Source organism: Microbacterium sp. AG790 (assembly GCF_003634765.1).
In the GTDB taxonomy this organism is placed as follows: Bacteria; Actinomycetota; Actinomycetes; order Actinomycetales; family Microbacteriaceae; genus Microbacterium.
The window spans coordinates 343,552-517,955 of sequence record NZ_RBWZ01000007.1 but is presented as its reverse complement, the minus strand read 5'-3'; the positions used below and the strand labels follow the sequence as shown (position 1 = coordinate 517,955).

Here is a 174,404-nt window from a genome sequence, read left to right as displayed (position 1 = left end):
CCTCAGCCCCGTGGAGTTCGAACGACTTCACATCCCCGCCGCAACCGCGGCATGATCAACACAAACAACCCGTCCGGAAAAGCGGGTCAGGCTCCACGCAAGTCGCCCAGCTGATTCTTGTAACAGTGGACTCCTAGCCATGACGAGTCGAGTGGCCACTCGCGTTCGTTCGAGAGCGGTCGGAGACAGCCGCCGGCTCGGCTTCTTCTCAGACGATTACTCGAGGGTCTACGCGCTGATCCTCAAACGGGCAGGTCAGAATCCGGTCATCGATTCGTTCGATGGTTACCCCGCCGCCGAAGGTTCTGGGCAGAGGAGCTTGATCCGCTTCGCCTCAGAGGACGGCCTCAGTTCGGGGGTTTGCGGGCTGGTCTTGCCACCCTTGATCTCGGCCGGCGATGGGTGCGTCGCGCGGCGGGCATTCAGTCGCCACAGGGCTGGGCTGGGCCGCTATATTCTGAGCCAGTGAGTTCGATCCGCCCTAAAGGGGGTACGAAGTGAGACTCGTCTTCAATCGTGTAAGCGGCACCATCCGTGAAGCCGTAACGCTCGAGGACCTTCCTAGGTTTACGGTGATCTCTGGGCCGAATGGATCCGGCAAGTCGAATCTGCTCACCGCAATCTTGGACGGGTCTCTCGCGGTGGATGGACTACCTGTCGTCCACCCTGGGCAGCAGCAACAGGGCGTTCGATTGTTCCGCCTCGCAGAGCTCGTTCCCTTCGCCGATGGCGCGCAGTCACCTGCCGCATACCGTGAGCGTTACGTGCAAGCGTTCCAGCAGTTCGACAACTACCGACTGAATCTTCGGCAGCCCCACAGCGGTGTTCCTGAGTCCGCGTGGGCCGAAACTCTCCAACGCGCGACCACTCAGAACCGATGGGTCTCCGAAGCAGCACTCCAGATCCTCATAGACCGCTCAGGCCACTCCATCTTGGACCTGGAACTTGACGACTTCCGCGAACATCACCCTCTGATCGACGGCGTGCGCGACCCATTCACTATCAGCGCGACCGAGATCTTCCTCTCTTACCACGACCGGTACAACCGGAATCGGTTTGAGCAGTGGCGCGTTGATCAAGGAGACGAGGGCCTTTCGCCGCTGACGCAGGAGCAGTTTGTAGCAAACTATGGGCCGGCCCCGTGGGACCTCCTTGATGAAACCCTTGCCCTCATTGGCCTTGGGTACAAATTCGTACCTCCGCAAGGAATCGAAGACTCTCTCAGCTACGTAGCTCGGCTCAAACATCTCGAAAGCGGCGATCTCGTGCTCACCGATCAGCTCTCGAGTGGCGAGAAGACTCTTCTAACAGTCGCACTCACTCTCTTTACGGGCGAGCGTCTCGATCGATCTATCGAGATGCCAAAAGTGCTGTTGCTCGACGAAGCAGATGCGAGCCTCCACCCGATGATGATCCGAAGCTTGCTCAACGTAATAGTGGAACTATTCTGCGATCGCTACGGAGTAGACGTCATTCTCACCACGCACTCACCCACCACCGTGGCGCTCGCACCTGAGTCTGCTCTTTTCGTCATGAGGCGGGTCAACTCGCCCCGCTTGATCAAGGCGACCCGTGACGAGGCGCTCGCCAGTCTGATCGTCGGTCTCCCGACTCTCAGCGTGAGCATTGACAACCGTCGACAGGTGTTCGTTGAGAGCGAAGACGACGAGAACTGTTATCAGGCGATATATGACCTGCTAAGAAGGGAACTAGCCTCACCCATATCGCTACATTTCATCGCTTCCGGGCGCGGTGGTCAAGGCAATTCAGACGCCGTACTTCGGCTCGTAGCCCAACTCCGCGCGTCAGGCAATGACAGGGTGAGCGGGATCGTAGATCGGGACACCCGAGGCGGAGCACCGGAGGGCGTTTACTACTGTGAGCGCAGGTACGCGATTGAGAACCTAGTTCTCGATCCGCTCGGAGTTGGTGTGCATCTCCTGCGCCGCGGAATACTGAGCGGTCAGGAGGTCGGCGATGACTCGCTTCGCCACTTCCAAGTTGACGGAGGGATCGCACAGAACGTCGTTCACGCGGTGACACAGCGAGTCCTCGGCCCGGGAGGCCCGCATGAGCAGGTCAGTTATGTCGGTGGGTTCAGCTGTCAGGTTCCGACTGAGTGGCTGAATCGCAGAGGCCACGATCTCGAAGCTGCGATCGTCTCCGCGTTCCCAGGTCTCAACCAGGAGGGGCGTGGCCTGAGGCGTCGACTTATCGAATCGGCATACGGAGACGTACCAACATGCATACCGAGCGACGTCGTCGAACTCCTTAATGAGCTCCTTCTTGGCGCGTAACCGGCTCAGACCACCGGCTAGTTTGCTGGACTCTGACGGCACAGCGAGCGACAGCACGGCCTACGCAATCTCCCCCTGCTCACCCACGAAGGGGAAACCGGCCATGTCAGACGCCAGTCCCATGTCGGCGTTGATGGCTTTGGGTTCGCCCGATACCGATCACCCTCCGCGATGTTCTGCTCGAGAGCCTTCGACCGAAGGGAGGACATCGCAACCATCGTTCGAGACCGGTCGACGGCCGGGCCGAGCACGCCAGACTCCCCGGTGGCGGCGGCGCGGATTGGTGTGGGTCTCGACGAACTGTGAAAGTCAATCCTGATCTCGTCCTGCGGTGAGGACTCCCTGGAATGCGCGAGTGTGATTCAGCCATGCAGCCTCCCGCCACCCAGCTCCGTTCAGTGGACGCTCTTGTGCACGGTGGAGGGCGTCGATCCCGCGGTCCTAAGCGGCGAGCTTCAATACTCAGTGGTGGTCGGTCGAGCATCCCCATACGAGGATTGCGCGGTCGCGGGGCGCGCTCGTGCGCTGGGTATGGCTCGGGCCACGGGCCGAGAGTGTGTGGCGAGCAGATCTGTGCTATGCACCAGCTACGGAGTATGACAAGCCGAGTGGTTCCCGCGCGCGTATTGTCTCTAGGAGCCCAATGTGTTCGTCTGTCAGGTAGCGGAAGCTCTGAGGTGCTTCGATCCCTAAATGCAGTCGCAGATCCCGCAGGGGTACCGGGTGCCTCCATCGGCGTACGTCGTTGATGCGCAGGATGGCGGCGGCCTCGAGGTCTGAGAGGTATTCGCCGAGCGCGGTCTTTTCGATATCGATCTGATCCTGGTAAAGAGTCCAGACTCGATCAGCACTTGGACGGTCGATCACGTCGAGCTGTGCTGTGCCGAGGACAGCCCTATCGGGCGTGCTCGAATAGAGATATAGCGTCGTCCCGGGAGGTTGATGCGGAAACCTGCGGCGGACCTCCGCGGTCTTAGTGCCAGCCAAGATCGCGCGGGCGTACCGGGGCCGCAGGGACAGTAGAACGGCAGTCATCGTACTCCAAGCTGCTTTCGACGGAGGATGTTGTCGAAGAATTGCGGCTCGACGCGACGGATCGACATGATGGGGTGCCTCACGCTGTGTTTCCTCATCAACTCCTCGAGCTCGTGCCCACCTACAGGATGCTCCAATATCTCAGTGTCTTCGAACCGTACGACACTGACCATGCCATCGCGGGAAGCCGCGCCCTCGACGTGCCGGAGTGTGAAGACGCCCACATGCGCATTCGCCTGATGAGCCGCTGCGGCGGGCATGCGATCGACGCTGAGTGTCCGCGAGTAGGCCATCACTTTGCGGACAGTTCCGCCGCGGTCGCTAGTGACGTACCACAGGATGCGCGACCCTTGCTCGGGCACAGGTCTGCTGGACCCGCTGTAGTAGACATGCTCTCTCGAGAGACCGAGACCACGTTTCCGGTCACTCCACAATGCACCGCGATCGATGCCGAACAGGAGCTCTGCAAACCCAGGTTGGACAGGAATCACGTATGTGGGAACGTTGAGATCGAGGAGCACCAATGGCCACAGTCGGTGTTCCAGGTCGCGCACAACCCGCAAGTCAGGCTCACCATCAACAATCGGTACGTCGTACTCTGCCGCGGCGGCGCGATCATCGACCACCGTAGCGCGCGGCGGTTCGGTCCCAATATAGCCGTCTTCGGCTAGAGCCGCATCGACAACTGGACCTCGTTGATCATCGGTAACTTCGACCGTGGTCAGCCCGTTCTGTCGGGCAGTCGAACGCAGGTGCCGCGCCAGCTGTAATGCGATCGTCGTGGACAACTCGCCACGCGCCCCCCGAAGGATGGAGACCTCCAGAACATGTCCATTCCTCGCCTCCGCGACCAGCGCGAACAGGCGACCCGATGGATCCGACAGCACTCTCGTTGTCGTCGGGTGCTGCGAGATCGCGGAGCGCATCCGGCGGATGAGCGCTGATGCCCGCTCGTGCCTCTCGTGCGTGACGAATTTGGATGCGAGCTGGTCCATGGGCCAGTCGGATGCAGGGCTCCATTCGAGATCTAGCGACTCGATAAGGCGAGACCGGAACGTCGGAAGATCCAAGCGACCGAGCATTTCGGCCACGATTTCATGCGGCCGGACGACTCGCACGCCGTCGGCGTCCGACAGGACACTCATTGCGGCCCGGATGAAGTTCTCGTCGTTCGTCACGAGGAACGATGCTCCAGCAGTGATCGCGTCTGCGAGGTGACAGAAATCGTTACGCAGTGACTCGTCGTCGCGGAGCGCCGCGTCGCCGATTTTTTCGAGCAGCCGCTTCAGCAAGGTGTCATCGTCAGCGCGAGTCGACCTAAGTCTCGTGAGCTCTTGCGACCGCTCCCGTTGCAGCTCGCGTTCGGCGCGATCCGAGATTGCATTGAGCTCGACGTCGACACGGGGCGACACAACGGGAACGATCGCAGCCTGCAGCCAGCCCGCGAGCAGGCCGAGCGACGACTCTCGATCAGGGCGGATCACACTCGCCGAAGCATAGAGATCCGACACTACGTTTGTGTCATACGAGACAAGCGGGAGCCCGGCACCCATCGCGGCCTCTTCGAGCAGGTCCAGAGCGCCAAGCGGTCTCCACCATGCGCAAAGAATCGATCCTCGTACTGCCCGCCCCGCCTTCTCGCCCCGCGGCGCAAGGCCCGCGGACTCCCAGAAGCGGTCTAGACCCTCGTAGTCCCGCCGGCAATACGCGAGCACTCCAGTAGCGCCCGGGTTACGACCAATGGCTGCGTCAATCAGCGCCTTCCCCGCCCCCAGGCCACGTGCTTCGGCAGCGACGCAAACATGCACAAGCTTGATATGGCCCGCCTTGGGTAGGTCGTAGAGGCAATAGCCGACCACGGAGCCGCCTAATCTAGCCGCTATCAGCGTACGTTTGCGGAGGCGGTCAGCGAACGCGGAATCGGGAAGAAACCCCAACGTTGTGCTGTGAGTCTTCGCCAATCGGAGTATCTGACGCCAGTCTTCTAGGTGCACCACGGCGGGTTCGAGGTGTTCGACCTTGAGGTCAGAGCTGGGCATAGTTCATGCTTAATGGACTCCGCAGAGGCACTGCAGGACCGGCACGCTGATGACGAAGAACGCCCGCGCGAAATCGCCACGTTTCCTCAGACGGGCAATTGCAACTGTGCCGAGGGCGAAGCACCCGTCCCCTACGTGCGGTCGATGCGATCTCGGCGTGGAAGCGATACCTATGCAGGTCTCAATCGCCTAAATGTCCAAATGGCCACAGGGTGGGCATCACCTGCGAAATGGACAACTCCAAGAAAACCCACAACTACCCGAAGTCCCCCGGGGCCATGTCGGTGAAGCGCGAGAAGTGGCCCTGGAAGGCGACGGTGATCGTGTCGGTGGGGCCGTTACGGTGCTTGGCGACGATCAGGTCGGCCTCGCCGGCGCGGGGGCTGTCCTTCTCGTAGGCGGCCTCGCGGTGCAGCAGCACCACCATGTCGGCATCCTGCTCGATCGAGCCCGACTCACGCAGGTCGCTCAGGGCGGGCTTCTTGTCGGCGCGCTGCTCGGGACCACGGTTCAGCTGTGACAGTGCGATCACCGGCACCTGCAGCTCCTTCGCCAGAAGCTTCAGCGCACGCGAGAACTCCGAAACTTCCTGCTGACGGCTCTCGACGCGCTTGCCCGACGTCATGAGCTGCAGGTAGTCGATGATGACCATCTTCAGACCCACGCGCTGCTTGAGCTTGCGGCACTTCGCACGGATCTCGACGAGCGTCATGTTCGGGCTGTCGTCGATGTACAGCGGCGCGTCGTTGATGCGACCGCGGGTCGCGGCGATGGTCGTCCAGTCGCGCGAATCCAGCGTGCCTTTTCGCATGCTCTGCAGCGGAATCGCACCCTCGGCGCTCATCAGACGCATCGCGATCTCGCTGCGACCCATTTCGAGCGAGAACACGATCGTCGGCTGCTGCGCCTTGATCGCCGCCGCGCGAGCGAAGTCGAGCGCGAGCGTCGACTTACCCATGGCCGGACGCGCCGCGATGATGATCATCTGCCCGGGGTGCAGACCGTTGGTCAGCTGGTCGAGCCCGGCGAAGCCGGTGGGGATGCCGGTCATCTGACCGTCCCGGCCGCGCGCAGCCTCGATCTCCTCGACCGCGGCATCCACGGCGATCTGCAGCGGCACGTAGTCTTCGGCCTGCTCCGCACCGGTGACCGAGTAGATCTCCGCCTGCGCGTTGTTGACCAGGTCGAGCGCATCGCCCTGGCCGTTGTAGCCCATCTGCACGATGCGCGTGCCGGCCTCGACCAGCCTGCGCAGCAACGCGCGCTCGCGCACGATCGACGCGTAGTAGGCGGCGTTCGCCGCCGTCGGAACGATCGAGGTGAGCGAGTGCAGGTAGTCGGCACCACCCGAACGCTGCAGGTCACCGGTCTTGATGAGCTCGTCGGTGACGGCGACGACATCGGTGGGCTCGCCGTGCGAGTAGAGCGAGAGGATCGCTTCGAAGATCAACTCGTGCTTGGGCACGTAGAAGTCGGTGCCGCGCAGCGCCTCGATGACGTCGGCGACGGCATCGCTCGACAGCAGCATGCCGCCCAGCGTGCTCTGCTCGGCGAGCATGTCGTGCGGAGGGGTCCTCTCGGGACCGCGCTTCTCGATGGGTCCCCCGAAGCGGTCTTCGGAGATGTCCGCGATCGACATGCAGCTCCTCTTCACACGCTCGATGACCGGCCCCCTCGCGAGGCCACACGCCACGTTAGGGACGGGTTCCGACAGCCGCAAACGTGCCTGTGGATAACTCTGTGGAGTATCTGCGCGAAACGCCGGAGACCCTGTGCACAGTGCCTGTGGAAACAGACCCCCGTTCCTCAAGATTTGCTCTCGGAAAGTACCTCTGATCAGGGCCTGCTTCTTTCACACCCTGTGGATTCACAATGTGGTTGAAGTGCCGCTTGAAGGTTCGGTTCTCGGATGAGGGTTGGGGACAACCATGGGGATGAATGCGATGTTGTCAAGTCGAGATCACGTTCCGGCGCGTCGGATTTCGCGCACATAGGGTCTAGACAGGAACGGCCCCTCGGCGTATGTTCATGGGTCCAGGCACACCATGACGGCTCCGGCCGACATTTCCGACACATCGTCGTGGGAGGTGAACCATGGCAACGATCGCAGTCCCCCCGCTGCGCCGCGGAAGTAGCACACGGCGATGGGCCCTCCTGGGCGCCGCCGGTGCCGGAGCCGCGCTGGCCTGGTTCACCCTCTCGCTCTTCGCCGCACCCTCGGCCCACGCGGCAGACGATGCCGACACCCCCCTCGGATCGGTGGTCGGCGGCATCTCCAGCTCGCTGTCGACCGTGACCGCCCCCGTCCTCGAGCCGGTCGCCGACATCCTCACTCCCGTCGCACACGCGGTCGCGCCCGCGGTAGACGTCGTCGCCCCATCGCTCGGCGACCTGGTCTCGTCGGCGTCGCCCGTCCTCGAGCCTCTGGCCCCCGTCGGCGACGTCGTCGCCCCGGTCGGCGCCGTTCTCGGCGACACCGTCGGCCAGCTCGCCCCTGTGCTCGCGCCGGTCACCGGCGCTCTCCAGCCCGTGGTGGATGCCGCGGCCCCCGTCACCGGCGCCGTGAGCGCCCTCCCGGTGGTCGACCACCTCGTCCCCCCGGTTTCCGGGGTGGTCCCGCCACTCGGCGGTGCGGCATCCGCCCTCGATCCCTCGGCCATCGCGCCTCAGATCCTCGGCGCCGCGGTCGCCGGCGCCTGGGAACAGGTCACGGGCCAGGTCGCGGGAGCCTCCCGCGGCATCTCCGCCGCCTTCGTCTCCGCAACCGCACTCACCGGCGCCGCGACGGGATTCTCGTCGCCCTCCGGCGGCCCGGCCGGTCCTGCCGCGCCGTTCTCCGCTCTCACCCTCGAATCGACGACGTTGATCTCGAGCGGTTCCGGCTTCAGCTTCGGCGCCAGCGCCGTGCTCGCCTTCGCCGTGTTCGCCGCATCCTGTGCCTGGATGCTGCGACGCACGTCGACCGGCGAACACGGGCTCCCCGCGCCGTTCTTCGACACCGACGTCTCTCCCGACTGACGGGGGTTCGGCCGCGCCTTTCTGCGGCACGTTCCCGCGCGCTCTCGCGCGCACAACCCCCCGAATTCTCAGGAGAGATCATCGTGAACACCACCATCAAGCGCGCCCTGTGGGGCACGCTCCTCGCCGGAGGCATCACCCTCCTCGGCGCAACCGTCGCTCAGGCGGCGGAAACCACGGGCGACGACGGTCTGCTGTCGGGCACCCAGGGCCTCATCTCGGTGCAGGCTCCCATCACCGTCGCGGGCACCGGACTGTCGGTGCTCGGCGACGCGACCAGCAGCAACGCGCAGACCGCTCAGCCCTCGATCAGCGTCGGTAACGACGGCGCCGCGACCGACGGCTCCGCCGGCTCCGGTTCGGGTACCCAGGCGCTCGTCGACGTCGTCCTGCCGGTGACGCTCGGCGGAGATGCCGTGTCGGTTCTCGGCGACGCGGAGAGCACGGATGCCGGCACCACCGCCCCGGCGGCGGTCTCTGCCGACGCCGGGGCACCCGCGGATGCCGGCGCGCCGAGCACGGGCGGATCCGACAGCATCCTGGGCGGTACCCAGGGCGTCGTGGATGTCGCCGCCCCCGTGACCGTGAGCGGCAATGCCATCTCGGTGCTCGGCGACGCCGACAGCACGAAGGCGACCACCACGACCGGCACCGGCACCGCGGCGGGCGCCGACGGCTCGACCACCGACGGCGCCGACGGCATCCTCGGCGGCACCCAGGTGCTCGCGCCCGTCGCCGCACCGGTCACCGCCGGCGGCAATGCCATCTCCGTTCTCGGTGACGCCGACAGCAGCAACGCGGCGACCACGAACGCCGCGGGCACCGGCGGCACCGGCGGCTCGACCACCGGCGGCGCCACCACCAGTGGGCTGGGCGGCATCCTCGGCGGCACTCAGCTGGCGGTACCGGTGACCGCACCGATCACGCTCGGCGGCAACGCCATCGCGGTCGTCGGCGACGCCACGACCAGCGAACCCACGACGGGCACCACGCCCACCACCCCGACCACACCCACCACGCCCACGACACCGGTCACGACCGGGGGCGGCGCCACGGGTGGCATCGTCGGCATGGCGGCCGCCGTGGGGCCCGTGAAGACGCTCGCACAGACGGGCGGCGTGCTCAGCGCGCTGCCGCTGCTGGCGGGACTGCTCGCGGTCGCACTGGGGGTGATGCTCACCCTGCGCCGCAACGCCCGCGCAGAGTGACCTCCGACCGGAGGGTCGGCGACCGTGCCTGGCGCCGGCCCCCGCACCGTCAGGGCGTAAACGACGGATGCCGTGACCTCACCTTGGGGGAGGTCACGGCATCCGTGCTGCGTTTCGACGAGGCGCTGCGCGCCTCGCTCAACGACCGGGAAACCCGGCGGGTCTTACTTGGCGGCGACCACCTGGAGGGTGATCACAGCGGTGAGGTCGTCGCGCAGACGCACGGTCGCCTCGTGCTCACCGACGGCCTTGATGGGCGCGGTGATGTGGATCTTGCGCTTGTCGAGGTCACCGAGACCGGCAGCCTTGACGGCGTCGGCCACATCGGCGGTCTTGACCGAACCGAAGAGGCGGCCTTCCTTGCCGGCCTTGACCGACAGCTTGACCTTGTTCGACTCAAGGGTGTCCTTGAGCGCGACGGCCTCTTCGTGGTCGTGGATCGCGCGCGACTCGCGGGCGGCGCGGATCGACGCCACCTGCTTCTCGCCACCGCGGGTCCACGCCACAGCGAAGCCCTGAGGGATGAGGTAGTTACGGGCGTACCCGTTCTTGACCTCGATGACGTCGCCGGCGCTTCCGAGCCCGGCAACCTCGTTCGTGAGAATCAGCTTTGCCATGATGGGTGCTCCTTAGCGGCCAGCGCCGGCGTAAGGCAGGAGCGCCATTTCGCGCGCGTTCTTGATCGCCTTGGCGATCAGACGCTGCTCCTGCACCGAGACACCGGTGATACGACGGGCGCGGATCTTGCCGCGCTCCGAGATGAACTTGCGAAGCGTTGCGACGTCCTTGTAGTCGATGACGCCGACGCGGATCGCCTTCGCGGGAGCGGCGTTCTTCGCGCCCTTCCGCGGCTTACGGCGATCGCCGGTAGCCTTTCCAGCCATTGTTTTCCTTAGGTGTGTGCGGATGCCGAGGCATCCAAGATTTTCTGCGTGAGGGTGTCGACTCGGCCCTGCGGGCCTCGCTCAACCCCCGGCGGCGACGATCAGAACGGAGTGTCGTCGCCGTAGGCGCCGGGTGCGCTCCAGGCGTCGGGGGCAGCAGAGCCGGGAGTGGCCCACGGCTCCTCCTGCTGCACCTGCTGCTGCGGACGCGACTGCTGGCCGCCTCCGAAGTTGCCTCCGCCGGACGCGGCACGCGTGACCTGAGCCGTGGCATACCGCAGCGAGGGGCCGATCTCGTCGACCTCCAGCTCGATCGCGGTCCGGTTGTTGCCCTCGCGGTCCTGGTAGGAACGCTGCTTCAACCGACCGGTCGCGATGACACGGGAACCCTTCGTCAGCGAACCAGCGACGTGCTCGGCGAACTCGCGCCACACCGACGCGCGGAGGAACAGCGCTTCGCCGTCCTTCCACTCGTTGGCCTGACGGTCGAAGTTACGCGGCGTCGACGCGATCGTGAAGTTCGCGACGGGCAGGCCGTTCTGCGTGTAGCGCAGCTCGGGGTCTGCCGTGAGGTTTCCCACGACGGTGATGACGGTCTCGCCGGCCATCGTCCTTACGCCTTCGCTGCCTTGCGGGCGGCCTTGGCCTCGGCGCGCTCCTTCTCGGCGGCGACCTGAGCGATCGCCTCCTCGGCACGCAGGACCTTGGTACGCATGATCTGCTCGTTCAGCTTGAGCTGACGGTCGAGCTCCTGCGTGGCCTCGCTCGTGGCGGTGAAGTTGACGACGGCGTAGATGCCCTCGTTCTTCTTCTGGATCTCGTACGCCAGGCGACGCTTGCCCCAGACGTCGACGTTCTCGATGGAGCCACCGTCTGCGGTGATCACCTTGAGGAACCCGTCGAGCTTGGGGGCGACCTGACGCTCGTCGATCTCGGGGTCGAGGATGACCATGAGCTCGTACTGGTGTGAGTGCGTCACTAACCCACCTCCTTCGGACTAGAACGGATGCCGGGCATTTCCCGGCATCAGGAGGGTTGATGCACGTGCCCGAGCGTTGTTCCGGAACGGAACGCAGACGGGCAACCACAACAGTCTACCCGACGACCGCTACGCTCTTGGACGACGGGGGCGACGGAAGGACGGTGGATGCCGGGCACGCACGTTCCCGCGCGCGCAGGCGTGGTCCTGACCGCGCTGCTGATGGCCGCAGCGGTCTGCAATCTGACCACCGGCGGCGCCAGCGTCGCCCTGCCCGACATCGCCGGCACCTTCGACGCCCCCCAGACGACACTCAACCTCGTTGCGCTCGGCACGGGCCTCGGACTCGCGATGACCGTGCTGTACGCCGGCGCCCTCGGCGACCGCTACGGTCGGGTGCGACTGCTGTGCATCGGGCTGATCGGCCTGCTCATCGCCGGCACCGCGGCAAGCTTCGCCCCGACGATCGAGTTCCTCATGGGCGCGCGCGTGCTCACCGGCATCGCGGCCGGCTGCGCGTTTCCGACGACCCTCGCCCTCATCACCGCCCTCTGGGCCGAGGGGCCGGCGCGCGTCCGCGCGATCGCCCTGTGGACGGCGACCGGCGCCGTGGCCACGGTCGCCGGTTCGGTGATCTCGGGTGCGCTCGTCGTCGCGTTCGGCTGGCGCATCGCCCTGCTGCTGCCCGTGCCGGTCGCCGCCGCCGCCCTCCTCATCGCCGCTCGGGCGATCCCCCGCGGTGTGGAGGAGTCGGTCGAGCCGGTCGATCATCTCGGCGGCATCCTGTCGGTCGCCGCCGTGGCCGCACTGGTGCTCGGACTCGGGGTCGTCTTCGCCCCGGGGGAGACGGGCGCGGGGGCGGGCCTGCTCGTCGCGGCGGCGGTGCTGATCGCCGCTTTCGCGGCACGCCAGCTGCGCGTCGCGGCACCCCTCTACGACCTGTCGATCGCGCGGCGACGCCTGTTCTGGGTGCCGGCCGTCGCGGGAACCCTCGCGTTCGGCGCGCTCGTGGGGGCGATGTTCGTGGGCCAGCAGTACCTGCAGAACATCCTCGGCTACGACGCGCTGCAGGCGGGCATCGCGCTCATCCCTGCCGCGATCGCGCTGCTCGTATGCGCACCGCTGGCAGCGATCCTCGTCGAACGCGGCACGCGGACGGCGATGATCGTCGGCTACATCGTGCTCATCGCCGCCTTCGGCACGATGCTCGCATGGAACGAAACCACGCCGCCGGTCGTCGTCGGCCTCGCGTTCGCGCTGGTCGGCGGGGGAGCCTCGTTCGTGATGACCGCGGCATCCCGCTCCCTGACCAGCAGCACCCCGGTGCGCCGCGCGGGCATGGCCTCGGCGACCAGCGACCTGCAGACCGACCTCGGCGGCGCCGTGATGCAGGCGCTGCTCGGCGCCGTGCTCGCCGGCGGGTTCTCCCACGTGTTCGCCGGCCTCATCGCCGCCTCTCCCGAGGCCGCGTCTGTCTCCGACGACGTCACCCGCGCCCTCCAGGCGTCGTACGCGTCGGCCGCCCACGTGGCCGCCAACAACCCCGCCGCCGCTGCGCAGATCCTCGAGGCGGCACGGTTGAGCTTCGTCGACGGCGCCTGGGCGGCGTACCTCGTCGGGGGCGTCGCCCTCGTGCTGGGACTGATCGTGGTGGCCGTCGGGCTTCCGACCGTCGCCGTCGAGAAAGAGTTGCGAGGCCGTTATCGCGACGAGGACGCTCTGACGGCGCCCTGAAAGCTCGCCCGGGTAGCGTGACGATATGAGCACGCCCGCGGCATCCTCAGCCTTCGACGCGCGCCCGCTCATCGAGCCCGCCGACCCGGCGTCCGTGCGCGCATACGCGCGCGATCTGCGCGCGAGCGGACGGGTACCGGCGTCGAACATCGCCTCGCGCGCCGTCTTCGCCGTGCTCGCCGGGGTGACCGTTCTGTTCCTCTTCGGCTCGACGGTGATCGGCGTCCTGGGCGGCATGATGACGGCATCCGGGGGGTTCTCGCCGTTCATGATCGCGCCGATCCTCGTGGCGGTCGGGGTCGTCGCGGTGCTCGCGACCGCTCTGGTGCGCATGTTCGGCGCCCGCAGGGGCGAGCGGTGGTGGCGCCTCGACCGCTTCGCCCGGGCCAACGCCATGACGTGGTACCCGTCGGTGCCGAACCCGCCACTGCCGGGAATGGTGTTCGGCCTCGGACACGGCCGCGTCGCGAGCGACGTCGTCCGCGGCGAGCGGCCGCGCTTCGTCGAGTTCGGCAACTACGTGTACCGCACGGGGTCGGGCAAGAACGAGTCGACGCATCGGTGGGGCTACGTCGCCGTCAAGCTGTCGACCCCGCTGCCGAACATCGTGCTGGATGCCGTCGGCAACAACAGCCTGTTCGGCTCCAACCTGCCGGCCGCGCTCGAGGGGTCCCAGCGGCTGAGCCTGGAGGGCGACTTCGACCGTTCCTTCACCCTGTACTGCCCGTCCGGCTACGAGGCAGACGCGCTCTACCTCTTCACGCCCGACATCATGGCGCGATTCGTCGACCACGCTGCCGCCCTCGACGTCGAGATCGTCGACGACTGGCTCTTCCTCTACGCCACGCGCGAGGCGTCGACGCTCGACCCCGCCACCTGGGCATGGCTGTTCTCCGTCGTCGCGGCGCTGCTCGACAAGCTGGCGCAGTGGGAGCGCTGGCGCGACGAGCGCCTGGCCCCGTCCGCGCTCGACCCCGCCGCCGTCGTCGGCGACCCGGCGGGCGAGGCCGGGGGCTCGGCGAGTCTGCCGTTCGCGGCACCGACGGCATCCCTCCGCCCGCCGCCCGGCGTCGCACCCGAGGGCCGGCGGCTGCGACGCCGGGTGCCGTGGGCCGCGATCATCGTGATCGGCGCCGCACTGCTGCTGATGCTGTTCGGCCCGCTGGGCGTGTTCGCGTCGATCATCGAGAATCTGTCGAACTGACACCCGCCGTTGCACGTGAAACGGTGTGCGGCGCCGGTGAGGCAACGGCGAGGGCGGCATACGCGGCATCCACCTCTTCCGGGCAGCCCGCAGCGCAGCGCCGCGGGGCCGCAGCGCCGCGGGCGGGCGGGTTGGCTCAGCCGCGTGCGGCGCGCCAGGCCTCGCGGCGTGCGGCCTGCTCCACCGGATCGGGCACCGGCAGTGACGCGATGAGCTTGCGGGTGTAGTCGTCCTGGGGGTCGCCGAGCACGCGCGCGGTCGGTCCGGTCTCGGCGATCGTGCCCTTGTGCAGCACCACGACCCGGTGGGCGAGCATGTCGACCACCGCGAGATCGTGGGTGATGAACAGGGTCGCGAACCCGAACCTCTCCTGCAGCTCGCCGAACAGTTCCAGCACGCGTGCCTGCACCGACACGTCGAGCGCGCTCGTGGGCTCGTCGGCGATGAGCAGCTTCGGGTCGAGGGCGAGGCCGCGGGCGAGCGATGCCCGCTGGCGCTGTCCGCCCGACAGCTCGTGCGGGAAGCGGTCGCCGAACGCCTTCGGCAGCTGCACGGCCTCGAGCAGCTCGTCGACGCGGTCGCGGGCATCCGCGGCATCCCGAGCGCCGCCGTGCACGACCAACGGCTCGGCGACGTTCTGCGCGATCGTCAGCAGCGGGTTGAAGCTCGTCGCCGGATCCTGGAACACGAACCCGAGGTCCTTGCGGTGGGGCCGGAACGTGCGCTCCTTGACCCCGTTCATCTCGACGCCGAGCACCCGCAGCGAGCCGCCGGTCACGGGTGTGAGCCCGGCGATCGCACGGCCGATCGTCGTCTTTCCCGATCCGCTTTCGCCGACCAGGCCCACGACCTCGCCCGGCGCGATCGAGAAGCTCACGCGGTCGACGGCACGGAAGCCGGCACGACGCAGACGCCCGGCGTACTCGATGACGAGATCCTCCGCCACCACGACCGGCGCCGCCTCGGCCACTCCCGCCGGCAGCTGCCGGTCGACGATCTCCAGGCGCGGCACGGCGGCCAGCAGGCGCTTCGTGTAGTCGTTCTGCGGGGCGGCGAACAGCTCCAGGGCGGGCGCCGTTTCGACGACCTCGCCATTCAGCATGACCGCGACGCGGTCGGCGAGGTCGGCCACGACGCCCATGTTGTGCGTGATCAGCACGATCGCGGTGCCGTCTTCGTCGCGCAGGCGCCGCAGCAGATCGAGGATCTCGGCCTGCACCGTGACGTCGAGCGCCGTGGTCGGCTCGTCGGCGATGATCACGGTCGGATCGAGCGCCAGCGCCGTGGCGATGACGATGCGCTGCTTCTGCCCGCCGGAGAACTGGTGCGGGTAGTCGTCGACGCGCCGCTCGGGATCGGGGATGCCGACACGGCCGAGCATCTCGATCGCGCGCTCGCGCGCCTGCTTCTTCGAGTACTTCCCGTGGGCGCGCAGACCCTCGGCCAGCTGCCAGCCCACTGTGAAGACAGGGTTCAGGGCGGTCGAAGGCTCCTGGAAGATCATCGCCGCTTTGGTGCCGCGCACCCGGCGCATCGCCTCGCGGTCGAGGCCGATGACATCGGTGCCGTCGAGCACGACGGCACCCTGCGTCAGCGCCGTCTCGGGGAGCAGGCCCAGGATGCTGCGGGCGGTGACCGTCTTGCCGCTGCCCGACTCGCCGACGATCGCGAGCACCTCGCCGGGGCGCACGTCCAGGCTCACACCGCGCACGGCGTGCACGTCGCCACCGTCGGTCGCGAAGGTGACGTCCAGGTCACGGATGTCGACGGCGCGTGCGTCGGAAGAGGCCGCAGCCATCACTCCACCTCTCCCATCATCTCGCGGGACGCCGGCTGGCTCGCCGCGACGGCATCCGCCGGTGTCGGTGTCTTCTTCGCCGACCCCGCCCGCCGCCGCGCGCGCAGGCGCGGGTCGGCGAGGTCGTTGAGGCTCTCGCCGATCAGCGTGATGCCCAGCACCGTCAGCACGATCGCGAGCCCCGGGGGAACCGCGGTCCACCAGATGCCCGCGGCGACGTCGCTGATCGACTTGTTGAGGTCGTAACCCCACTCGGCGGCCACGGTCGGCTGGATGCCGAAGCCGAGGAAGCCGAGAGCGGCGAGGGTGGCGATGGCCTCCGACGCGTTGAGGGTCACGATCAACGGCAGCGTGCGCGTGGAGTTGCGCAGCACGTGGCGGAACATGATGCGCGGCGTCGAGGCACCGATCACCTTCGCCGATTCGACGAAGGCCTCCGTCTTCACCCGCACCACCTCGGCGCGCACGACCCGGAAGTACTGCGGGATGAACACGACGGTGATGGATGCCGCGGCCGCCATGATCCCGGGCCACAGCCCGGACTGCCCGTTGTTGATCGCGATGGCCACGACGATCGCGAGCAGCAGCGTCGGGAACGCGTAGATCGCGTCGGCGACGACGACCAACGCACGGTCGACCCAGCCGCCGAGGTAGCCGGAGACGAGACCCAGCAGGATGCCGACGAAAACCGACATCGCGATCGCGACGATCACGACCATCAGCGCGGTCTGGGCGCCCCAGATGACGCGCGACAGCACGTCGTAGCCGCCGACCGTCGTGCCGAGCAGGTGCGCCGCGCTCGGCTGCTGCTGCGCGCCGAAGTTGCCGTCGGGTCCGTCGAGCTGGGCGTAGCCGTAGGGGGCGATGAGCGGCGCGAAGATCGCGCAGAACACGAAGATGCCGGTCAGCACGAGGCCGGCGACGAGCATGCCGCGCTGCAGGCCGACGCTCTGGCGCAGCTGGTGGATGACCGGCATCCGGTCGATGAGGCGAGGTTTCGTCATGTCCGCATCCCTCCTCAGTACCGGACCCGCGGGTCGATGAACGCGGCGATGATGTCCACGGCGAAGTTGGTGACCGCGACGATGATGGCGATCATCGCGACGATCCCCTGCACGGCGACGAAGTCGCGCGAGCCGAGGTAGGCGGCCAGCTGGAAGCCGAGCCCCTTCCACTCGAAGGTCGTCTCGGTGAGCACGGCACCGCCGAGCATGAGCGCGATCTGCAGGCCGATGACCGTGATGATCGGGATGAGCGCAGGCTTGTACGCGTGCGTGCGCACCAGGCGTCCCTCTCGCACACCGCGCGAGCGGGCCGCGTCGATGTAGGGCATGTTGAAGGTGCCGATGACGTTCGTGCGCACCAGTCGCAGGAAGATGCCGGCGGTGAGCAGACCCAGCGTGAGGGCGGGGAGCACCGCGTGCAGCAGCACGTCCTGCACGTAGGCGGGGTTGCCGGAGGCGATCGCGTCGATGAGATAGATGCCGGTGCCGCCGTTGCGGCCGATGGCGAGCTCGGTGCGTACGCTCGCGCGTCCGGAGATGGGCAGCCAGCCGAGCCACACGCCGAAGACGAGCTTGGCGACCAGGCCCGCGAAGAAGACGGGCGTCGCGTAGAAGAGGATGGCACTCACGCGCAGCAGCGCGTCGGGCCAGCGGTCGCGCAGCGCCGCCGCGACCATGCCCAGCGGGATGCCGACGATGAACGCGATCACGAGCGAATAGAGCACGAGCTCGAGGGTCGCGGTGCCGTAGGTCGCGATGACCTGCACGACGGGCTGGTTGTCGGTGATGGTCGTGCCGAAGTCGAAGGTGAAGATGCGGCCGAGGTACTCGACGTACTGCACGAGGATCGGTCGGTCATAGCCGGCCTCGTGGATGCGCTCGGCCAGCTGATCGGCCGGCAGGCGTCCGCCGAGGGCGGCCGTGATCGGGTCGCCGGTGAGGCGGATGAGGAAGAAGACCAGCGTCACGAGGATCAGCACGGTCGGGAAGATCAACAGGAACCGGATGAGGATGTACCGGCCCAGGGCTGAGCCGGATCCGGTCTTGCGGACCTCCAGCGCGGGAGGCGGCTCGGCGACGGAGGATGCCGCGGCGGTGCTGGTCATAGATGCCTACTCTACGGATGACGGGCGTTTCGACTCGCTGCGCTCGCTCAACGACCGGGGGGACGTCGGCGTTTCGACTCGCTGCGCTCGCTCAACGACCGGGGGTGTGATCCCCCGGTCGTTGAGTGAGGAGCGCAGCGACGAGTCGAAACGCCCGGAACGCGTTACTTCGTGATCGGTGCGAAACGGAGCTTGAACGACGCGTCGAGCGTGACGCCCTTCACGTCGGCACCGGTCACCGCGACCTGAGCGCCCTGCAGCAGCGGGACGGTCGAGAGGTCCTTGGCCACGAGGTCCTGGATCTTCTCGATGTCGGACGTGCGCGTGGCGGCATCCGTTTCGACGGCCTGCTTGAGGATCAGGTCGTTGACCTCCTGGTTGACGTAGTGGTTGCCCAGGAAGTTCTTCTCCAGGAAGAACGGCGTCAGGTAGTTGTCGGCGTCGGAGTAGTCCGGGAACCAGCCGAGCTGGTAGGCCGGGTAGACGTCGGCGGTGCGGTCCTTGGAGTACTGCACCCACTCGGTCGACTGCAGGTCGACCTTGAAGAGGCCGTCCTTCTCGAGCTGCTGCTTGACCAGCGCGTACTCGTCACCCGACGACGGACCATAGTGGTCGGGGCTGTACTGCAGGTTCAGCGTGACGGGCGTCGTGACACCGGCCGCGGCCAGGGTCGCCTTCGCCTTGTCGGCGCTGGGGCCGCCGTTTCCGTCGCCGTACAGGCCCTTCAGGGCGTCGGTCGCACCGGCGAACCCGGCCGGAACGTAGGAGTACAGCGGGGTGTAGGTGCCCTTGTAGACCTGGTCGGAGATCGTCTTGCGGTCGATCAGGTCGGCCACCGCCTGACGGACGGCGAGCGCCTTGGCCGGGTCGGCCTCCGTGGTCGTCGCACCGTACGGCTGGGTGTTGAAGTTGAAGACGATGTAGCGGATCTCGCCACCGGGACCCTCGACGACCTTGACCTTGTCGTTGCCCGACAGGTCGGCCACGTCGGTGGAGGAGAGGCTGCGGTACGCCACGTCGACGTCGCCCTGCTGGACGGCGAGCTTCAGGTTCGACGACTCGGCGAAGTAGCTGAGCACGGCGCCCGAGTTGCTGGGCGCCGCGAGCAGACCCTTGTAGTTCTTGTTGGGCGTGAACTCGACCGTCTTGTTGAAGTCCCACTTCGTGATCGAGTAGGGGCCGCCGAAGGCGTCGGCCTTCACGATGTCCTGGTCGGGCGTGACGGCATCGGCCGAGAACACCTCTTCGTCGACGATCGCGCCGGGGAAGGACGTGAGGATGAAGGGGAAGACCTGGTCGTTGTCGGTCTTGAGCTTGAAGACGACGGTCGTGGCATCCGGCGTGGAGACGCTGTCAAGGTTGTAGAGCAGGCTCGACGCGCCGTTGGGGTCGGCGATCTTCAGGTTGCGGTCGAACGAGAACTTCACGTCCGACGAGGTCAGGTCGTGGCCGTTGGCCCACTTCAGACCCGCGGGCAGCTTCACCGTGTACTCGTTGGGCGAGGTGAACTCGGCCGACTCGGCGAGGTCGGGAACGACCTTGTTGGAGTTGTAGTCGGTGTTCACCAGGTAGGGGAAGACCTGGGTCTGAACGGCGAGCGAGCCGTTGTCGTACGAGCCGGCCGGGTCGAGCGTGGTGACCTTGTCGGTCGTGCCGATGATGATGGGCCCGGATGCCGCGCCATCGGTCGACCCGCCCGTGGACCCTCCGCCGGCGCAGCCGGCCAGGAGCAGCGCGGAGACGGCGAGCGCGCCCGCTGCCAGAGCGGTGCGGGCGCGGGCGGAGCCCGGCGAACTGAAGTGCAGTGCCATATGTGAGTACCTCTGCTGTATGTCGGTCGGCCCCGCCGGACAGGCGAAGCTCAGGTCGCTATCCTGTCGTGCACATCGCCGGCCTGCCTCGTGATCGCGCTTTTTGTAACAGGAATGAAACCCGGGACCACCCCGCGTGACGCGGGGTTTCGCTGATCGGAACCGATCTCGACGTGTCAGTGATCGTGCGCGGCCGACGCGCCGGGCGGGAGCAGACCGTCCTCGCGCGCGGCCTGAGCCAGCTCGGCTTTGGTGTGCACGGGACGGCCGACGGCGGCGTACTTGGCCTTCACCCGGTTGAGGTACTTGCGGGCGGTGTCGCCCCGCACACCGAGGCGATCGGCGACCTCGCTGATCGTGTACCCGGCGGCGTAGAGGGCCACCAGACGCGTCTCCTGCGCGCTCAGAGCGGGGCGCACGGCGAGCGCGTCGAGCTTCGCGCGTGTGTGGGGCGACCAGGCGCGCGCACCCCGGCGGACCGCATCGACGACCGCCAGCACGACACCCTCCGACTCCCGCGACGACACGATGCCCTCGACCCCGGCATCCATCAGCGCGCGAACGACGTGATCGGAGGCGCCGGCGGTGAGAGCGACCACACGCATCCCGACGCATCGGTAGGCGGCGAGCGCCGACAGCTCGGGCTCGACACCGTCGGTCACGACCAGGAAGAGCAGCTGCGACGCGCTCACCCCCGCCGCCGGCCGCACCACGATCTCGCCGAGCGTGGCGGCTTCGGCGACCACGCGCATGCCCAGCCGGCCCGCCAGCAGCTCGCGCGCGTGGGCCCTGCGGGCACGCGATGGGTCGACGATCGTCAGGCGCCGCAGTGCCGCGCCTCCCGAAGCAGTCATGTCTCCTCCTTGCGCTCCACCGGTAGAGAGTGCGAAACCGGCGATTCGTCACGCGAGTACGCCGACGATTTTTCGGCCGTGACGAATGTCATGCCGCAGCCGTGACGGCCGTGTGCGGCTCGCGACGCGTCACCGCGGCAGAGTCGGAGACATGGATGAGAACCAGGGACTGCTCGCGGTGGATGCCGCGGGCCTGCGCAAGAGCTTCGGCAGCGTTCGAGCGGTGGAGAGTGTCGATCTGCGGGTGCGCCCGGGGGAGATCGTCGCCTTCCTGGGCCCGAACGGCGCGGGCAAGACGACGACCATCGACATGCTGCTGGGGCTCTCCGACCCCGACGGGGGCGCGGTGCGCGTGTTCGGCGAGAGCCCGCGCGCGGCCATCTCGCACGGCCTCGTCTCGGCGGTGTTGCAGACCGGCGGCCTGCTCAAGGACATCACGGTGCGCGAGACGCTCGCCCTCACGGCGAGCCTGTTCGCCGACACGCGTCCGATCGAGGAGGTCATGCAGCGCGCGGGCATCAGTGAGCTGGGGAGCCGACGGGTCGGCCTGTGCTCGGGCGGCCAGCAGCAGCGCCTGCGGTTCGCGATGGCGCTGCTGAGCGACCCCGGACTGCTGATCCTCGACGAGCCCACGACCGGCATGGACGTCGAAGGCCGCCGCGCCTTCTGGAGCGCGATCCGCGCCGATGCCGCCCGCGGGCGCACGGTGCTGTTCGCGACGCACTACCTCGACGAGGCCGACGAGTACGCCGACCGCATCGTGCTGATGAGCCGCGGACGCATCGTCGCCGACGGCTCCACCGCCGAGATCAAGAACCTCGTCTCCGGTCGCATCGTCCGCGCCACCCTGCCCGGCGCCGATCCCGCGCGGCTCGCCGGCCTTCCCGGCGTCGACGACGTCGAGTTCGCCGGCGAGCGCATCAGCATCCACACGAAGGACTCGGATGCCGTCGCCCGCCACCTCCTCACCGAGACGGCGGCCCGCGACATCGAGATCACGTCCCAGAACCTCGAGAGCGTGTTCCTCGCCCTCACCTCCGAAGGAGCCTCCGCATGAGCACCGCACCCTCCGCCACGTCGACGCTGTCGGCCGATCGCGTCACCCTCGACCGGCGGGTGCCGCCGCTCGGCGGCTTCAACCTGACCTATCTGGGCATCGAGCTCAAGCGCCGCCTGCGCAACCGCCGGACGCTCTTCTTCACGATCGCGTTCCCCGTCGTGATGTACGTCATCATCGGCATGCGTCTGCGTGACGAACAGCTGACGGCGACGCCCGTCGCCGACGGCGGTGTCTCCGTCGCGGCCTACATCATGGTGTCGATGGCGATGTACGGCGCCATGATGTCGGCGACGCAGACCGGAGCGGCCGTCGCGCTCGAGCGCACGCAGGGGTGGAGCCGGCAGCTGCGACTGACGCCGCTGAACCCGCTCGTCAACATCATCATCAAGATGATCGCCGGCATGGTGCTGGGCCTTCTCGCCGTGGTCGCGACGTATGCGGCCGGCGCGATCAGCGGCATCCAGCTCAGCGCCGGGCAGTGGATCGGCACGGGCCTGGTGGGCTGGGTGCTCGCGAGCGCCGTGTTCACGACGCTCGGCCTCTTCGTCGGCTACCTCATGCCGAGCGAGAACGCCGCGCAGGTGACGAGCCTGATCGTCGTCTTCCTGTCGTTCCTCGGGGGCCTCTTCTACCCGCTGAGCAGCATGCCCGACTTCATGCAGACCATCGCGAAGTTCACGCCCGTCTACGGCATCGGAGAGCTCGCCCGCTCGCCCCTGACCGGGGAGAGCTTCGACGCGATGTGGCTGATCAACGCCTTGGTCTGGCTGGTCGTGTTCGTCGCGGGGACGACCTGGGCGTTCCGACGCGACACGAAGCGCGTGTGAGAGGCGCGCCCTACAGTGAAGTCCGTGAGCGCGACGCGAGACGACCTCGACGGGACCGGGTGGGACATTCCCTGCGTCCCCGCCTCGTCGGCGACACAGACGCCCCGTGAGATCCTGACCGCCCGCACCGCGCGCGGCTGGTACGTCGGGGCATTCATCTCGCTCATCTGGCTGTTGATCGTGGCCACCGAGGCCGTCGCCGCGGCGGACACCGCAGTCTCCAACGCCGTCGTGATCGCCCTGCTGGTGCTCTTCGCGGCATCCTTCCTCATCGCCGTCCCCGTCTCTCGCCTTCTGCCCCTGCGCCTGCGGCTGCTTCCGGCGGCCTGGCTGTTCGTGCTCTCGTTCAGCCTGTTCCCCTGGATCGGGTGGGATGTCCGCGGCGTCTGGAGCTACGTGGGCGTCGCGATCGGCATGGCCGTGGTCCGGCTGCGCACGACCTGGCTGCTGCTGATCGCCCTGGGAGCGGCCGCCCTCGTCGCGGGGGTGCTCTCGGACGGGTGGACCGAGAGCGTGCTGTTCCTTCCCGCGATCATCATCTCGATCTCCGCGATGATGGCGGCGTTCGGACGCAACATCGCGGCCATGAACGCCCTGCGCGCCACGCGGGATCAGATGGCGCAGATGGCCGTCGAACGCGAGCGCAGTCGGGTCGCCCGTGACCTGCACGACATCCTCGGCCATTCGCTGACGGTCATCACCGTGAAGTCGGAGCTGGCCGGACGGGTGATCGACGTCGATCCGGCGCGGGCACGGACAGAGATCGGCGAAGTGGAGGCCCTGGCGCGCGGTGCTCTCGCCGATGTGCGCACCACCGTCGCCGGCTATCGCGGCGTCACGGTCGCCGGCGAGCTCGCCGCGGCACGGGCGGCGCTGGATGCCGCGGGCATCGCGGCCGAGCTGCCCACCGCGACCGAGAACGTTCCCGCCGATCGCCGCGAACTGGCCGGCTGGATCGTGCGGGAGGGAGTCACCAACGTGATCCGCCACGCACAGGCGTCGCGGTGTCGCGTGCGCCTGGGTGCCCGCAGCGTCAGCGTCGAAGACGACGGGGTGGGCCCGGCATCCGGCGCGGGGACGGAGGGCAGCGGATTGATCGGGTTGCGCGAGCGGGTGGAGGCGGCCGGCGGGCGACTGACCCTCGGGCGGAGCGAGCTCGGCGGCTTCCTGTTGAAGGTCGCGTTGTGATCCGGCTGCTCATCGCCGACGACCAGGCGCTCGTGCGCGGCGCGCTCTCGGCGCTGCTCGGCCTCGAACCCGACATCGAGGTCGTCGCCGAGGTCGGTCGCGGCGACGAGGTGGTGGATGCCGCGGTTCGCGCCGCCGCCGACGTGGCGCTGCTCGACATCGAGATGCCGGGGATGGACGGGATCGCGGCGGCATCCGCGCTGCGCAGCGCCCTGCCGACCTGCCGTGTGCTCATCGTGACCACGTTCGGGCGACCCGGGTACCTCACCCGCGCGATGCGGGCGGGAGCGGCCGGCTTCGTCGTGAAGGACACGCCCGCCGCGCAACTCGCCGACGCCGTGCGCCGCGTGGCGCAGGGGCTGCGGGTGGTCGATCCGGCCCTCGCCGCAGACTCGCTCGCCCAGGGCGAGTCGCCGCTGACGGGCCGCGAGACCGACGTGCTCGCCGTCGCACGCACGGGCGGCTCGATCGCCGACATCGCGCAGATGCTGCACCTGAGCGAAGGCACGGTGCGCAACCACCTCTCCAGCGCGATCGGCAAGACCGGCGCCCGCAATCGCGCCGACGCCGTCCGCGTCGCCGACGAGAACGGCTGGCTCTAGCCGCGGCATGCGCGCGGCTAGGTTGCTTGATCTCCATTGCTGTCACTCAACAGCTCGGCAAATCTCGTGACAACGCAGCGATTCCGACGTATCGAATGTGCGGACGCATGCCGCATCTGCAATACGCTCGGCGAGTGGCACGACGAGGCGCTGGATGGGTTTGGCCCACAATCAATGCTGCTTTGCCGATCCTCGGGAGTTTCGGCGCAGCCCAGCTGCTGTCATGGGGGCTTCGCGACACGACCGGCAACAGCGGATGGCTCTATACGGCCGCGGGCACCAGCCTGGCAATGGCAGTGAGCATCACTATCGCCGGCAAAATTGTCGAGCATCGCCGAGGTGTCACCGCAGATGGGGCGAAGCGGGGACTCCTGCTGAAGCTCCGAGATGAGTACATGAAGTGGGCCTCGACAACGGCGGACATGGCACGTCAGCCCCACGAACAACGTCACGCATATCTGTCACAAGTCGCCGATAGCGCCGCCACTGCTCTGCGATCGGTTGTTTCTGATCACGTGAACCGACCGAGAGCCGTCGTCTATATGTTGAACACCGACGAGGATCCATTCCGGATGCAACCCGTGGGGAGAAGTGGCAGAGGGGAGAAGCCCAATCCGTTCGTCGCGGGCACTCCGCGCGGCGACGCGGCACTCGCTTTCATTGAGAAGCGCGCCACCTCGCACTACCCCGACCTTGAGAACCCTAAGAAGCCGAAGCCAGACGGGTATGTCGGCACCATGTCGGGGTACAAGACGTTCATCGCCGCTCCGATTTGGACGGATACTGGCGTCTACGGCATGGTGACGCTGGATGCCCCGCGCGCTAACTCCTTCGACGACGGTGACGTAGCGCTCGTTGAACTGACCGCAGAAATGATGGCTATCGCGTTCGAGATCGGTCAAGACGACAACGCCCCGGATCCAAGACAAATAGGCGGGTGAATGTCCCACGGAAGATCTACACTGAGCCCATGGCGAAGAACAAGTGGAACATCGTCAAGACATCAGGCGGCTACGGAGTGCTGAAAAGTGGCGCCGGAGCCAAGACCACGAAGTCGACCGTTGTACGACCGAGCGTGGCGGAGGGCCAACGTTCAGGTACCTACAGCGCAAAGAAAGCTCACTAAGACCCGTCACGCGCGTCACCTCGACTAGGGAACCGTCCGTACCCACCTCTTCGGCGCGCCCGGCAAGACCGGCGCGCGCAACCGCGCGGACGCCGTGCGCGTGGCCTACGAGAACGGGTGGCTGTAGCCCCCGGGCTGGAGCGGGTTAAGCGCGCGCGTCAGTTGCGTGTCCCGGGCGAAGCCGGCGTTGCGGTCGGGCGCAGCGACGCGATCATCGCGCCGAGCAGCCGTAGCGCTTCGGCGCGATCGGCATCATCGAGACCGGAGAGCATGCGCTCCTCGACCGCGCGCACCGCAGCACTGGCCTCGGCGAGCGCGGCCCGGCCGCGGTCGGTGATCGTCGCGGGAAGGACCTTGCCTGCAGGAGGCCGGCCCGGACGCTCCACGGCTCCGTCGCGTTCGAGCGCCTGCAGGAGCACGTTCATCGTCTGGCGGGTGACGAAGGTGCCGCGGGCCAGATCAGAGTTCGACAGGCCGGGACGCTGGGCGAGCAACTCGAGACACGCGTAGTGCGTGACGTTCATGCCGAGCGGCCGCAGCACCTCCTCCATCGCGGCGCGCAGTGCGCTGGAGGCTTCCTTCAGCCGATACCCGACCGAGACCGGCAGATCCACACCCTCGCCCGGTTGACTCATGTCAGTATTCTGACATACAGTTGCATGTCAGATAACTGACACACGAGAGGACGATCCCATGCCCGTCACCGGCCCCGACTTCATTTCCCTGCAGGTTCGCGACCTCGCCGCATCCCAGGCGTTCTACGAGAGCTTCCTCGGCCTCGTGCGGTCACCGGCAGGACCGCCCCACGCCGTCGTGTTCACGACGACGCCGATCGCGTTCGCCGTGCGGGACATCGTCGATGACGCCGTCCGGGATGCCGCCACCCCGCCGGGGGCGGGCATCGCCCTCTGGCTGCACGCGACCGACGTGCAGCAGATCCACGACGCCCTGGTCGCCGCCGGCCACGAGATCGTCGCGGCGCCGATCGACGGCCCGTTCGGCCGCACCTTCACGTTCGTCGACCCGGACGGTTACCGCATCACGCTGCACGACCGCGCCTGACCGGCGAGGCCGCGGGGATGCCGCCGTCAGCGCAGGCCGAAGTGGTCGAGCTCGGCGTCGTCCAGCATCCGCGAGCGGATGAGGAAGCGCATGCCGGTCGGACCCTCGACGCTGAAGCCGGCCCCGCGGCCCGGGACGACGTCGATCGTGAGGTGCGTGTACTTCCAGTACGCGAACTGCGCCTCGGAGATGAACACCTCGATCGGATCGTCCAGGCCCACGTCGAGGTCGCCGAGTTTCACATCCGACGGCCCCGTCAGGAACATGCCGACGGGGTAGCACATCGGTGCGCTGCCGTCGCAGCATCCGCCGGACTGGTGGAACATGAGCTTCCCGTGCTGCGCCGTGAGTTGGCGCAGCAGGGATGCCGCGGCATCCGTGACCGCGACCCTGCTGAGTGTGGCCGTCATGACCGACCCCTTTCTCTGCCGAGACACGACCTGCCGTCCGAAACGCACGGGCGTCCGGGGCGGCAGGTCGTGTCTCGCCGTAGCGTGTCGGCTCAGAAGAAGCCCATCGCGCCTTCGGCGTAGGACACCAGCAGGTTCTTCGTCTGCTGGTAGTGATCGAGCATCTTGAGGTGGTTCTCGCGGCCGATGCCCGACTGCTTGTATCCGCCGAACGCGGCGTGCGCCGGGTACTGGTGGTAGGTGTTCGTCCACACGCGACCGGCCTCGATGCTGCGCCCGGCGCGGTACATCGTGTCGGCCGAGCGGCTCCACACGCCCGCGCCCAGACCGTAGAGCGTGTCGTTCGCGGTGTGGATCGCGTCGTCGAACCCGTCGAAGCTCGTCACCGAGACGACGGGGCCGAAGATCTCCTCCTGGAAGATGCGCATCGAGTTCTGGCCCTCGAACACCGTCGGTGCCACGTAGTAGCCCCCGCTGAGCTCGCCGCCGAGGTCGACCCGCTCGCCGCCGGCGAGCAGCTTCGCACCCTCCGCCTTGCCGATCTCGATGTAGCTGAGGATCTTCTCGAGCTGGTCGTTGGAGGCCTGCGCGCCGATCATGGTGGCGGGGTCCAGCGGGTTTCCCTGGATGATCTTGCCGACCCGCTCGAGGCCGTCGCCGAGGAACTGGTCGTAGATCGAGCGCTGGATCAGTGCCCGCGACGGGCAGGTGCAGACCTCGCCCTGGTTGAGCGCGAAGAACGTGAAGCCCTCCAGCGCCTTGTCGTAGTAGGCATCCCGCTGCCGCGCGACGTCCTCGAAGAAGATGTTCGCGCTCTTGCCGCCGAGCTCCAGCGTGACCGGGATGAGGTTCTGCGACGCGTACTGCATGATCAGCCGGCCCGTCGTGGTCTCTCCCGTGAAGGCGACCTTGCGGATGCGCTTGTGCTGCGCGAGCGGTGCGCCCGCCTCGATACCGAACCCGTTGACGATGTTCACGACGCCCGCCGGCAGCAGGTCGCCGATGATGTCGAAGAGGAACAGGATGGATGCCGGGGTCTGCTCGGCCGGCTTCAGCACGACGCAGTTGCCGGCGGCGAGCGCCGGGGCGAGCTTCCACGTGGCCATGAGGATCGGGAAGTTCCACGGGATGATCTGGCCCACCACACCCAGCGGCTCGTGGAAGTGATACGCGACGGTGTCTTCGTCGATCTGGCTGAGCGTGCCCTCCTGAGCGCGCAGCACGCCGGCGAAGTAGCGGAAGTGGTCGACCGCGAGCGGGATGTCGGCGGCCAGCGTCTCGCGGACGGGCTTGCCGTTCTCCCACGTCTCGGCGACGGCGATCTTCTCGAGGTTCGCCTCCATGCGGTCGGCGATCTTGTTGAGGATGTTGGCGCGGTCGGCCGGCGTCGTCCGCTTCCACGATTCGAACGCCTTCCAGGCGACGTCGACGGCGCGGTCGATGTCCTCCGCGGTGCCGCGGCCCACCTCGGTGAACGGCTTGCCGGTGACGGGCGTGATGTTCTCGAAGTACTGGCCCTTGATCGGCTCGACGAACTCGCCGCCGATGTAGTGCCCGTACCGCGGACGGTATTCGGCGACGGCGCCGCGCTGGCCCGGGGCGGCGTAGACGCTCGAGACGCCCTCTTCGACGATGGTCATGATGTCTCCTTCGACAGTGCATGGTCCGCGGCATCCCTCGCCGCGTTCGGATGCGCTGACGCTACGCACCGCAACGTTGCATCGCGTTGCGTGGGCGGCGGGCGCCCCGGCATCCGCCGCGAGAAACACGTTGCGTGCCGAGAAACCCCTGCGTGGGGTGTTTCTCGGCGCGCGAGTGGTTTCTCGCGGCGGGGGTGGCGGCGAGGGCGGGGGCGGGGCGGGATGCCGGGGGTCAGTCGTGGCCGAGGGCGGTGAGCCAGCGGCGCGAGGCGTCGCGCAGGGCGGCGGCGTCTCCCGCGGGCAGGAGCGCGAGAAGGCGGTGCTCGTTGGCGAGGTGCGCCGTGAACGCACGGTCGATGAGATCGACGCCCTCGGGGGTGAGGCGCACGAGGCGCCGGCGGCGATCGTCGTCGGCATCCGTGCGGACGACGAGGCCGCGGTCGATCAGGCGGTCGACGCGCTTGGTGAGCCCGCCGGTGGTGACCATCGTGTGGTCGGCCAGTTCGCCCGCCGGCAGCTCGTACGGCGTACCGGCGCGGCGAAGGGATGCCAGGAGGTCGAACTCCGCCTCGCTGAGCCCGAACTGTGCGTAGACGGCGGTCAGCTCCGCCGTCAGCGCCGCGGCCAGACGATGGAGGCGGCCGATGACGCCCTGCGGCGACGGATCGAGATCGGGGCGCTCGCGGCGCCACTGCTCCTGGACGAGGTCGACATGATCCTGCACGCCGTCGACTTTACCTTCCGCGGAAGCTATATTCTCTTCCGTGGAAGATAAAAGGCTGCGATGGGTTCTCGTGACGGCGATCGCCCCCATCGCCTGGGGGAGCACCTACTTCGTGACGCGTCATGTGCTGCCGCCCGACGCGGCGCTGTGGGGCGCGGTCATCCGGTGCCTGCCGGCGGGACTTCTCGTGCTGCTCGTCACCCGGCGACTGCCGCGCGGCGCGTGGTGGTGGCGCTCGGTCGTGCTCGGCGGTCTCACCGTCGGGGGCCTCAACGTGCTCGTCTACGTCGCCGCACAGCGCCTCGCGACGAGTCTGGCCGCGACGATCATGTCCACCTCGGCGGCGGCGCTGCTGCTGCTCAGCTGGATGTTGCTGCGGCAGCGGCCGGCGCTCCGGGCGGCGCTCGGCGCGGCGCTCGGCATCGTCGGCGTGATCATCATGCTGCAGCCCGGCGGAGGGGATGCCGACGGGTGGGGCATCGCGGCATCCGTCGTGGCGATGCTGTCGTCATCGCTCGGCTTCGTGCTGACGAAGCGGTGGGGAGCGGACATCCCGCCGCTGACGATGACGGCGTGGCAGCTCATCGCCGGCTCCCTCGTCGTGGCGCCGGTCGCGATCATCGTGGAGGGTGCGCCGCCGGCCCTCGATGGACCGGCGCTGCTCGGGTTCGCGTACATCATCCTCGTGGCGACGGCGGTCGCGTACGCGGCGTGGTTCACCGGGCTGTCGCGACTGCCCGGCGCGGTCGTCGGCGTGATCGGCCTGCTCAACCCCGTGACCGGCGTGCTCCTGGGCGTCGTCGTCGCGCACGAGCCGTTCGGGCCGGCACAGATCGTCGGCCTCGCACTCGTCGTGGTCGGCGTGCTCATCGGAACCCTCGCGCCCACCGCTCCGGGGCCTCGGCCGGCGCCCCAGCCGCTCGTCAGAGGTGGGCGTCGACGGCGCGCGTGAGCGCGTCGAACCGGGGGTTGTCCGCGAGTTCGTCCAGCAGCACCGCACGACCGTCCGGTCCCGCGAGCGGGATCTGCCAGTTGGGGTACTCGCGGTCTGTTCCGGGCTGATTCTGCGCCCGGCGCTCCCCGACGGCATCCACGAGCGCCACCCCGAGCAGCTGCGAGGGGGATGCCGTGATCAGCACGTTCAGCGCCTCGATCACCTCCGCCTCGCCGGGCTCGTCGCCGATCAGTCCGCGTTCGCGCAACAGTGCCAGCATGCTCGCGCGCTCGGCATCCGCGTCGGCCAGCTCCTCCTCGACCGGACGCGTCAGCAGACCGAGCCGTGCGCGGAGGGCGACGTGCTCGTCGGCCAGGTACCCCGCGGTCGGCGGCAAGTCGTGCGTGTTGACGGTGGCCAGCAGCGATCGGCGGTACTGCTCCGGCGGACGGAAGCCGTCGCCCTCGCGCTCGAACCACAGCACCGAGGTGCCCAGCACGCCGCGCGCCGACAGGTACTCGCGCACCCACGGCTCGACGTTGCCGAGGTCCTCGCCGATGAGCACCGCTCCGGCGCGGTGGGCCTCGAGCAGCAGCACGCCGATCATCGCCTCGTGGTCGTAGCGGATGTACGTGCCCGCGGCGGGACTCAGCCCCTCGGGGATCCACCACAGGCGGAACAGCCCGATCACGTGGTCGATGCGCAGCGCGCCGGCGTGGCGCAGCAGCGTGCGGATCATGTCGCGCAGCGGGGCGTACCCGGCCACGGCGAGCGCGCGCGGCAGCCACGGCGGCTGATTCCAGGTCTGGCCCTGCTGGTTGTACATGTCGGGCGGCGCGCCGACCGCCATGCCGGTCGCGTACATCTCCCGCAGCGACCACGCGTCCGACCCCTGCGGGTGCACCCCGACGGCCAGGTCGTGCATGACACCGATCGCCATGCCCGCCGCCTTGGCTGCGGCCTGCGCGTCGGCGACCTGCTGGTCGGCGATCCACTGCAGCCACACGTGGAACGCGACGCGGTCGGCCAGACGCGTGCGCAGCTCGGCGACCAGCGGGGAGCGGATGTCGTCGACCTCGGCGGGCCTCTCGCGACCGAGGTAGTGCTCCTCGAGCGCGCACCACAGGGCGAAGTCCTGCAGCGGCTGCCCCTCGCGCGCGGCGAAGGCATCGAGCTCGGCGCGGCGCGACGGCGTCAGCGGCACCGCGAAGATCGCGTCGAGGCCGAGTCGTTTCGCGGCCCAGACCGCGTCGCGATCGATGCGGTCCGCGTCGTCGTCCATCGCCGCGACGGGTCCGCGGGCGGCCTCGACGACGGCGCGCTCGGTGGGCGTCAGGTAGGCGACCTCGCGGATGTCTTCGGGACGCACGTACAGCGGGGCCACGAAGCGGCGGGTCGCGGGGCGGTACGGCGACGGCTCGATCGGACTGGTCACCTCGGCCGCGTGCACGGGGTTGATCAGCAGGAAGTCGGCGCCGCGCTCGCCCGCGATCGCCGCGAGATCGGCGAGATCGGCGAAGTCGCCGAGGCCCCATGAGGCCCGTGAGCGCACGGAGTACAGCTGCGCCATGAGGCCCCAGCCGCGCGTGCGCCCGCCACGGGCGGGCGGGTCGCCGAGGCGATCGGGCGTGATCACGAAGGGAGCGGATGCCGTGCGGTCGGCCTCGGCGCCGCCGAACGGGCGCTGCTCCGCGCGCACGGTGTGCCACCCCAGCGGCAGGTCGTCGGGCACCGGAATCTCGACCCGCCACCGCAGGATGCCGTCCACCAGCCGTGCGGCCGGGCGCTGCTCGGGGATCGTGAGCGCGCGCTCCGCGCCGTCCTCGAGAGCCACCGTCACGGTCACGTCGTGCCCGTCGAAGACGTGCACCCACAGCACGCCGACGCCGGCGCGCGTCACGAACGAGGCGGGGAGCAGTTCGCGCCACACCCGCTCCTCCTCGGCGATGAGGGATGCCGTGACCGCGGCATCCGACGAGGCGTCGACGCGCATGGCCGCGAGCACCGCGCGGAGGGTGGATGCCGGGACCTGCACCCGGTCGCCGAAGAACGACCAGTACTCCGTCGCGATGCCGTGCACGGCGGCGAGCCGCACGAGGTCGGGGGTGGGCGCGTCGTCGGTCATGTCGATCCTCCCTCGGCGCCGGTGACGGCGTCTGCGCCCATCCTGGCATTCTCGCCCGACCCTGTCGCGCCGGGGTCGGGTCGGACGCCGCCGCGCGCGCAACTCCGCCTCAACCAACCGCTCCGCGCCCCCAGCCCACCACCACTCGCGCTCAGGCGGAGTTACGAGCGCCGCCACCGAGCGCCGCCACCGAGCGCCGGCGGCGCTCAGGCCTCGAGCTTCTCGATCCGCGCGACGAGACCGGCGCGGCGGGGAGAGCGGGCCGGCAGCATCTCGAGGGCCAGACGCAGGACCTCGGCGTCGTCGGCTCCGTCATCGGTGTCGGCGTAGGCGAGCAGCACGTCGACCGATGCCTCCGTGAGCAGTGCGTCGCGCAGGGCGAGCCGCACCGAGTCACGGAACTCCTCCACTCCCGGCGCGACCGAGTCGGGAAGCACCCGTCCGCGGTAGGCGGCGAGCGCCACCCGGTGGGCGCCGCGTCCGAGCAACGCGACCACCTGGTGGGCGTCGGTGTGCAGCTGTGCGGTGAGGCGGTAGGGCCGGGATGCCGGGACCAGCTGCGGCGCGACCCGCTCCAGCACTTTGCGGAGGCGGACGAGTTCCGGCCTCAGCGTTCCCTCCGCGTCATCCTCGCCGTAGACGAGCTGCCCGAGCCGCTCGGCCGACAGTCCCTCGCGATGCACGGCGAGCATGAGGAGGATCTCGGCGTGCCGGGCCGACAGTTCGGTCACCGTGGCACTGTCGGGTCCGGCGATGTCCAGGAGCGCGCGGTCGCGGCCGAGCACGCGCAGCATCGTCGTCGCGGTCGCCGCTGCCACCGCGGGCCGCCGCGTCCGCCGCGGCGCGGGAGGCTCGGCGCGGGCACGGAGCCTGCCGACGAGCAGCTCGGATTCGACGGCGCGCGCCGTCGCGTCGACGAGCAGCTGCGCCTGCGGGGTGGCGGCATCGCTGTCGCCCGTGACATCGATGACGCCGAGCACGCGGCGGGTCTCCGGGTCGTGGACCGGCGCCGCCGTGCACGACCAGGGCTGCACGAGCCGGTTGTAGTGCTCGGCCCCGTGGATCTGCACCGAGCGTCCGAGGGCCAGCGCGGTGCCGGGCGCCGAGGTGCCCACCGCCTCCTCCGACCAGTTCGCGCCCGCGACGAAGCCCATGTCTCCCGTGAGGCTGCGCACCCGGCGGTCGCCCTCCACCCACAACAGACGGCCGACGGCATCCCCCACGGCGACCACGACTCCCGAGTCGCTCTCCCCACCCGGCAGCAGCAGGGCGCGGATCATGTCCATCGCCGCCGAGAGAGGATGCGCCCGCCGATACGCCTCGAGTTCGTCGTCACCCAGGTCGAGCGGCGGCAGCCCCTCGGCGCCGACGAGGTGCGCGAGCGAGCGTCGCCAGGAGTCCTGCACGAGCGGGCGGATCTGACCGAGCCGCGGATCGCCGACGTTGCCCCCGACCAGCTCTTCGTGCGCGCGCTCGATCAGCAGACGCGACGTCTCTGGCGAGACCTCGCGGCGCGATGACCACGGCGAGGGCACGACGACTCCGTTCGACGGTGAGGAGGTGCCGTCAGTCTAGATCGCGAGCCGCCAAGATTGCCCCGAGCCGCCAAGATTCAACGCGCCGGAGCATGGCGGCTCGGCACGAACGTGGCGGCTCGCGGAGGGGAAGAGGGGTCAGCGGGCGTCCCACCAGGCGCGCAGGCGCTGCTCGGCGGCATCCGCGCCGATCGGGCCCTCGTCCAGGCGCACCTCCAGCAGGAAGCGGTAGGCCTCGCCGACCTCGCGGCCGGGCGGGATGCCGAGGATCTCCTGGATCCGGTTGCCGTCGAGCTCGGGGCGGATGGCGGCGAGCTCCTCCTGCGAGGCGAGCTCGTCGATGCGCCACTCGATGTCGTCGTACGCCCGTCGCAGCCGCGTGGCCTTCTTCGCGTTGCGGGTGGTCACGTCGGCGCGGGTGAGGATGTGGAGCCGCTCGAGCTGATCCCCGGCATCCCGCACGTAGCGCCGCACCGCCGAGTCGGTCCAGGCGCCCTCGGCGTACCCGAAGAAGCGCAGGTGCTGCTCGATGAGCTGCGTGACCGCGGCGATCGTGTCACCGTCGAAGCGCAGCGCCTGCAGGCGCTTGCGCGCCAGGCGCGCACCCTTGACGTCGTGGTGGTGGAAGCTCACGCCGCCGCCCGGTTCGAGCTTGCGCGTCGCGGGCTTGCCGATGTCGTGCAGCAGCGCGGCCAGGCGCAGCGTCGTATCGGGCGCCGCCCCCGGATGCCGGGCGTGCTCCAGCTCGATGGCCTGGCGCAGCACCGTGAGCGAGTGCTCGTAGACGTCCTTGTGGTGATGGTGCTCGTCGACTTCGAGGCGCAGCGCGGGCACCTCGGGGAGGATCTCGCCCATCAGCCCCGTCTCGACGAGGATGCGGATGCCGCGCACCGGATCGTCGGTGGCGAGGAGCTTCACGAGCTCTGCCTGCACACGCTCGGGGCTGACGATCGCGATCGTCGCGCGCAGGCGCTCCATGGCCTCGAGGGTCGCCGGCGCGACCTCGAACTCGAGCTGACTGGCGAACCGGGCGGCGCGCAGCATGCGGAGGGGATCGTCGCCGAAGCTGACGTCGGGGTCGCCCGGGGTGCGCAGGACGCCCGCGATGAGATCCTCGACGCCGCCGGTCGGGTCGACCAGGGCGGGCACGGGCAGACGCAGCGCCATGGCGCCGACGGTGAAGTCGCGACGGGCGAGGTCGTCGTCGAGGCTGTCACCGAACGCGACGGTGGGCTTGCGTGTGAGCCCGTCGTAGCTGTCGGCGCGGTAGGTGGTGATCTCGACCTGCTCGGAGGTGCCGGAGGGGCCCGGCATCTTCGCGCCGATCGTGCCGAACGCCCGACCGATGTCCCACGTCGCGGTCGCGAGGGGCTTGACGATCCGCAGGATGTCGTCGGGGCGGGCGTTGGTGGTGAGGTCGAGGTCGTGGGTCGGGCGGCCCAGCAGCGCGTCGCGCACCGGACCGCCGACGATCGCCAGTTCGAACCCGGCCCGGGCGAACGCGGCGCCGAGGGTCGCCATGATCGGCGAGGTCGCGAGCGACCCGAGCCGGTCGAGGCCTTCGGCCATGTTGAGCATGGTTTCCAGCCTACCGGCGCACCCTCGCCGCCCCCGGGGTCACGCCAGCCGCAGCATCCCGATGAAGACGAGCTCGCGCACCCGCGGCAGCAGATCGGCACGCAGGGCCGCGGCATCCACTTCGAGCAGCTCCGCGATCGCATCGGAGAGCTGGCCCACGGTGAGCTCACCGTCGGAGGCCCCGACGAGAGCGGCGAGGGCGGGGTCGACCTCGAGGGTGCGCCCGAGACCGCCGCCCTGGCGCAGTTCGATGACGCTCGGGGCTTCGGCGCCGGGCAGATGATGACGCGCCTCGGTGACGTCGTCGGCGACGATGGTGCGGGCGGCGGCGAGGGCCGCGTCGTCGAACTGCTCGAGGGCGTCGAAGGCGGCGAGCGCGGCGCCCAGGTGCGCACCGAGCGCGCCGCCCTCGGGCAACGGGTGCGTGATGCGCTCGTAGCGGGCCAGCGCGGGAATCGCGGATGCCGGGCGCCGCAGCAGCAGGTAGCCGAACCCGACCGCGTCGACCTCGCGGGCGGCGAAGTCGGCGAGCCACGCGTCGACGAGCGCGCCGTAGCCCGCCGTCCCCGGCGCGGTGCCGCCGTCGCGTACCCAGAGTTCGGCGTAGGCGAGGGGGTCGAGGCGCTCCCGCTCGATCACCCAGGCTTCCAGCGGCACCGGTGAGGCGGCGACCCACTCGCGCACGCGCTGCAGACCGTCCTGGCCCGCGCGGTACTCCCAGTTGCCCAGCAGCTGCGCGGTGCCGCCGGGTGCGAGCACCGCACCGACCCCCGACACGAACGCCGCGACGAGGTCGTCGCCTGCGTATCCGGCGTCGCGGTACTCGTATTCCGGCACGCCCGCGACGCGCGGCGTGATGACGAACGGCGGGTTCGACACGACACGGTCGAACTGCTCACCCGCGACGGGTTCGAAGAGACTGCCGAGGCGCGTCTCGATCCCCTCCGCGTCGTTGAGGAGCGCGTTGATGCGGGTGAACAGGAGCGCACGGCCGGAGACGTCCGTGGCAACGATCGGCGCCTCGGCATCCGTCGGGGCCCTTGTGTGCGGGGCGGACGGGTCCGACAGGGCGAGGTGGGCGCGCAGGGCCTGGATGCCGCAGCCCGTGCCGACGTCGAGCACCCGGCGGGCCGGCGTCGTCAGCTGCAGACCGGCAAGGGTGAGGGAGGCGCCCCCCACACCCAGGACGTGGCCCGTGGGCAGCGCTCCGCCCAGTGCGGCCTCGTCGAGGTCGCTCGCGATCCACCAGCGGACCGTGTCGTCAGACGCACCCGCCGCGTCCTGAGGACGCACGAGCACCGACGGCACGACGGCATCCCCGTCGATGCGCGCGAAGCCGAGGTCGACCAGCCCGTGCGCCCCGAGCGTCGGCAGCGCGCGTGCGACGGCGTCACGGTCGGTCCTCACCCCGAGGAACAGCAGGCGCGCGAGAGTGGCGAGCGCGTCGGTGCGCGGGGCCAGGGCCGCCAGGGCGGGTCCGTGCAGGCCGTGGCCGACGGCGGTGTCGGCGACCGGGCCCCAGACCGAGCGCACGGCGTCGGCGCGGTAGCCGGCAGCGCTCAGGTCGCTGCGCAGCGCGGCGATGAGGGCGGGGTCGGGGTTCAGGGTGGGCTCCACAGCAACCCATCCTCACGCACGCCGGCACGGTTCGCGGCAATCGGCGACGGGACGGATCGCGGCGATCGCGGCCGGTCACGGGATGCCCACAGCGCGGGGACCCTAGAATCACAGCTGATCGTGCGGTCAGGCATCGCACAGGAGCCGATTCCCGCCATGACTGTGTCTTTCCCCGCCGCCGCCCGCCGATCTCCCGACGGCGTGCGCGACCGCCGCCGCGCGCTCTCCGGTACGGCGCTGCGAAGCCTGCGGGCCGCCGCCGCGATCGCGGCCTCGGTCGGGATCGCGCTCGCGATCGTCGCCGCACCGGCTCCGGCCCCCGCGGATGCCGCGACCGGCGCCCCGGATGCCGGGAGCCTCTCGGTCGCGGTGGCTCCGGCCGGCAACGGCGTGGTCACCACGACGGTCGTCTCCGTCGCGGTCGCCGTCTCCAACACCGGCGACGCCGCCGCGGCGAGCGGAACGGTGAGCATCGCGCTGAGCCGGTCGCCGCTGACCACGAGCGCTGAGCTGACGGCCTGGCTCGACGCGCGGACTCCGGCCGACACCGCCGTGGCCTCGGTGCCGGTGACCGCGGTCGCCGCGCGCGGGACGGCGACGGCGACGGCGGCGGTCGACCTCGGGGCCCTGGGCGCGCTCGCACCCGGGGTGTACCCGCTGAGCGCGGCGTACTCCTCCTCGTCGACCGGTGCGCAGCCGCTCGTCGCGCACAGCGTGCTGACGGTGCCGGATGCCGCGTCGGCCGGAAGCGGTGTGGGGGTCGTCGTGCCGATCACCGCTCCGCCGACCACCACCGGCCTGCTCACCGCGGACGATCTGAAGGCCCTCACCGCCGACGACGGGGCCCTGCGCACCCAACTGAACGCCGTCACCGGAACGCCGGCCATCCTCGCCGTCGACCCTGCGATCCCCGCGGCCATCCGCGTCCTCGGGTCAGCCGCGCCGGCCTCGGCGCGGCAATGGCTCGCCGATCTGCTGGCTCTGCCCAACTCACGCTTCGCTCTGCAGTTCGGTGACGCCGATCTGGCCACGCAGGTCGCTGCAGGCCTCCCGTCCCCCCTGAGCGTCTCCAGCCTCGACCCCTTCATGTCGGCGCGGAACTTCACGTCCACCGCGGCGGCCGCCGGCGCGGGCGCGAGCCCCACCGCCACCCCCGCACCCGACGGGCGCACGCTGCCCACCCTCGCCCAGCTGCTCGACATCGGCGCGGCGCGCGCCGACGTCTTCTGGCCTGCGACGGGATCCGCCACGGCGGCTGTCGTCTCGGCGCTGAAGAGCGCAGCCCCATCCACCGATGCCGCCGACCCCGCTCCGATCACGCTCGTGGGAACGGATGCTCTCACCGGAGCCGTCGGTGCGCGGGCGGATGCCGCAGGCGCCGGCATCCTCGCCTACGACGACGGCGCCTCGAGTGCCCTGCGTACCGCCTCGCTCGCCTCCGACCCCGTGCACCAGGGGGCGGGTCTCGCGGCGGCCTCGGCCTACGCGAGTCTCGCCACGCGCGGTGCCGCCGCCTCCGCGCCGCTGCTCGTCGTCGTCGACCGTGCGACCGGACGGTCCGCGACGGGCCTGCGGGCGGCGATCACGGCGGCATCCTCACTGGCCGGGCGCACGCCGTGGGATCTGGATGCACTGCTGGCGGCCCCGGCGGCGTCCGTCTCCGTCACCGGCGGCACGGCGGATGATCCGACACGTGTCGACGCGCTCCGCGATCTGCTCGACCAGGAGACCCGCGTCGCCGCGTTCGCCACCGTGCTCGCCGATCCGACGCTTCTCACCGCACCCGATCGGGCGGAGATCCTCCAGTTGATGGGGAACGTGTGGCGGGCGGCTCCCGACCAGTTCGCCACCGCACTGTCCGAACACCGCGATGCCACGACCACGACGCTGGGCTCCGTGGCGATCGTGCCCCCGAGTGACATCACGCTGCTGGCCTCCTCGGCTCCGCTCACCTTCTCGGTGCGCAACGATCTGCCGTGGCCCGTCACCTTGACCCTCTCCGCCACCCCCAACGACCCGCGCCTCATCGTGCAGAAGTCGGCGGATGTGTCGGCCGGCGCGGCCCAGAGCACCCGCGTGCAGGTTCCGGTGCAGGCGCGGGTGGGCAGCGGCGAGTCGACGCTCGACCTGCAGCTGCGCAGTTCGGCCGGCGTAGAGATCGGCCCCCGGGTACGCGTCGCCATCTCGGTGCGCGCCGAGTGGGAGTCGGTCGGCATCGTCGTCATGTCGGTGCTCATCGGCGTGATGCTCGTGCTCGGCATCGTCCGCACGGCGCGCAAGATGCGCCGCCGCCGCATCACCGCCGCCACCGCGGCGCACAACCCCCAGACAGAGGACGTCGATGGCTAATCTCGGTCGCGCGAGCGCCATCATCGGAGCGGGAACGCTGTTCTCGCGCGCCACCGGGCTGGTGCGCTCTCTCGTGCTCGTCGCCGTGATCGGCTCCTACGGCAGCAAGGCCGCCGACGCCTTCAGCATCGCGGCGCAGCTTCCGACGAACGTGTACGAGCTGCTCGCCGCCGGTGTGATCACCGGCATCCTCGTCCCACAGATCGTGAAGGCCGCCGCGCACAGCGACGGCGGCTCGCGATACGTGTCGAAGCTGCTGACCCTCGGCAGTGTCGTTCTCGTCGCCGCGACAGCCCTCATGATGGCGCTGGCCCCCGCGCTGATCTGGCTCTACACGGACGGATGGAACGGCACGCAGAAGGGCCTTGCCACCGCCTTCGCCTACTGGTTGCTTCCGCAGCTGCTGTTCTACGGGCTGTTCGCGCTGCTCGGCGAAGTTCTCAACGCGCGCAAGGTCTTCGGCCCCTACAGCTGGGCTCCCACCGTGAACAACCTGGTGTCGATCGCCGGGTTCGGGGTGTTCCTCCTGGTCTACGGGGGGCCGTTCACCACCGTCACCGACTGGGATGCCGGGATGATCGCGCTCCTCGGCGGCACCGCCACCCTGGGCATCGCGTTGCAGACGTTCGTGCTCCTGCTGTTCTGGAAGCGCACGCGACTGCACATCCGACCCGACTTCGGCTGGCGCGGCATCGGTCTCCGACACGTCGGCACGCTCGCATGGTGGACGTTTCTCGCCGTGGTCGTCGGCCAGCTCGCGGGCATCGTGCAGTCGCGCGTCGTCACGCAGGCCTCCGGCGAGGCGAGCGTCACCGTCATGGTCTACGCGTGGCTGATCTTCATGCTCCCGCACTCGATCGTGGCGATGTCGATCTCGACCACGTACTTCACACGGCTCGCCGAGGAGGTCGCCGCAGGGCGGCTCGATCGCGTCGCTCCCAACCTCGACGAGTCCATCCGCGCGATCGCGCTGTTCGGGTTCGGGTTCACGGCCGCGATCGGCGCGGCATCCGTCCCGCTGTCCCGGGTGTTCACGACCGATTCCGACGGTGCTGTGCCGATGGCGTGGGTGCTCTGCGGCTACCTCATCGCGCTCGTGCCGTTCGGCGTGCTGCTGATCATCCGGCGAGCGTTCTTCGCCTTTCAAGACACCCGCACGCCGTTCGTGTTCTCCTTCGTCCAGGCCGCCCTCGCCGCCCTCGGCGCCGTAGTGGCGGCGGCAGCGGTCGCGTGGGGTCTGCTGCCCCTGGCCTTCCTCGCAGCCGCCGTCGCCTTCTCACAGTCGCTGTCGACGTACGTGCAGCTCCCGGTTGCGCTGCGTCTGCTGCGGCGGCACACGGACACGACCGCACTGCGCACGACCTGGAGGGCACTCGGCCGCTTCGCCATCGCCGCCGTCCCCGCGTTCGCCGCCGGCTGGGCCGTGTTCCTGCTGGTCGGAGGACCGACGGGGTGGACCGTGTCCGACCGCCTGCTCGGTGCGATCGGGGGCGGCCTCGTCGGAGCGGCGTCACTCGTCGTCTATGTCGCCACGCTGGCGCTGCTGCGCACCCCGGAGCTCGCGATCGCCGGCCGTCTCCTGCGGCGCATCACCGGGCGTTGACCGCCGGCGCGGAATGCCGCGCGGTTAGCATGGGTTGCACGCACTGGAGCCCGACAGGGGCTCGTGCGGAAAGGGAAGAGCACGTGCGACAGGTCATCATCATCGGTTCCGGCCCGGCCGGATTCACCGCCGCCATCTACGCGGCGCGGGCGAACCTCTCCCCCCTGCTCGTCGCGAGTTCGGTCGAGGCCGGTGGCGAGCTCATGAACACCACCGAGGTGGAGAACTTCCCCGGGTTCCCCGAGGGCATCATGGGTCCCGACCTCATGGCGAAGATGCAGGAGCAGGCGGAGAAGTTCGGCACCGAGGTCGTCTACGACGATGTCGTGAAGCTCGAGCTCACCGGCGACGTCAAGAAGATCGTGCTCGGCAGCGGCGCCGAGCACGAGGCCGAGAGCGTGATCTTCGCGACCGGGTCCGCCCCCCGCAAGATCGGCATCGAGGGCGAAACGCGCCTGTCCGGTCACGGCGTGTCGTACTGCGCGACGTGCGACGGCTTCTTCTTCCGCGAGCAGGCCATCGCGGTCGTCGGCGGCGGCGACTCGGCCATGGAGGAGGCGACCTTCCTCACCAAGTTCGCGTCGAAGGTGTACGTCATCCACCGCCGCGCCGAGCTGCGCGCCTCCAAGATCATGCAGGAGCGGGCGTTCGCGAACGAGAAGATCGAGTTCGTGTGGAACAGCGAAGTCGTCGACGTTCTCGGTGGCGACGCGGTTTCGGGACTGCTGCTGCGCGACACGGTCGACGGCACGGAACGGGAACTGGCTGTGACCGGGGTTTTCGTCGCGATCGGCAACGACCCGCGTACGCATCTCGTCCACGATTCGCTGCAGCTGACCGAGCACGGCACCATCTGGGTGGACGGCCGCTCCTCGCGCACCTCGGTGCCCGGGGTCTTCGCCGCCGGTGATGTGGTCGACCCGATCTATCGCCAGGCGGTCACGGCTGCCGGCAGTGGTACCGCCGCGGCCCTCGACGTCGAGCACTACCTCGCCGCCCGCGGCGATGCCGGAGCTCCCGAGAAGGATGCCGCCGAGATCGACGGCCTCGAAGACGCCGCCTGACCGACGCCGCACGTGCGAGGTCGGGAACATCCCGGCATCCCCCCGCGTTTCACACACCGGAGCCGAAAGAACCGCGGCTCACAACGAAGGAGACAGACATGACCGCCAAGGCCACGAGCGAGAGCACCTGGCAGCAGGACGTCATCGACGCTGAGGGACCCGTCCTGGTCGACTTCTGGGCCGCCTGGTGCGGTCCGTGTCGCATGGTCGGACCCATCCTCGACGAGATCCAGTCGGAGAACGGCGAGAAGATCACGGTCCTCAAGCTCAACGTCGACGAGAACCCCAACCTCGCCATGGAGTACCAGATCACCTCCATCCCGGCGATGAAGGTGTTCAACAAGGGCCAGGTCGAGAAGACGATCATCGGCGCCAAGCCGAAGTTCGCCCTCGAGCAGGACCTCGCCGCCTACCTCGGCTGAGCACTCCTCAGCCCGCGGCCGCCCCGCGCGGCACGCAAGCCCTGACCCGCACCGGCGTTCAGGATGCTTCGGCTCGCACCGACGCGTCCCAACGCCGGTGCGGTTCGCTTCCCAGCAGGCGCCACACCGCCCGCGTCAGTGGCGGATACTGCAGCGCGATCTGTCGCAGCACGCGGTAGTTGCGCGACGCGGTGGGCTTGTTGCCACCGTCGGAGGCGATGTTCTCCGCTCGCAGCGTGAGCACGACCAGCTCGTCGACCGACGGCAGATCTTCCATGAAGTCCCACGGGTCCTCGCCGTCGCGGATGCGCTCCTCGACGAGCACCGACAGCTCGTCCGCCGCTTCGGCGCGCAACAGCTCCAGGCTGGCGCGACGCGGGAGCGAGGGGTCGTCTTTCACCCCTCCAGCCTACGCGCCGCTTGCGGCGCCGTACCCGTCCTCGCCGAGTTCACCGAGGATGCGGTTGAGATCCTGCACGGTGGCGAAATCAATTTTGATCTGGCCTTTTCTTGCCGTCAACGTGATCTTCACCTTCGTGTTGAGACGGTCACCGAGGCGCTCGGCGACGTCGTCGAGGTGCGCACGTCGCGCCCCCGCCTTGGGCGCGATCCGACGTGAGCCCGCGTCCGCGATGCCCTTCGCGACGGCTTCCGCGGCACGCACGGAGAGATCCTCGTTGATGATCTTGTCGGACAGTCGCTGCATCGCGTCGGCGTCATCCAGCGAGAGGATCGCGCGTGCGTGACCTGCGCTGATGACGCCCGCCGCGACGCGCTGCTGCACCGGCATGGGCAACTTCAAGAGTCGGATCGTGTTGCTGATCTGCGGCCGCGACCGACCGATGCGCGTCGCCAGCTGCTCCTGCGTGATGCCGAAGTCCTCGAGCAGCTGGAGGTACGCGGACGCTTCTTCGAGTGGATTCAGCTGCGAGCGATGCAGGTTCTCCAGCAGCGCGTCGCGCAGCAGGTCCTCGTCGGCGGTCTCGCGCACGATCGCAGGGATCGACGTCAACCCGGCTTCACGAGAGGCACGCGTGCGACGCTCCCCCATGATGAGCTCGTATTTTCCCTCGTCGTTGAGACGGACGACGACCGGCTGCAGCACTCCGAACTCGCGGACGCTGTGCACCAGCTCCGCAAGATCGTCGGGATCGAAGTTCGTGCGCGGCTGGCGGGGGTTGGGAACGATCTCGTTCGGGTCGATCGTGATCAGTCGGGCCCCCGGCACCGCCACGAGTTCGGCTTCGTCACCCACGGCGGATGCCGCGGCATCCGAGTCTGCGACACCGGAGACCTGTGCATCGCGCGACTCGACCGTTGCGGCCGCAGCCGCGGCAGACGACGCACCGGGGAAGAAGACGTCGACGGGACGCGCCTCTGCACTGTCACCGGTGGGGATGAGTGCGCCGATTCCGCGGCCGAGACCGGTACGTTTCGCCATCAGGAGTTCTCCTCGTTCGCGGGGGCGCGCTGAGCGCGTTGGACCAGTTCTACCGCCGCTTCGCGATACGACACGGCACCGGCCGACTGGCCGTCGTACGCGATGACAGTCTGTCCGAAGCTCGGCGCCTCCGAGACGCGCACCGAGCGGGGAATGACCGTCCGCAGCACCTCCTGCGGAAAGTGCTGGCGCACCTCATCGGCGACCTGCTGAGCAAGGCGCGTGCGGCCGTCGTACATCGTCAGAAGGATCGTCGACAGGTGCAGGCGGGGGTTCAGGTGCTTCTGGATCATGCGGACACTCCCCAGAAGCTGGCTCAGACCCTCGAGCGCGTAGTACTCGCACTGAATGGGGATCAGCAGCTCGCTCGCGGCGGTGAAGGCATTGATGGTGAGCAGTCCCAGCGAGGGAGGGCAGTCGATGAGGACGATGTCGATGCGTTCCGACGTGGTGGCGAGGAAATCGTCGAGCGCCGTGCGCAGGCGGTGCTCGCGCGCCACCTGCGACACGAGTTCGATCTCTGCTCCGGCGAGGTGGATCGTGCTGGGAGCGCACAGCAGATTCGGTGACTCCGGGCTGACCTGGATGATGTCAGCGAGGGGGAACTCGTCGATGAGCACGTCGTAGACGCTGGGGATGTCGGCGGAGTGCGGCACACCCAGCGCCGTGGACGCGTTTCCCTGCGGGTCGAGATCAATCACCAGAACACGCGCTCCGAGCGATGCCAGCGCGGCCGCGAGGTTCACGGTGGTCGTCGTCTTTCCGACGCCGCCCTTCTGATTCGATACCGTGAAGACGCGCGTGGCGCCCGTGAACTCGACGTCGACGGCATCCAATGCCTTCCGGCGCGACGTGAGGTCGGCGAGTTCGCGAGCGATCGGGCTGTCGTCGATGGAGAAGGGTGCGGGTGCGGTCGCGTTCTCCGATTCCGGCACCATCAACTCCTGTCTTTTCGGGACTCCTCTACTGTAGTCGAGGCGTCCGACGCGGCGGTCCCCGGGGGTCTCATCCGAGCATGTTTCACGTGAAACGAAGGGCTGCCCGTGACGTGGGTGCTGTTCGACGCACAGCGGGCGCTCAACTGACACCACGCCGTCTCATTGTGTTTCACGTGAAACGGTGGCGTCTACTCACGGCCCACCGGAACTCGGGCATGCGCGCGTTTCGGTGAACGCGCGCCCGCGGCTTCTCAGACGAGACGCGAGCGCGACCCGTTCGACGCGGACAGTCTGCACGTCCACGTGCGCGGCGATCATCACGCGACCACACTGATGTTTCACGTGAAACCGACGCGCCCGACCTGCTCGCACTCCGCAACGTCGACGTCCATCGAGATGCCGAGCTCAGTGACCCGCAGGGGGATGCCGCGCAGGGAGATGCCGCGCTCCGTACCCCTGGGGCCGGCGTCGGGCCTTGGCGCCGGGGCAGGAATCTCTGGCCGCAGCTCTCACCCGGTGAGCGCGTCATGAGCCGTGGGACGCAAGAGTTCGTCGAACCCGAGCAGGCCCCCGACGAAGCCGCCCGGGTATCGCCCACATGATGACGCCGACGGTGACCATCGCCACCACCCAACGGTGATCGGCATGGCGATCACCGTCCCGATTGCGCCTCACCCGGGGATCCCTCACGTACACCCCGGCGTGGGAGCCTCATCGTGCGCGCGAACCCGTGTGCACGCGAAACCGGCGTGTGCAGGATGTATCGCATCGGCGACGCGAGCACCCGTCGTCGTTCAGGCGACGCCGTCCGAAGAAGACCAGCTCAGTGCGTCGATGTTTCACGTGAAACGATCACCACGCCGTCACGGGCAGATCCCGCGCGGGCGTTTCACGTGAAACATCAGCGGCGAACAGTGCGCGATGCTCACGCAGCCCGTGTCGCGCGAAGGACGCGGGTGGGCTCAGCGATGATCCCCTCACCGACCGTCTCAACGCGCACATCGGTTAGCTTGTAGCGACGAATCACCTTCTCCGCGGCCGCGATCTCATTCTCCGCATTGGCGCCCTTGAGCAGTACGAGTTCGCCCCCCGAGCGCAACAGGGGAACGGTCAGCGGGATCAGTGTGCGCAGCGCGCTCACCGCACGCGCCGTCACGGCGTCGAGAACGGGGCCACCGCTCCACTCCTCGCCACGCGCGCGCACCACCTCGACATTGTCCAGACGGAGCTGCGCGGTCTGTTCCTCGAGCCACGCCACCCGTCGCTCCATAGGCTCAACGAGCACCCACTGCACATCCGGGCGCGCAATAGCGAGCACCAGACCCGGAAGGCCGGCCCCCGACCCCACATCCGCCACGCGTCCACCGGTCGGGAAGAGCGGCGCTGCAATCGCGGAATTGAGGATGTGGCGGTTCCACAGCCGAGGAGGTTCGAGCGGACCGATCAGCCCGCGCTCTTCGCCGTGTGCCGCAAGGGCGGCCGCGAACTGACGGGCGAGGGGGAGTCGGTCGCCGAACACGACGAGAGCAGACGCTGGTTCGGTCTCGACCCCGGTTGTTTCACGTGAAACGTCGTCCATGGGTGTCAGGCGCGACGGATCACGGTATGACGGTCAGCCCCGTCGCCGTACGACTCGGACACCAAGCCCCGGTCAGCGACGATGTCATGCACGAGCTTTCGTTCGTAGCTCGTCATCGCCGGAAGCGATGCCTGGGACGCACCCTCGTCCAGTCGCGCGATGGCACGATCGACGAGCTTTTCCAGTTGCCGCTGGCGTGCGTCACGAGAACCACCGACGTCGAGAATCAGCCGCGAGAAGCGACCGGTCTTCGTCTGCACAGCAATGCGCACGAGCTCCTGCAGCGCCTGCACCGTGTCAGGCTCGGAGAGCAACCGAAGTGCGTCGGCATCATCGTTCTCCACCGACACATACGCACGGCCGGCACGCACATCGAGCGCCAGGTCACCATCGATGTCAGCGATGTCGAGAAGTGCCTCCAGGTAGTCGGCCGCGATGTCGCCTTCCTGCTCGAGTTGCTCGGTGGTCGCGACGGGACGCTCGGCGGCGTCACTCTCGGAAGTAGTGCTCATCAGGGTCCTCGGAGGATTGACGATTCGATCAAGAATCGGTGGTGGGCTTGTTCTTCGGCTGCTGCGACTGCTTCTTCGCTCGCTGCTTGCTCACCGGCTGCTGCCGCTTGGGAGCTTCAGCCTTCGCCTTCTGCGCCTCTTCGTAGAGGCGCTGCTGTTCGGCCTGGTACTTCTCCAGCGGCACGATCTTTCCCTGTGCGTCGATGGCCTTGCCCTTGCGCGCAAGGCGCTCTTCGCGAGCCTTGGCCGCCTCGGAGCCGGGCGTCGGGAGGTTTCGAATCACGAGGAACTGCTGCACCATGGTCCAGATGTTCGAGGTGAACCAGTACAGCACCACGCCCAGGGGGAAGAAGATACCCGAGAAGATGAAGGCGAGCGGCAGGATGTAGAGCATGATGCGCTGCATCTGGTAGGCCTGGCCGGTCTTGGCCTCGGGGGAGAGGTTCTTCGAGATGATCTGCAGCTGGGTGATGAACTGCGACGCGATCATCAGCACCACGAGGACGATCAGGATCGCGACCGTTGCTTCCCAGCCGGAAGGCTTCTGATTGATGGCCTCGACCAGGCTGGTGTGCAGCGGCGCGACACCGAAGAGCTTCGCCTCGTAGAACTGCCACGTGAGGTCCTTGCTCAGAAGCCCCACGCCTCCCACGCCCCATTCGGCGTGCTTCTTCACATCGCTGAGCGTGTAGAACATGCCGAGCAGAATGGGCATCTGCACCAGCAACGGCAGACAGCTCGACACGGGCGTCGTGCCGTGCTTCTTGTACAACGCCATCGTCTCGCGACTCATCGCCTCACGGGAGAGCTGATCCTTCTTGCCGCGGTACTTCTCCTGAACTTTTCGCAGTTCAGGAGCGATTTCCATCATCTTGCGCTGACTCTTGATCTGACGCACGAAGAGAGGAATGAGGGCGCTGCGAACAACGATCACGAGCCCCATGATCGACAGCACCCAGGTGAGTCCCGCGTCGGCCTCGAGACCGATGGACGTGAAGATCCAGTGCCAGAACACCAGGATCGCTTCGACGATCCACTTGAACGGCCACATGATGGTGCTGAAGAAGTCGAGGCTCGACGACGGCGCGGGTGTGGTCGGCGTCGGCACGACGGGGGTCGGCGTCGCCGCAGCGGCGGCGTAGAGAAGATCCAGCACGGATCAGTCCTTTCTCGGCGACGCGTCGGATGACGCCTCGCCTGTGGGTGGCACGACGAAGCCGAAGCGGGTCAGCTCGTGTCGGAAGTTCGCGTGCAGGGGCACATCATCGATTCCACCATGAGCCCACGGGTGACAGCGTGCGAGGCGGGCGGCCGTGAGGGCCGAGCCCTTGACGAGACCATGCTGCTGCACCGCTCCGACCGCATAGGCAGAGCAGGAAGGGTAGTACTTGCAGACGTCGCCGTACAGGTGGGAGATCGTCGCGCGATAGCCGTGCAGAAGAACGAGGCCTGCATTGCGCGGCAACAGGGGGACGGACGCCAGTACACCAGATGCCGTGAGGTGTCCGGTGCCGAGGGAGTACGAGGGCAGGGTCGTCGTACTCACGCGGCGGCCCGTCGTGCCAGGCATCGGGTGACCTCGTCGCGCAGCTGCGCGAAATCGGCGGTCGCGGAACTCGGAAGCGCGCGGATGACGACGTCCGCACCGGGGCGGACATCGTCCATCGCCTGTGCACACACGGCCTTCAGGCGTCGACGAACGGTGTTGCGGACGACAGCGCCGCCCACCTGCTTGCTCACGATGAAGCCGAAGCGCGGCGGGCGGTCCTCCGTCGACGTCGTCACATACGTCACGGTGTGCGGCGCGGCACAGCGGACACCCCTGCGGACGACGGTCTTGTACTCCGCCCCGCGGGTGATGCGGTTCCCGCGCGCCAGCACTTTTGTCGGATCAGGCGGACAGCTCGGTGCGACCCTTGGCGCGGCGCGCCGACAGGATCGAACGACCGGCACGCGTGCGCATGCGGGCGCGGAAGCCGTGCTTCTTGGCGCGGCGGCGGTTGTTGGGCTGGAACGTGCGCTTGCTCATGAGGATCACTCCGGATCGGCGGTCACCCGAACGCTCTAGACCGGGGACACGGGGTACAGGGACTGTCCAAGAGCGTCCGAGGGCGCCCCAGGGCATAAGTCAACCGACTAAGGCTACGTCGAGAACCACAAGAACTCAAACCGAGCGACCCGGACGGATCATTATCCACCGACTGTGGATAGCGTGTGGTGAAGACACGCGGGCCGGATCTACAGTGGATTTTGCTCTTCGCGGGGTCGCTGACTACCGTGACTGCGATAGTTATCCACAGGTTCGATCATCGTCGATGTCGCCCTGTCCCGCACCGATCGCACCCCCGGAGGGGACATGTCACAGCACGAGATTCCAGATGTCCCTGTCTGGGCCGCCGTGCTGGAAGAGCTCTCCGGAGACGAGCGCGTCACTCCACAGCTGCAGGGGTTCATCAATCTCGCCGTCGCCCAGGGCGTCATGAGCGGCACCCTCTATCTGGACGTTCCCAACGACCTCACCGCGGCTCAGCTCAACAAGCGTCTGCGGGCTCCCATCATGGAGGCTCTGGCTCGCGTGGACGCGGAGCCGGCGGCATCCTCGTTCCGCGTGGTGGTCAACCCCGAGCTCGCCGATGCGCACCTCACGGTGCCGGTGCCTGTTCAATCCGCCTCCGCGCCGGTGCCCATCGCCCGACCCGCTGCCGAAGACTACGCCGAGACGGCGGCCTCGCCCTCGCGCAATGACACGCGCCTGAATCCGAAGTACAGCTTCGACAACTTCGTCATCGGTCAGTCCAACCGCTTCGCGCACGCGGCGGCCGTCGCCGTCGCGGAGGCGCCGGCGAAGGCGTACAACCCGCTCTTCATCTACGGCGACTCCGGGCTGGGAAAGACCCACCTTCTGCACGCGATCGGCGACTACGCCCTCAGCCTCTACACCGGCATCCGTGTGCGATACGTCTCCAGCGAAGAGTTCACCAACGACTTCATCAACTCGATCGCCAACAACCGCGGCTCCGCTTTCCAGGCGCGCTACCGCGATGTCGACATCCTCCTGATCGACGACATCCAGTTCCTCCAGGGAAAGGCCGAGACGCAGGAGGCCTTCTTCCACACCTTCAACACGCTCCACGACCACGACAAGCAGGTCGTCATCACGAGCGATGTGCCGCCGCGCCACCTCACCGGCTTCGAAGACCGCATGCGCAGCCGCTTCGAGTGGGGCCTCATCACCGATGTGCAGGCGCCCGACCTCGAAACCCGCATCGCCATCCTGCGCAAGAAGGCCCAGTCCGAACGCCTTCTGGTGCCCGACGAGGTCCTCGAATACATCGCCACGAAGGTCTCGAGCAACATCCGTGAGCTGGAAGGCGCGCTGATCCGGGTGTCTGCGTTCGCGAGCCTGAACCGCTCGACGCTCGACATCTCGCTCGCCCAGACCGTCTTGCGCGACATCGTCGACACCGACGACGCCAACGTCATCTCGCCGACCGACATCATCACGGCGACAGCGCAGTACTTCCGGCTGTCGGTGGACGATCTCTACGGTTCCAGTCGATCGCAGTCGATCGCGACGGCTCGGCAGATCGCCATGTATCTGTGCCGCGAACGCACGAGCCTCTCCCTCCCCAAGATCGGCCAGCTCTTCGGCAATCGCGATCACACCACCGTGATGTACGCGTACAAGAAGATCAGCGAGTTGATGAAGGAGCGACGCTCCATCTACAACCAGGTGTCAGAGATCACGACGCAGCTCGGCCGCGTCGGCCGCTGAGCGCTCGCTGCGCTGTCCTCCGAGAAGACCCCCGGTGTCGTTACCGGGGGTCTTCTCGCGCAGATCGTCCTTGACAGGCTCACACAGGCGGCGCCAATATATGCGTTCTGCACAATGTGGACAGGCTGTGGATAACTCGGCATCCCGGTGGACTCTTGTGAGTCGATGACGCTGTGCTGTGGATGACGTGAGGGCGACAACGGCGACGGAGCTCATGTCGCTCACCGACTCTCCGCAGGGCGCCCACAAGTTACACGCGTGTGGTTTCCCTGTCGCGACTGGGATCGGTCGAGTTATCCACAGTTTCCACAGCCGTTAACACCATGACAAAGAACTTCATCTAGGAATCCGATTCGATCACCTCGTCGGTGCCGACCGTGCGGACTCGGCACGAGGATGCCGGGTCAATCCGGTCGGATCGTGGCACTAGCATGGGAGAGCCCTACTCGACGTCAAGGGAGCGCCAGTGAAGTTCCACGTGAATCGCGATGTGTTCAGCGAGGCCGTGTCGTTCGTTGTCAAGCTCCTGCCGCAGCGCAACCCGCAGCCGATCCTGGCCGGTGTGCTGATCGAAGCCTCCGAAGATGGCCTGTCGCTCGCGGCTTTCGACTACGAAGCGTCGGCGCGTACGACCATCGAGGCGACGGTCGATGAGCCCGGCACGATCCTCGTGCATGGCCGACTGCTGTCGGAGATCGCCAGCCGTCTGCCCAACGCGCCGATCCAGATCGAGGTCGGCGAGGACGACGGCATCGTGCTCACGTGCGGATCCGCACGATTCACGCTCGCGTCGATGCCCGTGCAGGAATACCCGGCGATTCCCGAGGTCTCCGGTGAGTCGGGACTCGTCCCCGCGGAGGACTTCGCCACCGCGATCGCCCAGGTGGCCTTCGCCGCGTCCCGTGACGACGTCACCCCGGTTCTCACCGGTGTCCAGCTCGAGGTGGCCGGCAACGAGCTCAGCCTCGTCGCGACCGACCGCTATCGCGTCGCACTGCGCGACGTGAAGTTCGACGGCGGCGGTGTCGCGAGCGAGGAGTCGACGACAGCACTGGTTCCCGCGCGCACTCTCACCGAAGTCGGAAAGACCTTCGCGCACTCCGGCGACATTCAGATCGCCTTCTCGGGATCCGGAGATCGCGAGATCATCGCTTTCACCGCGGGCAACAAGACCGTGACCTCGCTGCTGATCAAGGGCAACTTCCCGCCGGTGCGCCGCCTGTTCCCCGAGCAGACCGACCACTACGCGGTCGTCAACACCGCTGAGCTGGCCGAAGCCGTGCGTCGCGTCGCCCTCGTCCTGGATCGTTCGGCCCCGCTGCGTTTCACGTTCACCGAGGACGGCGTCTCGATGGACGCGTCGGGCACCGAGCAGGCGCGCGCGACCGAGTCGGTCGATGCGACCCTCACCGGTGAGGACGTGACGCTGGGACTGAACCCGCAGTACCTCCTGGAAGCCCTCGGCGCGGTCAAGAGCGAGTTCGCGCGCATCACCTTCACCTCCAGCGACAACGCCAACAAGCTCAGCCCGGTGCTGATCACCCCGCAGACGTCGGGCACGCCGGAGAGCTTCAAGTACCTGCTGCAGCCGAACCTGCTGCTGCGCTGATCGGCTTCCGCCGGCTCGAGCGCGGCCCCGAAGCGTCGGCACCGCCGAATAGGCTGGGTCGGTGATCGTGGAGCAGCTCAGCCTCGTCGACTTCCGCAACTATGCGGCCGCCGACGTCTCGCTGGATGCCGGCGCCAATGTCTTCGTCGGTCGCAACGGTCAGGGCAAGACGAACCTCGCCGAAGCGATCGGGTTCTTCGCCACACTGGGATCGCATCGGGTGTCGCAGGATGCTCCCATGGTGCGCGACGGAGCGGACGCGGCGATCGTGCGCATGCGGCTCGCGTATGGCGAGCGGCGGGTGATGCTCGAGGCGCAGGTGAACAGAACGGGCAGCAACAAGGCGCGCGTCAACGGCTCGCCGGTGAAGACGTCGGAGCTTCCGCGATACGCCCAGGTCGTGCTGTTCGCGCCCGAGGATCTTCAGATCGTCCGATCTGACCCGTCTGCGCGGCGTCGTTTCGCCGATCAGCTGCTCATCCAGCGCGCACCGCGCATGGCGGGAGTGCTGTCGGACTACGATCGGGTGCTCAAGCAGCGGACGGCGCTGCTGAAGTCCGCGCGTGCGCGCGGCATCCGCGGGGAGGGCCTGTCCACCCTGGAGGTCTGGGACGACAAGCTCGTCCAGCTCGGCACCGACGTGATCCGCGCGCGACTCGCCCTCATCGACGACCTGGCCGGCCCCGTCTCGCGGGCGTACACGGCGATCGCCGGCGCCGACCATCGCCCGGAGATGGAATGGATGCTCTCGATCGGCGGAACAGACCCCGACGACGACGGTGTGGAGGCGGTCGACGGTGCGCCATCGTCCCTTCGCGGACTCGGCGCGGAGGACATCCAGCGCATCTTCCGCGAGCAGCTCGTCGTGATGCGGGCATCCGAGCTGGAACGAGGGCTGACGCTGGTGGGCCCGCATCGCGATGACCTGCTGCTGCGCGTGCGCGGCCTGCCCGTCAAGGGCTACGCGTCGCACGGCGAATCGTGGTCGGTCGCGCTCGCACTGCGACTCGCCTCGGCCGAACTGCTCCGCGCGCAGTCCCAGCTGGGCGATCCGGTGCTGATCCTCGACGACGTTTTCGCCGAACTCGACGCCGACCGCCGTTCGCGCTTGGCAGGCCTCGTCGAAGGCTACGAGCAGGTGGTCGTCACGGCCGCCGTCGAGGAGGATGTGCCCGCCGCGCTGCGCGCGCGGACGGTGCGCGTCGTCGCCGGCACGATCGTGGCCGCCGACGCCGACGGCGACGATGATGCGGAGGTCGACGATGAGTGACGACGTTCCGGAGACGATCGGCACCTACCTGCGCTTGCGTGGCCTGGAGCCGTCCCCCCGTACCGCGCGCCGCCGCAAGAAGCGCGCGCTCGGTGACGACGACAAGCAACCCTTCGCTCCCGGCCGCGATCCCAAGGGCGTCGCGGACGTGCTGTCCGATCTCACCCGTCAGTCCGGATGGGACGCGCAGCTGGCGCGGGAGGATCTCGTCCTCCAGTGGACGGATGTCGCCGGCGAGGAGACCGCCCGCCACGCGCATCCGGTCGCCCTCGCCGATGGGCTTCTGACCGTGCAGTGCGACTCGACGGCCTGGGCGAAGAACCTCCAGTTGATGCGCGCGGAGATCGTGACGCAGCTGATGAGGCGGTTCCCGGATGCCGGGGTGCAGAATGTCCGATTCGTGGGGCCGGACGTCCCCTCATGGAAATGGGGCCCCAGAGCCGTTCCAGGGCGGGGTCCTCGCGATACCTACGGTTGAAGAGGGTCCGAGGGCATCCGGAACGATTTCAGGGCGCCACAGGGGCCTTCTCCGGACTTTCGGCGGCCGTGTGGGGGTAGAATGAGACGTCTCTGATCGACCATCCAGGAGCGCTCGAAACCTATGACGTCCGATACCCCCGACAGCGTTCCTCAGGAACTTCCTCCGAAGCAGTCACAGAAGGTCGAGAACGAGTACGGGGCCGACGCCATCCAGGTGCTCGAAGGCCTCGAGGCGGTGCGCAAGCGCCCCGGCATGTACATCGGTTCCACCGGTGAGCGCGGCCTCCACCACCTCGTCTACGAGATCGTCGACAACTCCGTCGATGAGGCCCTCGCCGGCTATTGCGACACCATCACGGTCACGATCCTCGAAGACGGCGCGATCCGCGTGGTCGACAACGGCCGCGGCATCCCCGTCGACATCCACAAGGCCGAGGGCAAGTCGACCGTCGAGGTCGTGCTGACGGTGCTGCACGCCGGCGGCAAGTTCGGCGGCGGCGGCTACGCGGTCTCGGGCGGTCTGCACGGCGTGGGCTCCTCCGTCGTCAACGCGCTGTCGACGCGGCTGGATGTCGAGGTGCGCCGGCAGGGACACGTGTGGCGTCAGTCGTTCCGCGACGGCGGTGTGCCGCAGGCGCCGCTGAGCCAGGACGAAGCCACGGAGGAGACCGGCACGACCATCACGTTCTGGCCGGACGACGGGATCTTCGAGACGATCGACTTCGATTACGACACCCTGCGCACGCGCTTTCAGCAGACCGCGTTCCTGAACAAGGGGCTGCGCATCACGCTGAGCGATCTGCGACCCTCCTCGGCGTACGTCGTCGACGGCGAAGACGGGCAGGCCGTCGAGAAGCAGCCGTTCGACGACTTCCACTACGAGCGCGGCCTCGTCGACTACGTCGAGTACCTCAACAAGATTCGCAAGGCCGAGGTCGTCAACGACGAGATCATCGAGGTCGAATCCGAAGACACCGAACGGCACATCTCGCTCGAGCTCGCGATGCAGTGGACGACGAGCTACACGGAGAACGTCTTCACCTTCGCGAACACGATCAACACCCATGAGGGCGGTACCCACGAAGAGGGTTTCCGCGCCGCGATGACGACGTACATCAACAAGTACGCGCGGGAGAAGGGCCTGCTCAAGGAGAAGGACGACAACCTCACGGGCGAGGACATCCGTGAAGGGCTCACCGCGGTCATCTCCGTGAAGCTGTCCGAGCCGCAGTTCGAGGGGCAGACCAAGACGAAGCTCGGCAACACCGAGGCGAAGGCGTTCGTGCAGAAGGTCGTCGGCGATCAGCTCACCGACTGGCTCGACCGCAACCCCGCCCAGGCCAAGCGCGTCATCATGAAGGCGATCGATGCCGCGACCGCGCGACTGGCCGCCCGCAAGGCGCGCGAGACCGCGCGACGCAAGAGCGTGTTCGAGTCGGCATCCATGCCCGACAAGCTCAAGGACTGCACGAGCAAGGACCCGTCGATCAGCGAGATCTTCCTCGTCGAGGGCGACTCGGCCGGCGGTTCGGCCGTCCGCGGGCGCGACCCCGAGACGCAGGCGATCCTGTCGCTGCGCGGCAAGGTGCTCAACGTCGAGAAGGCGCGGCTGGACCGCGCGCTCGGCAACAACGAGATCCAGGCGATCATCTCCGCGTTCGGCTGCGGGATCGGCGAGGACTTCGACGTCGCGAAGGCCCGCTATCACAAGATCGTGCTGATGGCCGATGCCGACGTCGACGGGCAGCACATCACGACGCTGCTGCTGACGCTGCTGTTCCGCTACATGCGCGGACTCATCGAGGCCGGCTTCGTCTACCTCGCCATGCCGCCGCTGTACCGCCTGAAGTGGACGAACGCCGAGCACGAGTACGTGTTCAGCGACCGCGAGCGCGACGCCCTCCTGGCCGACGGCTTGGCGAGCGGCAAGCGGATTCCGAAGGAGTCGGGCATCCAGCGCTACAAGGGTCTCGGCGAGATGAACCCGAAGGAGCTGTGGGAGACGACCATGGATCACAGCACCCGCACCCTCCGGCAGGTGACGATCGACGACGCGGCCGCCGCGGACGAGATCTTCTCGGTGCTCATGGGCGAGGACGTCGAGTCGCGGCGCAGCTTCATCCAGCGCAACGCCAAGGACGTCCGCTTCCTCGACATCTGATGCGTTTCGACTCGTCGAGCGAGGAGCGCAGCGACGAGTCGAAACGCGACACACGCACCCCGGCCCACGTGAGAACGAGAAGACATGACTGACGAAGAACGCCCCGACCCGAAAGCCGGCCACAACCACGGCAACATCGACCAGGTCGACCTCCAGGTCGAGATGCAGCGCAGCTATCTCGACTACGCGATGAGCGTCATCGTGGGCCGCGCCCTGCCCGATGTCCGTGACGGTCTCAAGCCCGTGCACCGCCGTGTGATCTACGGCATGTACGACGGCGGGTACCGTCCCGACAAGAGCTTCAACAAGTGCGCCCGCGTCGTCGGCGAGGTGATGGGTCAGTACCACCCGCACGGTGACAGCGCGATCTACGACGCGCTCGTGCGCCTCGTGCAGCCGTGGTCGCTGCGCTACCCGCTCGCCGACGGACAGGGCAACTTCGGTTCTCCCGGCAACCAGGGCGCCGCAGCGCCCCGGTACACCGAGACGAAGATGGCCGCGCTCGCGATGGAGATGGTGCGCGACATCGACGAGGACACCGTCGACTTCGAGCCGAACTACGACGGCAAGACGCAGGAGCCGACGGTGCTGCCGTCGCGCTTCCCGAACCTGCTGGTCAACGGCTCGGTCGGCATCGCGGTCGGTATGGCCACCAACATCCCGCCGCACAACCTGCGCGAGGTGGCCGAGGGCGCGCTGTGGGCGCTGGAGAACCCGGACGCGCCGCGCGAGGAGCTGCTCGAAGCGCTCATGGGGCGCATCCACGGGCCGGACTTCCCGACGGGTGCGCAGATCCTCGGGACCAAGGGCATCCGCGAGGCGCAGCGCACGGGCCGCGGCTCGATCACGATGCGTGCCGTCGTGAACGTCGAGGAGATCCAGGGCCGCACGTGCCTCGTGATCACTGAGCTCCCCTACCAGGTGAACCCCGACAACGTCGCGCTGAAGATCCGCGACCTCGCCCGCGACGGTCGCATCACCGGCATCGCCGACATCCGCGACGAGACGAGCGACCGCACGGGTCAGCGCCTCGTCATCGTCCTGAAGCGGGATGCCGTCGCCAAGGTCGTCCTGAACAACCTGTACAAGCACACGCAGCTGCAGGAGAACTTCGGCGCCAACATGCTGGCGATCGTCGACGGTGTGCCGCGCACGCTCGCCCTCGACGGGTTCATCACGTACTGGATCGAGCACCAGGTCGAGGTGATCGTCCGGCGCACGGCCTTCCGGCTCCGCAAGGCCGAGGAGCGCATGCACATCCTGCGTGCGTACCTCAAGGCGCTCGACGCGCTCGACGAGGTCATCGCACTGATCCGCCGCTCGCCGACGGTGGAGGAGGCGCGCGAGGGCCTCAAGGCGCTGCTGGAGATCGACGACATCCAGGCCGACGCGATCTTGGCCATGCAGCTGCGTCGTCTTGCGGCGCTGGAGCGGCAGAAGATCATCGACGAGGCCACGGAGCTCGAGGCGCAGATCGCCGACCTCAACGACATCCTCGTCTCGCCGGCCCGACAGCGCACGATCATCGCGGCCGAGCTCACCGGCATCGTCGACAAGTTCGGCGACGAGCGGCGCACGACGATCCTGCACGGCTTCGACGGCGACATGTCGATGGAAGACCTCATCCCCGAAGAGGAGATGGTCATCACCGTCACCCGCGACGGGTACATCAAGCGCACGCGCAGTGACAACTACCGCTCGCAGCACCGCGGTGGCAAGGGCGTCAAGGGCGCCCAGCTGCGGGCGGACGATGTGGTCGAGCACTTCTTCGTGACGACGACGCACCACTGGCTGCTCTTCTTCACCACGAAGGGTCGCGTCTACCGGTCGAAGGCGTACGAGGTTCCGGAGGCGGGCCGCGACGCGAAGGGCCAGCACGTCGCGAACCTGCTCGCGCTGCAGCCGGGTGAGGAGATCGCGCAGATCCTCGACATCCGCGACTACAAGGTCGCGCAGTACCTGGTGCTGGCCACCCGCGACGGCAAGATCAAGAAGACCTTCCTCAGCGAGTACGACACCAACCGTCAGGGCGGGATCATCGCGATCCGCCTGCGCGGGCAGGACGAGGAGGACGGCGACGAGGTCGTCAGCGCGCTGCTCGTGGACGACACCGACGACATCCTGCTCATCTCACGCCAGGGCATGTCGCTGCGGTTCACCGCGACCGACGAGTCGCTGCGCCCCATGGGACGCTCGACCGAGGGTGTGAAGGGGATGTCGTTCCGTGAGCGGGACACGCTCCTGTCGGCATCCGTCGCGAAGGACGATGCGTACGTCTTCGTCGTGACCGAGGGTGGCTACGCCAAGCGCACGGCCGTCGACCAGTACCGCCTCCAGGGGCGCGGCGGATTGGGCATCAAGGTTGCCAAGTTGAACGAGGATCGCGGCGATCTGGCGGGCGGTCTGATCGTCGGTGAGGACGACGAGGTCTTGGTGGTTCTTGCCAGCGGCAAGGTGGTACGCTCTGCCGTGGCCGAGGTGCCTGCGAAGGGTCGCGACACCATGGGAGTGGTCTTCGCCCGTCCCGACGACGACGATCGCATCCTCGCGATTGCACGGAACTCGGAGCGAGCGCTCCGAGCGGAGCAGGACCCGGCCGAGACCACCGAAGCCGAAGACTCCCCCGCTTCGCGCCCCGAAGGAAGTGACACCGACGCATGAGCACGGTAGCCGACAAGCTCGCCAAGAAGTCATCCAGTAAGACCAGCGCCAAGCAGGTGCGTCTGCGCCTCGTCTACGTGGACTTCTGGTCTGCGGTGAAGCTGTCCTTCCTCGCCGCGGTCGCCATCGCGATCGTCACCGTGGTGGCCAGCTTCCTGATCTACACGGTGCTCAGCACGACGGGACTGATCGGCAAGCTCGACGACCTGTTCAAGGCGTTCGACGACAACTTCAAGTTGAGCGATGTGATCAACCTGGCGCAGGTCATGGCGTTCTCCTCGGTGGTCGCGATCTTGAACCTGATCGTGATCACGGTGCTGGGTGCCGTCGTCGCCGGGATCTACAACCTGATGGTCAAGGTTACCGGCGGACTGCTCGTCGGCTTCACATCCAACTGACCGATTTTTTGTTTGCCCGCTCGTCGGGTAAAGTCTTGGAGGTTGACGGCGGCAACGCCGCCTCCGGACGGGGCTATAGCTCAGGCGGTTAGAGCGCTTCACTGATAATGAAGAGGTCCCAGGTTCAAGTCCTGGTAGCCCCACCAAACACCCGTCCGGGGCCTTAGCTCAGTTGGTAGAGCGCCTGCTTTGCAAGCAGGATGTCAGGAGTTCGAATCTCCTAGGCTCCACAGGACAGAACCCCCAGATCAGCGAGATTCTCTCGGAAGACCTGGGGGTTCTTTCGTTCTCGCACCAGGGGCTCGCGTGCCATCCACGTGCCACTACGCGCCGGAGACCGCCTGGCGGGGATCCTGGTCCGCACGCGCCCTGGCGGTGGCGGAGGTCGTCTTCACAGTCACAGACGGCCCTCGGTGCTCGCGACCGACGCCTCGGTCCGGAGCGTCAGCGCCATGGTGGCGAAGCCGATCGCGGCAACGATAGCCGGGAGGTACGTCAGGTATCCCGCGCCGAAGTCCGAGCCCCCCCAGCACACTGCGACAGAGATGCCCCCGATGAGGAACGCCAGGGTGTCGAGGCCGAGTCGTGGTTTCGACGTGGCGACGACGAAGCAGAGGGGGACGATTGCGATGATCGTGGCCGCGGCGCTCACCAACGCCGGCGCTTCGAGTCCTCCGGTCAAGGCGAGCGCCGCGTACACGACGAGGGCCGGGATCAGGAGTGCGGCGACGATGCGGCGAGTTCGTGCGTAGAAGGTCTGCATGGGATTCTCCTTTGAGTCAGAGCACAAGCGAGATCGCGGCGGCAACCGTCAGGCCCCGTGATTCCATGCGGAAGCGAGCCTCTCGACTCGTGGTCGCCTGTTCCCGCAACGCTCCATTGTTTCCACAGTCTCCCTCATCGCCGCGCATGTTACCGAGGTCTCGTCCGCGAGGATTCAGGATGCCGCGCCGAAGCGGTGCCGCGTCTCGGCATCCGCGACGTAGACGACGAGCTGCAGATCGAGGTGGTCGGAAGGCCGCAGCTGATGGTGTTCGAACACGAGCCGGCCGAGCTCGGGATGACGGAACACGCGCTCGCGTGAGACGAAACCGCCGACGCCGTGCTCGTTCCAGCGGGTGTCGAAGTCGACGCTCGCCGTGCGGAGCCGAGAGATGAGATCGCGGTAGCGGGGATCACTCAGGCGCGGTCCGGCCTCCGCCCGAAACTCGGCGAGGAAGCGCCGGCTCGTGTCGTCCCAATCGTCCAGCAGCGAGCGCACGGACGGGTCGGTGAAGACGAGCCACAGCAGGTTGCGGTTCTCCCCCGCGGTGGTCGCGACCCCGGGGTACAGCCGCTCGTACGCGTTGTTCCATCCGGCGATCCCCCAATCCGGGGCGAGCGCGTAGGCGGGATGCTCGTCGAGCGCATCGAGGAAGCGCTGTACCTGAGCGGGGGCGATGTCCACGGCATCCGCGCGGGTCGTCGGGCGGGGGGCGAGACCGACGAGACTCAGCACATAGTCGTGCTCCGCGTCGGTCAGCCGCAGCGTCGTCGCGACGGCATCCAAGACCTGCCGCGAGGGGTTGATGTCGCGTCCCTGCTCGAGCCAGGTGTACCAGGTGACGCTCACACCCGACAGGTACGAGACTTCCTCGCGCCGCAGGCCCACGGCACGACCGCGGCCGGCCGGCGGCAATCCGTAGGCGGTGCGGTCGAGGCGCTCGCGCTGTCTACGCAGAAACGAACCGAGTTCCTGCCGCTGCTGACGGCCGTCGTCGCGCGCACCATCCTCACTCACCCCATAAACCTAGTACTGCCACTACTAGGAGCAACGCAGACTTCCAGAGGTGCGCCACGGCATCCAGAGTGGAATCATGCCCACCCCTCTGCGCTCCCGCACCGTCACGCACGGCCGCAACGCCGCCGGTGCCCGTGCCCTGTTCCGCGCCGCCGGCGTCAATGCGGCCGACTTCGGCAAGCCGATGATCGCCGTCGCCAACAGCTTCACCGAGTTCGTGCCCGGCCACACGCACCTGCAGCCGGTGGGTCGCATCGTCTCCGACGCCATCACCGCGGCCGGCGGCATCCCGCGCGAGTTCAACACGATCGCCGTCGACGACGGCATCGCCATGGGCCACGGCGGCATGCTGTACTCGCTGCCCTCGCGTGATCTGATCGCCGACTCCGTCGAGTACATGGTCAACGCGCACCAGGCCGACGCACTCGTGTGCATCTCCAACTGCGACAAGATCACCCCCGGCATGCTGATGGCGGCGCTGCGCCTGAACATCCCCACCGTCTTCGTCTCGGGCGGCCCGATGGAGTCCGGACGGGCGACCCTCGTCGACGGCACCGTGCGCACCCTCGATCTCGTCGACGCGATCTCCGAGGCCGCGAACGACACGGTCTCGGATGCCGACATCCAGCGCATCGAGGAGAACGCCTGCCCCACCTGCGGGTCATGCTCGGGCATGTTCACGGCCAACTCGATGAACTGCCTGGTCGAGGCCCTCGGCCTGGCCCTCCCCGGCAACGGCTCGGTGCTCGCGACCCACACCGCGCGCCGGGCCCTCTACGAGAAGGCCGGCGAGGTCGCGGTGCAGATCACGCGCGCGTTCTATGACGAGGACGACGCCTCGGTACTCCCGCGTGCGGTCGCGAGCCCTGCCGCCTTCGCCAACGCGATGGCGCTCGACATCGCCATGGGCGGATCGACCAACACGATCCTGCATCTGCTCGCCGCGGCGCACGAGGCCGGCATCGACTTCGGGCTCGATGAGATCGACGCCATCTCGCGTCGCGTGCCGTGCCTCGCCAAGATCGCGCCCAACCCGGCCTACGGCCGCATGTACTACATGGAGGACGTCCACCGCGCCGGCGGCATCCCCACGATCCTCGGCGAGCTGCACCGTGCGGGGCTGCTCAACTCCGACGTGTCGTCGATCCACTCGCCCTCGCTCGAGGCGTGGCTGGCCGAGTGGGACGTGCGCGGCGGTACGGCGTCTGAGACCGCTCACGACCTGTGGCATGCGGCGCCCGGCGGCGTGCGCTCTTCGAGTGCGTTCTCACAGTCCGAGCGCTGGGCGAGCCTGGACGAGGATGCCGAGAACGGCTGCATCCGTTCCGCCGCACACGCCTATTCCGCCGACGGCGGTCTCGCGGTGCTGCGGGGCAACCTCGCCGTCGACGGCGCCGTCGTCAAGACCGCCGGCGTCGACCCGTCGATCCTCGTCTTCTCGGGCCCCGCCGTCGTGTGCGAGTCGCAGGAGGAGGCGGTGGCGAAGATCCTCGGCAAGAAGGTGCAACCCGGCGATGTCGTCGTCATCCGCTACGAGGGTCCCAAGGGCGGACCCGGCATGCAGGAGATGCTGCGCCCCACCTCATTCCTCAAGGGCCGCGGCCTGGGCAAGGTGTGCGCGCTGGTCACCGATGGCCGCTTCTCGGGCGGCACGTCGGGCCTGTCGATCGGTCACGTCTCGCCGGAGGCGGCGAGCGGCGGCATCATCGCCCTCGTCGAGGACGGCGACATCGTCGACATCGACATCCCCTCACGCTCGATGAGCCTGCGGGTCGACGATGACGAGTTGGAGCGCCGCCGCGCCCGGCTGCTCGACGCGGGCGGCTACGCACCGAAGGATCGGCAGCGTCCCGTGTCGCTGGCGCTGCGGGCCTACGCGGCGATGGCGACCTCGGCCGATCGTGGAGCGGTCCGCGATGTCGAATCCGTCGAGCGTGCGCTGCGCGAGCGCGAGCTGCGCACCGCCGCCGTCTGAGCCTCGGACGCGACGTTCCGTATTCAGTCTCCGCCATCCAGCCGCCGCAGAGCTCGCCCGTCATTCCGGTATGCCCGGCCGGTGCTCATCGCACCGGGACTGAGTACGGAACCGAGGGAAGAGGACTCCCGTGCGACGCAGCCGCGACCGCTAGGCTCACGGAATGGACTTGCGGGTCGCCGCCTACGCCGTCGTCGTCGACGAGTCCGACCGCGTGCTGCTCGCTCACTGGCACCAGGGGCGCCGCGGAGCCTGGACGATGCCCGGAGGCGGCTTGGAAGACGGCGAGGATCCGGTGGATGCCGCGCGCCGCGAGGTCTGGGAGGAGACGGGGTTCCGCGTGCGTATCGGGGAGCTGCTCGGCATCCACTCTCGCGTGATCCCCGCGAACCGCCGCGTCTTCGCGGACGACCCCGAACCGCTGCACACGCTGCGCATCGTGTACCGGGCGGAGGTGACCGGCGGGCAGCTGCGTTACGAGCGCAACGGATCGACCGATCGTGCGGAGTGGTTCGCCCTCACCGCGCTCCCACCGCAACGGGTGAAGCTCGTCGACATCGCACTCGGGATGGCCGGCCTGCCCGTCGCCCGGGCGAGCTGACCCGGCTGAGCGCCGCGCTCAGGAGGCCGATGCCGCCGGCTGGGAGATGTCGGCGACCGTCGCGTCGTACGCACGGATGAGGTCGTCGGCGTCGACGAACAGGCTGTATCCGTGTGCCCCGGCACCCATCGCGATACGCCGCCCCACGATCGACGCGTCCGCGTACACCGGCCAGTCGTTGGTGCTGCCGATCGGCACGATCGTCCCGCGCTCGTAGCCGGTCGCGGCCAGAGCGAGATCCGGCTCGGGGAGCCTCAGCTTGTTCACCCCGACGAGGGCCCGCAACTTCGGCCAGGAGATTGCGAGATCGCCGGGGATCAGGGCGAACAGGTACGTGTCGTCCGACTTCTTGACCACGAGGGTCTTGACGATGTCGGCAGGCTGCAGGCCGAGCAGGCTCGCCGCCTCCGCGAGGCTGGATGCCGCGGGGCGCTCACGCAGCTCGATGTCGAGACCGCGCGCCGCGGCGGCGGTGCGCACGCGTTCGAGCGGATCGGTCATGGCGTTTCGACTCGCTGCGCTCGCTCAACGACCGGGGACTGCGCTCGCTCGACGACCGAGGGCTGATCAGGCATCCGGTGCGCGCAGCGGGTCGTCCGCCACCCACAGCTCGTCGTCGGCACGCAGCGTCTGCCAGGCGGCGTAAACCACTCCGGCCGCTGCGGCGACGCCGAGGAGGATCGCGATGACGCCGCCGGCGCCCAGGCTCTTCTTCGGAGTGGAGACGCTCAGCTGCTTCGTCGCCTTCTTGCCGTACTTGTCGGCCTTCTTCTGGATGGCGGCGAGGTCGATCGAGCCGAAGCCACGACCGGCGGCCACACTGTGACGCTTCTCGTTCGCGGCATCCCACACCGACAACGCCGAACCGATCAGCGCACCCGCCGTCGGGACGACCTTGTCGTTGTAGACCTTCTTGGAGGTCGCGACGCCCTGCTCGACATACGGGGCCGCGTACTTCTCGTACGTGTGCTGCACGGTCGGCACGACCTGCTCGCGGTTGTAGTTGCCGAGCTGGCGACCGGCCTCGCGGGCGACCTCGCCCGCCTGTCCGATCAGGACCTGCTGCGACTCCCACAGCGTGTTCGCCTGGTGCTGGAGCTTGCGGAGTTCCTTCTTGCGCTTGCGGCTGAGGCTCACGGTGCCCTCCCTGGGTTCCGGCTGGGTTTCATCCCATCTTGCCAGACCTGCCGGGCCTCGCGAGGGGTTGACAGGTGAGAGAATGCTAGGCATGCCGATCCACACCGCCGTCGCGACCATCCACACCAACCACGGCGACATCGTCGTCAACCTCTTCGGAGACCACGCACCGCGCACGGTGCAGAACTTCACCGGTCTCGCCGACGGCTCGCAGGCCTGGACGCACCCGGCGACCGGCAAGCCGGGCGAAGGACCGCTCTACAAGGACGTCATCTTCCACCGCATCATCCCGAACTTCATGATCCAGGGCGGCGACCCGCTCGGTCAGGGTGTCGGGGGCCCGGGTTACAACTTCAACGACGAGATCCACCCCGAGCTCACCTTCGGTGCCCCCTACCTGGTGGCGATGGCCAACGCGGGCCTGCGCCGCAACGCCATCACGGGCAAGGCCGAGGGCACCAACGGCTCGCAGTTCTTCATCACGACCGATCCGACGCCGTGGCTCAACGGCAAGCACACGATCTTCGGCGAGGTCGCCGACGATGCTTCGCGTGCCGTCGTCGACGCGATCTCGGCCGTTCCGACCGCCGCGGGCGACCGCCCGATCGAGCCCGTGGTGATCAGCTCGATCGACGTCGTCCCCGCCTGAGCAGAGCGGAACCGGCCCGCGTGACCGACTCCGACATCCGCACCAATCCGGAGAACTTCTGCTACCGGCATCCGGATCGGCAGAGCTTCGTGCTCTGTCAGCGGTGTCTGCGCACGATCTGCGGAGAGTGTCAGACGCCGCTTCCGGTGGGAGTCATCTGCCCGGAGTGCCTCGCCGAACAGCGCAAGGCGGCATCGGCGAACGTCACGCGGATGCCGCGGCGCCGCGTGGCCGGACTCGACGGAAAGCCCGTCGTCACCTACACGCTGGTCATCGTCACCAGCGTGTTTTACCTGATCGGACTGATCCCCGGCATCGGTCTCTATGTGCAGAACCTGCTCGCCTTCCAGGCGCAGCTGGCGTACGTGCAGCCGTGGCGACTGCTGACGGTGACACTCGTTCACGCGAGCATCTTCCACATCGCCTTCAACATGCTCGCGTTGTGGGCGCTCGGACGCAGTCTCGAGCCGCTGCTCGGAAGGTGGCGCTTCCTCGCGCTCTACCTGCTGAGCGCTCTCGGGGGCTCGGTCCTGACGGCGCTGCTCGCCCCGAACACGTGGGTCGTCGGCGCTTCCGGTGCGGTCTGGGGATTGCTCGGCGCGATGTTCGTCATCGGCCGTCACCTCGGCGCCAACGTCACGGCGATCGCCGTGCTGCTCGGGATCAACCTGGTGATCACGTTCCTGCCGGGATCGAACATCGCCTGGCAGGCGCACATCGGCGGCGGTCTGGTCGGCGCCTTGATCGGCGTCATCTTCGCGCGCACGCGGAAGATCCGCCAGCGCGCGCTGCAGATCTGGCTGCTGGTCGCCGTGGGCGTCGGCCTGCTGGGTGCGCTGGCCGTTCCGCTGTACCTGTACGCCTAGACCGTCAGCCGAGAGTTATCCACAGGTTCATCCACAGATGGGGATGAATCACACCCGTGTAATTCACAGGCCATGACACCTGTGGAAAGAGAGCGGATGCCGGCGATCAGCGCCAGCGCGTGGTCATCAGGAATCCGATGAAGGCGATTCCGAAGCCGATCACGAGGTTCCACCCGGCGATACCGGGGATCGGCAGCGCCTGGTTGCTCAGGTAGAACACGATCACCCACAGCAGACCCAGGATCATGAGCCCGAGCATGATGGGCTTGAACCACACCGGGTTGGGTGCGGACTCGCCTTCGCCGTACTCCGCGACCTGCTCGTCGTGCTTTCCTGAACGCGCCATGGCCACGATTCTACCTGGCAGGTCTCCCTCAGCCACGCTGTGCGACAATCACAGCGTGAAGGACGGCATCGACGACAACGCAGCTGAGGGCATCGGCTCGCTCGAGCACACGTCTCGGCGCGCCCGCCGTCTTGCCGCGCAGTCGGAGGAGTCGGGGCCGACCACTCCGGCGGAGCCGATCACCCAGGAGCCGGAGGGTGCGTCTGCGCCGTTGCGCGCGGCGAAGCCGCGACGGCGGGCCTCGTTCCTCGGCGTCCTCGGCGAGCTGCTCATCACGGCGGGCGTCATCGCACTGCTCTACGTCGCGTGGCAGATGTGGATCGGTGACTGGATCATCGGCTCGCAGAAGCACACGGAGGCCAGTGCCCTCTCGCAGAGCTGGCTGCAGCAGGTACCGCAGAGCCCGACGGCATCCGACACGCCCACGCCGTCTCCGAGTGCGAGTTCATCGCCCGAGGCCGCCGCACCGGTTCCGGTGATGGCGCAGAAGGACTACGGTCAGCAGTTCGGGGTGATGTTCGTGCCCCGCTTCGGACCGAACTGGCAGTTCACCGTGGCTGCGGGAACGGGCCGCCACGACATCCTCGACGCGGGTGAGATCGGTCACTACACCGATACCGCCATGCCCGGAGAGGTCGGCAACACCGTGTACGCCGCCCACCGATGGACCTCCGGCGCACCGTTCGACCCGATCGACAAGCTCGTGATCGGCGACGCCATCGTCATCCAGACGCCGGACGGCTGGTACACCTACCGCTTCCGCACTCTCGAGTACGTGCAGGCGACGCAGGTCGAGGTCTTGCTGCCCGTTCCGCAGCAGGTCGGCATGGCAGCAAACGGCCGCTATCTCACACTGACCAGCTGCGCCCCGAAGCTCAACATGCTCGAGCGCATCATCGCGTACGCCGTGTTCGAGAGCTTCACTCCGACCTCGGCGGGACCGCCCGCCTCGCTCACCCAGGGAGTGTCCGCCTGATGTATGCCGCCCTGTGGCGTGTTCTTCCCGGCCCTGCCTGGGTGCGCATCCTCATTCTGCTGGTTCTGCTGGCCGCCGTGCTCTACGGGCTGTTCTGGTACGTGTTCCCGTGGGTCGCTCAGTTCGTCAATCCGCAGGATGCCACGGTCGGCGGCTGAGGGGCGACGAGTTCTCGTCGTCGACAACCACGACAGCTTCGTCCACACGCTCGTCGGCTATCTGCACGAGCTGGGGGCGACGACCGACATGGTCGAAGCGGATGCCGTCGATGACCCCGTGGCCGTGATCGCCCCGTCTGCGGGAGTGCTGATCTCACCCGGACCCGGCTCGCCGGAGGATGCCGGGGCCTCGATCGAGATCGTGCGGGCGGCGGCTTCCGCGCGCATCCCCCTGCTGGGGGTGTGCCTGGGCCACCAGGTGCTCGGGGCGGCGTTCGGTGCGACGGTGGCCGAGGCTTCGCAGCTGCGCCACGGCACGACATCGCGGGTCTGGCATGACGGCGCGTTCCCCTTCGCCGGACTGCCGTCGCCCTTCTCGGCGACGCGCTACCACTCTCTCGCGGTCGTTCCGGACTCGCTGCCCGCCGAGCTCGAGGTGACCGCGCGCACGTCGTCCGGAGTCATCATGGGACTCGCCCACCGCGAGCTGCCGCTCTGGGGCGTGCAGTTCCATCCCGAATCGGTGCTCACCGAGGGCGGGCACTTGCTGCTGGGCTCATGGCTGGAGCGCGTCGGGGTCGCCGGGGCTGCAGCACGCGGCCGCGAGCTGCAGCCGCTGCGGGGATCACTTACCGGTGCAGACGCGGAGCTCGACCGTGGAGTGGATCGGCACATCGCCCGGGGGCAGTGACTGTCCGGCGACGATCGGCGTCGAGCCCACGGCGGGACACGACGGGTCCTCGACGACGCTCGCGGTGAGTTTGAGGTCGGCGGAGGTGAGGTCCCTGGTCGCCGCATCGACGGTGTAGCCGACGAGGTTCACCAGAGCGACCTTGCCGCTGGCGACCGTGAGGTTCACGCGCGTTCCGACCGGGATCTGCGTGCCCGCCGTCTGGTCGGCCGAGATGACGATGCCCTGGGCGAGGTCGGGATCGCTGCGCGTCGTCACGGCCCCCAGCTGCAATCCGACGGCCTTCAGAGCCGCTTCTGCGTCTGTCGACGACTTGCCGGTGATGTCGGGCATGGCGCTGGTCTGCTGCCCCGTCGAGACGTAGACCGTGATCGTCTGGCCGGGGGCCACGATGGTGCCCGCGGCGGGGTCGGTGCGGATGACGTTGCCGGAGACGATCGTATTGTCGCTCTGGTCGACGCGCTTCGCCTGAAGATCCTGACCCACCAGCTTCTCGCTCGCGCGGTCCCACGACATGTCGACGACGTCCTCGACGACGCGCGAATTCTGCGGTACCGCGGCGCCGGGCCTAATCGTGATGACCCAGATCAGCACCGAGATCAGGACGACGGCGAGCAGTGCCACCCCGGCCCAGATCCACGCGGCCGGGGGTCCTGCCTGCGTCCGCCGCATGGTCGTGTCGGCGGTCAGCTGGCGCAGCGACCGGGCCGTCTCTGCGGCCTGCCGCGGGTTCGCACCGTAGAGCTCGCTGGCCAGCGCGCCGACCTGCTTCTTCGTCGGGGTGTGACCGTCGACCGTGGCGTCGAGTGCCTGGCGGAACGACGCCGCGTCCTGGTAGCGCTGGAACGGATCCTTGGCGAGAGCGCGCAGCGCGACCGCGTCGATCGAGCGGGGGATCGCGTCGACCAGTTCGGAGGGGGGCAGAGGTGTTTCGCTGACGTGCTGATAGGCGACCGCGACCGGAGACTCGCCGCGGAAGGGCTGGCGACCGGTGAGCAGCTCGTACAGCACGATGCCGGCCGAGTAGAGGTCGGCGCGCGCATCGACCGGCTCACCCTTGGCCTGCTCCGGCGACAGGTAGGCCGCGGTGCCGATGATGGCGGTGGTCTCGGCGACGGTCGAGGAGGAGTCGGACACGGCGCGGGCGATGCCGAAGTCCATCACCTTCACCTGGCCGCCGGGGGTGATCATGACGTTGCCGGGCTTGATGTCGCGATGGACGACGCCGGCGCGATGCGAGTACTCGAGCGCTTCGAGGATGCCGTCGACGTAGCGGATGGCCTCACCGACCGGCACGCCGCCGTCGCTGACGACATCCTTCAGGAGGGTGCCTTCGACGAGCTCCATCACGATGTACGGAACGGGGTGCGTCGAGCCGTCGGGGTCGGTCTCGGCATCCTCACCGGCGTCGTAGACGCGGACGATCGCGGGGTGCGACATTCGTGAGGCCGACTGCGCCTCGAGCCGGAATCGGGTGCGGAACGCGCTGTCTTCGGCGAGCTCCCGCTTGAGGATCTTGATGGCCACCTGACGCCCGAGGGTCAGGTCCTGCCCGCGGTACACGGTGGCCATGCCTCCGCGGCCGATGAGTTCATCGACGCGGTACCGCTCGGACAGCACACGCGGATCTGCAGACACTTCTCTCCCCTGGGCTGACTCATAGCCAGCCTAATAGAACCCTCCTGTGCGACCCCTGGACCCTTACGCCCGCGACCCCCACCCCGGGGACGCGGGCCACGCTCAGGGGGCGGCCGGCGTGCCCGTGGGCGTGCTCGTCGTCGGGATCGGCGCCTGACCCTCCTGGGAATCCGGGCTCGTGCGGTCGCCGCACTGCGCGCTGTACTTCACGAGGATCAACGATCCCGGCTGCACGTTCTTGTCGGCCGTCACCTGAAGGCTCCGCGGCGCGGTGGGCGACTGATACGTCGTGCTGTTGTTCGCGTTGAAGGTGCCGTTGATGACGGTGAAGTTGTACGCGGTCACCGACGATCCGGCCGGGCATCCACTGAACGCATCCCAGGTCACGGTGAAGGTCTGCGACCCCTTCGGGTCGTTCGTCACCGTCGGCGCGTTCGGCGTGCCGATCGGGCTCATCTCGTCATAGAAGGTGAGCGTCACCGGGGCGCTGAGCTTCACGTTGCCCGTGGTCGGGTTGGTCTGGTAGACCTTGCCGACCTCGTCCTGCGTCGTTGCCGCGGACCCACGCTCGCAGGAGACGTTGGCGAAACCAGCCTTCTCGGCGATGCCCTTCGCGGCGTCGCACGTCTGGCCGATCAGTCCGAGGCTGTCGATGGCCACCGTCGTGGGGCTCGCCGAGGGTGACGGGGGCGTCGCCGAGCGGCTGGGCGTCGAGGATGTCGAGGAACTCGTCGTCGGCGCGGGCTGCGCGCCCTGGTTCGCGAAGAGGGCGAACAGGGTGCCGCCGAGCACGATGAGCAGCAGCGCGATGAGCGCGACCAGCGGCCACGTCCACGGGCTGCGCTTCTTCTTCTGCGGCTCGTCTGCGGCATCGACGGCCGCGACGGCGCCGGCCGCTCCCGCGGTCGGCAGCAGGCGCGTGGCCTCCTGGGTCGCGAGTCCCGGGGTCAGCAGCTTCGTCGCCTCGTCCATGGCCAGGCCACCGGCGATGGCGGGGACGATGGCCGCCGCTCCGGCGACATCACCGCGACGAAGCGCGGTCGCCGCGCGGGCGACGGCGGATGCGGTCGCGGGCCGGTCCTCCGGCTTCTTCGCGATCATGCTCATCACGAAGTTGCGCACCGGCTCGGCGATGGTGGCCGCCAGCGGCGGCGGGGTGTCGTTGATCTGCGCCATCGCGATCGCCACCTGCGACTCCCCGGTGAAGGGGCGCTTGCCGGCGAGGCACTCGTAGGCGACGATGCCCAGCGAGTAGATGTCGGTCGCGGGGGATGCCGCGTGCCCCGACGCCTGCTCGGGCGAGAGGTACTGCACGGTGCCCATCACCTGACCGGTGGCGGTCAGCGGCACCTGGTCGGCGATGCGGGCGATGCCGAAGTCGGTGATCTTCACCCGTCCGTCGGGGGTGATGAGCAGGTTTCCCGGCTTGATGTCGCGGTGCACGAGACCGGCGGCGTGCGCGGCCTGCAGGGCGGCGGCCGTCTGCGCGACGATGTCGAGGGTCTTGTCGGTGGACAGTGATCCCTCGCGCTCGAGGATGGTCGACAGTGCTTCCCCGGGGACGAGCTCCATCACGAGGAAGGCGGAGCCGTTCTCCTCGCCGTAGTCGAAGACGCTCGCGATGCCCTCGTGGTTGACGAGCGCCGCGTGGCGGGCCTCGGCGCGGAAGCGCTCCAGGAAGCCCGGGTCCCCCATGTACTCGTCTTTGAGGATCTTGATCGCGACGGTGCGTCCGATCACATGGTCGGTGGCCTCCCAGACCTCGCCCATGCCGCCGATCGCGATCCGCGAATCCAGCTCGTAGCGTCCACCGAAGCTCACACCCTGTGTCGGTCTCATCTGCTCAGCACCGCCTCCATGACTTTCTTCGCGATTGGAGCCGCGATCCCGTTGCTCGTGCCGGACTGCCCGAGACCTCCGCCGTTTTCCACCATCACGGCGACGACCACTTTCGGGTCGTTGGCCGGGGCGAAGCCCGTGAACCAGAGAGTGTACGGATCCGAAGGTCCGTGCTCGGCGGTACCGGTCTTTCCGGCCACGTCGACCCCGTCTATTGTTGCACCGCTGGCCGCGCCGTCACGGACATTGGAGATCATCAGCGAGGTCATCGTCGCGGCATCCGTCGTGCTCAGCGCGCGACCCAGCTCGGTGTCGGCGAACGTCTCCTGCACGGTCAGATCGGGCGCCACGACGCGGTCGACCATGCGCGGCTTCATGACCATGCCGCCGTTGGCGATGCCGGCGGAGACCATCGCCATCTGCAGCGGCGTGGCGGTGACGCTGCCCTGACCGAAGCCCGTGAGGGCGACCTTGTCGGCCGAGAGGGCGCCGGTCGGATACGAGGAGGTGACGACGCCGAGCGGGATGTCGATGCTCGCGTTGTTGAAGCCGTACTTCTCGGCCTCGGCGCGCAGCGCATCCTGGCCGAGCGCGACGGCGAGCTGTGCCATCGGGATGTTGCAGCTCAGGCGCAGGGCGGTGGCGATGGTGACCTGATCGCCGGGGCCGCACGTGTTGCCGTCGAAGTTGCGGATCGAGGTCGACGTTCCCGGCAACGTGTAGGTCGCGGGGTTGGGGAAGGTCGAGTCCGGCGTGAACTTGCCCGACGCCAGCGCCGCGGAGACGACGACGAGCTTGAAGGTCGATCCAGGCGGGTTCAGGGTGCCGATCGCGCGATTGTCGAGCGGATTGACGGCGGCGTTCATCAGCTGGTTGTAGGTCTCGTTGACCTGCTGCGCGTTGTGCACGGCCATCGCGTTGGTGTCGTAGCTCGGGCTCGTCACCATCGCCAGCACTCGGCCGGTCTTGGGCTCGAGGGCGACGACCGCGCCCTGATAGGTGCCGAGCGCGTCGAAGGCAGCTTTCTGGATCGCCGGGTCGAGGGTCAGCAGAACGTTGGAGCCGCGAGCGGGCTGACCCGTGATGATCTGATCGACGCGCGAGAGGAACTGCGAGTTGGCGGTGCCCGACAGCTCCTTGTTCATCGACTGTTCGAGGCCGGTGAGCGAGTTGAGCAACGGGTTCATGTACCCCGTGACCGGCGCCCACATCTGCGGGTCGGCGTACTGCCGCTGCCAGGCGTACACGTCGTCGCTCGGCACGGAGTCGGCGATGACGGTGTCACCGGCGATGATCGAGCCGCGCTGCACCTCGAACGAGTCGTAGAGAGCGCGCTTGTTGAGCGGGTTCTCGCTGAGATCGCCGGCCTGGACGACCTGGATCCAGCTGGTCGCGCCGAACAGGGCCACGAACATGGCGAGCATGATCAGCGACAGCCGTCGCAGTTCGCGGGTCATCCGATCACCACCCGGGGGCGCGAACGCACGGCATCCGAGATGCGCAGCAGCAACGCGACGACGATCCAGTTGGCCACCAGAGACGATCCGCCCGCCGCGAGGAACGGGGTCGTGAGCCCGGTGAGCGGGATGAGACGGGTGACGCCGCCGACCATGATGAACACCTGCAGCGCGATGGTGAACGACAGGCCCGTGGCCAGCAGCTTGCCGAAGTCGTCCTGGCCGGCGATGCCGATGCGGACGCCGCGACTGGTGAACACCATGTAGAGGCAGAGGATCGCGAAGACGCCGATCAGTCCCAGCTCTTCGCCGATGCTGGGGAAGATGTAGTCGCTCTGCGACAGGGGCGTCAGCCCCGGGCGGCCCCGGCCGAGGCCCGTGCCGAGCAGGCCGCCCTCGGACAGACCGAAGATGCCGCTCACGAGCTGGTAGCTGCCGCCCGCGCTGTCGATGACGGCGGGGTTGAAGGCGTCGAGCCAGTTCTGGAAGCGCCCGCCCACGTAGCTCAGCACCTGCGAGGCGATCAGGGCACCGCCGACGGCCAGCAGCAGACCGAGCACCGCCCAGCTCGTCTTGCCCGTGGCGACGTAGATCATCGCGATGAACATGCCGAACATGAGCAGACCGGTGCCGAGGTCGCGCTGGAAGACGATGATCGCCATCGAGGCGAGCCAGATGAGCAGGAGCGGTCCGAGCTCGCGGGCACGGGGCCACGTCATGCCGAGGAAGCGCGTACCGACCGAGGTGAGCGCTTCGCGCGTGCGCACGAGGTAGCCGGCGAAGAAGATGGCCAACGCGATCTTCGCCAGCTCGCCGGGCTGGAAGGAGAAGAGGCCGCCGATGGAGATCCACACATCGGCGTTGGCGTCGGTGCCCAGCCCCGGCACGAAGGGGAGCACGAGCAGCAGGATGCCGACGAACCCGAAGACGTACGTGTAGCGGAAGAGCACGCGGTAGTTCTTCAGGAAGATCACGATCGCGACCGCAGCGGCGCTCGCGATGGCCAGCCACACGAGCTGGCGGATCGAGAGGGCGTCCCACCCGGTGCTCTGGTCCTCGATGTCGATGCGGTAGATCATCGCCAGGCCGAGACCCGACAGCACGGTCGCGATGGGGACGACGAACGGGTCGGCTTGCGACGCTTTGAAGCGCAGCACGATGTGCAGCCCGAGCACCAGCACGGTCAGTGCGCCGCAGTAGTAGAGGAACGTCCAGTCGATGTGGCCGAGCGCGCCCAGCTGCACGAGGGCGACCGCGGCACCGTTGATCGCGAAGGCGAACAGCAGCAGACCGAGTTCGCGGTTGCGCTGCGTCTGCGGCATCCGGAGTTTGCGCAGCGCTTTCACGACCGTGGTGTCGGCCTGGACGGTGTCTGTCGCCGAGCTCATCGTTCACCCTCCAGAGTGGTGCGCAGGGTGTCGACGATCTGCTCGGCGTCCGAGAGCGAGCGCGCCGAGATCGTCGAGGTCACCGCGAGACGCTGGTAGAAGGGCAGGTCGTTCAGCACGATGCCCGTGTCCTCGTAGACGGACGACAGCGAGATCGGGCCGATGTCCTGCTGGATGCCGCGGTAGATGACGACGGTGTCGGCGTCGGCGCCGACGAAGTAGCGGGTCTGCGTCCAGCTGTAGGCGCCGAGCGCGGCCGCGGCCAGGGCCGCGAGGATGACGACGAAGCCGACCACCCACCAGACGCGGCGGCGGCGGGCACGGCGGCGGTCCTCCTCGATGAGCTCCTCGAGGAACTCGGCGGCGGGCTCGAAGTGCGTCGGCTCGTTGGCCGCCTGGCGGGCGGGGTGCAGCCAGCTGGTGCGCCCGGGGCGGGCGGCCGGCACGTCGACGCCCTGCGGGTTGGATGCCGAGCCGACGATCGTCGCGGTGCCGCTGAACATCGGGTGGCTGCCGCCGACGTCCACGATGACGACGGTGACGTTGTCGGGGGCTCCGCCGTCGAGCGCCTGCTTGAGCAGGAGGTCCGCGGTGCGGCCCGGCGGATAGTGGTGGCCGAGCACCTTGCTGGTGTGCGCGTCGTCGACGACGCCGGAGAGGCCGTCGGAGCAGAGCAGCCAGCGGTCGCCGGGCTGGGTCGGCATGATGAACGTGTCGACGTCGGGGTCGGGGTCCATGTCGCCGAGCACGCGCATGAGCACGGATCGACGCGGGTGGTAGCGCGCCTCTTCGGGAGTGATGCGACCGGAGTCGACGAGCCGCTGCACGAAGGTGTGGTCGGTGGTGATCTGGGTGAGCGCATCGTCGCGGTAGAGATAGATGCGCGAGTCGCCGATGTGGGCGATCACGGCGTAGTCGTCCACCATGATGAGGCCGCTGACGGTGGTGCCCATGCCGGCGAGTTCGGGTCGGCGCGCGACGGTGTCGATCAGCACCCCCGCGGTCGAGGAGATGGCTTCCTGCAGCGCCTGCTCGGCCTCCGCGGTCGAGGCGTAGGGGTGATCGAGGTTCTTCAGGCGGTGGACGGCGATGCTCGAGGCGACATCACCCCCGGCATGACCTCCCATGCCGTCGGCGACGACGAAGAGGTTCGAGCCGGCGTAGCCCGAATCCTGGTTGTTGGAGCGCACCTTCCCCGTATGGGAGATGGCGACGCTCGATCCCTCGAAGACCATGAGAGGCGGGCTACTTCCTCAGCTCGAACGTCGTCGCGCCGACCTTGATCGGTGCTCCCACGCGAACGGGAACCGGCGTGCTCACGCGGGCACCGTCGTGCCAGGTGCCGTTGGTGGAGTCGAGGTCCTGGATCATCCACTGGTCGCCCCACAGCAGCAGGCGCGCGTGGTGGCTGGAGGTGTAGTCGTCGCGGATCACGAGACCCGACTCGCTCGAGCGGCCGATCGTGAGCGCCTCCGAGCCGAGCGGAAGCTCGAGGCCGGCTTTCGGGCCGCTCGTGATCACGATGCGTGACACGGCATCGCGAGTCGCCTTCTGCGGGCCGGTCGGACTCGGAGCCGCGGCAGGAGTGGCGGGGGCGATGGGTGCCGTCGCCGCCTGAGCGGCGGCCGGTGCGGATGCCGCGGGTGCGACGCCCACGCCGGCGGCCGCGGGTTCGGGGAGCTTTCGCACCTTCACCCCGAAGAGGTCTGCGCGCAGGGAGTAGACGACGGCGAAGACGAAGAACCACAGCAGGATCAGGAATCCGATCTGCAGCAGCAGGAGAGTCAACTCGCTCACGCGGGTCCTCCGATTCCAAAGGCGCGGGTCGCGTCGGCGGCAGAGGTCGTGGGGCGAGGGGGCGCGGCCTGTGCGATGACGCGGAAGACGATGTCGGTGCGGCCGATCGTGACCACCGAGTCGGGGGGCAGCGGCGCTTCGGCGATCTTCGTGCCGTTCAGCTGCGTGCCGTTGGTCGAGCCCATGTCGCGCACCATGGCGCGCTCGCCGTCCCAGAGGATCTCGACGTGACGACGGCTGGTCCCGGCATCCGGGATCGTGATGTCGGCGTCGCTGCCGCGCCCGATGACGGTGCGCCCCTTCGCGAGGGTGTGCGAGGCTCCGGCGATCTCGACGACGCCGCGCCAGGCGACCTGGCCGGCCGCGGTCTGCGAGGCTACGCGCAGCGTGCCCGTCGAGAGGGTGGGGTCACCGGCCAAAGCGATGGTGACGGGGCCGGCGAAGCTGAACCCCTGCGCCTTCGCGTGGGCGTCGACGAGGGTGTGCAGTTCGGAGTCGAGCGCGCTGCCCAGACCCAGCATGCGCTCGGCATCGGCCGGCGACATGCGCACCTCGAAGGTGTTCGGGGCGAGAATGCGGTCGCGGCTGACGACAGCAGCCTTCGCGTCGAGTTCGCTGCGCAGGGCGGCCGCGATCTCGACGGGCTGAATGCCGCTACGGAAGGACTTCGCGAACGCGCTGTTGACTGCGCGCTCGAGTCCCTTCTCGAAGCTGTCCAGTAGTCCCACAGGGCTCCTCAGGATCGCCGACCGGTGCGTACATGCTAGTTGCACAGGCTGAGCAGACGCGGAACGTGCGGGGCGGGCGCTGCGTTTCGACTCGCTGCGCGCGCTCAACGACCGGGAGGCGGCCGGCCCGTGCGTGGAGCGAGGCAGGCACCGCCGAGTCGAAACGGGTCTCGGGGCGTGATATCCTCGGGAAGTTGAGTCCGTGAGATCTTCGGATGTCGCGGCTCGCGCGAGTGGCGGAATAGGCAGACGCGCTGGCTTCAGGTGCCAGTGCCCGAAAGGGCGTGGGGGTTCAACTCCCCCCTCGCGCACAGGACGTGCGAACGAAGAGGCCGGGCCGGAGATCAGATCCGGGCCCGGCCTCTTCGTCGATGTACCACCGGACGAACGGACCTCACGGGTGCGCGGGCTGTGCGGCGCCGGGCGTGACGCCGTAGAGCCGCCGGATGGTCTCTTCGGCGCCGGCCGCGTCGCGCGCCGCGATCCGGTCACGCAGCAGCTGCCAGTTCTCGCGGCGCGGCGCGGCCTCGGCCCGGACCCCCGACCATCCGCGCAGATTGCGTTCGACGACGATCGAGGTCTCATGGATGATCGTGTCGAACACGCTGTTGCCGGTCGCCCGCGCAGCGACGATGCCCAGGCGGGATGCCGCGGAGAACACCGCGGCCGCGTTGCCGGAGTCGATGCCCGCCAGCGCCGCATCCACCGTGGCGACCAGGTCGGCCAGGTCGTCGTCCGAGCACCGTGACAGCGAAAGGCTGAGCGCATTGCCCAGGAAGTAGGCGGCGAACTCGCCGGTGTCGCGGCGCAATGCGTCGCTGGGCGCGGTGACACGGGTGTAGCGGCCGACCGCGATCTCGACGAGCCCGAAGCGCTCCAGTCGTTGCAGTGCTTCTCGGACGGGTGTTCGCGACACGCCCAGCTGCTGGGCGAGCTCGACATCGCGGAGGCGATGTCCGGGAGGGAAAGTGCCGTCGGCGATCGCCGCGCCGATGCGCGCGTAGATCTCGTCACTCAGGATCATCCCGCTGACGAGCTCGATCGGGGCGAGGGTGGCACTCATTTGGAACGAATGGTACGTCGCCGCACCCGGCTGCGACAGGGGACGTCGCTGCGGGCCGACGCTCAGACGCGCGGCGTGGCCAACGGCGCACCCGCAGCGAACGCGCGCTCCCCGAAGCGGATGCCCATCCGCTCGTAGGCGGCGGCGTTCGGGTGCAGGCCATCGTTGAGGTCTGACACCTCGGCATCCGGGAGCAGATGCCGGCCGTCGAGGAAGAAGAGGCGCGGATCATCCGCACGCGCGGCGAGCACCCTCGAGACGGCGTTGCGCACGACACGGAGATTCATCGCGCGACGACGATCTGGGAGCGCTGGGATTCCCTCCTCCCCGACGGCAGCGTGAACCCCGGAGAGATGACGGGCTTCAACCACTACGCCCTCGGGGCGGTCGCCGACTGGATACATCGTGTCGACGGCGTCGAGGTGGACATCGCGCCGACACTGAGCGGGCGGGTGGAGCGCGTCGGCGTCGTCGGAACCATGCCACCGCCCACCGTCGGAGGGTGACGCGGCGCGACCTCAGCCCGCCGCTGCCGACTCCACGATCGACAGACCTCGCCCGCGCAGCCGCAGGCGCTCCTCCGACAGCGATGCGAGCAGGCGGTCGCGCGTGCCGCGGCCGTGTGCGACGACGAGCTCACGCGCGCGCTCGGCATCCCGGGCAGCGACCGCGGCCACGATCTCCCGGTGCTCGGCGGCGGCGTGGGCGCGGGAGGCGGCGCTGCGCACCTCGAGCCAGCGGGTGCGGCTGAGGCGCACGAGCGTGCCGGCGATCGCGTCGACGAGGAACGCATTGCGCGACAGTCGTGCCAGGGCGACGTGGAAGTCGCTGCCGTCGCGCAGCACGGCGTCGGCGTCGTCGTGCTCGCCGCCGGCACGGGCGATCGCGCCGAGGCTTTCCAGTTCGGCATCGTCGGCGCGGTCCACCGCGAGTGCGACGACGGCGGTCTCGAGCGCCTCGCGGTACTCCATGAGCGCACGGATCTCGCTGAGGTCGATCGGCGTCACGCGCCAGGTGCGGTCGTCGCGCCGTGTCAGTCCCTCGTTCTCGAGGCGCATGAGGGCGGCGCGGATGGGGGTGCGCGACGCACCGAGCATCGACTCGAGTCCGCGTTCGCTCAGCCGCTCACCCGGCAACAGGTCGAGGGACAGGATCGCGGCGCGCAGGCGCTCGTACGGACCGCCGGTCTCGGGGGAAGTGGTCACGTCGCTCCTATGGTGTACCAGGGTGGTATACCAGAGTGTACCCGACGGAGGATCAGACGATGCCGAGCACGAACACGACGACAGCGACGCCCACGCGAGCGTGGCTGATGCTGGCGCTGGGGGTGTTGGCGCAGGCCGCCGGAACCCTCCTCGTCTCGGCGCCGGCCTACCTGATCCCGCTCCTGCACACTCATCGCGCCATGCCCCTCGCTCAGGCGGGTCTGCTCGCATCGGCGCCCACTCTCGGCATGGTGTGCACGCTCGTCGTGTGGGGCGTGCTCACCGACAGGTACGGCGAACGGCAGATCATCGCCGGCGGGCTCGTCCTCACCGCCGTGTTCTCGCTCGCGGCCGCTGCGGCGAGCAGTGACGGCTACGTCGCCTTCGGTGTGCTCCTCGCGTGCGGGGGCGCCGCGTCGGCCAGCACGAACGCCGCGAGCGGTCGCGTCGTGATCGGCTGGTTCCCGGTGCAGCGCCGGGGACTCGCGATGGGCATCCGACAGATGTCACAGCCGCTCGGCGTCGCGACCGCAGCACTGACGGTTCCACCGCTGGCCGAGGGCGGGCTCGCCGCGCCCTTCGTCGTCGCCGCGGGGGTGACCGGCGCGCTCGCCGTGCTCTGCGCTTGGGGCATCCGCAATCCTCCGCGCCCCGCGCGCCGCATCGGCCCGGCGGATGCCGCGACCAACCCCTATCGCGGCAGCGCGTTCCTGGTGCGCATCCACCTCGCCTCGGCTCTTCTCGTCGTCCCGCAGTTCGTGCTGTCGATCTTCGGCCTGGTGTGGTTGGTGACGGCGATGGGATGGAGTGCGGCGGCGGCCGGCGCGCTCGTGGCGGCATCGCAGTTCGTGGGCGCGGTGGGCAGGATCGTCGTCGGTCACCTCAGCGATCGCGTCGGCACCCGCGTCGGCGTGCTGCGCTGGGTCGCCGGTGCCGGCGTGGTGGCGATGGCGGCGCTCGCGGCGGCCGGTGCCGTGCACGCGGACGCGCTCGTCGGCGTGCTGTACCTCGTCGCGTCCACGATCGCCGTCGCCGACAACGGCCTCGCCTACACCTCGGTCGCGGAGGCGGCCGGACCCTTCTGGTCGGGGCGAGCCCTCGGCATCCAGAACACCGGGCAGTTCGTCGCGGCGTCGGCGGTCGGCCCGCTGGTCGGGGCCCTCATCACCCTGGTGGGCTACCCCCTCGCGTTCGCGCTGGTCGGCTCGACGCCGCTCGCCGCACTCGCGATCACTCCGCGCCGAGACCGCGGCATGCACCGTTAGCGTGGTGTCATGAACGACCCGCATCGCTCCACCGTCGTCGTCTCCGGTGCCGGCACCGGCATCGGCCGTGCCGCGGCCCTCCGGCTCGCCGCCTCGGGCCGCCACGTCACCCTCGTCGGCCGCCGCCTCGGTCCGCTCCAGGAGGTCGCCGCCCACGACCCGGCGTCGTTCCTCGTCGTGGATGCCGATGTCAGCACCCCCGACGGCGCGCGCCGGGTGGCCGGTGCCGTGCGAGAGGCGGGACTCGGCTGCGCGGGCGTCGTCGCCTCCGCCGGGGGGAACGCCCCCGCGGCATCCGACGACAGCCTCGAAGCCATCCGCGATCACTGGCATGCGGGATTCGACCTCAACGTGATGACCGCGGTTCTGCTGGTCGAAGCACTGCGACCCGCGCTGGAAGCCGACGGGGGACGCGTCGTGCTGCTGTCGTCGGTGGCGGCTCTGCGCGGCTCGCGCACCGGTTCGTACGGTGCGTCCAAAGCGGCCCTGCACGCGTGGATGTTCGATCTCGCCGCACAGCTGGGTCGTTTCGGTGGCACCGCCAACGTCGTCGCGCCGGGATTCGTGCCCGGCACCGAGTTCTGGGCGGGGGTCTCGGACGAGGTCGTCCAGAACCGCATCGCGCAGACCCTCGTCGGCCGCGTGGGCGATGCCGACGAGATCGGCGGGATCATCGCCTGGCTGCTCGGCCCGGATGCCGGATGGGTGACGGCCCAGATCATCTCTGCCAACGGGGGGATGGTGCTCGGACGCTGAGCGGCGCCGGGCACCCGGCATCCGCCGATCCGCGTCGTCGGGAGCCTCAGTGCAGATCGTGCAGGCGCCTCAGCGTCTCCTCGGCGCCGCGACCGTCGCGCGCTTCGAGCTGGCGTCGCAGCGCGTGGAAGAGATCGACGCGGCTCCCGGCTGCGGTGACGAACGGGTCCCATCCGCGCAGATTGCGTTCGAAGGTCAGCGCCACTTCGCGAACGACACCGATGAAGACCGTGTTGTGGGTGGCGCGGATCATGAGCGCGAACATCTGCGTGCAGCGGGCGAACAGTCCCGCGATGTCGTGGAGTGCTGCGCTGTCGACCACGGCGTCGGCCGCCGCGAGGATGCCGTCGAGTTCCTCGTCGGTGGCATTGGCCAGGGCGAGACGGATCGCGTTGCCCATGAGGTAGGCGGCGAACACGCCCGTCTCGCGGCGCGCGCGCTCGTCGGGCACGGATACGCGGGTGTAGCGGCCGACGGCGATCTCGACGAGGCCGAACCGTTCGAGGCGCTGCAGCGCTTCCCGCACGGGAGTGCGCGAAATGCCCAGCTGTGTCGCGATGTCGACATCGCGCAGCCGTTCTCCGGGCGCGAGGGAGCCATCGACGATGGCCGCGCCGATGCGCGCGTAGACCTCATCGCTCAGGCTCACGCCAGTGGTCAGATCGTTGTGATCGATCGGGTGTAGATAAGCAGACATCTTGGTGAGACGGTTCGGGTCATCTCAGAGACGAGTGTACGGCCGCCGCCGCCCGCCGCGGGAGCGTGTCGGGCTTGCCACCTTTGGCGGTGTTCTTGCAACGTTTGTGTCACCTTGTCACATCTGATAGTGCGCGCGGGGATGCCGACCGTTAGCGTGGACCCCGTCGGCGCACTCGCGTCGGCATCGCACGTCAGTAAGGCAGTTCATGAGCACCAGCGGTACCGTCAAGTGGTTCAACTCGGAGAAGGGGTTCGGGTTCATCGCTCCCGATGAAGGCGGCGCAGACGTCTTCGCCCACTACTCCGCCATCGAATCGAGCGGCTACCGCTCGCTCGAGGAGAACCAGCGCGTTGAGTTCGAGATCGCCCAGGGCCCCAAGGGCCTGCAGGCGGAGAACATCCGACCCCTGTGATTTCGGCGGCCCGCTTCACGCGGGCCGTTTTCACGTCGGAGCGAGCCGCCGTCCACACCTTGTGCGACGGCGGCTCGTTCGTCGTGAGCGAGGATCACTCCGGATCGAGTCGCACGATCTTCTCGGCGCTCACGGCTGCATCGGCGATCGCCGCGCAGCGCCCCTCTTTCTCGGACGAGCTCAGTCGGCGTGAGACGCGGACTCTTCGTCGATGAGCAGCAGTGCCCGCAGCTGCGCCGCATCTTCCACGGCGGCGGACGCGCCATCGGCCTCGTGTGGCCAGCTGAAACCCCAGCGTACGAAGATCACCGGCACCCCCTGCGCGGCGCCGCCCTCGACGTCGTGGTGACGGTCGCCGACGAGCACCGGACGGCTCGTGTCGACTCCGGCCGCGTGTAGGCGGCGGAGGGCTTCGGCGACGATGTCGGACTTCGACGCGAGCGTCTTCTCATCGGGGGTGGAGCCCACCATCGCCGTCATGTGCGGCGCCAGGTCGAAGTGCTCCATGAGTGCGACGACCTGCACCTCCGGCTTCGAACTCGCGGTCGCCTGAGCGATGCGTGCGGTGTCGAGGTCGGCGATGATCTCGGCCACTCCCGGGTAGAGCCGCGCTCCCGTGGTGTACCCGTCGGCCTTGCCGAGGGTGCGGTAGTACGCGACGGCCTCGGTGGCCTGTTCCGGCGTCATGCCGACGTTGTCCTGGAACGAGTTGAACATCGGCGGACCGATCCAATGCACGAGCTCGTCACGCGTCGGGGCGGGCTTGCCGAAGTGCTCGAGGGCGGTCGTGAGACGGCGGAGAATGCCGTCGGAAGCATCGACGAGGGTCCCGTCGACGTCCCAGAGCACGCACGTGAAAGGGGATCGCATCGTCATGGGTCCAGCCTAGGGTGCTGTCAGAACAGTCGCGGCGCGCCCGATTCGACGCCCTTCATACCCTCGTAGTCGAGTGTCACGCAGCGGATGCCGCGGTCGCCGGCGAGCGTCTTGGCTTGCGGTTTGATCTCCTGGGCGGCGAACACTCCCGCCACCGGCGCGAGGTGGGGGTCGCGGTTGAGCAGCTCGAGGTACCGGGTGAGCTGCTCGACACCGTCGATGTCACCGCGGCGTTTGACCTCGACCGCGATCGTGCCGCCGTTCGGATTGCGCAGCAGCAGATCGACGGGGCCGATCGCCGTCGGGAACTCCCGGCGCACGAGAGTGAGACCCTCCCCGATCACGTCGACCTGCTCGGCGAGCAGCCGCTGCAGATCGGCCTCGACACCGTCCTTCTGCAGGCCGGGATCGACGCCGAGCTCGTGCGACGAGTCGTGCAGCACCTCGTAGATCCGCACGAGCAGGGCATCGCCGGTCTTCGCGTGGGTCACGCGCCAGTGTTCGATCACGCCGGCCGACGCCGACTCGGCATCCGGCGCCTCGACGCTGAGGGTGCACGGGGGGCTCATCCAGTTGAGCGGGGCGTGCTGGATGTCTCGATGGAACGCGACGGTCCCGTCGGCCTTGATCATGATCAGACGGGTCGCGAGGGGAAGGTGGGTGTTCAGCCGTCCGGAGTAGTCGACGGAGCAGCGGGCGATGATGAGACGCACCCGTCCAGTCTCGCAGTCTCCGGGGTCGGATCATCGCCGGGCGTCGATGCTCAGAAAGGCGGCGCGGATTCGGGTGGTGGAGGTGACGGCCGGTCGATGATGAAGGCGACCGGCGGGACGGGGGCGTCTTCTCGGTAGATCCGGCCCGTGGGCGAGGTCCATTCGAGCATTCCCCGAGCGTGCTGGCGCACCGTCCAGGCGGTGAACTGCTTCATCGAGTGGTGTCGCTGGCACAGGTGGGCGAGGTTCCCCAGGGCGGTGGGTCCGCCCTGGGCGTGGTCGATGGTGTGGTCGATCTCGCAGCGGATCGCGGCGCGGCGGCATCCGGGGAACCGGCAGTGCTGGTCGCGGGCTCGGAGGAACCGGCGTTGCGGTCCGGCGGTGCGGTAGCGGTCGACCGAGATCACCGTGCCGTCGATCGGGTCGGTGAGCACACGGGTGAGGGTCGGCGCGTTCGCGGCAAGACACTGAGCCGTATCGGCATCCACCGGCGTGCGCCCGACGAGATCGCAGGGCCCGTCGTCGGTGCCGAGGAGCGTGAGGACGGGCACGATCACCTGCACCTGTGCGCGGATCGCACCGAGGGCTCCCGGTCCGTCACCGGTGGCGGTGGGATCCACCGTGGGCGCACCGCTCAGCAGCAGGTCGCTGAGCACGTCCGCACGCACCTGATCGGTCGTTCGCGCATCATCGTCTTTCGGGTCTCCCGCATCGATGATGACCGCCGCTTGCTGCGTGAGACGATCCATGACCCCTTCGGCGATGACCGTCGGCAGCGTCGCCACCAGATCGGACATGCCTTCCGCCCCGGGAACGACGCGCACCCGGCGGCACGCGGCCGCCTCACGGTGGCGCTCGGTGAACGAGCGCTCCGCCGTGCGTTCCGCGAGGATCTCCACCGCCGCCCGCACCCTGTTCGGGGTGTCGCTCCCGCATAGCCGCACGGCTTCGGCCTCGAACTCGGCCCGGCGCCGCACCGGCACGACTCTGCCGGCATCCATGACGATCCGAACGTGCCCACGGGTGATCCGGCCCGACTCCCACGCGTCGAGCGTCATCGGGAACCCCTCGACCAGCTCGCGGGCCTCGCCGATGCGCTGCTGCACCGTCCGATCCGTGGCCCGCAACACGCCACCGAGTTCCGCCGCGATCGACCGCAGCACCATGTCATGCTGACGCACCGAGAGACGTTGCCCGGCGCCCTCACGGTCGGCGAGCTGCCCGGCGCGGGCCAGCACCCGCACCTCTGCGACCTGGGCCGCCGTCACGGCACGGGCGACGGCGGCGGTCTCGTCGACGAGGCCCGCCAGCGCAGCCATGAACCGGCTACCGCTCTCGGTGTCGATGACGCCCCCCGGCGCGAACTCCGTCATGGCTCCATTGTCGCGCATGCCTCGGACATTTGTTCTAATGTCCGAGCGCGAAAGCGCGGTATCCCGTCGCGGCGCACCGCTCAGTGGTGGCCTGCGCCCACCTTCGAGCCCGCGATCGGCTTGGCGGCTCCCGATGCCAGGCCGCTCATCGCGATGAGACCGACGATGATCCAGAGGGTGTTGAGGATGCCGATCTGGTGGCTGACCCAGCCGAGGACGGGCGGACCGCACAGGAACGCAACGTACCCGATCGTCGCCGCAGCAGAGACGGATGCCGCCGCCTTGCGGGGATCGTCGGCCGCCGCCGACATGCCCAGGGGGAAGCCCAGCGACGCACCGGCTCCCCACAGGGCCACGCCGATGAAGGCGACCGGAAGGTTCGGCGCGAGGATGAAGACGACCAGGCCCAGCCCGGCAGCCACCGACAGAGCGCGGAGGGTCCACACGCGGCCGATCCGGTCGACGAGCGGGCCGCCCACAGCGCGGAGCACCGTCATCGCGACGGAGAAGACGGTGAGGAAGACCGCTCCCGTGGCCTCGGACTCGTTGTGGCCGTCGACGACCGCGATCGTCAGCCAGTCGTTCGCGCTGCCCTCGGCGAAGGCCATGCCGAGGATGATCGCACCGATCGCATAGGTGCGGGGGTCGCGCCAGACCTCGAGCGCAGCATGCAGGCGCTCCCGGCGCCCCGGAGACGCGGCGTCGGGATCGATGGCGATCTGCTCCTGCAGGGGGATGGACCGCAGCGCGTTGGCCGTGATCGCGAGCCAGACGACGGCCACGGTGCCGAGGTGCCACGATGCGCCGACCCCCCATGCCGTCATCGCGACGCCGATACCGGCTCCTGCGACGGTGCCGAGGCTGAAGAACGCGTGGAACAGCGGCATGAGCGTTCGCTCGAACGCCTGCTCGACCTCGGCGGCCTCGACGTTCATCATCACGTCGGTGGCGCCGAAGCACAGGCCGAGCATCGCGAGTCCGACCACCGTCAGAGGATACGACGACAGCGCGTCCACCCCGAGAGCCGCGAGGAAGAGGCCAATCGCGATGCCCACGATCGTCACGGACAGTCCGCGCTTGGCGCCCCAGCGCACGACGACGACATTGGCCGACATCACACCGATGAGCGAGCCGGCGCCCATGGCGAACAGGAGGATGCCGACCTCGAAGTCGTCGATTCCGAGGTTCTGCTTGACGGCCGGCAGCCGCGACGCCCACGACGCGAAGGTCACGCCGCACAGGAGGAACAGCGTGAAGATCGAGGTGCGCCAACGGACGAGCTGGCGGCGGTCGAGGCGGGGGCGGGTGATCACCACCTCACTGTATCCACATTTTCTCGAATCGATTCGATCCCTTGAGGTTGAGCGCGCCACGAGGCCGATCACCGGCCCGAAACGATTCGACGCGGGTTAGCATCGGGGGGTGACGAACCGCCGGGCCACCATCGCCGACGTCGCCCGCGTCGCGGGCGTCTCGCCCTCGACGGCATCCGTCGTCTTCAGCGGCAAGACCCCGGTCTCCGACACCACCCGACTGCGGGTCATCGAGGCCGCCGACTCCCTGGGCTACACCGGGCCGGACCCCCGCGCCGCCTCGCTGCGTCTGGGCCGCAGCGGCATCGTCGCCGTCGTCGTCGGTTCATCATTGAACTTCATGTTCGTCGACCCCGTCCAGCGTCTCCTGATGGACGGGCTCGCCGAAGCCGTCGCCCCCCTCGGTGCGGGCCTCCTCCTCCTTCGCCGCGACGCCGAACTCGACATCGAGAACGCCCCGACCCTGACGACGGCGTCCATCGACGCCGCGGTGCTCATCGGCTGCGATGGGTCGCTGCGCCAGTCCCTGCCGATCGTGCAGGCCCGCGGCATCCCCGTCGTGGTCGTCGAAGGAGATGCCGGCGAGGGCATTCCGCGCATCGCTTTGGACAACCGCGACGCGCAGCGGCGAGCGGCGCAGCACATCCAAGACCTCGGTCACACCCGCGTCGCGATCGTCACCCTGTGGCCGGACGCGGCCGGGTCGGTCGGCTGGCTCGCATCGGATGCCGAGATCACCGTGGACGTGACGCGGGATCGTCTTCAGGGTGCTCGCGACGTCTTCCCCGACGCACCGGCCTTCGCCTGCGCGGGCAGCTCCATCGACGACGGATTCGCCGCGGGCCGTGTGCTGTTCGCCGACCCGCGCACGCGGCCCACAGCCGTCATCGCGCAGAGCGATCTGCTGGCCGCGGGCGTCATCCGTGCCGCCGAGGACGCCGGCCTGCGGGTTCCTCAGGACGTCAGCGTCACCGGGTTCGACGGCGTTCCCGTCGACGGGCTCGCCCCCTACGAGCTGACCACGCTCGTGCAGCCCGCGACGGCGAAAGGCCGCGCGGCGGGCGCCGCGATCGCCGCGATGCTGGACGGGCGCGAACCGGAGTCGGTCGACCTCACCTCCACATTCCGCATCGGTAATACGACCTCGCGCACCGGGTGACATCGGTCGCCCGGTAGACTGGACATCCGACCCCCGCGACCCGTCAGGAGGCCAGATTGCTCGTGCTCCTGGCTGCGTTCGCGGTGATTCCGCTGGCGTTGCCGTGGCTGGTCGGGCGTATCGGCCCGCGGGCATTCTTCGTCGCGGCGCTGCTGCCGGTCGTGGCGTTCGTGCACGCGGCCCTGGCCACGCCCGATGTCATCGCCGGACGGGTGCCGACCGAGTCCCTGCCCTGGATCCCTCAACTCGGCGTCGACCTCTCGATGCGCATGGACACCCTCGGCTGGGTCCTGACGCTCATCGTGACGGGGGTGGGAGCGCTCGTGCTGCTCTACTGCCGCTGGTACTTCGACGGAAAGACGCAGGGCGTCGGACTCTTCGCCGCCGTGCTCCTCGGGTTCGCCGGAGCGATGTACGGACTCGTCCTGACGGACGACATCATCGTGCTCGTGATGTTCTGGGAGATCACCAGCATCCTGTCGTACCTGCTCATCGGCTTCTATCACGCGCGTGGTGCGAGCCGGCGAGCCGCCCTGCAGGCCCTGCTCGTCACGACGCTGGGCGGCCTGGTGATGTTCGTCGGGGCGGTCATGCTGTCGGTGATCTACGGCACGAACAGCATCACCGCGATCGTGAGCGGCACGGCCGCGCTGAGACCGGACAGCGAGGGGCTGCTCTCCACCGCGATCGTCCTGCTGCTGCTCGGCGCGCTCAGCAAGTCCGCGATCTTCCCCTTCCACTTCTGGCTTCCCGGCGCGATGGCCGCGCCCACCCCGGTCAGCGCATACCTGCACGCGGCGGCGATGGTCAAAGCCGGCATCTACCTGATCGCCCGGTTCGCGCCCGCGTTCGCCGAGAACGAGCTCTGGCGGCCGATCGTCATCGGGCTGGGCATCTTCACCATGCTCCTGGGCGGCTTCCAGGCGCTGCGCGAATCCGATCTCAAGCGCATCCTCGCCTTCGGCACGGTGAGCCAGCTCGGCATGCTGACCGTCGTGCTGGGCTACGGAGAGCGCAACTCCGCGCTTGCGGGTCTCGCGCTGCTGATCGGCCACGCGCTCTTCAAGTCGGCGCTCTTCCTCATCGTCGGCATCATCGACCGCCAGCTGTCCACACGCGACATCGGCGAACTCTCCGGCGTCGGACGCCAGGCGCCCACGCTCGCCGTGGTGTCGATCATCGCCATCGCGTCGATGGTCGGATTCGCCCCCACGGTCGGCTTCGTCGCGAAAGAGGCGGTGCTCACCTCGCTGCTCGAGGGCGGCACCCGCCCCGACGCGCTCATCCCGCTGCTCGGCATCCTTCTCGGCTCGATCCTCACCACCGCGTACGGCCTGCGTTTCGTGTGGGGCGCGTTCTGGACGAAGAAGGATGCCGCGGGGACGGCCCGACCCGTCACACCGTGGCCCGACCCTCCCCTGGGCTTCCTTGCGGCGCCGATCCTGCTGGCGGCGTTGACCCTCGCCGCGGGCTTCGCGGCCCCGCTGCTGGACACGGCGTTCTCGGGCTACGCCGACACACTCCCCGCCGCCGGCGGATATCCGTACCATCTCGCGCTCTGGCACGGGTGGGAGCCGGCGCTGTTCCTCTCGCTGGGCAGCATCGCACTGGGCGCGGTGGTGTTCACCGTCGCGCAGCGCACGGGACGGATGCCGCGTCGCGTGCTGCCCTTCACCGCCGCCGACGTCTACAACCTCGTGCTCCGCCTGATCGCGCGCATCGCGGTGTGGACCACGACCTTCACCCAGCGCGGGTCGCTGCCGGTCTACGTCGGCACGATCTTCGTCGTGTTCGTGGCGGCCGAGGGCACGGCGCTGTTCGCCAGCAGCGACTGGCAGATCTCGCTCGACGCCTGGCAGACGCCCATGCAGCTGGTGGTCGCTCCGATAATGATCATCGCGGGAATCTTCGCGGTGCGGGCCCGAAAGCGCTACACCGGTGTCGTGCTGGTCTCGGCGACCGGGCTCGGCATGATCGCCCTGTTCGCAACCAGCGGGGCGCCCGACCTCGCCCTGACGCAGATCCTCGTCGAGACCGTCACCCTCGTGGCGTTCGCTCTGGTGCTGCGTCGCATCCCCGCGCGCCTGGGGGAGCACAACGCCTCCGTCAAGCCGATCCTCCGGGCGATCCTCGCCATCGCGGTCGGCGCGACGATGGCGATGGTCGCGATGGTCGCGACCGGAGCGCGCGTGGCGACGCCGATCTCCGAGCGCTTCCCCGACCTCGCCCACGAACTCGGGCACGGCAAGAACGTCGTGAACGTCGCTCTCGTCGACCTGCGCGGCTGGGACACGATGGGAGAGCTGTCGGTCCTGATCCTCGCCGCCACCGGTGTGGCCTCGCTGGTGTTCGTCACGCACCGCTCCGATCTCATCTCACGGTCGATCTCGGCGCTGCCGACGGGTGTCACCCGCACGCGGCGGCCCCTCATCGAAACGGCGGAGGGACCGCGGCCCCGCGGAAGCGATCCCGACAGCACGCGTCAGACATGGCTCGTGGGTGGACAGAAGGTGCGCCCGGAGAACCGGTCGATCCTGCTCGAGGTCATCGTGCGGATCCTCTTCCACACGATCATCGTCGTGTCGATCTACCTGCTCTTCGCCGGTCACAACCTCCCCGGCGGCGGCTTCGCGGGAGGGCTCGTCGCCGGCATGGCGCTCGTCATGCGCTACGTGGCGGGCGGACGATACGAGCTCGGTGCGGCGGCCCCCACGGATGCCGGGCGTCTGCTCGGCGCCGGGATGGCGCTCGCCGTCGCCACGGCGGTGGTGCCGCTGCTGTTCGGCCTGCCGCCGCTGAAGAGCGTGTTCTGGGAGGCGGAGATCCCGATCATCGGTCACATCGAGTTCGTGACGTCGACCCTGTTCGACATCGGCGTCTACCTCGTCGTGGTCGGCCTCGTGCTCGACGTGCTGCGTTCGCTCGGTGGCGAGGTCGACCGGCAGACGCAGGAACTTCGCGAGCGGGGGGTGATGGTCTCGTGACCGTCTCGGCCGTTCTCATCGTCATCATGGCCGCCCTCTTCGCGTGCGGCGCCTACGCGATGCTCGAGCGCAGCCTCACCCGCGTGCTGATCGGCTTCCTGCTGCTGGGCAACGCGACCAACCTGTTCCTGCTCGTCGTCATGGGCCGCCCCGGCATCGCCCCCTTCTTCGGCGCGGGTGGCGTCGATGAGATGAGCGACCCACTTCCGCAGGCGCTGACGCTCACGGCGATCGTCATCACCTTCGCCGTCTCGGCCTTCCTGCTCGCGCTCATCTACCGCTCCTGGCAGTTGGGTCAGGCCGACACGGTGGTCGACGACGAGGAGGACATCGCCCTTCGTGATCGCGGTGCCGTCGAAGAGGACGAGATGGACGACGAGACGTCCATCGAAGACGACGACGAGGATGCGACGACCGACTTCATCGGCACCGAGACGGCCCCGATCACGGTGCTGCACCATCGCGACCTCGACGGCATCCGCGACGACGCGCCCGTCGACCGCCCGGGCCGAGACGGCGGTGATGCGCGGTGAGCGCTCTGGTTCCCCTTCTCGTCGCCCTGCCGCTGCTCGGCGCGGGCATCGCGCTCGTCTTCGGTCGCCAGCGCCGCGTCCAGGTCGGTGTCTCGGTCGTCACGCTCACGCTCGTGCTGGCGATCGCCGCCGTGCTTCTTTACACCGTCGACTCGTCGGGGCAGGCGATCGCTGTGTCGGTGGGCGGCTGGCCCATCCCGTTCGGGATCGTGCTGTACGTCGACCGTCTCGCGGCGCTGCTCGTCGTGATCTCGAGCATCGTGCTGCTCGCCGTCCTGCTCTTCTCCGTCGGGCAGGGTGCGGCCGACGGCGACGACGACACCCCCGTGACGATCTTCCACCCCTCGTACCTCATCCTGTCGGCGGGTATCTTCAACGCGTTCATCGCGGGCGACCTCTTCAACCTGTACGTCGGCTTCGAGATCCTGCTGGTCGCCTCGTACGTGCTCATCACCCTCGGCTCCACGGAGTCGCGCATCCGCGCCGGGGTCGTCTACATCGTCGTCTCGCTCGTCTCCTCCATCCTCTTCCTCGCCGCCATCGCCGCCATCTACGGGGCGCTGGGCACCGTGAACATCGCGCAGCTGGCCGAGCGGATGACCGAACTTCCGGATTCGACGCAGCTCGTCCTGCACCTCATGCTGCTGCTCGCGTTCAGCATCAAGGCGGCCGTGTTCCCCCTGTCGTTCTGGCTGCCCGACTCGTACCCGACCGCGCCGGCCCCCGTCACCGCGGTCTTCGCGGGCCTGCTGACGAAGGTCGGCGTCTACGCGATGATCCGCACCGAGACGCAGATCTTCCGCGACAACGACGTCAACACGCTGCTGCTGATCGTCGCGCTGGCGACGATGATCGTCGGCGTCCTGGGTGCGCTGGCTCAGGCCGAGCTCAAGCGCATCCTGTCGTTCACGCTCGTCAGCCACGTCGGCTACCTCGTGTTCGGGCTCGCGATCGCGACACCCCTCGCCCTCGGCGCGACCATCTACTACATGGTCCACCACATCATCGTGCAGACCACGCTCTTCCTCGCGGTCGGGCTCGTCGAGCGTCGTGCCGGCTCGACGTCGATCCTCAAGGTGAAGGGTCTGATGCGTGCCGCACCCCTGCTGGCGGTGCTGTTCTTCATCCCGGCGATCAACCTCGGCGGCCTGCCGCCGTTCTCGGGCTTCATCGGAAAGCTCGCGCTGTTCGATGCCGCCGCTGAGGTCGGCACGCCGCTCATGTACATCCTGATCATCGGCGGCATCGTCACCTCGTTGTTGACCCTCTACACCCTCATGCGCGCGTGGAACCTCGCCTTCTGGCGCGAGGACGACGACCACACCGAGGAGACCGGCGTCGTCGACCGCATCTCGTACCTCGGCGACGCCCCGGCGGCCGACGACGAAGGCGCGCGCCGCGTCATCCCTCGCATCATGACCGCCACGACGGCGGGAATGGTCGCGGTCACCATCGCCCTCACGGTCTTCGCCGGTCCCCTCTACGCGCTGTGCGCGAGCATCGGCGACGCGCTGCTCACGCCCGTGACGCTCGTGCAGCTCGACGACGGGGGCGGATCGTGAGCCCGACATCATCGGTGGCCGCCGCCGTCTGGCGCCAGCTTCCCTTCTTCGTGTGGCTGGTCGCCCTGTGGATGCTGCTGTGGGGTCAGTTCACGGTGCTCGCCGCCGTGACAGGCGTCATCGTGGCGATCGTGGTGACGCGGGTGTTCCGACTGCCGGCGGTCGAGCTGTCGGGACGGGTGAACCTCTGGTACGGCCTCGTCTTCGTGGTGATGTTCTTCCTCGCTCTCATCCGCGGCTCGCTGCTCGTCGCCTGGCAGACCCTCCATCCGCGGCGCTACCCGGGGACAGCCGTGATCGCGGTGCCGCTGCGTACCGACGACGACCTGATCATGGCGCACGTCGGCGTCACCGCGTCGCTCATCCCGGGCTCGCTGATCGTCGACGTCGACCGTGACCGACGCATCCTGTTCCTGCACGTCATCGGCGTCTCGTCCGACGACGACGTGGACAGACAGCGCCGCGCCGTGCAGGGGTGGGAGGCGCGTATCGTGCGCGCCGTGGGATCGCGCGCGCAGCTGCGGGCCCTCCAGCAGAGCGGTGCGCGCTCGCCGCAGGAAGGGGGCGCACCCCGATGACCGTGCTCATCGTCGCCATCTACGTCGTCTTCGCCGCGGCGGGCCTTCTCACGCTGTGGCGCATCATCGTGGGACCGTCGATCCTCGACCGCGCGGTGGCGTCGGACGTGCTGCTGACGCTCGTCATGTGCGCCCTGGGCGCGGACATGGTGATCAACCATCACACCCGGTCGCTTCCGGCGCTGCTGATCATCGCCGCCGTCGGCGTCTTCGGCTCCATCGCCGTGGCGCGCTTCGTTGCACGAAGGGACAACACCGACCGATGAACGACATCCTCGACATCGCGGCCCTGGTCCTCGTGCTCATCGGCGGCCTGCTGTGCATCACGGCCGCGATCGGGCTGCTGCGCTTTCGCGATGTGCCGACGCGTCTGCACGCAGCGACGAAGCCGCAGGTGCTCGGGCTCATCCTCATCTGCCTGGCGATCGCGCTCTCGCTGCGTAGCTGGCCGGTCGTCGCGTTCCTCGTCCCCGTGGTGATGATGCAACTGGCCACGGCGCCGCTGTCAGCGCACATGGTCGGGCGCCAGGCCTATCGCAACGGCACGATCGACGAGCGCTCGCTGTACGTCGACGAGCTCGACGAAGCCCGTCGGACGCCCCCCGCCGCGGGCGGCTGAGCGCGAGAACTCCTCCCCATGGGCGGATGTGCCGGGGATGCCGATGCCTCCTGTGGACAACGGTGCGCGCGCCCGGCATCCCCGGCACACTGGACGAGTCGGGGGCCGGACCGTCAACTGGGGGGTCACGGGTCCGGCCCCGACACTCTTCGCCGGGTGCGGCCGAGTGCGGCCGGGTGCGGGTCGGGGTGAGGATTCCCCCCGACCGGGGTGCAGGACCGGTCGGTCGGGCGATGTGCTCGGCGGGTGCGGAATGTGTACTGGACGCATCGCTCCAGAGAGGCACCGCACTGTGACGACCACGACCCCACCACCCCTGACGCTCGAGCCCGCGCTACGCGACGACCTCACCGACTTCAGCACGCGCCTCCAGGCGTCGTTCGCCCCGGCGGTGGAGAGGGAGACGGGACACCCCAGCCCCGAGCCCATCCCCAGCGACCAGGAGCTGGCAGCGGCGTTCGATGCGCCCGGCGCAGAGGTCCTCCATGTCATCGAGGCAGGCGAGCGCGTGGGGGGTGCGGTCGTGGTGCCTGGGCGCGAAGCGGGCCACCGGGCCCTGGAGCTGTTCTTCATCGATGTCGGTCGAGAAGGTCACGGACTCGGGCGTCTGGCGTGGCGGGCGATCGAGGAGCGCTATCCCGACACGAGGGTCTGGGAGACCTTCACCCCGCACTTCGAAGTGCGCAACATCCACTTCTACATCAACGTCTGCGGCTTTCACGCGGTGGAGTTCTTCCACGAGGGACATCCTCACCCGGAGCCGCCCGGGGGTCCGGCCCATCCGGAGGGTCCCGCGGAGAGCTTCGACGGTGAGGACCGGGGCTTCCGTTTCGAGAAGGTGATGCCGACGCGCTGACGCGGCCGGAGCAGGGATCTCAGGGCGCGAGCGAGGGCGTGTGCGGCATCCCGAACTCGTGCCGCAAGACGCTGCGTGCCGCGAACCATCCCGACTGCCCATGGACCCCCGGACCGGGACTCGTCGCGGCCCCGCAGAGGTAGACGCCCGGCAGCGGCGTGCGCCACGGCTCGGTGCTGAGGACGGGGCGCGCGAGCAGCTGACGCAGGGTCGCGGCGCCGGCCGCGATGTCGCCGCCGATGTAGTTCGGGTTGTCGGCTTCGAGCTGGGCGGCGGTCGTACTGTGCGACGCGATGATCACATCGCGAAACCCGGGAGCGACGTTCTCGATCGCCCCGATCACGGCCTCGGTCTGGTCCACCGTCGAACCGGCCGGCACGTGTGTGTACGCCCAGAGGGCGTGATGGCCTTCCGGTGCGCGGGTGGAGTCGAAGACCGACGGCTGCGAGACGAGCACATAGGGGGATGCCGCGTGTCGCCCGGCGAGCACGTCGCGCTCGGCCGCGGCGATCCGGGCACGCGTGCCGCCGATGTGCACGGTGCCGGCTCCGGCGATCCGTTCGTCGGCCCAGGGGACCGGCCCCGACAGGGCGAACTGCACTTTCGCGGAGCCGCTGCCGTAGCGGAACCGCTCCAGGCGTTGCCGATAGGACCCCGGCATCCGCTCGCCGGCGAGCCGCACGAGCGCTCGCGGTGTGACGTCGAGCACCACCGCGCGGGCGTGCAGCTCGTCGAGCGAGGTGATCTCATGATCGAGCACGATCTCGCCGCCGTGTGCGCGAAAGTCGTCGGCCAGAGCGTCCGAGATCGCCTGGGACCCGCCGATCGGGATCGGCCAACCGCCCGCGTGCGCGTGCGTCTGCAGGGCGAGTCCGGCGGCCGCGGCGACCAGGCTCGGCTGCGGCGCGATCGCATGGGCGGCGACACCGGTGATCATGGCCGGTGCGACGGCGCCGGTGAAGGGCGCATCCCACGCGGCGCTGCCCTGGACGAGCGCGCGCACACCGAAGCGGGCGGTGACGAGCGGATGCGGCGGCACGCGCAGCAGCGGGGACCCCGTGAACCGGGCGACCTCCCGCGCGCGGCTGGCGAGAGGGGCGATCAACCGTCGGTAGGCGGCACCGTCGCGGCCGAGGCCGTCGACGGTGCGCTCCAGGTCGCGGTACGCGATGCCGGAGCCGCCGTCGATGGGGCTCAAGGGATGCGCGAACGAGATCTCCGGGGTGACGAACTCCACGCGCCGCGCGAGCCCGAACGCGCGGAAGAAGGGAGAGGCGAGCGCGAGCGGATGCACGGCTGAGCAGGTGTCGTGGCGGAACCCGGGGGCGACAGTCTCGGCGGTGCGGGCTCCGCCGCCGAGCTGTGCCATCCGTTCGAAGACGCGCACCGACAGGCCCGCCCGCGCGAGCGTGACCGCGGCGGCCAGGGCGTTGGGGCCCGATCCCACCACCTCGACGTCGGTCATGCCCGCCCCGCCCCGGCCTCAGTGGCATCCGTCGCCTCTGCGGCGTCCGCGACCGCGTCGGCATCCACCGCGCCGGCCTCCGGCGTGGGAACGCTCGGGCGTGCCGTCGGTTGCGCGGCATCCCGCTCTCTGCGGCGTCCCTCAGCGAGGAAGCGCAGACGCTGGATGGTCTCCTCGTTGCGCAGGTGCAGCAGGGGCGCCCACAGAAAGCGTGGGATGCGGGCGGCCCCGCCGACGGGCTCCTCGGCGAGCCGGACGATGCAGCCGTCGCCGCGCGGCTTGACCTCGATGACGATGATCACGCGCCCGAACGGTCCGGCCTTTCCGCGCAGTCGGATCCGCCGGGGCGGCGACCACTCCACGACCTGCGTGTCGTCGTCGATGAGCACCGGCCAAGCGCCGAGCGAATGGTGGATGTGGGAGCCTTCGGCCGGCCACTCCGGGTCGACCGCGCGCATGCGCGAGGCGCCCACCACCCACGACGGATAGACCCAGCCGTCGCCGAGGACGGCGAAGACGTCGTCGGGCGTGCAGTCGAACAGTCGGACGCTGGCGGTCGCCATGGGGTCTCCTCCGTGTCCCTCCCGATCGTAGGCGACGGCGAACGGGGCGCGAAGGGGGTGACAGGGCGCCGGGGCCCTCACAGGCCAGGCCGTCCCTGCTGGCCGGAGCTTCCCGACCGAGGCGGTTCCGGACGCGGCGGAGGGCGGGAGCCCACGACCATGCTCCTGCCCTCCCTTCTTCATCGCCCGGGCCGTGCTGCGCTGCAGCGCGCCGAGCGTCGGTGACGGGTGCGAGGAGCGACGCCGGCGCTGCCGCGTGTCACCTCCGATGCACGCGGCTCGCGAGTGTGAATGTTCCGATGCCGAGCAGGACCATGAGGGCGCCCAGAACGCCCCATCCCCACGGCTGCTCCCCGCCGGTATGCGCCAGTGTCGCTGTCGCCTCCGCTGTCAAGGGGGGAGCGGCCGCGGTCGTGGAGGCTGCTTCCGTGGGCGACGAGCCGGGTGCCGTGACCGCCAGAGCGGTGGAGGTTGCTGCAGCATCCATCGTGCACTGTGCGCGAGCGCTCGCGCGGACGGATATGGTGTGGCCGGTGTCGGCATCCTGGACGACGTACCGGTCGCCGGCGGATCCCGCGATCGGGTTTCCATCGCGCAGCCATTGATAGTCGACGATCTCGGGAGTCGGCGTCCAGCTACCGGCGTGGGCGGTCAGGGTCTCGCCTGTGCGCGGCGTTCCGCTGATCGTGACCTCACCCGGGGTGAAGGCGGCCGGGATGACGGAGAGCGTGATGGATGCGGTGTCGGTCGTCACCCCTGTGGCGGGGGTGACGCCGTTGCTGGCGCGCAGGGTGAGGACCGTGTCGCCGACGGTCGTCGTCGTTCCGGAGATGACTCCGGTTGTCTGGTCCAGCGTAAGCCCCACGGGCAGCTCGCCGCCGATGATCGTGAACCATGATGGCGTCGGAGTTCCGGTCGCGGTCGGCGCATCGGAGGCGAACTCCCGGCATGCGGCGACCGTGTACGCATCGTTGCTCCGAAGCACGGGTGCGTGAACCTGGCGGAGAGCGATGACACCCATGCCGTCGACGGAATCGGCGCTGCGCGCGGAGAAGTAGCCGAGGACGTAGACGGTGCCGTCGGGTGCGGCGGTGACTCCGAAGCTGGACCTCGGCATCACCGGCGCGAAAGCGGGCGACTCGCGAAACGCGATCTTCCTGCCGGGTGCTGCCGGATCGGCCAGGTCTCGCATGAAGACGTCAGAGGATGAGTCGATCGTGTAGAGCTTGCCGTCCGCACCGATCGTGGCCTGTACGACGTCGGACGCGGACGCGGCTGTCAGATCGGACCCGTCGAGGTTGACCGTGTACAGGGTTTGATTGCCCACCCACAGCAGCTTTCCCTCTGGGGTGACGTTCAGTTGACTCGTCGCATAGGACATGGACGTGCCGGCGGGGAGGGCTGCGGCGGTTACTGCGCCGCTCGAAGCGTCGATGGCGGCCACGGCGGTCGTCGCGCCGGACAGAATCGTCGCGAAGCGTCCGTCCGTGAGTCGCGCCAGTCCCAGCGGCCAGCCGGAGCTCGAGATCGTGACCTGTGACAGCGTCGCTCCGTCGGCCGAGAAGTGAGTGAGCACATTCGTCGAGCCGCTTCCGAGTGCCCAGATCGAACCATCAGGGTCAGCCCACAACCCGGTTGGATACGTGTCGTAGTGCTCGGCGCCGGGGTCGCCGGTGACGACGCCGAACCTCGCGAGCAGCTCTCCCGTCCTGGGGTCGAAGCGCTGGATCAATGGGCTACTGCCGGACGAGACATTCGCGATCACAGAGAGCGAGCCGTCGGCACCGAAGACGCCGTTTGTCGGTGCAGCGAAGTGTCCGCCGTGCGGCACGGTGCCAGCGGGCGCCGTGTACCCGGTGTCCCAGTGCGTCGCGTAGCTGTACTCGCCGTCGGCGCCGATCGTCTCGGGCTCCGCCGCCCCAGCCGGAGAAGCCGCCGAGGCGAACAGGGAGGCCGCGAGGAAGGTGAAGGCGGCCGTCCTTCCGCGTCGCGAACGTGGCCTGACTGTTCTCGCGCGCGACGATGGGTGCTTACTCGTGTTCATGTGGATCTCTTCCTCCGGCTTTCGAAACGAACATGCATGAGCGTGACGGTGAATCTGACGCGGCCCTGGCGTCCGCTGACCCGGAAGCCGGTCGACGCGTCGTCGCCCGCATTCTCCGGGTGCTGCGGCCGCCTTCTCCCTCGCTGAGGGCGGACTCGTCGAAGCTGAATCGCCGACGTCCCGACCGGCGATCTCCCCCGCCGGGCGGCCGCGTCGGCGGGTATGGCCGTGTCGGCGGGTAGGTTCGCGCGTGCCAACGGGAGAGGATCACGAGGACCGCCCCCGAGAGGCCGAGCGCGGCGGCTGTAGGAACCAGCCATGAGAGGGAGGTGCCACCGGTCTCGGCCAGGTTCCACGGCGCGGCCGGGGTGAGCCCGCCCGACATCTCTGTTCCGGGAGAACCCGTGGATGAATCCGTGCTCACGTATCTCGTCACGAATGCCAGGTTCATCCTCTGCTGTGTGCCGCCGCGATCGCGATCTATCCGACCGTCGATATCGACGGACTCGCCGGGGGCGATGGAGCCGAGGTGGGTCGGATGACCGTCGAGGCCGACCATCGACGCGTGGTCGAGTACGACGACGTCGTTCACTCGAGCCGTGACGCCGAGTTCGCCCGCCACCCCGTCCATCTCCCCGCTGTGACGGATGAAGAGGTAGAGGTGCGCTGGTTGATCGGACGTGTTCGTCACGCGCGACGTCCACGACGACGCGTGGCCCGGAGCGGGCATGACGAGCTCCACCGTGGCGGGGGTGGCGACGATCCGCCGAGCCGAGGGTGGGGCGGACGCGTCCTGAACCGTGCTCGGGGGTACCTCGCCTGCGCTGATGAAGGGCGTCACGCTCGCCGCCGCCAGGGCGACTGCGGCGACGAGTGCCCCGGTGGCCGTCGCCAGGAGGCGGTTCCTGCCCGAAGAGGATGCCGAGGCGGGCTGCGCGTCGCTCGTCGCCGTGATGAGCGCGAGCGACACCCCGCCAATGAGGACGAGGCCGAGCATCGACCCGCTTTCGAGTTCCGATCTCGAGTACTGGATCAGGGCTTTGCAGTGCGGGCATGACTGCGCATGGGTTCGGAACCTCTTCTGATCTCGCCGACCCATCGTCTCGCCGACGTGTTGCGCGATGAGGGTGACGGGGGTGCCGCACGCGGGAGGCGTCGTCTCGAGGAAGCCGCTGAGGTAACCCTCCCGGAGGCGGGCGCGGGCTCTCTGCGCGCGCGTGCTCACGTTGGTCGCGGTGAGTCCGACGACGGCCCCGACCTCTGCCACCGACCGGTGCTCGACCATGGTGAGCCAGAGGATGCGGCGCTCCAGCTCGGGCAGCTTCCGGAAGGCGCGTCGAGCGAGTGCAGCGTTCTCCCGCGCGGACGCCTCATCCGGGACCGTGATCGCCTGATCCAGGTCCTCGTTCGGCGCGACGTACTCGACGGAGCGCGAGCGCAGCAGTCGCATGCCCAGGTTGTGCGCAATCCTGAACATGTAGGGGCGTAGCTCCTTGACGCGCTCCGCACCCTCGGCATCCAGCGAGAGGACGATGCTGACGACGTCCGAGACGAGATCGTCCGTGTCCGCGGTGGCCACTCCCAGGCGGCGGAGGTAGCGGCCGAGTTCGGGTGCCAACGTCGGGTAGAGCGTCGCAACTCTCTCGGCCATCACAGACCGCGAATCCATAGGCATGCGGCCCCCATCCGCGCTCAACCGTTCCCCACGCCTCGTCGCGGCGGGCTGTCCCCCGACGGCTCATCAGGCGCCTACCGCGGGCCATGTCGCCCACGAGTAGACCTAGTGACGACTAGGTTACTATAACCTCGCAGCCACTAGGTTTTGTGGCGGCGGTGAGGGACGCGGAAGTTTTTTGCCGAATCGTGTGACGGGCGGACTCGTCGCGGCACTCACCTCATGACGACGTTCCACTTCTTTGCGGAGGCGAGCGGGGTCAGGCGCCACAGTCACGGGGGACGTCTCCGTGCGCCACTTCATCGAAAGGCATACTCATGAGCACAAAGACCGGTGTCTCCGGGCGGAAGCGTGTCATCGTCGCAGGCGGTGCGCTTCTCGCTGCTGCTGGCCTGGTGACAGCCGCAGCGTTCACCGACTTCGCGAACCTCAATCTCGGAAACGGGACCGACGACAGCGGTGTTGGCGGCAACAACCGTTTCAACATCCAGGTCGTCGACACCGATGCGAGCGGGAACCCGATCCCCGGCCAATGGCAGGAAGCGAACACCGCAGCGGGCGTCAACATCAACGTTCCCGGTTCGGATCTGATCACTCCCGGAGACACGGTCTCCGTGGATATCCCGTTCCGCAACGAGAGCCCGGCCCTCAACGCGAAGATCTCGTTCTCGCTGCAGGACCGGCCCGGCAAGACCTCCGACCCGGCGATCGCGGCCGCGCTGCGCTACACCGTCAAACTCGGTAGCAACCCCGCCCTCGTGACCAACGCGACGCAGGCGGCGGTGAACGCGCTCGATCTGGGTCTGTACACGCCCGGCGAAGAGCAGACGCTGACCATCTCGATCAGCCTGCCCGACCAGGGGTCGGCCGACGCCAACAACGCACTGCAGGGCCAGGTCTCCTACGTGCAGGCCCACTTCGGCGCGGTCTCGGTCCAGCCGTAGTACGACTCCCGTGGGGTGAGCAGAAACAGCTCCCACGACGCGCGAACCCCAAGTCGCGCGCTCAGGGCAGGCTCTGTCCCCAGCAGCGCCCATGCACGGACTCCCCACGTTCCGTCGCGCTCTGCCACCCCACGGGTCCCCTATCCGTCACGCCAAGGAGCCGATCATGTCCACTGCCCGACTGGGCACCCGCCGGCTGGTGCTCGCATCCGGAGCGCTGATCGCCGCCAGTGCGCTCGCGACAGCAGCCGCGTTCGTCGACTACGCGGACGTGAACGTGTCTCTCGACGGCACGCGCAACACCTTCGACATCCGCACCGCGGGCAGCGACAGCCCCACGTGGGAACCCACGGCCGCCGACTGGGAGCAAGGCAACCCGACCGCCTACGAGGTGTCCCTGCGCAGCGGCGCAACACTCGCCCCCGGGGGATCGCTCGCCGTTCGAATCGGCGCGCAGAACTCGAGCCCGAGCCTGGCGGGCCTCCTCTCCTTGACCATCACCGACCCGCAGCCGCGCGGCAACGCGACGGACCCGCGAACGGGCGCCTACCTCGAGCTCTTCGACCAGCTCGTGTTCACGGTTCGACAGGGATCCACTGTCCTGTTCGACCACGTCCCGGCCACCGCTCTCCAGACATACCGATGGGCTGAGCCCCTCCCCGCGGGCGACGACGTCGTTCTGGACGTGCTCATCGAGCTCCCCTCGGCCGTGGACAACCGTTGGCAGGGAGCGAGCACCGCCGTGCTGTTCCACTTCGAAGCGGAGAACTCATGACAAGGACAAGTCGCCCCACCGGAGCGCGTCGTCTCATCCTCTCCGCCGGCGTCGTCGCCGTGATCGCCGCCGGCGCGACGGCGGCCGCGTACACCGACTACGCGAACGTCAGCCTCGGCACCGGGACTCCAGGATCCGGAATCGGGAACCCGAACAAGTTCGACATCGCCGTTCGTGACGCCGGCGGAACGCTCCAGGATGCCGCCACTCGCGCAGCCGCGGTCGTCCTCCCGCTCACCTCGGGGACAACCTTCAAGGAAGGCGTTCCGGTGCGGTTCGATGTGACCGTCGCGAACCGTGCCCCGGGTGTCGCGGGCGACCTGAAACTCTCGCTCTACGACCCGGACCCGCAGGCAGCAGACCTGTTCGGCTCGCTTCGTTTCACGATCTACCTCGACGGTTCGGCGACAGCGGCGATCGCGAATGCGACCGCTGACGCCGTCAACACCGCCGGACTCGAATTCGCCAACGTCGGTCCGGGCGTAGAACACCAGGTCCGCGTGGACGCCGTCATCGTCCAGGGGGCCGGCATCGCCGTCGCTGGAAAGTCCACCGCGATCGGCCTTCAAACGAACGGAGAGAGCCGATGAGCCAGCGTAGTTGGGCACGGAGAGGGATGCTTGTCGCTCTCGGCATCGCCGTTGCCGTCATCGCTTCCTCGACCCCGGCGCACGCCCAGGACGACCTCATCGACGCCACACCGGTGTCGGTCACCCTCGACACTCCGGGACCCGGACACACCACGACCTGGAGCATGTCCGTCACCAATGTCTCCACGGTTTCCGTGCCGTTGAGTCTTCGCATCACCGGCGACGCCGTTCCGCTGTTCAGTGGAGACACACCCCTGCAGATCACCGTTCGAGATGCTGCCGGGAATCTGGTGATCCCCGCGACCTCCGCGTTCAGCCTGCTGGACGCGCTCCTGCGGCTGCCCGCCTTGCCCGCGGGATCGACCTATGAACTCGAGGGTGCGGCAACGCTTCCCCCCTCCGCGGACAACTCCTACCAGGGTCTCGGCGGCGAACTGCTCTTCCGATTCGTCGCCACCGATCCGCGCACCCCCTTGGCGCAGACGGGCGGCGAGTTGACGACGCTTCTGGTCCCCGTCGCGGCCATCGCCGCGGCGGCGGGAATCTCACTTGTCATTCTTCGACGAAAGGCCCGCGCAGATGCGTAAGACGACGCGCACGGTGGTCGCCACCATCGCGACCGCTCTTTCGATCGGCGTCGTCGCCGGTCTGGCGGGAACCTCCGCCGCCTATCAAGACGTCACGCATGCGCGGACGGCAGCGATCGCCGCAGACGTCTCCGCCCCGTTCCAGCCCGGGCTCGCGAAGAACTCGCGAATGGTCGACACCGGCCTCGGGCTCTCCAACGACGGAAAGGTGTACGTCTGGGGATACATGGGTAGCGGGGCAATCGGCGGACCCTCCTCGCCCCTCCTCGGGGGCGTGCCCCCGCGCGCGGTTCTCGATCTCCCGGCGGGCATCAAGCAGGTCTCGGGAATGCAGTACGACGTCAACGCTCTCGCGCCGGACGGCACGGTGTACGGCTGGGGCGAGTTCAATACGCGCAACGGCACGGACGCGTTCCGTGCCTGGAACACCCCGCGACAGATCCGGATCGGAACCGCATGGAACGGAACCGGTCCGCTCCTCACGGGCGCCACCGCCATCTCCTCCACCGAGACCGCCGGCGCCGCCATCCTCGACAGTGGACGCATCTACAGCTGGGGCGCCCTGTCGTACGGTGGATCGTCGACCGACGGCGCGCAGCCGGTCGCAGGACTGCCGGATCCGACGGTGGCGGGCAACAGGCCGGTGTACATCAAGGGCGCCTACCGGAACTTCTTCGTCATCCTCGAGAACGGAGACGTCTACGCGTGGGGCGGTGACTCGAGCACGCCCTCCGGCTATACCTCCAGCGCAACCGCCAAGAAGGTCACAGCGTTGTCGTCCTGGTTCAAGTCGGCTGTCGCACCCGGTCAGCCATACATCGTCGCCGTCGACGGCGGCATCAACATGGGTGGCGCCGTGCTGTCGGACGGCACCTTCCTCAGCTGGGGCAGTGTCGCGAGCCGGGTCGGCGCGCGATCCGGCGTTCCGATGACTCCCGCGCTCGTCCCGCAGCTCACCGGGATCGTGTCGATGCAGTTCGGCTTCACCGGCGTGATCATGGCGAAGAGCGACGGCTCCTTGTGGGGCTACGGCGCAAGCGACGACTACGGCCAGCTCGCACAGACGCCGGCGAAGGTCGACGACAACGTCCGTCAGTTCGCCTCCGGGCAGGGCTACTACATCTGGCAACGCGCAGACGGCAGCTTCCGGGGTCGTGGATACAACCCCCAGGGAGCGATCGGCACGCCCATCGGCACCATCACGACGAACCGCCCGGTCTCCTGGGACCTCTCGGCGCTCGTGCAGTAAGGAAGTGCGACATGCATAACAGCAGATCATCCGTTGCCGCCCACCGCGGCGCGCGTCGCCGGCGGCCTCTGATCGCGGTGAGCGTCGCGCTCGCCATCGTCGGAGGCGTTGCGGCCGTCGCCGGCGGGGTGACCTCCGCCGCCTACACAGACCAAGCCAACCTCAACCTCGCCGGCGACGCCGGGGTCGGCTACGCCGGACGCTTCGACATCGGAGTGGTGCTGCCCAACGGAACCGTGGAACAGGCCGACAGCCCCGACGGATACGCGTGGGCCGTGCCGGGCGCCGCCACCCTCGTTCCCGGCCACGAGCTCGTGACGCAGATTCCCGTGTTCAACAACACCGCAGACCTCCTCGCGCGCACCACCATGACCGTCATCGCGCGCAACGGCGACGGTGCAGTCTCGGCCACCGTTCCGAACATCACCCCGTTCCTCCGCTTCACCGCCGTCACCGGTAGCGGCACCGTCCTGTTCTCCGACGCGACACTCGCCGATGCTCACGCCTCACTCGGCGACCTTGCAGCGCGCGCCCAGACACCGCTCGCGCAAGGCGATGCCTACGCGACCGGCGCAAGTGGCAGTTCCGCCACCATCACCCTCACCATCCGCTACCTCGACGCTTCCGGCGTCGAAGCACTCAACGGAGGCCAGTCAGCGGTGGCAGTCCGATTCGACGCTGTCTCGGCCAAGCCGTGACCACCACCGAGACGCAGACACGTCGCGTCCGCCGACGTTCGCACGTCAACACAGGTGCATCGATCACACCCGCCGACTGGGGGTGGCGCGTGTGGTCGTGGTCGCGGTCAGTGATCCTGACCGCGGCCGCGGCGGTGGGCATCGTGTGCATTCTCGTCTTCGGTGTCTCACTGCTCTTCGGCGTCAGACCGCTCGTGGTGCTCTCCGGGAGCATGGAGCCCACCATCCCCGTCGGATCCGTCGTCTTCTCCCAGACGGTCCCGGCGGCCCAGCTCAAGCCCGGCGACATCGCGACCGTGGAGCGACCGGGTGGGCTCGGGTTGATCACACACCGCGTCACGAGTGTCACCCCTGCGGATGGCGGCAACTCCGCCGTGACGATGCGCGGTGACGCGAACGAGATCGAGGACCCGTCGCCCTACATCGTCACTGCCGCGGGAAGATACGTCCTGCACGTGCCGTTCATCGGGAACATCGCGATGATGCTGCGTACGCCATACGGCATCGGATTCGCCGTCGCGCTCCTTCTCGCGCTCGTGGTCGTCTTCTTGCTCGACCCTGCACGACTGAGATCTCATGAACCTGCGCACCCGGGGGGGTTGCGCGGAGCCGGCGGGGGCCGGCTGGGCCGTCGAGGCCCGAACCGAGGAGGCGCGGGAAGCTGATGTTCCCCTCCTCGGACCCCCTTTCCACGTCCAACGCACGAAACCCACGAGAGACCGGAGAGCGAACGATGCGATCCCTGTTCCCCCGGCGCGCCGCTCTCGCAGCGGTGGCCGCTGTCGTCGCTGCACCGATCCTGGCCGCTGCTCCCGCGACCGCGACGAGCATCCCGGACGCGGGTTTCGTCTACGACTCCGACACGACGTGCGGGGTCGGCGACTCGGTCCGCATCGTCGGTTATCGCGGCGAGGTCCCGAAGCACCTCGATGTGCCCGCCGCGATCGATGGGCGCAAGGTCACATCGATGTCGTCGCAGCCGTCGGATGATGTTGTCGGTTTCGCGGGCGCCGGCATCCAGACGCTGACGCTCCCCGCGACGCTCGTCTGCATCGAAGCCCAGGCTTTCGAGAACAACGACATCGCGACACTGCAGCTTCCCGACTCCGTGAGGGTGGTGGCGACCGGCGCCTTCGCCCGCAACCGGATCAGCACGCTATCTGTGGCAGAGGCCGGTGACGGCGTCGGCGCACCCTTCCTCGTTCAGAGCCCGTCCCTCACGGTGACGCGCGATGCCTTCGGGGACTGGCTTCCCCTGTCTGAGCTTCTGGAGTGGGACATCGACGGCAAATCGACGGAGTGGACCGTAGCCGACACGCCGGCATTGCCCGATGGGGTCGGCTACGACGCGGATCGACGGGCCTTCCGCATCGACGACAGCATCACATCGTTCACGTTCGCAGCGACGATGACCGACGGCCATTCGATCGGCAGCGCACTGATCCAGTACACAGTGACAATCGCCGCCGCCGCACCTACGAGCGGCGGCGCGCCCTCATCTCCGACCGGCGTACCTGCTCCGCTGCCGCTCGATGCGGACGTGCCTGCGACGGGCGAAAGCGGATCATGAGGAAGGTTCTCGGCGGGAACGCGCTCGTTCGTAGAGCGAGTTGATGGCCTGCGTTGCGACATGAACGTAGTCGATACGGTCGGGCAGAGCCGCCCAGTGGTTCCGGATCCCCTCCGTCAGCGCAAGCAACTCCAAGATGAGCTGTTCGGGGTCAACGGACTCGTCGATCTCGCCATCATCGATACTCTCTCTGACGACCGGAGTCAGCCACTCCAGCGCCGCCGAGAGCGTGGTCCCGTCGCGACCGGCGACCGGATTCCCCTCGGCTCTGTAGGCGCCGACGAGCATCGCCCTAAAGGCCAGAAGATCGGGGTCGTCGGCGGAGCGGCGAACAATCTCGATCGCACCGTCGAACAGAGCCCGTACCGACACGGGCCTGCTCGCGAGCACGCTCCAGACGACCTCCTCACGATAGGTCGTCGCCGCCAAGAACAGATCACGCTTCGACCCGAAATGGTGAAGGACACCGGCGTCTGTCACGCCCGCTTCTCGCGCGATGTCCGCGACCCGCGCGCAGTCGTATCCTTTCCTGCCGAACTGTCGAATGGCAGCGCGAAGGATCCTTTCCTTGCGGGCGTCTCCTCGAGCGAATCGACCGTCACGTTCGTGAGCGGGCGGCATCTCGCTCATCGTTCAGCCCTACGCACGCCGGAAGACGGCATCGCATGCTCCCGGGCGGCCCCAGCAAACGTCCATTTTCGCCATGACACGATGATCCTCGTTATTTTCCATTTGAGTGAATAGAAATGTGTTCTCAACGCCTCTCTGATGCGACCGTTGTCCCTGGTCGCTCTTCTCGACGCGAACTCCCCACCTCGCGCATATATATCATGGCCGCGATCGAACTCGCGGTTCTGGGCGCACTGACGACCCCACTCGCCGTGACCTTGTCCCTGAAGGTGATGGCTGTCGTCCCAGAGGATCAGAAGGTGGCTTCTCTGGCTTTGGTGACGGGCGTGGGGGCTCTCGCCGCGATGATCTCGAACGTCATAGCCGGATATCTGTCCGACCGGACGACGAGCCGCTGGGGCAGGCGCAGGCCGTGGATCGTCGGAGGCGTGTTCGGCGGGCTCACCGCAGGTGTCGGACTGGCGGCGGCATCAAGCGTAGCCGGAGTCGCACTGGCGTGGGTGGGCTCACAAGCGGCGTACGGCGCGACGCTCGCGGCTTTGTCCGCCATGCTCGCCGATCAGGTTCCGGAGGCGCAACGTTCCCGCGCATCGGGGATCTTCGGGGCTCTGGGTTTCGTCGGCATCGTTCCCGCCCTCACGCTCGCCGCGCTGTTCCCCGCCGATCTCATCGTGCTCGCTGTCGCGATGCCGCTTGTCGCTGCCGTCATCGTGCCCATCCTGTGTGCGCTGCTCCCGGACCCTCCCGTCGGTCCCGCCCCCTCGCCGCGCTCAGATCCGGGTGTTCCATCACGGGCGGGGGCTGGCCCCCAGCCCACGAGGCGCTACTTCGTCTTCACCTGGATACAGCGCGCGGTCATGCAGTTGGGCTATCTCCTCACCTGGACGTTCGGACTCTACTTCCTGATCTCCAGATTCGGACTGACGGCCGTCGGCGCGAGCAGAACGTCCGCGGTTGCGACACTGGCGGCAGCGGCGATGAACGCCGTGACGGCGCTCACGATCGGATATCTCGTTTCGAAGCGCGGTCGATATGGCGGGGTGATAGCGCTATCTGCCATAGGGATCGCAATCGGTTTCATCATCCGCGCGTTCGCCGCAGACCTTCTCGGGTTCTGGATCGCCGTCGTCGTGGCTTCAGCCGCTATCGGCGCCTACTACTCGGTCGACCTCGCTCTGGCGATGAGAACACTGCCGAGAGGTCGCGAGGGCAGATACCTCGGGATTTTCAACATCGCGAAGACCGCGCCGCAGGTGATCGGACCCGCCATCGCACCCCTGATCCTCGCCGCCGGCGGGCCGGATCCCATCAATGGCGCCCCCGACAACTACTTCCTCCTCCAGCTCGTCGCCGCGGGAATCGTCCTGCTCTCTCTTCTCACGCTGCCCTTTCTCCGCCCGGTTCTTCGGCGCCCCGAGGACCAGTAGACGTGCCGTCGAACCGTCTCTCGAACCGTCTCTCGAGCCGTGACACGACAAGCGGAGGGGTGGCTTGCCCCTCGCCCTCCCTATCCGACCAACCCACTCAGAACAAAGAGAGAGAACGAGGAGACACCTCCATGAAGATCCCCGACGCGGTCATTCCCCTGCTGCTTCGCCTCACGCGGGCGAACACGACTTTCCTCACGGCTCAGGGCGCACGCGATGCGGTGCAGGAGGAAGCGCTCCGCCCCGAACCGTACAACCCGCCCGCGAAGATCCGCCCGGACGTGAACGTCACCGTCGAACGAGACGGGGCAATCCCGGTCTACACGATCGCGCCCGCGGCGGGCGCGCCGACCTCGCGGCTGATCTACACGCACGGAGGCGGATGGGTGCACGAGATCAGCCCGTACCACTGGAAGCTTCTGTTCCAGCTCGCGGCGGAGGCGCGTGTCACTGTGACCGCGCCCATCTGGACCAAGCTGCCCTTCGGGGACGCGCGGCAGGCCAACGACATGGTTCTGCGACTGTATGACGAGGTGAACGACGCTGGCGAGGAAGTTCTTCTCTGCGGCGACTCCGCCGGCGGTCAGATCGCTCTCTCTGCGGCGCTCGCCCTGCGCGATCGTGGGGTCGAGAACCTGCGCACGGTGCTCATCTCGCCTGCGCTCGACCTGAGCATGTCCAATCCGCTCAGCATCTCGGTGCTCCCGAAGGATCCGTGGCTGGGGATCGACGGCATCCGATACCTCGGGGAGAAGTGGCGCGGAGATCTCCCGCTCACCGACCCGGTCGTGAGTCCTCTCCACGGAGACATGCACGGTCTCGGTCAGATGATGCTGTTCTCCGGCACCCACGACGTCCTCAACCCCGATGCCCACCTTCTCGTAGACAAAGCCCGCTCGGCGGGCGTGGAGGTCGACTTCCACGAGCGCCGAGGCGCCGTGCATGTCTTCCCTCTCCTGCCCACGCCGGGTGGTGCGGCAGCCCGAGAGCGAATCGTGCGCATGCTGCGGGGATGACTCCGGCGCTGCACGCGCAGACCGCTTCGCGAAGGATGCGGTCTGCGCGTGCGAGCAGGTGGTGGCGGAGTCCGCGCCGCGCACTACCCGATGAGGCTCGGCTGCAGGTCGCGGAGCGTGCGGCGGTGGGTCATCCGCGTCACGCCGACGGCCGCCAGGGCCAGCGCTCCGCCGAGCCACAGCAGCAGCACGCCGATGTCCGTGCCGACGCGGGCGAGGTCGCCCCCGTACATCAGCTGGCGCATCGCGTCGACGACGTAGCCCATCGGCAGCACGTGGTGCAGCGCCGCCAGCGGCGCCGGCAGCGTCTGCCAGGGGAAGGTCCCTCCCGCTGTCACCAGCTGCAGCACCATCAGCACGAGACCGACGAACTGCCCGACCGAGCCGAGCCAGACGTTCAGCGCGAGGATGATCGCCGCGTAGGTGAAAGAGGCGAGCATCAGGATGCCGAGAGTGCCGAGCGGGTTCGCGAACCGGAAGCCGAGGGCGAAGGAGAGCACTCCGAACAGTGCGACCATGCCGACGCTGCCCAGGAAAGCGGGGGTCAGCCAGCCGGCGATGGTCACCCGGACGGGCGAGCGCAATGCCGTGACGGCTCGGCGCGAGATCGGCTTGACGATGAGGAAGAGCGCGTAGATGCCGATCCAGCCGGCGAGAGCCGCGAAGAACGGCGCGAGCCCGGCGCCGTAGTCGCCCGCGGAGGTCTGCGCGCTCGAGCTCACCGCGACCGGATCGGAGATGGTCTTGGCCTGGGCGTCGCGGGTCGCCGCATCCGTATCGGGGATCGCCTTCACCCCCGAAGCCAGCCCGTCACGCAGCTGCGTCGCGCCGCCGGCGACCTGGCCCGCCCCGGACGCGAGGGTCGCCGCCCCGGCTGCGGCCTGGTCGGCGCCGCCCCGGAGCGAGCCGGCGCCGCCGGCGACCTGCGCCGCGCCGGCGGACACCTGAGCGGCGCCGGAGGCGACCTGCGCCGCGCCCGAGGCCAGCTCGTCGACCTGCGCCGCCGCCGCCTGAAGACGGCTGTTGTCGGTCACGGCGGCATCGCCGATCGGATCGAGCGCGGCGAGCACCCGGTCGATCGTGGGCTGGTCGACTCCGCGGTCGGCGAGCAGCGTCGCGATGTCGGTGCGGGCCTGAGGGATCGCGGCGACCACCTGCTGCCCTGCGGATGCCGCGCGGTCGGCGTAGCCGTCGAGCGTCGCCGTGCCTGCCGAGACGCGGCTCGCCCCGTCGGCGACCTGCGCGGCGCCCGAGGCGACCTGGCTCGCTCCCTCGCTGAGCGTGCCCGCGCCCTGAGCGAGCGCCGCGGTGCCCTGTGCCAGTGTCGTGCTGCCGGCGGCGACCTGGGAGGCGCCGTCGGTGAGGGTGGTAGCGCCGTCGGCCGCCTGCACGAGTTGGGCGCGGATGTCGGCGAGGCCTCCGAGCAGGCGCGCGGCCGCCTCCTGACCGACGAGCTCGGCGACCGAGCGACGGATCTTCTCCACGGCCTGAGTGCCGATGGTCGATGCCAGGTAGTTGTTGGCGTCGTTGGTCTGCAGGCCGATGGTCGCCTGGCGCGGTGCGGAGCCGCCGGAGGAGACGAGGGCCGCGGAGAAATCGGAGGGGATCGTCACGATGAAGTCGATCGTGCCGTCGTGGAGAGCGGTCGCGGCATCCGCCTCGCTCATCGCGCGCCAGTCGAAGGCGTGACCGTCGATGAGCTGCTGCGAGACCTGGCTGCCGTACTGCGCCGCATCGCTGCCGGTCCCCGACCCCTCATCGAGGTCGACCAGCGCGACGGGAACCTCCGAGAAGTGCCCATACGGGTCCTGGTTGGCCCACAGGTAGAGCCCGCCGTAGAGGACGGGCACCAGCATGAGGGCGACGAGGGCGATGACCGACATCCGCGTCGCCGTCAGGCGCCGCAGCTCGGCAGCGATCATGGCGGGGATCTTCATCGGTGGCCTCCGGCGAGGGGAGCGGTGGTGCGCAGGCGCACGCGACTGGGCTTGAGGACGCGGGCGCTGGAGGGATGTGGCGCCAGGGATGCCGAGGTGTCGGCCAGTGCAGAAGCGGCCGCTTCCCCGGCGATGACGAGCACGGCGAACCCGCGTTCGCCGAACTCCTCGGCGAGCTCCCACCACTGGACGGGGTCGCCCCCGTGGCGGTCGGGGGAGACGAGGACGAGGCCGTCGACCCCGGGACGCGCGGCCGCGAGCTCGAGAAGGATGCGCAGGCGGTGCGACGGTGCGAGGTCGGCGATCGGCAGTCGCGCCGACGATCGGAGGTCGTGCTCGTCGAGCCATCGCCGTGCCGAGAGGGGGTCGGAGGCGAGGCCCGCGAACATGAGCTCTTCGGCGACGACACCGGCCACCGCGATGTTCGGCGCGGGCTCGCTGACATCGGGGGCATCGACGAGGGCGACACGACGGCGCAGCGCGTTGTGGGCTCGGCGGTCGGTGGCCTCGTCGAGTGCGACGGTGCCGGCATCCGGGCGCATCCGCCCCGACGCGATGAGGCCCAGCACCGTGGGGCGCTGCTCGGTCTCGGCCACCGCGAGGGTGGCGCGGCCGCTGCGATAGGTGAGACTCGTCGTGCCCAAGGCCTCGCCGCGGCGCCCCTTCTGCACCTCATCCAGACGCACGCGCATCAGTTCGCCTCCAGCACATCGGGGTGGGCGTTCAGCAGTGCCTCGGACTCGCGCCACGAGAGCCCGGCGATGCTCAGGACGGCGCGGACGGCGATCGAGGTCGCGATCGGCGACGAGGCGTCGATGCGGCTGACCGCGGCGCGCGCCGTCTCTTCGATGAGACGGGCGAGAGTGGGGGCGGCCATGTCGACGCGGAGGGTTCCGTCGTCCTGACCGGCGCGGACGACACCGACGAGCGCGCGTCGCAGGGGGGCGAGCGCGGTGGCGGTCTGCTCGAGGTGCGCCTCATCGAGCGCGAGCGCCGCGGCGACCTGCGCATGGGCGGCCTCGGTCCACAGTGCCGCGGTCAACCGGGCCAGGGCGAGCGGGGGGTGCGGTTCGTCGAGCGAGGAGGCGATCGCGTTGAAGCGCTGGGCACCCGCGGCGATGAGCTCCGTGAGCAGCGCCTGGCGGTCGTCGAAGTGTCCGTACAGTGCGCGCCGTGATAATCCGGCGGCGCGGGCGATCTGGTCGATCGAGGCGGACGGGTCGAGCGCCAGGGTGGTCGCAGCCGCCTGCAGGATGCCGGCACGGTTGGCGGCGGCATCCTTTCTCGGGCGGCGAAGGGGTGCGGTGGTGGTCACCCGGCCAGTGTATTAACTTGCACATCGGTGTGCAAGTTTCGCGAGATGTCAGTCGAAACGCAGGCTCAGTCGGCGCCGAAGTCGAACGACGCCGACTCGGATGCCTCGTCGACCGCCTCCGCGAGCTGTTCGCGCGCTTCGTCGAACGGAGCCACGTGGCCGGTGATCCCCGCCGATTCGCCCGACGCGAGCTCGCCGACCAGTTCGGCGGTCGCGCCGCCGATCAGTCCCAGACCCGCGTACTGCTCGAGACGCGCGCGCGAGTCGGCGATGTCGAGGTTGCGCATCGTGAGCTGGCCGATGCGGTCGGTGGGGCCGAAGGCGGCGTCGCCGACGCGCTCCATCGACAGCTTCTCCGGCGCATACGAGAGGTTCTTCGACACGGTGTCGAGGATCGTGTAGTCCTCGCCGCGGCGAAGACGCAGGGTGACGGTGCCGCTGATGGCAGAGCCCACCCACCGCTGGATCGACTCGCGCAGCATGAACGACTGCGGCTCCAGCCAGCGCCCCTCGTACATGAGGCGTCCGAGACGCCGGCCCTGCTCGTGGTAGGTCGCCAGGGTGTCTTCGTTCAGGATGCCGTTGACCAGGCGCTCGTAGGCGATGAACAGCAGCGCCATGCCCGGCGCCTCGTAGATGCCGCGGGACTTCGCCTCGATGATGCGGTTCTCGATCTGGTCGCTCATGCCCAGGCCGTGACGGCCGCCGATGGTGTTCGCCTCACGCACGAGCGCCACAGCATCGGTGAACTCGACGCCGTTGATCGCGACCGGTCGTCCGGCCTCGAACGTGATCGAGACGTCCTCCGTCGCGATCTCCACGGACGGGTCCCAGAAGCGCACGCCCATGATCGGGTCGACGATCTCGAGCGAGACGTCGAGGTGCTCGAGGGTCTTCGCCTCGTGGGTCGCACCCCAGATGTTGGCATCGGTGGAGTACGCCTTCTCGACCGAGTCGCGGTACGGGAACTCGTGGGCGACGAGCCACTCGCTCATCTCTTTTCGACCACCCAGCTCGGTGACGAAATCGGCATCCAGCCAGGGCTTGTAGATGCGCAGCGCCGGATTGGCGAGCAGGCCGTAGCGGTAGAAGCGCTCGATGTCGTTGCCCTTGTACGTCGAGCCGTCGCCCCAGATGTCGACGCCATCTTCCTTCATCGCGCGCACCAGCAGGGTGCCGGTGACGGCGCGGCCGATCGGCGTGGTGTTGAAGTAGGTACGGCCGCCGGAGCGGATGTGGAACGCGCCGCACGAAAGGGCGACGAGCCCCTCTTCGACCATCAGCGGCTTGCAGTCGATGAGGCGCGACTTCTCGGCGCCGTACTGCAGCGCGCGACCGGGGATCGATGCGATGTCGTCTTCGTCGTACTGCCCCAGATCGCCGGTGTACGTGTACGGAACGGCGCCCTTGTCGCGCATCCACGCGACCGCAACCGACGTATCGAGCCCCCCGGAGAAGGCGATGCCGACGCGCTCGCCGACGGGCAGGGACTGAAGGACCTTCGACATGGAACCTCAGTCTACTGAGCGGCGGCGGTGCAACCTGCGGAGGCGGCCCCCGCACTCGCGGGGGTCACCGGATTCGCATAGCTGTGCATGTATGCCCTATGGTCTGACCCACGTGCGCCCTCCGATGTGGGATCGGGGCTGCCGACGTGGGGTCGGTGGCAGGGGCGCTCTACCTTGGGGGTAGTTGGCATGCGCGCTGCGCGCTCTTCTGTCGTGTCCGCGAAGCGTCCGTTCGTCGCGGGGCTTCTCGTCGTTCTTCTGGCGCTGGGCGGTGTCGTCGGCGGCATCGCGCCGGCAGCGACCGCCGCGGGCGGTCCCGGCGACTATCTGCAGATCGACAAGAGCGTGGACAAGCCGACGCCGCTTCCGGGTGACACGTTCACCTACACGGTCAAGGTCACGTGTTCGGAGCAGGACTGCCTGGGCGCTCAGCTCACCGATGCCTTCCCCGCCGCGCTCGTGGGCTTCGACATCGAGGCGGTGCGTTTCACCCCCGACACCACTCCGTACGCCGTGACCTGGACCGGGGGCGCGAGCACGCCGCCGGCGAAGGTCGCGGCCGGCACCGCCGTCACGGTCTACATCGAGGAGACGACCGACACGCCCGCGGGTGTCGGCATGTCGGCGGGCACCACCTTCTCGATGCTCGTCAGCCTCCGCGTGCCCGACAACTACCCGCCCGGCAAGAGCGGCGACATCGTCAACACCGCGAAGGTCACGGCGACCAACGCGAACCCCGTCGACAGCTCGGCCACGATCAACATCAACGTTCCCGAGAACATCGCGGTCGGCGTCACGAAGACGTGGTCGCCGAGCCGTCTGTCGTACGCGCCCGGAGCCGCGTCCGCCATCGCCCTCGGCGTCTCCAACGCCTCGAACGTCAACGTCGACAAGCTCGTCATCCAGGAGCCCAAGACGGCCGCCGACGCCGCGTCGACGCTCGACGCGAGCAACCCCTTCACGATCACCGATTTCACGGGGTTCCAGAACGTCTCCCTCCCCGCGTCGTGCACGTCCGTGCAGGTTGACGCCTACGTGTTCCAGGGCGGTTCGTGGGCCTGGAAGACCGGTCCGCCGGCCGCCACCGCGACGCTGCCGAGCGGCGTCACGAACGCGCAGGTCGGCGGCATCCGCCTCACCTGCGTCGGTGTGATCGCACCCGGCGACACCGTCAGCCTGGGTCTCGGCCTCGCTCAGCGCTCCACGCAGCGCGATACGGGCGCCGATCTGTCCACCGCGCAGCACCGTGTCGACAACGTGGCGAACGGCATCGCGGCCGTGGACTCGCGCACGGCCACGAAGGATGCTGCGGCCAGCTACACGGTCGCACCCTCCATGCCGACCGTGCAGACCTCGAAGAGCATCACGCCCGACCGACGTACCGCCGGACAGACCGCCGACACGACGCTCTCCGCCACCAACGGTGCGGTTGCCGTCAGCGAGCTGCGTCTGGCTGACCTCGACTTCTTCTCGACCGACGTCGCGTTCGGCGGGTTCACTGCTGCGCCTGTGTGGCCCTCCGGCGCCAGCGCGGCGAAGGTCGTCTACCACCTCGCCGCCGGCGGGACGCAAGAGGTGTCCTTCGCGGACGGCGCCGTGCCGGCCGCCCCCGGCGGACCGGCGACCGGCTTTGAACTCGTCTTCACGGGCTCCCTCATCCAGGCCAACGCGACCGCCAACGCCGCGTTCGCGATCGTCACGACCGAGAACGCCACCGGCGGAAAGCCGAGCGTCACCCTCACCAACACCGTCGCCTCGACGGTCACCGCCCCCAACGGCCTCACTGCGACGGCGACCGACGACGCCACGCTGACGATCATCGACCCGTCGGTCTCCGTCACGATCGACAAGACCGTGCGCCCGGGTGCGCCCGTCGCCCCCGGCGACAGCGTGATCGCGTCGCTGCGCACCGTGGCCTCGGCCTCGGGTGACGGCGCCCGCATCAACGACATCGTCGTCGAGGACGCCTGGAACGGCGCGCAGGACGCGTTCTGGAACGCCTTCAGCTTCACCGCCGTCGCGCCGACCCAGGTGCCGGCGAACACGACGCTGACGGTGCAGGTGCGTCGTCACGACGGAACCTGGGTGACGCTGGCCACCGCGCCGGCACAGGCGCAGGCATTCGTCTTCCAGATGGATGCCGCGGCGACCGCGGCAGCACTGTCACCGCTCTCGCCCGCCGACCTGGAGGGCATCCGGTTCTCCTTCCACAGCGACACGGGGTTCGCCGACACCACCAACGTCACCCCGAACCTCGTCTTCGACGCCCGAGCCGACCGGCGCACGGGCGGTGCGACCACCCCCGGCCCGGATCGCCCGACGACGTACACGAACACCGCGGCGTCGACCGTCACCGGCAGGAGCGACGGGGGCAGGACCCTCACCGACGACGCCACCGACACGGCACCCGCAACGATCCAGTCCGAGCAGAACCCGCCCGGACCCGGACCCGACATCCAGAAGCGGTGGACGCGCGATTTCCTCGACGCGCAGTCGGGCCAACGTGCCGACACCACGCTGCGCTGGAACGTGTCGTCGGGCTTCGCGCCGGTGACCATCACCGATCCGGCGACGAGCGCCGCCACCCCGGCGGCGACGGCCTACGACGCGTTCGACCTCGTCTCGGTGGCGGCGATCGCGCCGAGCTCCGACCCGTACAGCAACGGCTGGTACCTCCGGTACGACACCGTCACTGCTGTCGAGCTGTTCTTCGACAACGCCTGGCACGCGGTCGCCGCGCCCGGCGGAAGCTGGATGACCGCGAATCGCGGCTTCGTCGGCTACACGCTCACCGCCGATGAATCGGCGAAGACCACCGGCGTCCGTCTCGTGCTCGACGAGACGGCGGCCGACACCGCCGCCCGTCAGGCCGCGCGGCAGACCGGTCCCGCCTTCGACCCGTTCGCTCCCGCACCGGGATCGGGAGTGGGCTCGGGCAGCGTCCAGCGAGAGTTCGACCTGACCTGGCAGCTGCGCGACATCACGCGCTCCTCGGGAACGCCGATCACGGCGGACTCGCTGCTGAACACCTCCACCAAGGGCATCGTCGACAACGCCGTCCAGATCAGCTCGCGTCCCCTCGCGGGCGGTGCCGATGTCACGGACGGTGATCACGACACCATCCAGATCCTCAATCAGCCGCCGGGGGTGAAGGGCACCAAGTCGGCCACCCCGACGAATCAGATCTTCACGCCCGTCGCCGGCACGCCCGCGCAGAACTATCCGACGGCGCAGTGGACGATGACCGCGCACAACGACGCCACCGCCAAGGCCAGCGCGCTGCGGATGACCGATCCGGCCACCTGCAGCCAGACGGCGCTCGCGGGGTGTCAGTCCGACGTCTCCGCGGCCTTCGCCGACCCGTTCGACACCTCGAAGAACTACCTGACGGATGCCGGCACGCCGACGCCCTTCGACCGGTTCTCGGCCACCAAGATCACGATCGCCTCCAGCATCCCTGCCCAGATCGACCCCTCGGGCTCGACGGTGTGGCTTCTGCACTACGCGGGCGGAACGTACACGACGAGCCCGCACACCATCGCCCAGGTGAACGCGTTCACCGCCGACCAGCTCGCCGACGTCGTGGGCGTGAGCGTCACCTTCCGCGGCGTGAGCGCGGCGAACACGGGCACGATCGACCAGAGCAACGTCTTCACGGTCACGATCGACAGCCGACTGCGGCCCACACTGCGATCCAGCGGCGAGGCGCAGGTGCTGCCGGCGGGCAAGACGGTCGACGTGTGGAATCGCGTCTTCGCACAGTCGTACGACCCGGTGCTGGCGCCGACCACCAAGACCGGTGACGTCGCCGACGCGAAGGTCGTCCTCACCGGCGGTGTCGTCAACATCACTCCGACGAAGTCGGTGAGTGTGTCCTCGATCGCTGAGCCGGCCAAGAGCACCCCCGTCACAGTCACTCTGGGTGCCAACCAGGGCTCGAACCCGCGGAGCACGCTCTCGCCGAACGTCGTCGTCGTGGAGGACTTCACCGACGCGACCGCCTTCTGGAACACCTTCGACCTCGTCGGCCTCGGCGCCGTCACGCGGCCGAGCGGCGCCGACCGCGTGCGGGTGGACGTGCACACCGGCGGCGCGAGCGGGAGCTGGACGCTCGGCACGGCCGCAGCGACGGCCGCCCTGCCGACGGGAACCGACGTCGGCGCCGTCGACGGCATCCGGTTCACCTTCACGCGCGCCGACGGCGGCTTCTTCTCGAGCTCGCTTCCCGCGGCCAACTGGTCGGCCTCGGCCGCGTTCACTGTGAAGGTGCGCGACACCTACCGTGACGCGAGCGGTCCCGTGACCTTCGACCACGCGGTGACCAACACCCAGTCCTCGCAGTCGGCGCGCGTCGACGGCAACGACTCCGCCCTGAAGCAGGCGTCAGCGCGGATCACCCTCACGCAGGGCACGCACCAGATCGCGGTGAACAAGCTGAGCAACAACGGCGATCGTCTCGTCTCGGTGGGATCTCCCGTGCCGTTCGACCTGACGTTCCAGAACACCGGCACCGGCTTCCTCACCGTCTCGGAACTCACCGACACGCTTCCGGCGCAGCTGAACTACCTGGCGACGCCGGCGCCCGTGTTCACGAAGCAGGCCGACGGTCTTCTCTCCGACAAGGTCACGGTGGGTCTCAGCCCCGACGGGCGCACGGTCACGTTCACGTGGCCGTCGGACGGCAACCGCATGAAGCCCGGCGAGGTGTTCAAGGTCCGCCTCTTCCTCGAGCTGCAGCCCGGGCTGTCGCAAGGTGATCGTGCCACCAACACGATGACGGTCAAAACGGAGCAGCAGCTCACTGCGTGTCGCAACACCGTCACCGGAGGCTCGACGACCAGCGCGTTCGCGAACGATCCCACGACCTGCGGCACCACCGACTACGTCGGCGTCGTGGCGGGGTCGAACCTGTACACGGTGAAGGGCGTCGCGGGCTCGTTGCCCGGCGCGTACCAGCCGGGTGCGTCCGACGCGATCTGCCAGCAGAACCTCGTCGTCGGTGGCAAGGGCTACTTCCGGGCGCCGTGCGTCGCGAACTCCGAGGTCGACGGCACCGATGACTGGGTGCTGCACAACGTCAACGCGGGAACCGTGCCGATCGCCGAGATGACGGTGTTCGACCAGCTGCCCACGCCGGGCGACACGCTGCTCATCTCGGGCGCGGCTCGTGGCTCGACCCTGCGCCCCGAGCTCGTGGCCGACTCGCTGAAGGTGGCCGCACCGGCCGGAACGACGCAGACCGTCGAGGTCAGCACCAGCACGGGAGTGTGCGTCAACACCTGGTCGACGCTGACGACCGCACCGGTCTGCGAGCAGAACGGTGAGAAGTGGACCGCCATGTCCGCCAGCACCGACTGGTCGAAGGTCACCGGCATCCGCGTGCACCTGGACTTCCGCACGACCCCGGAGAAGGCGCTCACGCCGGGTCAGGCGGCCGACGTGACGTTCTCCGCCGTGAACCGGCTGGCGGGAGCCGACCGCCCTGATGGCGCGTCGGCCACCGTTCCGGCCGCCGACCAGTTCGCCTGGAACCAGTACGGCGTCAAGTACGAGCTCACCACCGAGAACACCTTCCGCAAGATCGCACCGGCCGCGGTCGGCAGCCACCTGCGGTTCGGCTCGATCGCGGTGACCAAGAAGATCACCGGTCCGGCGGCGACGTACGCGCCGGCGAGCTTCCTCGCCGACGTGGTCTGCACCGTCGGCGGGTCCGCGCTCGATCTCGGAGCGGCCTCGACCGTCACCCTCAGTGCGGCGAACGACTACACGGCGCGTATCGACGGCATCCCGCTGAGCGCCGAGGGCACGACGTGCACCGTGACCGAACAGGGCGCGGTCGGCACGTTCGGCGAGACCTCCCGCAGCGGATCGCCGACGACGATCGCCGTCACCGAGGCGGCGCCGCAGGACGGTGCCGCGGGCGACGTGCCGGCGCTGCAGGTCGCGACGCTGACGAACGACTACCAGTACACCGCTCTGTCGGTCACGAAGCAGGTGCAGACCGAGGCGACGGCCGGCGCGTTCGGTCCCTTCACCTTCTCTCTCGTGTGCACGACGGCGACGGGCGTCCCCGTGGTTCTCGGCGCGCCCGACCTGACCACGCTGAGCTTCACTCTCGCGGCCGGCGAGACCTGGAACGCTCCGGCCGACCGCATCCCGGCGCGCGCGAAGTGCACGGTCACCGAGACGGACGCGTTCTTCGCGAACCACATCGTGTTCACCGGCACGAACGTCGTCGACGCCGGAGACGGCTCGGCCACCGTCACGCCCGGGGTGGATGCCGCTGCGGTCACCGTGACCAACGGATACGACACGGGCCGGCTCACGGTCGGCAAGGTCGTGACCGGTGCGGGCGCCGACCTGTACGGCACCGGCTCGTTCGACTTCTCCGCGGTCTGCACCTACCAGGGCCAGAGCCTGCTCGACCGGCGGTTCTCGCTGCGCCACGGCGACACCGAGACGTTCGGCGTGTATCCCACCGGCACCCTGTGCGACGTGAAGGAGCTGACGACCGGCGGTGCGACCGAAGCCGCGCTCGACCCCGCCGACGGCCAGGTCACGATCGTGGCGGCGACCGATCCGGCCGGCATCGGCGACGTGAAGGTCACGGCCACCAACCGCTTCGACCTCGCGTCGTTCGACGTCGTCAAGGAGCGCCAGGGCAACATGCTGAACCCGGGTGCGGCGGGACCGTTCACCGTCAGCGCGGTCTGCACCTTCGTCGTGGACGGCACCGTGACCGACATCGCCGTGCCCGGTGGCGCGGAGCGTCAGCTGACCGCCGCGAACGACTACCGGGCCGCGTACACCGACCTCCCGGTCGGTGCGACATGCGAGGTCACCGAGACGGTGACCGCTCACGCAGCCTCCACGACCATCACGGTGGACGACGCCGATCCCGTGACCGGGACGACCGCGACGATCGATCTGACCGGCGGCGACCAGCCGCAGCTCATGACGATCGCCAATACCTTCACCGCCGGGAAGATCTCGGTGACGAAGACGGTCAGCGGCACCGCGGCATCCGCGCACACCGGCGACACCTTCGGAGTGACGCTCGTGTGCACCTGGTACGGCGAGGACCTGCCGATCCCGGGTGGTGCGGTGCGCGATCTCACGGTGGGAACGCCGGTCGTCTACACGGATCTGCCGACCGATGCCGCGTGCGTGCTCACCGAGTCGCGCACCGGCGACGCGAAGCAGGTCACCATGACGGTCGACGGCGGCCACTCCGCCAACCCGGCCAGCGTGGTCATCGCCGCCGACACGACGATCGCGATCGGCGTCGACAACCGCTTCGACAAGCCGTTGCCCGCGACCGGTGGCAGCTCCGCGCTCGTGCTCGGGGTGTCCGGCTTCGGCATCGCGGGTGTGATCGTCGGCATCGTGCTGCTGACGCGCCGCCGCCGCCGCGAGATCTGACGGATGCGCGGGGCGGGCGGGCGTGATGATCGCCCGCCCGCCCCGCCCGCTCAGCGTCGGAGCGCAGCACGGGCTGCTCGATAGGATGGGGTGTACCGGCATTCCCGGTGCAACCGTCCGATATGCGCCAGAAGGCCGAAAACGGGGGAGCAGTCCATGCCAGGCATCGTGATCGTCGGCGTCCAGTGGGGAGACGAGGGCAAGGGCAAGGCCACCGATCTTCTCGGTGAGCGCACCGACTGGGTCGTCAAGTTCAACGGCGGCAACAACGCCGGTCACACCGTCGTCATCGGCGATGAGAAGTACGCGCTGCACCTGCTGCCCTCCGGCATTCTGTCACCCGGCGTGAACGCCGTCATCGGCAACGGCGTCGTCGTTGACCTCGAGGTGCTGTTCGCCGAGCTGGAGGCGCTCAACGCCCGGGGCCTGGACACCTCGCGGCTGAAGATCAGTGCCAACGCGCACGTGATCACGCAGTATCACCGCACCCTCGACAAGGTCACGGAGCGCTTCCTCGGCAAGCGCATGATCGGCACCACCGGGCGCGGCATCGGTCCGACCTACGCCGACAAGATCAATCGCGTCGGCATCCGCATTCAGGACCTCTTCGACGAGAACATCCTGCGCCAGAAGGTCGAGGGCGCGCTCGATCAGAAGAACCACCTGCTGGTCAAGGTCTTCAACCGCCGTGCCATCACCGTCGACGAGGTCGTCGACGATCTGCTCTCTTACGTCGAGCGCCTGCGCCCCATGGTCTGCGACACCGGGCTGCTGCTCAGTCGGGCATTGGATGCCGGTGACGTCGTCGTCTTCGAGGGCGGCCAGGCCACCATGCTCGACGTGGACCACGGCACGTATCCGTTCGTGACCTCCTCCTCCGCCACCGCGGGCGGCGCCTCGACCGGTTCGGGCGTCGGCCCCAACCGCCTCGACCGCATCGTCGGAATCGTCAAGGCCTACACGACACGCGTGGGCTCCGGCCCCTTCCCGACGGAGCTGTTCGACGACAAGGGCGAGTGGCTGCGCAAGCGCGGCTTCGAGTTCGGCACGACGACGGGTCGGCCCCGCCGGGTGGGCTGGTACGACGCGCCGATCACGCGCTACGCGACCCGCATCAACGGCATCACCGACCTCGTCCTCACCAAGCTCGACATCCTCACCGGACTCGAGCAGATCCCCGTGTGCGTCGCATACGACGTGGACGGCGAGCGGTTCGATGAGGTCCCGGTCAATCAGAGCGACTTCCACCACGCGACCCCGATCTTCGAGTACTTCCCGGGCTGGCAGGACGACATCTCCGGCGCACGGAGCTTCGAGGACCTGCCCGTCCCGGCGCAGGAGTACGTGCTGGCTCTCGAGGCGATGAGCGGCACGCGCATCTCGGTGATCGGCGTGGGACCCGCCCGCGACGCGGTCATCGTGCGTCACGATCTCGTCGACTGAGGTGCGCTTCTTCCTCGGCGGATACTCCGCCGATATGGGCGGCCGCGCGGAGGGCGTCGGAACGCTCCTGGCCGGCAACGTCGGTGACGTGTCGGCCGGCGGAGAGCTCGCCCGGCGCGCGGAGGTCTCGGTCCGCGCCGACTCGCCGTCGTGGCTCGCGTGGCATCCGACCCTTCCCGTCGTCTACGCGGCACTCGAGGGACGCGGCTCGCTGCAGGCATATCGCCGCATCGGCGAGGAGAGCTTCGTCCGGCTCGGTGCTGCCGTGGAGGCCGGCGAGGCCGTCTGCCACCTCGCTGTCTCCCCTGCCGGCGACGCACTGATCGCGGCCTGCTGGGGCGACGGGCGCCTCGTGCGCATATCGCTGGATGCCGAGGGTCGCCCGTCGAAGCCGACGGTGCTGGCCGCTGCGTCCGATCCGTATGCTCTCGCCGGCATGTCGCACCAGACGCGACCGTCGCGCGCGCACCACGTGCGATTCCTCCCACGCGACACGATCGCGACGACCGATCTCGGGCTCGATCTGGTGCGATTCTGGCGGGGTGACCCGGCGCGGGGCTCGCACGACGTCGCGCTTCCGCGGGAGACCGGGCCGCGCCACAGTCGATGGCATCCGTCCGAGCATCTGTTCGTGGTGACCGAGCTGTCGAACGAGCTCTACGCACTGGCCCCCGATGCGAGCGGGCAGTGGCGCGTCGTCGCCGGGGTCGCGCTGTCACCGGGCGCTCTCGCCGGAGATGCCGCCGCAGAGCTCGCCTTCTCGCGCGACGGTCGCTTCGTCTACGCGGGGCTGCGCGGTTCGAACACGATCGCCGTCGTGGAGGTGCGCGGTGACGGGGCCCAGCTGCGTCCGATCGCGCTCGTCGACTCGGGCGTGGACTGGCCGCGGCATCACGTCGTCGTGCGCGACACCCTCCTCGTGGCGGGTCAGCGCTCCGACGAGATCGCCGCGCTCGCGCTGGATGAGCGCACCGGGGTGCCGGGGCGCGCCCGACGCCGCGTGGACGCCCCCTCGCCCACCTGCCTGCTCGCGGCATCCTGACCCACCTGCCGCCGTCGCGGCCCGCCCGCCGCGCCGCGGCATCCTGCCCAGCGCAGGCGATCTGCCCAGAACAGGCGAACTGCGCGCGAATCGGCCTGCCCTCGGCAGATTGCCTGCGCCCGGCACGCACGTCGGCTGCCGAGAGAGGATGCCGAGGCTCCAGCGCTTACCCCTGGGTCAGGTCGCGGCATCCTGCTTGGGGATGAAGACCTTCTTGATGATGAGCAGGATCGATGCCGTCACGGGAATCGCGACGAGGGCGCCGAGCAGACCCATGAGCGTGCCGCCCACGAGGGCGCCGATCACCACGAGCGCGCCGGGCACGGCGATGGCCTTGTTCATCACCTTCGGGGTGAGCACGTATGCCTCGAGCTGCATGTAGACCAGATATGCGACGGCGAAGATCAGCGCCGACAGGGGGCTGGCGAAGAGGGCGACCACCGAGGCGATGCCCCAGAACAGCACCGTACCGACGAGCGGGATGATCGTGAGGCAGAAGGCGACCACGGCCATCAGGGCGGGGAACGGCAGACCCAGCACCGTGTAGAGGATGAAGCTCACCACGGCGTTGAAGAAGGCGAGCACCACCATGCCGCCCAGGTAGCCACCGACGGACTCGGTGATCTGCTCGGTCAGGTCGGCGGTCAGTGAGCGACTGCGCGCGGGCATCAGGCGGTAGAACGCCTGCTTGATCTCGGGCAGCGAGGCGAGGAAGTACAGGCTCAGCACGATGATGATGATCATCCCGGAGATCGTGGTGCCGATGGAGATGCCGATCTGCAGCACGCCTCCGCCGATCGCCGCGAGATGGCCCGGGTCGGTGAGGAACTTCTGCACCTCGGCGACGATCGCGGGCACCTGGTCGCCGAACTGATCGCGGGCCCAGTGGTAGAGGTCGGTCTGCTGGAAGGACGTCACGAGGGTGGGAACGTCCGTGATGAACTGGGCGATCTGGCGCACCACCGTCGGCACGATGAGCCACAGAACCGCGACCAGCAGCAGCGCGAGGGCGAAATAGACGATCACGATCGCCCACGCGCGACCGACGCCGTGCCGCTGCAGTCGCTGCACGACGGGGTTGAGCCCGAGGGCGACGAACAGGGCGAAGGCGACGTAGATCCACACCGTGACCAGGCTCGTGACGGCCATGCCCAGAAGGATCGCCACCAGCCCGCCGAGCGTCAGGAAGAAGCCCACGGCGAAGGGGCGGTTCAGGGTCGTCCACACCGCTCGCCCCGTGTGTGAGCGGTGCGCAGGGGCATCGGATGACGCCGTACTGTCGGCCGGGTTCGCGCGGTCGGAACCCGCCGCGATCTTCGTGCCGCGCCGGAGCGAACGCGAGCGGGGCTCGTTCGATGCTGCTGCCATGGTCACACTCTAGGGCTGTCAGCGGATGCCGTCCGGAGAGGCGGTAATGTCGGCGAGGACGAGAGGAAGCCCATGACCGACGCCGCCGTTCACCTGCAGCGCCTGCGTGCCAGCATCGACAACATCGACGCGGCGCTGATCTTCATGCTCGCCGAACGCTTCCGCTGCACCCAGCAGGTCGGGGTGCTCAAAGCGGAGCATCGGATGCCGGCATCCGACCCCGCTCGTGAAGAGCAGCAGATCGCACGTCTGCGTCGGCTCGCGCTGGAGGCCGACCTCGATCCCGAGTTCGCCGAGAAGTGGTTCAACTTCGTCGTCGCCGAAGTGATCCGCCACCACGCCGCCGCCGCGGCCGCTGACTGATTCCTGCGGCCGGGCGACGGCGCCGCCGGGTCAGGGGGTGGCGCGCCGCAGCGTGAGGAACGATGCGGCGCCGAGGACGACCGTGAGCGCAGCCAGCACCGCCGTCAGCCCCATCGGTCCCAGGCCGGCGAGCCACGTCCATACCGACGCCCAGGCATCCATCCGCCCGACGAGCCACAGCGCGGCGACCAGCACGATTCCGAGACCCGACAGCGTCAGCGTGAGGCCGAGAGCCCCGAAGCGGCGGTAGAGAGTCGCTCCCCAGAAGCCGGCCACGAACAGCACCATCCCCACTACGGCGAAGAAGACTCCCGCCCCGACGGGGCCGGCGGTCCACACCCAGTCCAGCGAGAAGAAGTAGCCGTTGACGCCCCAGCCTCCGGTGGCGCGCTCGATCGCGCCGCCGACGGCGAAGACCGCGCCCAGGAGGACGGCTGTCACCAGGGCCGCGAGCATCGTGCCGAAGAAGAACTCCCGACGGGTGATGCTGAGCGCCTGAGAGAACGGGAACGTGTAGCTCAGCGACATGATGCCGAGGCCGAAGAAGTACCAGATCGGGGCCTGACTTCCGCCGCCGTACTTCGCCCCGCCGTAGGGGATGAGCGCGAAGATCGCGATCGAGAGCACAAGGCTGACGACGAGGATGATCAGCGGCAGCCACACGAACGTGTACTTGTTGACGAACTGCATGCGGGTGACGGTGAGAACCCGGTTCATCGGCGTGCTCCTTCGGCGGGGGTGGCCGCGGCGGCGCTCGCCGCGACCGAGGATTCGGCGTCGTGCTGGGTGAGGCGGACGATCAGCTGCTGCAGAGAGACCGCACCCACCTCGAGCCCGGATGCCGCCAGCTGTGCCCTGTCCTGCGTGTCGAGTTCGCCGAGCAGGGTCGCGCTGGCCACGCGGCCGAGGCTCTCGCGGTGCAGCACCTCGCGCCCCGCGGTGAAGGCGTCGACGGCGACGGCGTCGCCGATGATCGTCGAGGCTCGACCACGCAGGGCATCGGTCTCCTCGTCGAGGATGATGCGTCCGCGGTCGATCACGATCACCCGTTCGATGAGGTCGGCGACTTCGTCGATGAGATGGCTGGACAGCACGATCGTGCGGGGGTGTTCGGCGTAGTCGGCGAGGAGACGGTCGTAGAAGATCTGGCGCGCGACGGCATCCAGGCCGAGGTAGGGCTCATCGAAGAACGTGAGCTCGGCACGCGAGGCGAGTCCGATGATCACGCCGACCGCCGACAGCTGCCCCCGCGAGAGCTTCTTGATCCGCGTCTTCATGGGCAGCTGGAACGCGTCGATGAGCTCGTCGGCGAGCTCCTGGTTCCAGTTCGGGAAGAACATCGCCGCCATCCGGAAAGCGTGGACGGGCCGGGCATCGTCGGGGTAGCGCTGGCTCTCGCGCACGAAGCAGATGCGCCCCAGCACGCGGCTGTTCTCGTACGGATTCTCACCGAAGACGTTGACCTCGCCGCTCGTCGCGAAGTTCTGTGCGGTCATGATCGACATCAGGGTCGTCTTGCCGGCGCCGTTGCGGCCCAGCAGGCCGTAGATGACGTTCTCTTGGAGGGTGAGGGACACCCCGTCCAGAGCAGCGGCGTTCTTGTAGCGCTTGACGAGGTCGGTCACCTGGACGACGGTCATCGGGCGCCTCCTTCCGGGGTCGATGTGGGGTGGGCCGCCTGGTCGCGGACCATGGCAGCGAGTTCGTCGGCGCTGAGGCCGAGCGTGTGCGCCTCCGCGAGCAGGGGCTGGATGAATCGGGCGGCGAAGGCGGCGCGGCGCTCGGCGCGCAGGTTCTCGCGGGCGCCGACCGCCACGAACATGCCGATTCCGCGGCGCTTGACGAGCACGCCCTTTTCCACGAGCATGTTCACTCCCTTCGCGGCCGTGGCCGGGTTGATGCGGTAGAAAGCCGCCAGTTCGTTCGTCGACGGCGCGCGGGTGTCTTCGGGAAGGCTCCCGTCCACGATGGAGTCCTCGACGCTCTCGGCGATCTGCACGAAGAGCGCGCGTCCCTCATCGATCACGTGGCCTCCCGGCATCCGGTGGGTTGGTTAGTTACTTGACTAAGTAACCAAATAACGCTGGCGACGTCAAGCGCTGCCGGAGCGCCTCCGCCTTCGCGTGCGCGCGATAGCGAGAAGTCGGCGTCGCGTCCAATTTGCGTGCGCATTCACCCGGATGAAACGGTGGTGGCGGCCCCCACGCGGGGTCGACCCCAGACCAGTCCGCGACCGCTGTCGTGCCCGTTGGCACCGGCGGACGTAAGGTCGGCGGCCTGTGCCCGGATCCGATGTCCGGTGCCGAGCGCTCTGCCCGAGCGCGAGTGGCCGTCACCCGGGCGTGACCGATGCAGCCTGTGCACCGGGCTGCCGAGGTGTTCTGTGACCGACGCTGTTTCTGCTGCGCCCCTGTTGGAGGCGCGGCATCTGTTCAAAGTCTTCGGGCGTGATCCGAAGGATGCCGTGGCGCGCCTGCGCGCGGGTCACTCCCGCGCCGACGTGGCCGATGCCGGCACCGCGGCCGTGGTGGACGCGAGCTTCACGGTGAACCGTGGCGAGATCTTCGTCATCATGGGGTTGTCCGGGTCGGGCAAGTCCACGATCATCCGCATGCTCAACGGCCTGCTGGCCCCCACCGCCGGCGAGGTGACCATCGCCGGCCGCAACGTCACCACGGCCTCGCCGGCACAGCTGCGCACCATCCGCCGCGAGTCGGTGTCGATGGTCTTCCAGCACTTCGCCCTGCTGCCGCACCTGAGCGTGCTCGACAACGCGGCGTACGCGCTGGAGATCCAGGGCGTCGGCAAGACCGAGCGCCGCGAACGTGCGCGTGACATCCTCGAGCGCGTGGGCCTCGGCGATCGCGCCGATGCGCTTCCCGACCAGCTCTCCGGCGGCATGCGTCAGCGGGTCGGCATCGCGCGCGCCCTGACGGCCGGCACCGACATCCTGCTGATGGACGAGGCCTTCTCGGCGCTCGACCCGCTCATCCGCCGCGAGATGCAGGAGCAGCTGGTGGAGCTGCAGCGCGAGCTCGGCCGCACGATCGTGTTCATCACGCACGACCTCAACGAGGCGATGTTCCTCGGCGACCGCATCGCCGTGATGCGTGACGGTCGCATCGTGCAGAACGGCACACCGGAAGAGATCCTGACCGACCCCGCCAACGACTACGTGGCGCAGTTCGTTCAGGACGTCGACCGGGCGCGCGTGCTCACGGCATCCGCCGTCATGGAGCCGCCGTCGCTGTCGACGCCGATCACGGCGGGCGTGCGCGGGGCACTGCGCACGATGCGTGAGAACCAGGCCGGTGCCGTGTTCGCGACCGAGAACCGTCGCCTCGTGGGCGTGGTCACCGACCGGGCGGTGATCCGAGCGGTGAAGTCGGGCGAGAGCGACCTGCGGCGCATCGTCGACACCCACGTGCCGACGGTCGGTCCCGACGACCTGCTCACCGACATCGTCGAGACCGCCGTGGAGGCGTCCGTTCCCCTGGCCGTCGTCGACGATCAGGGACGTCTGCGTGGAGTGATCCCGCGCATCACACTGCTCGCCGCTCTCGGCAACGTTCCGGCGACGACGCGCGAGATGGCGGTCGTGCAGACCCCGCTGGAGATGGTGGCCGAGTTCACGCCGCTGGTGGATGCCGCGACGGAGGGAGAGCGCTGATGGACGGGTTCCGCATTCCGGTGGGCCAGTGGGCCGAGACGGTCGTCGATGTCGTCGGCGACGCGCTGCGCGGACTGTTCGACGCGGTGGTGCTCGTTCTGGGCGCCGTCTACGACGCGGTGGACGCCGTGCTCATGGCGCCGCCGTTCTGGCTGCTGATCGTCGTGCTCGCCGCGGCGGCGTTCGCCGTGAGCGGCTGGCGCCTGGCGCTGGGCACCGCCCTCGGCCTGCTCGTGATCGTGGGCGTCGATCAGTGGGACAACGCGATGGACACCCTCGCCCTGGTCATCGTCGCGGCGCTCGTCGCGATCGTGATCGCGATCCCCGTCGGCATCTGGGCCGCCCGCAGCGACGCCGTCTCGCGCATCGTGCGCCCCGTGCTCGACTTCCTGCAGACGATGCCCGCCTTCGTCTACCTCATCCCCGCGATCATCTTCTTCGGCGTCGGGGCGGTGCCGGGCATGATCGCGACGATCCTCTTCGCGATCGCCCCCGGCGTGCGGCTGACCGAACTCGGCATCCGGGGCGTCGACAGCGAGGTCGTGGAGGCGGGGTACGCGTTCGGGGCTTCGCCGGCGCGTGTGCTGCGGCAGATTCAGATCCCGCTGGCGCTGCCGTCGATCATGGCCGGCGTCAACCAGGTGATCATGCTGAGTCTCTCGATGGTCGTCATCGCGGGCATGGTCGGCGCCGGCGGACTCGGCGGCGAGATCGTTCGCGCCATCGGGCGCATCAACGTGGGCCTGGGCTTCGAAGCCGGCCTGTCGGTCGTCATGACCGCGATGATCCTCGACCGTCTGACTTCGGCGCTGGGCCGGCCTCGTGCCCCGCGCCGGGCGGGTGCGGCGCGCCGCACCCGCAACGGCGGGTCGACGGCCCGCCCCAGCCGCGGAGAGTCCGCGGCTGACACCGACCGATCCGCGGACAGCACGCGGATGGAGAGGACGTCAGCATGAACAAGACCAAGAGCATCCTGGGCGGTATCGCCCTGAGCGCCGCCGCAGCGCTCACCCTGAGCGGCTGCGCCGGCGGCACGGGAGGCGCGGGCGGCGCGGGCGGTTCCGATGCGAAGTCGATCGAGATCGCCGTGTTCAACGGGTGGGACGAGGGCATTGCCGCGTCGTACCTGTGGCAGTCGATCCTCGAGGAGAAGGGCTATGACGTGAAGCTCACGTTCGCCGACGTCGCGCCCGTCTACCAGGGCCTCGCTCGCGGCGACTTCGACCTCGTGCTGGACACCTGGCTGCCCACCACGCACGCCGACTACATGGAGCGCTACGGCGACAAGGTCGACGACCTCGGGGCCTGGAACGACGACGCGCGACTCACCGTCGCCGTCAACGCCGACGCGCCGATCGACTCGCTCGATCAGCTGGCCGCGGCATCCGACCAGTTCGGCGGTCGCATCGTCGGCATCGAACCGGGCTCGGGGCTCATGCGCATCACCGGCGACGATGTCGTTCCCGGCTACGGGCTCGAGGGGATGGAACTCGTGGAGTCGTCCACGCCGGCCATGCTCGCCGAGCTCAAGAAGGCGACGGATGCCCGGCAGAACATCGCGGTGACGCTGTGGCGGCCGCACTGGGCGTACAACGCGTTCCCGGTGAAGGACCTCGCCGACCCGAAGGGCCTGCTGGGGGATGCCGAGAGCATCCACTCGGTGGCGGCGAGCTCGTTCGCGAAGGATCATCCCGAGGTGCACGGCTGGATCTCGAACTTCACGATGCCCACCGACACGCTCGCCTCGCTCGAGAACGCGATGTTCAACGAGTACAGCGGTGACGACTACGCGCCGGTGATCAAGAAGTGGATCGCCGAGAACCAGGAGTGGGTCGACAGCCTCACGTCCTGACGATCGCGGTCAGGAACGGGGTCCGGCGTCTGCCGGGCCCCGTTCGTCGTCGGGCGTCGGCTGCGGACGCTCGAGCTGCAGGGCGACCTTGGTCTCGAGACGCTCGACGGCCTCGTCGGAGAGCGCCAGCAGGCCGTCGACCTCCTCCCGCACCCGGCGATAGGCGACCTGACGCTCCGCCGGGGTCGCGGACTGGTCGAGCGCGACGGCCAGCAGCTGTTGCGCCGTGGCCAGACGCTTGCGCTCGGCATCGCTGAACTGGGAGTCACGCACGCGCCGGGCGTCACGCTCGGCGAGATCGAACGCGACCTCGTAATCGGTGACGGCGCCGCGGTACTCGGCGACCTGTTCCGCGCTGACCCGCGCATCCGCCGACGCCGGGCGCAGCCGGTCGGCGATCTTCTTGGCGCGCAGGAACGCGGCGGTCAGGGGCTGCCGCCCGTCGCTCATGGTGGGAAAGGCGATCATGCGAGCGACGTCGAGCTCGTACTCCAGCCAGCGCGCCGTCACGTCGTCGTGCACCGCGAAGAGCTTCTCGAGCTGGTCGGGAAGGGGCGAAGGCTTGGTGATCGGCTGCGGGTCGTCGGGACGGGTGACCCGGGTGGACGCGGTGACGGTCTTCAGCTCGGCCTTCGCACGCATCACCTCGAGCCGGCGCGCGTGGCGGCGCTGCGCGAGCACGTCCCAGCGGCGTACGAACCCGCTCGCGATGCCGAGAACGGGGAACACCAGCCACCAATAGTGCTGGGCGAAGATCCAGAACTGGTCCACGGCCTCAACCCTATGCGCGCGGGCGTCGGGGAACGGGCCAGATCGGGCGTGCGCCGCGCTCCGTCGTGTCCGCCCCGCCCGGCGCGGCGACGTCTGGACCTTCCGCGGGCGGAGGGGATGGATGCCGGGGCGCACCCGAGCGCGGCGCGGCGGCGTCATTCGGCGCGGTGCGCGGGGGGTTCGACATCGCGCGGCCGACGGCCTCGGCGCCCTTCGCGAGCACCGTCTGCGCGAAGGTCTGGGTGAGGTTCTGCGCGATCACGGTCCACTGCCCGACGGTGTCCGTGCCCGCGCGCGAGGCATCCGGATCGCCGGGCGCGGGTCTCGCGGGCGCGTCGCCCGCCGCGCGCGCCTGACGCCACGCCTCCGCTTCGGCCGCGTCGAACGCGCGGGTGACGGCGGCGACGGCATCCCGATACGCCGTGAACTGCGGCGGTGTGATGCGCGCCCGAGCCGACGCCGGACGGTGCTCCCGCGCCGCCTTGTCGGCGGCCAGAAACGCGGCGGTCAGCGGCTGGCGCGCATCGGTCATCGCGGGGAAGGCGATGAGCCGCGCCGGATCGGTCTCATAGGTCATCCACCGGGCGATGATCTCGTCGTGTGCCCGCATCGTGCGCGCGACCGGCAGGTGGGCGTCGTCGCCGGCCGTCGGCAGCGCCGCACGCGCGGCCGTCACGTGCGCGCGCCGCGACCGGGCCGTCGCCGTCGCGACGCGGACCTCGTCGACGGCGCGGTCGAGCTCCCGCCGCGCCGCGGCGACATCTGCCGCGCTCGCACGACCGGTCGCGCGCTCGGCGTGCAGTCGATCGAGCTCCGTGCGTGCCACCCGCACCGCGGCGCGCGCTGTCGCCGCGTCGCGCTTCGCCGAGCGCAGCTCCAGTCGGGCCGCGTCCAGCTCGATGCGACGGCGGCGCTCGCGGCGTTCGCGGCGCAGCCCGAGCCAGCCGAGGGTGCCGGTACCGATCGTCGCCGGCCCGATCCACCAGAACTCGGCGATCGTCGCCCAGAGCGGATCCACGCCCTCAGCCTAGCGAGACCGGCTGGGAGCGCTCGCAGAGAGGGATGCCGCGGCATCCGCCCCTCGCCTCCGCTCGTCCCGCCCCTCGCCCGCCCGCGTGAACGTCGACGAACTCCGCAGATTGTGACGAACTCCGCACGCATCCGGGCACGCGTGTGCGGAGTACGTGCCTGTGTGCGGAGTTCGTGGGGCGGCTCAGCCGAAGAGCAGCGCGAGCACCGTGGCGCCGCCGCCGACGAGGATCAGGGCGACGATCGTGACCCAGGCGATGATGCGGGTGCGGCGCGTGCGCGCCTCGTTCATGCCCTCGTACTCGTCCTGCTCGCTCATGCGCCTCAGCCTACGGGCTCGACGACCGTCGGTCCGAAGGCGGCCGGCAGTGTCGCCTGCGAGCGCGCCCGCAGCTCCGAGACCGCAACCGTGAACACGTCCTGCACCTCGAGGGCGTTCTCTGCGGTGTCGGCGGTCGCGTCGGTGACGCCGATGCGCAGTACCGGATAGCCCCGGCCCTCGCACAGTCCGCGGAACTTCACGTCCTCCTCGCGCGGCACCGAGACGATGACGCGGCCGGTGGACTCGCTGAACAGGGCGGTCGCGGCATCCACACCGTCGCGCTCCATGATCTCGCGCAGCCAGACGCGGGCGCCGACGCCGAAGCGCGTCACCGCCTCGGCCAGGGCCTGGGCGAGTCCGCCCGACGAGAGGTCGTGGGCGCTGGAGACGAGCTCCTGCTGGGATGCCGCGTGGATGAGCTCCGCGAGACGCTTCTCCTGGCCGAGGTCGACCGCCGGCGGACGTCCGCCGAGGTGGCCGTGCACGGTCTCTGCCCACGCCGAACCGCTCAGCTCGGTGGCGGTGACGCCCAGCAGGTAGATGTTCTCGCCGGCATCCTGCCAGCCGCTCGGAATGCGACGGGCGACGTCGTCGATGATGCCCAGAACGCCGACGACGGGTGTCGGGAAGATCGGGGTGTCGCCGGTCTGGTTGTAGAAGCTGACGTTGCCGCCGGTGACCGGCACGCCGAGCTCGAGGCACGCGTCGGCGAGACCGTCGACCGCCTGACCGAACTGCCACATCACCTCGGGGTTCTCCGGGCTGCCGAAGTTGAGGCAGTCGGTGACGGCGGCGGGCACCGCACCGGTGACGGCGACGTTGCGGTACGCCTCGGCGAGGGCCAGCTGCGCGCCCGCGTACGGGTCGAGCTGGCAGAAGCGCCCGTTGCAGTCGGTGGCGATGGCGAAGCCCAGGCCGCTCTCCTCGTCGACGCGGATCATGCCGGCGTCGTCGGGGAAGCTGAGGGCCGTGTTGCCCATGACGTAGTAGTCGTACTGGTTGGTCACCCAGCTCGTGTCGGCGAGGTTCGGGCTGCCGAGGAGGTCGAGGAACTGCGTCTTCAGGGTGGCCGCGTCGTCGGTGCGCGGCAGGGCGGATGCCGAGTCGTCGCGGAGGGCATCGATCCAGGTCGGGTAGGCGACCGGGCGCTCGTAGACGGGGCCGTCGACGGCCACGGTCGAGGGGTCGACGTCGACGATCTGCTCGCCGTGCCAGAAGATCTGCAGGCGGCCGTCGCCGGTGACCTCGCCGAGCACGCTGGTCTCGACATCCCACTTGCCCGTGACGGCGAGGAAGGCGTCGAGCTTCTCGGGCGCGACGATCGCCATCATGCGCTCCTGGCTCTCGCTCATGAGGATCTCCTCCGGCGTGAGCGTGGGGTCGCGCAGCAGCACGTTCTCGAGGTCGACCCGCATGCCCGAACCGCCGTTGGCCGCCAGCTCGCTCGTGGCGCAGGAGATACCCGCGGCGCCGAGGTCCTGGATCGCCTCGACGAGCTCGTCGCGGTACAGCTCGAGGCAGCACTCGATGAGCACCTTCTCGGCGAACGGGTCGCCGACCTGTACGGCGGGACGCTTGGTGGGGCCGCCGTCGGCGAAGGTGTCGGACGCGAGGATCGATGCGCCGCCGATGCCGTCGCCGCCCGTGCGGGCGCCGAAGAGCACGACCTTGTTGCCCGCGCCGGTGGCGTTGGCGAGCTTGATGTCCTCGTGGCGCATGACGCCGACCGCGAGGGCGTTGACCAGCGGGTTGCCCTGGTAGACGGAGTCGAAGACGGTCTCGCCGCCGATGTTCGGAAGACCCAGGCAGTTCGCGTAGAAGCTGATGCCGCTGACCACGCCGTGCACGACCCGGGCCGTGTCGGGGTTGTCGATCGCGCCGAAGCGGAGCTGGTCCATGACGGCCACCGGACGGGCGCCCATCGAGATGATGTCGCGGACGATGCCGCCCACACCGGTTGCGGCGCCCTGGAACGGCTCGATGTAGCTCGGGTGGTTGTGGCTCTCGACCTTGAAGGTGACCGCCCAGCCCTCGCCGACGTCGACGACACCCGCGTTCTGGCCCATGCCGACCATGAGCCGCTTCTTCATCTCCTCGGAGACCTTCTGGCCGAAGCGGCGCAGGTAGATCTTCGACGACTTGTAGGAGCAGTGCTCGCTCCACATCACGGAGTACATCGCCAGCTCGCCGCTGGTGGGGCGCCGGCCGAGGATCTCCTTGATCTGGTCGTACTCGTCGCTCTTGAGGCCGAGCGCCGCGTAGGGCTGCTCCTTCTCCGGCGTCTGGACGGCGTTCTCGACAGTGTCTGCGACCTTGCTGTCGGATGCGGGGGTGCTCACGCGGCGGGACTCCAAGACTCGGGTGCCGGGGACGGCCTCAGTCTAGCCGGGCGGCCGTCCCCGGGCGGCGCGGGTCGGGCCGTGCCGTTCAGGCCTCGTCGTCGATCACGCCGATGCCCACGGCGTGATGGCTGGGCTCGGCGGCCTGCGGCAGCGTGGGCTCGGTGGGGTTCGGCGCGAGCGGCTCGTCCGGATGCGGCGCGAGCGGTTCGTCGGGATGCGGCGCCAAGGGCTCCTCGCCCGGGTCCTTCTCCGTGCTCGGCTCGACCAGCTCCTCGGTGTCGGGCTCGGTCGTCGCGGATGCGTCTTCGGTTCCCACGCCGGGCGTGCTGTCGGGGGATGTCTGCGGGTCGGTCATCTCGTCCTCGTTCGTCATGACCTCCACTGTTCGCCGTCACCGGTCGCGACGCACGGGGGTTGACAGGAGGAGTCGTGGATGAGGCCGCTTCGACGTATCGTCGCCCCCATGACCGGACTCACCCCGTATCTCTCCTTCGACGGCACGGCTCGCGCGGCGCTCGAGTTCTACCGAGGGGTGTTCGGCGGCGAGCTCGTCCTCGCGACGTTCGGCGATTTCGGGCGCGACGACGGGCCCGCGGATCACATCGCGCACGGGATGCTGCAGGGTCCCGTCGAGCTGTTCGCTTCGGATGCCGGGAGCGGCGAGCCGACTCTGCAGCTCCGCGGCATCCTGTTCTCCCTCTTGGGCACCGCCGAGCCGGCGACGCTCGAGGAGTGGTTCGCGGCGCTCGCCGGCGGCGGCGACGTGCTCGACCCGCTCGCGCTGCGACCGTGGGGTGACCATGACGGTCAGGTGCGCGACCGGTTCGGAGTGACCTGGCTCATCGGCTACCGGGGATGACCGACCCGCTCGCCCGGCTTCGCGCGCGAGCGGCGGAGCTCGATGCCCTGCTGGGGCGGCTCGACACCGATGACGCGGCGGTGCGCGCCGACCGGTCGGCTGCGACCGCCGATGACGAGCACGACCCCGAGGGCTCGACGCTCTCCGGCGAGTGGCAGCGCATCGATGCGCTTCGTCGCTCGGTGCTCGATGAGCGGGCCGAGGTCGACGCCGCGCTCGCTCGCATGGATGCCGGGACGTACGGCATCTGCGTCGTCTGCGGGAACGTGATCGCGCCCGGCCGGTTGGAAGCCCGGCCGATGGCCACGACCTGCATCGACTGCGCCGCCTGACCCGTAGCGCCCGCGAGGTGGACGACTCGGCGGTCTCACGCACCAGGCGGAAGAGGACGGCTGCGTCAAGGGTGTGCAATCCGGCGAACCCGCCCTGACCGCTTCGTTCGGTCGGGCCCGCTCTGGATCTTCGGAGCGCTCCCTGCCCGGTCACGGCGTTCACAACTCCGGAACGGTGGCCAGCAGACCCCGCGACGCGCCGAGGTCGCGCCGTGATGGCCACGAATCTCCGGAGTTGTGAACGGCAGGGCGGCCGGCGCTCGCCCGACAGGTGTCGGGAACGTCGGCGAGGGTATTGACTCGCGGCATCCACTGCCCTAACGTGCAACCAAATGGTTGCACAAACTGAGTTGAGCGACGATGAGACCGACCGCCTGTTCCACGCCCTGGCGGCGGCGACGCGGCGCGACATCCTGCGGCGCACGATCGTCGACGAGCAGTCGGTCTCGACGCTCGCCGCGGACTACGACATGTCGTTCGCCGCGGTGCAGAAGCACGTGGCGGTGCTCGAAGCCGCCGGCCTCGTCATCAAGCGCGCCGAGGGACGCGAGCGCCTCGTGCGCGCCGACCCGCGCATGATCTCCCGCGCCCGGGCGCTGCTCGCCCGTTACGAAGACCTGTGGCGCTCGCGCATCGACCGCCTCGACGCCCTGCTGGCTGAACCGCACGATCACTGTCCGACGCAAGGAGACTGACATGCCCGTCACCGACATCACGACCGACCCCGAGAACCTCACGATGACCCTCGTCGCGGATGCCGCGGCTCCCGTCTCCCGGCTCTGGGAGGCCTTCACCGACCCGCGGCAGCTCGAGCGGTTCTGGGGTCCTCCCGGCTGGCCGGCGACCTTTACCGCGTTCGACCTCCGCCCCGGCGGTCGCGTGGACTACCGCATGACGAGTCCGCGGGGGGAGCGCTCCGCCGGATCGTGGGAGGTGCTGAACGTCGAGCCCGGACGCAGCTTCGAGGTGCTCGACTCGTTCATCGGCGACGACGGTGAGAAGCTCGACGGCTTCCCGTCGATGCGGATGCTCTTCTCGTTCGAGGCGACTGCCGAGGGCTCTCGCCTCATCAACACCACCTTCTTCACATCGCTCGAAGCGCTCGAGCAGGTCGTCGCGATGGGCGCGATCGAGGGTTCGCGTCTGGCGATGAGCCAGCTCGACGCGGTGCTGCAGGACCTCCGTGCCTACGCGCAGGGCAAGGGCACCCGCACCGAGTTGCTGACCGATCAACACGTGCGCATCACCCGACTCATCGAGGGCTCGCGCGAGCTGGTGTGGCGCGCCCACCATGAGCCCGAGCTGCTGCGGCAGTGGCTGCTGGGACCCGACGGCTGGCAGATGATCGAGTGCGAGGTCGGCGAGACCACCCGCTTCGTCTGGCAGCAGGGCGACGACGAGTCGACCCGGTTCGGGTTCGAGAGCGAGACGGTGCTCAGTGAGCCGATCTGGCGCGAGGTCTCCACCGAGCGGATGATCGGGATGCCGGGACCGGCGACGGTCAATGACCTGCAGCTCTACGAGGAGGACGGCGCGACCCTGCTGACGTTGCTGATCGAGTATCCCGACAAGGAGACGCGCGACATGGTCCTCGCCACCGGCATGACCGACGGCATGGAGACCTCGTACGCACGCCTGGAGGCGGTCGTCGCCGCCTGAGGGCGCGGGGCGAGTCGACTCGCCCGTCCTCGAGCGATCCGCGACGCAACTGCAAGGGATACTGCCCGACACGCCGCGGCATCCCTTGTCCCTGCCCGCGTGTCGCGGCTACGGCCTTGCAGTTCGGCTGGGGGCGGGGTCGGGGCGACTCGACCGCGGTCAGTCCCCGAGCACGAGGCGGTAGCCCATGCCCTGCTCGGTGAGCAGGTGCTGCGGGTGGGCGGGGTCGCGCTCCAGCTTCTTGCGCAGCTGCGACATGTACAGGCGCAGGTATCCCGAGTCGGCTACCTGGTCGGTGCCCCAGATGTCCTTCAACAGGTTCTGCCGGGTCACGAGCGTGCCGGGGTTGCGGGCCAGGAACTCGAGCATCCGCCACTCCGTCGGCGTCAGGTGCACGACCTCGCCGCCGCGGACGACGCGGGTCGCGGCCAGGTCGACCTCGACATCGCCGAAGCGCACGAGTGGGGTGTCCGCGGATGCCGTGGATGCCACGCCCCGCCGGCGCGCGAGGGCCCGCAGCCGCGCGAGCAGCTCATCGATCTGGAACGGCTTCGTGACGTAGTCGTCGGCCCCGGCATCCAGAGCCTCGACCTTGTCGGCCGAGCCCGTGCGTCCGGAGACGACGAGGATCGGCACGTCGGTCCACCCGCGGAGCGCGTGGATCACCTCGATGCCGTCGAGACGCGGCATTCCGAGATCCAGCATGACGACGTCGGGGCGCGCCTGTGCCGCGGCGGCGATCGCGGCGGCACCGTCGGGCGCGGCGACGACGTCGTAGCCGTGCGCGGCGAGCGTGATGCGCAGCGCCCGCACGAGCTGCGGGTCGTCGTCGGCGACCAGGATCTTCACGCTCTCATCTTCCCGCCTCGGCCACCGGCGGGGCGGCGAGGTCGGATTCCGCGGCATCCACCGGCAGCGAGACCACCATCGTCAGCCCCCCGCCGGGCGTGGTCTCGGGTGTCAGGGTGCCGCCCATGCCCTCCGTGAAACCCTTCGACAGGGCGAGCCCGAGCCCGAGCCCGGTGGTGTTGTCGGTGTCACCGAGCCGCTGGAAGGGCGTGAAGATGTCGTCCTGACGGTCGGCGCTGACGCCGGGACCGTGGTCGACGATGCGCAGCTCGGCGGTCGGCCCGAGCCGGCTCGACGCGATGCGCACGCGCGTGCCGGGCGGGGCGTAGCGGCGCGCGTTGGCGAGCACGTTGACGATGACCCGCTGCAGCAGCACGGGGTCGGCGCGCACCGCAGGGACGGTCTGATCGAGCGCGAGTTCGACGACGTCGGGTCCGATGCCCAGCTCATCGAGGGCCTCGAGCACTGCTCCCGCAAGATCGACCGGGGACAGCGAGACGGCGAGCACGCCCGCCTGCACACGGCTGACGTCGAGCAGATCGGTGACCAGCGCCGCGAGCGCGGCGAGCGACTCGTCCGCGGTCGCGACGAGCTCGTCGTGATCGGCGGCGCTCAGCGACGGCCCCGCCGCACGCAGGCCGCCGACGGCCGCGATGGCGGCAGCGAGCGGGCGGCGCAGATCGTGGCTGACCGCCGACAGCAGCGCCGTGCGCACCTGGTCGGTCGCGGCCAGGGCGTCGGCGGTGCGGGCCGTCTGCGTGAGCTCGCTGTGTTCCAGAGCCGCGGCGAGCTGGGCGGTGATGACATCGAGCAGGCGCCGCTCCGGGGCCCCGACATCGCCGCCGTGCAGCTCGAGCGTGGCGCGAGGGCCGCCCGCGGCATCCGTGCCCACGGGCACCACGACCGCCCGGCCGTCGCGCACAGGTTCGCCGTCGGTCGCCAGTACCTGCTGGGTGGATCCGTCTCCGGCGAGCAGGCGCGCCCCGCTCACGCCGAACGCCTCGCGGGTTCGGCTGACCAGAGCCGGGACGGCGCTCTCGCCGCGCAGGACGCTGCCCGACACCGTCGCCAGCAGCTCCGACTCGGCGGCCGCGCGCCGAGCCCGGCGCGTGCGACGTGCGGCTTGATCGACGATCCAGCTCACCAGGATCGCGATGACGACGTACAGCACGAGCGCCAGCGCATGCAGCGGGTTGTCGATCGTCACCGTGAAACGCGGATGGATGAAGAGGAAATCGAGCGTCAACCCCGACAACACCGCCGCGAACAGCGCCGGCCAGATGCCGCCGATCAACGCCACGACGACCACGAGCAGCTGGTACGAGAGCACGTCGGAGGTGATCGTCTCCTCGTTGGAGGTCGCGAACAGCAGCCACGACAGCAGCGGCCCGCCGGTGAGCGCGACGACCAGCCCCAGGATGCGCCGGCGCCAGCCGAGCGCCCCGCCCGTCACGCGCGGCAGATGCAGGGTTCCGCCCGCGGCGGCGTGGGTGACGATGTGCACGTCGATGTCGCCCGACTCGCGGATGACCGTGGCCCCGATGCCCGGGCCCGTGAACGCCGCGCCGAGGCGGCTACGGCGGCTCGCGCCCAGCACGAGCTGCGTCGCGTTGACCGACCGCGCGAACTCGACGAGGGTCCGCGGCACGTCCTCGCCGATCACCTGGTGGTAGCTGCCGCCGAGGGATTCCACGAGCGCGCGCTGGGCCGCGAGGGCGCCGGGAGCGGCGGCGCGCAGCCCCTCCTGCGTCGTCACGTGCACGGCGAGCAGCTCGCCGCCGGCGGCGCGCGCGGCGATACGCGCCCCGCGCTGCAGCAGCGTGTCGCCCTCCGGGCCGCCGGTGAGGGCGACGACGACGCGCTCGCGCGCCTGCCACGCCCCGCGGATGCCGTGCTCCTCGCGGTAACTCTGCAGTGCGCTGTCGACCTCGTCGGCGAGCCACAGCAGCGCGAGTTCGCGCAGGGCCGTGAGGTTTCCGAGGCGGAAGTAGTTCGACAGGGCGGCATCGATCCGCTCCGCGGGGTACACCGCGCCGGCGGCGAGGCGATCGCGCAGCGACTGGGGTGCGAGGTCGACGACCTCGATCTGGTCGGCGGCGCGCACCACGGCATCCGGTACCGTCTCGCGCTGCGTGACTCCGGTGATCTGCGCGACCACTCCGCCGAGCGAGGCGATGTGCTGGACGTTGACGGTCGTGATGACGTCGATACCGGCGGCCAGCAGCTCTTCGACGTCCTGCCACCGCTTCTCGTTGCGGGAGCCGGGTGCGTTGGTGTGGGCGAGCTCGTCGACGAGCGCGATCTCCGGATGCCGATCGAGCAGGCCGTCGAGGTCGAGTTCGTCGAGCTCGACCTCGCGGTGGCGCAGACGCCGGCGTCCGAGCGTGGGCAGGCCTTCCGCGCGCGCCGAGGTCGCCGCACGGCCGTGGGTCTCGACGATGCCCACGACGACGTCACGACCGTCGGCGAGCAGGCGATGGCCCTCGGACAGCATCTCGTACGTCTTGCCGACGCCGGGCGCGGCTCCGAGCAGCACCCGCAGACTGCCGCGCTTCATGCGTTCACCCTAGTTCTCCCGTCGGTTCCCGGGCCGCCCGCCCCGGATCGGGCGGCCCCACCTGCCCGACCTGACCCAACCGCAACGGGCCCGAACTGCAAGGGATGCCGGGGGACACGCCGTGGCATCCGTCGCTCCGGCGGCGTGTCGGCGCGTCGACCTTGCAGTTCGGTTGCCCCGGGCGTTCCGACTCGGCTCCGGTCGTCGAGCGAGCGCAGCGCGTCGAAACGCCGCGCGCCACAGGCCGCCGCGTCACCGGCTCGCGGCATCCAGCGCGATGTTCAGCTCGAGCACGTTCACGCGGGGCTCGCCCAGGAAGCCGAGGTCCCGCGCCGTGGTGTGCTGATCGACGAGCGCCGTCACCACGGCCGGGTCGAGGCCGCGCGCCGCCGCCACACGCGCCACCTGCAGCTTCGCGTACGCCGGCGAGATGTGCGGGTCGAGTCCCGATCCGGATGCCGTGACGGCGTCGGCGGGGATGTCGCCCACCGGCACGCCGTCCGCCGAGGCGATCGCGGCCTGGCGCTCGCCGATCGCGGTCACGAGGTCGCTGTTCTCGGGCCCGAGGTTCGAACCGCTCGAGGCCGTGCCGTCATAGCCGCTGCCCGCGGCCGATGGCCGCGACTGGAAGTACTGCGGGAGGGCTACGCCGTCGGCATCCGTGAAGGATTGGCCGATCAGCGCACTGCCGACGATCTGACCGCCGGCGTTGCGCACGAGCGAGCCGTTCGCCTGCGCGGGAAGGGCCAGCTGGCCGATGCCCGTGATCACGGCCGTGTACGCGATGCCGAGCACGGCCGTGGCGACGAGCATCGCACGGGCGGCGACGCCGAGGTGGCGAAGAGAGGTACGGGTGGACATGACGATGCCTTTCGAGAACCCGGCTCAGAAGCCCGGGAGAAGGCTCACGACGAGGTCGATGAGCTTGATGCCGACGAAGGGGGCGATGACGCCGCCCAGGCCGTAGATGAGGAGGTTGCGCCCGAGGATCTGCGAGGCGCTCGCCGGCCGGTACGCGACGCCCTTCAGCGCCAGCGGGATCAGGACGACGATGATGATCGCGTTGAAGATGATGGCGCTGGTGACCGCCGACGCGGGCGAGTGCAGCTGCATGAGGTTCAGCGCCGCGAGTCCGGGGAAGACGCCCATGAACATCGCCGGGATGATCGCGAAGTACTTCGCGATGTCGTTGGCGAGAGAGAACGTCGTCAGCGCTCCACGGGTGATGAGCAGCTGCTTGCCGATCCGGACGATGTCGATGAGCTTCGTCGGGTCGCTGTCGAGGTCGACCATGTTGCCGGCCTCCTTCGCGGCGGAGGTGCCCGTGTTCATCGCGACGCCGACGTCGGCCTGCGCGAGCGCGGGGGCGTCGTTGGTGCCGTCACCGGTCATCGCGACGAGCGCACCGCCGGCCTGCTCGCGCTGGATGAGCGCCAGCTTGTCTTCCGGGGTCGCCTCGGCGAGGAAGTCGTCGACGCCCGCCTCCGCGGCGATCGCCCGCGCCGTGAGCGGATTGTCTCCCGTGATCATCACGGTGCGGATGCCCATCGCGCGCAACTGCGTGAACCGCTCGGCGAGGCCCTCCTTGACGACGTCCTTCAGGTGCACGACTCCCAGCACGCGAGCGCCCGCCGCATCCTGAACGGCCACCACCAGCGGTGTGCCGCCGGACTGCGACACCGACTCGATGTCCGATGTCAGCTGCGCGCGCACGGATGCCGCGACCGGACCGGCCTGCTCCATCCACGCGAGCACGGCGCTGCCGGCGCCCTTTCGGATGACGGTGCCGTCGGCCAGATCCAGACCGCTCATGCGGGTCTGGGCGGTGAAGGGGACCGCGACGGCGTCGTCCGGGGCGACCGCCTCGACGCCGCGCGCGGCGGCGAGCTCGACGATCGAGACACCCTCGGGTGTCGGGTCGGACAGCGACGACAGGGCGGCGGTGCGTGCGAGCTCGCTCTCGTCCACGCCCGTCAGCGGCAGGAAGGCGCTCGCGCGGCGGTTGCCGTAGGTGATCGTGCCGGTCTTGTCGAGCAGCAGCGTGGTCACGTCGCCGGCCGCTTCCACGGCGCGGCCCGACATGGCCAGCACGTTGTGCTGCACGAGGCGGTCCATGCCGGCGATGCCGATCGCCGACAGCAGCGCGCCGATCGTCGTCGGGATCAGGCACACCAGCAGCGCCACGAGCACGGGGATGCTGACGGGGCTCGCCGCGTACGAGGCGATCGGGTTGAGCGTCAGCACGACGATCACGAACACGATCGACAGGCTCGCCAGGAGGATGCCGAGGGCGATCTCGTTGGGGGTGCGCTGACGGTTCGCGCCTTCGACGAGCGCGATCATGCGGTCGACGAAGGTCTGGCCCGGCTGGGAGGTGATGCGCACGACGATGCGGTCGCTGAGCACGCGGGTGCCGCCGGTGACGGCGCTGCGGTCGCCACCCGATTCGCGCACGACCGGGGCCGATTCGCCCGTGATCGCGGACTCGTCGACCGTGGCGATGCCCCAGATGACGTCGCCGTCGCCGGGGATCAGCTCTCCGGCCGACACGACCACGACGTCGTCGAGGGCGAGCTCCGAGGAGGGCATGTCGTCGGTCGCGGTGGTGGTGGCCGCGGCATCCGCGGCGCCGTCGTAGGCGCGCACCCGGTGGGCGATCGTGGTCGTGCGGGTCGTGCGCAGCGCTTGCGCCTGCGCCTTGCCGCGGCCCTCGGCGACCGATTCGGCGAGGTTCGCGAACAGCACGGTCAGCCAGAGCCACACGGCGATGCCCCACGTGAAACCGCCCGGAACCGGGGTGCCGCCGGAGCTCTGCGCGCCGCCGAGGAAGGGCTCGGCGATCGCGATCGCGGTGGTGAGGGCCGCGCCCACCCACACGAGGAACATGACGGGGCTCCGCCAGAGCTCAGCGGGGTTGAGTTTGCGCAGGGCTCCGGGGAGGGCTGCGACCAGCTGGCTCCAACCGAAGGCGCGGCGGGCGGGGGCGGGCGACGACGCGGCGTCGTCACCGGTGGGTTGCGGGCGGTCGAGGACCGGAGCGGACGTGTTCATTTCAGGAGAGACCTTCTGCCAGGGGACCCAGCGCGAGAACGGGGAAGTACGTCAGTGCGGTGATGACGACGGTCACGACCGCGAGGAGCCCGACGAACTGCGGGCGGTGCGTCGGGAGTGTGCCGGCGGTGGCGGGCACGCGCTCCTGCGCGGCGAGCGAGCCGGCGAGGGCGAGCACGAGCACGATCGGAACGAACCGGCCGAGCAGCATCACGACGCCGAGCGCCGTGTTGAACCACGGGGTGTTGGCGGTGAGTCCGGCGAACGCCGAACCGTTGTTGTTCGCCGCCGAGGTGAACGCGTACAGCACCTCCGTCATCCCGTGGATGCCGGGATTGAGGATCGAGGTCGCCTCGACGTCGGCCCGCACGGCGGGGATGCCGAAGCTCAACGCCGTTCCCGCCAGCACCAGGGTCGGAGTCACCAGGATGTAGAGGCTCGCGAGCTTGATCTGGGTGGGGCCGATCTTCTTGCCGAGGTACTCGGGGGTGCGACCGACGAGCAGTCCGCCGACGAACACGGCGATGATCGCGAGCACGAGCATGCCGTACAGGCCCGACCCGACGCCGCCGGGGGCGACCTCGCCGAGCATCATGTTCAGGAGCGGAATCATGCCGCCCGTCGCGGTGTACGAGTCGTGCATCGAGTTCACGGCGCCGGTCGAGGTGAGGGTCGTCACGGCCGCGTACAGGGCCGAGCCGACGATGCCGAAGCGCTGCTCCTTGCCCTCCATCGCGCCGCCCGCGAGCTGCGGGGCGGTGCCGTGGCCGGCGACCTCGAGCGCGCTCACCGCGGCGATCGACGCGATCGCCAGCGTCGACATGACCGCGAGGATCGCGTAGCCCTGGCGGTTGTCGCCGACCATGCGACCGAACGTGCGGGGCAGCGAGATCGGGATGACGAGGATCAGAAGCAGCTGCACCAGGTTCGTCCAGGGCGTGGGGTTCTCGAACGGGTGGGCGGAGTTGGCGTTGAAGAACCCGCCGCCGTTGGTGCCGAGCATCTTGATCGCCTCCTGCGAGGCGACCGGTCCGCCCGGGATCGACTGCGTCGCTCCGGTGAGCGTGTGCGCGTCGACGAAACCGTTCAGGTTCTGGATCACGCCGCCGGCCAGCAGCACGACGGCGGCGATCACCGCCATCGGCAGCAGGAGCCGACCGAGGCCGCGCGTGAGGTCGACCCAGAAGTTGCCGATCGTGCTCTGGCCGCGCCGTGCGAAGCCGCGTACGAGCGCGATGGCGACCGCGATGCCGACGGCGGCGGAGACGAAGTTCTGCACCGTGAGGCCGGCGAGCTGCACGAGGTAGCCCATCGTCGCCTCGGGAGAGTACGACTGCCAGTTCGTGTTCGTGACGAAGGATGCCGCGGTGTTGAACGCCAGGCCCTCCGGCACGGCCGGCAGCCCCAGCGAGGCCGGAAGGAACGCCTGCAGGCGCTGCAGGGCGTAGACGAAGAGCACGCCCATGAGTGAGAAGGCGAGCACGCCCCGCGTGTAGGCCTGCCAGGTCTGTTCGCTGCGCGCGTCGACGCCGATGAGACGGTAGACGACCCGCTCTGCGGCGGCATCCTTCTCACCCGTGAAGATGCGGAACATGAGGTCGCCGACCGGGCGGTACAGCAGCGCGAGCAGCAGGACGAGGGTGGCGATCTGGAGCACGCCGAACCAGATGTCGGCGGAATCGACGCCCATCAGAAGCGCTCCGGCTTCACGAGGGCGACGACCAGGTAGACGACGCCGGCGACACCGAGGACGGCGCCGATGATCGAGAAGACGTCCATCAGAGCCGCTCCGCCCCCTTCGCGACGAGGGCGACGATCGCGAACACCGCGACCGTCACGACGACGTAGATCACATCGAGCACAGGAACTCCCGGACACTGACCGCGCTCGCTGGTGCCGCGCGGGCGCCCACCATGGGCACGGGATCCGATACAACTCCGGCGTCGCGGCGGGCTGCGCCGTCCTTACGGTTTCCCTACGGGTGGGCGGACGGTCCTCACGGCTCGCTCACGTTCGGGGAGGGCGGGTGGGGGCGTTTCGACTCGCTGCGCTCGCTCGACGGCCGGGGGCTGCGCTCGCTCAACGAGCGGTGGCCTCCCCCCCCCGCTGTGGTGCGAGCGAATGTGACGGTCGTGTAAAGCTTCGCCGAATATCTGAAAAAAAACTTCATAACGTGGTTCACTGGGCGCGTCACCTTCCGCACCGTCTCGTGAGGACACCATGAAGCGAAATCTTGCGATCGTCGGCGCCGCTGTGGTCGCCCTCGTCGTCATCGGCGGCGGCGTCTCCGCCGCCGCGCAGGCGCCCGGCGCATCGGCGCCCACCGCCGCCACCGCCGTCGCCACGTCCGACACCGCTGCCGCCGAGGCCGACGGCTGGACTGTCGCGTCCAGCGAGGGGAGCGCGGTGCCGCAGGGCGGTCGCGTCGTGGCCGCCGCGCCGCACGACGTTGCGCCGATCCAGGTTTCGCTCGATCAGCCTTCCATCGAGCAGTACGGGATGTGGGCGTGGGGTGTCGAGGTGACGGCGCACGCAATGATGCCCGGCGCGACGGCGACGATCTCCATCACCTTCGCCTCGGGTCTGCAGAAGCACTGGGCGCCCGTCACGGTCGATGCCGACGGCTCCATCGTCACCAGGGTGCGCACGCTCGACATCGATCCCGAGAACACGCAGCCGGAGCCCGGCGTCGCCCGCATCACCGTCGAAACCTCGACCGGAGAAGCGGGCTCGGCCCTCCTGGACATCACCGTTCCGGAAGGTCAGCGTCTGAACGTCTGGAGCAGCCCGGCATCCATCAGCCAGGACGAGTTCCTCGACAAGACCGTCGTCGTGCACGCGAGCGGCTTCGCGCCGATGACCCACGTCTTCTTCAACCTCGGCATGCCCGACACCACGATGGTGGCGATGGGCGAGAACGAGGGGCTGCATTCGGATGAGAACGGCGATTTCTCCTACGAGATGCAGATGATCTCCGTCAACGCGCTGGTGGGCGAGTGGACCCTCAGCTTCCAGTCGGCCGACGGCACCCGGCAGGGCGTCGGCACCTTCATGGTCACACCGGGCGCCCCGCGCACGCAGAACAAGACGCTCACGCCGGCGGCGGGAGAGATCTCCGCTGACGCGTTCGCGACCGCGCCCGGAATGGTCTTCGACGTGGCCGGTTTCATCCCGTTCGACACGTACGAGCTCACCCTGGTGACCTCACGCGGCATCCGGCTCCCGTTGGGTATCTCGCGCACGAATGGCGAGGGCCGTCACCACAACAGCATCAAGGCTCCGGACGGTGTCGCCGAGGGGCTGTACACGTTGGAGGCACGATCCACGATCACCGGTGACTACGCCATCGGCACGTTCTCGGTGACCGAAAACCCGGGCAGTCCCGCCTCCTCGTTCGCGCTGAGCCCGTCGACGGTTGCAGCGACCGTGCTCAGCGATCCCGCCGGCGGTGTCGTTCTGACCGGTGCGGGGATCCCGTCGGGGACGTCACTGCGCGTGTCCCTCCGGGACGCGCAGTGGAAGCGGATGCCGTTGACCGCCGGCGCGGACGCCTACGTCGATGCCGGCGAGGACGGCACCATCCGGTTGCCGCTGGTGACCCTCGACCCGATCGCCGCGGGTTCCTACACGGTGTGGATCGCGGCCGGCGCGGCGCCGTTCGGTTACAGCGTCCAGCTGCCGCTGATGGTCACCGGTGACAGCTCTGTCGTGCCCCCGTCGGCCAGCTCGCCCGGCTCGGGTACCTCCAGCAGCGCTGTCGCGCCCGCGCCGACCTCGCCGCTGGCTGCCATCACCCCGTCCACGACGACGCCGCGCGTCGACCGGCCCGCGCCGACGGCGCCGGCTGCCGTGCCGAGTCCGTCGCCGTCGCCGGACGCCGATCCGCTCGAGGGTGACATCGCACCCCCGGTGCTCCCCGTTCCCACCTCGCCCTCTCGTTGAATCCAGGAAGCCACACGATGCCCCGAAACGCTCTGCGCGTCCGGGCGGCCGCTCCCGCCGCCGCCCTCATCGCCGCCTGTCTCGTGACAGCCGGCGCCCTCCCCGCCGCGGCGGACAGCGGCTCGCTCGACGAGATCGCTGTCGCCCCGGCCTCTTCGGCCACGGGCGGGGCGGTGCTGCCCGACACCATCGCCGCCGCCGACGGCCCCGTCGATGTCTTCATCCAGACGGACGGCGAAGGTGCGCTCGCGGCGAGCACCGACCAGCGTCGGCAGGGGGCGTCCTCCGCCGAGGCCTCCTCTGTCGCCGAGAACGTCGCGGCGAAGAACGAGGAGACGACGAAGGACGTCGCGGCCGACGTGACTGCCGTTGATAGCGACGCGCGCATCCTCTACACCTCGACGTACTCCGTTCCCGGTGTCGCCGTGACCGCCGACGCCGCGACGCTGGCTCAGATCGCCGAGCGCCCCGACGTGGTGAAGATCTCGCGTATCGTGCCGCAGTCCATCGAGGTCCCCGCTGTCGACGGCGCCACGCCCAACAACGGCGCCTCGGATGCGCTGACGCGAGCCGTCGACACGTGGCAGCAGACCGGGCACACCGGCAAGGGCGTGACCGTGGCTGTCATCGACACCGGTGTGGACTACACGCATGCCGACTTCGGAGGACCGGGCACCTCTTCCGCGTACGCTGCGGCGCTGGCGTCGACCGACGCCCCGCAGTCCGGCTCGTACGACCCGACTGTCTACCTCGGCGGCTGGGACTTCGCCGGCGCGACCTACAACGGCGCCACCGGTCAGCCCGGCTACGACCCGATCCCTGCGCCCGACGCGAACCCCATCGACGGCCCCGGCGGGAATCACGGCACGCACGTGGCGGGCACCATCCTGGGTCGGGGTGTCGGGACGGATCTCACCACGTTCCGCGGCGACTACCGCAGTCTGTCGTCGGAGAGCGTGCAGAAGGACTTCTCGATCAGTCCGGGGGCTGCCCCGGAAGCCGGTCTCATCGCGCTGAAGGTCTTCGGCGACGGCGGTGGCAGCACGTCGCTGACGGGTGCGGCGCTGGAGTGGATCGCGCAGAAGGTCGCGTCCGGAACCGAGATCGACGTGGTCAACCTCTCGCTCGGCACGAACTACGGCGCCATCGACGACCCCGACAATGCAAAGCTGGAGCAGATCGTCAAAGCAGGGGTGCTCCCCGTCGTCGCGGCGGGCAACTCCGGCGACGTGACGGACGTGGCCGGCAGCCCAGGCACCACCGCGAGCGCACTGACCGTCGCGGCATCCGCGAGCGGCCATGGCCTCGCCGACGCGGCGCGGGCGACGATCGGCGACCCGGCTCAGAACGCGGCCGAGCAGATCCGGGTGCAGTACAGCCAGTCCTACGTGTGGGACTTCGACGTCACCGCCTCGGTCATCGGGCTCACCGACACGAGCAACCTGGACGGATGCCGGCCGTTCAGCGCGGCGGACGCGCAACGGGCGAGCGGCAAGATCGTGTGGTTGGAGTGGGACGACAGCAACGTGGCGTGCGGTTCGGCGACGCGTTTCGACAACGCCCGCGACGCGGGGGCCGTCGGCGTTGTCCTCACCAGCCAGTCCGACAGCTTCGAGAACGGCATCGCCGGCAACGCGGACATTCCCGGTGCGCAGCTCACCGGCGGAGAGTCGCAGAGTCTGCGCTCCGCGATGACGTCCGGCACACTCGTGATCGAACTGCGCAGCGACCTGCGGCACGTCATCGATCACACGGACCCGTCGCGCATCGATACGATCGCCTCCTTCACCTCCCGTGGAACGCACGGCTCGATCGACAACGTGCTCAAGCCCGATGTGGCCGCCCCCGGCGTGACGATCACGTCGGCCGGGAACGGCAGCGGCACAGGGCGCGAGGTCATGAGCGGTACCTCGATGGCCACCCCGCATGTCGCGGGCATCGCCGCGCTCGTGAAAGAAGCGCATCCGGATTGGGCGCCCGAGCGGGTGAAGCAGCAGATCATGAACACCGCGGCTCACGACGTGCTCACCGTCGGCAGCAGCCCGATGGCGTATGGGCCCGCCCGCGTCGGCACGGGACGCATCGACGCGCTTGCGGCCGTCGGGGGGACGATCACCCTGCTGTCCGAGGAGAACGGCGATCTGCTGAGTGCGTCCTTCGGCGTGGTCAACGTCGGTACCCAGCCGGTCGTCCAGACCCGGACCATTCGGGTCGGCAACGACGGGTCGGCCGCCCAGACCGTCGCTTTGCGCTACGCGCCGCGCACGGAGACACCGGGCGTCAGCTACGACGTCTCGCCGGCCTCCGTCACGGTTCCGGCCGGCGGGTCCGTGGCCGTGACCCTGACGTTGCGTATCGACGACCCGACTGCTCTTCGCCACACGATCGATCCGACCATGTCGAAGATCGTCGACACGGCGCCGCGGCAGTTCGTGACCGACGCTTCCGGTGTTCTCGAAGCGATCGGACCGGTCGGCACCTTCCCGGTGCGCCTGGCGGTGTACGCCGCACCGCGTCCGTACTCCGAGACGCATGTCGACGGTGTCGCATTCCAGGGCGCCACCGGCTCGCTCGCCATGTCGGGTCGCGGGCTCGACCAGGGCGACGGCAGCGAGCGCTACCGATCGATGATGGTTCCGCTCATCCTCGGCGCGACCTCTCCCGCACTGTCGTTCCCGGCCGGATCGGCGCAGCACACGCTGAAGAGCGCCGACATCCTCGCCGTCGGAGCGTCGTCGACGGCGCCGCTGCTGAGCGACCCCACGCAGGGCGTGCTGACCTTCGGCGTGCAGATGGCCGGCGAATGGGCGCGGATGTCGCCGCTGACGTGGCCGATGGTGCAGTTGGACGTCAACGGCGACAGCCGCCCCGACTTCATCGTGCAGCTGCAGCCCGGGCAGGACGCCGACGGGGACATCCCGGTCGCGATGACGATCGACGCGGTGACCGGAGACGTCATCGAACAGCGTCCCGTGAATGGCCTCTTCGGCGACCAGGGCACCAACGTCTTCGACAACACGGTGGCGACGCTGTCGACCTCCCTGTCGGCGCTGGGCTACACCGCGAAGACCACCGCGACGACGGTGCGCTACGTCGTGCAGACCCGTTCGTTCTACAACCCGGCCTTCGACGGCGGCATCCGCAGTGCGCTCGTCGATCAGACGGCGCCGGCGACCATCGACGCCTACCGGCCCGCACTGCAGTTCGGCACGACCGGAACGCCGATCTTCGCCGACCAGCCCGGTTCGCTGACGGTGACCCGTCGCGGCGATGCCCTGCCGCAGATGCTCGTGCTGCATCTGCACGGCGACGGTGCGGCGCGCGCGGAGATCGTGACGCCCACCGCGACGGATGCCGGTGGGTCGACCCCGCCCCCCGGAACGCCCGCACCGGGAGGCTCCACCCCGGGTGATCCGACGGGATCGGGCGGCTCGGTGAGCAGCGCCCCGCGGGGTGGGTCGCTGGCCACATCTGGACAGGACGGGACCGGCGTGCTCCTCCTGACGGCGTTCGCCGGCATGCTCGTCGCGGGTGGCTCGGTGCTCGTGTGGCGTCGTCGCCGCCGGTCCTGACCGCCGTCCTCGCAGACGCCCCGCACCCTTCGGGATGCGGGGCGTCTGCGGGCGCGGCAGACTGGGCAGGGATGTCCTCGCATACCCTCCTGATCTCCGACCCCCGCGCGGTCCGAGCCATGGCGAACCCCTTGCGCCAGGTGGCTGTCGACGAGCTGTATCGCCGCCAGGGGCCGGCCACGGCCACCGAGCTGGCGGAGCTGGTCGGGTTGTCGCCGAGTGCGATGAGCTACCACCTGCGCGCGGTCGAGGTGACGGGGCTCATCCGCCGCGGAGAGTCCACCGACGGCCGGGAACGGCCGTGGCTTCCCGCCGCCCCGGACTACTCGCTCGTCGCGAGCGCCGACGCGGACGCCGTGCACCGCACCATCCTGATCGACTCCCGACTGACCCCGATGCGTCAGCGCATGGAAGAGGTCCTGGCTGCGCGGTCGGTGCGAGCTCCGGATGCCGATATCGCCTACATGGTGCTGGCCACGGGCCAGATGCTCCTCGCTCCCGATGAGGTGGCGCGCCTGCAGGAGCGCGTGCAGGAGATCTTCGACGAGTACGAGGCATTGAGCGCCGACCGTCGTGAAACCGGGGATCTGCGCCGCTCGCGCTACATGTGGTCGGTACTTCCGGAACGCGTCCAACCGGAAGACTAGACCGTTCCTGCTTCCGAGACGCCCCTGCGGAAGTGGGCGATCTTGTCGTCCATGACCGCGATCGCGCGGGAGAGCACGCGACGGCGCTCCTCGAGGGCCGCGCGGCGTTCCTCGAGGAAGGCCACCGGGTCGATGGAGGCGTGGGGGCCGTGGAGCAGATCGGCGAACGTGCGCAGATCGTCGATGCCGAGTCCGGCATCCTTCATGCACGTCACGACGCCGATCCAGGCGAGATCGTTGTCACTGAACACCCGATGATTGCGGTGATCGCGCTCGAGCGGGCCGATGATCCCCTCGTCCTCGTAGTAGCGGAGGGTGTCGGCCGAGAGCCCGCTCGCCGCGACGGCCTCGCCCATCGTGAGCATCGTGGTCATTGCGCATCCCTTCCGTCGAGCACGGCGCGCGCCTCGGCATCCAGCTGCAGCGCGAGCGCGTCCATCGCCTCATCCAACTGTGCGATGCCGGACACGGCGACGATGGGTGTGACGGCCGGCGTGCCGCCGATCAGCCACGCGAGCACCACCTGGTTGCGCGTGGCGTCCAGGCGTCGGGCGACGCGGTCCAGCGCCGCTAGGCGCCGGTCGGTGTCGGGATGCCGGTAGGGGTGCTGCAGTCGGTCGGTGCGCGCGTACGCCCCCGACAGGAGCGTCGTGTACGCCCACATGGCGAGTCCCTCTGAGGCGACGTAGTCCAGCGTCTCGGCGGTGGCGACGACGTGTCCGGTGTCGGGAAGCGGCACGAAGGGGATCGGCTGGAGGTAGCTGTGCCGCAGTTGGAGGGCATCGTAGGGGGCCAGTCCACGCGTGCGGGCGAGGGAGCGGGCGCGTTCGACGCGCCAGGTCGCGTGGTTCGACGCGCCGAGTCGGCGCACCCGGCCGTCGGCGACGAGCGACCCGAGCGCCTCGACCTGCTCCTCGAGGGGAACCGCGCGGTCTTCGATGTGCGCCCACAGCAGGTCGATGACGTCCACGCCGAGACGGGCCATCGACGGCGCGACCGCCTCCTCGACGGCGCGCGAGCTGAGCCCCTCCATCGGGGCCGCCCACGTGCCGGGTACCGTCGGGTTCGCACCGATCTTGGTCGAGATCGCCACCTCGTCGCGTATGCCCGGATGCCGGCGGAACCAGTCGCCGATGACGGTCTCGCTCGCGCCGCCGTGCCCCGTGGGCGACTCCCAGAAGGCGTAGTTGTCGGAGGTGTCGAGCCAGCGGCCGCTCCGCGCCACGTAGTGGTCGAGCAGCGCGAACGCGGTGTTCTCATCCTGTCGCGTTCCGAACCACATCGTGCCCAGAGCCAGGTCCTTGCGGTGAGTGGTGTCCATGGCTCCACAGCACACCACCTGGAGCGCGCTCCATGTCAAACGCAGAACGGGCGCCCAGCAATGCGACCCGACCGTGTACCTTAGGTAAGGCAACCCTTATTAAAGACCGGCCCTGGTCATCGTCTCACAGGAGCTCCCGTGCGCCCTGCCCCGTCTGCGCGTTCAATCGCGATCGCCCTGCTCGCGCTCGTCGCGGCGGTCGTTCCCGCCGCCGCGACGCTCTTCGTCCGTCGGCGTCGCAACCGCGCCGGCGCGGAAGGGGAGGGCTCGTGATCCTCCGCCGCGTCGCGGCGACGGCGCTGAGTCTCGTCGTCGTGCTCCTGGTCGGCTGCTCCGCCGCGGCGGCGCCCGCCGAGCCCACGGCATCCGCTCCACGTGTCGCGTTGTCGGATGTCCGCCCGCTCGCCGACCCCAAGGCGTATGTCGGCCCCTCGACCGCGACGCTCGACGACGCCGCGATCGAGCCCGTCCTCGCCTCGCCGTCGTCGCAGTTGCCGGTGACGGTGACCTCCCACGACCTGTCGGGCGATGTGGAGGTCACCGTCACCGACGCCTCCCGGGTCATCGCCATGGACCTCTCCGGTTCCCTCGCGGCGACCGTCGCGGGGCTCGGCTTCGCGGACCGACTGGTCGGCCGCGACATCTCGACCACCTTCGCGGGCGTGAGCGACCTGCCCGTGATCACCTCCGGCGGCCACTCCGTCAACGCCGAGGCGATCATCGGGCTTGCGCCGACCCTCGTCATCACGGACGGGAGCATCGGTCCGGCCGACGTCGTCCAGCAGCTGCGCGATGTCGGCATCACGGTGGTGTTCGTCGAGCGCTCGTCCTCGTTCGCGGGCGCCGCCGCGCAGGCGCGCGCCGTCGCCGCGATCTTCGGTGCCGCCGAAGCCGGAGACCTGCTGGCAGGCCGCATCGAGGGCGAACTGCAGACCGTCACCGCGCAGATCTCCCGGATCGCGCCCGCCGCCGAGTCCGAGCGGCTGCGCATGGTCTTCCTGTATCTGCGCGGGACATCGGGCATCTACTACCTGTTCGGTAGCGAGTCCGGCGCCGACGACCTCATCGGCGCCCTCGGTGGCATCGACGTCGCCGGTCAGCTGGGCTGGCGCGGCATGCAGCCGATGACCGACGAGGTGATGGTCGCCGCCGACCCCGACCTGATCCTCGTCATGACCGCCGGCATCGCGTCGGTCGGCGGCATCGACGGGCTGCTCGCCGAGAAGCCCGCGATCGCGCTCACCTCCGCGGGTCAGCACCGACGCTTCGTCGACATGGCGGACGGGCAGATCCTCTCGTTCGGCCCGCGGTCGGCGCAGGTGCTGGATGCGCTCGCGCGGGCGGTCTATGCGCCCGACGGCGCGTCGGATGCCGCGTCGCCGGCCGTGCCGGCGGAGCGGGGCCCGTGACCTCCGTCGTCTCGACCCGTCCTTCGCGCGGCGCGGCGACGCGGGTGCCGTCGCGCCCGCGCCGTCGGGGCCGCGCGGGCGCCGTCTTCGCGGTGACGGCCGCCCTGCTCCTGGTCGGGGTCATCCTCTCTGCGGGCATCGGTCAGCTGCCGATCGGCCCGGCCGAGGTCGTCGGTTCCCTGCTGCGCCCCCTCGGCATCCCGAACGCCTGGGCGCCGTCGTCGCCGTTGATCGAGCAGACGCTGTGGCAGATCCGATTCCCGCGCGTGGTGATGTCGGTTCTGGTGGGAGCGTTGCTGGCGCTTGCCGGCGCCGTCATGCAGGCCATCTTCGCCAACCCCCTGGCTGAGCCCGGCGTCGTCGGGGTGTCGTCGGGCGCCGCCGTCGGGGCCGCGGCCGCGATCACCCTCGGCCTCACCTCCCTCGGCGGCTGGATGACCGCCGGGTTCGCCTTCGTCGGAGGGCTGGCGGCGACCCTCGTCGTGTACGCGACGGCCCGGTCGCAGGGTCGCACCGAATCGGTCACGCTGATCCTCACCGGCATCGCGGTCAACGCCTTCACGGGGGCCGCGCTCGCCGTGCTGATGTTCGCGGGCGACACGGCGTCTCGTGAGCAGATCGTGTTCTGGCAGCTGGGCTCGATGAACGGCTCCCGGTGGGCCGAGGTGGGGCTTGTGGCCCTGGTCGGGCTGGCCGCGGCATCCGCCACGGTCGGTCTCGCCCGCCGGCTCGACCTGCTGGCTCTCGGCGACCGCACGGCGGCCCACCTGGGGGTGCGGGTCGAACGGCTGCGCGTGATCGCGATCGTGCTGGTCGCCCTGCTCACGGGCGTCGCCGTGGCCTTCGTGGGCATCATCGCGTTCGTGGGGTTGGTGGTGCCGCACGTGATGCGGATGCTGCTGGGCCCCTCGAACCGCACCCTGCTTCCCGCCTCGTTGCTCGGCGGGGCGGTCGTGCTCGTCTACGCCGACCTCCTCGCCCGGACGGTGATCCCGTCGGCGGACCTTCCCATCGGCGTGCTGACCTCGCTGGTCGGTGGACCGTTCTTCTACGTGCTCATCCGCCGCACCCGTCGCCGCGCCGGAGGCTGGGCGTGAGCGGGCTCGCCTATGCGCTCCGCGAGGTGTCGCACCGCGTCGGGGCGCCGGGGGGAGGCACCGAGATCCTCGCGGGCATCACCCTCGACATCGCCTACGGGCGAGTTCTGGCCCTCGTCGGTCCCAACGGTGCGGGGAAGTCGACTCTCCTGAGCGTGCTGACCGGGGATGCCGCGCCCTCCGCCGGCACGGTGGAGCTCGACGGGCGTCCGCTCGCCCAGTGGCGCGCGCGGGAGCTCGCACGCGCCCGGTCGGTCCTCCTGCAGTCGCATCAGGTCGCGTTCTCGTTCACGGCGGCCGACGTCGTGGAGATGGGTCGAGCGCCCTGGATCAACACGGCGCGGGCCGACGACGATGATCGCCTCATCGCCGAGGCGCTGAGGCGGACGGACGTGTCCCACCTGCGCGAGCGGGAGTTCCCGTCGTTGTCGGGCGGCGAGAAGGCTCGCGTGTCGCTCGCCCGCGTGCTGGCGCAGGACACGCCCATCGTGCTGCTCGACGAGCCCACGGCCGCGCTCGACCTCCGCCACCAGGAGGACGTGCTGCGGATCGCCCGGGAGCTGGCGGCGGAGGGGCGCGCGGTGGTCGTGGTGCTCCACGACCTGTCGCTCGCCGGCGCCTACGCGGACGAGATCGCGGTCATCGATCGCGGCCGACTCGTCGCGCATGGCGAGCCCGCGGAGGTCTTGATGGAGGAGCGGATCGCCGAGGTCTACGGCATCCCCGTCCGTGTGCTGGCCGACCCCGACACGGGCCGACCGATCATCCTTCCCCGGCGCGGTTCATACCGGTGAATGGATCCCGGCCGGCACCCTCGAGCCGGGCGCGAGCTACCAGGTCGCGACGTGCGCGGCGCACGGACTGTCGTTGACGGACCGCAGTCTCGACACCTTCACGGCGGTCACGGTGGCGACGCCGACCACCACGACGCCCACGGTGTTCCTCAGCGCTCCCAGCATCGTCCAGGGCGGCTCGCTCACGGTGCGCGGCAGCGGCTTCCCCGCCGGGGTCGCCGTCACCGTCGACGTGCACTCCGACGTGGTCACCCTCGGCACCACGACCGTCGGCGCCGGCGGCCTCTTCTCGGTCACCGGACTCATCCCGGCCACCCTGCCCGCGGGCGCGCACACGGTCGCCGTCCGTGCGGGCGACATCGCCGTGGAGCAGCCAATCGCGGTCGAGACCGCATCGGCATCCCCCGCACCCGAGGCGGTTGCCGCACCCGTCGCGGTCTGCACGGCGCGTGCGGTCGACGGGGCCGCCCTCACGCGGGGTGTGAAGCAGAGCTTCGTGTCTTACGTGAACGGCCCGATCGCGAAGGCCTCCGCGTCGATCGCGTGGCGCAGCGGGTCGGGGCCTTCAACACCGAGGAGGGGATCGGCCGGATGTCCTTCGGCGGAGCGGCGAGCTTCACCGGACACGGAGGACTGCTCGACCTGACGATCTCCAACCCGGTGATCCAGGTCACCGGCGCGCGCACTGCGACCCTCAGCGCCTACGTGCAGTCGCAGGCATACGGCGGCAGCCCGTCGGTCGACGGCCGCGTCGTGCTCGCGAACCTGACGCTCCCGGCGGCGACGACCCGCGGCGGCGCGATCGTGTGGACGGATGCCGCCGCCACCCTGACGGCGGCCGGTGCGGAGGCCTTCGGCGGCTTCTACTCTGCGGGTGAGAGCCTCGACCCGGTGTCGTTCACCTTCCCGCTGGGCGCGGAGGTGCCGTGCGACACGGCGACGTCGGGAGCACTCGCGGCCACGGGCGGATCGATGCCGGACGGAACCGTCGCACGAGGCACAAGCATGCGGCACCCCGGTCGTTGAGCGAGGCGCGCAGCGTCGAGTCGAAACGCCCGCACCTGTGTGCCCGAACTGCAAGGCGCGGTGTCCGACACGCCGTCTCTGCAGGGGGATGCGGCGGCGTTTCGCGTGGCGTCCCTTGCACTTCGGCACGCCACGCCCGGAGGCGGGCGTCCGCCCCCGGCACCCGGGCACGCCGGGCCGGGGGCGGCGTGATCAGCCCGCGTCGGTCGCGATGCCCGCGTCGGCGTCCGACCCGGCGCCCGGCGTGCTCAGGCCTCGGGCGTGCGCCGCCGGCGCTGCGCCTTCGACGGGCGGATCGCGGGCACGTCGCCGACGATCGGCACCGGCGTGCGGTAGAGGTGCACGCCGTACCGCGCCACCAGACCGATGAGAACCATCAGCTTGTTGCGGGGGCCGAGCAGGCTCGTGATGTGGACGAAGAGCCACGTCAGCCACCCGAACGAGCCCGTGAGGGTGACCGTCTTTCGCAGCAGCGGAATCTTCGAGAGGAAGCGCAGAGCGTGCAGCCCGGGAAGGTTGGCGATGCCGGGCAGCTCTCCGATGGCGGCGCGACGGCCGATGATCGCCAGCTGTCCCTTGTCGTAGTACGAGAACGGCTGCGTCGGCTGTCCCGCGATCAGACGGACGATCTGGCGGGCGACGTGCTCGCCGCCCTGGATCGCCGGCTGCGCCAGCTGGGGCAGGTCCTGCGGCGCGATCGCGACGTCGCCGGCCGCGAAGACCCCGGGCAGCCCCACGACCTGCAGATCCTCGCCGACGCGAATGCGGTCGCCCTTGTCGAGCGGCAGGCTCCAGTCGCGCACCTCCTCGTGGGGTGCGACGCCCGTCGCCCAGACGGTGAGATCGGACGGCAGCACGGTGCCGTCCGAGAGCACGACGGCATCCGGTCGCACCTCGTCGACGCCGGCGCCCAGGCGCAGCTCGACGTCGCGGCGCCGCAGCTGCGCCGCCGCGTAGTCACGCAGCTTCGGCAGGAAGGGCTTCAGGATCTCGCTGCGCTGCACGAGCGTGATGCGGAACGCGTCGCCGTCGAGCTCGGGGTAGGCCGGCTCCAAGCCCTGGTCGCGCAGCTCGGCGAGGGCGCCGGCCATCTCGATGCCGGTGGGTCCTCCGCCGATCACCACGACCGACAGGCCCTTGGTGCGCCCGTGGAGCACGGCTGCGCGCTCGAGTCGGGTGAACAGGGTGTCGCGGATGGCGATCGCCTGCGAGCGGGAGTACACCGCGAACGAGTTCTCCTTCGCCCCGGGCGTGCCGTGGTACGCGGTCGTGACGCCGTTGGCCACGAGCAGGTAGTCGTACGACACCTCCTGACCATCGAGCAGGCGCACCGTGCGGGCCTCGGGATCGATCTCCATGAGGTGCTCGTGCACGACGTCGAGGTTGGGCTGGCGTACCCGCAGACTGCGGAGGAAGTGGGTGACGTCGCCCGGGTTCAGACCGCCCGTGGCGACCTGGTACAGCAGCGGCTGGAAGGTGTTGTAGACGCGGCGATCGATGAGCGTCACCCGCACGTCGGTGTGACGCAGGGCCCGCGCCGCGCTGATGCCCGCGAAGCCGCCGCCGATGATGACCACGTGCGGCCTCGCGTCGCGCGTCGGGTTCGTCGAGTCGTCGGGAGCCTGCGATGCGGATGCCGTCATAGCCGCAGATTACCGCGACCACGTGACAGACCCCTGTCGCCCGTGGCCGATGCGGGGGTGGGACAATGAGGGGATGAGCCCCTCCGCCGACCACCGCATCGAGACCGCGCAGGTGCGCCGCAGCCCGCGGTACACGGTTTTCCTGCTGGCGGGCGCGTTTGTCGGCATCCTGGCCGCTCTCGTGCTCACGTTCGCCTTCGGCGGTGACAACGAGAGTGCGAGCACGGGGGTCTCGTACTCGACGACACAGGTCTTCGGGTTCATCTGCCTGTTCGCGATCCCGATCGGCGTCGCCGTCGGCGGTGTGGTCGCGCTCGTTCTCGACCGCTCGCTGGCCCGTCGTGCCCACGAGGTGCGCGTCGAGCGCGAGGTCATCACGATCGACGACGCGGAGTAACCGCCCGCCGCGCGCCCCGGAGTCGTCGGCGACAGGCAATCTGCCCAGAACAGGCCGATCAGCCGCGCAATGGCCTGCGCCCGGCAGATTGCCTCTGCTCGGAGGGGTCACGGATGCCGCGACCGCCGGATGCCGCCGCGCCCGGATGCCGCCGCTAGGCGATGTCGGCGATGATCGGCGCGACCGCGGCGTCGAAGGCGGCGATGTCGCCGCGCAGGCCGTCGGTCACCGCGATCGTGAGCGCCCCGATCCACCAGACGCCGCGCTGCGTGAACGGCAGCACCTGGACGTTGAGCTCGAACGAGTGCGCCCGCCGCCCCACGACGCGCTCGTGCTCGGCGATCGCACTGGCGTAGGCGCGGTACGACGCTCCCGTTCCCAGACGCGACCGGTAGTGCTGATGTTCCGCCCGGGCGTACGCCACGGCATCCGGCCCGTGGGGCATGATCGCGTCGGCGAGTTCCTCGAAGCCCTCGACGGGAAGTGCGACCACGGTCTCGAAGCCGTCGATGAGTTCGAGCGGGACGGGGGAGGGGTTGGCCTGCGGTTCGACCGTCAGATCCCAATACGCGCGCCACTGCCGCTCGATCGCGGAGCGGTCGTCGTACTCGCTGATCGGTGCGCTGCGCGGAGGAACGCCCCGCAGGTGCGGCAGCTCCTCCGGAAAGCGGATGCCGAGCACCTGGCGCAGATACAGCGCAACGAGGACCGGGAGGGTGGCGTCCTCGCGGACGATCCACTCCGGTGCTTCCGCCGCTGCCATGTCGCCATCCTAGGGACAGCGCTCGGGGCGGCGACAGGGTGCGCTGTGCTGCGCAGCTCCCACGGTCCGCGCGCCCCGCCCCTGCCGGTAGGCTGTTCGCGTGGCAGAAGCCCCACAGAATCCCTATTCCGAAGCCGGCGTCGACACCGCGGCGGGAGATCTCGCCGTCGAACTGATGAAGTCGGCCGTTCGTCGCACCCACGGGCCCGAGGTGCTGGGCGGTGTCGGCGGGTTCGCCGGCCTGTTCGACGCCTCGGCGCTGAAGTCGTACGAGAAGCCGCTGCTGGCCACGTCGACCGACGGCGTCGGCACCAAAGTCGCGATCGCGCAGGCGATCGACAAGCACGACACGATCGGCCAGGACCTGGTCGGCATGGTCGTCGACGACATCGTGGTGGTGGGCGCGAAGCCCCTCTTCATGACCGACTACATCGCGTGCGGCAAGGTCTTCCCCGAACGCATCGCCGACATCGTCCGCGGCATCGCATCCGGCTGCGAGCAGACGGGCACAGCGCTCGTCGGCGGCGAGACCGCGGAGCACCCGGGCCTGCTCGGCATCAACGACTACGACGTCGCGGGAGCGGCGACCGGTGTCGTCGATGCCGGCGACGTGCTCGGTGCCGACCGCGTGCAGCCGGGCGACGTGGTGCTGGCCCTGGCGTCCAGCGGACCCCACTCGAACGGCTACTCGCTCATCCGCCACATCGTCGCGGGCAAGGGCATCAGCTACGGGGCCCCGGCCGCCGACTTCGGCCGCACGTGGGGCGAGGAGCTTCTCGAGCCGACCCGCCTGTACACGCTGCCGCTGCTGAACCTGCTCACCGAGCTGCCCGGTGCCGTGCACTCCCTCAGTCACGTGACCGGCGGCGGCATCGCCGCGAACGTCGCTCGCGTGCTGCCGCCGCAGGCGTGGGTCGAGCTCGACCGGTCGACGTGGTCGCCCAGCCCCGTGTTCCGCGTGCTCGCCGACCTCGGCGGGCTGCGTCTGGAAGACACCGAAGGCACGTGGAACCTCGGCGTCGGGTTCGTCGCCGTCGTCTCGGCCGAGAAGGCGGATGCCGCGGCATCCCTCCTGTCGGCCGCCGGCATCGCGACCTGGCAGGTGGGCGTCGTCCAGGAGGGCGCGCGCCCGGAGGGCCACTTCGAGCAGGGCGCCAAGGGCGTGGACGGCGGCGCCGTGCGTCTCGTCGGCGCGTATTCATCAGCCGTCTAGGTTCATCGGCTGCCGAGGTCATCAGCCACCTCGGCGCAGAAACGGATTGAGCAACACCACATGTGCGGAATCGTCGGCGTTGTCGGACAGGGCCCGGTCAATCAGGACATCTACGACTCGCTGCTGCTGCTGCAGCATCGCGGGCAGGACTCGACGGGTATCGCGACGGCCGAGACCAGCGGCGTCTTCCATCTGTTCAAGGCCAAGGGACAGGTGCGCGAGGCGTTTCGCACCCGCGACATGCGCGCCCTCTTGGGCAACATCGGCCTCGGACACGTGCGCTACGCCACGAAGGGCACCGCGTCGAGCGAGGAAGAGGCCCAGCCCTTCTACGTCAACGCGCCCTACGGCATCGTCCTGGTGCACAACGGCAACCTCACCAACACGCGTGAGCTGACGCAGGAGCTCTTCAGCAAGGACCGCCGTCACCTCAACACGAGCTCCGACACCGAACTGCTCGTCAACGTGCTCGCCAACGAGCTGCAGTCCTCCATCTCCGGTCTCGAGCTCGACCCGGCGCAGGTGTTCCAGGCGGTCACCCGGGTGCACGAGCGCGTCGAAGGCTCGTACGCGACCATCGCCCTGATCGCCGGGTACGGTCTGCTCGCGTTCCGCGATCCCTTCGGCATCCGTCCCCTCATCCTCGGCACGCGTCCCGCGGTGGATGCCGAGGGCGCCCCCACCGGCGGCTACGAGTGGATCGTCGCGTCGGAGTCGCTGGTGCTGGAGAACGGCGGCTTCGAGGTCGTCCGCGACGTCGAGCCCGGCGAGGCCGTCTTCATCGACGTGGAGGGGCGTCTGCACACCCAGCAGTGCGCGACGAACCCGCAGCTGGTCCCGTGCTCGTTCGAGTACGTCTACCTCGCCCGTCCCGACTCGATCATGAACGGCATCTCGGTGTACGAGGCGCGCCTGCGGATGGGAGAGCGCCTGGCCGACACGATCGCCAAGTACACCCCCGCCGGCACGATCGATGTCGTCATGCCCATCCCCGACAGCTCGCGACCGGCGGCCATGCAGGTCGCGCGCAAGCTCGGCATCGAGTACCGCGAGGGCTTCTACAAGAACCGCTACGTCGGTCGCACGTTCATCATGCCCGGCCAGGCGGTGCGCAAGAAGAGCGTGCGTCAGAAGCTCAACGCGATGTCGAGCGAGTTCAAGGGCAAGAACGTGCTGCTCATCGACGACTCGATCGTGCGCGGGACGACGTCCAAGGAGATCATCCAGATGGCCCGGGATGCCGGGGCCAAGACGGTCACGTTCGCCTCGGCCGCCCCGCCGGTGCGCTACCCGCACGTCTACGGCATCAACATGCCCTCGCGTCACGAACTCGTCGCGCACGGCCGCACGATCCCGGAGATCGCCGAAGAGCTCGGTGCCGACTACATGGTCTATCAGGAGATCGACGACCTGAAGGCCGCGATTCTCGAGGGGTCGCCCGACGTCGAAGACCTCGACATGAGCTGCTTCGACGGGCGCTACATCACCGGCACCGTCTCGGAGGAGTACCTCGCCTGGGTCGAAGGCACGCAGGAGAGCTGACCCGGGTCTTTCCCCCGTCCTGCCCCGGCGCCGATACGGTAGTCCAACACCTTCGCCCGTCCGCGACAGCTCGATGAGAGTGAGTGCAGCGATGAACAACCGATCCGGTGAACCCGCGACTCGTGCTCAGAGACTGGCCCGCGGCCTCACGAAGGCGCTCGGTGCCGTGGCGGACGTCGTCGGAAGGCTCGCCCGAGCCCTCTCCGGCCGGTACTGACCGTCGGCCGCGCGCGCGGCGTTTCGACTCGGCGCCGTGCGCCTCGCTCAACGAGCGGTGGTGCTGGCCCCGGTCGTTGAGCGAGCGGTGGTGCTGGCCCCGGTCGTTGAGCGAGCGGAGCGAGTCGAAACGTGCTGCGCCCCGCCTAGGGTGGATCGGGTGACCGACCCCCGCCCCCGCTCCCTCTGGCGCGGACGGCTCCTCGCGCTCGTCGGCGTCGTGCTCGTCGCGTTCTCCCTGCGTTCGGCCGTCGCCGCGCTGTCGCCGATCATCTCGGAGGTGCAGGCCGACTTCGCCGTGCCGACGTGGGTGGTGGGTCTCATCGGCACCGCGCCACCGGTCTGCTTCGCCGTCTTCGGCATCGTGACTCCGATCCTCGAGCGCCGGTTCGGGCTGGAACGGCTGGCGGCGGCATCCATGCTCATCGTCACCGCCGCCCTCATCGCGCGTTCCCTCGCGGGGAATGCGGCCACGCTGCTGCTGGCGACGACGGTTCTGTTCGCCGCCGTGGGCGTGGGCAACGTCGTCCTGCCGCCGTTGATCAAGACCTACTTCCCCGACCGCGTGGGCACGATGACCGCGCTGTACTCCGCTCTTCTCGCGATGGCCGCGTTCGTACCGCCGCTGGTGGCGGTGCCGGTCGCGGATGCTGCGGGCTGGCGGTTCTCGCTGGGCATGTGGGCGATCCTCGCGCTTCTGGCGGTCGTGCCCTGGGTGACGCTGGTGGCGCGCGCGAACGTCGCCCGCGCGCAGGCGCCCGTCGCGGTCGACGCCCCCGCGCCCGGGGTGTTGGGACGTCTGCCCCGGCTGGCGCTCGCGTGGGCGCTGGCCGGGACGTTCGGCATCTCCGCGGCGAGCGTCTACGCCTGCTTCGCGTGGCTGCCGGTCGTCCTCGTCGACATCGCCGGCGTCTCGCACGCCGAGGCCGGCGCGCTGTTGTCACTGTTCGGCGCGATGGGCTTGCCGTGGTCGATCATCGTGCCGATCCTGATCACCCGGTGGCATCGGGTCGGCGTCGTGTACGCCGCCGCCCTGATCGCGGGACTGACGGGCGTCGCCGGAATGCTGATCGCGCCCGCCGCGGCCACGATCCTCTGGGTCGTGCTGCTCGGCACCCCGCAGGCGTTGTTCCCGGCGGTGCTGGTGCTCATCCAGCTGCGCTCGCGCACGCACGAGGGATCCGTCGCGCTCAGCGGCTTCGCACAGAGCGTCGGCTACGGCATCGCCGCGCTGTTCCCGCTCATGTTCGCCGTCGTCCACGAGCTGACCGGACAGTGGCAACCGGTGCTCATCGTCTTCGGCCTGCTGTTTCTCGCGACGATCCCGACCGGCCTGATCGTGACGAGACCGCGCACGATCGAGGACGAGTGGGAACGCCGTCACGGAACGTGGTGAGCGCCTCCCAGCGCGCGAGCGACTCCCGACGCGTCAGGCTGTCTCCAGCTCGTCCTCGTCGTCGGCATACTGATCGGCCCACTTGTCGACGTACGGGTCTTCCTCGTGGTGTCCGAGCTCCTTTTCGAGCGCGGAGTAGTTCACGTTGTAGGTGTCGTACTTCAGCTCGCGAGCGATTTTGGTGTGCTTCGCTTTCTGACGGCCACGCCCCATGCGAGACCCCCTCATTTCTGAGTCACGGACGATGCGGGTTTCCCGCATTTCGCCCGGCGCATTCACGATGCGATTGACGATCCGGCTTCCTGCCGGGAAGAGTAGCATTCAGAATAACACGGTGCCCCCGGCGCCTCGCGGTGCGGGGGAGGACGGGGAGTGTCGCATGGCCGAGACGGACGAGAGCCCGGTTCCTCAGGGAGCGGTGATCGTGGGCGCGATCCCCGATCAACCGACACGCGTCCTGAAGGAAGCCGCCCGCTACGCGAAGCTGTTCTCGGCGCCGCTGATCGTCGCGCACGTCGACGTCACACGCTTCGTCACGTACGAGGATCCCGACGGCTACATGCACACCGCGCCGATCGACATCGACCTCGCCATCGGAGAGGCCCAGCTGAGTGCGGTCACCAGCGCCGCGGCATCCGTCCTCGACGGCTCGGGCGTCGACTGGAGCGTCACCCAGCTCGTCGGCGACCCGGCTCTGGCGATCAAGCACCTCTCCGAGAAGGCTCAGGCGCGCCTGATCGTCGTCGGCACGCGCCGTCGCGGGTTCGGCGAGTCGGTACGCGAGTTCTTCACGGGGTCGGTCGCCGCTCGTCTCGCCCACCGCCAGTCACGCCCGATCCTCGTCGTCCCCCTGGAAGACCCGGTGGGCGACGACGAGGACCTCTGGCCCGCGACCTAGGAGATCAACGGAGGGAACGGGTCAGGGCGGCGAGGGTGTCGTCGAGCGCGCGCGACAGGTCGTCGACGGCGTCGGCCGCGAGCTGTCCGCCGTGCGCCAGATGGGTGCGCAGATCCGCCCGCACGGTGCCGCGGAACTCGGCGAGGATCGCCTCGGCCCGCCTCATCTGCTCGCGCGACGACGCGCGCGCCTCGTCCCACCCCGACGCGGATGCCGAGGCGCGTGCGTCGTCGCGGTCACGCTCGGCGTTGTCGCGCTCGGACTGCGCCGAGGCGGCCAGGTCGGCGCGCAGGCTCTTCATCGCCTCCCGGACGCTGCCGCGAACCTCGTCGGCGATCAGGCGCACGCTGTCGGCGAGTCCGGCCTCGATCCCCTCGAGCTCGTGGGCGCGAGCGGCCACCTCGGCGCGTCCCGCCTCGGTGATCGCGTAGACGGTCTTGCGGCCGTCGACGGTCTTGGTGACCAGGCCCTCCTCCTCGAGCTTCGACAGCCGCGGATAGATGGTGCCGGCGCTCGGCGTGTAGGTGCCGCCGGTGCGATCGGACAGCGCCTGCATCAGGTCGTAGCCGTGACGCGGTGACTCGTCGAGGAGGTTCAGCAGGTAGAGGCGCAGGTCGCCGTGCGAGAAGACGGGAGGCATGCTCAGTTCTCCTCTGCGGTCGCGGATGCCGCGGCATCCGGAGCCGCCGGCGAACGGCGCAGCACCGTGACATCGCCCGACACCGAGTTCGCGCGCACATCGGCGAAACTGCCGCTGAGCTCTCCGACGGAGTCGACGTAGTTCGACGGCCCGGAGCTCGATCGCTTGACGCCGTCGACCATCAGGCGGCCGCTGACGCTGCGCAGCACGAAATTCGCCGGGTGGCCTTCATCGAGGCGGACGGTGGCGTCACCCGACACCGTGTTGAGGCTGACGAGATCGACCCGATCGGTCGAGTCGACGAGCATGCCGCCCGACACCGTGTCGATCGTGGCCTTGCGGATGCTGCCGGTGGCCGCCACATCGCCCGAGACCGAGTTGGCGCTGAGTGCGCCGTCCAGGCCGCGGATCTGTACGTCGCCCGAGACGGCGTTGACCGAGAGATCGCCGGTGAGGCCGTCGACGATGATGTCGCCGGAGACGGTGTTCAGGCGCGCGCCCGAGGCGAGACCCGACACGAGCGCACTCGCGGAGACGACGCCGAGGGTCAGCAGGATGCCGCGGGGGACCGCCACGCTGATCTCCGCCTTGGGACCGCCGGAGCCGAAGTTGCGGAACACCTCGAGGAAGTTGTCCCAGCGCAGTTGCGGGTGATCGATCTCCACCACGTCGCCGGAGGCCTCGATGCGGAGGTCTTTGATGGTGACGGCATGCACTTCGATGCGGACGCCGGGCTCATCGTGCGCGACGACATCGATCTGGCCGCCGACGAGGCCCACCTTCAGCTTGCGGATGTCTTCGAGGTCGATCACCCGGGTCTCGCCCGGCTTGATGAGCCACTTCTCCAGAGTCATGGTGTTCTCCTGACACGAGGCGATTCGAGATATATCGCGTTGATGCGAGAGTAACACGATATATCTCGACTTGCCAGTGCGCTCCTCCGATCGGTTGGTTCGTCCGTCCCTTGTTGACGCTGACGGGCAGCGTCAACAAGGGACGGACGACGGGAGCGATTCGTGGTCCGCAACGCAGACGCGCCGGCCCACCGTGAGGTGAGCCGGCGCGTTGTCCGGTTGAGCGGCGTCGCTACGCGCGACCGCCGCGAACGAGTCGCAGCAGGAACGCGATGATCGCGATCACGGCAACGATCAGGGCGACCCACAGCAGCCAGTTCAGGGCGGCGTTCATGCCGCCGACGATCGCGAGGACGATCGCGACGACGATGATGATGATGAGAGCGAGATTCATGTGATTGCTCCATTCTCGAGGGACTCCATGACCCCCTGAAACTAGCCGTGTTCCGAGGGGCGGGCACCCCCCTTGCCGCGGCGTCCGAAACTGCGATAGGGACGGATGCATGCCCCAGAACGGAACACCTCCTTCGCTGACGGATCCCGAGCTCTCCGAGGAGCTGCGCACGGATGGCCGCACAGCCGTGGGGCGACGGGGCGGTGCGTCCGGCTCGTACGAGGACGGGACGGTCGTCGAGCTGCGGGCCCGTGCGAAGCAGCTCGGCATCCGCGCGTACTCCGGCGGGCGCACGGCGGAGCTCATCGACATGTTCCGAGACTCCTGACATGCCGCGTCTTCGCCGCGTCCGCCCCGGACGCGACCTCGGCTACCGGCGCCTGCGCTCCGGTTCGGGATTCCGATACGTGGATGCCGACGGCGCCGCTCTGCCCGCCGCGGAGCGTGAACGCGTCGTCGCGCTCGTCATCCCGCCCGCGTGGAACGACGTCTGGATCTGCGCCGCCGCGAACGGGCACGTCCAGGCCACCGGCGTCGACGAGGCCGGACGGATGCAGTACCTCTACCACCCGGACTGGTCGACGACCCGCGACAAGGGCAAGTACGCGCGGGCGCTGCAGCTCGCCGAGTGCCTCCCGCGGGCCCGGGGCCGCATCACTGCGTCGCTTCGCCGCGACGACCTCGACCGCGAGCGGGTGTTGGCGACCGCATTCCGGCTGCTCGATCAGGCGGCACCTCGAGTGGGCAGCGAGCGCTACTTCACGGCGCACGGCAGTCGCGGTCTCACCACGCTGCAGCGGCGGGATGCCGCCGTCAGCGGCACGGTCACGAGCCTGTGCTTTCCGGGCAAGAGCGGCAAGCGGCAGAGTCTGGAGGTCGATGACGAGGACCTCGCCGTCGTCGTCGAGCTGCTCGCGGCGGGCCGACCGGCCGCGCCGCTGCTGGCATATGTGCGCGGCCGACGCCGCGTTGCGCTCACCCCGCGGGATGTCAACGTGTACGTCCGCACGATGACCGGCGGCAGTTTCACCGCGAAGGACTTCCGCACGCTCCGCGGCACCATTCTCGCGGCCGACGCCCTGGCGCGCATCGGGACCACCGCGACCAAGACCGATCGCAAGCGCGCCGAAGCGCTGGCCATCAAGGCGGCCGCCGCGGGCCTGGGCAACACGCCGACGGTGGCCAAGGGCTCCTACATCGACCCCCGCGTGTTCGCGCGGTATCGACGCGGCGAGCTGTTGGACACGACCGTTTCGCCGGAATCGGCGATCCGTGCGCTGCTGGCCCCCTGAGGCGACGCTAGTCTGCGGACGTGACTCGTCCTCGCTGGTTCTCGCCGGTCGCCCTCGTGCTGGTGATCCTCGGCGGAATGATCGGTGTCGCGATCCGCGCGGTCGTGGTGGTGCCCCTGGGAGCTGCGAACCCGCATCCGCTCGTCGTGCCGGCCGTCACGCTCGTCATCAACCTCGTGGGTTCGCTGCTGCTCGGCGTCATCGTGGGCTGGCTCGCCGACCGGCATCCACGCGCCCGCCTCTTCCTCGGCACGGGAGTCATGGGCGGCTTCACGACGTACAGCGCCTTCGCCGTGCAGACGCTGTCGACCTCCAGCGCCTCGCCCTATGTCGGCATCATCCTCGTCGTGGTCTCTGTGTTCGGCGGCGTCTTCGCGGCCGTCGTCGGTCTTACCCTCGGACGACGCATCGCCGGTCGGCCGGGCGAGATCGAACAGCCGGAGGATGCCGAGTGAACCTCTTCGAGATGGCAGCGCTCGTCGTCGGCGGCGGTCTCGGCGCCGGTGCGCGTTATGTGATGGATGCCGCGATCATGCGCGGGCGATCCGGAGCGTTTCCGCTCGGCATCCTTCTCGTGAACGTCCTCGGGTCTTTCCTGCTGGGCCTGGTCACCGGTCTCGGACCGAACATCTCGCCGGCGTGGGTGAGCATTCTCGGAGTGGGCGTGCTGGGCGGGTTCACGACGTTCAGCACCGTGTCCACCGAGACGGCTCTGCTGGCCGAGCGCGGTCGCCGGGACTGGGCGTGGGTCAACCTCATCGGCACGCTCGTGCTCGCCCTCATCGCGGCCGCTGCCGGCCTGGTCATCGGCGAGCTCTTCCCGCGCTGAGCGCCCGCTGAGCGGCGGCACCCGTGGTGCCGCCCGTTCGGATTGTCGGGTTATCCCCCGGCTCCTGCCGCCGCCCGCCGCCTGTCGGCGTGCGAGAATGAGGCGGATACACGCGTGTATCGAACGTTTCGTCCGCGCCCGTCCGAGAGCAAGGGTCTTCTGTGTCGCACCTCGCCGTCCTGAGCCTGAAGAACCGGGCGCTCATCGCCCTCATTACGATCGTCGCGGCCATCTTCGGCGGCCTCGCCCTCACGAGCCTCAAGCAGGAGCTCATCCCCTCGGTCGAGTTCCCGCAGCTGTCGATCCTGTCGACGTATCCCGGTGCGTCGCCCGATGTGGTCAACAACGACGTGTCGACGCCCATCGAGACGGCGATCCAGGGCATTCCCGGCCTCGAGTCGACCACGGCGACGAGCACGACGAACGCCTCGATCATCCAGGCGTCCTTCACCTACGGCACCGACCTGGCGACCGCGGAGCAGAAGATCCTGCAGGCGATCAACCGCATCAAGTCGACGCTGCCCACCGGCGTCGAACCCAATGTGGTCTCCTTCTCGATCGACGACCTGCCCGTCATCGCGCTCGCCGTCACCGGCTACAGCGACGAGAAGACGATCCAGGCGCAGCTGCAGGCCACGACGATCCCCGATCTCGAAGACGTCAAGGGCGTCAGCGCTGCCACGATCGTCGGTGGTCAGGGGCAGCGGGTCACGATCACCCCCGACCAGGCGAAGCTCGCCGCGGCCGGCTTCACCCAGGCCGCGCTGACCGATGCGCTCAAGCAGAACGGCGTGCTCTTCCCGGGCGGCACCGTGACGGAGGGCGACCAGACCCTCACGGTGCAAACCGGCAGCAAGCTCACCTCGGTCGATCAGATCTCGGCCCTGCCGCTCGTGCCCACCTCGGCGGCCCAGTTCGAGGGGGCGGCCAAGAACGGTCCGCTGAAGATCGGCGACGTGGCCACCGTGGCGCTCGCGCAGGACCCCGTGACCTCGATCTCGCGCGTGAACGGCGAGCCCGCACTCACCGTCTCCATCACGAAGCTCCCCGCCGCCAACACCGTCGACGTCAGCCGCGCCGTCACCGCCCTCCTGCCGAAGCTGCAGAGCGACATCGGCGGCGATGCCCGCTTCAGTGTCGTCTTCGACCAGGCGCCCTTCATCGAGCAGTCGATCGAGTCGCTGGCGCAGGAGGGGCTGCTGGGCCTCGTCTTCGCCGTGCTCGTGATCCTCCTCTTCCTGCTGTCGGTGCGCTCGACGCTCGTGACCGCGATCTCCATCCCGACGAGCGTCCTCATCACGTTCGTCGGCATCCAGGCTTTCGGCTACTCGCTGAACATCTTGACCCTGGGCGCCCTCACGATCGCGATCGGCCGCGTCGTAGACGACTCCATCGTGGTCATCGAGAACATCAAGCGCCACTACGTCGAAGGCGCCGACAAGCTCTCGTCGATCCTGCTCGCCGTTCGTGAGGTCGCCGCCGCGATCACGGCCTCGACGATCACCACCGTCGCGGTGTTCCTGCCGATCGCGTTCGTGGGCGACGTGACCGGCGAGCTGTTCCGGCCGTTCGCGATGACGGTGACGATCGCGATGGCGGCGTCGCTGTTCGTGGCGCTGACGATCGTTCCCGTGCTCGCGTACTGGTTCCTGCGACCGGGCAAGCCGGTGCGCGACGCCGAGGGCAACCATATCGACCCGGAAGACCCCGCGGCGCCGCCCTCGCGCCTGCAGCGTGCCTACCTGCCGATCCTCGGCTGGACCCTGAAGCACTCGTGGGTGACGCTGCTGGTCGCCATCCTGGTGCTCGGCGGCACGATCGCCGCGGCGCCGTTCATGAAGACGAACTTCCTCGGCGACAGCGGACAGAACACGTTCACCATCACCCAGCAGGTCGGACAGGCCCCCAGCCTCGACGCCGAGGATGCCGCCGCGAAGAAGG

163 protein-coding genes, 3 tRNA genes and 1 pseudogene (1 of these 167 running past the window's edge) are annotated in these 174,404 nt (G+C 69.1%); 86 read left to right on the top strand and 81 right to left on the bottom strand.

The features are described 5' to 3' along the window. Nucleotides 1–497 precede the first annotated feature (497 nt). Nucleotides 498–2,297: an ATP-binding protein gene (locus tag DEU37_RS07875; protein WP_121190007.1), complete on the top strand. Its 1,800-nt coding sequence runs from the start codon at nt 498–500 to the stop codon at nt 2,295–2,297. 576 nt (nt 2,298–2,873) lie between these two features. Here the strand turns inward: DEU37_RS07875 and DEU37_RS15165 are convergent. The 3 genes from DEU37_RS15165 to dnaB all read right to left on the bottom strand — a co-directional run bounded on the left by DEU37_RS15165 (nt 2,874) and on the right by dnaB (nt 7,010). Then, nucleotides 2,874–3,332, bottom strand: coding sequence for an ASCH domain-containing protein (locus tag DEU37_RS15165; RefSeq protein WP_396652195.1), 459 nt, complete (start codon nt 3,330–3,332; stop codon nt 2,874–2,876). Next, a complete protein-coding gene (locus DEU37_RS07870; protein WP_121190006.1) occupies nt 3,329–5,371 on the bottom strand; it encodes a GNAT family N-acetyltransferase in 2,043 nt (680 codons plus the stop codon). The genes DEU37_RS15165 and DEU37_RS07870 overlap by 4 nt, the downstream gene beginning before the upstream one ends. Before the next feature lie 256 nt (nt 5,372–5,627). Then, nucleotides 5,628–7,010, bottom strand: a complete 1,383-nt coding sequence (dnaB, locus tag DEU37_RS07865; protein WP_121190005.1) for a replicative DNA helicase — start codon at nt 7,008–7,010, stop codon at nt 5,628–5,630. Nucleotides 7,011–7,465: 455 nt separating this feature from the next. On the opposite strand from dnaB, the gene DEU37_RS07860 reads away from it, so the two are divergent. Both DEU37_RS07860 and DEU37_RS07855 read left to right on the top strand, forming a co-directional pair. Continuing rightward, nucleotides 7,466–8,389 carry a hypothetical protein gene (locus DEU37_RS07860; RefSeq protein ID WP_121190004.1) on the top strand — a complete coding sequence of 308 codons (924 nt, stop codon included), beginning with the start codon at nt 7,466–7,468 and terminating at the stop codon, nt 8,387–8,389. An 83-nt stretch (nt 8,390–8,472) separates the two neighbouring features. Beyond that, a complete protein-coding gene (locus DEU37_RS07855) occupies nt 8,473–9,597 on the top strand; it encodes a hypothetical protein (protein ID WP_121190003.1) in 1,125 nt (374 codons plus the stop codon). A gap of 164 nt (nt 9,598–9,761) precedes the next feature. Here the strand turns inward: DEU37_RS07855 and rplI are convergent, their stop codons facing one another. From rplI to rpsF, 4 genes are all read right to left on the bottom strand, one after another. Then, nucleotides 9,762–10,214, bottom strand: a complete 453-nt coding sequence (gene rplI, locus DEU37_RS07850; RefSeq protein ID WP_016463860.1) for a 50S ribosomal protein L9 — start codon at nt 10,212–10,214, stop codon at nt 9,762–9,764. A 12-nt stretch (nt 10,215–10,226) separates the two neighbouring features. After that, entirely contained in the window at nt 10,227–10,481 is a 255-nt protein-coding gene (rpsR, locus tag DEU37_RS07845) for a 30S ribosomal protein S18 (RefSeq protein ID WP_005054609.1), read from the bottom strand. 101 nt (nt 10,482–10,582) lie between these two features. After that, nucleotides 10,583–11,089 carry a single-stranded DNA-binding protein gene (locus DEU37_RS07840; protein ID WP_005054611.1) on the bottom strand — a complete coding sequence of 169 codons (507 nt, stop codon included), beginning with the start codon at nt 11,087–11,089 and terminating at the stop codon, nt 10,583–10,585. A gap of 5 nt (nt 11,090–11,094) precedes the next feature. After that, complete coding sequence (rpsF, locus tag DEU37_RS07835) at nt 11,095–11,433, bottom strand: 30S ribosomal protein S6 (protein WP_036282987.1); 339 nt, start codon at nt 11,431–11,433, stop codon at nt 11,095–11,097. A 195-nt stretch (nt 11,434–11,628) separates the two neighbouring features. On the opposite strand from rpsF, the gene DEU37_RS07830 reads away from it, so the two are divergent. Then, nucleotides 11,629–13,194, top strand: coding sequence for an MFS transporter (locus tag DEU37_RS07830; RefSeq protein ID WP_121190002.1), 1,566 nt, complete (start codon nt 11,629–11,631; stop codon nt 13,192–13,194). 25 nt (nt 13,195–13,219) lie between these two features. After that, a complete protein-coding gene (locus DEU37_RS07825) occupies nt 13,220–14,398 on the top strand; it encodes a hypothetical protein (RefSeq protein ID WP_121190001.1) in 1,179 nt (392 codons plus the stop codon). A gap of 136 nt (nt 14,399–14,534) precedes the next feature. Here the strand turns inward: DEU37_RS07825 and DEU37_RS07820 are convergent, their stop codons facing one another. The 5 genes from DEU37_RS07820 to DEU37_RS07800 all read right to left on the bottom strand — a co-directional run bounded on the left by DEU37_RS07820 (nt 14,535) and on the right by DEU37_RS07800 (nt 20,971). Continuing rightward, the gene (locus DEU37_RS07820; RefSeq protein ID WP_121190000.1) at nt 14,535–16,196 is read right to left on the bottom strand and encodes an ABC transporter ATP-binding protein; all 1,662 of its coding nucleotides are present in this window, start codon (nt 16,194–16,196) and stop codon (nt 14,535–14,537) included. Continuing rightward, nucleotides 16,196–17,200 (bottom strand): ABC transporter permease, encoded by a 1,005-nt coding sequence (locus tag DEU37_RS07815; RefSeq protein ID WP_121189999.1) that lies wholly within the window; start codon nt 17,198–17,200, stop codon nt 16,196–16,198. The genes DEU37_RS07820 and DEU37_RS07815 overlap by 1 nt, the downstream gene beginning before the upstream one ends. 14 nt (nt 17,201–17,214) lie before the next feature. Further along, nucleotides 17,215–18,306 carry an ABC transporter permease gene (locus tag DEU37_RS07810; RefSeq protein WP_121189998.1) on the bottom strand — a complete coding sequence of 364 codons (1,092 nt, stop codon included), beginning with the start codon at nt 18,304–18,306 and terminating at the stop codon, nt 17,215–17,217. Between the two features lie 164 nt (nt 18,307–18,470). After that, nucleotides 18,471–20,117 (bottom strand): ABC transporter substrate-binding protein, encoded by a 1,647-nt coding sequence (locus DEU37_RS07805; RefSeq protein WP_005054624.1) that lies wholly within the window; start codon nt 20,115–20,117, stop codon nt 18,471–18,473. A 176-nt stretch (nt 20,118–20,293) separates the two neighbouring features. Next, nucleotides 20,294–20,971: a response regulator transcription factor gene (locus tag DEU37_RS07800; RefSeq protein WP_121189997.1), complete on the bottom strand. Its 678-nt coding sequence runs from the start codon at nt 20,969–20,971 to the stop codon at nt 20,294–20,296. 151 nt (nt 20,972–21,122) lie between these two features. On the opposite strand from DEU37_RS07800, the gene DEU37_RS07795 reads away from it, so the two are divergent. From DEU37_RS07795 to DEU37_RS14850, 6 genes are all read left to right on the top strand, one after another. Beyond that, complete coding sequence (locus DEU37_RS07795; RefSeq protein WP_121189996.1) at nt 21,123–22,028, top strand: ABC transporter ATP-binding protein; 906 nt, start codon at nt 21,123–21,125, stop codon at nt 22,026–22,028. Further along, nucleotides 22,025–22,858 carry an ABC transporter permease gene (locus DEU37_RS07790; RefSeq protein WP_121189995.1) on the top strand — a complete coding sequence of 278 codons (834 nt, stop codon included), beginning with the start codon at nt 22,025–22,027 and terminating at the stop codon, nt 22,856–22,858. The genes DEU37_RS07795 and DEU37_RS07790 overlap by 4 nt, the downstream gene beginning before the upstream one ends. Nucleotides 22,859–22,882: 24 nt before the next feature. After that, nucleotides 22,883–24,046 carry a sensor histidine kinase gene (locus DEU37_RS07785; protein ID WP_259457198.1) on the top strand — a complete coding sequence of 388 codons (1,164 nt, stop codon included), beginning with the start codon at nt 22,883–22,885 and terminating at the stop codon, nt 24,044–24,046. Further along, on the top strand, nt 24,043–24,648 hold the full coding sequence (locus DEU37_RS07780) for a response regulator (RefSeq protein ID WP_005054636.1): 606 nt from the start codon (nt 24,043–24,045) through the stop codon (nt 24,646–24,648). The genes DEU37_RS07785 and DEU37_RS07780 overlap by 4 nt, the downstream gene beginning before the upstream one ends. Before the next feature lie 134 nt (nt 24,649–24,782). Continuing rightward, complete coding sequence (locus DEU37_RS07775; protein ID WP_220699830.1) at nt 24,783–25,589, top strand: GAF domain-containing protein; 807 nt, start codon at nt 24,783–24,785, stop codon at nt 25,587–25,589. 29 nt (nt 25,590–25,618) lie between these two features. Then, nucleotides 25,619–25,774: a hypothetical protein gene (locus DEU37_RS14850; protein WP_183043624.1), complete on the top strand. Its 156-nt coding sequence runs from the start codon at nt 25,619–25,621 to the stop codon at nt 25,772–25,774. Nucleotides 25,775–25,932: 158 nt separating this feature from the next. Here the strand turns inward: DEU37_RS14850 and DEU37_RS07765 are convergent, their stop codons facing one another. After that, nucleotides 25,933–26,409, bottom strand: coding sequence for a MarR family winged helix-turn-helix transcriptional regulator (locus DEU37_RS07765; protein WP_121189992.1), 477 nt, complete (start codon nt 26,407–26,409; stop codon nt 25,933–25,935). 58 nt (nt 26,410–26,467) lie between these two features. Here DEU37_RS07765 and DEU37_RS07760 point away from each other — a divergent pair, with 58 nt between their 5' ends. Beyond that, the gene (locus DEU37_RS07760; RefSeq protein WP_121189991.1) at nt 26,468–26,836 is read left to right on the top strand and encodes a VOC family protein; all 369 of its coding nucleotides are present in this window, start codon (nt 26,468–26,470) and stop codon (nt 26,834–26,836) included. 26 nt (nt 26,837–26,862) lie between these two features. On the opposite strand, the gene DEU37_RS07755 is transcribed toward DEU37_RS07760, so the two are convergent. The 3 genes from DEU37_RS07755 to DEU37_RS07745 form a co-directional block, all read right to left on the bottom strand. Next, nucleotides 26,863–27,246 carry a DUF779 domain-containing protein gene (locus tag DEU37_RS07755; protein WP_121190057.1) on the bottom strand — a complete coding sequence of 128 codons (384 nt, stop codon included), beginning with the start codon at nt 27,244–27,246 and terminating at the stop codon, nt 26,863–26,865. Between the two features lie 92 nt (nt 27,247–27,338). Continuing rightward, nucleotides 27,339–28,886 carry an aldehyde dehydrogenase family protein gene (locus DEU37_RS07750; RefSeq protein ID WP_121189990.1) on the bottom strand — a complete coding sequence of 516 codons (1,548 nt, stop codon included), beginning with the start codon at nt 28,884–28,886 and terminating at the stop codon, nt 27,339–27,341. A gap of 232 nt (nt 28,887–29,118) precedes the next feature. Next, on the bottom strand, nt 29,119–29,610 hold the full coding sequence (locus DEU37_RS07745) for a MarR family winged helix-turn-helix transcriptional regulator (protein WP_121189989.1): 492 nt from the start codon (nt 29,608–29,610) through the stop codon (nt 29,119–29,121). A 40-nt stretch (nt 29,611–29,650) separates the two neighbouring features. On the opposite strand from DEU37_RS07745, the gene DEU37_RS07740 reads away from it, so the two are divergent. Then, entirely contained in the window at nt 29,651–30,562 is a 912-nt protein-coding gene (locus tag DEU37_RS07740; protein ID WP_259457197.1) for a DMT family transporter, read from the top strand. Here DEU37_RS07740 and malQ read toward each other — a convergent pair. The 4 genes from malQ to DEU37_RS07720 form a co-directional block, all read right to left on the bottom strand. Beyond that, the gene (gene malQ / locus DEU37_RS07735; protein ID WP_121189987.1) at nt 30,534–32,669 is read right to left on the bottom strand and encodes a 4-alpha-glucanotransferase; all 2,136 of its coding nucleotides are present in this window, start codon (nt 32,667–32,669) and stop codon (nt 30,534–30,536) included. The two genes, DEU37_RS07740 and malQ, sit on opposite strands and share 29 nt — an antisense overlap. A gap of 206 nt (nt 32,670–32,875) precedes the next feature. Next, the gene (locus tag DEU37_RS07730) at nt 32,876–34,204 is read right to left on the bottom strand and encodes a GAF domain-containing protein (protein WP_121189986.1); all 1,329 of its coding nucleotides are present in this window, start codon (nt 34,202–34,204) and stop codon (nt 32,876–32,878) included. Between the two features lie 138 nt (nt 34,205–34,342). Further along, a complete protein-coding gene (locus DEU37_RS07725) occupies nt 34,343–35,782 on the bottom strand; it encodes a CCA tRNA nucleotidyltransferase (protein WP_121189985.1) in 1,440 nt (479 codons plus the stop codon). A 39-nt stretch (nt 35,783–35,821) separates the two neighbouring features. Next, nucleotides 35,822–37,399 carry a methyltransferase gene (locus tag DEU37_RS07720; RefSeq protein WP_121189984.1) on the bottom strand — a complete coding sequence of 526 codons (1,578 nt, stop codon included), beginning with the start codon at nt 37,397–37,399 and terminating at the stop codon, nt 35,822–35,824. Nucleotides 37,400–37,555: 156 nt separating this feature from the next. On the opposite strand from DEU37_RS07720, the gene DEU37_RS07715 reads away from it, so the two are divergent. From DEU37_RS07715 to trxA, 4 genes are all read left to right on the top strand, one after another. Continuing rightward, nucleotides 37,556–39,748 carry a DUF6049 family protein gene (locus tag DEU37_RS07715; RefSeq protein ID WP_121189983.1) on the top strand — a complete coding sequence of 731 codons (2,193 nt, stop codon included), beginning with the start codon at nt 37,556–37,558 and terminating at the stop codon, nt 39,746–39,748. Continuing rightward, nucleotides 39,741–41,351 (top strand): murein biosynthesis integral membrane protein MurJ, encoded by a 1,611-nt coding sequence (murJ, locus tag DEU37_RS07710; protein ID WP_121189982.1) that lies wholly within the window; start codon nt 39,741–39,743, stop codon nt 41,349–41,351. Before DEU37_RS07715 ends, murJ begins: the two co-directional genes overlap by 8 nt. A gap of 83 nt (nt 41,352–41,434) precedes the next feature. Continuing rightward, nucleotides 41,435–42,415 carry a thioredoxin-disulfide reductase gene (gene trxB, locus DEU37_RS07705; RefSeq protein ID WP_121189981.1) on the top strand — a complete coding sequence of 327 codons (981 nt, stop codon included), beginning with the start codon at nt 41,435–41,437 and terminating at the stop codon, nt 42,413–42,415. A 98-nt stretch (nt 42,416–42,513) separates the two neighbouring features. Next, entirely contained in the window at nt 42,514–42,837 is a 324-nt protein-coding gene (gene trxA, locus DEU37_RS07700) for a thioredoxin (protein WP_005054661.1), read from the top strand. A 58-nt stretch (nt 42,838–42,895) separates the two neighbouring features. Here trxA and DEU37_RS07695 read toward each other — a convergent pair whose 3' ends face one another. The 9 genes from DEU37_RS07695 to rpmH all read right to left on the bottom strand — a co-directional run bounded on the left by DEU37_RS07695 (nt 42,896) and on the right by rpmH (nt 49,336). Then, entirely contained in the window at nt 42,896–43,237 is a 342-nt protein-coding gene (locus tag DEU37_RS07695) for a hypothetical protein (protein WP_005054663.1), read from the bottom strand. Nucleotides 43,238–43,246: 9 nt separating this feature from the next. Next, nucleotides 43,247–44,278, bottom strand: a complete 1,032-nt coding sequence (locus DEU37_RS07690; protein WP_121189980.1) for a ParB/RepB/Spo0J family partition protein — start codon at nt 44,276–44,278, stop codon at nt 43,247–43,249. Continuing rightward, complete coding sequence (locus DEU37_RS07685; protein ID WP_016463839.1) at nt 44,278–45,213, bottom strand: ParA family protein; 936 nt, start codon at nt 45,211–45,213, stop codon at nt 44,278–44,280. Before DEU37_RS07685 ends, DEU37_RS07690 begins: the two co-directional genes overlap by 1 nt. Before the next feature lie 928 nt (nt 45,214–46,141). Further along, a complete protein-coding gene (gene rsmG, locus DEU37_RS07680) occupies nt 46,142–46,795 on the bottom strand; it encodes a 16S rRNA (guanine(527)-N(7))-methyltransferase RsmG (RefSeq protein ID WP_121189979.1) in 654 nt (217 codons plus the stop codon). 5 nt (nt 46,796–46,800) lie between these two features. Next, nucleotides 46,801–47,307, bottom strand: coding sequence for a R3H domain-containing nucleic acid-binding protein (locus DEU37_RS07675; protein ID WP_121189978.1), 507 nt, complete (start codon nt 47,305–47,307; stop codon nt 46,801–46,803). A gap of 28 nt (nt 47,308–47,335) precedes the next feature. Continuing rightward, nucleotides 47,336–48,463, bottom strand: a complete 1,128-nt coding sequence (yidC, locus tag DEU37_RS07670; RefSeq protein ID WP_121189977.1) for a membrane protein insertase YidC — start codon at nt 48,461–48,463, stop codon at nt 47,336–47,338. A 3-nt stretch (nt 48,464–48,466) separates the two neighbouring features. Then, nucleotides 48,467–48,853: a membrane protein insertion efficiency factor YidD gene (gene yidD / locus DEU37_RS07665; RefSeq protein WP_259457194.1), complete on the bottom strand. Its 387-nt coding sequence runs from the start codon at nt 48,851–48,853 to the stop codon at nt 48,467–48,469. After that, on the bottom strand, nt 48,850–49,188 hold the full coding sequence (gene rnpA / locus DEU37_RS07660) for a ribonuclease P protein component (RefSeq protein WP_121189975.1): 339 nt from the start codon (nt 49,186–49,188) through the stop codon (nt 48,850–48,852). The genes yidD and rnpA overlap by 4 nt, the downstream gene beginning before the upstream one ends. A 10-nt stretch (nt 49,189–49,198) precedes the next feature. Beyond that, complete coding sequence (gene rpmH / locus DEU37_RS07655; RefSeq protein ID WP_005054680.1) at nt 49,199–49,336, bottom strand: 50S ribosomal protein L34; 138 nt, start codon at nt 49,334–49,336, stop codon at nt 49,199–49,201. A gap of 327 nt (nt 49,337–49,663) precedes the next feature. On the opposite strand from rpmH, the gene dnaA reads away from it, so the two are divergent. The 9 genes from dnaA (at nt 49,664) to DEU37_RS07610 (ending at nt 59,891) form a co-directional block, all read left to right on the top strand. After that, nucleotides 49,664–51,082, top strand: a complete 1,419-nt coding sequence (dnaA, locus tag DEU37_RS07650; protein WP_036288864.1) for a chromosomal replication initiator protein DnaA — start codon at nt 49,664–49,666, stop codon at nt 51,080–51,082. Between the two features lie 466 nt (nt 51,083–51,548). Continuing rightward, a complete protein-coding gene (gene dnaN / locus DEU37_RS07645) occupies nt 51,549–52,691 on the top strand; it encodes a DNA polymerase III subunit beta (RefSeq protein WP_005054684.1) in 1,143 nt (380 codons plus the stop codon). Nucleotides 52,692–52,752: 61 nt separating this feature from the next. Beyond that, entirely contained in the window at nt 52,753–53,961 is a 1,209-nt protein-coding gene (recF, locus tag DEU37_RS07640) for a DNA replication/repair protein RecF (protein WP_121189974.1), read from the top strand. Then, entirely contained in the window at nt 53,954–54,439 is a 486-nt protein-coding gene (locus DEU37_RS07635; protein WP_121189973.1) for a DUF721 domain-containing protein, read from the top strand. The genes recF and DEU37_RS07635 overlap by 8 nt, the downstream gene beginning before the upstream one ends. Before the next feature lie 123 nt (nt 54,440–54,562). Next, nucleotides 54,563–56,602 carry a DNA topoisomerase (ATP-hydrolyzing) subunit B gene (gene gyrB, locus DEU37_RS07630; RefSeq protein WP_121189972.1) on the top strand — a complete coding sequence of 680 codons (2,040 nt, stop codon included), beginning with the start codon at nt 54,563–54,565 and terminating at the stop codon, nt 56,600–56,602. Between the two features lie 84 nt (nt 56,603–56,686). Beyond that, complete coding sequence (gyrA, locus tag DEU37_RS07625; RefSeq protein WP_121189971.1) at nt 56,687–59,263, top strand: DNA gyrase subunit A; 2,577 nt, start codon at nt 56,687–56,689, stop codon at nt 59,261–59,263. Then, complete coding sequence (locus DEU37_RS07620; RefSeq protein ID WP_036288844.1) at nt 59,260–59,661, top strand: DUF3566 domain-containing protein; 402 nt, start codon at nt 59,260–59,262, stop codon at nt 59,659–59,661. The genes gyrA and DEU37_RS07620 overlap by 4 nt, the downstream gene beginning before the upstream one ends. A 69-nt stretch (nt 59,662–59,730) precedes the next feature. Beyond that, nucleotides 59,731–59,807 (top strand) — tRNA-Ile (locus DEU37_RS07615). 11 nt (nt 59,808–59,818) lie between these two features. Then, nucleotides 59,819–59,891 (top strand) — tRNA-Ala (locus DEU37_RS07610). Between the two features lie 167 nt (nt 59,892–60,058). Here DEU37_RS07610 and DEU37_RS07605 read toward each other — a convergent pair. After that, nucleotides 60,059–60,424, bottom strand: a complete 366-nt coding sequence (locus tag DEU37_RS07605) for a hypothetical protein (RefSeq protein ID WP_259457189.1) — start codon at nt 60,422–60,424, stop codon at nt 60,059–60,061. Between the two features lie 174 nt (nt 60,425–60,598). Beyond that, a complete protein-coding gene (locus DEU37_RS07600; protein ID WP_121189970.1) occupies nt 60,599–61,441 on the bottom strand; it encodes a helix-turn-helix transcriptional regulator in 843 nt (280 codons plus the stop codon). A 76-nt stretch (nt 61,442–61,517) separates the two neighbouring features. Here DEU37_RS07600 and ilvD point away from each other — a divergent pair, with 76 nt between their 5' ends. Next, nucleotides 61,518–63,416, top strand: coding sequence for a dihydroxy-acid dehydratase (gene ilvD, locus DEU37_RS07595; RefSeq protein WP_121189969.1), 1,899 nt, complete (start codon nt 61,518–61,520; stop codon nt 63,414–63,416). A gap of 163 nt (nt 63,417–63,579) precedes the next feature. Continuing rightward, nucleotides 63,580–64,017: an NUDIX hydrolase gene (locus DEU37_RS07590; RefSeq protein WP_121189968.1), complete on the top strand. Its 438-nt coding sequence runs from the start codon at nt 63,580–63,582 to the stop codon at nt 64,015–64,017. An 18-nt stretch (nt 64,018–64,035) separates the two neighbouring features. Here DEU37_RS07590 and DEU37_RS07585 read toward each other — a convergent pair whose 3' ends face one another. Both DEU37_RS07585 and DEU37_RS07580 read right to left on the bottom strand, forming a co-directional pair. After that, nucleotides 64,036–64,518 (bottom strand): aminoacyl-tRNA deacylase, encoded by a 483-nt coding sequence (locus DEU37_RS07585; RefSeq protein ID WP_121189967.1) that lies wholly within the window; start codon nt 64,516–64,518, stop codon nt 64,036–64,038. Nucleotides 64,519–64,584: 66 nt separating this feature from the next. Beyond that, nucleotides 64,585–65,154, bottom strand: coding sequence for a DNA helicase (locus tag DEU37_RS07580; RefSeq protein WP_121189966.1), 570 nt, complete (start codon nt 65,152–65,154; stop codon nt 64,585–64,587). Nucleotides 65,155–65,245: 91 nt separating this feature from the next. Here DEU37_RS07580 and DEU37_RS07575 point away from each other — a divergent pair, with 91 nt between their 5' ends. Beyond that, nucleotides 65,246–65,803, top strand: coding sequence for a peptidylprolyl isomerase (locus tag DEU37_RS07575; RefSeq protein ID WP_121189965.1), 558 nt, complete (start codon nt 65,246–65,248; stop codon nt 65,801–65,803). 20 nt (nt 65,804–65,823) lie between these two features. Next, on the top strand, nt 65,824–66,669 hold the full coding sequence (locus DEU37_RS07570; RefSeq protein WP_121189964.1) for a rhomboid family intramembrane serine protease: 846 nt from the start codon (nt 65,824–65,826) through the stop codon (nt 66,667–66,669). A 106-nt stretch (nt 66,670–66,775) separates the two neighbouring features. On the opposite strand, the gene DEU37_RS07565 is transcribed toward DEU37_RS07570, so the two are convergent. Then, the gene (locus DEU37_RS07565; RefSeq protein WP_005054721.1) at nt 66,776–67,015 is read right to left on the bottom strand and encodes a cell division protein CrgA; all 240 of its coding nucleotides are present in this window, start codon (nt 67,013–67,015) and stop codon (nt 66,776–66,778) included. 55 nt (nt 67,016–67,070) lie between these two features. On the opposite strand from DEU37_RS07565, the gene DEU37_RS07560 reads away from it, so the two are divergent. The 3 genes from DEU37_RS07560 to DEU37_RS07555 are packed head-to-tail and all read left to right on the top strand — an operon-like array spanning nt 67,071 to nt 68,840. Further along, nucleotides 67,071–67,991: a class E sortase gene (locus DEU37_RS07560; protein ID WP_259457188.1), complete on the top strand. Its 921-nt coding sequence runs from the start codon at nt 67,071–67,073 to the stop codon at nt 67,989–67,991. Next, nucleotides 67,991–68,149 carry a hypothetical protein gene (locus DEU37_RS14845; RefSeq protein ID WP_036286756.1) on the top strand — a complete coding sequence of 53 codons (159 nt, stop codon included), beginning with the start codon at nt 67,991–67,993 and terminating at the stop codon, nt 68,147–68,149. The genes DEU37_RS07560 and DEU37_RS14845 overlap by 1 nt, the downstream gene beginning before the upstream one ends. Beyond that, nucleotides 68,130–68,840 carry an aminodeoxychorismate/anthranilate synthase component II gene (locus DEU37_RS07555; RefSeq protein WP_121189963.1) on the top strand — a complete coding sequence of 237 codons (711 nt, stop codon included), beginning with the start codon at nt 68,130–68,132 and terminating at the stop codon, nt 68,838–68,840. The genes DEU37_RS14845 and DEU37_RS07555 overlap by 20 nt, the downstream gene beginning before the upstream one ends. Here the strand turns inward: DEU37_RS07555 and pknB are convergent. The 7 genes from pknB to DEU37_RS07520 form a co-directional block, all read right to left on the bottom strand. Beyond that, a complete protein-coding gene (gene pknB / locus DEU37_RS07550; protein WP_121189962.1) occupies nt 68,775–70,478 on the bottom strand; it encodes a Stk1 family PASTA domain-containing Ser/Thr kinase in 1,704 nt (567 codons plus the stop codon). The genes DEU37_RS07555 and pknB overlap by 66 nt on opposite strands. A 102-nt stretch (nt 70,479–70,580) precedes the next feature. Then, nucleotides 70,581–72,317: a serine/threonine-protein kinase gene (locus DEU37_RS07545; protein ID WP_121189961.1), complete on the bottom strand. Its 1,737-nt coding sequence runs from the start codon at nt 72,315–72,317 to the stop codon at nt 70,581–70,583. Next, complete coding sequence (locus tag DEU37_RS07540) at nt 72,314–73,774, bottom strand: penicillin-binding protein 2 (RefSeq protein ID WP_016463825.1); 1,461 nt, start codon at nt 73,772–73,774, stop codon at nt 72,314–72,316. The genes DEU37_RS07545 and DEU37_RS07540 overlap by 4 nt, the downstream gene beginning before the upstream one ends. Then, nucleotides 73,771–75,162: an FtsW/RodA/SpoVE family cell cycle protein gene (locus DEU37_RS07535; protein WP_121189960.1), complete on the bottom strand. Its 1,392-nt coding sequence runs from the start codon at nt 75,160–75,162 to the stop codon at nt 73,771–73,773. Before DEU37_RS07535 ends, DEU37_RS07540 begins: the two co-directional genes overlap by 4 nt. Beyond that, a complete protein-coding gene (locus tag DEU37_RS07530; protein ID WP_121189959.1) occupies nt 75,159–76,397 on the bottom strand; it encodes a PP2C family serine/threonine-protein phosphatase in 1,239 nt (412 codons plus the stop codon). Before DEU37_RS07530 ends, DEU37_RS07535 begins: the two co-directional genes overlap by 4 nt. A gap of 10 nt (nt 76,398–76,407) precedes the next feature. Next, on the bottom strand, nt 76,408–76,959 hold the full coding sequence (locus DEU37_RS07525) for an FHA domain-containing protein (RefSeq protein WP_121189958.1): 552 nt from the start codon (nt 76,957–76,959) through the stop codon (nt 76,408–76,410). After that, nucleotides 76,956–77,687, bottom strand: a complete 732-nt coding sequence (locus tag DEU37_RS07520) for a DUF3662 and FHA domain-containing protein (protein WP_005054740.1) — start codon at nt 77,685–77,687, stop codon at nt 76,956–76,958. The genes DEU37_RS07525 and DEU37_RS07520 overlap by 4 nt, the downstream gene beginning before the upstream one ends. 227 nt (nt 77,688–77,914) lie before the next feature. Here DEU37_RS07520 and DEU37_RS07515 point away from each other — a divergent pair. Next, nucleotides 77,915–77,998, top strand: a tRNA-Leu gene (locus DEU37_RS07515). Nucleotides 77,999–78,081: 83 nt separating this feature from the next. On the opposite strand, the gene DEU37_RS07510 is transcribed toward DEU37_RS07515, so the two are convergent. Further along, nucleotides 78,082–78,750, bottom strand: coding sequence for a GntR family transcriptional regulator (locus DEU37_RS07510; RefSeq protein WP_121189957.1), 669 nt, complete (start codon nt 78,748–78,750; stop codon nt 78,082–78,084). Between the two features lie 62 nt (nt 78,751–78,812). Beyond that, nucleotides 78,813–79,037 (bottom strand): hypothetical protein, encoded by a 225-nt coding sequence (locus tag DEU37_RS07505; protein WP_121189956.1) that lies wholly within the window; start codon nt 79,035–79,037, stop codon nt 78,813–78,815. A 3-nt stretch (nt 79,038–79,040) separates the two neighbouring features. On the opposite strand from DEU37_RS07505, the pseudogene DEU37_RS14930 reads away from it, so the two are divergent. Then, a pseudogene (locus tag DEU37_RS14930) lies at nt 79,041–79,166 on the top strand (hypothetical protein); the annotation flags it as partial. 102 nt (nt 79,167–79,268) lie between these two features. On the opposite strand, the gene DEU37_RS07495 reads toward DEU37_RS14930, so the two are convergent. After that, nucleotides 79,269–79,955 (bottom strand): GntR family transcriptional regulator, encoded by a 687-nt coding sequence (locus DEU37_RS07495; protein WP_121189955.1) that lies wholly within the window; start codon nt 79,953–79,955, stop codon nt 79,269–79,271. A gap of 59 nt (nt 79,956–80,014) precedes the next feature. Between DEU37_RS07495 and DEU37_RS07490 the strand changes: the two genes are divergently transcribed. Both DEU37_RS07490 and DEU37_RS07485 read left to right on the top strand, forming a co-directional pair. After that, complete coding sequence (locus DEU37_RS07490) at nt 80,015–81,220, top strand: MFS transporter (protein WP_121189954.1); 1,206 nt, start codon at nt 80,015–80,017, stop codon at nt 81,218–81,220. Nucleotides 81,221–81,229: 9 nt separating this feature from the next. After that, nucleotides 81,230–81,976 (top strand): SDR family NAD(P)-dependent oxidoreductase, encoded by a 747-nt coding sequence (locus DEU37_RS07485; RefSeq protein ID WP_005054754.1) that lies wholly within the window; start codon nt 81,230–81,232, stop codon nt 81,974–81,976. Between the two features lie 46 nt (nt 81,977–82,022). On the opposite strand, the gene DEU37_RS07480 is transcribed toward DEU37_RS07485, so the two are convergent. Further along, a complete protein-coding gene (locus tag DEU37_RS07480) occupies nt 82,023–82,673 on the bottom strand; it encodes a GntR family transcriptional regulator (protein WP_121189953.1) in 651 nt (216 codons plus the stop codon). Between the two features lie 208 nt (nt 82,674–82,881). Here DEU37_RS07480 and DEU37_RS07475 point away from each other — a divergent pair, with 208 nt between their 5' ends. Next, nucleotides 82,882–83,088, top strand: coding sequence for a cold-shock protein (locus DEU37_RS07475; RefSeq protein ID WP_005054759.1), 207 nt, complete (start codon nt 82,882–82,884; stop codon nt 83,086–83,088). A 180-nt stretch (nt 83,089–83,268) separates the two neighbouring features. On the opposite strand, the gene DEU37_RS07465 is transcribed toward DEU37_RS07475, so the two are convergent. The 4 genes from DEU37_RS07465 to DEU37_RS07450 form a co-directional block, all read right to left on the bottom strand. Then, entirely contained in the window at nt 83,269–83,964 is a 696-nt protein-coding gene (locus DEU37_RS07465) for an HAD hydrolase-like protein (protein ID WP_121189951.1), read from the bottom strand. 20 nt (nt 83,965–83,984) lie between these two features. Continuing rightward, nucleotides 83,985–84,677, bottom strand: a complete 693-nt coding sequence (nucS, locus tag DEU37_RS07460) for an endonuclease NucS (RefSeq protein ID WP_121189950.1) — start codon at nt 84,675–84,677, stop codon at nt 83,985–83,987. Between the two features lie 50 nt (nt 84,678–84,727). Continuing rightward, nucleotides 84,728–86,050: an HNH endonuclease signature motif containing protein gene (locus DEU37_RS07455; RefSeq protein ID WP_121189949.1), complete on the bottom strand. Its 1,323-nt coding sequence runs from the start codon at nt 86,048–86,050 to the stop codon at nt 84,728–84,730. A gap of 80 nt (nt 86,051–86,130) precedes the next feature. Beyond that, on the bottom strand, nt 86,131–87,366 hold the full coding sequence (locus DEU37_RS07450) for an MFS transporter (RefSeq protein ID WP_121189948.1): 1,236 nt from the start codon (nt 87,364–87,366) through the stop codon (nt 86,131–86,133). Between the two features lie 106 nt (nt 87,367–87,472). Here DEU37_RS07450 and DEU37_RS07445 point away from each other — a divergent pair, with 106 nt between their 5' ends. The 8 genes from DEU37_RS07445 (at nt 87,473) to DEU37_RS07410 (ending at nt 95,654) form a co-directional block, all read left to right on the top strand. Further along, a complete protein-coding gene (locus DEU37_RS07445; RefSeq protein WP_121189947.1) occupies nt 87,473–88,522 on the top strand; it encodes a LacI family DNA-binding transcriptional regulator in 1,050 nt (349 codons plus the stop codon). 56 nt (nt 88,523–88,578) lie between these two features. Further along, nucleotides 88,579–91,506 carry a Na+/H+ antiporter subunit A gene (locus DEU37_RS07440; RefSeq protein ID WP_121189946.1) on the top strand — a complete coding sequence of 976 codons (2,928 nt, stop codon included), beginning with the start codon at nt 88,579–88,581 and terminating at the stop codon, nt 91,504–91,506. After that, nucleotides 91,503–92,039: a Na(+)/H(+) antiporter subunit C gene (locus DEU37_RS07435; protein WP_121189945.1), complete on the top strand. Its 537-nt coding sequence runs from the start codon at nt 91,503–91,505 to the stop codon at nt 92,037–92,039. The genes DEU37_RS07440 and DEU37_RS07435 overlap by 4 nt, the downstream gene beginning before the upstream one ends. After that, nucleotides 92,036–93,601 carry a Na+/H+ antiporter subunit D gene (locus DEU37_RS07430; protein WP_121189944.1) on the top strand — a complete coding sequence of 522 codons (1,566 nt, stop codon included), beginning with the start codon at nt 92,036–92,038 and terminating at the stop codon, nt 93,599–93,601. The genes DEU37_RS07435 and DEU37_RS07430 overlap by 4 nt, the downstream gene beginning before the upstream one ends. Then, nucleotides 93,598–94,179, top strand: coding sequence for a Na+/H+ antiporter subunit E (locus DEU37_RS07425; RefSeq protein ID WP_121189943.1), 582 nt, complete (start codon nt 93,598–93,600; stop codon nt 94,177–94,179). The genes DEU37_RS07430 and DEU37_RS07425 overlap by 4 nt, the downstream gene beginning before the upstream one ends. Further along, nucleotides 94,176–94,445: a monovalent cation/H+ antiporter complex subunit F gene (locus DEU37_RS07420; RefSeq protein ID WP_121189942.1), complete on the top strand. Its 270-nt coding sequence runs from the start codon at nt 94,176–94,178 to the stop codon at nt 94,443–94,445. Before DEU37_RS07425 ends, DEU37_RS07420 begins: the two co-directional genes overlap by 4 nt. Next, nucleotides 94,442–94,798 carry a monovalent cation/H(+) antiporter subunit G gene (gene mnhG, locus DEU37_RS07415; RefSeq protein WP_005054797.1) on the top strand — a complete coding sequence of 119 codons (357 nt, stop codon included), beginning with the start codon at nt 94,442–94,444 and terminating at the stop codon, nt 94,796–94,798. The genes DEU37_RS07420 and mnhG overlap by 4 nt, the downstream gene beginning before the upstream one ends. Nucleotides 94,799–95,090: 292 nt before the next feature. After that, nucleotides 95,091–95,654, top strand: coding sequence for a GNAT family N-acetyltransferase (locus DEU37_RS07410; RefSeq protein ID WP_121189941.1), 564 nt, complete (start codon nt 95,091–95,093; stop codon nt 95,652–95,654). Nucleotides 95,655–95,673: 19 nt separating this feature from the next. On the opposite strand, the gene DEU37_RS07405 is transcribed toward DEU37_RS07410, so the two are convergent. From DEU37_RS07405 to DEU37_RS07390, 4 genes are all read right to left on the bottom strand, one after another. Next, on the bottom strand, nt 95,674–97,119 hold the full coding sequence (locus tag DEU37_RS07405) for an NAD(P)/FAD-dependent oxidoreductase (RefSeq protein WP_121189940.1): 1,446 nt from the start codon (nt 97,117–97,119) through the stop codon (nt 95,674–95,676). Next, nucleotides 97,116–97,682 (bottom strand): SRPBCC family protein, encoded by a 567-nt coding sequence (locus DEU37_RS07400; protein ID WP_121189939.1) that lies wholly within the window; start codon nt 97,680–97,682, stop codon nt 97,116–97,118. Before DEU37_RS07400 ends, DEU37_RS07405 begins: the two co-directional genes overlap by 4 nt. 259 nt (nt 97,683–97,941) lie before the next feature. Next, on the bottom strand, nt 97,942–99,726 hold the full coding sequence (locus DEU37_RS07395) for a hypothetical protein (RefSeq protein ID WP_121189938.1): 1,785 nt from the start codon (nt 99,724–99,726) through the stop codon (nt 97,942–97,944). Continuing rightward, nucleotides 99,713–101,377 (bottom strand): sigma-70 family RNA polymerase sigma factor, encoded by a 1,665-nt coding sequence (locus DEU37_RS07390; protein ID WP_183043623.1) that lies wholly within the window; start codon nt 101,375–101,377, stop codon nt 99,713–99,715. The genes DEU37_RS07395 and DEU37_RS07390 overlap by 14 nt, the downstream gene beginning before the upstream one ends. Nucleotides 101,378–101,718: 341 nt before the next feature. On the opposite strand from DEU37_RS07390, the gene DEU37_RS07385 reads away from it, so the two are divergent. From DEU37_RS07385 to DEU37_RS07350, 8 genes are all read left to right on the top strand, one after another. Continuing rightward, the gene (locus DEU37_RS07385) at nt 101,719–102,345 is read left to right on the top strand and encodes a hypothetical protein (RefSeq protein ID WP_121189936.1); all 627 of its coding nucleotides are present in this window, start codon (nt 101,719–101,721) and stop codon (nt 102,343–102,345) included. Between the two features lie 166 nt (nt 102,346–102,511). Further along, nucleotides 102,512–103,120: a hypothetical protein gene (locus DEU37_RS07380; protein ID WP_121189935.1), complete on the top strand. Its 609-nt coding sequence runs from the start codon at nt 102,512–102,514 to the stop codon at nt 103,118–103,120. Next, nucleotides 103,117–103,710: a hypothetical protein gene (locus DEU37_RS07375; RefSeq protein WP_121189934.1), complete on the top strand. Its 594-nt coding sequence runs from the start codon at nt 103,117–103,119 to the stop codon at nt 103,708–103,710. Before DEU37_RS07380 ends, DEU37_RS07375 begins: the two co-directional genes overlap by 4 nt. A gap of 26 nt (nt 103,711–103,736) precedes the next feature. After that, nucleotides 103,737–104,297 carry a hypothetical protein gene (locus tag DEU37_RS07370; protein ID WP_121189933.1) on the top strand — a complete coding sequence of 187 codons (561 nt, stop codon included), beginning with the start codon at nt 103,737–103,739 and terminating at the stop codon, nt 104,295–104,297. Then, nucleotides 104,290–105,546, top strand: coding sequence for a hypothetical protein (locus DEU37_RS07365; RefSeq protein ID WP_121189932.1), 1,257 nt, complete (start codon nt 104,290–104,292; stop codon nt 105,544–105,546). Before DEU37_RS07370 ends, DEU37_RS07365 begins: the two co-directional genes overlap by 8 nt. 11 nt (nt 105,547–105,557) lie before the next feature. Continuing rightward, nucleotides 105,558–106,244: a hypothetical protein gene (locus tag DEU37_RS07360; RefSeq protein ID WP_147424861.1), complete on the top strand. Its 687-nt coding sequence runs from the start codon at nt 105,558–105,560 to the stop codon at nt 106,242–106,244. Then, complete coding sequence (locus DEU37_RS07355; RefSeq protein WP_183043622.1) at nt 106,241–106,909, top strand: signal peptidase I; 669 nt, start codon at nt 106,241–106,243, stop codon at nt 106,907–106,909. Before DEU37_RS07360 ends, DEU37_RS07355 begins: the two co-directional genes overlap by 4 nt. Nucleotides 106,910–107,175: 266 nt before the next feature. Further along, entirely contained in the window at nt 107,176–107,814 is a 639-nt protein-coding gene (locus DEU37_RS07350; RefSeq protein WP_147424860.1) for a hypothetical protein, read from the top strand. Here DEU37_RS07350 and DEU37_RS07345 read toward each other — a convergent pair. Then, on the bottom strand, nt 107,809–108,444 hold the full coding sequence (locus DEU37_RS07345; RefSeq protein WP_220699829.1) for a TetR/AcrR family transcriptional regulator: 636 nt from the start codon (nt 108,442–108,444) through the stop codon (nt 107,809–107,811). The two genes, DEU37_RS07350 and DEU37_RS07345, sit on opposite strands and share 6 nt — an antisense overlap. Nucleotides 108,445–108,743: 299 nt before the next feature. On the opposite strand from DEU37_RS07345, the gene DEU37_RS07340 reads away from it, so the two are divergent. Both DEU37_RS07340 and DEU37_RS07335 read left to right on the top strand, forming a co-directional pair. Then, nucleotides 108,744–109,871 (top strand): MFS transporter, encoded by a 1,128-nt coding sequence (locus DEU37_RS07340; RefSeq protein WP_183043621.1) that lies wholly within the window; start codon nt 108,744–108,746, stop codon nt 109,869–109,871. A 131-nt stretch (nt 109,872–110,002) separates the two neighbouring features. Continuing rightward, entirely contained in the window at nt 110,003–110,887 is an 885-nt protein-coding gene (locus DEU37_RS07335) for an alpha/beta hydrolase fold domain-containing protein (RefSeq protein ID WP_121189926.1), read from the top strand. 83 nt (nt 110,888–110,970) lie between these two features. Here the strand turns inward: DEU37_RS07335 and DEU37_RS07330 are convergent, their stop codons facing one another. The 4 genes from DEU37_RS07330 to argG all read right to left on the bottom strand — a co-directional run bounded on the left by DEU37_RS07330 (nt 110,971) and on the right by argG (nt 115,647). After that, nucleotides 110,971–112,824 carry a YhgE/Pip family protein gene (locus tag DEU37_RS07330; protein ID WP_121189925.1) on the bottom strand — a complete coding sequence of 618 codons (1,854 nt, stop codon included), beginning with the start codon at nt 112,822–112,824 and terminating at the stop codon, nt 110,971–110,973. Next, complete coding sequence (locus tag DEU37_RS07325; protein ID WP_121189924.1) at nt 112,821–113,516, bottom strand: hypothetical protein; 696 nt, start codon at nt 113,514–113,516, stop codon at nt 112,821–112,823. The genes DEU37_RS07330 and DEU37_RS07325 overlap by 4 nt, the downstream gene beginning before the upstream one ends. Then, a complete protein-coding gene (locus DEU37_RS07320) occupies nt 113,516–114,139 on the bottom strand; it encodes a TetR/AcrR family transcriptional regulator (RefSeq protein WP_121189923.1) in 624 nt (207 codons plus the stop codon). Before DEU37_RS07320 ends, DEU37_RS07325 begins: the two co-directional genes overlap by 1 nt. Before the next feature lie 65 nt (nt 114,140–114,204). Next, a complete protein-coding gene (argG, locus tag DEU37_RS07315) occupies nt 114,205–115,647 on the bottom strand; it encodes an argininosuccinate synthase (RefSeq protein WP_121189922.1) in 1,443 nt (480 codons plus the stop codon). Between the two features lie 213 nt (nt 115,648–115,860). Between argG and DEU37_RS07310 the strand changes: the two genes are divergently transcribed. From DEU37_RS07310 to DEU37_RS07300, 3 genes are all read left to right on the top strand, one after another. Next, nucleotides 115,861–123,069 carry a DUF5979 domain-containing protein gene (locus DEU37_RS07310; RefSeq protein ID WP_220699828.1) on the top strand — a complete coding sequence of 2,403 codons (7,209 nt, stop codon included), beginning with the start codon at nt 115,861–115,863 and terminating at the stop codon, nt 123,067–123,069. A gap of 156 nt (nt 123,070–123,225) precedes the next feature. Beyond that, complete coding sequence (locus tag DEU37_RS07305) at nt 123,226–124,512, top strand: adenylosuccinate synthase (protein ID WP_036282698.1); 1,287 nt, start codon at nt 123,226–123,228, stop codon at nt 124,510–124,512. A gap of 1 nt (nt 124,513) precedes the next feature. Further along, nucleotides 124,514–125,554, top strand: coding sequence for a beta-propeller fold lactonase family protein (locus DEU37_RS07300; RefSeq protein ID WP_121189920.1), 1,041 nt, complete (start codon nt 124,514–124,516; stop codon nt 125,552–125,554). A 177-nt stretch (nt 125,555–125,731) separates the two neighbouring features. Here the strand turns inward: DEU37_RS07300 and DEU37_RS07295 are convergent, their stop codons facing one another. Then, the gene (locus DEU37_RS07295) at nt 125,732–126,922 is read right to left on the bottom strand and encodes an AI-2E family transporter (RefSeq protein WP_121189919.1); all 1,191 of its coding nucleotides are present in this window, start codon (nt 126,920–126,922) and stop codon (nt 125,732–125,734) included. Nucleotides 126,923–126,994: 72 nt separating this feature from the next. Between DEU37_RS07295 and DEU37_RS07290 the strand changes: the two genes are divergently transcribed. Next, nucleotides 126,995–127,285, top strand: a complete 291-nt coding sequence (locus DEU37_RS07290; RefSeq protein ID WP_016463782.1) for a chorismate mutase — start codon at nt 126,995–126,997, stop codon at nt 127,283–127,285. A gap of 30 nt (nt 127,286–127,315) precedes the next feature. Here DEU37_RS07290 and DEU37_RS07285 read toward each other — a convergent pair whose 3' ends face one another. The 3 genes from DEU37_RS07285 to DEU37_RS07275 are packed head-to-tail and all read right to left on the bottom strand — an operon-like array spanning nt 127,316 to nt 129,311. Further along, nucleotides 127,316–128,002 (bottom strand): hypothetical protein, encoded by a 687-nt coding sequence (locus tag DEU37_RS07285; protein ID WP_121189918.1) that lies wholly within the window; start codon nt 128,000–128,002, stop codon nt 127,316–127,318. Then, nucleotides 127,999–128,925 carry an ABC transporter ATP-binding protein gene (locus tag DEU37_RS07280; RefSeq protein ID WP_121189917.1) on the bottom strand — a complete coding sequence of 309 codons (927 nt, stop codon included), beginning with the start codon at nt 128,923–128,925 and terminating at the stop codon, nt 127,999–128,001. Before DEU37_RS07280 ends, DEU37_RS07285 begins: the two co-directional genes overlap by 4 nt. Continuing rightward, complete coding sequence (locus DEU37_RS07275; RefSeq protein WP_121189916.1) at nt 128,922–129,311, bottom strand: GntR family transcriptional regulator; 390 nt, start codon at nt 129,309–129,311, stop codon at nt 128,922–128,924. Before DEU37_RS07275 ends, DEU37_RS07280 begins: the two co-directional genes overlap by 4 nt. Before the next feature lie 357 nt (nt 129,312–129,668). On the opposite strand from DEU37_RS07275, the gene DEU37_RS07270 reads away from it, so the two are divergent. The 3 genes from DEU37_RS07270 to DEU37_RS07260 are packed head-to-tail and all read left to right on the top strand — an operon-like array spanning nt 129,669 to nt 132,807. Further along, the gene (locus DEU37_RS07270; RefSeq protein ID WP_121189915.1) at nt 129,669–130,955 is read left to right on the top strand and encodes a glycine betaine/L-proline ABC transporter ATP-binding protein; all 1,287 of its coding nucleotides are present in this window, start codon (nt 129,669–129,671) and stop codon (nt 130,953–130,955) included. Then, nucleotides 130,955–131,911 carry a proline/glycine betaine ABC transporter permease gene (locus DEU37_RS07265; protein ID WP_121189914.1) on the top strand — a complete coding sequence of 319 codons (957 nt, stop codon included), beginning with the start codon at nt 130,955–130,957 and terminating at the stop codon, nt 131,909–131,911. The genes DEU37_RS07270 and DEU37_RS07265 overlap by 1 nt, the downstream gene beginning before the upstream one ends. Beyond that, nucleotides 131,908–132,807 carry a glycine betaine ABC transporter substrate-binding protein gene (locus tag DEU37_RS07260; protein WP_121189913.1) on the top strand — a complete coding sequence of 300 codons (900 nt, stop codon included), beginning with the start codon at nt 131,908–131,910 and terminating at the stop codon, nt 132,805–132,807. The genes DEU37_RS07265 and DEU37_RS07260 overlap by 4 nt, the downstream gene beginning before the upstream one ends. A gap of 9 nt (nt 132,808–132,816) precedes the next feature. On the opposite strand, the gene DEU37_RS07255 is transcribed toward DEU37_RS07260, so the two are convergent. The 5 genes from DEU37_RS07255 to DEU37_RS07240 form a co-directional block, all read right to left on the bottom strand. Continuing rightward, nucleotides 132,817–133,578, bottom strand: coding sequence for a hypothetical protein (locus tag DEU37_RS07255; RefSeq protein WP_121189912.1), 762 nt, complete (start codon nt 133,576–133,578; stop codon nt 132,817–132,819). Nucleotides 133,579–133,588: 10 nt separating this feature from the next. Then, complete coding sequence (locus tag DEU37_RS07250) at nt 133,589–134,596, bottom strand: hypothetical protein (RefSeq protein ID WP_121189911.1); 1,008 nt, start codon at nt 134,594–134,596, stop codon at nt 133,589–133,591. 195 nt (nt 134,597–134,791) lie between these two features. Continuing rightward, nucleotides 134,792–134,926 (bottom strand): hypothetical protein, encoded by a 135-nt coding sequence (locus DEU37_RS15070; protein WP_259457186.1) that lies wholly within the window; start codon nt 134,924–134,926, stop codon nt 134,792–134,794. A gap of 5 nt (nt 134,927–134,931) precedes the next feature. Continuing rightward, nucleotides 134,932–137,268 (bottom strand): phosphoribosylformylglycinamidine synthase subunit PurL, encoded by a 2,337-nt coding sequence (gene purL, locus DEU37_RS07245; RefSeq protein WP_121189910.1) that lies wholly within the window; start codon nt 137,266–137,268, stop codon nt 134,932–134,934. 88 nt (nt 137,269–137,356) lie between these two features. Beyond that, on the bottom strand, nt 137,357–137,644 hold the full coding sequence (locus DEU37_RS07240; RefSeq protein ID WP_259457185.1) for a hypothetical protein: 288 nt from the start codon (nt 137,642–137,644) through the stop codon (nt 137,357–137,359). A gap of 90 nt (nt 137,645–137,734) precedes the next feature. Here DEU37_RS07240 and DEU37_RS07235 point away from each other — a divergent pair, with 90 nt between their 5' ends. The 4 genes from DEU37_RS07235 to DEU37_RS07220 all read left to right on the top strand — a co-directional run bounded on the left by DEU37_RS07235 (nt 137,735) and on the right by DEU37_RS07220 (nt 140,121). Beyond that, the gene (locus tag DEU37_RS07235; protein ID WP_183043619.1) at nt 137,735–138,130 is read left to right on the top strand and encodes a VOC family protein; all 396 of its coding nucleotides are present in this window, start codon (nt 137,735–137,737) and stop codon (nt 138,128–138,130) included. Beyond that, nucleotides 138,127–138,462, top strand: coding sequence for a TraR/DksA C4-type zinc finger protein (locus tag DEU37_RS07230; protein ID WP_121189908.1), 336 nt, complete (start codon nt 138,127–138,129; stop codon nt 138,460–138,462). Before DEU37_RS07235 ends, DEU37_RS07230 begins: the two co-directional genes overlap by 4 nt. A 332-nt stretch (nt 138,463–138,794) precedes the next feature. Then, nucleotides 138,795–139,157: a helix-turn-helix domain-containing protein gene (locus tag DEU37_RS07225; RefSeq protein ID WP_121189907.1), complete on the top strand. Its 363-nt coding sequence runs from the start codon at nt 138,795–138,797 to the stop codon at nt 139,155–139,157. A gap of 1 nt (nt 139,158) precedes the next feature. Further along, nucleotides 139,159–140,121: an SRPBCC domain-containing protein gene (locus tag DEU37_RS07220; protein ID WP_121189906.1), complete on the top strand. Its 963-nt coding sequence runs from the start codon at nt 139,159–139,161 to the stop codon at nt 140,119–140,121. A 159-nt stretch (nt 140,122–140,280) separates the two neighbouring features. Here the strand turns inward: DEU37_RS07220 and DEU37_RS07215 are convergent, their stop codons facing one another. The 6 genes from DEU37_RS07215 to kdpF form a co-directional block, all read right to left on the bottom strand. Beyond that, nucleotides 140,281–140,970 carry a response regulator gene (locus DEU37_RS07215; protein WP_121189905.1) on the bottom strand — a complete coding sequence of 230 codons (690 nt, stop codon included), beginning with the start codon at nt 140,968–140,970 and terminating at the stop codon, nt 140,281–140,283. A gap of 4 nt (nt 140,971–140,974) precedes the next feature. Further along, nucleotides 140,975–143,527 carry a DUF4118 domain-containing protein gene (locus DEU37_RS07210; RefSeq protein WP_121189904.1) on the bottom strand — a complete coding sequence of 851 codons (2,553 nt, stop codon included), beginning with the start codon at nt 143,525–143,527 and terminating at the stop codon, nt 140,975–140,977. Between the two features lie 252 nt (nt 143,528–143,779). After that, entirely contained in the window at nt 143,780–144,388 is a 609-nt protein-coding gene (kdpC, locus tag DEU37_RS07205) for a potassium-transporting ATPase subunit KdpC (RefSeq protein WP_121189903.1), read from the bottom strand. A gap of 24 nt (nt 144,389–144,412) precedes the next feature. Further along, nucleotides 144,413–146,578 (bottom strand): potassium-transporting ATPase subunit KdpB, encoded by a 2,166-nt coding sequence (gene kdpB, locus DEU37_RS07200; protein WP_121189902.1) that lies wholly within the window; start codon nt 146,576–146,578, stop codon nt 144,413–144,415. A 1-nt stretch (nt 146,579) separates the two neighbouring features. Further along, nucleotides 146,580–148,268, bottom strand: a complete 1,689-nt coding sequence (kdpA, locus tag DEU37_RS07195) for a potassium-transporting ATPase subunit KdpA (RefSeq protein WP_121189901.1) — start codon at nt 148,266–148,268, stop codon at nt 146,580–146,582. Then, nucleotides 148,268–148,357 (bottom strand): K(+)-transporting ATPase subunit F, encoded by a 90-nt coding sequence (kdpF, locus tag DEU37_RS07190; RefSeq protein ID WP_121189900.1) that lies wholly within the window; start codon nt 148,355–148,357, stop codon nt 148,268–148,270. The genes kdpA and kdpF overlap by 1 nt, the downstream gene beginning before the upstream one ends. Before the next feature lie 441 nt (nt 148,358–148,798). Here kdpF and DEU37_RS07185 point away from each other — a divergent pair, with 441 nt between their 5' ends. The 3 genes from DEU37_RS07185 to DEU37_RS07175 all read left to right on the top strand — a co-directional run bounded on the left by DEU37_RS07185 (nt 148,799) and on the right by DEU37_RS07175 (nt 154,739). After that, nucleotides 148,799–150,520, top strand: a complete 1,722-nt coding sequence (locus DEU37_RS07185; RefSeq protein WP_121189899.1) for a hypothetical protein — start codon at nt 148,799–148,801, stop codon at nt 150,518–150,520. A 17-nt stretch (nt 150,521–150,537) separates the two neighbouring features. Continuing rightward, nucleotides 150,538–154,092 carry a S8 family serine peptidase gene (locus DEU37_RS07180; RefSeq protein WP_121189898.1) on the top strand — a complete coding sequence of 1,185 codons (3,555 nt, stop codon included), beginning with the start codon at nt 150,538–150,540 and terminating at the stop codon, nt 154,090–154,092. 71 nt (nt 154,093–154,163) lie between these two features. After that, the gene (locus DEU37_RS07175; protein ID WP_121189897.1) at nt 154,164–154,739 is read left to right on the top strand and encodes a winged helix-turn-helix domain-containing protein; all 576 of its coding nucleotides are present in this window, start codon (nt 154,164–154,166) and stop codon (nt 154,737–154,739) included. Here the strand turns inward: DEU37_RS07175 and DEU37_RS07170 are convergent. Next, nucleotides 154,736–155,113 (bottom strand): MerR family transcriptional regulator, encoded by a 378-nt coding sequence (locus tag DEU37_RS07170; protein ID WP_121189896.1) that lies wholly within the window; start codon nt 155,111–155,113, stop codon nt 154,736–154,738. The two genes, DEU37_RS07175 and DEU37_RS07170, sit on opposite strands and share 4 nt — an antisense overlap. Beyond that, complete coding sequence (locus DEU37_RS07165) at nt 155,110–156,060, bottom strand: aldo/keto reductase (RefSeq protein ID WP_121189895.1); 951 nt, start codon at nt 156,058–156,060, stop codon at nt 155,110–155,112. Before DEU37_RS07165 ends, DEU37_RS07170 begins: the two co-directional genes overlap by 4 nt. Before the next feature lie 138 nt (nt 156,061–156,198). On the opposite strand from DEU37_RS07165, the gene DEU37_RS15065 reads away from it, so the two are divergent. The 6 genes from DEU37_RS15065 to DEU37_RS14835 all read left to right on the top strand — a co-directional run bounded on the left by DEU37_RS15065 (nt 156,199) and on the right by DEU37_RS14835 (nt 160,386). Next, nucleotides 156,199–156,333: a hypothetical protein gene (locus DEU37_RS15065; RefSeq protein ID WP_259457184.1), complete on the top strand. Its 135-nt coding sequence runs from the start codon at nt 156,199–156,201 to the stop codon at nt 156,331–156,333. Further along, a complete protein-coding gene (locus DEU37_RS07160) occupies nt 156,330–157,469 on the top strand; it encodes a hemin ABC transporter substrate-binding protein (protein WP_310790691.1) in 1,140 nt (379 codons plus the stop codon). The genes DEU37_RS15065 and DEU37_RS07160 overlap by 4 nt, the downstream gene beginning before the upstream one ends. 44 nt (nt 157,470–157,513) lie before the next feature. Beyond that, a complete protein-coding gene (locus tag DEU37_RS07150; RefSeq protein WP_121190048.1) occupies nt 157,514–158,566 on the top strand; it encodes an iron ABC transporter permease in 1,053 nt (350 codons plus the stop codon). After that, nucleotides 158,563–159,360: a heme ABC transporter ATP-binding protein gene (locus DEU37_RS07145; RefSeq protein WP_121189893.1), complete on the top strand. Its 798-nt coding sequence runs from the start codon at nt 158,563–158,565 to the stop codon at nt 159,358–159,360. The genes DEU37_RS07150 and DEU37_RS07145 overlap by 4 nt, the downstream gene beginning before the upstream one ends. Before the next feature lie 73 nt (nt 159,361–159,433). Beyond that, the gene (locus tag DEU37_RS14840; RefSeq protein WP_183043617.1) at nt 159,434–160,006 is read left to right on the top strand and encodes a hypothetical protein; all 573 of its coding nucleotides are present in this window, start codon (nt 159,434–159,436) and stop codon (nt 160,004–160,006) included. Continuing rightward, a complete protein-coding gene (locus tag DEU37_RS14835; RefSeq protein ID WP_183043616.1) occupies nt 159,952–160,386 on the top strand; it encodes an HtaA domain-containing protein in 435 nt (144 codons plus the stop codon). Before DEU37_RS14840 ends, DEU37_RS14835 begins: the two co-directional genes overlap by 55 nt. Before the next feature lie 248 nt (nt 160,387–160,634). On the opposite strand, the gene DEU37_RS07135 is transcribed toward DEU37_RS14835, so the two are convergent. Next, entirely contained in the window at nt 160,635–161,963 is a 1,329-nt protein-coding gene (locus DEU37_RS07135) for an NAD(P)/FAD-dependent oxidoreductase (protein WP_121190046.1), read from the bottom strand. 139 nt (nt 161,964–162,102) lie between these two features. On the opposite strand from DEU37_RS07135, the gene DEU37_RS07130 reads away from it, so the two are divergent. Further along, nucleotides 162,103–162,426, top strand: a complete 324-nt coding sequence (locus tag DEU37_RS07130) for a hypothetical protein (protein WP_043341702.1) — start codon at nt 162,103–162,105, stop codon at nt 162,424–162,426. Between the two features lie 154 nt (nt 162,427–162,580). Here the strand turns inward: DEU37_RS07130 and DEU37_RS07125 are convergent, their stop codons facing one another. Beyond that, a complete protein-coding gene (locus DEU37_RS07125) occupies nt 162,581–163,189 on the bottom strand; it encodes a hypothetical protein (RefSeq protein WP_016463757.1) in 609 nt (202 codons plus the stop codon). Between the two features lie 100 nt (nt 163,190–163,289). Here DEU37_RS07125 and purM point away from each other — a divergent pair, with 100 nt between their 5' ends. From purM to DEU37_RS07110, 3 genes are all read left to right on the top strand, one after another. Continuing rightward, nucleotides 163,290–164,402, top strand: coding sequence for a phosphoribosylformylglycinamidine cyclo-ligase (gene purM, locus DEU37_RS07120; RefSeq protein ID WP_121189891.1), 1,113 nt, complete (start codon nt 163,290–163,292; stop codon nt 164,400–164,402). 60 nt (nt 164,403–164,462) lie between these two features. Next, a complete protein-coding gene (gene purF, locus DEU37_RS07115) occupies nt 164,463–165,944 on the top strand; it encodes an amidophosphoribosyltransferase (protein ID WP_121189890.1) in 1,482 nt (493 codons plus the stop codon). 376 nt (nt 165,945–166,320) lie between these two features. Next, complete coding sequence (locus DEU37_RS07110; RefSeq protein ID WP_121189889.1) at nt 166,321–167,556, top strand: MFS transporter; 1,236 nt, start codon at nt 166,321–166,323, stop codon at nt 167,554–167,556. Between the two features lie 33 nt (nt 167,557–167,589). Here the strand turns inward: DEU37_RS07110 and DEU37_RS07105 are convergent, their stop codons facing one another. Continuing rightward, nucleotides 167,590–167,769: a DUF3073 domain-containing protein gene (locus DEU37_RS07105; protein ID WP_005054410.1), complete on the bottom strand. Its 180-nt coding sequence runs from the start codon at nt 167,767–167,769 to the stop codon at nt 167,590–167,592. 166 nt (nt 167,770–167,935) lie between these two features. Here DEU37_RS07105 and DEU37_RS07100 point away from each other — a divergent pair, with 166 nt between their 5' ends. Then, complete coding sequence (locus DEU37_RS07100; RefSeq protein WP_121189888.1) at nt 167,936–168,454, top strand: universal stress protein; 519 nt, start codon at nt 167,936–167,938, stop codon at nt 168,452–168,454. 4 nt (nt 168,455–168,458) lie between these two features. Here DEU37_RS07100 and DEU37_RS07095 read toward each other — a convergent pair whose 3' ends face one another. The 3 genes from DEU37_RS07095 to DEU37_RS14830 all read right to left on the bottom strand — a co-directional run bounded on the left by DEU37_RS07095 (nt 168,459) and on the right by DEU37_RS14830 (nt 170,342). Then, the gene (locus DEU37_RS07095) at nt 168,459–169,094 is read right to left on the bottom strand and encodes a PadR family transcriptional regulator (RefSeq protein WP_121189887.1); all 636 of its coding nucleotides are present in this window, start codon (nt 169,092–169,094) and stop codon (nt 168,459–168,461) included. A 2-nt stretch (nt 169,095–169,096) separates the two neighbouring features. Further along, a complete protein-coding gene (locus tag DEU37_RS07090) occupies nt 169,097–169,948 on the bottom strand; it encodes a DUF4097 family beta strand repeat-containing protein (protein ID WP_061681104.1) in 852 nt (283 codons plus the stop codon). 232 nt (nt 169,949–170,180) lie between these two features. Further along, nucleotides 170,181–170,342, bottom strand: coding sequence for a hypothetical protein (locus DEU37_RS14830; protein WP_005054418.1), 162 nt, complete (start codon nt 170,340–170,342; stop codon nt 170,181–170,183). Between the two features lie 109 nt (nt 170,343–170,451). On the opposite strand from DEU37_RS14830, the gene DEU37_RS07085 reads away from it, so the two are divergent. The 5 genes from DEU37_RS07085 to DEU37_RS07065 form a co-directional block, all read left to right on the top strand. After that, on the top strand, nt 170,452–170,670 hold the full coding sequence (locus DEU37_RS07085; RefSeq protein ID WP_121189886.1) for a Rho termination factor: 219 nt from the start codon (nt 170,452–170,454) through the stop codon (nt 170,668–170,670). Nucleotide 170,671: 1 nt separating this feature from the next. Next, nucleotides 170,672–171,634 (top strand): DNA topoisomerase IB, encoded by a 963-nt coding sequence (locus DEU37_RS07080; RefSeq protein WP_121189885.1) that lies wholly within the window; start codon nt 170,672–170,674, stop codon nt 171,632–171,634. Between the two features lie 20 nt (nt 171,635–171,654). After that, on the top strand, nt 171,655–172,089 hold the full coding sequence (locus DEU37_RS07075) for a CrcB family protein (RefSeq protein ID WP_259457183.1): 435 nt from the start codon (nt 171,655–171,657) through the stop codon (nt 172,087–172,089). Then, complete coding sequence (gene crcB, locus DEU37_RS07070) at nt 172,086–172,463, top strand: fluoride efflux transporter CrcB (protein ID WP_121189884.1); 378 nt, start codon at nt 172,086–172,088, stop codon at nt 172,461–172,463. The genes DEU37_RS07075 and crcB overlap by 4 nt, the downstream gene beginning before the upstream one ends. A 161-nt stretch (nt 172,464–172,624) precedes the next feature. Continuing rightward, nucleotides 172,625–174,404, top strand: the 5' portion of a protein-coding gene (locus DEU37_RS07065) for an efflux RND transporter permease subunit (RefSeq protein WP_121189883.1). Its footprint extends 1,427 nt past the window's final position; only the first 1,780 of its 3,207 coding nucleotides appear in the window; its start codon is at nt 172,625–172,627; the stop codon falls past the right edge of the window.

Coding starts and splice junctions, on each gene's coding strand:
- DEU37_RS15165 (WP_396652195.1), bottom strand. CDS start 3,332: ATGACTGCCGTTCTACTGTCCCTGCGGCCCCGGTACGCCCGCGCGATC.
- DEU37_RS07870 (WP_121190006.1), bottom strand. CDS start 5,371: ATGCCCAGCTCTGACCTCAAGGTCGAACACCTCGAACCCGCCGTGGTG.
- dnaB (WP_121190005.1), bottom strand. CDS start 7,010: ATGTCGATCGCGGACATCTCCGAAGACCGCTTCGGGGGACCCATCGAG.
- DEU37_RS07860 (WP_121190004.1), top strand. CDS start 7,466: ATGGCAACGATCGCAGTCCCCCCGCTGCGCCGCGGAAGTAGCACACGG.
- rplI (WP_016463860.1), bottom strand. CDS start 10,214: ATGGCAAAGCTGATTCTCACGAACGAGGTTGCCGGGCTCGGAAGCGCC.
- rpsR (WP_005054609.1), bottom strand. CDS start 10,481: ATGGCTGGAAAGGCTACCGGCGATCGCCGTAAGCCGCGGAAGGGCGCG.
- DEU37_RS07840 (WP_005054611.1), bottom strand. CDS start 11,089: ATGGCCGGCGAGACCGTCATCACCGTCGTGGGAAACCTCACGGCAGAC.
- rpsF (WP_036282987.1), bottom strand. CDS start 11,433: ATGGTCATCCTCGACCCCGAGATCGACGAGCGTCAGGTCGCCCCCAAG.
- DEU37_RS07830 (WP_121190002.1), top strand. CDS start 11,629: ATGCCGGGCACGCACGTTCCCGCGCGCGCAGGCGTGGTCCTGACCGCG.
- DEU37_RS07825 (WP_121190001.1), top strand. CDS start 13,220: ATGAGCACGCCCGCGGCATCCTCAGCCTTCGACGCGCGCCCGCTCATC.
- DEU37_RS07820 (WP_121190000.1), bottom strand. CDS start 16,196: ATGGCTGCGGCCTCTTCCGACGCACGCGCCGTCGACATCCGTGACCTG.
- DEU37_RS07815 (WP_121189999.1), bottom strand. CDS start 17,200: ATGACGAAACCTCGCCTCATCGACCGGATGCCGGTCATCCACCAGCTG.
- DEU37_RS07810 (WP_121189998.1), bottom strand. CDS start 18,306: ATGACCAGCACCGCCGCGGCATCCTCCGTCGCCGAGCCGCCTCCCGCG.
- DEU37_RS07805 (WP_005054624.1), bottom strand. CDS start 20,117: ATGGCACTGCACTTCAGTTCGCCGGGCTCCGCCCGCGCCCGCACCGCT.
- DEU37_RS07800 (WP_121189997.1), bottom strand. CDS start 20,971: ATGACTGCTTCGGGAGGCGCGGCACTGCGGCGCCTGACGATCGTCGAC.
- DEU37_RS07795 (WP_121189996.1), top strand. CDS start 21,123: ATGGATGAGAACCAGGGACTGCTCGCGGTGGATGCCGCGGGCCTGCGC.
- DEU37_RS07790 (WP_121189995.1), top strand. CDS start 22,025: ATGAGCACCGCACCCTCCGCCACGTCGACGCTGTCGGCCGATCGCGTC.
- DEU37_RS14850 (WP_183043624.1), top strand. CDS start 25,619: ATGGCGAAGAACAAGTGGAACATCGTCAAGACATCAGGCGGCTACGGA.
- DEU37_RS07765 (WP_121189992.1), bottom strand. CDS start 26,409: ATGAGTCAACCGGGCGAGGGTGTGGATCTGCCGGTCTCGGTCGGGTAT.
- DEU37_RS07760 (WP_121189991.1), top strand. CDS start 26,468: ATGCCCGTCACCGGCCCCGACTTCATTTCCCTGCAGGTTCGCGACCTC.
- DEU37_RS07755 (WP_121190057.1), bottom strand. CDS start 27,246: ATGACGGCCACACTCAGCAGGGTCGCGGTCACGGATGCCGCGGCATCC.
- DEU37_RS07750 (WP_121189990.1), bottom strand. CDS start 28,886: ATGACCATCGTCGAAGAGGGCGTCTCGAGCGTCTACGCCGCCCCGGGC.
- malQ (WP_121189987.1), bottom strand. CDS start 32,669: ATGACCGACGACGCGCCCACCCCCGACCTCGTGCGGCTCGCCGCCGTG.
- DEU37_RS07725 (WP_121189985.1), bottom strand. CDS start 35,782: ATGCTCAACATGGCCGAAGGCCTCGACCGGCTCGGGTCGCTCGCGACC.
- DEU37_RS07715 (WP_121189983.1), top strand. CDS start 37,556: ATGACTGTGTCTTTCCCCGCCGCCGCCCGCCGATCTCCCGACGGCGTG.
- murJ (WP_121189982.1), top strand. CDS start 39,741: ATGGCTAATCTCGGTCGCGCGAGCGCCATCATCGGAGCGGGAACGCTG.
- trxA (WP_005054661.1), top strand. CDS start 42,514: ATGACCGCCAAGGCCACGAGCGAGAGCACCTGGCAGCAGGACGTCATC.
- DEU37_RS07690 (WP_121189980.1), bottom strand. CDS start 44,278: ATGGCGAAACGTACCGGTCTCGGCCGCGGAATCGGCGCACTCATCCCC.
- rsmG (WP_121189979.1), bottom strand. CDS start 46,795: ATGGACGACGTTTCACGTGAAACAACCGGGGTCGAGACCGAACCAGCG.
- DEU37_RS07675 (WP_121189978.1), bottom strand. CDS start 47,307: ATGAGCACTACTTCCGAGAGTGACGCCGCCGAGCGTCCCGTCGCGACC.
- rpmH (WP_005054680.1), bottom strand. CDS start 49,336: ATGAGCAAGCGCACGTTCCAGCCCAACAACCGCCGCCGCGCCAAGAAG.
- dnaA (WP_036288864.1), top strand. CDS start 49,664: ATGTCACAGCACGAGATTCCAGATGTCCCTGTCTGGGCCGCCGTGCTG.
- DEU37_RS07635 (WP_121189973.1), top strand. CDS start 53,954: ATGAGTGACGACGTTCCGGAGACGATCGGCACCTACCTGCGCTTGCGT.
- gyrB (WP_121189972.1), top strand. CDS start 54,563: ATGACGTCCGATACCCCCGACAGCGTTCCTCAGGAACTTCCTCCGAAG.
- gyrA (WP_121189971.1), top strand. CDS start 56,687: ATGACTGACGAAGAACGCCCCGACCCGAAAGCCGGCCACAACCACGGC.
- DEU37_RS07620 (WP_036288844.1), top strand. CDS start 59,260: ATGAGCACGGTAGCCGACAAGCTCGCCAAGAAGTCATCCAGTAAGACC.
- DEU37_RS07605 (WP_259457189.1), bottom strand. CDS start 60,424: ATGCAGACCTTCTACGCACGAACTCGCCGCATCGTCGCCGCACTCCTG.
- ilvD (WP_121189969.1), top strand. CDS start 61,518: ATGCCCACCCCTCTGCGCTCCCGCACCGTCACGCACGGCCGCAACGCC.
- DEU37_RS07590 (WP_121189968.1), top strand. CDS start 63,580: ATGGACTTGCGGGTCGCCGCCTACGCCGTCGTCGTCGACGAGTCCGAC.
- DEU37_RS07585 (WP_121189967.1), bottom strand. CDS start 64,518: ATGACCGATCCGCTCGAACGCGTGCGCACCGCCGCCGCGGCGCGCGGT.
- DEU37_RS07575 (WP_121189965.1), top strand. CDS start 65,246: ATGCCGATCCACACCGCCGTCGCGACCATCCACACCAACCACGGCGAC.
- DEU37_RS07565 (WP_005054721.1), bottom strand. CDS start 67,015: ATGGCGCGTTCAGGAAAGCACGACGAGCAGGTCGCGGAGTACGGCGAA.
- DEU37_RS14845 (WP_036286756.1), top strand. CDS start 67,991: ATGTATGCCGCCCTGTGGCGTGTTCTTCCCGGCCCTGCCTGGGTGCGC.
- DEU37_RS07555 (WP_121189963.1), top strand. CDS start 68,130: ATGCCACGGTCGGCGGCTGAGGGGCGACGAGTTCTCGTCGTCGACAAC.
- DEU37_RS07545 (WP_121189961.1), bottom strand. CDS start 72,317: ATGAGACCGACACAGGGTGTGAGCTTCGGTGGACGCTACGAGCTGGAT.
- DEU37_RS07540 (WP_016463825.1), bottom strand. CDS start 73,774: ATGACCCGCGAACTGCGACGGCTGTCGCTGATCATGCTCGCCATGTTC.
- DEU37_RS07535 (WP_121189960.1), bottom strand. CDS start 75,162: ATGAGCTCGGCGACAGACACCGTCCAGGCCGACACCACGGTCGTGAAA.
- DEU37_RS07530 (WP_121189959.1), bottom strand. CDS start 76,397: ATGGTCTTCGAGGGATCGAGCGTCGCCATCTCCCATACGGGGAAGGTG.
- DEU37_RS07510 (WP_121189957.1), bottom strand. CDS start 78,750: ATGAGTGCCACCCTCGCCCCGATCGAGCTCGTCAGCGGGATGATCCTG.
- DEU37_RS07505 (WP_121189956.1), bottom strand. CDS start 79,037: ATGAATCTCCGTGTCGTGCGCAACGCCGTCTCGAGGGTGCTCGCCGCG.
- DEU37_RS07490 (WP_121189954.1), top strand. CDS start 80,015: ATGCCGAGCACGAACACGACGACAGCGACGCCCACGCGAGCGTGGCTG.
- DEU37_RS07485 (WP_005054754.1), top strand. CDS start 81,230: ATGAACGACCCGCATCGCTCCACCGTCGTCGTCTCCGGTGCCGGCACC.
- DEU37_RS07480 (WP_121189953.1), bottom strand. CDS start 82,673: ATGTCTGCTTATCTACACCCGATCGATCACAACGATCTGACCACTGGC.
- DEU37_RS07475 (WP_005054759.1), top strand. CDS start 82,882: ATGAGCACCAGCGGTACCGTCAAGTGGTTCAACTCGGAGAAGGGGTTC.
- DEU37_RS07465 (WP_121189951.1), bottom strand. CDS start 83,964: ATGACGATGCGATCCCCTTTCACGTGCGTGCTCTGGGACGTCGACGGG.
- DEU37_RS07455 (WP_121189949.1), bottom strand. CDS start 86,050: ATGACGGAGTTCGCGCCGGGGGGCGTCATCGACACCGAGAGCGGTAGC.
- DEU37_RS07420 (WP_121189942.1), top strand. CDS start 94,176: ATGACCGTGCTCATCGTCGCCATCTACGTCGTCTTCGCCGCGGCGGGC.
- mnhG (WP_005054797.1), top strand. CDS start 94,442: ATGAACGACATCCTCGACATCGCGGCCCTGGTCCTCGTGCTCATCGGC.
- DEU37_RS07405 (WP_121189940.1), bottom strand. CDS start 97,119: ATGACCGACGTCGAGGTGGTGGGATCGGGCCCCAACGCCCTGGCCGCC.
- DEU37_RS07400 (WP_121189939.1), bottom strand. CDS start 97,682: ATGGCGACCGCCAGCGTCCGACTGTTCGACTGCACGCCCGACGACGTC.
- DEU37_RS07395 (WP_121189938.1), bottom strand. CDS start 99,726: ATGAACACGAGTAAGCACCCATCGTCGCGCGCGAGAACAGTCAGGCCA.
- DEU37_RS07390 (WP_183043623.1), bottom strand. CDS start 101,377: ATGGCCGAGAGAGTTGCGACGCTCTACCCGACGTTGGCACCCGAACTC.
- DEU37_RS07385 (WP_121189936.1), top strand. CDS start 101,719: ATGAGCACAAAGACCGGTGTCTCCGGGCGGAAGCGTGTCATCGTCGCA.
- DEU37_RS07380 (WP_121189935.1), top strand. CDS start 102,512: ATGTCCACTGCCCGACTGGGCACCCGCCGGCTGGTGCTCGCATCCGGA.
- DEU37_RS07375 (WP_121189934.1), top strand. CDS start 103,117: ATGACAAGGACAAGTCGCCCCACCGGAGCGCGTCGTCTCATCCTCTCC.
- DEU37_RS07370 (WP_121189933.1), top strand. CDS start 103,737: ATGCTTGTCGCTCTCGGCATCGCCGTTGCCGTCATCGCTTCCTCGACC.
- DEU37_RS07365 (WP_121189932.1), top strand. CDS start 104,290: ATGCGTAAGACGACGCGCACGGTGGTCGCCACCATCGCGACCGCTCTT.
- DEU37_RS07360 (WP_147424861.1), top strand. CDS start 105,558: ATGCATAACAGCAGATCATCCGTTGCCGCCCACCGCGGCGCGCGTCGC.
- DEU37_RS07345 (WP_220699829.1), bottom strand. CDS start 108,444: ATGAGCGAGATGCCGCCCGCTCACGAACGTGACGGTCGATTCGCTCGA.
- DEU37_RS07335 (WP_121189926.1), top strand. CDS start 110,003: ATGAAGATCCCCGACGCGGTCATTCCCCTGCTGCTTCGCCTCACGCGG.
- DEU37_RS07330 (WP_121189925.1), bottom strand. CDS start 112,824: ATGAAGATCCCCGCCATGATCGCTGCCGAGCTGCGGCGCCTGACGGCG.
- DEU37_RS07325 (WP_121189924.1), bottom strand. CDS start 113,516: ATGCGCGTGCGTCTGGATGAGGTGCAGAAGGGGCGCCGCGGCGAGGCC.
- argG (WP_121189922.1), bottom strand. CDS start 115,647: ATGTCGAAGGTCCTTCAGTCCCTGCCCGTCGGCGAGCGCGTCGGCATC.
- DEU37_RS07305 (WP_036282698.1), top strand. CDS start 123,226: ATGCCAGGCATCGTGATCGTCGGCGTCCAGTGGGGAGACGAGGGCAAG.
- DEU37_RS07295 (WP_121189919.1), bottom strand. CDS start 126,922: ATGGCAGCAGCATCGAACGAGCCCCGCTCGCGTTCGCTCCGGCGCGGC.
- DEU37_RS07290 (WP_016463782.1), top strand. CDS start 126,995: ATGACCGACGCCGCCGTTCACCTGCAGCGCCTGCGTGCCAGCATCGAC.
- DEU37_RS07285 (WP_121189918.1), bottom strand. CDS start 128,002: ATGAACCGGGTTCTCACCGTCACCCGCATGCAGTTCGTCAACAAGTAC.
- DEU37_RS07280 (WP_121189917.1), bottom strand. CDS start 128,925: ATGACCGTCGTCCAGGTGACCGACCTCGTCAAGCGCTACAAGAACGCC.
- DEU37_RS07265 (WP_121189914.1), top strand. CDS start 130,955: ATGGACGGGTTCCGCATTCCGGTGGGCCAGTGGGCCGAGACGGTCGTC.
- DEU37_RS07260 (WP_121189913.1), top strand. CDS start 131,908: ATGAACAAGACCAAGAGCATCCTGGGCGGTATCGCCCTGAGCGCCGCC.
- DEU37_RS15070 (WP_259457186.1), bottom strand. CDS start 134,926: ATGAGCGAGCAGGACGAGTACGAGGGCATGAACGAGGCGCGCACGCGC.
- DEU37_RS07240 (WP_259457185.1), bottom strand. CDS start 137,644: ATGACGAACGAGGACGAGATGACCGACCCGCAGACATCCCCCGACAGC.
- DEU37_RS07235 (WP_183043619.1), top strand. CDS start 137,735: ATGACCGGACTCACCCCGTATCTCTCCTTCGACGGCACGGCTCGCGCG.
- DEU37_RS07230 (WP_121189908.1), top strand. CDS start 138,127: ATGACCGACCCGCTCGCCCGGCTTCGCGCGCGAGCGGCGGAGCTCGAT.
- DEU37_RS07225 (WP_121189907.1), top strand. CDS start 138,795: ATGGTTGCACAAACTGAGTTGAGCGACGATGAGACCGACCGCCTGTTC.
- DEU37_RS07220 (WP_121189906.1), top strand. CDS start 139,159: ATGCCCGTCACCGACATCACGACCGACCCCGAGAACCTCACGATGACC.
- DEU37_RS07210 (WP_121189904.1), bottom strand. CDS start 143,527: ATGAAGCGCGGCAGTCTGCGGGTGCTGCTCGGAGCCGCGCCCGGCGTC.
- kdpC (WP_121189903.1), bottom strand. CDS start 144,388: ATGTCCACCCGTACCTCTCTTCGCCACCTCGGCGTCGCCGCCCGTGCG.
- kdpB (WP_121189902.1), bottom strand. CDS start 146,578: ATGAACACGTCCGCTCCGGTCCTCGACCGCCCGCAACCCACCGGTGAC.
- kdpA (WP_121189901.1), bottom strand. CDS start 148,268: ATGGGCGTCGATTCCGCCGACATCTGGTTCGGCGTGCTCCAGATCGCC.
- kdpF (WP_121189900.1), bottom strand. CDS start 148,357: ATGGACGTCTTCTCGATCATCGGCGCCGTCCTCGGTGTCGCCGGCGTC.
- DEU37_RS07185 (WP_121189899.1), top strand. CDS start 148,799: ATGAAGCGAAATCTTGCGATCGTCGGCGCCGCTGTGGTCGCCCTCGTC.
- DEU37_RS07180 (WP_121189898.1), top strand. CDS start 150,538: ATGCCCCGAAACGCTCTGCGCGTCCGGGCGGCCGCTCCCGCCGCCGCC.
- DEU37_RS07175 (WP_121189897.1), top strand. CDS start 154,164: ATGTCCTCGCATACCCTCCTGATCTCCGACCCCCGCGCGGTCCGAGCC.
- DEU37_RS07170 (WP_121189896.1), bottom strand. CDS start 155,113: ATGACCACGATGCTCACGATGGGCGAGGCCGTCGCGGCGAGCGGGCTC.
- DEU37_RS07165 (WP_121189895.1), bottom strand. CDS start 156,060: ATGGACACCACTCACCGCAAGGACCTGGCTCTGGGCACGATGTGGTTC.
- DEU37_RS14835 (WP_183043616.1), top strand. CDS start 159,952: ATGTCCTTCGGCGGAGCGGCGAGCTTCACCGGACACGGAGGACTGCTC.
- DEU37_RS07130 (WP_043341702.1), top strand. CDS start 162,103: ATGAGCCCCTCCGCCGACCACCGCATCGAGACCGCGCAGGTGCGCCGC.
- DEU37_RS07125 (WP_016463757.1), bottom strand. CDS start 163,189: ATGGCAGCGGCGGAAGCACCGGAGTGGATCGTCCGCGAGGACGCCACC.
- purF (WP_121189890.1), top strand. CDS start 164,463: ATGTGCGGAATCGTCGGCGTTGTCGGACAGGGCCCGGTCAATCAGGAC.
- DEU37_RS07105 (WP_005054410.1), bottom strand. CDS start 167,769: ATGGGGCGTGGCCGTCAGAAAGCGAAGCACACCAAAATCGCTCGCGAG.
- DEU37_RS07100 (WP_121189888.1), top strand. CDS start 167,936: ATGGCCGAGACGGACGAGAGCCCGGTTCCTCAGGGAGCGGTGATCGTG.
- DEU37_RS07095 (WP_121189887.1), bottom strand. CDS start 169,094: ATGCCTCCCGTCTTCTCGCACGGCGACCTGCGCCTCTACCTGCTGAAC.
- DEU37_RS07090 (WP_061681104.1), bottom strand. CDS start 169,948: ATGACTCTGGAGAAGTGGCTCATCAAGCCGGGCGAGACCCGGGTGATC.
- DEU37_RS14830 (WP_005054418.1), bottom strand. CDS start 170,342: ATGAATCTCGCTCTCATCATCATCATCGTCGTCGCGATCGTCCTCGCG.
- DEU37_RS07085 (WP_121189886.1), top strand. CDS start 170,452: ATGCCCCAGAACGGAACACCTCCTTCGCTGACGGATCCCGAGCTCTCC.
- DEU37_RS07080 (WP_121189885.1), top strand. CDS start 170,672: ATGCCGCGTCTTCGCCGCGTCCGCCCCGGACGCGACCTCGGCTACCGG.